Origin of the sequence: Streptomyces sp. NPDC051776 (assembly GCF_040681345.1) — a bacterium.
In the GTDB taxonomy this organism is placed as follows: Bacteria; Actinomycetota; Actinomycetes; order Streptomycetales; family Streptomycetaceae; genus Streptomyces.
This window is the reverse complement of sequence record NZ_JBFAYQ010000003.1, coordinates 48,852-277,004: the sequence shown is the minus strand read 5'-3', so window position 1 is coordinate 277,004 and position 228,153 is coordinate 48,852. Positions and strand designations below refer to the sequence as shown.

191 protein-coding genes, 1 tRNA gene and 7 pseudogenes (1 of these 199 cut by a window edge) are annotated in these 228,153 nt (G+C 71.6%); 94 read left to right on the top strand and 105 right to left on the bottom strand.

Annotation, left to right across the window (positions count from 1 at the left end; translation table 11 throughout):
* From AB0M26_RS04680 to AB0M26_RS04650, 7 genes are all read left to right on the top strand, one after another.
* A protein-coding gene (locus tag AB0M26_RS04680; RefSeq protein WP_365254432.1) for a phosphopantetheine-binding protein crosses the window boundary here: on the top strand, positions 1 to 49 show its 3' portion. It extends 173 nt beyond the left edge of the window; 49 of the gene's 222 nt are visible here — the last part of the coding sequence; its start codon lies off the left edge, out of view; its stop codon occupies positions 47 to 49.
* Entirely contained in the window at positions 46 to 1,389 is a 1,344-nt protein-coding gene (locus AB0M26_RS04675) for an FAD-dependent oxidoreductase (RefSeq protein ID WP_365254429.1), read from the top strand. Before AB0M26_RS04680 ends, AB0M26_RS04675 begins: the two co-directional genes overlap by 4 nt.
* Positions 1,386 to 3,116, top strand: coding sequence for a class I adenylate-forming enzyme family protein (locus tag AB0M26_RS04670; RefSeq protein WP_365254426.1), 1,731 nt, complete (start codon positions 1,386 to 1,388; stop codon positions 3,114 to 3,116). Before AB0M26_RS04675 ends, AB0M26_RS04670 begins: the two co-directional genes overlap by 4 nt.
* A gap of 66 nt (positions 3,117 to 3,182) precedes the next feature.
* Positions 3,183 to 5,186 carry an FAD/NAD(P)-binding protein gene (locus AB0M26_RS04665; RefSeq protein WP_365254423.1) on the top strand — a complete coding sequence of 668 codons (2,004 nt, stop codon included), beginning with the start codon at positions 3,183 to 3,185 and terminating at the stop codon, positions 5,184 to 5,186.
* A 2-nt stretch (positions 5,187 to 5,188) separates the two neighbouring features.
* Positions 5,189 to 6,655, top strand: a complete 1,467-nt coding sequence (locus tag AB0M26_RS04660) for an adenylosuccinate lyase family protein (protein WP_365254420.1) — start codon at positions 5,189 to 5,191, stop codon at positions 6,653 to 6,655.
* Between the two features lie 8 nt (positions 6,656 to 6,663).
* Positions 6,664 to 8,061 (top strand): lysine 2,3-aminomutase, encoded by a 1,398-nt coding sequence (locus AB0M26_RS04655; RefSeq protein WP_365254417.1) that lies wholly within the window; start codon positions 6,664 to 6,666, stop codon positions 8,059 to 8,061.
* A complete protein-coding gene (locus tag AB0M26_RS04650) occupies positions 8,058 to 8,660 on the top strand; it encodes a TIGR03086 family metal-binding protein (protein ID WP_365254414.1) in 603 nt (200 codons plus the stop codon). The genes AB0M26_RS04655 and AB0M26_RS04650 overlap by 4 nt, the downstream gene beginning before the upstream one ends.
* Before the next feature lie 173 nt (positions 8,661 to 8,833).
* Here the strand turns inward: AB0M26_RS04650 and paaI are convergent, their stop codons facing one another.
* Positions 8,834 to 9,202 carry a hydroxyphenylacetyl-CoA thioesterase PaaI gene (gene paaI / locus AB0M26_RS04645; protein WP_365254553.1) on the bottom strand — a complete coding sequence of 123 codons (369 nt, stop codon included), beginning with the start codon at positions 9,200 to 9,202 and terminating at the stop codon, positions 8,834 to 8,836.
* Positions 9,203 to 9,389: 187 nt separating this feature from the next.
* Between paaI and AB0M26_RS04640 the strand changes: the two genes are divergently transcribed.
* The 4 genes from AB0M26_RS04640 to AB0M26_RS04625 all read left to right on the top strand — a co-directional run bounded on the left by AB0M26_RS04640 (position 9,390) and on the right by AB0M26_RS04625 (position 20,208).
* Positions 9,390 to 9,788 (top strand): acyl carrier protein, encoded by a 399-nt coding sequence (locus tag AB0M26_RS04640; protein WP_365254411.1) that lies wholly within the window; start codon positions 9,390 to 9,392, stop codon positions 9,786 to 9,788.
* A gap of 84 nt (positions 9,789 to 9,872) precedes the next feature.
* On the top strand, positions 9,873 to 16,334 hold the full coding sequence (locus AB0M26_RS04635; RefSeq protein WP_365254409.1) for an SDR family NAD(P)-dependent oxidoreductase: 6,462 nt from the start codon (positions 9,873 to 9,875) through the stop codon (positions 16,332 to 16,334).
* A gap of 16 nt (positions 16,335 to 16,350) precedes the next feature.
* Positions 16,351 to 18,612 carry a polyketide synthase gene (locus tag AB0M26_RS04630; RefSeq protein ID WP_365254406.1) on the top strand — a complete coding sequence of 754 codons (2,262 nt, stop codon included), beginning with the start codon at positions 16,351 to 16,353 and terminating at the stop codon, positions 18,610 to 18,612.
* A gap of 24 nt (positions 18,613 to 18,636) precedes the next feature.
* A complete protein-coding gene (locus AB0M26_RS04625) occupies positions 18,637 to 20,208 on the top strand; it encodes a fatty acid--CoA ligase (protein ID WP_365254403.1) in 1,572 nt (523 codons plus the stop codon).
* Positions 20,209 to 20,310: 102 nt separating this feature from the next.
* Here AB0M26_RS04625 and AB0M26_RS04620 read toward each other — a convergent pair whose 3' ends face one another.
* The 5 genes from AB0M26_RS04620 to AB0M26_RS04600 all read right to left on the bottom strand — a co-directional run bounded on the left by AB0M26_RS04620 (position 20,311) and on the right by AB0M26_RS04600 (position 27,199).
* Positions 20,311 to 21,261, bottom strand: a complete 951-nt coding sequence (locus AB0M26_RS04620; protein WP_365254400.1) for an amidohydrolase family protein — start codon at positions 21,259 to 21,261, stop codon at positions 20,311 to 20,313.
* A complete protein-coding gene (locus AB0M26_RS04615) occupies positions 21,186 to 23,504 on the bottom strand; it encodes a hypothetical protein (RefSeq protein WP_365254398.1) in 2,319 nt (772 codons plus the stop codon). Before AB0M26_RS04615 ends, AB0M26_RS04620 begins: the two co-directional genes overlap by 76 nt.
* Before the next feature lie 422 nt (positions 23,505 to 23,926).
* A complete protein-coding gene (locus tag AB0M26_RS04610) occupies positions 23,927 to 24,793 on the bottom strand; it encodes a universal stress protein (RefSeq protein WP_365254395.1) in 867 nt (288 codons plus the stop codon).
* A 242-nt stretch (positions 24,794 to 25,035) separates the two neighbouring features.
* Positions 25,036 to 25,122: transfer RNA gene (locus AB0M26_RS04605), tRNA-Leu, on the bottom strand.
* Positions 25,123 to 25,657: 535 nt separating this feature from the next.
* The gene (locus AB0M26_RS04600) at positions 25,658 to 27,199 is read right to left on the bottom strand and encodes an aldehyde dehydrogenase family protein (RefSeq protein ID WP_365254392.1); all 1,542 of its coding nucleotides are present in this window, start codon (positions 27,197 to 27,199) and stop codon (positions 25,658 to 25,660) included.
* 285 nt (positions 27,200 to 27,484) lie between these two features.
* Here AB0M26_RS04600 and AB0M26_RS04595 point away from each other — a divergent pair, with 285 nt between their 5' ends.
* Complete coding sequence (locus AB0M26_RS04595) at positions 27,485 to 27,718, top strand: hypothetical protein (protein ID WP_365254389.1); 234 nt, start codon at positions 27,485 to 27,487, stop codon at positions 27,716 to 27,718.
* A gap of 159 nt (positions 27,719 to 27,877) precedes the next feature.
* Here AB0M26_RS04595 and AB0M26_RS04590 read toward each other — a convergent pair whose 3' ends face one another.
* Positions 27,878 to 28,555: a GntR family transcriptional regulator gene (locus AB0M26_RS04590; RefSeq protein ID WP_365254386.1), complete on the bottom strand. Its 678-nt coding sequence runs from the start codon at positions 28,553 to 28,555 to the stop codon at positions 27,878 to 27,880.
* 289 nt (positions 28,556 to 28,844) lie between these two features.
* Here AB0M26_RS04590 and AB0M26_RS04585 point away from each other — a divergent pair, with 289 nt between their 5' ends.
* Positions 28,845 to 29,477 carry a GNAT family N-acetyltransferase gene (locus tag AB0M26_RS04585; RefSeq protein WP_365254383.1) on the top strand — a complete coding sequence of 211 codons (633 nt, stop codon included), beginning with the start codon at positions 28,845 to 28,847 and terminating at the stop codon, positions 29,475 to 29,477.
* Positions 29,478 to 29,532: 55 nt separating this feature from the next.
* Here AB0M26_RS04585 and AB0M26_RS04580 read toward each other — a convergent pair whose 3' ends face one another.
* Complete coding sequence (locus AB0M26_RS04580) at positions 29,533 to 30,432, bottom strand: glutamate ABC transporter substrate-binding protein (RefSeq protein ID WP_365254380.1); 900 nt, start codon at positions 30,430 to 30,432, stop codon at positions 29,533 to 29,535.
* 374 nt (positions 30,433 to 30,806) lie between these two features.
* Between AB0M26_RS04580 and AB0M26_RS04575 the strand changes: the two genes are divergently transcribed.
* Together AB0M26_RS04575 and fdhD are read left to right on the top strand one after the other, a co-directional pair.
* Positions 30,807 to 31,208 carry a 4Fe-4S binding protein gene (locus tag AB0M26_RS04575; protein WP_365254550.1) on the top strand — a complete coding sequence of 134 codons (402 nt, stop codon included), beginning with the start codon at positions 30,807 to 30,809 and terminating at the stop codon, positions 31,206 to 31,208.
* A complete protein-coding gene (gene fdhD / locus AB0M26_RS04570; RefSeq protein ID WP_365254377.1) occupies positions 31,103 to 31,975 on the top strand; it encodes a formate dehydrogenase accessory sulfurtransferase FdhD in 873 nt (290 codons plus the stop codon). Before AB0M26_RS04575 ends, fdhD begins: the two co-directional genes overlap by 106 nt.
* A 175-nt stretch (positions 31,976 to 32,150) precedes the next feature.
* Here the strand turns inward: fdhD and AB0M26_RS04565 are convergent, their stop codons facing one another.
* Positions 32,151 to 33,422 carry a cytochrome P450 gene (locus AB0M26_RS04565; RefSeq protein WP_365254374.1) on the bottom strand — a complete coding sequence of 424 codons (1,272 nt, stop codon included), beginning with the start codon at positions 33,420 to 33,422 and terminating at the stop codon, positions 32,151 to 32,153.
* 770 nt (positions 33,423 to 34,192) lie between these two features.
* On the opposite strand from AB0M26_RS04565, the gene AB0M26_RS04560 reads away from it, so the two are divergent.
* Positions 34,193 to 36,118 carry a sialidase family protein gene (locus tag AB0M26_RS04560; protein WP_365254371.1) on the top strand — a complete coding sequence of 642 codons (1,926 nt, stop codon included), beginning with the start codon at positions 34,193 to 34,195 and terminating at the stop codon, positions 36,116 to 36,118.
* 672 nt (positions 36,119 to 36,790) lie between these two features.
* Complete coding sequence (locus tag AB0M26_RS04555; RefSeq protein ID WP_365254369.1) at positions 36,791 to 38,614, top strand: long-chain fatty acid--CoA ligase; 1,824 nt, start codon at positions 36,791 to 36,793, stop codon at positions 38,612 to 38,614.
* Between the two features lie 136 nt (positions 38,615 to 38,750).
* Here the strand turns inward: AB0M26_RS04555 and AB0M26_RS04550 are convergent, their stop codons facing one another.
* Complete coding sequence (locus AB0M26_RS04550) at positions 38,751 to 39,659, bottom strand: NADP-dependent oxidoreductase (protein WP_365254366.1); 909 nt, start codon at positions 39,657 to 39,659, stop codon at positions 38,751 to 38,753.
* Positions 39,660 to 39,958: 299 nt separating this feature from the next.
* Positions 39,959 to 41,758 carry an FAD-dependent oxidoreductase gene (locus AB0M26_RS04545; RefSeq protein WP_365254363.1) on the bottom strand — a complete coding sequence of 600 codons (1,800 nt, stop codon included), beginning with the start codon at positions 41,756 to 41,758 and terminating at the stop codon, positions 39,959 to 39,961.
* Positions 41,759 to 41,945: 187 nt separating this feature from the next.
* On the opposite strand from AB0M26_RS04545, the gene AB0M26_RS04540 reads away from it, so the two are divergent.
* The gene (locus tag AB0M26_RS04540) at positions 41,946 to 42,263 is read left to right on the top strand and encodes a 4a-hydroxytetrahydrobiopterin dehydratase (RefSeq protein WP_365254360.1); all 318 of its coding nucleotides are present in this window, start codon (positions 41,946 to 41,948) and stop codon (positions 42,261 to 42,263) included.
* 336 nt (positions 42,264 to 42,599) lie between these two features.
* Complete coding sequence (locus AB0M26_RS04535) at positions 42,600 to 43,943, top strand: cyclopropane-fatty-acyl-phospholipid synthase family protein (protein WP_365254357.1); 1,344 nt, start codon at positions 42,600 to 42,602, stop codon at positions 43,941 to 43,943.
* Between the two features lie 278 nt (positions 43,944 to 44,221).
* Here AB0M26_RS04535 and AB0M26_RS04530 read toward each other — a convergent pair whose 3' ends face one another.
* From AB0M26_RS04530 to AB0M26_RS04515, 4 genes are read right to left on the bottom strand one after another with little or no spacing between them, the layout of a single operon-like run.
* The gene (locus AB0M26_RS04530) at positions 44,222 to 44,416 is read right to left on the bottom strand and encodes a deoxyribodipyrimidine photo-lyase (RefSeq protein ID WP_365254547.1); all 195 of its coding nucleotides are present in this window, start codon (positions 44,414 to 44,416) and stop codon (positions 44,222 to 44,224) included.
* Positions 44,359 to 44,601, bottom strand: coding sequence for a deoxyribodipyrimidine photo-lyase (locus AB0M26_RS04525; protein WP_365254355.1), 243 nt, complete (start codon positions 44,599 to 44,601; stop codon positions 44,359 to 44,361). The genes AB0M26_RS04530 and AB0M26_RS04525 overlap by 58 nt, the downstream gene beginning before the upstream one ends.
* A 17-nt stretch (positions 44,602 to 44,618) precedes the next feature.
* Entirely contained in the window at positions 44,619 to 45,467 is an 849-nt protein-coding gene (locus tag AB0M26_RS04520; protein WP_365254352.1) for an anti-sigma factor, read from the bottom strand.
* The gene (locus tag AB0M26_RS04515; RefSeq protein WP_365254349.1) at positions 45,464 to 46,054 is read right to left on the bottom strand and encodes a sigma-70 family RNA polymerase sigma factor; all 591 of its coding nucleotides are present in this window, start codon (positions 46,052 to 46,054) and stop codon (positions 45,464 to 45,466) included. Before AB0M26_RS04515 ends, AB0M26_RS04520 begins: the two co-directional genes overlap by 4 nt.
* Positions 46,055 to 46,328: 274 nt before the next feature.
* Here AB0M26_RS04515 and AB0M26_RS04510 point away from each other — a divergent pair, with 274 nt between their 5' ends.
* Positions 46,329 to 46,529: a cold shock domain-containing protein gene (locus AB0M26_RS04510; protein WP_365254347.1), complete on the top strand. Its 201-nt coding sequence runs from the start codon at positions 46,329 to 46,331 to the stop codon at positions 46,527 to 46,529.
* 188 nt (positions 46,530 to 46,717) lie between these two features.
* Here the strand turns inward: AB0M26_RS04510 and AB0M26_RS04505 are convergent, their stop codons facing one another.
* Positions 46,718 to 47,560 (bottom strand): aldo/keto reductase, encoded by an 843-nt coding sequence (locus tag AB0M26_RS04505; protein ID WP_365254344.1) that lies wholly within the window; start codon positions 47,558 to 47,560, stop codon positions 46,718 to 46,720.
* Positions 47,561 to 47,715: 155 nt separating this feature from the next.
* Here AB0M26_RS04505 and AB0M26_RS04500 point away from each other — a divergent pair.
* Positions 47,716 to 48,054: pseudogene (locus tag AB0M26_RS04500) on the top strand (MBL fold metallo-hydrolase); the annotation flags it as partial.
* Between the two features lie 206 nt (positions 48,055 to 48,260).
* On the opposite strand, the gene AB0M26_RS04495 reads toward AB0M26_RS04500, so the two are convergent.
* The 8 genes from AB0M26_RS04495 to AB0M26_RS04460 all read right to left on the bottom strand — a co-directional run bounded on the left by AB0M26_RS04495 (position 48,261) and on the right by AB0M26_RS04460 (position 54,154).
* Positions 48,261 to 49,463 carry an MBL fold metallo-hydrolase gene (locus AB0M26_RS04495; RefSeq protein ID WP_365254341.1) on the bottom strand — a complete coding sequence of 401 codons (1,203 nt, stop codon included), beginning with the start codon at positions 49,461 to 49,463 and terminating at the stop codon, positions 48,261 to 48,263.
* Positions 49,460 to 50,689 (bottom strand): aminotransferase class I/II-fold pyridoxal phosphate-dependent enzyme, encoded by a 1,230-nt coding sequence (locus AB0M26_RS04490; protein ID WP_365254339.1) that lies wholly within the window; start codon positions 50,687 to 50,689, stop codon positions 49,460 to 49,462. The genes AB0M26_RS04495 and AB0M26_RS04490 overlap by 4 nt, the downstream gene beginning before the upstream one ends.
* 186 nt (positions 50,690 to 50,875) lie before the next feature.
* Positions 50,876 to 51,697 carry an RNA polymerase sigma factor SigF gene (locus tag AB0M26_RS04485; protein WP_365254337.1) on the bottom strand — a complete coding sequence of 274 codons (822 nt, stop codon included), beginning with the start codon at positions 51,695 to 51,697 and terminating at the stop codon, positions 50,876 to 50,878.
* 424 nt (positions 51,698 to 52,121) lie between these two features.
* A complete protein-coding gene (locus tag AB0M26_RS04480) occupies positions 52,122 to 52,328 on the bottom strand; it encodes a DUF4235 domain-containing protein (protein ID WP_365254335.1) in 207 nt (68 codons plus the stop codon).
* 56 nt (positions 52,329 to 52,384) lie between these two features.
* Entirely contained in the window at positions 52,385 to 52,957 is a 573-nt protein-coding gene (locus AB0M26_RS04475) for a DUF3618 domain-containing protein (protein ID WP_365254332.1), read from the bottom strand.
* The gene (locus AB0M26_RS04470) at positions 52,954 to 53,496 is read right to left on the bottom strand and encodes a phage holin family protein (protein WP_365254329.1); all 543 of its coding nucleotides are present in this window, start codon (positions 53,494 to 53,496) and stop codon (positions 52,954 to 52,956) included. The genes AB0M26_RS04475 and AB0M26_RS04470 overlap by 4 nt, the downstream gene beginning before the upstream one ends.
* A complete protein-coding gene (locus tag AB0M26_RS04465) occupies positions 53,493 to 53,645 on the bottom strand; it encodes a hypothetical protein (RefSeq protein ID WP_365254326.1) in 153 nt (50 codons plus the stop codon). The genes AB0M26_RS04470 and AB0M26_RS04465 overlap by 4 nt, the downstream gene beginning before the upstream one ends.
* Positions 53,646 to 53,905: 260 nt before the next feature.
* The gene (locus AB0M26_RS04460) at positions 53,906 to 54,154 is read right to left on the bottom strand and encodes a DUF6158 family protein (RefSeq protein WP_365254323.1); all 249 of its coding nucleotides are present in this window, start codon (positions 54,152 to 54,154) and stop codon (positions 53,906 to 53,908) included.
* A gap of 180 nt (positions 54,155 to 54,334) precedes the next feature.
* On the opposite strand from AB0M26_RS04460, the gene AB0M26_RS04455 reads away from it, so the two are divergent.
* From AB0M26_RS04455 to AB0M26_RS04440, 4 genes are all read left to right on the top strand, one after another.
* Positions 54,335 to 54,718, top strand: a complete 384-nt coding sequence (locus AB0M26_RS04455) for a DUF2795 domain-containing protein (RefSeq protein ID WP_365254320.1) — start codon at positions 54,335 to 54,337, stop codon at positions 54,716 to 54,718.
* Between the two features lie 342 nt (positions 54,719 to 55,060).
* Positions 55,061 to 56,617, top strand: coding sequence for a phosphatase PAP2 family protein (locus AB0M26_RS04450; protein ID WP_365254317.1), 1,557 nt, complete (start codon positions 55,061 to 55,063; stop codon positions 56,615 to 56,617).
* 104 nt (positions 56,618 to 56,721) lie between these two features.
* Positions 56,722 to 57,528, top strand: a complete 807-nt coding sequence (locus AB0M26_RS04445; protein WP_365254314.1) for a methyltransferase domain-containing protein — start codon at positions 56,722 to 56,724, stop codon at positions 57,526 to 57,528.
* Between the two features lie 138 nt (positions 57,529 to 57,666).
* Positions 57,667 to 58,023 (top strand): VOC family protein, encoded by a 357-nt coding sequence (locus tag AB0M26_RS04440; protein ID WP_365254313.1) that lies wholly within the window; start codon positions 57,667 to 57,669, stop codon positions 58,021 to 58,023.
* Positions 58,024 to 58,124: 101 nt separating this feature from the next.
* Here AB0M26_RS04440 and AB0M26_RS04435 read toward each other — a convergent pair whose 3' ends face one another.
* The 11 genes and pseudogenes from AB0M26_RS04435 to AB0M26_RS04385 all read right to left on the bottom strand — a co-directional run bounded on the left by AB0M26_RS04435 (position 58,125) and on the right by AB0M26_RS04385 (position 73,044).
* Positions 58,125 to 59,042: an NADP-dependent oxidoreductase gene (locus AB0M26_RS04435; RefSeq protein ID WP_365254310.1), complete on the bottom strand. Its 918-nt coding sequence runs from the start codon at positions 59,040 to 59,042 to the stop codon at positions 58,125 to 58,127.
* A 58-nt stretch (positions 59,043 to 59,100) separates the two neighbouring features.
* Entirely contained in the window at positions 59,101 to 61,341 is a 2,241-nt protein-coding gene (locus AB0M26_RS04430) for a DUF5107 domain-containing protein (RefSeq protein WP_365254308.1), read from the bottom strand.
* A gap of 304 nt (positions 61,342 to 61,645) precedes the next feature.
* Positions 61,646 to 62,206: a GNAT family protein gene (locus AB0M26_RS04425; protein ID WP_365254305.1), complete on the bottom strand. Its 561-nt coding sequence runs from the start codon at positions 62,204 to 62,206 to the stop codon at positions 61,646 to 61,648.
* 38 nt (positions 62,207 to 62,244) lie between these two features.
* Positions 62,245 to 62,514 carry a DUF1049 domain-containing protein gene (locus AB0M26_RS04420; RefSeq protein WP_365254302.1) on the bottom strand — a complete coding sequence of 90 codons (270 nt, stop codon included), beginning with the start codon at positions 62,512 to 62,514 and terminating at the stop codon, positions 62,245 to 62,247.
* Between the two features lie 497 nt (positions 62,515 to 63,011).
* A complete protein-coding gene (locus AB0M26_RS04415; RefSeq protein WP_365254299.1) occupies positions 63,012 to 63,815 on the bottom strand; it encodes a 4'-phosphopantetheinyl transferase superfamily protein in 804 nt (267 codons plus the stop codon).
* Positions 63,812 to 65,803 (bottom strand): prolyl oligopeptidase family serine peptidase, encoded by a 1,992-nt coding sequence (locus AB0M26_RS04410; RefSeq protein WP_365254296.1) that lies wholly within the window; start codon positions 65,801 to 65,803, stop codon positions 63,812 to 63,814. Before AB0M26_RS04410 ends, AB0M26_RS04415 begins: the two co-directional genes overlap by 4 nt.
* Before the next feature lie 5 nt (positions 65,804 to 65,808).
* Complete coding sequence (locus AB0M26_RS04405) at positions 65,809 to 67,221, bottom strand: M20/M25/M40 family metallo-hydrolase (RefSeq protein ID WP_365254293.1); 1,413 nt, start codon at positions 67,219 to 67,221, stop codon at positions 65,809 to 65,811.
* Positions 67,214 to 68,047, bottom strand: coding sequence for a M55 family metallopeptidase (locus tag AB0M26_RS04400; RefSeq protein ID WP_365254290.1), 834 nt, complete (start codon positions 68,045 to 68,047; stop codon positions 67,214 to 67,216). Before AB0M26_RS04400 ends, AB0M26_RS04405 begins: the two co-directional genes overlap by 8 nt.
* Before the next feature lie 796 nt (positions 68,048 to 68,843).
* Positions 68,844 to 69,656 (bottom strand): annotated as a pseudogene (locus AB0M26_RS04395) (PAS domain-containing protein); the annotation flags it as partial.
* 247 nt (positions 69,657 to 69,903) lie between these two features.
* Positions 69,904 to 72,309, bottom strand: coding sequence for an MFS transporter (locus tag AB0M26_RS04390; protein ID WP_365254544.1), 2,406 nt, complete (start codon positions 72,307 to 72,309; stop codon positions 69,904 to 69,906).
* A 291-nt stretch (positions 72,310 to 72,600) separates the two neighbouring features.
* A complete protein-coding gene (locus AB0M26_RS04385) occupies positions 72,601 to 73,044 on the bottom strand; it encodes an SRPBCC family protein (protein WP_365254288.1) in 444 nt (147 codons plus the stop codon).
* 204 nt (positions 73,045 to 73,248) lie between these two features.
* Between AB0M26_RS04385 and AB0M26_RS04380 the strand changes: the two genes are divergently transcribed.
* Positions 73,249 to 74,283 (top strand): Rv2578c family radical SAM protein, encoded by a 1,035-nt coding sequence (locus AB0M26_RS04380; protein WP_365254285.1) that lies wholly within the window; start codon positions 73,249 to 73,251, stop codon positions 74,281 to 74,283.
* 186 nt (positions 74,284 to 74,469) lie between these two features.
* Here AB0M26_RS04380 and AB0M26_RS04375 read toward each other — a convergent pair whose 3' ends face one another.
* On the bottom strand, positions 74,470 to 75,114 hold the full coding sequence (locus AB0M26_RS04375) for a HEAT repeat domain-containing protein (RefSeq protein ID WP_365254282.1): 645 nt from the start codon (positions 75,112 to 75,114) through the stop codon (positions 74,470 to 74,472).
* Between the two features lie 430 nt (positions 75,115 to 75,544).
* Between AB0M26_RS04375 and AB0M26_RS04370 the strand changes: the two genes are divergently transcribed.
* The 9 genes from AB0M26_RS04370 to pssA all read left to right on the top strand — a co-directional run bounded on the left by AB0M26_RS04370 (position 75,545) and on the right by pssA (position 86,708).
* Positions 75,545 to 77,362 carry a 3-hydroxyacyl-CoA dehydrogenase family protein gene (locus tag AB0M26_RS04370; RefSeq protein ID WP_365254279.1) on the top strand — a complete coding sequence of 606 codons (1,818 nt, stop codon included), beginning with the start codon at positions 75,545 to 75,547 and terminating at the stop codon, positions 77,360 to 77,362.
* Positions 77,363 to 77,447: 85 nt separating this feature from the next.
* Positions 77,448 to 78,281, top strand: coding sequence for a TetR family transcriptional regulator (locus tag AB0M26_RS04365; protein ID WP_365254276.1), 834 nt, complete (start codon positions 77,448 to 77,450; stop codon positions 78,279 to 78,281).
* A 700-nt stretch (positions 78,282 to 78,981) separates the two neighbouring features.
* Positions 78,982 to 80,319, top strand: coding sequence for a crotonyl-CoA carboxylase/reductase (gene ccrA / locus AB0M26_RS04360; protein WP_365254273.1), 1,338 nt, complete (start codon positions 78,982 to 78,984; stop codon positions 80,317 to 80,319).
* Between the two features lie 9 nt (positions 80,320 to 80,328).
* Positions 80,329 to 82,350 carry a protein meaA gene (locus AB0M26_RS04355; RefSeq protein ID WP_365254270.1) on the top strand — a complete coding sequence of 674 codons (2,022 nt, stop codon included), beginning with the start codon at positions 80,329 to 80,331 and terminating at the stop codon, positions 82,348 to 82,350.
* The gene (locus AB0M26_RS04350) at positions 82,347 to 83,312 is read left to right on the top strand and encodes a CoA ester lyase (RefSeq protein WP_365254267.1); all 966 of its coding nucleotides are present in this window, start codon (positions 82,347 to 82,349) and stop codon (positions 83,310 to 83,312) included. The genes AB0M26_RS04355 and AB0M26_RS04350 overlap by 4 nt, the downstream gene beginning before the upstream one ends.
* Before the next feature lie 5 nt (positions 83,313 to 83,317).
* Entirely contained in the window at positions 83,318 to 83,830 is a 513-nt protein-coding gene (locus AB0M26_RS04345) for a MaoC family dehydratase (RefSeq protein ID WP_365254265.1), read from the top strand.
* 1 nt (position 83,831) lies between these two features.
* The gene (locus AB0M26_RS04340; RefSeq protein ID WP_365254262.1) at positions 83,832 to 85,037 is read left to right on the top strand and encodes an acyl-CoA dehydrogenase family protein; all 1,206 of its coding nucleotides are present in this window, start codon (positions 83,832 to 83,834) and stop codon (positions 85,035 to 85,037) included.
* A gap of 173 nt (positions 85,038 to 85,210) precedes the next feature.
* The gene (locus tag AB0M26_RS04335; RefSeq protein WP_365254260.1) at positions 85,211 to 85,858 is read left to right on the top strand and encodes a phosphatidylserine decarboxylase; all 648 of its coding nucleotides are present in this window, start codon (positions 85,211 to 85,213) and stop codon (positions 85,856 to 85,858) included.
* Positions 85,845 to 86,708 (top strand): CDP-diacylglycerol--serine O-phosphatidyltransferase, encoded by an 864-nt coding sequence (gene pssA / locus AB0M26_RS04330; RefSeq protein ID WP_365254257.1) that lies wholly within the window; start codon positions 85,845 to 85,847, stop codon positions 86,706 to 86,708. The genes AB0M26_RS04335 and pssA overlap by 14 nt, the downstream gene beginning before the upstream one ends.
* A gap of 432 nt (positions 86,709 to 87,140) precedes the next feature.
* On the opposite strand, the gene AB0M26_RS04325 is transcribed toward pssA, so the two are convergent.
* Positions 87,141 to 88,298 (bottom strand): glycerate kinase, encoded by a 1,158-nt coding sequence (locus AB0M26_RS04325; protein ID WP_365254254.1) that lies wholly within the window; start codon positions 88,296 to 88,298, stop codon positions 87,141 to 87,143.
* Positions 88,299 to 88,547: 249 nt separating this feature from the next.
* On the opposite strand from AB0M26_RS04325, the gene AB0M26_RS04320 reads away from it, so the two are divergent.
* Complete coding sequence (locus tag AB0M26_RS04320; RefSeq protein WP_365254251.1) at positions 88,548 to 89,339, top strand: Sir2 family NAD-dependent protein deacetylase; 792 nt, start codon at positions 88,548 to 88,550, stop codon at positions 89,337 to 89,339.
* A gap of 102 nt (positions 89,340 to 89,441) precedes the next feature.
* On the opposite strand, the pseudogene AB0M26_RS04315 reads toward AB0M26_RS04320, so the two are convergent.
* From AB0M26_RS04315 to AB0M26_RS04305, 3 genes and pseudogenes are all read right to left on the bottom strand, one after another.
* A pseudogene (locus tag AB0M26_RS04315) lies at positions 89,442 to 89,939 on the bottom strand (methylated-DNA--[protein]-cysteine S-methyltransferase); the annotation flags it as partial.
* A gap of 371 nt (positions 89,940 to 90,310) precedes the next feature.
* The gene (locus AB0M26_RS04310) at positions 90,311 to 91,804 is read right to left on the bottom strand and encodes an AlkA N-terminal domain-containing protein (protein ID WP_365254248.1); all 1,494 of its coding nucleotides are present in this window, start codon (positions 91,802 to 91,804) and stop codon (positions 90,311 to 90,313) included.
* Positions 91,805 to 92,031: 227 nt separating this feature from the next.
* Entirely contained in the window at positions 92,032 to 93,456 is a 1,425-nt protein-coding gene (locus AB0M26_RS04305) for an NAD(P)/FAD-dependent oxidoreductase (protein WP_365254245.1), read from the bottom strand.
* Between the two features lie 475 nt (positions 93,457 to 93,931).
* Here AB0M26_RS04305 and AB0M26_RS04300 point away from each other — a divergent pair, with 475 nt between their 5' ends.
* The gene (locus tag AB0M26_RS04300) at positions 93,932 to 94,420 is read left to right on the top strand and encodes a hypothetical protein (protein WP_365254242.1); all 489 of its coding nucleotides are present in this window, start codon (positions 93,932 to 93,934) and stop codon (positions 94,418 to 94,420) included.
* Between the two features lie 63 nt (positions 94,421 to 94,483).
* Here the strand turns inward: AB0M26_RS04300 and AB0M26_RS04295 are convergent, their stop codons facing one another.
* Positions 94,484 to 95,359: an inositol monophosphatase family protein gene (locus AB0M26_RS04295; RefSeq protein ID WP_365254240.1), complete on the bottom strand. Its 876-nt coding sequence runs from the start codon at positions 95,357 to 95,359 to the stop codon at positions 94,484 to 94,486.
* A 519-nt stretch (positions 95,360 to 95,878) separates the two neighbouring features.
* Here AB0M26_RS04295 and AB0M26_RS04290 point away from each other — a divergent pair.
* Positions 95,879 to 97,030 (top strand): ADP-ribosylglycohydrolase family protein, encoded by a 1,152-nt coding sequence (locus AB0M26_RS04290; RefSeq protein WP_365254237.1) that lies wholly within the window; start codon positions 95,879 to 95,881, stop codon positions 97,028 to 97,030.
* Positions 97,031 to 97,085: 55 nt separating this feature from the next.
* On the opposite strand, the gene glpK is transcribed toward AB0M26_RS04290, so the two are convergent.
* Positions 97,086 to 98,600, bottom strand: coding sequence for a glycerol kinase GlpK (gene glpK / locus AB0M26_RS04285; RefSeq protein ID WP_365254235.1), 1,515 nt, complete (start codon positions 98,598 to 98,600; stop codon positions 97,086 to 97,088).
* 60 nt (positions 98,601 to 98,660) lie between these two features.
* The gene (locus AB0M26_RS04280) at positions 98,661 to 99,428 is read right to left on the bottom strand and encodes an IclR family transcriptional regulator (RefSeq protein ID WP_365254232.1); all 768 of its coding nucleotides are present in this window, start codon (positions 99,426 to 99,428) and stop codon (positions 98,661 to 98,663) included.
* 178 nt (positions 99,429 to 99,606) lie between these two features.
* Here AB0M26_RS04280 and AB0M26_RS04275 point away from each other — a divergent pair, with 178 nt between their 5' ends.
* On the top strand, positions 99,607 to 100,032 hold the full coding sequence (locus tag AB0M26_RS04275; RefSeq protein ID WP_365254229.1) for an ATP-binding protein: 426 nt from the start codon (positions 99,607 to 99,609) through the stop codon (positions 100,030 to 100,032).
* Positions 100,033 to 100,095: 63 nt separating this feature from the next.
* Here AB0M26_RS04275 and AB0M26_RS04270 read toward each other — a convergent pair whose 3' ends face one another.
* The 7 genes from AB0M26_RS04270 to AB0M26_RS04240 all read right to left on the bottom strand — a co-directional run bounded on the left by AB0M26_RS04270 (position 100,096) and on the right by AB0M26_RS04240 (position 108,691).
* Positions 100,096 to 101,640 carry an NCS1 family nucleobase:cation symporter-1 gene (locus tag AB0M26_RS04270; RefSeq protein WP_365254226.1) on the bottom strand — a complete coding sequence of 515 codons (1,545 nt, stop codon included), beginning with the start codon at positions 101,638 to 101,640 and terminating at the stop codon, positions 100,096 to 100,098.
* Positions 101,641 to 101,806: 166 nt separating this feature from the next.
* Entirely contained in the window at positions 101,807 to 102,808 is a 1,002-nt protein-coding gene (locus tag AB0M26_RS04265) for a TIGR03842 family LLM class F420-dependent oxidoreductase (RefSeq protein ID WP_365254223.1), read from the bottom strand.
* Between the two features lie 13 nt (positions 102,809 to 102,821).
* Complete coding sequence (gene hydA / locus AB0M26_RS04260; RefSeq protein WP_365254220.1) at positions 102,822 to 104,222, bottom strand: dihydropyrimidinase; 1,401 nt, start codon at positions 104,220 to 104,222, stop codon at positions 102,822 to 102,824.
* Positions 104,219 to 105,532 (bottom strand): aspartate aminotransferase family protein, encoded by a 1,314-nt coding sequence (locus tag AB0M26_RS04255; protein ID WP_365254542.1) that lies wholly within the window; start codon positions 105,530 to 105,532, stop codon positions 104,219 to 104,221. Before AB0M26_RS04255 ends, hydA begins: the two co-directional genes overlap by 4 nt.
* Before the next feature lie 14 nt (positions 105,533 to 105,546).
* Positions 105,547 to 106,389, bottom strand: coding sequence for a nitrilase-related carbon-nitrogen hydrolase (locus AB0M26_RS04250; RefSeq protein WP_365254217.1), 843 nt, complete (start codon positions 106,387 to 106,389; stop codon positions 105,547 to 105,549).
* A 280-nt stretch (positions 106,390 to 106,669) separates the two neighbouring features.
* The gene (locus AB0M26_RS04245; RefSeq protein WP_365254214.1) at positions 106,670 to 108,172 is read right to left on the bottom strand and encodes a hypothetical protein; all 1,503 of its coding nucleotides are present in this window, start codon (positions 108,170 to 108,172) and stop codon (positions 106,670 to 106,672) included.
* 123 nt (positions 108,173 to 108,295) lie between these two features.
* A complete protein-coding gene (locus AB0M26_RS04240) occupies positions 108,296 to 108,691 on the bottom strand; it encodes a PPOX class F420-dependent oxidoreductase (protein ID WP_365254211.1) in 396 nt (131 codons plus the stop codon).
* 138 nt (positions 108,692 to 108,829) lie between these two features.
* Here AB0M26_RS04240 and AB0M26_RS04235 point away from each other — a divergent pair, with 138 nt between their 5' ends.
* Positions 108,830 to 109,507: a sigma-70 family RNA polymerase sigma factor gene (locus tag AB0M26_RS04235; protein WP_365254208.1), complete on the top strand. Its 678-nt coding sequence runs from the start codon at positions 108,830 to 108,832 to the stop codon at positions 109,505 to 109,507.
* A 130-nt stretch (positions 109,508 to 109,637) separates the two neighbouring features.
* On the opposite strand, the gene AB0M26_RS04230 is transcribed toward AB0M26_RS04235, so the two are convergent.
* Positions 109,638 to 109,841, bottom strand: coding sequence for a hypothetical protein (locus AB0M26_RS04230; protein ID WP_365254205.1), 204 nt, complete (start codon positions 109,839 to 109,841; stop codon positions 109,638 to 109,640).
* Between the two features lie 191 nt (positions 109,842 to 110,032).
* Here AB0M26_RS04230 and AB0M26_RS04225 point away from each other — a divergent pair, with 191 nt between their 5' ends.
* The gene (locus AB0M26_RS04225) at positions 110,033 to 110,953 is read left to right on the top strand and encodes a hypothetical protein (protein WP_365254203.1); all 921 of its coding nucleotides are present in this window, start codon (positions 110,033 to 110,035) and stop codon (positions 110,951 to 110,953) included.
* Positions 110,950 to 112,230, top strand: coding sequence for a hypothetical protein (locus AB0M26_RS04220; protein WP_365254200.1), 1,281 nt, complete (start codon positions 110,950 to 110,952; stop codon positions 112,228 to 112,230). Before AB0M26_RS04225 ends, AB0M26_RS04220 begins: the two co-directional genes overlap by 4 nt.
* 231 nt (positions 112,231 to 112,461) lie before the next feature.
* Here the strand turns inward: AB0M26_RS04220 and ggt are convergent, their stop codons facing one another.
* The gene (ggt, locus tag AB0M26_RS04215; protein WP_365254197.1) at positions 112,462 to 114,279 is read right to left on the bottom strand and encodes a gamma-glutamyltransferase; all 1,818 of its coding nucleotides are present in this window, start codon (positions 114,277 to 114,279) and stop codon (positions 112,462 to 112,464) included.
* A 112-nt stretch (positions 114,280 to 114,391) separates the two neighbouring features.
* Here ggt and AB0M26_RS04210 point away from each other — a divergent pair, with 112 nt between their 5' ends.
* Both AB0M26_RS04210 and AB0M26_RS04205 read left to right on the top strand, forming a co-directional pair.
* Complete coding sequence (locus AB0M26_RS04210) at positions 114,392 to 115,138, top strand: hypothetical protein (RefSeq protein WP_365254196.1); 747 nt, start codon at positions 114,392 to 114,394, stop codon at positions 115,136 to 115,138.
* 132 nt (positions 115,139 to 115,270) lie between these two features.
* Complete coding sequence (locus AB0M26_RS04205; protein WP_365254193.1) at positions 115,271 to 116,926, top strand: alpha/beta fold hydrolase; 1,656 nt, start codon at positions 115,271 to 115,273, stop codon at positions 116,924 to 116,926.
* Positions 116,927 to 117,059: 133 nt separating this feature from the next.
* Here the strand turns inward: AB0M26_RS04205 and AB0M26_RS04200 are convergent, their stop codons facing one another.
* Positions 117,060 to 117,494 (bottom strand): DUF6278 family protein, encoded by a 435-nt coding sequence (locus AB0M26_RS04200; RefSeq protein WP_365254190.1) that lies wholly within the window; start codon positions 117,492 to 117,494, stop codon positions 117,060 to 117,062.
* Positions 117,495 to 117,653: 159 nt separating this feature from the next.
* On the opposite strand from AB0M26_RS04200, the gene AB0M26_RS04195 reads away from it, so the two are divergent.
* On the top strand, positions 117,654 to 119,459 hold the full coding sequence (locus AB0M26_RS04195; protein WP_365254187.1) for an SGNH/GDSL hydrolase family protein: 1,806 nt from the start codon (positions 117,654 to 117,656) through the stop codon (positions 119,457 to 119,459).
* A gap of 126 nt (positions 119,460 to 119,585) precedes the next feature.
* On the opposite strand, the gene AB0M26_RS04190 is transcribed toward AB0M26_RS04195, so the two are convergent.
* From AB0M26_RS04190 to AB0M26_RS04135, 12 genes and pseudogenes are all read right to left on the bottom strand, one after another.
* Positions 119,586 to 120,383 (bottom strand): exodeoxyribonuclease III, encoded by a 798-nt coding sequence (locus tag AB0M26_RS04190; protein WP_365254184.1) that lies wholly within the window; start codon positions 120,381 to 120,383, stop codon positions 119,586 to 119,588.
* A 42-nt stretch (positions 120,384 to 120,425) separates the two neighbouring features.
* A complete protein-coding gene (locus AB0M26_RS04185) occupies positions 120,426 to 121,070 on the bottom strand; it encodes an MBL fold metallo-hydrolase (protein WP_365254182.1) in 645 nt (214 codons plus the stop codon).
* Positions 121,071 to 121,137: 67 nt separating this feature from the next.
* A complete protein-coding gene (gene pcaC / locus AB0M26_RS04180) occupies positions 121,138 to 122,436 on the bottom strand; it encodes a 4-carboxymuconolactone decarboxylase (protein WP_365254180.1) in 1,299 nt (432 codons plus the stop codon).
* A 36-nt stretch (positions 122,437 to 122,472) separates the two neighbouring features.
* Positions 122,473 to 123,075 carry a hypothetical protein gene (locus tag AB0M26_RS04175; protein ID WP_365254178.1) on the bottom strand — a complete coding sequence of 201 codons (603 nt, stop codon included), beginning with the start codon at positions 123,073 to 123,075 and terminating at the stop codon, positions 122,473 to 122,475.
* On the bottom strand, positions 123,072 to 124,220 hold the full coding sequence (locus tag AB0M26_RS04170) for an ROK family glucokinase (protein ID WP_365254174.1): 1,149 nt from the start codon (positions 124,218 to 124,220) through the stop codon (positions 123,072 to 123,074). Before AB0M26_RS04170 ends, AB0M26_RS04175 begins: the two co-directional genes overlap by 4 nt.
* 91 nt (positions 124,221 to 124,311) lie before the next feature.
* The gene (locus tag AB0M26_RS04165) at positions 124,312 to 125,124 is read right to left on the bottom strand and encodes an ATP-binding cassette domain-containing protein (RefSeq protein ID WP_365254171.1); all 813 of its coding nucleotides are present in this window, start codon (positions 125,122 to 125,124) and stop codon (positions 124,312 to 124,314) included.
* Positions 125,121 to 126,173 (bottom strand): ABC transporter permease, encoded by a 1,053-nt coding sequence (locus AB0M26_RS04160; protein WP_365254168.1) that lies wholly within the window; start codon positions 126,171 to 126,173, stop codon positions 125,121 to 125,123. The genes AB0M26_RS04165 and AB0M26_RS04160 overlap by 4 nt, the downstream gene beginning before the upstream one ends.
* Positions 126,170 to 126,319: pseudogene (locus AB0M26_RS04155) on the bottom strand (sugar ABC transporter substrate-binding protein); the annotation flags it as partial. The pseudogene AB0M26_RS04155 and the gene AB0M26_RS04160, both read right to left, overlap by 4 nt.
* A gap of 283 nt (positions 126,320 to 126,602) precedes the next feature.
* A complete protein-coding gene (locus AB0M26_RS04150; protein WP_365254165.1) occupies positions 126,603 to 127,604 on the bottom strand; it encodes a sugar ABC transporter substrate-binding protein in 1,002 nt (333 codons plus the stop codon).
* 246 nt (positions 127,605 to 127,850) lie between these two features.
* Entirely contained in the window at positions 127,851 to 128,570 is a 720-nt protein-coding gene (locus tag AB0M26_RS04145; protein WP_365254539.1) for a GntR family transcriptional regulator, read from the bottom strand.
* A gap of 253 nt (positions 128,571 to 128,823) precedes the next feature.
* Entirely contained in the window at positions 128,824 to 129,528 is a 705-nt protein-coding gene (locus AB0M26_RS04140; protein ID WP_365254162.1) for an SDR family oxidoreductase, read from the bottom strand.
* Positions 129,529 to 129,569: 41 nt separating this feature from the next.
* On the bottom strand, positions 129,570 to 130,052 hold the full coding sequence (locus tag AB0M26_RS04135) for a MarR family transcriptional regulator (protein ID WP_365254159.1): 483 nt from the start codon (positions 130,050 to 130,052) through the stop codon (positions 129,570 to 129,572).
* Positions 130,053 to 130,103: 51 nt separating this feature from the next.
* Here AB0M26_RS04135 and AB0M26_RS04130 point away from each other — a divergent pair, with 51 nt between their 5' ends.
* Positions 130,104 to 130,568 (top strand): nuclear transport factor 2 family protein, encoded by a 465-nt coding sequence (locus tag AB0M26_RS04130; protein WP_365254156.1) that lies wholly within the window; start codon positions 130,104 to 130,106, stop codon positions 130,566 to 130,568.
* Positions 130,569 to 130,981: 413 nt separating this feature from the next.
* On the opposite strand, the gene eda is transcribed toward AB0M26_RS04130, so the two are convergent.
* The 6 genes from eda to allB form a co-directional block, all read right to left on the bottom strand.
* On the bottom strand, positions 130,982 to 131,623 hold the full coding sequence (gene eda / locus AB0M26_RS04125) for a bifunctional 4-hydroxy-2-oxoglutarate aldolase/2-dehydro-3-deoxy-phosphogluconate aldolase (RefSeq protein WP_365254153.1): 642 nt from the start codon (positions 131,621 to 131,623) through the stop codon (positions 130,982 to 130,984).
* 199 nt (positions 131,624 to 131,822) lie between these two features.
* Entirely contained in the window at positions 131,823 to 132,155 is a 333-nt protein-coding gene (locus tag AB0M26_RS04120) for a PfkB family carbohydrate kinase (RefSeq protein WP_365254150.1), read from the bottom strand.
* A 562-nt stretch (positions 132,156 to 132,717) separates the two neighbouring features.
* Positions 132,718 to 133,152, bottom strand: coding sequence for a ribonuclease domain-containing protein (locus tag AB0M26_RS04115; protein ID WP_365254147.1), 435 nt, complete (start codon positions 133,150 to 133,152; stop codon positions 132,718 to 132,720).
* Between the two features lie 460 nt (positions 133,153 to 133,612).
* On the bottom strand, positions 133,613 to 134,209 hold the full coding sequence (locus tag AB0M26_RS04110; RefSeq protein WP_365254144.1) for an HhH-GPD-type base excision DNA repair protein: 597 nt from the start codon (positions 134,207 to 134,209) through the stop codon (positions 133,613 to 133,615).
* Between the two features lie 223 nt (positions 134,210 to 134,432).
* On the bottom strand, positions 134,433 to 135,641 hold the full coding sequence (gene alc / locus AB0M26_RS04105; RefSeq protein WP_365254141.1) for an allantoicase: 1,209 nt from the start codon (positions 135,639 to 135,641) through the stop codon (positions 134,433 to 134,435).
* On the bottom strand, positions 135,638 to 136,990 hold the full coding sequence (allB, locus tag AB0M26_RS04100) for an allantoinase AllB (RefSeq protein ID WP_365254138.1): 1,353 nt from the start codon (positions 136,988 to 136,990) through the stop codon (positions 135,638 to 135,640). Before allB ends, alc begins: the two co-directional genes overlap by 4 nt.
* A gap of 356 nt (positions 136,991 to 137,346) precedes the next feature.
* Between allB and AB0M26_RS04095 the strand changes: the two genes are divergently transcribed.
* Positions 137,347 to 138,165 (top strand): IclR family transcriptional regulator, encoded by an 819-nt coding sequence (locus AB0M26_RS04095; RefSeq protein WP_365254135.1) that lies wholly within the window; start codon positions 137,347 to 137,349, stop codon positions 138,163 to 138,165.
* 511 nt (positions 138,166 to 138,676) lie between these two features.
* Here the strand turns inward: AB0M26_RS04095 and AB0M26_RS04090 are convergent.
* Positions 138,677 to 139,075: a DUF5955 family protein gene (locus AB0M26_RS04090; protein ID WP_365254132.1), complete on the bottom strand. Its 399-nt coding sequence runs from the start codon at positions 139,073 to 139,075 to the stop codon at positions 138,677 to 138,679.
* A gap of 145 nt (positions 139,076 to 139,220) precedes the next feature.
* Between AB0M26_RS04090 and AB0M26_RS04085 the strand changes: the two genes are divergently transcribed.
* The gene (locus AB0M26_RS04085) at positions 139,221 to 139,856 is read left to right on the top strand and encodes a nucleotidyltransferase family protein (protein ID WP_365254129.1); all 636 of its coding nucleotides are present in this window, start codon (positions 139,221 to 139,223) and stop codon (positions 139,854 to 139,856) included.
* A gap of 464 nt (positions 139,857 to 140,320) precedes the next feature.
* A complete protein-coding gene (aceB, locus tag AB0M26_RS04080; RefSeq protein WP_365254126.1) occupies positions 140,321 to 141,949 on the top strand; it encodes a malate synthase A in 1,629 nt (542 codons plus the stop codon).
* 111 nt (positions 141,950 to 142,060) lie between these two features.
* Here aceB and tgmB read toward each other — a convergent pair whose 3' ends face one another.
* The 8 genes from tgmB to AB0M26_RS04040 all read right to left on the bottom strand — a co-directional run bounded on the left by tgmB (position 142,061) and on the right by AB0M26_RS04040 (position 148,227).
* Positions 142,061 to 142,996: an ATP-grasp ribosomal peptide maturase gene (tgmB, locus tag AB0M26_RS04075; protein WP_365254123.1), complete on the bottom strand. Its 936-nt coding sequence runs from the start codon at positions 142,994 to 142,996 to the stop codon at positions 142,061 to 142,063.
* A gap of 11 nt (positions 142,997 to 143,007) precedes the next feature.
* The gene (tgmA, locus tag AB0M26_RS04070; protein ID WP_365254120.1) at positions 143,008 to 143,199 is read right to left on the bottom strand and encodes a putative ATP-grasp-modified RiPP; all 192 of its coding nucleotides are present in this window, start codon (positions 143,197 to 143,199) and stop codon (positions 143,008 to 143,010) included.
* An 865-nt stretch (positions 143,200 to 144,064) separates the two neighbouring features.
* Positions 144,065 to 145,441 (bottom strand): 8-oxoguanine deaminase, encoded by a 1,377-nt coding sequence (locus AB0M26_RS04065; protein ID WP_365254117.1) that lies wholly within the window; start codon positions 145,439 to 145,441, stop codon positions 144,065 to 144,067.
* A gap of 156 nt (positions 145,442 to 145,597) precedes the next feature.
* On the bottom strand, positions 145,598 to 146,545 hold the full coding sequence (gene pucL / locus AB0M26_RS04060; protein ID WP_365254114.1) for a factor-independent urate hydroxylase: 948 nt from the start codon (positions 146,543 to 146,545) through the stop codon (positions 145,598 to 145,600).
* A 7-nt stretch (positions 146,546 to 146,552) separates the two neighbouring features.
* Positions 146,553 to 146,972: a hydroxyisourate hydrolase gene (uraH, locus tag AB0M26_RS04055; RefSeq protein WP_365254111.1), complete on the bottom strand. Its 420-nt coding sequence runs from the start codon at positions 146,970 to 146,972 to the stop codon at positions 146,553 to 146,555.
* Positions 146,969 to 147,499, bottom strand: coding sequence for a 2-oxo-4-hydroxy-4-carboxy-5-ureidoimidazoline decarboxylase (gene uraD, locus AB0M26_RS04050; protein ID WP_365254108.1), 531 nt, complete (start codon positions 147,497 to 147,499; stop codon positions 146,969 to 146,971). The genes uraH and uraD overlap by 4 nt, the downstream gene beginning before the upstream one ends.
* Before the next feature lie 102 nt (positions 147,500 to 147,601).
* Positions 147,602 to 147,979, bottom strand: a complete 378-nt coding sequence (locus AB0M26_RS04045) for a helix-turn-helix domain-containing protein (protein ID WP_365254105.1) — start codon at positions 147,977 to 147,979, stop codon at positions 147,602 to 147,604.
* On the bottom strand, positions 147,976 to 148,227 hold the full coding sequence (locus tag AB0M26_RS04040; protein ID WP_365254102.1) for a hypothetical protein: 252 nt from the start codon (positions 148,225 to 148,227) through the stop codon (positions 147,976 to 147,978). The genes AB0M26_RS04045 and AB0M26_RS04040 overlap by 4 nt, the downstream gene beginning before the upstream one ends.
* Before the next feature lie 124 nt (positions 148,228 to 148,351).
* On the opposite strand from AB0M26_RS04040, the gene AB0M26_RS04035 reads away from it, so the two are divergent.
* The 5 genes from AB0M26_RS04035 to AB0M26_RS04015 all read left to right on the top strand — a co-directional run bounded on the left by AB0M26_RS04035 (position 148,352) and on the right by AB0M26_RS04015 (position 153,688).
* Positions 148,352 to 149,185, top strand: coding sequence for a TIM barrel protein (locus AB0M26_RS04035; RefSeq protein WP_365254099.1), 834 nt, complete (start codon positions 148,352 to 148,354; stop codon positions 149,183 to 149,185).
* Positions 149,186 to 149,314: 129 nt separating this feature from the next.
* Positions 149,315 to 150,217: a 2-hydroxy-3-oxopropionate reductase gene (locus AB0M26_RS04030; protein ID WP_365254096.1), complete on the top strand. Its 903-nt coding sequence runs from the start codon at positions 149,315 to 149,317 to the stop codon at positions 150,215 to 150,217.
* A 445-nt stretch (positions 150,218 to 150,662) separates the two neighbouring features.
* The gene (gene gcl, locus AB0M26_RS04025) at positions 150,663 to 152,444 is read left to right on the top strand and encodes a glyoxylate carboligase (protein ID WP_365254093.1); all 1,782 of its coding nucleotides are present in this window, start codon (positions 150,663 to 150,665) and stop codon (positions 152,442 to 152,444) included.
* A gap of 202 nt (positions 152,445 to 152,646) precedes the next feature.
* Entirely contained in the window at positions 152,647 to 153,396 is a 750-nt protein-coding gene (locus AB0M26_RS04020; protein WP_365254537.1) for a hypothetical protein, read from the top strand.
* 37 nt (positions 153,397 to 153,433) lie between these two features.
* Positions 153,434 to 153,688 carry a hypothetical protein gene (locus tag AB0M26_RS04015; protein WP_365254090.1) on the top strand — a complete coding sequence of 85 codons (255 nt, stop codon included), beginning with the start codon at positions 153,434 to 153,436 and terminating at the stop codon, positions 153,686 to 153,688.
* A 335-nt stretch (positions 153,689 to 154,023) separates the two neighbouring features.
* On the opposite strand, the gene AB0M26_RS04010 is transcribed toward AB0M26_RS04015, so the two are convergent.
* Positions 154,024 to 155,733 (bottom strand): AMP-binding protein, encoded by a 1,710-nt coding sequence (locus AB0M26_RS04010; RefSeq protein WP_365254087.1) that lies wholly within the window; start codon positions 155,731 to 155,733, stop codon positions 154,024 to 154,026.
* Complete coding sequence (locus tag AB0M26_RS04005) at positions 155,730 to 157,421, bottom strand: AMP-binding protein (protein WP_365254084.1); 1,692 nt, start codon at positions 157,419 to 157,421, stop codon at positions 155,730 to 155,732. Before AB0M26_RS04005 ends, AB0M26_RS04010 begins: the two co-directional genes overlap by 4 nt.
* Positions 157,422 to 157,511: 90 nt before the next feature.
* Between AB0M26_RS04005 and AB0M26_RS04000 the strand changes: the two genes are divergently transcribed.
* The 3 genes from AB0M26_RS04000 to AB0M26_RS03990 all read left to right on the top strand — a co-directional run bounded on the left by AB0M26_RS04000 (position 157,512) and on the right by AB0M26_RS03990 (position 159,676).
* Positions 157,512 to 158,417 carry a helix-turn-helix transcriptional regulator gene (locus AB0M26_RS04000; RefSeq protein WP_365254081.1) on the top strand — a complete coding sequence of 302 codons (906 nt, stop codon included), beginning with the start codon at positions 157,512 to 157,514 and terminating at the stop codon, positions 158,415 to 158,417.
* Positions 158,418 to 158,456: 39 nt separating this feature from the next.
* Positions 158,457 to 158,663, top strand: coding sequence for a hypothetical protein (locus AB0M26_RS03995; protein ID WP_365254078.1), 207 nt, complete (start codon positions 158,457 to 158,459; stop codon positions 158,661 to 158,663).
* 239 nt (positions 158,664 to 158,902) lie between these two features.
* Positions 158,903 to 159,676, top strand: a complete 774-nt coding sequence (locus AB0M26_RS03990) for a VOC family protein (protein WP_365254075.1) — start codon at positions 158,903 to 158,905, stop codon at positions 159,674 to 159,676.
* 33 nt (positions 159,677 to 159,709) lie between these two features.
* Here AB0M26_RS03990 and AB0M26_RS03985 read toward each other — a convergent pair whose 3' ends face one another.
* From AB0M26_RS03985 to AB0M26_RS03975, 3 genes are all read right to left on the bottom strand, one after another.
* Entirely contained in the window at positions 159,710 to 160,843 is a 1,134-nt protein-coding gene (locus AB0M26_RS03985; protein WP_365254073.1) for a winged helix DNA-binding domain-containing protein, read from the bottom strand.
* Between the two features lie 330 nt (positions 160,844 to 161,173).
* Positions 161,174 to 162,031 (bottom strand): protein phosphatase 2C domain-containing protein, encoded by an 858-nt coding sequence (locus AB0M26_RS03980; protein ID WP_365254071.1) that lies wholly within the window; start codon positions 162,029 to 162,031, stop codon positions 161,174 to 161,176.
* Between the two features lie 146 nt (positions 162,032 to 162,177).
* Positions 162,178 to 163,116, bottom strand: coding sequence for a hypothetical protein (locus AB0M26_RS03975; RefSeq protein ID WP_365254068.1), 939 nt, complete (start codon positions 163,114 to 163,116; stop codon positions 162,178 to 162,180).
* A gap of 171 nt (positions 163,117 to 163,287) precedes the next feature.
* Between AB0M26_RS03975 and AB0M26_RS03970 the strand changes: the two genes are divergently transcribed.
* Complete coding sequence (locus AB0M26_RS03970; protein ID WP_365254065.1) at positions 163,288 to 165,378, top strand: M4 family metallopeptidase; 2,091 nt, start codon at positions 163,288 to 163,290, stop codon at positions 165,376 to 165,378.
* A gap of 243 nt (positions 165,379 to 165,621) precedes the next feature.
* Here the strand turns inward: AB0M26_RS03970 and AB0M26_RS03965 are convergent, their stop codons facing one another.
* Positions 165,622 to 166,422 carry a hypothetical protein gene (locus tag AB0M26_RS03965; RefSeq protein WP_365254062.1) on the bottom strand — a complete coding sequence of 267 codons (801 nt, stop codon included), beginning with the start codon at positions 166,420 to 166,422 and terminating at the stop codon, positions 165,622 to 165,624.
* A 306-nt stretch (positions 166,423 to 166,728) separates the two neighbouring features.
* Positions 166,729 to 168,426 carry a PucR family transcriptional regulator ligand-binding domain-containing protein gene (locus AB0M26_RS03960; RefSeq protein ID WP_365254059.1) on the bottom strand — a complete coding sequence of 566 codons (1,698 nt, stop codon included), beginning with the start codon at positions 168,424 to 168,426 and terminating at the stop codon, positions 166,729 to 166,731.
* Positions 168,427 to 168,736: 310 nt separating this feature from the next.
* On the opposite strand from AB0M26_RS03960, the gene AB0M26_RS03955 reads away from it, so the two are divergent.
* The 5 genes from AB0M26_RS03955 (at position 168,737) to AB0M26_RS03935 (ending at position 175,526) form a co-directional block, all read left to right on the top strand.
* Complete coding sequence (locus tag AB0M26_RS03955) at positions 168,737 to 169,624, top strand: xanthine dehydrogenase family protein subunit M (RefSeq protein ID WP_365254056.1); 888 nt, start codon at positions 168,737 to 168,739, stop codon at positions 169,622 to 169,624.
* On the top strand, positions 169,615 to 170,211 hold the full coding sequence (locus tag AB0M26_RS03950; RefSeq protein WP_365254053.1) for a (2Fe-2S)-binding protein: 597 nt from the start codon (positions 169,615 to 169,617) through the stop codon (positions 170,209 to 170,211). Before AB0M26_RS03955 ends, AB0M26_RS03950 begins: the two co-directional genes overlap by 10 nt.
* 4 nt (positions 170,212 to 170,215) lie before the next feature.
* The gene (gene pucD / locus AB0M26_RS03945) at positions 170,216 to 172,600 is read left to right on the top strand and encodes a xanthine dehydrogenase subunit D (RefSeq protein ID WP_365254050.1); all 2,385 of its coding nucleotides are present in this window, start codon (positions 170,216 to 170,218) and stop codon (positions 172,598 to 172,600) included.
* A gap of 222 nt (positions 172,601 to 172,822) precedes the next feature.
* Positions 172,823 to 174,283, top strand: coding sequence for an NCS2 family permease (locus tag AB0M26_RS03940; RefSeq protein ID WP_365254047.1), 1,461 nt, complete (start codon positions 172,823 to 172,825; stop codon positions 174,281 to 174,283).
* Between the two features lie 79 nt (positions 174,284 to 174,362).
* Positions 174,363 to 175,526 carry an XdhC/CoxI family protein gene (locus AB0M26_RS03935; RefSeq protein ID WP_365254535.1) on the top strand — a complete coding sequence of 388 codons (1,164 nt, stop codon included), beginning with the start codon at positions 174,363 to 174,365 and terminating at the stop codon, positions 175,524 to 175,526.
* Positions 175,527 to 176,021: 495 nt separating this feature from the next.
* Here the strand turns inward: AB0M26_RS03935 and AB0M26_RS03930 are convergent, their stop codons facing one another.
* Positions 176,022 to 176,786 carry a GntR family transcriptional regulator gene (locus AB0M26_RS03930; protein WP_365254044.1) on the bottom strand — a complete coding sequence of 255 codons (765 nt, stop codon included), beginning with the start codon at positions 176,784 to 176,786 and terminating at the stop codon, positions 176,022 to 176,024.
* Positions 176,787 to 177,529: 743 nt separating this feature from the next.
* Here AB0M26_RS03930 and AB0M26_RS03925 point away from each other — a divergent pair.
* Together AB0M26_RS03925 and AB0M26_RS03920 are read left to right on the top strand one after the other, a co-directional pair.
* Positions 177,530 to 178,363 (top strand): (2Fe-2S)-binding protein, encoded by an 834-nt coding sequence (locus tag AB0M26_RS03925; RefSeq protein ID WP_365254041.1) that lies wholly within the window; start codon positions 177,530 to 177,532, stop codon positions 178,361 to 178,363.
* 220 nt (positions 178,364 to 178,583) lie between these two features.
* Positions 178,584 to 179,648 (top strand): DUF2637 domain-containing protein, encoded by a 1,065-nt coding sequence (locus tag AB0M26_RS03920; protein WP_365254038.1) that lies wholly within the window; start codon positions 178,584 to 178,586, stop codon positions 179,646 to 179,648.
* A gap of 464 nt (positions 179,649 to 180,112) precedes the next feature.
* Here the strand turns inward: AB0M26_RS03920 and AB0M26_RS03915 are convergent, their stop codons facing one another.
* The 3 genes from AB0M26_RS03915 to AB0M26_RS03905 all read right to left on the bottom strand — a co-directional run bounded on the left by AB0M26_RS03915 (position 180,113) and on the right by AB0M26_RS03905 (position 184,126).
* Positions 180,113 to 180,556, bottom strand: coding sequence for an ATP-binding protein (locus AB0M26_RS03915; RefSeq protein WP_365254532.1), 444 nt, complete (start codon positions 180,554 to 180,556; stop codon positions 180,113 to 180,115).
* A 344-nt stretch (positions 180,557 to 180,900) separates the two neighbouring features.
* Positions 180,901 to 182,643, bottom strand: a complete 1,743-nt coding sequence (locus AB0M26_RS03910) for a pyruvate dehydrogenase (RefSeq protein WP_365254035.1) — start codon at positions 182,641 to 182,643, stop codon at positions 180,901 to 180,903.
* Positions 182,644 to 182,911: 268 nt separating this feature from the next.
* On the bottom strand, positions 182,912 to 184,126 hold the full coding sequence (locus tag AB0M26_RS03905) for a protein phosphatase 2C domain-containing protein (protein WP_365254032.1): 1,215 nt from the start codon (positions 184,124 to 184,126) through the stop codon (positions 182,912 to 182,914).
* 1,715 nt (positions 184,127 to 185,841) lie between these two features.
* Between AB0M26_RS03905 and AB0M26_RS03900 the strand changes: the two genes are divergently transcribed.
* The 3 genes from AB0M26_RS03900 (at position 185,842) to AB0M26_RS03890 (ending at position 188,274) form a co-directional block, all read left to right on the top strand.
* The gene (locus AB0M26_RS03900) at positions 185,842 to 186,846 is read left to right on the top strand and encodes a helix-turn-helix domain-containing protein (protein WP_365254029.1); all 1,005 of its coding nucleotides are present in this window, start codon (positions 185,842 to 185,844) and stop codon (positions 186,844 to 186,846) included.
* A gap of 345 nt (positions 186,847 to 187,191) precedes the next feature.
* Positions 187,192 to 187,674 (top strand): DUF456 domain-containing protein, encoded by a 483-nt coding sequence (locus AB0M26_RS03895; RefSeq protein WP_365254026.1) that lies wholly within the window; start codon positions 187,192 to 187,194, stop codon positions 187,672 to 187,674.
* Positions 187,675 to 187,905: 231 nt separating this feature from the next.
* A complete protein-coding gene (locus AB0M26_RS03890) occupies positions 187,906 to 188,274 on the top strand; it encodes a PPOX class F420-dependent oxidoreductase (protein ID WP_365254023.1) in 369 nt (122 codons plus the stop codon).
* A gap of 280 nt (positions 188,275 to 188,554) precedes the next feature.
* Here AB0M26_RS03890 and rsgA read toward each other — a convergent pair whose 3' ends face one another.
* Entirely contained in the window at positions 188,555 to 189,655 is a 1,101-nt protein-coding gene (rsgA, locus tag AB0M26_RS03885; protein ID WP_365254020.1) for a ribosome small subunit-dependent GTPase A, read from the bottom strand.
* Positions 189,656 to 190,172: 517 nt separating this feature from the next.
* On the opposite strand from rsgA, the gene AB0M26_RS03880 reads away from it, so the two are divergent.
* The 3 genes from AB0M26_RS03880 (at position 190,173) to AB0M26_RS03870 (ending at position 193,690) form a co-directional block, all read left to right on the top strand.
* Positions 190,173 to 191,762, top strand: a complete 1,590-nt coding sequence (locus AB0M26_RS03880) for an ABC transporter substrate-binding protein (protein WP_365254529.1) — start codon at positions 190,173 to 190,175, stop codon at positions 191,760 to 191,762.
* Positions 191,763 to 191,840: 78 nt separating this feature from the next.
* The gene (locus AB0M26_RS03875) at positions 191,841 to 192,662 is read left to right on the top strand and encodes an MBL fold metallo-hydrolase (RefSeq protein WP_365254017.1); all 822 of its coding nucleotides are present in this window, start codon (positions 191,841 to 191,843) and stop codon (positions 192,660 to 192,662) included.
* A gap of 167 nt (positions 192,663 to 192,829) precedes the next feature.
* A complete protein-coding gene (locus AB0M26_RS03870) occupies positions 192,830 to 193,690 on the top strand; it encodes a YhjD/YihY/BrkB family envelope integrity protein (RefSeq protein WP_365254014.1) in 861 nt (286 codons plus the stop codon).
* A gap of 121 nt (positions 193,691 to 193,811) precedes the next feature.
* Here the strand turns inward: AB0M26_RS03870 and AB0M26_RS03865 are convergent, their stop codons facing one another.
* Positions 193,812 to 194,963 (bottom strand): YihY/virulence factor BrkB family protein, encoded by a 1,152-nt coding sequence (locus AB0M26_RS03865; protein ID WP_365254011.1) that lies wholly within the window; start codon positions 194,961 to 194,963, stop codon positions 193,812 to 193,814.
* Positions 194,964 to 194,981: 18 nt separating this feature from the next.
* Between AB0M26_RS03865 and AB0M26_RS03860 the strand changes: the two genes are divergently transcribed.
* Positions 194,982 to 196,646, top strand: a complete 1,665-nt coding sequence (locus AB0M26_RS03860) for an acyl-CoA dehydrogenase family protein (protein WP_365254008.1) — start codon at positions 194,982 to 194,984, stop codon at positions 196,644 to 196,646.
* Positions 196,647 to 196,949: 303 nt separating this feature from the next.
* Positions 196,950 to 198,350 (top strand): GAF domain-containing protein, encoded by a 1,401-nt coding sequence (locus AB0M26_RS03855; protein ID WP_365254526.1) that lies wholly within the window; start codon positions 196,950 to 196,952, stop codon positions 198,348 to 198,350.
* A gap of 173 nt (positions 198,351 to 198,523) precedes the next feature.
* Here the strand turns inward: AB0M26_RS03855 and AB0M26_RS03850 are convergent, their stop codons facing one another.
* Positions 198,524 to 199,312, bottom strand: coding sequence for a hypothetical protein (locus tag AB0M26_RS03850; RefSeq protein WP_365254005.1), 789 nt, complete (start codon positions 199,310 to 199,312; stop codon positions 198,524 to 198,526).
* A 192-nt stretch (positions 199,313 to 199,504) separates the two neighbouring features.
* Here AB0M26_RS03850 and AB0M26_RS03845 point away from each other — a divergent pair, with 192 nt between their 5' ends.
* The 13 genes from AB0M26_RS03845 (at position 199,505) to AB0M26_RS03785 (ending at position 210,932) form a co-directional block, all read left to right on the top strand.
* On the top strand, positions 199,505 to 200,194 hold the full coding sequence (locus AB0M26_RS03845; protein WP_365254002.1) for a class F sortase: 690 nt from the start codon (positions 199,505 to 199,507) through the stop codon (positions 200,192 to 200,194).
* 339 nt (positions 200,195 to 200,533) lie between these two features.
* On the top strand, positions 200,534 to 201,100 hold the full coding sequence (locus AB0M26_RS03840; protein ID WP_365254000.1) for a GNAT family N-acetyltransferase: 567 nt from the start codon (positions 200,534 to 200,536) through the stop codon (positions 201,098 to 201,100).
* Positions 201,101 to 201,202: 102 nt separating this feature from the next.
* Entirely contained in the window at positions 201,203 to 201,286 is an 84-nt protein-coding gene (locus tag AB0M26_RS03835) for a putative leader peptide (protein WP_309471194.1), read from the top strand.
* A 191-nt stretch (positions 201,287 to 201,477) separates the two neighbouring features.
* A complete protein-coding gene (locus AB0M26_RS03830; RefSeq protein WP_365253997.1) occupies positions 201,478 to 203,175 on the top strand; it encodes a nitrite/sulfite reductase in 1,698 nt (565 codons plus the stop codon).
* Entirely contained in the window at positions 203,172 to 203,369 is a 198-nt protein-coding gene (locus tag AB0M26_RS03825; RefSeq protein WP_365253994.1) for a hypothetical protein, read from the top strand. The genes AB0M26_RS03830 and AB0M26_RS03825 overlap by 4 nt, the downstream gene beginning before the upstream one ends.
* Positions 203,366 to 204,073, top strand: coding sequence for a phosphoadenylyl-sulfate reductase (locus tag AB0M26_RS03820; RefSeq protein ID WP_365253991.1), 708 nt, complete (start codon positions 203,366 to 203,368; stop codon positions 204,071 to 204,073). The genes AB0M26_RS03825 and AB0M26_RS03820 overlap by 4 nt, the downstream gene beginning before the upstream one ends.
* Positions 204,073 to 204,639 (top strand): adenylyl-sulfate kinase, encoded by a 567-nt coding sequence (cysC, locus tag AB0M26_RS03815; protein ID WP_365253988.1) that lies wholly within the window; start codon positions 204,073 to 204,075, stop codon positions 204,637 to 204,639. The genes AB0M26_RS03820 and cysC overlap by 1 nt, the downstream gene beginning before the upstream one ends.
* A gap of 148 nt (positions 204,640 to 204,787) precedes the next feature.
* Positions 204,788 to 205,723 carry a sulfate adenylyltransferase subunit CysD gene (gene cysD, locus AB0M26_RS03810; RefSeq protein ID WP_365253985.1) on the top strand — a complete coding sequence of 312 codons (936 nt, stop codon included), beginning with the start codon at positions 204,788 to 204,790 and terminating at the stop codon, positions 205,721 to 205,723.
* A gap of 2 nt (positions 205,724 to 205,725) precedes the next feature.
* Positions 205,726 to 207,069, top strand: coding sequence for a GTP-binding protein (locus tag AB0M26_RS03805; RefSeq protein WP_365253982.1), 1,344 nt, complete (start codon positions 205,726 to 205,728; stop codon positions 207,067 to 207,069).
* Between the two features lie 255 nt (positions 207,070 to 207,324).
* Positions 207,325 to 208,422: an ABC transporter substrate-binding protein gene (locus AB0M26_RS03800; RefSeq protein WP_365254522.1), complete on the top strand. Its 1,098-nt coding sequence runs from the start codon at positions 207,325 to 207,327 to the stop codon at positions 208,420 to 208,422.
* A 42-nt stretch (positions 208,423 to 208,464) separates the two neighbouring features.
* Entirely contained in the window at positions 208,465 to 209,256 is a 792-nt protein-coding gene (locus AB0M26_RS03795) for an ABC transporter ATP-binding protein (RefSeq protein WP_365253980.1), read from the top strand.
* Positions 209,243 to 210,151: an ABC transporter permease gene (locus AB0M26_RS03790; protein ID WP_365253977.1), complete on the top strand. Its 909-nt coding sequence runs from the start codon at positions 209,243 to 209,245 to the stop codon at positions 210,149 to 210,151. The genes AB0M26_RS03795 and AB0M26_RS03790 overlap by 14 nt, the downstream gene beginning before the upstream one ends.
* Before the next feature lie 4 nt (positions 210,152 to 210,155).
* Positions 210,156 to 210,932 (top strand): sirohydrochlorin chelatase, encoded by a 777-nt coding sequence (locus AB0M26_RS03785; protein WP_365253974.1) that lies wholly within the window; start codon positions 210,156 to 210,158, stop codon positions 210,930 to 210,932.
* A gap of 74 nt (positions 210,933 to 211,006) precedes the next feature.
* On the opposite strand, the gene AB0M26_RS03780 is transcribed toward AB0M26_RS03785, so the two are convergent.
* Positions 211,007 to 211,456 (bottom strand): hypothetical protein, encoded by a 450-nt coding sequence (locus AB0M26_RS03780; RefSeq protein ID WP_365253971.1) that lies wholly within the window; start codon positions 211,454 to 211,456, stop codon positions 211,007 to 211,009.
* Between the two features lie 424 nt (positions 211,457 to 211,880).
* Here AB0M26_RS03780 and AB0M26_RS03775 point away from each other — a divergent pair, with 424 nt between their 5' ends.
* From AB0M26_RS03775 to AB0M26_RS03755, 5 genes and pseudogenes are all read left to right on the top strand, one after another.
* Positions 211,881 to 212,135, top strand: coding sequence for a hypothetical protein (locus AB0M26_RS03775; RefSeq protein ID WP_365253968.1), 255 nt, complete (start codon positions 211,881 to 211,883; stop codon positions 212,133 to 212,135).
* On the top strand, positions 212,132 to 212,464 hold the full coding sequence (locus AB0M26_RS03770) for a hypothetical protein (protein WP_365253965.1): 333 nt from the start codon (positions 212,132 to 212,134) through the stop codon (positions 212,462 to 212,464). The genes AB0M26_RS03775 and AB0M26_RS03770 overlap by 4 nt, the downstream gene beginning before the upstream one ends.
* A pseudogene (locus AB0M26_RS03765) lies at positions 212,461 to 212,514 on the top strand (hypothetical protein); the annotation flags it as partial. The gene AB0M26_RS03770 and the pseudogene AB0M26_RS03765, both read left to right, overlap by 4 nt.
* Positions 212,515 to 212,717: 203 nt before the next feature.
* Positions 212,718 to 212,798: a glycoside hydrolase gene (locus AB0M26_RS03760; RefSeq protein ID WP_365254519.1), complete on the top strand. Its 81-nt coding sequence runs from the start codon at positions 212,718 to 212,720 to the stop codon at positions 212,796 to 212,798.
* Positions 212,795 to 213,157, top strand: coding sequence for a glycoside hydrolase (locus AB0M26_RS03755; protein WP_365254559.1), 363 nt, complete (start codon positions 212,795 to 212,797; stop codon positions 213,155 to 213,157). Before AB0M26_RS03760 ends, AB0M26_RS03755 begins: the two co-directional genes overlap by 4 nt.
* A gap of 244 nt (positions 213,158 to 213,401) precedes the next feature.
* On the opposite strand, the gene AB0M26_RS03750 is transcribed toward AB0M26_RS03755, so the two are convergent.
* Positions 213,402 to 214,322 (bottom strand): arginase family protein, encoded by a 921-nt coding sequence (locus AB0M26_RS03750; RefSeq protein ID WP_365253962.1) that lies wholly within the window; start codon positions 214,320 to 214,322, stop codon positions 213,402 to 213,404.
* 213 nt (positions 214,323 to 214,535) lie between these two features.
* The gene (locus tag AB0M26_RS03745) at positions 214,536 to 215,075 is read right to left on the bottom strand and encodes a DUF1697 domain-containing protein (RefSeq protein WP_365253959.1); all 540 of its coding nucleotides are present in this window, start codon (positions 215,073 to 215,075) and stop codon (positions 214,536 to 214,538) included.
* 62 nt (positions 215,076 to 215,137) lie between these two features.
* Here AB0M26_RS03745 and AB0M26_RS03740 point away from each other — a divergent pair, with 62 nt between their 5' ends.
* Positions 215,138 to 215,749, top strand: coding sequence for a GNAT family N-acetyltransferase (locus AB0M26_RS03740; RefSeq protein ID WP_365253956.1), 612 nt, complete (start codon positions 215,138 to 215,140; stop codon positions 215,747 to 215,749).
* A gap of 330 nt (positions 215,750 to 216,079) precedes the next feature.
* Here the strand turns inward: AB0M26_RS03740 and AB0M26_RS03735 are convergent, their stop codons facing one another.
* The gene (locus tag AB0M26_RS03735) at positions 216,080 to 217,297 is read right to left on the bottom strand and encodes a S8 family peptidase (RefSeq protein WP_365253953.1); all 1,218 of its coding nucleotides are present in this window, start codon (positions 217,295 to 217,297) and stop codon (positions 216,080 to 216,082) included.
* Between the two features lie 589 nt (positions 217,298 to 217,886).
* On the opposite strand from AB0M26_RS03735, the gene AB0M26_RS03730 reads away from it, so the two are divergent.
* The gene (locus AB0M26_RS03730; protein ID WP_365253950.1) at positions 217,887 to 220,091 is read left to right on the top strand and encodes an MMPL family transporter; all 2,205 of its coding nucleotides are present in this window, start codon (positions 217,887 to 217,889) and stop codon (positions 220,089 to 220,091) included.
* Between the two features lie 425 nt (positions 220,092 to 220,516).
* Here AB0M26_RS03730 and AB0M26_RS03725 read toward each other — a convergent pair whose 3' ends face one another.
* From AB0M26_RS03725 to AB0M26_RS03710, 4 genes and pseudogenes are all read right to left on the bottom strand, one after another.
* Positions 220,517 to 221,500: a CDP-alcohol phosphatidyltransferase family protein gene (locus tag AB0M26_RS03725; protein WP_365253947.1), complete on the bottom strand. Its 984-nt coding sequence runs from the start codon at positions 221,498 to 221,500 to the stop codon at positions 220,517 to 220,519.
* 247 nt (positions 221,501 to 221,747) lie between these two features.
* Positions 221,748 to 222,003, bottom strand: a pseudogene (locus AB0M26_RS03720) (glycosyl transferase); the annotation flags it as partial.
* A gap of 86 nt (positions 222,004 to 222,089) precedes the next feature.
* Positions 222,090 to 222,272 (bottom strand): annotated as a pseudogene (locus AB0M26_RS03715) (sugar ABC transporter substrate-binding protein); the annotation flags it as partial.
* Between the two features lie 136 nt (positions 222,273 to 222,408).
* Entirely contained in the window at positions 222,409 to 222,687 is a 279-nt protein-coding gene (locus AB0M26_RS03710; protein ID WP_365253944.1) for a hypothetical protein, read from the bottom strand.
* Positions 222,688 to 222,928: 241 nt separating this feature from the next.
* Between AB0M26_RS03710 and AB0M26_RS03705 the strand changes: the two genes are divergently transcribed.
* Positions 222,929 to 223,816: an aminoglycoside phosphotransferase family protein gene (locus AB0M26_RS03705; RefSeq protein WP_365253941.1), complete on the top strand. Its 888-nt coding sequence runs from the start codon at positions 222,929 to 222,931 to the stop codon at positions 223,814 to 223,816.
* Between the two features lie 184 nt (positions 223,817 to 224,000).
* Here AB0M26_RS03705 and AB0M26_RS03700 read toward each other — a convergent pair whose 3' ends face one another.
* The 3 genes from AB0M26_RS03700 to AB0M26_RS03690 all read right to left on the bottom strand — a co-directional run bounded on the left by AB0M26_RS03700 (position 224,001) and on the right by AB0M26_RS03690 (position 227,758).
* Positions 224,001 to 224,711, bottom strand: coding sequence for a 3'-5' exonuclease (locus AB0M26_RS03700; protein ID WP_365253938.1), 711 nt, complete (start codon positions 224,709 to 224,711; stop codon positions 224,001 to 224,003).
* A 367-nt stretch (positions 224,712 to 225,078) separates the two neighbouring features.
* Positions 225,079 to 226,350, bottom strand: a complete 1,272-nt coding sequence (locus AB0M26_RS03695) for an SAV2148 family HEPN domain-containing protein (protein WP_365253935.1) — start codon at positions 226,348 to 226,350, stop codon at positions 225,079 to 225,081.
* Positions 226,351 to 226,420: 70 nt separating this feature from the next.
* On the bottom strand, positions 226,421 to 227,758 hold the full coding sequence (locus AB0M26_RS03690; protein WP_365253932.1) for a copper amine oxidase: 1,338 nt from the start codon (positions 227,756 to 227,758) through the stop codon (positions 226,421 to 226,423).
* Positions 227,759 to 228,153: the final 395 nt, after the last annotated feature.

Genomic DNA, 228,153 nt, shown 5'->3' with positions numbered 1-228,153 from the left:
TCCCACGGCCAGCGCACTGTCCGCGAAGATCGCGAGCGTGAGCCGGTGAGCGTCGTCGTCGTAGGGGCCGGCGCCGCAGGCCTCACCGCGGCCCACGATCTGGCCTCGCGCGGGGTCGAGGTCGAGGTCCTGGAAGCCCGCGACCGGGTCGGCGGCCGCATGCACGGCATCGAGGTGGCGCCGGGAACCTGGGCGGACGCGGGAGCCGCGTACCTCGGCGAGCGCCACACCGAACTACTGGGCCTGATGGCCGACATGGGGCTCAAGACGGCCCCCACCACGATGGACGGGAACAGCCGCTTCGCGCTCTCCCCGTCCGGGAGCGAGACCGTCCCCGGCAGGTTCCCGCCGCTCAACGGTGTGGCGCTGGGCGAGCTGTTCGACCTGCTCGACGAGGTGACGCGCAGCGTATGCCCCGAGGCGCCCTGGCTCACCCCGGACGCCGCCCGCCTGGACGCCATGACGGCTGCCGAGTGGGCCGAGCAGAACCTCCGCCACCCGGACAGCCGCCTGTTCTTCCCGCTCTTCCTCGGCGAGATGATGGCCGCCGCGCCCACGGACGTCTCCGTCCTCCACATGGCGTTCTACCTGCGGTCCGGAGCCGGGCTGACGTATCTGAACGCCTTCGAGGGCGGCGCGCAGGAGTGGCGCATCGAAGGCGGCGCCCACGGCCTGTGCGCAGCACTCGCCGACCGGCTCGGCGACCGGGTGCGCCTGAGCGAGCCCGTACGGGCCGTGGAGCAGGACGACTCGGGGGTGACGGTGCACTCCGCGACCCGTTCCGTACGGGCCGACGCGGTGATCGTCGCGATTCCTCCGGTCCTGGCCGACCGCATCGCCTTCCGGCCCGGGCTGCCCGCGCCCCGTTCCAGCGAACGCACCGCACCCGGCTGTGCCGTGAAGGTCCATCTGATCCATCCTTCCCCGCTGTGGCGGGCGGACGGGCTGTCCGGCTGGTCGGTCAGCGCGGACGGTCCGCTGCTGTCCACCGTCGACGACTCGCCCTCCGCCGACGGCGTGGGCGTGCTGACCGGTTTCGTCACCGGCGACGAGGCCCGCCGGTTCGGCGCTCTGCCCGCGGCCGAGCAGCGGGCGGCGGCCTTCGCCCAGGCCGCCCGTCTCTTCCCCGATCTGCCCGAGCCCATCGGCTTCCACGTCACCGACTGGGTCAACGAGCCCTACAGCCGCGGATGTTATGCGGCCCTCTTCGGCCCGGGCGATTGGACCGCGCAGGGACCCGGTCTGATCCTCCCGCACGGGCGGGTCCACTGGGCCGGCACGGAGACCAGTACCGAGTTCTTCGGCCTCATGGAAGGCGCCATCCGCTCGGGGCACCGGGCGGCCGCGGAAACAGCGTCCCTCGACCACCACTCCGGGAGTGCACGATGAGCGTCCAGAGCCCCGTAGCCCCTCTGTCCGTACGCCAGAAGTTCATGACCGACCCCGATCTGGGTGCCGGCAACTTCCTGCAGAAGGCGCTGGAGGCCAACCCCCACGCCGATGTCCCGTACGCCTTCAGCCACTCCACCGACCACCGGGGCGAGGTCGTCCTGCGCGGCCACAGCCTGCGGGACCTGGCGGATCTGCGAGACCGCTACGCCCGCTGGTACTGGGCGAACGGCGTGAAGCCGGGCGACCCGATCGGGGTCTACGTGGCCGAGGGCCTCGAACCGCTGCTGCACTTCCTGGCGCTCACCGCCCTCGGGGCCATCCCCGCGATGATCAACGACGCCATGCCGGAGCGCACCGCGATTCGCTACCTCGACCACGTGGGCGCATCCGGACTCGTCGCGGACGACCCCACCCGGCTCGTCGCCGCCTACCGCAACGAGGGCAACCGGCACAGGCCGCGCTTCATCATCCCGGCCGCCGAACTGCGCGCCTACGACCCGGAGGACGGCGAACTGCCGGCGGCCTACCCGTACGAGCACGCCCCGGACGAGGTCGTCGCGCTCATCCACTCCTCGGGCACCACCGGCACGCCGAAGTCGACGATGCTCGCGCACCGGCAGTTCTGGGCCGGCAAGGAGCCGCGGATGGAGCGGTTCCCCTGCTCGCCCGACGACAGGCTGATGTCGCTGATGCCGCACACGCACGCCGGCGGCCTGAGCTACTTCCTCACCGCCACCCTCATCGCACTGCCCACCGTCGTCATGGGCGACTGGCGGCGCAGCACCGTGGAGCCGGTGATGGAGGCCTTCCTCCCGACGATGGTCGCCTCCTTCCCCCGTACCTTCGTCGAGCTGGCGACCGGCGAGCTGCCCGCCAAGGGCGCCGCCAAGGTGCACAGCTGGTTCAACACCGGGGACGGAGCGCACCACGGGCACATACGCCGCCTCGTCACGCTCGGCGAGCGACCGGCGGGCCTGATCAAGCCGTGGCTGCTCCCCCAGGATCGCGAGGCCGAAGCCGCGCTGCCCGGCTCGCAGTTCATCGACGGGCTCGGTTCCTCCGAGATGGGCATGGCCCTCTTCGGACAGGTCACCACCCCCGAAACGGAGCGCAATGACCGCTGCGTCGGCAAGCCCACCGAGGTGGTGCACGCGGCCGCGGTCCTCACCCCGGAGGGCGAGGAGGTGGCGGTGGGCACCGTCGGTCTGCTGGCGGTCAAGACGCCCTCGCGTACGCCCGGTTACTGGAACGCGCCCGAGCTGACGCGCAGCTTCGAACTCGACGGCTACTGGCTCACGGGCGATGTGGCGAGGAAGGACGAGGAGGGGAACTTCTACCACCTCGACCGGACGGTGGATGTGATGGAGACCGCGGACGGACCGGTCTACAGCCTTCCCCTGGAGGAAGTGCTGCTGGCCGACTGCGCCGACACCGTCCTGGACTGCGCCGTCGTCGGCATACCGGGCGCCGGGGGCGAGGGTCACCGGCCGGTCGCCGTGGTGCGCCTGCAGCCGGGGGTGGTGGAGCCGTCGGCGGAGGAGCTGCGCGAGCAGGCCAACAAGGAGCTCACCGCGGCCGGGCTGTCCCCGCTGGCCGCCGTCATCGTCGCCCGCGAGGCGGCCGACTATCCGACCGGCGTGACCGGCAAGGCACTCAAGCGCGAGCTGCGAACCCGCTGGGCAGGCCTGTTCACCGAGGCGGACCGCACGTCCGCGCGGGGCTGAGGTCCCCATGCGCTCACGCGCCCGGCCCCGGTCCGCAGTCACATCGAGCAAAGGATGAACTCCGGCATGCTTCAGAGCGATGCCACGACGTTATGCGTGATCGGGGCCGGTCCCCGTGGGCTGTCGGTGGTCGAACGGGCCTGCGCCAACGCCGCGGCGACCGGTGCGCCGGTGGTCGTGCACATCGTCGAACCGTATCTGCGGCTGGGCTGCAGGGTGTGGCGCACCAGCCAGCCCTCCGTCCTGCTGATGAACACCGTCGCCTCGCAGGTCACGATGTTCACCGACGAGAGCGTGAACTGCGAGGGCCCGCTGTCGCAGGGGCCGAGCCTGTACGAGTGGGCGAAGCTGCTCGAGCGGCTGGAACCGTTCGTGCCGTACCCGCCGCATGTGTACGAGGAGGCGCGGCGCCTGGGCCCGGACTCGTATCCGACCCGGTCGTTCTACGGGCGGTATCTGGGCTGGGTGTTCGACCGGCTGATCCGCACCGTGCCGGAGCACATCGCCGTCGAGACCCATGGGTGCCGGGCGCTGGCCGTCCGGGACGAGGCCGACGGATCGCAGACGGTGACCCTGGAGAACGGCGTCGAGCTGACCGGCTGTGATGCGGTCGTGCTGGCGCTCGGGCACGTGGACATGCCGCTCAGCGCGGAGGAGCGGCGACTGCGGGCATTCGCGACCGGGCACGAGCTCGCGTACGTGCCCAGGGGCAACCCGGCCGACGCCGACGTCGGCCGTATCGCGCCCGGCGAGACGGTGGCGCTCAGGGGCATGGGGCTCAACTTCTTCGACCATCTGGCGCTGCTCACCACGGGGCGCGGCGGCTCGTTCGTCCGGGAGGCGGGGAAGCTGCGCTACCGCCCCTCGGGCGACGAGCCGCGGCTGATCGCCGGTTCGCGGCGCGGCGTGCCCTATCACTCGCGGGGTGAGAACCAGAAAGGGGCGACGGGCCGCCACCATCCGCTGTTTCTCAACGAGGAGGCCATCGGCCATCTCCGGCGGCGGAAGGAGGCCGGGCAGCCGGTCGCGTTCACCACGGACGTCTGGCCGCTGGTCGACCGGGAGGTGCGCGCGGTCTACTACCACGCGCTGATCGCCGGCGAGCGCGGCCGGTACGACGCGGACGTCTTCCTCGCCGAGTTCTGCAACGGGGCCCGGGAGCACGGGGACGGTACGGGCTCACGGGACGCCCGGACGGCATTCGAGGAGTCGCTGCTGCGGCGCTTCGGTGTCGGGGAGGACAGGCGCTGGAACTGGGACCGCATCGCCCGGCCCTACGGGGACCGGGAGTTCGCGGACGCCGGGGCGTACCGGGCGTGGCTGCTGGAGCATCTGCGGGAGGACATCGCCGAGGCCCGGCGCGGCAACGTACGGGGACCACTGAAGGCGGCGCTCGACGTGATGCGCGACCTCCGCAACGAGGTGCGGCTGGTCGTGGACCACTCCGGGATCACGGGCGCCTCCTATCGCGACGAACTCCATTCCTGGTACACGCCGTTGAACGCGTTCGTCTCGATCGGCCCGCCGGTCAGCCGAATCGAGGAGATGACCGCGCTCCTGGAGGCCGGAGTGCTCGACGTGGCCGGCCCGGGGATGCGGGTCACTGCCTCCCCCGACCGCCGGGCGTTCGTGGTGAGTTCGGAGCGCGTCCCCGGCCCCGGGGTGGAGGCGACGGCGCTCATCGAGGCCAGGTTGCCGGAGTTCGACCTGCGGACCACGACCGATCCGCTCATCCGGGATCTCGTGGCGCAGGGCGCGTGCCGTCCGTACGCCGTCGAGTCCCCCGGCCGGGACCCGTGGCGGTCCGGCGGCCTGGCCGTCACACCCAAGCCGTACCACGTGGTGGGCGCCGACGGCCTGCCGCACCCGCGCCGGTTCGCGTTCGGCATTCCCACCGAGTCCGTGCACTGGGCGACCGCTGCCGGCATCAGGCCCGGATCGGATTCGGTGATCCTCGGTGACGCCGACGCGATCGCCCGGGCGGCCTTGGCCGCGCGCGGACGCGCGTCGGCGGATTCCGGCTCGGAGCGGAGTTCCGGGCCGCCGGTCGCCACGCTGGAAGGAGACTGACGGTGGACGCAACACCCGGACGCACAACACCCGGACGCACAACTCCCGTACGCACAACTCCCGTACGCACGACGCCCGGTCTCGACGCCGGGCTTCTCAGCCCGGTGTGGGCAGGGGCCGGCGACCCGCTGTGCGACGAGGAGTGGGTCGCGGCCATGCTCGAGGTTGAAGTGGCGCTGGCCCGCTGCCAGGCACGGCTGGGAGTGATCCCGAAGTCCGCCGTCGGGCCGATCGAGTCGGCGGCCGCCTCGTCGCCGGTCGGGGTCGCCGAACTGGCTTGCCGTGCACGGGCATCGGCCAATCCGGTCGTCGAACTGGTACGAGCACTCACGGAGGCCGTCGCCCGGGTGGACCCGCAGGCCGCCGACCATGTGCACCGGGGCGGCACCAGCCAGGACATCCTGGACTCGGCCGCAATGGTGCTGGCGGCGCGGACGCTGACCCGCCTCGACGCGGACCTCTCGCGCGCCGCCGCGGCGCTGGCGCAGCTCGCGGACGACCACGCGCGTACACCGATGGCGGGGCGCACGCTCACCCAGCACGCGGTCCCCGTCACCTTCGGGCTGAAGGCGGCGGGTTGGCTCACGCTCGTGCTGGATGCGAGTGACCGGGTCCGGCAGGTGCGGGCGTCGCTGCCCGCACAGCTCGGCGGCGCGGCCGGCACTCTCGCCGCGTACGTGGAGTACGCGCGTGTGGCGGGCCTTCCCACGAAGGGCCACGCGGCCGAGCTGACGGCCGCCTTCGCGGCCGAGCTGGGCCTGCGCGAGCCCGAATCGCCCTGGCACACCGCCCGTACGCCCCTGGCCGATCTCGGCTGGGCCGTGACCGCCGTGACCGGCGGCCTCGGCAAGTTCGCGGCGGATGTGCTGGGCATGTCGCGGACCGAGGTGGGCGAGGTCGCAGAGCCGGCTGCGGAGGGGATCGGGGTGTCGTCCGCGATGCCGCAGAAGCGCAACCCCGTCCTCGCCACCCTCATCGTCTCGGCGGCGCGGCAGGCGCCCGCGTACGCGTCCATGCTCGGTCAGAGTCTTCTCGCCGAGGACGAACGCTCCCCGGGCGGCTGGCAGTCGGAGTGGCAGCCGATGCGCGAGGCCCTGCGGCTGGCGGCGGGTTCCGCGAGCACCGCGGCCGAACTCGCCGAAGGACTCGCGGTGTTCCCCGAGCGCCTGCTCGCCAACCTGCTCCTGACCGGCGGCGCCGTGGTCTCCGAGCGCCTGAACGCCGCGCTCGCCCCGCTGCTCGGCAAGGCCGCCGCCAAGCGGTTGCTGGGCCAGGTGGCGCGCGAGGCCGTCAACACCCGTCGCCCCTTCGAAGAAGTGCTGGCCGCGTCGCCCGAGGCGGCGGACCGGCTCATCGACGGTACGGCGCTCCCGGATCTGCTCGATCCGGCCAACTACCTGGGTGCCGCGGAGGAGCTCGTCACACGCGTGCTCGACCGCCACCGCACCCGCCCCACGTCGATCGGCTAGGAATCGCCATGGAAGCCCGCACGGCACCGAAAATACGCACCTTACCGACTCAGCAGCCCTACGAGTACGAGCGCGCGACCCTGGTCGAGCCCGACTGGCGGCGCCTGCCCGGCTGGCGGGACGTCACCGAGGCACAGTGGCGCAACGCCCAGTGGCAGCGCGCCCACTGCGTCAAGAACGCGGGGCAGCTCCGCGCCGTGACCGGCTCTCTCCTCCAGGACCGCTTCTTCGAGGACCTGGAAGCCGATCAGCAGCGCTTCGCCACGATGTCCATGCTGCTCACCCCGCAGATGCTCAACACCATGGCACCGCGGGCCGGTTCGGACCCGCAGTCCTTCACCGACGCCTTCCTGGCGGATCCGGTGCGGCGCTACATGCTGCCGGTGTTCAGCGACCGCGACCCGGAGTGGCCGAGCCATCCGTACGCCGAGCGGGACTCGCTGCACGAGGCCGAGATGTGGGTGGTGGAGGGCCTGACCCACCGCTACCCGACCAAGGTGCTGGCGGAGCTGGTGTCCACCTGCCCCCAGTACTGCGGCCACTGCACCCGTATGGACCTCGTTGGGACCTCCACGCCCCAGGTGGACAAGCTGAAACTGACGCTCACCCCGGCCGACCGCCAGGACCAGATGATCGACTATCTGAAGCGCACACCGGGCGTGCGCGACGTGGTGGTGTCGGGCGGGGACGTGGCCAATGTCCCATGGCCGCGTCTGGAGTCGTTCCTGATGCGACTGCTCGACCTCGACAACATCCGGGACATCCGACTGGCGACCAAGGCACTGACGGGACTGCCGCAGCACTGGCTGCAGCCCGCGGTGCTGGAGGGGTTGGAGCGGGTGGCCCGTACGGCAGCGCGACGAGCCGTCAATCTCGCCGTCCACACGCACGTCAACCACGCGCAGTCGGTCACGCCGCTCGTGGCCGAGGCGTCGCGGGCCGCGCTGGACGCGGGCGTACGTGACATCCGCAACCAGGGCGTCCTGATGCGCGGGGTGAACACCACGCCCGAGGCGCTGCTCGATCTGTGCATGTTGCTGCAGGGCGAGGCGAACATCCTGCCCTACTACTTCTACATGTGCGACATGATCCCCAACGCCGAGCACTGGCGGGTCGCCGTCCGGGAGGCCCAGGAACTCCAGCACAACATCATGGGGTACCTGCCGGGCTACGCCACACCCCGGATCGTCTGCGACGTGCCGTACGTGGGGAAGCGCTGGGTCCACCAACTCGCCGACTACGACCGCGAGTACGGCATCTCGTACTGGACGAAGAACTACCGCACCGGCATCGAGCTCGACGACCCCGATGCCCTGACCCGCCACTACCCGTTCTACGACCCCGTCTCCACCCTGCCCGAGTCCGGACGGCGCTGGTGGCGGGAGAACGGCGGCAGGAAGGCATGACGATGACCGACATCCTCGACCTCAACCGCCGGGCCGTGCAGCGCAGCACGGAGATCGTCGAGCAGGTACGGGCGGACGACTGGGACGCTCCGACACCGTGCTCGGAGTGGACGCTGCGCCGGCTCGTGGAGCACATGACGGCCCAGCACCACGGTTTCGCCACGGCAGCGGAGGGCGAGGTCGCCGACACCCGTGCGTGGCTGGAGGTGCCGTTGCAGGATCCCCGGCGCGGCTATGCGGAGTCGGTCGAGCGCGTCCTCGCCGCGTTCGCCGGGGACGGCGTGCTGGAGCGGGAGTTCTGGCTGCCTGAGATCCACCCGAAGATGCGCTTCCCCGCCGCCCGCGCCATCGGCTTCCACTTCCTGGACTACGTGGTGCACGGGTGGGACGTGGCCGCGGCGATCGGGATTCCGGCGGGCTACGACACGGACCTGCTCGAGCGGGCGGAGGAGGTGGCGCGGACGGAGGTGCCCGAAGGGCCCTCGCGTGAGCGCCCGGGGGCCGCGTTCCGTCCGGCGCTCGCGGTGTCGGAGCAGGACAGTGCCGAGGACCGCATGCTCGCGGTCCTCGGCCGGGATCCGAAATGGTCCCGCAGGTGACGCGGCCGGCCCCAGGCGGGGCCCGACCCGGTCCGCGGGTGACGCAGCCGATCCCGCCGCGGTTGTCGGTCCTGGCGTGGCGGTCCGTCCTGCCTCGGCGGTCCGTCCTGCCTCGGCGGTCCGTCCTGCCTCGGGGGTCGGCCCTGTCGTGGCGGTCAGCCCTGTCGTGGCGGTCAGTCCTGTCGTGGCGGGGAGGTGCGGCCGGTGAGCATCTGGCTCTGTCCGCGGAACTCCGCGATGACCACGCCGTCCGAGCGACGGACCGTGACGTCGTAGACGCCGCTGCGTCCGTATCGGGCTCGCTCGACGGCCTCGGCGACAAGTTCGTCACCCGGATGTGCGGGGCGCAGATAGGTGACCTGGGCACCCTGGGCGACGGTCGCCGGGCCATGGGTGTTGCACGCGAAAGCGAACGCCGCGTCGGCCAGCAGGAAGAGGAAGCCGCCGTGCGCCGTCCCGTGGCCGTTGACCATGGTGTCCGTGATGCGCATCCACACGGACGCCCTGCCCGGGCCCGACTCCTTCAGCATGATGCCCAGCATCCGGCAGGTCTCGTCCGTGGCGTAGAGCTCCTCGGCCCGCTGCCGGGCGGCGGCGTTCGGGTCGGTCTCCTCGTGCGTCACTGTTCCCCCATTTCCCTTCGTATTCCGAAACATCTGACGCCCCGATCCTGATCCCTGCGCGGACCGGTGGTCAACAGGCATGGAAAAACCCGACCCGAGGAGCGGCATGACAACGCCCACACCCTGGCTCAAGGATTTGGCCGGAATACCACTGTCCGAGCGCCGAGCGGTGCTCGAATCGTTGGTCGTGGCCGAGTTCAAGCGTGAACTCATGATGGACGAGACGGATGTCCTGCCACATCACGAGAGCTACTTCGAACTCGGCCTCACATCGCTCGGCGCCACCGATACGAGGACGCGTCTTGAACAGGTGATCGGCCGCCCTCTGGATTCGGCGTACCTCTTCAACAACCCGACCGTCGGCCATCTCGTCGACTTTCTCGTCGCCGAGGTCCTGCCGGAATTCTTCACCACGGAGCCACCACGTCCGATGGCCGCGCAGCAGCCGGACGCTCCGACGAAGGACCTGGTCGACGACATGCTCAGGGAGCTCTATCAGTCCTGACCGGGGCACGACCAGTCCTGACCGGGGCTGAAATCCATACGCATCGCACACCGCCGTCTCATCGCAGTTGGGCAGGGATCACCAGTGACCGACACGGCTTCGCCGTCCCGTAATGACGCCATGGTCAAGCAGTTGCTGCTGGAGAAGTACGAGCCGATCGCCGTCGTCGGCATGGGCATCCGTTTCCCGGGGGACAACAACACGCCCGAGGCCTTCTCCGCATTCCTCCGTGCCGGGCTCGACGGTACGGGCCCCGTCCCGGCGGACCGCTGGGACATGGAGACATTCCAGGCTGATGAGAAGAACGCGGGGAGGCGGCCGCTCGCCGCCGGCGGAGGATTCGTCTCCGGTCTGGATGAATTCGACGCCAAGTTCTTCAACATATCCCCCAAGGAAGCCGAATTCATCGACCCTCAGCACCGCTGGGCGCTGGAATCGGCGTGGCACGCCCTGGAGTCGGCGAACATCGACCCTGCCGCCCTGCGCGGGGGCAAAGGCGGCGTGTACCTCGGTGTCGGCCAGATGGACTTCGCGATCGAGGTGGAATCGCTGGACCTCGGGGCCCTCGACGCCGCTGTGGCCGCCGGGACCGCGCACAGCGCCGCGGCCGGCCGCCTGTCGTACTTCCTGGGCTGGCGCGGCCCGTGCATGAGTGTGGACACCGCGTGCTCCTCGTCTCTGGTGGCCCTCCATCTCGCCGTCCATGGACTGCGGCGGCGCGAGTGCGACATCGCCCTGTCCGGCGGCGTGAACGTCAACCACCACCCCCGGAACCACATCGTCTACTCCCGGGCCAACATGCTGTCGCCGGACGGGAAGTGCAAGACGTTCGACGACTCCGCCGACGGCTACAGCCGCAGCGAGGGAGCCGGCATGCTGGTCCTCAAACGGCTCTCCGACGCGCGGCGCGACGGCGACACCGTGCTCGCGCTGGTGCGCGGCTCCTCGGTCAGGCAGGACGGCGAGAGCGGCGGTCTGACCGTGCCGAACGGCACCGCGCAGGTCGCCCTGATGAAGGACGCGCTCGCGAGCGCGATGCTGGAGCCCGGTGACATCGGCTACGTCGAGGCGCACGGGACCGGCACCTCGCTGGGCGACCCCATCGAAATGGGGTCGATCAACACCGTGTTCGCCGAAGGACGTACGGCGGCGGACCCGCTTGTCGTCGGGTCGGTGAAGACCAACATCGGCCATATGGAGGCCGCGGCGGGCATCGGCGGCGTCGCGAAGGTCGTCTGCCAGCTCCAGGACGCGGCGATCTACCCGCACATCAATCTGGAGACGCCCTCCCGCCACATCCCCTGGGACCGCTACCGGGTGGACGTTCCCACCGAGATACGCCCCTGGGAAGCGAAGGGCCCACGCCGCGCCCTGGTCAACTCCTTCGGCTTCGCGGGCACCATCGCCTCGGTCGTCCTGGAGCAGGCGCCTCCCGCGGCGGCCGTCCCCTCCGCACCCGACGACGGCACGGCCGTGTTCACGCTCTCCGCCAAGGACCACTCGTCCCTGCGCCAACAGGTGGAGAACTACCGGCAGTTCCTGGCGGAGCGGCCCGAGGTCGCGATTCCCGACCTGTGCCACAGCTCCAACCTCGGCCGTACGCACCTCGGGGCGCGGCTGGCCGGCCCGGTCATCTCCCGCGAGGAACTGGACCGGCTCCTGGAACGGCATCTGGAGCGCGGGGGCGACGGCGGGCACGACGGGTTCCGCGACGCCGGTGTCGCATTCCTCTTCACCGGCCAGGGCTCGCAGTACGTGGGCATGGGCCGCGGCCTCTACGACCGCTTTCCGGTCTTCCGCCGTCATCTCGACGCATGCGACCGGCTCTTCGCCACCCATCTCGGGTGCTCGTTCAAGGAGTTGATGTTCGGTCAGGCTCCGGGCAGCGCCGAGGAGATCAACCGGACGGTCCACACCCAGCCCGCGCTCTTCGCCCTCGAGTACGCGACCGCCCGCCTGTGGATGTCGTGGGGCGTGAAGCCCGGGATCCTGCTCGGCCACAGCGTCGGTGAGATCACCGCGGCGGCAATCGCCGGGCTGTTCTCCCTGCCGGATGCGGTCAGGCTCGTTGCCGCGCGGGCGCGGCTGATGCAGTCGGTGTCCGCACCGGGGGGCATGGTCTCCGTGATGGCCGCTGCCGAGGACGTCGCCCCGCTACTGGAGGGCTACGACGACGTCAGCTTCGGGGCGCTCAATTCACCCCGTCAGTGCGTCGTTTCGGGCGGCCTCGGCTCCCTGGCGAAGATCACAGGCAAGCTGCGGGCCCAGGGGCTGACCACCAAGGCGCTGCCGGTGTCGCATGCCTTCCACTCGCCGCTGATGGCCGAGGTGTTCGACGCCTTCCGGGAGGCGGTCGGCGACATCGCCTTCCAGGAGCCGCGGCTGTCCTTCGTCTCCAACCTCACCGGCGAGGTCGCCACCCTCGCCGAGGCCGGCACCCCGGAGTACTGGGTGCGGCACATCGCCGAGCCCGTGAACTTCGCGGCGGGCATGGCCTGCGTCCAGGCCCGCGGCCGGCATGTCTTCGTGGAGGTCGGACCGTCCTCCGCGCTCACCGGTATCGGCAAGCAGTGCGGTGAGGCCTCCGCGCACGTCTGGGTGGCGAGCATGTCGCGTGCCGACTCCGCGGCCACCACGGTCCGCAACTCCCTGGCGCGGGTCTACGAAGCGGGGCTTCCCGTCTCCTGGAGCGGCTACCACGAGGAGCGTCCCGGACGCCGCCTCGCGCTGCCGGGGTATGCGTTCGCCAGGAAGCGCTACCCGCTCCCCGGCGCGCGCGCCACGGGGGCACAGGCCGCGACAGCCATGGGCCGGGCCCATCACCCGCTGCTGGGACGTGAGGTGACCACCGAGGCCCAACGGGCCGCGGGCGAGCGGGAGTTCGCCGCCTCGCTGCATCCGGGCGCCCCCGCGTATCTGGCCGACCACGTGGTCATGGATCAGGTCGTCTTCCCGGGAGCCGGGTATGTCGAGATCGCCCTGGCCCTCCAGGACGCCGTCCACGGCGAGACCGCGCGGCTCGTCGAGGACATGAGCATCCTCGAACCGCTCTTCCTGCGCGAGGGGGAACCGGTCGAGGTCCGCACCCGGTTGCGCCCCGCCGGCGAGGACCCCGGCGGCCCGGCCACGGTCGAGATCGCCAGCCGCGTCGACGGCCGGGACGGTGTCATCGAACGTGTCCACGCCACCGCGACTCTGGGCCGCGCCCCCGCCGGGCCCGCCGCTCTCGGCGATGTGGTCGACCGGCTGCGCGTCGCGGCCGCCGCGTGCGGCACCGAGGAGATCCGGCACAGGGGGGAGGATCTCTACGAGCGCTACGCCGAGCTGGGCCTGCCGTACGGGCCCGAGTTCCGCCGGGTCGTCACCGTCGACCGGTACGCGGACGGATTTGCGATCGGTGAACTCCGCGGTCTCGACACCCCGGTGGGCGAGCATCTCCGCGCCTCCGTCCTCGACTGCGCCATGCAGACCCTCGGTGCGGCGATCGACCTCGACGGCACCTATCTGCCGGTCGGGTTCGGCCGCGTCGAGTTGCTGAAGCGGCCCAAGGGCGGGCTGCGGGTGCTGATCCAGGTGGCCCTCGACGAGGCGGGCACGGAACTGACGGCCGACATCGTGGCGTTGGAGGGATCGCGTCCGGTGTTCGTCGTCCACGGGGTGCGGCTCAAGCGGGTGGCCGGGGCACCGGCGGACCCCGGCGAGCGCATGCTCCTGCGGCCGCGCTGGATCAAGCGTTCGCTGCCCTCGGCCAAGTCCTCCTCGGGCGGCCGCCGTTCGGTGCTGGTCGTCGGCCGCGACCGGGGCACGCTGCCCGGTCTGGCGGACCGTACGGCCGCGGCGGGGCTCGATCTGCACCACGCCCCCGACGCTGCCGACGCGGGCCGTCTGCTCGCCGAGCACCCCGCGATCACGGACCTGTGCTGGTTCTGGCGGCCGGAGCCGGACCTCGACGGAGAGGCGCGGCTGCGTACCGAGTCGGAGCGGAACTACCGCGATCTGCTCGCGCTGGTGGCGGAGGCCGAACGCCTGGGCTCCGGCCGCGATCTGCGTATCCAGCTCGTCACCGAGCGAGCCCAGTGGCTGCCCGGGGACCCCGCGGATCCGCAGCACTCCGAGCCGCCGGTGGCCGCTTCGCTGTGGGGCTTCGGATCTGTGCTGCTCAACGAGTACCCGTCTCTGCGGGCCCTCCTGGTGGACCTCGAGGGCCCCGACCCGCAGCCGCTGATCGACGAGTGGCTGGCCGGGGACGCCGCGGCCGGCGAGTTCCAGATCGCCTACCGCGGTGGGGTGCGCCATGTGAAGCGCCTGACGCCCCCGACCGGCCGCGCGGCGGACCAGGGCAATGCCGAACTGCAGGTCACCGAGTACGGGCAGTTCTCCGCGGTGCGCCCGGTGCCGGTGGAGGACGTGGAGCCGGCCGGCGACGAGGTCACCGTCCAGGTGCACGCGGCGGGCCTGAACTTCAAGGACGTCCTCAATGCGCTGGGCATGCTGCGCCAGTACGCGCTGGATCACGGCATTCCGTACCGGCCTCTGCCGCTCGGCTTCGAGGCGGCGGGGACCGTCGTCGCGGCGGGTCCCGACGCCGAGTTCGGCCCCGGCGACGAGGTGCTGCTCAGCCGGCTCGGCTGCATGCGGCGCCGCGTCACCGTGCCGTCCACGGTCGTCGTGCGCAAGCCCGCCCGGCTCGGCTTCACGGAGGCCGCGGGCCTGCCCGCCGCGTACGTCACCGCGTACCACGCGCTGCACCACCTCGCGGGCCTCAGGTCCGGCGACCGGGTGCTGATCCACGCGGCGGCGGGCGGTGTCGGGCAGGCGGCCGTCCAGCTCGCCCGGCTGGCGGGAGCCGAGGTGTACGCCACAGCGAGCCCGCGCAAGTGGGAGCTGCTGCGCTCGCAGGGCGTCGAGCACATCATGAACTCGCGCACGCTGGACTTCGCGGACGAGGTACTGGAGGCGACCGGCGGCAGGGGTGTCGACGTCGTCCTCAACAGCCTGAACGGGGACTGGATCCCGGCGGGGATGCGCTGCTTGGCCCAGGACGGGCGCTTCGTCGAACTCGGCAAGATCGGTGTCTGGTCCCCCGAACAGGTCCGGGACGCGCGCCCCGATGTCGCCTACCACAACTTCGATCTCAGCGAGCTGCCCGCCGCCGAACTGGACCGTCTCAACAAGACGATCCTGACCACGGTGGCGGAGCACGTGGAGGCGGGCCGGCTGAGCCCGCTGCCCACGGTCGGCTACGCGCTCGACGAGGTCGAGGAGGCGTTCGGGGTGCTGAGCCGGGGTGCCAATCTCGGCAAGATCGTGATCGAGTTCCGCGACCGCGACGCCGACCGTCCTGCCGAGCCGGTCCGGCTGAGCCCGCGGGAGACGTATCTGATCACCGGTGGTCTCGGCGCGCTCGGCGTGGCGACGGCCCGCAAGCTCGTCGCCGAGGGCGCCCGGCATCTGGCGCTCGTCAGCCGCCGCGCGCTCCCTGAGGAGGAGGTGACCGCGCTCGTCGCCGGTCTCGGCGAGGACATCGAACTCACCGTCCACCAGGGGGACATCTCCGACGCGGCCGACGTGGAGCGGATCGTGGGGGCGCTGGCCGCGGCCGAGGCCCCGCTCGGCGGCGTGATCCACGCCGCGGGCGTGCTCGCCGACAGCCCGTTGTCCCGGCAGACGTGGGAGAGTGTCGAGACGGTGTTCCGGGCCAAGGTCTATGGCACCTGGCTGCTGCACCGGGCCCTCAGCTCCGTCCCCACGGTGCGGTTCTTCATCGGCTACTCCTCGATCGCGTCGGTGCTGGGTGCGGCCGGGCAGGCCAACTACGCGGCCGGCAACGCCTACATGGACGTCCTCATGCAGTGGCGGACCGCAGCCGGCCTCCCCGGACTCAGCGTCAACTGGGGCCCGTGGGCCGAGATCGGTATGGCGGCCTCGCTGACCGGCCAGCAGATCAGGAGCATCGAGGACCGCGGGCTGAAGTTCGTGAAGCCGGGCGCCGCCCTGCGGGTGCTGTTCACGGCACTCGGCCGGCCGTACGGTCAGACGGTCGTCGGCACGTTCGACTGGGACGCGTACGCCGCCGCGCAGCCGTTCTCCAATGCCCTGTTCAAGGAACTGCTGACGGACGGGGAGAGGGCGAACGAAAATGTCGACCTGGACGCCCTGCTCGCCCGGCCGAAGCCGGAACGGGAGGCGGCGCTTCGCGATCTGCTGCGGGCCAAGGTCGCCGAGGTGCTGCGCTACGACTCGGCCGACGACGTGGAGCCCGATGCCCGATTCGTGGATCTGGGTCTGGACTCGCTCGGTTCGGTGGAGCTGAAGAACGCGCTGGAGGCCCTGTTCAGGATCCCGCTGCCCACCTCCACGCTCTTCGACCACCCGGTCGTGCGCTCCCTCGCGGAGTTCATCGCCGGGCAGCTCCTGCCCGAGCAGGAGGACACCGCGGCGGCCGCCCCGGCTGCGGGTTCGGGGCATGCGGTCCACGACGTACGGGACCTCACGGACGCGGAGGCGGACGACGAACTCGCGGCGCTGCGCGAGCAGGCGTTCTAGGACGGAACGGAACAAGGTGACGAGCTACATCGACCATCTGGACTCCCTGTCCAAGAAGCAGCTCATGGTGATGCTGGCGCGACAGCGCCAGGAGGAGACCCAGGGCGTCGCCGTCGTCGGCATGGGCTGCCGGCTGCCCGGGGGCATCGACGACCCACGGGCGCTGTGGAGCGCCCTGCGAGAGGGGCATGTCGTGCCGACGGAGGACCCCGGTGTGCCCACCGACAGCCTCGGCCGTCCGCGCTGGAACCTCGACGCCCCCGATCTGGCACCGCTGGCCGGCCGGCTGCGCCAAGGGGCGTACCTGACGGACATCGACCTCTTCGACGCCGAGTTCTTCGGGATCCCCGAACAGGAGGCCGTGCACATGGACCCCCAGCAGCGGCTGCTGCTGGAGGCCTCGGTGCAGGCTCTCGCGGATGCCAATCTCTCCCGTGCGCGGCTCGGCCGGCGCAGCGTCGGGGTGTTCGCGGGCGCGGGTCCGGTGGAGTACCCGTACGCGTGGCTGCGCGGCGGGCTGCCGGAGGGCGCGCTGTCGGGGCACATGAGCACCGGCAGTTCGCCGAGCGCCTTCTCGGGGCGGATCGCGCTGGCCCTGCGCGTCAACGGCCCGGCGATCACGGTCGACACGGCTTCCTCGTCGATGCTGACCGCGGTGCACCTGGCGGTGCAGGCCCTGCGGCGGCGCGAGTGCGACATCGCGCTGGTGGGGACGTGCAACGTGCTGATGTCCCCGTTCAGCACCGGCATCCTGGACCGGGCTGGAATGCTCTCCCCGTCCGGCCGCAGCCGCCCCTTCACCCGGCACGCCGACGGGCATGTGAGGGGCGAGGGCTGCGGCGTGGTCGTCCTCAAGCGGTACGCGGACGCCGTGGCCGACGGGGACGTGCCGTACGCGGTGGTGCGCGGCAGCGCGGTCCACCAGCAGGGCGACCGGCCCAGCATGTCCGTGGCCTCGGCGCGCGGGCAGAAGGCCGTCATCGAACTCGCCCTGCGGGACGCGGGCGTGGAGCCTGACGGGGTGCAGTACGTCGAGGCCCAGGCGAACGGTTCCAAGCTCGGCGGCGTCATCGAGGCCGAGACCCTGGCGGAGGCCTACGCACGCCACTCCCCCGCCGCTCCCCCGCTCCATGTCGGCTCGTGCAAGGCCAATCTGGGGTACCTCGAAACCGCCTCCGGTGCACCGGGGCTGATGAAGACCGCGCTCGCGCTCGCCCACGCCGAACTCCCGCCGCAGCCGGGCGAGGACGATCTCGACCCGGACATCCCGTGGGCGCGGATGGCGCTGCGGTTCGCGGCCGAACCCACGCCCTGGCCGTCGTACGGCGGGTCGCGCCGGGCGGGGGTCAGCGGATTCGGCTTCGGCGGCACCAATGCTCATGTCGTCCTGGAGGGCGCGCCCGAACGGCCCGCCGCGGAAGCGGATTCGCCGGGGCCGTGGCTCCTCGTAGTCTCCGCGCACCACGGAACCGCGCTCGCACGGACCGCGGAGCGGCTGCGCCGTCACCTCCTCGACACCCCGGGCTGGAGCCCGTCGGCGGTGTGCCGGACACTGGCCGAGGGCCGGGATCCGCTGGCCGTGCGGTACGCGGCCGTGGTCCACGACCAGGACGGCGTCCTGGACGCGCTGGGCCGGGCCGCGGAGGGCGAACGGTCAACCGTCTCCGGCGCGGCCGACCACAGCGGGATCTTCCTCGATCTGCCCCAACCGGACCGCACGGACCTGCCGTTGGTGCTCGACGCCGTCCGTCGACCCGGGTTCGAGGGGCTGGACCGCCTGGTGCGCGATCGCGCGGCGGCCCTGGGCGCCGGTGGAACCGGGGACACCCGCTACCGCTCGTACCTGGCCTGGGCTCTGGGCTGGATCGGGCTGCTGGAGACGGTCGGACTGGATGTGGCCGGTGCCCGCTTCACCGGCCCGGGTCGGCACGCCCTGGCGGCCGTTGTCACCCGGCGCGCCACCGCCGACGACATCTGCTCCGGCCGGTGGTCCGCTGCCTCGGAGACCGGGCCGCTGCCCGGCGGTGCCTGGGAGCGGACCGATTCCGAGGGGGCCCTGACCCTGCACCGCCGTGAGTCCTCCGGTTCCGTCCCCACGCTTGCCCCGGCGCGTACGGACGTGGCCGGCTGGCTGGCGCTGCTCGCCGGGCGTTTCGGAGCGGGGGCGTCGATCGCCTTCGCGGAGCTGTGGCCCTCGCCCGGGCCGCGACTCCTCCACCTCCCGGGCCCGGCGCTCACCGGCAGGCGCCACTGGCCCGAGCACAACAACTGGCGCTGATCTCCTACGGATTGGACACCGCACATGTACTTTCCCGAACTGCAGACCGCGGCCGGCACGGTGGCCTTCCACGCCGCACGGCAGCCGGACCGGGCGGCCCTGGTGTGCGAGGGCAGGGAGGTCACCTACGGGCAGTTGCACCACGAGAGCACCCGAACGGCCCATGCGCTGCTGTCCGCCGGACTCGGCCGGGGGTCGCGGGTGGCCTACCTCGGCAAGGAGTCGGAGCACTACTACGACGTCTTCTTCGCCTGCGCCAAGACTGGGGCCGTGCTCGTACCGATCAACTGGCGGCTCACTGCCGCCGAGGTCGACCACATCCTGCGTGACTCCGGTGCTGAACTGCTCTTCGTGGAGCGCGAGTTCGCCGAGCGCGCGGAGAAGTCGCGGGTAGGGCTGCCCAACCGTCCGCTGATCGTCTCTCTGGACGGTGACGAAGAGCGCGGCGCCGGGTTCCTGGAGTGGAAGGCCGGCCTTCCGGCGGACGGGCTCCCCGTCGAGGCAGCCCCGGAGGATCCGATCGCGCAGATCTACACCAGCGGAACGACCGGGCTGCCCAAGGGTGTTGTGCTTCCGCACCGCAGCTTCTTCGCGATCCGCGACCTGCTCGCCGAGCACGGCCTCGACTGGATCGACTGGAGGCCCGAGGACAAGAGCCTGATCAGCATCCCCGGCTTCCATGTCGCAGGCATCTGGTGGGCCATGCAGGGGTTCAACGCCGGCGTGACCAACGTGGCGATGCGGATGTTCGCGGCGCACGACGCGGTGCGGCTGATCCGCGAGGAGCACATCACCACGACCTGCGCCGTACCGGCGATGCTCCAGATGATATTGGCGGAACCGGGGGCGGGGCCCGAGGACTTCACCTCCCTGCGCAAGGTGACGTACGGCGGTTCCCCGATCTCCGAGACCCTGATGACGCAGTGCATGGAGATTCTGGGGTGTGAACTGGGCCAGTTGTACGGCCTGACCGAGAGCGGCAACACCGCGCTGTGCCTGCCGCCCTCCGACCACGTTGCCGGCAGCCCGCGCATGCGGGCTGCCGGCAAGCCGTACCCGGGCGTCGAGGTCCAGGTCGTCGACTCGGGTGGGAAGCCGGTCCCCGCCGGCACGATCGGGGAGATCTGCCTGCGCACCCCGGCGGTCATGCTGGAGTACTGGGGCATGAAGGAAGCGACGGACGAGACCCTCGCCGACGGCTGGCTGCACACGGGCGACGCCGGATACCTCGACGCGGACGGCTATGTGTACGTGTGCGACCGCATCAAGGACACGATCATCGTGGCCGGGGAGAACGTCTACCCCGCCGAGGTGGAGAACGCGCTGTGCAAGCACCCGGCCGTGGCGGAGGCGGCCGTGATCGGGGTACCGGACGAGCGCTGGGGCGAAGGCGTGCTGGCATTCATCGCGCTGCGCCCGGGCATGGAGGCGAAGCCGCGCGAACTGAAGCTGTTCCTCCGCGACCGGATCGCCGAATTCAAATCCCCGCAGCGGTACGAGTTCATCGACCGCGTGCCCCGCAATCCGAGCGGAAAGATTCTCCGGCGGGAACTCCGCGAGGAGTTCTGGACCGGCCGCGACCGTATGGTGAATTGATGTGCGGGCCCGGCACCCGTCAATTCCCGTAAGAGGCGACGGAAAAGGGCTCGGGGTGGAGCCGGACGATTCCGGTTCCACCCCGAGCCTTGTGACGCGACGTCAGCGGGAGCGGCAGCAGCCGTGGTGGCTCCACTCGGGCGCGTGCCAATAGTGCTTCCCTTTGCGGCGTGCGGTGGGTGCGGACGCCAGGACCCGGTTCCTGTGCCGTGCCGGCGCCGCGGCCGCTGCGGGCTTCCGGAACGGTGCGAGCAGGTCGGGGACCGTGGAGAGGTAACCGCCGACCATGACCTTCCGTACGGCGGCGGCCGCGCCGATGTCCCGTAGCGGATCGCCCTCCACACACACCAGGTCGGCCAGGAATCCCGGTGCCACCGCGCCGAGTTGGTCACCGAGACCCAGGGCGCGGGCGGCGTTGCCCGTCGCCGTGGTGAGCGCCTCCCGCGGTGTGAAGCCGTACCTCACCATGACCCGAAGGTTCTGGTGGATGCTGATGCCGATGTCGTCCAGCGCCGCGTCCGTACCCGCCACGACCAGTCCCCCGGCCCGGTGCACCCGCAACAGCATGTCGACGTCGCCGACGGTCCAGGCGTGGTTGAGCTCGCCCTCGGGGCCGGCCGCGTCCTCAGCCTTTTTCAGGAGCCGCCGGTACTCCCACTCGGGGAACAGCACACGGGTGCGCTCGTCCTCGATGAGCGACCGGTCGTCGAGGAAGAGCTCGGAGGCGAACAGCGTGGTCGTGGAGATCCACATGCCGCTTGCGGCGAGGAGGTCAACGGAGTCCTGAAAGGTGCGCCCGGCCGCATAGCTCAACGTCCGCGAGTAGCCGAGCCGGTTGCCGCCGCCGGTGTGCTCCATTCCGTCGAGACCGGTGCGCACCGCGGGATAGAGGTAGTGCGAGGTGACGGGGACACCGTGCGCGTGCGCGCGGGCGACGACCTCGCGTTCGTAGGCGACCGGCAGCCGGATGTAGGACTTCAGCAGGTCGTACTCCAGCGCGAACGCCCGCTCCAGATCCCGGTCGAGCTGGGCGCGCGAGAACACCGGACGCATGACGCGGTGGGAACCGCGGGTGCCCTCCAGGCCCTCGCCCGCACCGAAGAAGCGCGGCCCCACCTTTGCGCCCGCCGCCAGCGCTTCCCTGGTCTCCACCATCGGTAGGCGGGATCGCCCGGTGAGCGGCTGGTGGTGACCCCGTACGCGAGCCAGGCCCGGCCCTGGCGGTCACCCCACTGGGGGCCGCGCCAGTGCCAATGGTTGTGCGTGTCGATCAGGCCGGGCATGGCGGTCAGGTCGGTTGCGTCGACGACCGCGGCGCTCCGCACCGCACCCCGGCGGGTGACCTCCTCGATCCGCCCGTCGGCGACGACGACGTCCACGTCGTGGCGGAGGCTGGGGCCGGTGCCGTCCCAGAGGGCCCCGGCACGTACGACGGTGCGCCCGGAGGGGGCGGGACGGCGCTTCCAGCTCAGCTGCGCCGGTACGGTGCTGGGCGCGCCGCCGCCCAACGGCACGGTCCGCAACCGCCCGTTGGAGAGGTGGAGCAGCGTGCTGCTGCTTACCCCGACCGACAGCGAGTCCGTGGTCTCGTCGGTGATGCGCTGCGGCTCGCCGGTGATCCGGCCGGTGGCGTCGACAGGAATGCGCCACGCCAGGCTCTCCATGCCTACGACGAGATGCGTCCCGTCGGGCGTCCACAGCGGTCCGTCACCGCTGCGGGTGGAGAGCGAACGTCCCGGTGCCGGAGCCTGGTAGCGCACCTCGTGGCGGTCCAGGTCGACGGTGAGGATCTGGTTGTGGCCGTTCGAGCTGCGCTTGGAGTACGGCGCGAGCGCGGCCAGGGCGAGAATCGAGCCGTCGGGCGACCAGGCCGGGGGCCCTGGCTGGTAAAGCGCCTCCACGACCTGCGTGACGGTGCCGTCCGCGACGGTCAGCACCCAGGTCGCGCCGCTCTCGTCCTGGTACGCGATACGGGACCCGTCGGGCGACCAGCGCGGGGCGAGCTGGGCGTTCGGAAGATCGGTGAGCCGCTCGCTCGTCCCGGTGGCGACGTCGTACGTCCAGAGGTTCGCCGTGCCTGCGCGGTCGCTCACATACACCAGTGAGCGACCGTCGGGTGCCCAGTCGGGCGCGGAGTTGAAATAGCCGTCGGCCACGATCTTCTGCGGGCGCCCGCCGACGGGCAGGAGCCACAGCGCGTTCAGCGCGCGGAAGGCGACGGTGCGGCCGTCCGGCGAGAGGACGGGGTCGGCGATGCCGAGCACATCGCGCGTATGTCCGGGACGCAGGTCCGGGGTCTTGCGGCGGTAGGGCGTACGGGCCACGGCAACGGCGGCGGTGAAGGGGATCGCCTTGCTGCCGCCTCCCGACTGCCCGCGACGGCGGATCAGACCGTCGGCGGTGTAGAGGAGTTCGTCGTCGGAGAGCCAGCTCGGGGCCAGCGGGAACACGTCCTCGCCGTCCGTCAACGGCCGGTCGTCCACCATGAGTTCGGCCTTGGGCCCGGTCACGCGGACGTAGCCGAGGCTGCGGCCGTCGGGGCTGAACGCCGGTCCGTGGAGCGTCGCGCCCTGGGGTCCGGTCAGCAGGCGCTCGGTCTCCCCCGTCCGGATGTCCATGGCGTGGATCGTCCCGCCGTCGGCATAGGCGACTCGCCGGCCGTCCGGAGACCAGGTGGGCATGGAGACGGCCCGGTCGCCGTCGGTCAGTGCGCGCTGTGCGCCGGTCGCGGTGTCCAGCAGCCAGACGCGGCCGGCGTTGCCCCGGTCGGAGACGAAGGCGATCGCCCTCCCGTCGGGCGAGAACTTGGGCTCCTGGTCGTAACCGGCCCCCTCGGTCAGGCGGCGGAGACCCGTGCCGTCGGCTCCGATGGACCACAGGTCGTACGCGCCGTCGCGGAAGGACTGGAACACCAGGTACCTGCCGTCCGGGGACCAGTGGGGCTGCGTCGCGTCCTGCAGATCGTCGGTGATCCGGCGGGCCTGGCCACCGAGGGCCGGGAGCAGCCAGATCGCGTTGAGCGCGTCCATGGCGAGGGTCCGGCCGTCGGGCGACACGGAGACGCAGAGATTCGCGCTCTGGTGCGTCCGCACGACGTCCGTGCCCGTGTCACCGTCCGTACGCGGCGTCGCGAACGCGGCGTTCTCCGCGCCGGGCCCGGCCCCGGCGCCACCCGGTAAGCCGCCCCATAGCCACAGCGCCCCGATCCCCGCGGCACCTCCCCGATGAAGGAGCCCGCGCCGGGAGAGCTCGCTCGAGTTCTCCGCGGACATCGGATCGGAACCGGATTTCGCCATGTGAGTCTCCCGGTCTGCAGAGGAATGTCAATACGCGTGTGCGCCATACGAGTTGGGCTATTCGACACGAGCCGCTACAGCTTCTCAAAGGCGGCTGGGGAATGCGGCCCGATAGAGGAATTCCCTCGGCATCCTTCGGCTGCGGTTCGACACCCTGCGACCGTGCACCGCTCCCCGTCCCGGCACTTTCTCGCGCTTTCCCTCGACTTCCTCTCGCCTCCCTCTCGCTTCTCCCTTCCGGTCTCTTCCGCTGCCGCCGGGCGTGGACCAATGCCATATGCGGCCCGGCACGCCCCGACACATACGCCCCCACTCACACCCGGCACGTAGGCCCCAGGCACGCGACCCCACGCACCCCCGGCGCGTATGCCCCCGGGCGCCTGACCCGCACGGCCGGCGCCGGGGCACTCCGGGGCGGGGCGTCACGGCGTCTGCGGGACTACGGCCACCGGGCACGCCGAGTGGTGCAGCAGGGCGTGGCCGACCCGGCCGAGCTGGAGTCCCCTGCGGCCGTCGCGCCGGGGTGCGCCCACCACCAGGAGGTCCGCGTCGGCCGACGCCTCCAGCAGGATGCGGTGCGCCGGGCCCTCGACGACCTGGCGGCGCACCTGCACACCGCGGCCGTCCGGCATGGCCCGGTTCAGGGCTTTGGAGAGCAGCAGCGAGGCTCGTTCGCGGTGCTCGCGCGCGGCGTCGACGACCATGTCCTCGCTCTCGAACACCGGGCAGCGCCAGGCCTGTACGGCATTCAGCGTGCATTTCCGCGCCTCCGCCTCGGCGAAGGCGAACCGGACGGCCGCGGCAGTCTCGTTCTGTGCGTCCACGCCGAGGACGACCCGGCCGAAGGCGCCCGTACGGTTCCGCTCCCCGCCCCGCACGACGATCACCGGGCACGCGGCGCGGGCCGCCACGGCGAGCCCCACCGACCCCAGCAGCCGCCCGGCGAGCCCGCCGCGTCCCAGGTCACCGGTGACCAGCGCGAACGCCTCCCGCCCCTCGCGCAGCAGCGCCGTCACCGCGTCGTCGGGCACGACCTCGCCCGACACCTTCACGTCCGGGTTGCGCAGGCGGACGCACTCGGCGCAGCAGGCGACGATGTGCTCGGCCATCACCTTCTCGGCGGGCCGCCCTGCGGACAGATACGGCCGTCGCCCTTCGTACTGCTCCCAGAGGGATGCCTGGAGGAGCCGCAGCGGGACACCGCGCGCGGCGGCCTCATCGGTCGCCCAGTCCACCGCACGGAGGCTGGACTCCGATCCGTCGACGCCGACAACCAGGGGAGACTCCATCGTCCCCACCCCTTTCCGCGGGTGCGCCGTACCTCGAGTACCTCTGGGAGAACGGTCCGCCCAGCGGCGTGTGCAGCGCGATGGGCCGGTATGCCCCCGGTCCGGGACCTTCGGCCCGCATGAAACGTCCCGCAGGGCCCGCAGGGGCCGCCCCGCGGACCCGTACTGCGTCCACGACCATGCGAAACGGGCCCCGCCAGGACATCCGTCCCGGGCGAAGCCCGCTGCGTCGTTCGTCGTGGTGGTGTCCGAGGGGGGACTTGAACCCCCACGCCCTTTACGGGCACTAGCACCTCAAGCTAGCGCGTCTGCCATTCCGCCACCCGGACGAGGTGAACCGCGGTCTCCCGCGGCGACGCCCACCACGATACCAGGGGTTCGACGCGCCTTTCACCTGCAGATCCACGGGCGTCTCTCCACCCGAAGCGATCACTGGGACACGCATGGTGACCGGCACAGGGCGCCGCCTGGCACAGCCGGAGGCGGCGGCCGCTGACGCCGCTGCGCAAGCGGCGGTCGGCGGAGATCCGGCGGGTCTATCACGGCCCGCAGGTGACGCGGCGGCCCCGTAGCGGCGCTCGACGCATCCGATGCAGCCGGCTCCGGCCCCCCGCCGGGAGCCGCTGCTGCGTCGTCGCGAGCTGCTGGACCGTGGCCCGGAGCGAGCGGTGTCCGAGCCCGCGGAGTGGAGTTCTCCGCACCCCGGACGGCCGGGACGCCGGCTGAGGCCTGCGGAGCATCAGCGCGTGAGGAGGATCAGCGCGTGAGGGGGATCAGCGCGTGAGGGGGCGCGGGGCCCGGCCCGTCCGGCCTCTCCGGTCCGGTCGGTTCGGGCCGGGCCCCGCGCTCGGCGGCGGGACCTCCCTAGGGCATCAAGTGGTAGTCGGGGAAGTTCCCCGGCGGGCGCTCGCCCTCCGGGCCCCGGGTCACGGCCCGTACGAGCAGTTCGCCGCCGACGAAGGCGCCGCGCCAGGAGGCGCCGAACCCGCCGAACAGCTCGTCCTTGTCCCCGCGCGAGCGCGGCTTGCCCAGTCCCACCTTGAACGCCCGCACCTCGGAGGCGATCCGCTCGGCGGTCGTCTCGTTGTCGCAGGACAGGGTGGCGACCAGCGCGCCGTTGCTGGCGTTCATCGCGGCCAGCAGCTCGGCCTCGGTGTCGACGAGCACGATGGTGTCGACCGGGCCGAACGGCTCGGCATGGTGCAGCGGCGAACTGGGCGGCGGGTTCAGCAGCGTGACGGGTGGGACATAGGCCGAGGTGTCCTGGCCGGGGAGGAAGCGCCCGTCGTCGAGGCTGCCGCGGTGCAGTGGGACGGCGCCCCGGTCGACCGCCTCGGAGACCTGGTCGTTCAGCTCCTTGGCCTTGGCGGCGTTGATGAGCGGCCCGAAGTCCAGCTCGGGCAGCGGGTCGTCGGGCGACTCCACCGCGAGCGGGTGGCCGAGGCGCACACGCCGCACGGCCGGGAGGTAGGCGGCCAGGAACTCGTCGAAGAGGGAACGCTGGACGACGAAGCGGGGATAGGCGGTGCAGCGCTGCTTGCCGTAGTCGAAGAGCCCCGGGACGACGGCCGAGAGCTTGTCCCAGTCGCTGTACTCCCAGATGCCCCAGCAGTTCAGCCCCTCCTGCTCCAGGATGTGGCGCTTGCCGAGGTCGGCGACGTCGGAGGCCACTCGGCCGCCGGTGTCCCGGCCCCCGACGAACGACACGCAGCCGATCTCCGGCGAGCGTACGAGGGCCTCGGACAGCTCACCGCCGCTGCCGCTGACCAGGGTGACCGGCACGCCCTCGCGGTGCAGCAGCGCGCAGGCGAGGGTGAGGCAGGCGAGTCCGCCGTCGGTCGGGGTCTTGGCGATGACCGCATCCCCGGCGAGGGCCTGGACGAGCATGGCGTGGACGAGCACGCTCATCGGGTAGTTCCAGCTCGCGATGTTACTGACGGGCCCCTCCAGCGGGGCGCGGTCGCCGAGCATCCCCTCGATGCCGTCGATGTACCAGCGCACGCCGCCGATCGCGCGGTCCACGTCGGCCTGGGCGAGCCGCCAGGGCTTGCCGATCTCCCAGACGAGCAGCAGGGCCAGCAGCTCACGGTGCTCGTTGAGCGCGTCGAGTGCGGCGGCGATCCGGGCCTTGCGTTCGGCCAGCGGTACGTGCCGCCAGTCGCGGTGCTGGTCCAGTGCGGCCCGTACGGCCTCCCGGACGATGCCGGAGTCGAGCCGGGGCGGTCCTGCGATGGGGCTGCCGTCGACGGGGGTCGAGGCGGGCAGCGGGTGGCCGTCGGCCTGCCAGTCCCCGGCCCAGAGGTTGAGGACGCGGTCCTCCCGGAACGCCTCGGGGGCGATGGCGACGCAGCGTTGCCATGCGTCGGACCAAGCGGTTCCCGGCTTGAGGGTGAGGGTGGATGCCATCAGGTGTCTCCGCTCTCGTTGCACGGACGGGCGGGTCCTTGCGGCGGATGGGCGGTGCTGCACGGCGCCACCTACCCGCCAGTAATTGTCTACCGGACGGTAGTGACTGGTCGGGGATCCGTGAACGGAGTCCACGTCAACTATGAGTGAGGTCACCCAGCGCCGCGATCCGGTCCCGTATCAGGGGGCCGCCTCGGAGGGGCCCCGGGCCACCGGGATCCCGGACGACTCCAGGACCTCCTTCCCGGCCTGCGCCGCACCGGGGGGCCGCGACGATGCGCCCCTATGCCCATGGTCCTCCCATGGGGATCGGTGGAGCCGGCGCGGCGGCAGACGACCGGCTTGGTCGACGTGTTCGGCGGCAAACACGGCAGCGCCCACCTCCGCGTCGCCGCCGATCTCCCCGATCTCGTCGACTCTGCCGGCCTCGCGATGAGCACGGTGAGTTCGGTGAGTTCGGTGAGTTCGGTCTCGGGGTCGGCCCCGAAGGCGGCGGCGCGGTCGGTGTGGTGCCGATGACCGGGTCGCCGGCGGTACCCCCGCAGGAGGAGAAGCCGATCTCCCGTACCGCGTGGACGAGTTGGTGGGCCGGGGCCGCTCGCGTGGGCCGGGCCCGGACCGTGTGCGCGCACCGGCCTCCGGACCCGGCCGGTCACCCTGGGCTGGTCGGCCCCGCCGTCAGCCGGAGTTCCGCTCGCGGTACGAGGTCCGCGTGTGCTCGGTGTGCTCGCGCATGATCCGGGTGGCCCGCTGCTCGTCCCGGTCCGCGATGGCCGCGATCAGATCGCGGTGCTCGATCCAGGACTGCTTGCCCCGCTGCCGGGCGACGGGCGTGAAGCACCAGCGCACACGGCGGCCGACCCGTGCGGCGAGCTCGGCCAGCACCGCGTTCGCCGACAGCTCCATCACCGTGGCGTGGAACGCTGCGCTGGTGTCGACGACGACGTCGATCCGGTCCCGCTCCACGGCCTCCTCGCCCTGCGCGCACAGCTTCTCGAGCCGGGCGATGCCGTTGGAGGTCGCGTTCGCGGCCGCGAGGCGGGCGGCTTCGGCCTCCAGCAGGGTCCGTACGGTCAGGAGCTGGTCGACCTCCTCGTCGCTGGGCTCATGGACGAACGCACCCTGCGCGGGGCGCAGGTCGACCCACCCCTCGGTGTTCAGCCGCTGCAGCGCCTCGCGCACCGGCTGCCGCGAGACCCCGAGGTGGCCGGCCAGCTCGCTCTCGACGAGATGCCGGCCGGGCCGGAGCGCACGGGTGGTGATGAGTTCGAGCAGCGCTTCGTAGACCCGCTCGCGGAGAGGGCCGGGGCGTTCGAGCCTGGGCACGGCTCCCTGCGGAAGTCCTGCGGACGGCATCGAGGTCCCCTCAGTGCTCGGCGGCCGGATTGGTTATCGTCTACAGTTTACCGAGTACCCCATGGCCCCGCACACACGTGCACGGGTCATGTGTGCTGCACATCTCTCTCGTACGCCGCCTCGGACTCGTACACCTCCCCGGCTCACCCCCGCGCCTGACGGACACCGCGCGGCGCACGACGGGGCCCGTCACGCCGTCGCCGGCCGTGCGCGCCGGTCCCGGCATACCCCGAGCATGTGCCCAACTGATATACCGGGCACGGGTATTCGACCATTGAGGGGGTTGCTGGTGAACCAGTCTGTCGGCGTCACGCCGCGGATCCGGCGCGCGCAGGGGGAGGAACGGGAGGCGGTCGGCCGTCTGCTGAGCGACGCATTCATGGAGGACCCGGTCAGCCGGTGGGTGTTCCCGGACCGGGCGCACCGGCACGACGTACAGCCCCGCTTCTTCGGCGTCTTCCTGGACGCCGCCCTGGAGAGCGGCCGCGTCGACGTCACCGACGACCTGACGGCCGCGGCGCTGTGGCTGCCCGTCCCTGCCGGATCCGGTGAGGAGCAGGACGGGGACGACGAGATGGCCGCGCGGTTCGAGGCTGCCGACCCGGGCAACGAGCGCACCGCCGTCGTCGGCAGGCTCACCTCGGAGGCGCACCCGCAGGGCCGGGCGCACCACTATCTGCCGCTGATCGGCGTGACGCCCGCCCGGCACGGCGAGGGCCTCGGCAGGGCCCTGCTGACCGAGGCGCTCGACCGCTGCGACGACGAGGGCTCACCCGCGTATCTGGAGGCGAGCAACGCGCGGAGCAAGGCGCTCTACGAACGTCTCGGCTTCAGCGTCACTGACCGGATCGTCAGGCTTCCCGACGGCCCGCCCATGTGGCCGATGTGGTACGAGCCGGGCGCCCGCGGCATCCGGCTCTGAACTCCGGCTCAGCCCCGAGCACAGGCCTGTCCGGGCCGCAGGGGACGCCTGAACGTCAGGAGTCCTGGGCGCCCGGGCAGGGGTCCGTGTCCGGGTAGGGCACCGCGCCCGTGGTCTTCCACAGCGTCTTCGACAGCGCGTCGACCCAGGTGCCGTCCCGGTAGGAACGATTCAGCGCCTTGTTGAGGAACTCGCACATCTCGGTGTCGCCCTTGCGGTAGCCCACGCCGTAGCGCTCCGTGCTGAACGGCTCACCGACGACCTTCAGCTCGTCGGGATCCTCGGCCGCATAGCCGAGCAGGAGCGCGCCGTCCGTGGTGACCGCGTCGACCGCCCCGTCGAGGAGTTGGTCGACACAGGCGGTGTAGGTCTTGTCCGGGACCGGCTCGGCACCGTACTCGTCCTCAACGCGCTGGATCGACGTCGTTCCGGCGACCGAGCAGACCTTCTTCCCCTCCACATCGTCCGGCCCGTTGATGCGGGTTTCGTCCTTCCGCACCAGCAGCTGCTGTCCGGTCTCGTAGTACGGCCCCGCCATGCCGACGACCTTGCGGCGCTCCGGCGTGATCGAGTAGGTGGCGAGGACGAGGTCGACGGTGCCGTTCTGCAGGTATTTCTCCCGGTTCTCCGGGATCGCCTCGACCCATTTGATGTTCTCGGGCTCGATGCCCATCTTTCCGGCGATGATCTTCGCCATCTCGATGTCGAAGCCCTCCGGCTGCTTCGCGCCGGGCTCCTTCAGGCCGACTCCGGGCTGATCGATCTTGACGCCGATCGTGAGCTTGCCCTTCTCATTCAGCTTCTCCATGGAGGAGCCGGGCTCGAAGGTGGGATTGGGAACGACCCACACGTCGTCCTTGGCCTCCGGCTCCGCGTCTCCGCATCCGGCCGCCGCGAGAGCGACGGCGATGCAGGCGGCAACGCCCGCAATGGTTCTCTGCCTGCGGAAGGCCATGTGCGCTCCAGGAGTGGTGACATCGACTCACGACGATGGAGGCACGCGCGGCCCGACGCTCAACCCCGCCCCCCATCGCCGAGGCGTGAACTGTACGACACCGGCCGGGAACGAGGGTATGTAATCGGCCTGCGGGGCACGTCACACATCTCGACCACCAAGGAGTACGAGGCGACACCTGACGGCTTCGGGGCGGATCCGGCTCATGGACCAGGAGCCGGGCTCCGCCACGATCTCTGCGCCGCGACTACGACAGGTGCATACTCGGTGATGACTGCGTGCACGCCTGCAGCGGCCAGTGACAGAATGCCTTGGCCATCGCGGTCGCCGGGCGCGGGTCCGACGCCCGGATCGCCACCTAGCACGACGCCCCGCTGACCGAATCGGCCTGCGTCCACTGCGGCAACTGCATCGAGGTGTGCCCGACGGGCGCGCCGGGCTTCAATCCGGAGTTCGACATGCGTGAGGACGGGACCCGTGACGAGTCCAGTCGGACCGGGAGAAGAAGGGTCCGCGCCCACTGCGGCGTGCTGCTGTCCGACTCTGCACGTGCAGGACGACGACATCGAGAACGTCCCCTCACCGCCCGACGACCCGGTGACCGGACGGCAGTCTCTGCAGCAAGGGCCGCTTCGGCTATCAGCACATACAGAACCGGAGCTGATCAATCATGGGACGGGTCACCGAGCGACGCCGCGTTCTGCGCATCCGCGACGCGTCCGTCAGCACACGCCCCGACACGCTCGTCGCCGAGGAGCCGCTGGAGATACGGCTGAACGGCAGGCCGCTGGCGGTCACCATGCGCACGCCGGGTGACGACTTCCCGCTCGCCGCCGGATTCCTGGTGAGCGAAGGCGTCATCGGCAGTGCGGAGGAGCTGGCGAACATCGTGTACTGCGCGGGCGCGACCGTGGAGGCACCGCCGGCGACAGCTGGGGCAGGCAGCAACACGTACAACGTGGTGGACGTTCGGCTCGCGCCCGGCGTCCCCGCCCCCGCGATCACCCTCGAACGGAACGTCTACACCACGTCCTCGTGCGGGCTGTGCGGCAAGGCCAGCCTGGACGCCGTACGGACCACGGCCCGCTGGCCGATCGCCGACTCACCCCCGGTCCGGGTGGAGCCCGCACTGCTGTCCGCTCTCCCCGACCGCCTGCGGGCGGCGCAACGGGTCTTCGACCGGACCGGGGGCCTGCACGCGGCGGGACTGTTCTCGGCCGAGGGCGAGCTGCTGGACCTGCGGGAGGACGTCGGCCGCCACAACGCCGTCGACAAGCTGATCGGCCGGGCCCTGCAGTCCGGCTCGCTGCCGCTGTCCCGGTCGATCCTGGTGGTGTCCGGGCGGGCGTCGTTCGAGCTGGCGCAGAAGGCGGTGATGGCGGGCGTCCCGGTGCTCGCGGCCGTCTCGGCGCCGTCGTCGCTGGCCGTGGACCTGGCGGTCGAGACCGGGCTGACGCTGGTGGGATTCCTGCGCGGCAGCTCCATGAACGTGTACGCGGGCGAGGAGCGCGTGGCCCTGCAGGCCGCGGCCGCAGGGAGCTGAGGCGCCCGCACCCACCGCAAGGGACGGCGGACCGGCCGGCGGGGAGCGGCTCCTGCGCGGGCCGGTCCCACCGCCCGCGGCCGGCCTGCACCCGTCCGGAACGCCTCGCGGCCAGGCCCGCGATGTGCCGCACACCGCTCCGGGGAACGGTCCTCGCCGCAGGCCGTGACGCGGTTCAGCGGAGCAGTACCGGCAAGGAGCAGATGCCGTTCGAGACCACGGAGGGCAGTCGCTCCAGTGCCTCCGGCGGCACTGCGAGCCTGATGCCGGGGAAGCGTGCGAAGAGACGGGCGAGCGCCGTCTCGGCCTCCATCCGGGCCAGTCCGGCCCCCAGGCAGAAGTGGGCCCCGAACCCGAACGACAGATGGCGGGTGACGCCCCGCGCGATGTCGAAGCTCCCCGCGTCGGGGCCGTACTTGCGCGGGTCGCGGCCCGCGGCGGCGTACGACGCGAGGACCGGCTCGCCCTTGCGGACGAGCGTGCCTCCCACGTCCGTGTCCTCCGTCGCGTAGCGCATCGGGAAGTGCCCGACGGGGCTGTCCCAGCGCAGGGTCTCCTCGACGACCGCGCTCCACGGCATCCGGCCCGCGGCCACCAGCGCGAGCTGCGCGGGATGGGTGAGCAGTGCCCTCACGGCGTTGCAGATGAGGTTGAGCGTGGTGGCGTGCCCGGCCAGGAACATCAGCAGCAGGGTGCCGACGAGTTCCTCCTCGCTGAGCCGGTCCCCCTCCTCGCGGGCCTCGATCAGTGCCGAGGTGAGGTCGTCGCCGGGAGCCCGTCGCTTGGACTCGATGATCTCGGCGAGCGCGGCGTGCAGAGCGCGGACGTTCGCGATGGCGTCGTCCGGTGCGGTCTCACTGCTGACGAGGATCTCGCAGAGCCGGTGGAGCTCGTCCCTGCGGTCCTCGGGGACGCCGAGGAGCTCGGAGATGACGTGCATGGGCAGCGGGTAGGCGTAGCGGGCCCGCAGGTCGACCGGGCCCGCGGCTGCGGCACCGCCTCCCGCAGCGCCGGCTCCGGCTGATCCGGCGGCTCCCGCTTCTCCGGCGGCCAGAGCGTCGAGCAGGTCCTCGGTGAGGTGCTCGATCCGTGGACGCAGGGCGGCCACCCGGCGCGGGGTGAAGGCCTGAGTGACGAGGGCGCGCAGCCGCCGGTGCTCGTCGCCGTCGGCCGTCGTCATGCCCTTGTTGACGATGAAGGTCATCAGGGGCCATCCGGCCGGAATTCTGCCCTCGCCAAGGGCCGCCCAGTGCTCGTGGGACTTGGCGAACCGCGGGTCGGAGAGCACGGCCTGGAGCGCGTCGTGACGGACTATCGCCCAGGCGGGCACCTCACCGGGCAGCTTCACCGGGGCGGCGGCTCCGGCCTCGCGAAGCAGTACGTTGTCGGCGTGCTGGTCGTGGCCGAGAGGGCAGGCCGGTACGGAGCTGCGGTTCGCGGTGTCCATGGAGTCCCTTCGCGGGTCGGAGCGGGATCGGAACGGGATCGGAACGGGATCGGAACGGGATCGGAACGGGATCGGAACGGGATCGGAACGGGATCGGAACGGGATCGGAGCGGGATCGGAGCGGGTCGGAACTGCCGGAGGGGGCCGGGTGCAGGCCGGGCGCCGGAGCCCTCGCCGGTCCCGATGAATGACTGTCCGTCAACTCGCCCAGTATGATGGCGAGTTGGGTCATTTCGATCAGAGAGAACCAGCCGCGGATAGATGCCGTCCTCCCCGTCCCGAGGACGGACGCCTCCGCCCCGGGGGCATGCGCCCGCTCCGCTTCGGCCGGTTGGTGGGCCTCCATTTCAGGCGGTAGGGCGATTCCGGCCGGGGAACTGCGTAACAGGATCCTTGCGGTGACAGGCATTCAGGGCGCGGTCGCTGCCGCACCAACCCCGGGCGCGCCTCACCCCTCACTCACCCCCGGACGCCACGAACCCACGAGCCGTAGCGACCCGTACGAGCCGTACGCCCGCCGGCGACCCGCAGCGAGCCGTACGGAGCGGTCGGGCGACCGTGCTGCAGCTCGCCATCCGCGTCACCCAACTCCCCTGCAGGACGGTGAGATGGCCCACGAGAACGACCGGCACGACCCCGTCCCGAGGCTGGAGGGATCCGTCCCGGTCCGAGTGGTGCGGATGCCTTGTGGGAAGCCTTCCCTGGCACCTACCTTCGACGCCCGGACATGGGACGTGGGATGTCCGGACGCTCGGCTGAAGGGATGTGTCATGCCGTCAGTTCTCCCTGCCCGTGCGCACACCAACCCCCCTCGGCGCCGCCTCGCCGGCTTACTCCTCGTCCCGGTGCTCGTCGCACCTACCGTCACCGCACGGGCCGCGGCCGCTGAAGACTCCCCGGCCGCGGCCCGTACCGGAATCGAGCAACAGGTGCTGTTCAAGGCGGAGCAGGACCCCGGCTACGCCTGCTTCCGCATCCCCGCCGTCGTGAAATCACGAGCGGGCACGCTCCTCGCCTTCGCCGAGGGACGGGTCGACAACTGCGGCGACGCCGGGAACATCGACCTGGTTCTCAAGCGCTCCACCGATGGCGGCCGCACCTGGGGGCCACTCCAGGTGATCGACGAGGGCCGCGGCGACACCCACGGCAACCCCGCCCCGGTCGTGGACCGGCGGACCGGCCGGATCGTGCTGGCCACCACGTACAACAAGGGCCGGGACGACTCGCTGCCCTGCGATGTGCCGTGCGACAGAAAACCGCATCTGCAGTACAGCGACGACGACGGGGCGACCTGGTCGCAGCCGGAGGACCTGACCGACGCCATCCGCCGCCCCGACTGGAACTCCTGGTACGCCACCGGCCCCGTGCACGGCATCCAACTCGCCCGCGGCCGGCACGCCGGGCGGCTGGTGTTCGGCGTCAACACCGAGACCCACGACGGGACCCGCGTGACCGCCAACCACGCGGCCCTGGTGCACAGCGACGACGGCGGGCGGAGCTGGCGCATCGGCGCGGTGGACAGCTGGCCCATAGCGCCTGACGGGCTGTTCCGCCAGAAGCCTTCCGAGATGACCCTGGTGGAGCGGACCGACGGCTCGATCTACGTCAACGGGCGCGAGCAGGACGGCACCGACCTCGGCCATCGCACGTACGCGGTCAGCCGGGACGGCGGGGACAGCTTCGCCGCCCCCTTCCGTGCCCTCCCCGACCTCTACTCCCCCATGGTGCAGGCCTCCCTCCTGCGCATGCCCGGCCCGCACGAGGGACGCGGGCGGCTGCTGTACTCCGCCCCGGCCGACCCCGACCGGCGCCGCACGATGACGGTCCGCTCCTCCTACGACGACGGACGTACCTGGGAGGGCGTCGACCGCGGCGCGACCGTGACCACCGACTGGTCCGGCTACTCCGACATGGTCGCCCTCTCGGACCACGAGGTGGGGCTGATGTACGAGGGCGGGGCCGTCGACGCACGCGACGAGATCCGCTTCGCGCGGTTCACCGAAGACTGGCTGGGACCACGGCGCGAGCCCGATCCGACGACACCGGACCTGGCGCCGTTCGCCCGCGGCGCGTCGGTGCTCGGCGGCGCGGCGGTGACGGACGGCCGCTTCGGGAAGGCCCTGTCCTTCGACGGCCGGGACGACGCCGTCCGGCTGCCGTTCCGCAACGCGCTGCCGCTCGGATCGCGGGACTTCACCGCGAGCCTGTGGTTCCGCTACGACGCGGCCTCCGGCGACCAGCCGTTCCTGTGGATGGGCGGGGTCGGGGCCAGGAATCCGCAGGTGTGGGTGCGCGGGGAGCCCGACCGTGGCCGGGTCACCGCACTCATCACCACAGTGAACGGCTCCGCGCCCGCCGCGACCGCGTCCGTACGGGCCACCCGGCCGTACAACGACGGCCAGTGGCACCATTTGGCGCTGCGCCGCTCGGACGGCCGGCTCCGGCTGGCGGTGGACGGGGCGGAGACGGCAGCCCCGGACGTGCCGGGGACGGTGAGCCGGGGTTCGACCTTCGGTGTCCACCTGGGCCAGAAGGCCGACAGCCGGGGCTGGTTGACCGGAGCGCTGGACGAGGTCCGCGTCTACGGCCGGGCGCTCTCCGACGAGGAACTCGCCCGCGTACGCGAGGCCAACGCGCCGGTCCCGGGTTCCACGGTGCTCCGGCTGCCGCTCGACCGCCGGTCCGGCGGCTCCTGACGGGCGATGTCGGTCCGGCCGGTGCGCGGGCGTGGGGAGGGCCGGGTACGCCTGCCGAGAGCATGATCACGCCAGGCCCGGTGCAGGAGCATCCCGCACCGGGCCCTGGCACCACGGACTCCGTCCGCACCGGGCCCTGGCACCACGGGCGTCGTCCCGTTCGGGCCCGGGGAGGACGGACGTCGTGCCGTACGGGCCCGGGCAGGACGGACGTCGTCCCGTACGGGCCCGGGCACCACGGGCGTCGCCCCGCACCGGGAAGCGGCCATCCGGAAGCGCCGTCACGGGTCGGCGGAAAAACCGCAGCACTGGAGGCAACCCGTCAACGGGCCCTGTCGTCTAGGAGGATGGCCACAATCCGCCCCGTCCCAAGCTCCCCGAGAGGGACGCACCGGGCGAAAGCGGAATCCGAAGTCCCGCACCCGGACGAGCCGGGAAAAATGCCGTTCCGTGTAATGCGCACGTGACTGCCGGGCGCGGATTCAGTGGAGATTTCCGGCCACCGGCCCCTACTCACCGGTCGGACGGAGTTGCCAATCTCCCTGCGTGGACCGCACATCACACGCTGACCAGCCTTTATGTATCGAATCCCCAGTGTGAAACAGGTCTCCCTTCCGGGGGATTCATCAGGTACGGTCACCGCGCTGTGCGACGCACGCTGAGGAGCAGGTATTGCGCGAGTTCATGTCCCCTCCCGTGGTGGCGGCCGACCGGACCGGAGGTCTGGCCGATGCCGTCTTCGACCATGCCGCAGAGGACCCGGACCGGGTGGCTCTCGGCCGTAAGGTCGACGATGTCTGGCAGGACGTGACGGCGGCCGAGTTCCGCGACGAGGTTCTCGCCATCGCCAAGGGGCTGCTCGCCCAGGGGGTCCGGTTCAACGACCGTGTGGCCATCATGTGCCGTACGCGCTACGAGTGGACGCTCTTCGACTTCGCCCTCTGGACGGTCGGCGCCCAGTCCGTCCCGGTCTATCCGACCTCGTCCGCCGAGCAGGCGTTCTGGATGCTCCATGACGCGGGTGTCTCCTCGGTGCTGGTGGAGCAAGAGGACCACGCGATGACGATCGGCTCGGTGATAGACCGGCTGCCCCAGCTCCGCAGGCTGTGGCAGCTCGACGCGGACGCGATCGGCGAACTGAAGGCCGCCGGCGCCCGCATCGACGACGAAACTGTTCACCGGCACAGGCTCGCCGTGACCCCGGATTCCACCGCCACGGTCATCTACACCTCCGGCACCACCGGCCGCCCCAAGGGCTGTGTGATCACCCACGCGAACTTCATGTTCGAGTGCGACACCCTCATCGAGCGCTGGGAGCCGGTCTTCCACTCCAGGCCCGGCGATGAGGCGTCCACCCTCCTCTTCCTCCCCCTGGCCCACGTCTTCGGCCGCATGGTGCAGGTGACCGCGATACGCGGCGGGGTGAAGCTGGGCCACCAGCCGAACCTCAGCGCCGCCGAGCTCCTGCCCGACCTCGCCGCTTTCAAGCCCACCTTCATCCTGGCCGTGCCGTACGTTTTCGAGAAGGTCTTCAACGCGGCACGGCGCAAGGCCGAGGCCGAGGGCAAGGCCGGCCCGTTCGACAAGGCCGCCGACGTCGCCGTGCGGTACGCAGAAGCTCAGGAGAATCGTGACTTCGGCACCGGGCACGGCCCCAGCGCCGGTCTCCGGGTGCAGCACGGCCTCTTCGAGAAGCTCGTGTACAGCAAGGTGCGCGAGGCGATGGGCGGCCGGATCCGGACGGCGATGTCGGGCGGCTCGGCCATGGACCGCCGGCTCGGGCTGTTCTTCGCGGGTGCGGGCGTGACCGTCTACGAGGGCTACGGGCTCACCGAGTCGACCGCCGCCGCCACCGCCAATCCGCCCAAGCGCACGCGGTACGGCACCGTGGGCCAGCCCATCCCCGGTACGACCGTGCACATCGCGGACGACGGCGAGGTGTGGATCCACGGCGGTCAGGTCTTCGCCGGATATCTCAACGACCCGAAGGCGACCGAGGCGGTCCTGCGGGACGGCTGGCTGGCCACCGGCGATCTCGGCGCACTGGACGAGGACGGCTACCTCACCATCACCGGGCGGAAGAAGGAGATCCTGGTGACCTCGGGCGGCAAGAGCGTGTCGCCCATTCCGCTGGAGGAGCGCGTCCGGGCCCATCCGCTGGTCGGCCAGTGCATCGTGGTCGGGAACGACCGGCCGTACATCGCCGCGCTCGTGACCCTCGACCCGGACTCCGTCGAGCACTGGCTGACGATGCGGGGCAAGCCCAAGCTGAAGCCCGCGGAACTCGTACGGGATCCGGATCTGGAGACGGAGATCCGGCGTGCCGTCGTCGCCGCGAACACGCTCGTCTCGCAGGCCGAGTCGATCCGCACCTTCCGGATCCTGGCCGGGCAGTTCTCCGAGGAGCACGGGCTGCTGACGCCCTCACTGAAGCTGAAGCGGCGGGCCATCGAGAAGGCGTACGAGGCCGAGGTCGACGCGCTGTACCGCGCCTGACGCCCGGGATATCTCCCGCCTCGGCGGCATCGGCGCACTCCGGCGGACCTCGGACCATGAACGCCGCGGGTCGGGACACCACCAGCCGACCGCCACAACGGACGGCCGGTGGTGATCAGAGGGAACAGTCAAACAGTCAGGCAACCTTGAGAACAATCTTTCCTCTCACGTGTCCGCCCTGGCTGCGTTCATGAGCCTTCGCCGCGTCAGCGAGCGCGAATTCGGAGTCGATGGGGACGGTGAACTTCCCCTCGTCCGCAAGTCGGGCGGCCTTTTCCAGGGCGTGGAACGCTCGGGGATCGGTAATTCCGACACTCAGCCGGGCCCCGTGTTCCGGGGCCGAGAAATCGGCGATGGAAACCACCGACTCGGCGGACTCGGCGATCTCGATGAGCTCCTTCAATGACCCCAGGCCCGCGGTATCGAGAACCACGTCGACACCCTCGGGTGCCAGCGCGTCCACCCGCTCCTTCAGCCCCGGGCCGTAAACCGTCGGCACCACACCGAGATCGCGCAGGAATTCATGGTTCTGCTCACTTGCCGTGCCGATGACACGGACTCCGTCGGCAAGGGCGAACTGCGCCGCTGCGCTGCCCACCCCGCCTGCCGCACCTTCGATCAGAAGCGTCTGCCCGGCGGACGGACGAAGCAGTTCCAGGGTCCGCAACGCCGTCTCCGCGACCGCCGCCAGACCACCTGCCTGCTCCCAGCTCAACGAGGCGGGCTTGAGGGCGAACTCGTCCAGCACGGCGAACTCTGCCGACGCATCTGCTCCGGAACCGAACACCTCGTCCCCGACCTTGACGCCCTCGACACCCTCGCCGACCTCATCCACGACGCCGGCCGCGTCGCTTCCCGGTATGGCTGGGAAGCGAGTCGTGATCCATTCCTTCATCTGCCCGGCCCGGATCTTCCAGTCGACCGGATTGACCCCGGCCACACGCACCGCGATCCGCACCTGTCCGGGTCCGGCGTGAGGTTCGGGCCTGGTCGTGACGTCAAGAACCGACGGATCTCCGTATCCCGCATAGGTCAATGCCAACATGTGCAGTCCTCTCGATGAACTCGCCCCCGCCCAGCCGGGATGCATGAGGCGGTGAGCACGTACCGATAACTGGACTACAGAACCTCGGCGGACCGGACCCTATTCCCCCTTCCCGGTTTCTTTCTTCAAGATCTGGTCTCTCCGCAGCGCACGCTTACGGATTCCTTGGAGGAAACAACTTTCGTCGGTGCGCCACCCCCATGGTTGCCCCTTCGGTCGGCTACTCCGCGGTAATCAGAAAAGGGCGGCGGATTCACCCGAAGCCGGTGTTCCGGGATCGCAGTGGGCATGGGGCGGGGTCAGCCCAGGTCGAACACGTTCGGCAGCCCGAGTCGGTGGCGGAAGGCGTCGTGGCGTTTGAGTTCCTCGAACTCCGGGGCGCGGTAGAGCGGTTTCACCTCGCACCGCGGCGCGGCCGAACCCACCGCGTCCAGCAGCGCGTTGACCGCCTGGCGCCCGGAGGCGTTGGCGCCCTCCATCGTGGCCAGGTCGATGTCGACGGCAACGTAGTCGCCGGCCAGGAAGAGGTTCGGGACCTTCGTGCGGGAGCCGGGGCGGTCGAACCATGTGCCGGTGGGGTGGATGAGCAGCTGTTCGTCGTTGTGCGGCTCGGGTGTGCCGATTCCGTCGACGGCCGGGTCGAGGAACCAGGAGTGGAGGACGCTGTCCCGCAGCACGGTGCGGCCGGTGTCGTTGAGCGCCGCCTTGAGCTGGGCCCATACCTCGCGCGCGACCTCGTCGCGCGTGCACTGCTTGGCCGTCTTCCCATAGAGGATGCCGGGCCGGTCCCATTCGGAGATGTCAACGGAGAAGCACTCGCGAACGCGTCCGTCCCCGTACTCGGCGGGGATGTGCCGGCCCTTCCAGTACTGGGCCTGGCCGACGGAGGTCAGGGCCCAGGGCGAGTCGAGATGGTTGATGTGGCCGTGGACGACGGGCGTCGGCTCCGTGAGATAGAACTGAATGCCCGTCATCCAGTCGGTCTCGAGCGCGTCGGCGCGGCTCAGCGCGGGATCGGCGGCCCGTAGCGCGGGTCCCCAGGTCTTTCGGGCGTGCTCGACGGGCATCGCGCAGACGTAGTGGTCGGCGGTGACGGTGCGCCGGGTTCCGTCCGGATCCTGGACGACCGCTCCGGTGACGCGCCCGTCCGCGTACGGCAGGTCGACGACCGCGGAGCCGATCTCGAACCGGACTCCGAGACTGCGGAGATGGCCCACCCAGGGGTCGATCCACGCCTCGTTGGTGGGAGCGTTGAGCACACGGTCCGGCTCGCCGTCGGCTCCGCGGCCCAGGATGTTGAACAGGAACGCCTCGAGGCAATTGGCGACGGTCTTGGTGCTGGCCACCTCGGCCTTGGTGGCGACGATGTTGCGGGTGATGCCGATGGCAAGCAGCCGCTGGTACTCGGGCGACATCCGCTCGGCCCTGATGAACTCCCACCAGGGCGTGCGCTCCCACGTCTCCAGCCGCCTCCGTTCGCAGCTCGTCAGGAAGACGAGTACCCGGTTCGCGAAGTACAGGGCCTCGTGAACGGGCAGTCTGCACGCGGTGATCAGCAGTCCCCGGATCATGCGGACCAGCTCGTCGGGTGTCATCGGGCCGGGCGGGGTGCCGAGCGTGGCGAAGGGAAGCCTGATGTCCTCGCGTCCCGTACGGGCGAACAGCAGCTCGGTGGATGAGACCAGGTTGTCGTGGCAGCCATTGGGATTGCCGGGGAAAGGGATGCGGCGCAGCGTGTCGGGGAGGTTGAGGTAGAAGCCCGGGATGAAGCGGAAGCCGTGCTCGCCGGGCAGCGGCTTGCGGCCGCCGGTGGCGCTGTCCGGCACGTCCATGCTGCGGGCCTTGCCGCCGAGTGCCTTCTTCTCGTGGACGGTCACCGCGAAGCCGCGTTCGGCCAGCTCGTGGGCGGCTGTCAGACCGGCCACGCCTCCGCCGAGGACGGCGACGGTGGGCCCGGCCGCCGCTCCGGACCGGGTTCCGGAGCGTGAAGCGGCCTCGGCCCGTCCGGTGGAGACGGTCCCCCCGAGGGCCAGGGCCCCGCCTGCCGCGGCAGCAGCGCCGGTGACGAACGTGCGTCTGGTGCTCTGATTGCGTTCCATGTCACGTTCCCCTGCTACTCGCCGGTAATGGTCGGGTACGGCGCAGGAGCTTATGAGCCGCCCCGGGCAGCGGAAAGCGCACGTTCCGCACCGGAGACACATTGGCGCGAAACCGACCCCGTCCGGTGGCAGGCTGGGAGTACGCATACGGCACCCCGAACGGAACCAGTGACGGAAGGCAGCAGACATGGCACCGGAACCGCTGGCGCACAAGGAGATCGAGGACGCGCTCGCCGAGCTCCCCGGCTGGTCGCTGAATGACGACCGGATCGAGCGGACCTACACCTTCGAGGGACATCTCGCGGCGGCGGCCATGGTGGGGCAGATCGCCCGCGTCCAGGACGCGCTGAACCACCACGCGGATCTGACGCTCTCGTACAACAGGCTCACCGCCACCTCCAGCACCCACAGCGCGGGTGGAAAGGTGACCGAGCTGGACCTCGAACTGGCCCACCGGATCGAGCAGATCGCTTCCGAGCACGGGGTGGGCTCCACCTCTGGATGAGGTCCACGAGAGCCGCGGCAAGCCCGTGGGGGACGGGGCTTTCATTCGGTCCCGGGCTCTCATCCCGTTCCCGGCTTTGATTCGGTCCCGGACTCTCATCCCGTTCCGGGCTTTCATTCCGTCCCGGGCTCTCCCGACGGCCGGGGCTTCCCCGACGCCGCGGGCAGTCCGAGGTGCCGTGCTCTGCCGACGCTCCCGGCAACCCCGGCCGAGATCCGGGGGAAGCCCCGGGAAACCCGGACCGGATTCCTGCCGATCCGCACCAATCCCCCACCGCCCCGGCTCCGAATAGCGACCGTGGGGCACGAGCTCCCGGCAGCTGCGAGAGGGGACGGTATGACGGTGGGAAGGCATCCGGCGGCCCTGATGGACGAGACGGTGGCCACGGCCGTCGACCCGCGGCGCTGGCCCGATGTGGCAAAGGTGCCGGACTGCTCCCGCGCCCGCGCCCTGGCGGCCGAGAAGGCCGTCCGCGGCGCGGCGGCCCGGCTGCCGCTGCGGGTGCGGTTCGGTCCGGGAGAGGTCATCGGCGCCACGGGCCCGACGCTTCAGGTGTACGACATGGGCGCCTTCTTCCGCCGGATCGGGGCCCGCGGCCCGCTCGGGTTAGGAGAGTCGTACATGGCGCGCGAGTGGGACACCGACGACCTCGTGGCCGTGCTGGCCGAACTCGCCGAGCTGGGGGGTGAGTTCAATGCCGAGGCGCCGCAGACGCCGATGCGGCGACACCGGCGTCTGCGCGGCCGGCGTGCGGCGCCGAACCCGCTGAACCCGGCGAATCCGCCACGTCCTCCGAGTCCGCAGGACCCGGCGAGCGCCCGCCCGCAGGAGAGCGCACGGCGCCACGAATTGCCGGGCCGCGAACTGCCGAAGGAACTGTTCGCCGGATTCCTCGACCGGACGATGACGTACTCCTCCGCCGTCTTCCCCGGCTTTCCCGCGGACCACGCCACGCTGCCCGCCGCTCAGCACTACAAGATCGATCGGCTGCTGGACCTGGCCGCCGTGGGGCCGGGCACCCAGCTGCTGGAAATCGGCACCGGCTGGGGCGAGTTGGCCATACGCGCCGCCGCGCGCGGCGCCCGCGTCCTGACGGTGACCGCGTCCAGGGAGGAGCTGGAGCCCGCCCGGTGGCGCATCGCGCAAGCGGGCATGGCGGAACGCGCAACCGTCATCCAGCGCGATTTCCGGCGGCTCCTGGGCACCTTCGACGCAATCGTCAGTGTGGAGATGATCGAGTCCGTCGGCGAGGAGAACTGGCCGCTGTACTTCACGCTGCTGGACCGGATGCTCGCGCCCGGGGGCCGGATCGCGCTGCAGACGGTCACCATGCCCCACGACCGGCTCACCGCCTGCCGCTCGACGCCCTCCTGGGTCCGCACGTATGCCCTCCCGGGCGGCCAGATCCCTTCGGTCGAGGCGATCGAGCAGGTCACCGGCGCGTACACGGGCCTGGGCATCGCCGCGCGCGAAGGGTTCGGCGCGCACTACGCCGAGACCCTGCGGCTGTGGCGGGAGCGTTTCGTCGAGCGGACGGCCGGGGAGCTGGCGTCCATCGGACTCGACGAGACCTTCCGGCGCATGTGGACCTTCCATCTGGCCTGTACGGAAGCGGACTTCAGGTCGCAGCGACTGGACGTGCAGCAGCTTCTGCTGACGCGGCCGGGGGACGCGGCCTGAACACTCGGCGCTGAACACCCGCCACTGAACACCCGCCACTGAACACCGCCCTCAGCGTCACCCGCAGAGCACCGCCGCTCGACACCGCCCGCGGAGCACCCCTGCACATCGCTGCGCGCCGGCAGGTCGTCCGAGCCGATGTGGTCCGGCACCCGAACGATGCGCGGCGCCCATCGGATCGCGCGGCACCGTACGCACCCAGCGCTCGAGATACGGCCCGAACGCGGAGAAGCGATCGGCGTCACCGGGTCTTACGGCTTCCGGAGAGAGCGCGGTGTTCACCGGTCGTGGATGTGCAGCGCGCACCGCTCCTCCGCGAGCGCGGTGCGCAGCCGCTCCTGGCGGCGCTGGGCGTAGCCGGTGGCCCCACGCGCGATGTGCACCCGGCGCGCCCCGGACTCGTACGCCACCCGGCTCACCTGCTCGACCACATCGCCCGTACGCACCACGAGGCGGCCGCCGCGTCTGCGCAGCCCCGCGTCAAGGTCGGCCGGGCAGTCGGCGAGAAAGGCACGCCCGTTGGGTACGTCGGCCGTGCCTCGCGCACCCCCGCGTCGGCGACGAACAGCGGCACCACGCTGTCGGAGTGGCGCAGCGCGGAGCGTAGCTCCGGGTTGTCGTGCAGCCGGAGATCGGAGGTGAGCAGGGCGACCGACACGCGCGTGGGCCGTGCTCCTAGGTCCTGCGCGCGGGCGGAAGATCCATCAGGGCCAGCGGCTCGGTGGTCGGTTGCTTCGAACCGCCGGCCGGTTCCAGGGTGATGCCCATGCCGGTGGCCCCGCCCACGGAGCCGTGCAGCAGTGTCGCGGCCGTGTCCTTCGAGGCATCCAGCAGGCCCGCGGGGCGCATCGAGCCATGGTCGTCGAACCACAGCTGGTAGACCTTCCCCGACGGCGGCTTGGGCATGTGTCCCATCAGGAACGCCGCCTTGTCCTCCTCGCGGGAGACGACGACCGTGACGGTCCCGCCACTCTTGAGCCTGCCGGTGCCCGCGGATGCGTCAGGAGCGGCCAGCACCCGGGCCAGTTCCTCGGTTCGGCGCTCGGAGTCCCGGGTCTGCCGGGTCTTCTCGCGGGCCTCCTTGCGGGCGTCCTGGGCGATCTGCCGCGCCTCCCGCGCGTCGCCGTACTGCACGACGGCGACCGTTCCGCCGAGCACCGCGGCCGCCGCCAGGCACGCGGCGAGCGCATAGCGAGGGGCGGGGCGCGTACGGCGCCGCCCGTGTCCGCCGGACCAGGACTGCGCGGGCGACTGAGGCGGTGACGGCATCTGTTGCCGTCCGGGGATCCGCGGGGGCTCCTGGCGTACGGCGGCGGCGCCCGTCATCACCCGGTCCTTCATTCCGGGCGGCGGCACCAGCGACACGGCCAGGCCCAACCGGGCCGCGGTGCTGGTCAGTTCGCGCACCTCCTGGTCGCAGGAGGGGCATTCGGCCAGGTGGCGTTCGAACTCGGCGCGCTCGCCCTCGGGCAGCGCGTCCATGGCGTAGGCGCCGGTCAGCAGGTGCAGATCCGGGGCGTTCACGCGCTCACCCCCAGGCAGTCGCGCAGACGGATGAGGCCGTCGCGCAAGCGGGTCTTCACGGTGCCCAGGGGAAGGGACAGCAATTCGGCGACCTCGCGATAGGTCAGGCCGCGGTAGTAGGCGAGGGTGACCGACTGCCGCTGCAGTTCGGTGAGGGTGCGGAGGCAGCGGCGCACCTGCTCCCGCTCCAGCCGGGCCTCGACCTGCTCGGTCACCTCGTCGAAGGCAGGTGTCCTGTTCAGCTGCGCCGCCCGCTGCTCGCGGTCGGCCGCCGCCTGCGCCGCCCGTACGCGGTCGACCGCGCGGCGGTGGGCGAGGGTGAGCACCCACGCCATGGCGCCTCCCCGGTCCGGCCGGTAGCGGGCCGCGGTGCGCCAGATCTCCACCAGCACCTCCTGCGCGACCTCCTCGGACTGTGCCGGATCCCGCAGGACGCTGCGGACCAGACCGAGCACCGGACCTGATATGGCGTCATAGAGGCGGCTGAACGCCTCCTGGTCGCCGCGTGCCACCATGCCGAGCAACTCCTGCAGGTCCGGCCCGGCAGGACCGGGCCTCGGATGGCTGCGGAGATCAGCGGGCGCCATGTTCCCTCCCCTTGCGGGGCGGCCGTCGCCGCCCGTTCTTCCCTGCGGGCAGGCCCGCTCGACGGCAGGCTCCGCAGATCATTCGGAGCCGGAGCGTACGCGGATTGGCAGCACACGCCACAATCTTCACCGGATTCGTTCATCCGGGTGCTGTGGGCGGGGGACCGGGATTCCGTTCCCGCACGAGGGGGGACACGGGTATCGCGCCGCCACCGCGGTGTCCGGCCGGCAGCCACCCCGCGGCCGGCGGACGGGCCAGGGGAAGGGTGAAGCGATGCCCACAGGAACGGTGAAGTTCTACGACGCCGACCGAGGTTTCGGCTACCTCGCTCCGGACGATGGGAGCCCCGATGTCGCCGTGGACGAGACCGCACTCAATGTCATCGAGATCCTGATCAAGGATCAGCACGTGTCGTACGAGCTGACCAAGGGGACGGGAGGCGAGCTGCGGGCGCTCAACGTCGTCCCGCTGTAGGGGCGGAGAGGCCGGGACGCAGGGTGCCGCCCGGTACGAACCGGGCGCACCCTGCGTTGTGCTCTCGCGGTTTCCCGCTGTTTCTTCCGCTGGTTACCGTGGTTTTCGGCGGTTTCCGGCGGCTTTCCGTCGGCTTTTCGGCGGTTTTCCGCTGTTCCCGCAGTCGGCGCGGACCGCTGTCGGTGTGATCACTGCCAGTCGAAGGCGTCGGGGTCGGGGCCCAGACGCGTCCCGCTGTTCAGACCCGCGACGGAGGCGAGGTCGTCGGCGTCGAGCTCGAAGCCGAAGATGTCGATGTTCTCGCGGATCCGGGTCGGGTTGACCGACTTGGGGATCGCGACGTTCCCGGTCTGCAGATGCCAGCGGAGGACGATCTGCGCCGGCGTACGGCCGTACTTGCGCGCGAGCCCGGCGATGACCGGGTCCTCGAGGAGCCCCTTGCCCTGGCCCAGGGGGGACCACGCCTCGGTCACGATGTCGTGCTCGGCGTGGAAGGCGCGGGTCTCGGCCTGCTGCAGATAGGGGTGCAACTCGATCTGGTTGACCGCGGGGACGATCCCTGTCTCGTCGATGACCCGGCGCAGGTGCGGGGGCTTGAAGTTGGAGACACCGATGGCCCTGGCTCTGCCGCTCTTGTTGATCTCGTCGAAGGCCCGGAGGATGTCGAGGTAGTCGTCGCGCACCGGGCGCGGCCAATGGACGAGGTAGAGGTCCAGGTAGTCCAGGCTCAGCCGGGCGAGGGAGGCGTCGAACTCGCGCAGGACGTTGTCGCGCGTCCAGGTTTCGGACGCGCTGTTCCACAGCTTGGTGGTGACGAACAGCTCCGCGCGGGGAAGGCCCGAGGCGGCGATGGCCTTGCCGGTGCCCTCCTCGTTCTCGTAGGCGGCGGCGGTGTCGATGCTGCGGTAGCCCGCGTCCAGCGCACTGCTCACCACACGCTCCGCCTCGTTGTCCGGCACCTGCCAGACACCGAAGCCGATCTGGGGCATACGGACGCCGTTGTTGAGGGGGATCTGGGGGACCTTGCTCACGAGAGGTCGATCCTTCTGTCGTCGGACAGTTGCTGTTCCGGACAACGATCTTCGGCCTGCTCGCATTCCCGCCCGCCCGGGTCCCTCCCCGGTGGGTTCCGGTCGGCCCCGGCGAGCCTGATCGGCGGGTACCGGAGGCGGCGGGCCACCGCAGCATCGACACCGCCGCCGGGCCCCCGGCGGACCGGCCGGTCCGGTCACGACGGTGGGCCCGTCCCGGCACCCGGCTCGTCCTGCCGTACGGCGCACAGCGCGCGGTGCCGCGCCTGCGGCGGCTGTGGCGCGCCGGGCCGCGGCTCACCGCGGTGGAGCCGGGCGACGAGATCGTGGTCGGCGACGTGGTGATCCGCGCCGTGCGGGCCGCCCACGACGGTCGCAGACTCCCGTACGGACCGCGCCGGTCCCCCGCGCTCGGCTACGTCGTGCACGGCGAGGCCCGGACGTACTTCGCGGGCGACACCGGGCCCTTCGCGGACATGGCCGAGGAGGTGGGGCTCTGCTGCTCAGGGCGGTGCCGGCGGTGTGGCGGCGTCCGACGTCGCCGGGCCGGAAAGGGCTGAGCGAGGCGCGTGGGGCCGAGTGGGCCGAGGCGGTCGGGCCAGGGTTACCGGATACGGCGGTACGGGGCGGACCGTACGGAAGCGGGCGCGGCGTCGTCGGCCACCCGCAGGCGCGCGCATCCGTCCGTCACCGGGCAGTATCAGTCATCGAGCACGCGCGAGCCGCCGATCGGCAGGTCCCAGAGGTCCTCCCGCGGCCGCCCCGCCGCCTCCCAGGCCGCGCGTACGCGAGTGAGCGGTTCGAGGGGCGCCTCGGCCGACAGCAGGAACGTCCCCCAGTGCATGGGCGCCATGGCGTGAGCGCCGACGTCCCGGCACGCCAGGACGGCCTCCTCGGGGTCGGTGTGCACCGCACGGTGGATCCAGCCCGGGTCGTAGGCCCCGATGGGCATCAGGGCCAGATCGATGCCGGGGAGGCGGCGCCCGATCTCGCCGAACCAGTGGCCGTAACCGGTGTCGCCCGCGAAGTAGACGCGCCGTCCCCGGACGTCGGTGACCACCCAGCCGCCCCAGAGGGACCGGCAGGTGTCGGTCAGCGTCCGCTTGCTCCAATGGTGGGCGGGTACGAAGTCGAACCGCACACCGCCGCCTCCGGACGGCAGCTCCACCGCCTCCCACCAGTCGAGTTCGGTGACACGGGTGAAGCGGCGGCGCCGGCACCAGGCACCGAGTCCCGCCGGTACGAGCAGGTGCGTGTCGCGCGGGAGCCGCTTGAGGGTGGGCACGTCGAGGTGGTCGTAGTGGTTGTGGCTGATGACGACCGCGTCGACCCGCGGAAGGTCCTCCCAGCGGACGCCGACGGGCGTGATGCGCGCGGGGGTGCCGAGGATGCGGCGGGACCACACGGGATCGGTGAGGACGGTGAGGCCGCCGATCCGCAGCACCCAACTGGCGTGTCCCGCCCAGGTGACGGCGACCGTGTCCGGCCCGGCCGCCGGCAGCGGCGCGGGCGCGACGGGGATGCGGGGGATGTCGCGTCTCGCCTCGGCACCCGGCGGCCGCAGCCCGCCCTCGCGCGCCATGCGGGCGAAGTCGCGTACGCCGGGCAGCGGGTCGGTCAACCGTCCGGCGAAGGACCGGGGCCACAGGCGGACCTCGCCGGGCGTACGCGGTGCGGGGTGGGTGACGGAGCCCGAGCCGGGTCCCGTGGCCGAGCCCGCGCCCGATCCGGTGGCCGAGCCCACGCCCGATCCGGTGACGGAATCCGCACCCGATCCTGTGGCGGAGCCCGCACCCGAGGCTGTGCCGGAGTCCGCGCCCGGCAGGGGCCCCGCGCCGGACGCACCGGTCCTCCCGGTGCGTCCCGGGGCTCCCGAGAGGGAGCGCTCGGTCCGTTCCGTCATCGCGGACCTCCGTCCAGTTCAGCGAGTGCCGATCCGAACAGCCTCAATGCCTCCTCGACATGCGGCAATTCGAGAGGGGCCGGGGCGGTGAGGGTCCGCATCCGCTGCTCGTCGGTGGAACCGAGGAGGGGAGCGGTCGAAAGGCGGACCCTGAGGCCGTCCGGGCCGTCCCCGAAGCGGTGCCCGCCCGGCACGGGGGCGCCGACGCGGCGGGTCAGATGGTCCTCGAGCTCGACGGAGTCGGTGATGCCGCGCCCGGAGAGGGCGGAGCGCAGCGGGTCCAGATCGGCATAGAGATGGCTGCCCGCGCGGGGCGGTCGGGCCAGCACGCCGCCGGCCGTGACGGTGCGGTGCAGGGCCGCGGCGAGGACGGCCTGCAGGCGGCGGGCCGCGGCCCGGCGGCCGGTGACCGGAACCGGCTCGCCGAGTGCGTGAGTCACGGCCACCGCGACGGGCCCGGCGAGCACGGCGCGCAGGCCGGACAGCGCGTCGAGCGTCGCGGCGTGCAGTTGAGAGCCACGAGGGGTGTGCGGAAACCGTGCGATCCCCGAGGGCCAGGCCGCCGGTACGAGGGACGCGCCCAGATCGCAGAGCACGACGACGTCGTCGGGGAGCATCTCCGCGGGGCTCAGCAGCACCGCCCCGTCCGCCTCGTGCGCGGTGTCCCGGTACGTCTCGTCGCTGACGATCAGCAGGTCCTCCTCCAGCGCGGCCTCGCAGACCTCGTGCATCAGCTCGGGCGGCGCGATCGTCCCGGTGGGGTCGTCCGCCACGGACAGCAGGAGCACCCGCAGGTCGCCACCCTCGCGCCGCACCCGCCGCACGGTCTCCAGCAGCGCGAACGGGTCGGGCACGCCGCCGCATTCGGCGGGGATCGGGGCGTGGTAGGCGTGCCGGTCGAGGATCCGGGTCTGCGGGACGTACCAGGCGGCGCAGGGCCGCGGCAGCAGGACGTCCCCGCCGGTCGCGGCGAGCAGGGCGAGGAGCAGCGACTCGGCGCCCGGGGCCGCGGCGACGTGCGCGGGATCGGTCGGCAGGCCGCGCCTCGACCAGTAGGCGCACGCCGCGTCGCGCAGGGCGGACCCGCCGCCGACGGGCTCGGGGGCCTCGGTGCAGGCGGCCCCGGCGAGCAGTTCGGCCAGCTCCGGCAGGACCGGCAGGCCGGGCTCGTACGCCGGCGGCCCGAACGGCGCCGGGCCGCGCGCCACGGGTGCGGTCCGCTCCATCGCCCACCTCCGCCGGTGTCGATCCGCGCCCGGCGCCGTCCGCCGCAGGGCCCGGACCTCCACCCTCGCAGATCGCTCGCGACCGGCAACGGGACAACGGTCATCGGGAGGACCGCTCACCCGCGGAAGAGGAACGGCTGCTTGCCGCGCGCCGGGGTGCGCGGCCGGGAACACCACGGCGGGGCGTCAGTTCGCGTCGGCCATCACCTGGTCGCAGAGCGAGGCACACGTACGGTTGATGAGGCGGGAGACGTGCATCTGGGAGATGCCCAGCTGCTCGGCGATGCAGCTCTGCGTCATGTCGCAGAAGAACCGCATGTAGAGGATCTGCCGCTCCCGTTCGGGCAGTTTGCTCAGCTTCGGCTTCAGCGCCTCGCGGTCTATCACCAGGTCGTAGCCCGCGTCCTGGTCACCGAGGGTGTCGAGCAGCGCGTAGCCGTCCTCCGAGCCGGGCAGCTCGGCGTCGAGCGAGAGCGGGGTGTAGCTGTCCAGGGCCTCCAGGCCCACCCGGACCTCCTGCTCGGTGAGCCCCGTGTGCTCGGCTATGTCGTGGACGCCCGGTCCGCGTCCGTCGAGTGAGTGGGAGAGTTCGCGGTGGGCGGTCCGTACGCGGTTGCGCAGCTCCTGGACCCGGCGGGGTACGTGGAGGCCCCACATGTGGTCCCGGAAGTGCCGCTTGACCTCGCCGACGACGGTCGGGACGGCGAAGCTCTCGAACGCGGTGCCGCGCGCCGGGTCGTAACGGATCACGGCCTTCACCAGGCCGAGCGCTGCCACCTGCTCGAGGTCCTCGAGGGACTCCCCGCGGTTGCGGAACTGCCGGGCCAGCCGCTCAGCCATCGGTATCCATGCCTGGACGACCTGCTGCCGCAAGGCCTCCTTCTCCGGGCCGTCGGGGAGGTCGGCGAGGACCTGGAACTCGGCGGTGGTGTCGGGGGCGTCGTCATGCGGGTGCTTGGCTGAGGGGCGCTTGGCCTGGGCCTTGCCCCGTGCTCGTACGGTCGTCATGAGAACAGCTCCCCTTACGCGGTTCTGTTCACCGCGGGAGCTGAGGAATGCGCCCGGGAAGGGCCAGGGACACCCGGGCGGGCGCGCTGCTCCCGCGGGCGTGCCTCCGGTCCGAAGCACGGTTCGACTGCCCGGCCGATCGGCGTAACGCCACGGTCGCGGGACTACCTCCAACGTAGCCACGAGAGGCGGTGGACGCATCCGGACGGGTGGTATCCGCCACTCCGACGGGCGATTTCCGGGAGGGGGCCGCCGTCCGTTCCCTCCCGGCCCTGGGGCTGCGGGCTCGGGCCCCGTCGGGGTCGGGAGCCGGGACCGGGACCCGGGCGCCGGGTCCCGACGCACACGGAATCTCCCGTCCCGACCGGAACCGCTTCCCCGGACCGGAACCGCTTCCCCGAACCGCAGTAGCAGTAGTACGAGGTCAGGCCGGCCAGGTGCCCGTCAGTCGGCGCATACCACTGGCCTCGCCCCGCTTGACCCCCGCGCGCACCCCCGCGGAGATCGCGCCCTGCAGGGCTGCGGCGGGGAGCACCTCGCGCCAGCTGCGGTCCTCGTCGGTGGGGGCGGGGGGCTGGTCCTGACCGGGGAGCAGCCGCCAGACCCGCTTGAAGATCGCGCCCGCCACCATGCCGCCGGGATCCCGGACACCATGGCCAGCACCTTGTAGATCATTCTGCCCACCGCTCACCACCTCCCGCCGTGGTGGGTGCCCCAGCCGCGGTGACGGCCGGCGTGCCCCGCATGACGGCCGCGCATCCCGCGCGTGGCCGCCACCGCCGCGAGCACCACGAGACCGCCGACGACTGCGCTCGGCACTGGGCGCTGCTGTCCGGTCCTGGCGGCACGGGTCGCCGCGGACCAGATGTGGTCCGGGGTGCGGTCGTGCACCGCGTGGCCCGCGCGGGACGTACGGCCCTGCGCCGCGTGACGGGCGTGCGAGGTCCTCTCCTGTACCTCGTGGGCGGCGTGCGAGGCGCGGTCCTGCACGGTGTTGCGGGCGTGGGAGGTCCTGTCCTGGGCCGCGTGGCGAGCGTGCGACGTGCGGTCCTGCATGGCGTGACGGGCGTGCGAGGCGGTCTCCCGGGCGTGCTGTCCGGCCTCGGCGGCCTTCGCCTGGATGCGTTCCCTGACCTCCGCCGCCTTGTGCTGCGCCCTGCCCTTCACATCCGCCTTGGCCGCGAGCTCCTCCACCGTGGCGCCGAGCCGCTCGCGGGCTTCGTTGACCTGTCCGCGCAGCTCCTCGGGGGTCTGACTCATCGGTGCGCCCTCTCCTTGATCCGTTCGACATCGGTCTTGACCCCGCTGATGGCCTGCTCGGGTTTGAGCGGCGTGACCTTACGGGTCTCCATCCGGCCGAGGAGTGCGAGTCCGGCCGCCAGCAGGAGCAGACCCCCGGCCATGATCAGCGCGGCCGCCCAGACGGGCAGCTTCAGGGCGATGGCCGCGATGCCGCCGGCCACCAGCGCCTGGAGGGCGAGCAGGGCCATGAGGCCCGCTCCGCCGAAGAGTCCACCGCCGCGCCCGGCCCGTTTGCCCTTGGCGACCATCTCTGCCTGGGCGAGTCGGAGTTCGCTGCGCACGAGGTCGGACAGTTGCTCCGACGCCCGTTTCACGAGGACGCCCACGGACTTGCCGTCCTGCGGGGGGCTCGTACGGTGTCCGTTTCCCTGGGTGTCCACCGGGGCGGCCGAGGTCTTCCGGGCCTCGGATTCCGCGGGGCGCGTGGGCCTGGTGCCCTGAGATCGGGCGGGCCCGGTGCCCGGAGCGGGCCCGGTGCCTTGAGAGGTGTCCGTCATGTGTCCTCGCCTCCTTCTTCAGGCGTGAACGACGGTGGGGCCGTGACCAGCCCTGCCGGAGGTTTCAGCAGCGCTTCCTCATACCGGCCCAGCGCGCAGACCACGATGAGCATCACGACCGGCATGAGTAGGGCGAGCAACAACGCCATGGGCCCTGTCCCTTCCCTGAGCGCCCGCGCGCGCTGGGGGACAACGCCGCGGACTCAGGACCGAGTGACCCCGCTCACCATTGCCAAACGTCCACAATGCCCGGAAATACTCTGGGCCCGGGATCCCTGAAGTCCCGGGCCCGGAGTCCCTCATCTCCCCAACTCACGGCCGTTCGGCCGGATTCCGGGTTGCCAAGTCGCCTTCCCCCGAACTCACCCGACGAACATCCCCGGTTTGTCAAACGCACGCGGGTCCCCCCTCAGGTGCAGGTCCTTGCCCTGGCGCCGTCCCGCGTCCGGCCGGACGCCACGTACCGGTCCGGGTGCCGCCGCAGATACTCCGCCTCCAGCTCCGCCATGCGCGAGGTGTGCCGGTCCAGCGCGTCGGGGGATCCGTACATCAAAGTTTCGTGGCGGGTGCGGTGGATGGTCTCGAGCTCCTTGATGAGCTGCGGTTCGTCGAGCGCGGCCGGGTCGACGCCGCCTCCCCGCCGTCCTGGGTCGGCCATAGGGCCACTCCCTTCCCTCACCTGCGCGTACCGGACCGGGCCGGCCACGCAGCGCAGCCGTGTTGCTGCCAGGACGTCGGGTACCCGCTTGCCACGACCGACACGGATCCCGACGGATCGATACGACCGGCGGTCCGCGACCACCCGGCCCGGACCGACCGATCAGGACGAGAGGACGTCATGGAGCGTGGGAGCAACCGGCTCAATGTGCACCGGGACGACGAGATGAAGCACGAGCTGCAGGGCCTGCTTCGCTCCGGTCACCCCACCCGGGCCGAGGAGTGGCACGACCCCGAACCCTCCGCCGACGACGACCCGGAGGTCACCCGGGGCCCGGTCCCGGCACGAGGGTCGATCGGCGACGCCGAGGCACTCCGCTACGAGCTGGCGCGGCATCTGGCCCGTACACCGTTCCCGGCCAAGCGACGGCAGCTCCTTCGGACCTTGGAGGAGCGGCACGCACCGGACAGGCTGGTGGAGATCGTGAGCGATCTGCCGCCGCACGACACGTACAGGAACGTGCAGGAGGTCATGCAGGCCCTGGGCCGGTCGACGCACGCTTGAGCGCCACCGCCGCATGCACCGCGGCGGGCAGCGCACACCCCCGGCCGTACGGGACGGCCGGGCGAGGGGGGAACTGCGCCGGAGATGAGCCCGCGCAGCACGAGGCGGGCTCACCGTCCGGGCGGACGGGACCGCACGGGCGGGCCGGGCCGCACACAGCCGGTCCGGACCGTCCGGCGGCCCGGACCGTCGGGGCGACGGCCGGACCCTCGGACGGACGGGGGCGGCCCGGGAAGGCCACCGGGGATGACAAGCCGTGGAAAGGCGGGCCGACGGGGTACGCGCCAAGCTGGAGGCCCCGGGGACGGAGAGCGTGCGTCGACGGGGCACGGGTGCGATGGCATGAGTGTGAGGAGGCACGCGCTGTTCGGACAGGCGCAGAACAAGCGACGGAATCAACGGTGGCCGAGCGGGGTGGACCGGTTCCTCTTCCACCGTGTGGCGTCACGCCACTGGCCGGGCGCCGACGGCGTCCTTCCCCGGCTGAGCCGGAGCGCCGACCACGGCCGTCTCTGGTTCGGCATCGCGGGCGCCATGTGGGCGCTGGGCCAGCCGCGTTCCCGTCGCGCCGCCGCGCGGGGGGTCGCGTCGCTCGCGCTGGCCTCGGCGACCGTCAACACCGTGGTGAAGGGCTCGTTCGGCCGCGACCGGCCGGTCCTGCACGCCGTACCTCTCGTACGGCGGCTCACCAAGCAGCCCATCACGACCTCCTTCCCCTCGGGCCACTCCGCGTCCGCCGCCGCCTTCACCGTCGGCGCGGCGCTCGAGTCGCGCCGGTGGGGCGCGGTGCTGGCGCCGGTCGCCGCTTCCGTCGCGTTCTCCCGGGTCTACACGGGCGTGCACTACCCCAGTGATGTGGTGGCGGGCGTGGCGCTCGGTGCGGGAGCGGCGTTCGCGGTGCGCGGGCTCGTCCCGACGCGCAGTCAGCTCCCGCCGCCCGCCCGGCCGCGTACCGACGCGCCCGCGCTGACCGGTGGCGACGGGCTGACCGTGGTCGTCAACCCGGGTTCGGGTCAAGGCGCACCGCCCGTACTGGCCGAACAGGTGCGGCAGTTGAGGGCGGCGCTGCCGAAGGCCGAGGTGGTCGTCCACGAGGAGGACGCGGGCCCCCTCACCAGGGTCCTGGAGGCCGCGGCCGCCGATGTCGCGGCGCGCGGTGGCGCGCTCGGGGTGTGCGGCGGCGACGGCACGGTGAACGCGGCGGCGGGCGTCGCGATGCGGTACGGCGTCCCGCTGGCGGTGCTGCCGAGCGGAACGTTCAACCACTTCGCGGGCGACCTCGGGGTGGAGAGCTTCGAGGACACCTTCGGTGCGGTGGTGACGGGCAGCGCGGTGCGGGTGGACGTGGGCAGGATGACCCCGCGGGGACAGGGCGCCGTCGGGGCGGCGGCGGTGCACTTCCTGAACACCTTCAGCATCGGCTCGTACCCGGATCTCGTACGGGCGCGGGAGCGCTGGGCCCCGCGGATCGGCAGCCCGCCGGCGGTGCTGCTCGGCGCCGTGCACGTGCTGCGCACCTCACGGCCGGCGACGGCCGAGGTGAACGGGCGACGGCGGTCCATGTGGCTGCTGTTCGCGGGCAACGGGACCTACCGCAGTGTCGGACTGGCACCGGTCCGGCGCTACGACCTGGCGGACGGGCTGCTGGACGTCCGGATCGCACACGGCGGACGGTTCGCCCGGACACGTCTGCTCGCCGCGGCCGTGACGGGATTCCCGCGGCACTCCCCCGTCTACAGAGCGGCGGGGGTGCCCACTCTGCGGGTCTCGGGCCTGCCCGCGGGCACGCATCTGGCGTACGACGGCGAGGTGGCTCCCGCCCCGTCGGAGTTCGTGCTCGACAAGGAGGTGGAGGCCCTGACGGTCTACCGCCCCACCGAGCTCCCGTCCGACATGTGATACGCCGCTCTCGCCATGCGAGACCAGGGCGTAGGCTGCGGAGCGGAGCCCACCGCCCGACAGAGGGTGGAGTGGAGCCCGCCGCCCGAGAGAGGACCGCCGCCATGCCGGAGAAGGCCGTCTACACCCACGGGCACCACGAGTCGGTGCTCCGCTCCCACCGCTGGCGCACGGCCGCGAATTCGGCCGCCTATCTGCTCGGCGAGCTGCGGCCCGGGCTCTCCGTGCTCGACGTGGGCTGCGGCCCCGGCACCATCACCGCGGACCTGGCCGCCCTGGTCGCGCCCGGCCGCGTCACCGCGGTCGATGCGGCCCCCAGCGTCCTGGAGGACGCCCGCCGCGTGGCGGCCGAACGCGGGCTGGACACCGTCGACTTCACGGTCGCCGACGTCCACGCGCTGGGTTTTCCCGATGCCTCGTTCGATGTCGTCCACGCCCATCAGGTGCTCCAGCACGTCGGCGACCCGGTGGCCGCCCTCCGCGAGATGCGGCGCGTGTGCCGGCCGGGGGGCGTGATCGCGGCCCGCGACTCGGACTACCGCGCGATGACTTGGTTCCCGGCCGTACCGGGCCTGGACACCTGGCTGGATCTGTACGAGCGGGTGGCGCGGGCGAGCGGCGGCGAACCGGCCGCGGGACGGCATCTGCTGTCCTGGGCCCGGCAGGCGGGCCTCTCCGGCATCACGTCCACCGCGGCCGCGTGGTGCTTCGCGACCCCCGAGGAGCGGGCGTGGTGGAGCGGCCTGTGGGCGGACCGCACGACCGAGTCCTCGTACGCGCGCCGGGCCGTGGACGGTGGCCACGCAACACCGGCGGAGCTACGGAGGATCGCGGACGCCTGGCGCGAGTGGGGACGGCGCGAGGACGGCTGGTTCGCCGTCCTGCACGGCGAGATCCTGTGCCGCCGCTGAACGGCACGACGCCAATGCCCCATCGCTGCCCGGAAGTTGGCGCAACGACGTACGGGTGGCATGAACCGAACCCGGGGGCGTCCGGGCGATCGGGGATACGACACCCGCCCCGGCCGGGGGCGACTACGCTCGTTCGCCATGGAGATCCTGGGTACTTCACTGCGCGTCTGCGTCGACGATCTCGATCATGCCGTCGGCGTCTATGAGCGCCTGACGGGAAGTCAGGCGGTGCGCTTCGGCCGCGGCGGTGTCTCCGTCGCCGCGGTCGGCGCCTTTCTGCTGATGAGCGGCCCCGAGTGGGAGCTCGAGGTGCTGCGGAAGGTCACGGCCACCATCGCCGTGAAGGATGTGGACGAGGCGCGCGCCGTTCTGTCCGAAGTGGGCGCCGAGATCATCGCCGGGCCCGTGCCGACCCCGCTGGGCCGCAATCTGGTGGCCCGCCACCCGGACGGCTCGGTCTTCGAATACGTCGACCGGGGCGGGTCCTCGGTCTGACAGCGGCCCGTGGCCGATCGCCCGGCCCGACACCGCGCCGGGCCCGGGGCTGTCGGCGCACGCCGTCGTGCGTGACCCGCCGCAGCCCCGGGTGGCGTACGTCAGGAGACCAGCAGGACGATCTTCCCCCGGGTGCGCCCCTCCTGGCTGATCCGGAACGCCTCGGCGACCTCGGCCAGCGGGAGTTCCTTCTCGACGTGGACCGTGAGCTTCCCTGCGTCGGCCAGTTCGCCGAGCGCGGTCAGGTCCTCGCTGCTCGGGCGGACGAACAGATAGCGGCCGCCCCGTTCGGCCACCGTGTGATCGGCGATGGAGACCACCCGGGCCGGGGACTTCACCAACTCCAAGGACGCGGCCACGGCGTCACCGCCCACGAAGTCGAAGGCGGCGTCGACCCCTTCGGGTGCGAGCGACCGCACCCGGCCGACGAGTCCGTCTCCGTAGGCGACCGGCTCGGCGCCGAGCGACCGCAGATAGTCGTGCTTGGCCTCGCTGGAGGTGCCGATGACACGCGCGCCCCGGGCAACGGCGATCTGCACCGCGAGCGAACCGACACCCCCGGCCGCCGCGTTCACCAGGATCGTGTCGCTCTTGCCGACCTGCACGGCACTCAGGGACTGATACGCCGTCAGTCCGGCCAGTGGCAGACCGGCGGCCTGCTGCCAGCTCAGCGAGGCGGGCTTGCGAGCGAGGACGCGGACGGGCGCCGGAACCAGCTCGGCGTACGTGCCGTTCTGGACATGGTCCTGCCGGTTGTAGCCGATCACCTCGTCGCCGGGCGCGAATTCGGTGACGGACACCCCGACCCTCTCCACCACACCGGCGACGTCCCAGCCGGGGACGAGCGGGAAGTCGGCGTAGACGAGTTGGCCGAGATAGCCCTCCGTGATCTTCCAGTCCACCGGATTCACCCCGGCGGCCTTGGTGCGGACGAGCACGGTGTCCGGGCCGACCTTGGGCTCCGGCTGTTCCGTGATCCGAGGTGTTTCGCCATAGGCGTTGATCGTGGCTGCCTTCATGCCCGGGGAACCGCGGACCGGAGCCGATCATTCCCGGATCCGCGGTTCCTGGCCGATTTCAGTCCTGTGGCCGCATGCGGAAGTCGTAGCGGCGCGGCAGCGGATACTCCGCGCGGGCCCGCGCCCGCAGGGTCTCCGCCGGGTTCCCGTCCGAACCGGACCTCTCCGAACCGGACCCATCCGGCAGCAGCCGCTCCGCGATGGCGAACCAGGTCTCCTCCAGCACCTCGTCGCCCTCCCGCAGGTCGTCGACCTCGAACCCGGCGTCGAAGAGCGCACGCGCGGCGGGAGCGTCGCCCTCGGCGAGGAGGATCTGCGCCTCCAGTAAGCGGAACCGGCCGCGCTCACGGACCTGCGGCGGCAGTCGGCGGAGAACGCCGCGGGCCTCGCCAGCCCGTCCGCAGGCGAGCAGGGCCGGAACGGCTTCCCGGGCGAGCGCGGCGGTGAGGGTCTGCCCGGCGCGCAGAGCGCCGCTGCCGGCCCCGCTCCCCTCGCCAGTACGGTGCTCCGGCGCCGCGCCCGGGGCACGCCCGGCCTGCACGTCGGTACGGACCCCGGCCTCCGCACCCGCACGGCCCCCGCCACCCCCGCCCGTACGGCCGCCGGCCTCCGCGCCCGTACCCGCATTGGTGCCGGCGCTCCCCTCCGCGCCCGAAGCCGCGCGGGCCGTCGCCACGTCGATCGCCCGCAGCAGGAGGTCGGCCGCGCGCCCGGTGTCGCCCGACTCCGCGGCCGCGACCGCGAGGCAGCGCAGCGCCCAGGGTGTCTCCTCCGCGGCCAGCGAGCACTCCCAGCTCCGTGCTGCCTGCGCGCGGTCACCGGCGTGCCACCGGGCCACTCCCAGGTGGTAGTCGGCCCGCGCTCCCGGCGTCGTCGTCTCCAGAATCTCCCGCCAGAGCGGCGAGACAGGGGTGGGACCCGGATCGTGCGGTGAAACGGGGCCGTCCGGCAGCGAACCGGTCCGCAACAGTTCCAGCCACGGCCGCTGCTGTTCGCCGAGGCAGGATGCATCGAACGGGGTGCCGGGCAACTCGTAGGCGCCGCGGGCGACTTCGAGCGCGCCCCAGCCCGAGCCCGCCGCCAGGACCTCCTTCGGCTCCGTGTCGGCGCACGGCAGCCATGCCGCGTACGCCGCGTCGACATCGGCGCGCGGCAGCGCCTCCTCCAGCCGTGCCTCCGCTTCCGCCCGCGCCGCGGACCAGTCCGCGCCGTGCACGGCGGCGGGGTCGGCCGCCAACGGGCCGTACGCCTCCAGCCAGGCGAACTCCGCGCCCGCCTCCAGCCGTACGTGCTCCAGTTGGGTTCGGGCCAGCCCCGCCTGGATCTCCGCATAGCCGACCGTGCCCGGTTCGGTGAGCCACTCCTGCCAGCGCCTCCCACCGCTCCCAGCGCCCCAGACGAACAGCTTCCTGCCGCGCAGCAGGTCGGTCGAGGTCTGGACCAGGCCCCTGCCGTCCGCGTCCAGCGAGGCGATCCAGCGCCTGGCGCCGTCCGGCACCTCGTAGAACCAGTCGGCCGCGTACTCGCTGCGCAGCGGGTAGGTGCGGTCGGCGCCCTGCCACTCCGGCACCGGTACATGCTGCAGGCTCCGCTCGTAGCCGAAGTGCCAGGCCTCCTCGGCGGGCGCGAGGACGCGCGTCGTCCCGTGCTCCTCCACGGCGATGTTGGACCACCAGTAGACGGGCACGGGCCGGTCGTGCGGGTTGCGGATCCGAACGCCGACGTGGAGGAAGTCCGAGCCCTCGGGCAGCCACAGATCGATCTGGAAGGGCGTGTCCCGCAGCCGCTCCCACTCCCACAGCCGCAGCATCTCGCCACCGTCCGGCGCCGGTACGCGTGCGGCGTGCAGCGGGGCGCAGGAGAGCGTGGTGTGCCCGGTGGCGCCGATGTTCCACTCGATGCCGCCGGAGTACCAGGCGCCGTTGAGGGCGAAGGCCGCGGGCTGGAACACCGGGTTGAGGTAGAGGAGTTCACGCCCCGACGGCTTGTGGTGGAGGGAATGGACGCGGCCTCCGAGTCCGGGCACGACGGTGGCGCGCAGCCGTTCGTTCTCGATCACGAGAGCGTCGAGGCCTACCGGGCCGCGGTCGCGGGCGTAGCCGTCGAGCAGTCGCACGGGCAGGACCGAACGCAGCGGTTCGTATCGGATCTGGCGGGCCATCTCGGCGGGCAGCGCGGCCCGTTCGCGGTCACCGATCCTGTGCACCTCGTCGAGCGGCCGCAGCGCGGGCAGCGGGTTCTCCGGCCCGACGGGCGCGCCGGGCAGGGTCAGTACGGTGCGTCGCACGGTCGTGGCCACGGCAACCTCGCTCCCTCGTACGGGCCGCCGCCGGACCGGGCGCCCCCCGATGACCATGGAACACGCTCCTGGCGCGACTGACCAGGCCCGCCCCAGGTCAGGGTTGGGCAAAGGGCCGGTGGCGGCGGGGGCGTGCGGCGGTCGGTGGCGGAGTGCGGCGGGACGGGTATGCGGCAGGCGGGTTCGGAGGGACGGGCGGGGACACCGGTGCGGAGGGACGGATGGAGACGCAGGTGCGGTGGCAGCACGGCAGCAAGGGCAGCGGCGTACGGCGCGCGGTCGGGCACGGCCCGTCCCGGCCCCGTCAGGTCTGCCCGGCTGTCTGACCGGCCGTCATCTCGGCGGTGATGGCCCAGCGTTCGTGGTCGCGCCATGCGCCGTCGATGAAGAGGAAGTCCGGCGAGAAGCCCTCGAGCCGGAAGCCCAGCCGCTGCACGAGGCGGCGCGAGGCCTCATTGCCCGGCTGGATGTTGGCCTCCAGACGGTGGAGTCCGAGCGGACCGAAGGCATGCCGTACGACGAGTCCCAGGCCCTCCGTCATGAGCCCCCGCCCGGCCGCGTGCACGAAGGCCCCGTAGCCCACGGCCCCGCACTGGAAGCCGCTGCGGACGATGTTGTTGATCGCGACGCCGGCCGCGATCCCGCCCGTCTCCCGGTCGCACACCGCGTAGCCCTCGCCCGCGGGCGTACGGAACCTGGCCGTCCACCGCTCGAACTCCTCGGCGTCGGTCGGAAGGAACACCCACGGGTGGTGCAGTTCTGCGCTCTCCCGCACCCGCGCCGTGAACTCCTGCTCGTCCCGCCGTTCGATGGGCCGGATGGCCACGCGGGGGCCCACTGCGAGATAGACGCGGTCGGACGGCATCCAACAATCCTATGGAGCCCGGCACGCCCGCGCGCGGGCTACCTCCGGTGATGGCGGAAGAGGTACGCGCCGCAGGCGAAACCGATGATGCCCACTCCGAGGAGCGCGAGCCACAACGGCATGATCACTTCGGGGATGAGGAGACGGATCTTGGTCTGACCGGTGTTCTCGAAGATGAACACCAGACACAGGATCAGGATCACGCCCACGGCGACCCTGAGCGGCGTGAAGACGTCGCCCCAGCGCGTCCCGTGCATCCGGCTGCGCCGGCCGCCGGACATCCTGCTCGTCGAGGTCCTGGAACTCATGGAAGGCCTCCCTGCGGCTGCCCCCACCTCTCGCTTCCAGCATGCTCCCGCCGCCCCGGCCGCGCGCCCGCGGGGGTCGGGCCCCGGAGCACCGCGCCCCCGGCCCCGGCCCCCGCCCGAGCACCAGGGCCTACCACGCCCCCGCTCGCCCGCGCCCGCGCCCGCCACCGGACCGCAGGCAGCGCCCACAGGGAGCGCGCCACAGCGAGCACCCACAACTCCGTAACGGATGAGGACCGGCCCTTCCCGGCGCGCATGAGTCCCGGACGCGGAGGCCGGATCTCGGCCCGGGTCGAGTTCCTGACGCGGGGCTTGTGCCGGGACCGGATGAATCCCGGACGCGCACGGGCCCCCGGGTTCCAGGAACCGCACGCCTACGGGCGGGCGCGGACGCGGGGTGGTGTGCCGGGACCGGGATGAGTCCCGGACGCGGAGGCCGGATCCGGGCCCGGGGCGTTCCAGGACCGCACGCCTACGGAAAGGCCCGGGCGCGACGGCTATCCGGCCGCCCGGCGTACGGCGCACGCCGCCGCATACGCCCGGAGTTCCGCCGGCAGCGGCAAGTCCGCCAGGGCCCAGCCGGGCGGATCGACCGGTTCCGGTCCCGCGCCCACCAGCGTCGCCGCCAGGTCCTCCGCGAGACCGATGCCCGTGCCCTTGAGATAGGCCTCCTTGCGGGTCCAGCAGCGGGCGAACACCGCCGGGCGCAGCGCCCCGGGCTGCGCGGCGATCTCCGCCTGCTCGTCCTCGTGCAGCACGGAGGCCACCTCGGTCACCACGTGCGGCGCCGGCAGCTCCTCGACGTCGATGCCGACCGGTGTGTCCGCGACGGCGATCGCCACCAGATCGCCCGAGTGCGAGAGCGAGAAGTGCAGCGGCGCGCCGGGCAGCGCCGGGCGGCCGTGCTGCTTCCCGCATCCGGGGCACGGCTCGCGCAGAAACTCCAGAGCGGCCGGATCCCGGCCGAGGTACCCGCCGAGCAGTCGTCGCAGGGCCACGTGAGCGACCTGGTAGCGGTCGCGGTCCGCCGCCCGCAGGAACGCCGCCGCGCGCTCCCGCTCCCCGTCGTCCAGCACATGGCTCTGTGCGGCCGCCTCCTTCGCGTGCGCGGCGACATCCACCAGCCATACCCGCGTCCCCTCGCCCGGTGGGGGTCCGGGGAGGGGGTCGGTGCCGTAGCGGTACGGCGCGAGCAGGGCACGCTGCCCCTCCTCCGCGCCGGCGGGGCCCTCGGGCTGCGGTCCGGCGGGGCCCTCGGGCTGCGGTCCGGCGGCCGATCCCGGCCGCACCATGGGCGTCATTTCGCCAGCTCCAGGACGGGGACACCGGGGGCGGCGACGCCGAAGGTCTGGGCGTAGAGGGAGAGTTCGGCCTCCAGCGCCCTGGTCATCGTGTCCGCCCTGCGGAATCCATGGCCTTCTCCCTCGAATGCGATGTAGGCGTGGCGCACGCCGCGTCCGGCCATCTCCTCGACGAAGCGTGCGCTTTGCTCCGGCGGGCAGATGACGTCGTCCAGGCCCTGGAGGAGCACGAACGGCGCGGTGATCCGGTGGGCGTTGTGCAGAGGCGAGCGGTCCCGGTAGCGGCCCGGCACCTCGCCGGGCGGGCCGATCAGACCGTCGAGATAGCGGGACTCGAAGTCGTGCGTGCCGTTCTCGGCGGCCCAGCTCGCCGGGTCAAGTACCGGGTAGATGACCGTGCCGCAGGCGTAGACGTCCGTGGTCGCCAACGACACGGCGGCCGTCCAGCCGCCGGCGCTGCCACCGCGAATGGCCAGCCGCTCGCCGTCGGCGGTGCCCTCTGCGGCCAGCGCCTCGGCGACGGCCGCGCAGTCCTCGACGTCCACCACGCCCCACTGCCCGCGCAGCCGGTTGCGGTACTCGCGGCCGTAGCCGGTCGATCCGCCGTAGTTGACCTCGGCGACGCCGATGCCGCGGGAGGTGAAGTAGGCCACCTCCAGGTCGAGGACCAGCGGCGCGTGGCCGGTGGGACCGCCGTGCGCCCACACCACGTACGGCGGGAGTTCGCCCGGCGGGGCGGTGTGGTCCGGGCTGTGCGGCGGATAGATGTGGGCGTGGATCTCGCGGCCGCCGGGCCCGGTGAAGATCCTTATCTGCGGCTCCGGGTAGTACGCCGGGTCGACCGGGTCGTGGTGGCGCGCACCGGTCACTCGGGTGCGGCCAGTGGCGGTGTCGAGCTCGACGACCTGGTAGCCGCTGCGCGGGCTCGCCGCGACGCCGACGACCCGGGTCCCCGTCACGGCCAGACTCGGCGCCCATTCCGTCCAGGGGCCGGCCGCATCGCACAGTTCGCCGGTCTCCGGGTCCAGGACACCGAGGGCGGTGGTGCCGCGTCCGTGCACGACGGCGATGAGGCCGCTGGGCATCGGGGCGAACCAGCGACAGCCGATTTTCCACAGTGGCCCGCCGAACTCCTCGGCCCGCGGGCACAGCGCGGTGGCCCGCCCGTCCTCCGGTGAGATGCGGTAGAGGTTCCACCAGCCGCTGCGGTCGCTGGCGATGATGAGGGAGCCGTCGTAGGCCCACTCCGCCTGGGCGACGGATTCCACGGAGCCGCCGACGACGCGGTGGGCACCGGTCAACCGGCCGTCCTCGGTGACGTCGGCGACCATGACCGCCGTGCCGTCCCAGGGCATCGCGGGATGGTCCCAGGCGATCCAGAGCGCCCGGGTGCCGTCCGGCGACAGCTTGGGCCCAGTGACGAAACGGCTCCGGTCGTCGGTCAGTTCGCGGATGGCGCCACCGTCCTCGGCCGCCGAACCGTCGAGGGGTACGGCCGCGATGACGCGTCGTACATCGGTCGGCGCATCGCCCGTGAACTCCTCCAGCACGCACCAGACTTCACCGCGCTCCAGGTGGATCTCGGCGTCTGCCCAGCGCAGTCCGGCGCCGACCGCCGAGAGCGGGGTGAGCGGCCGGGGCCCGGGGGCCCCGGGCGCGTCCGGCTCGTACGCGTACAGCCGCTGGTCGGCGAAGTCGACGAAGACGGCGAGGGGGCCGCCCTGCGCGCGGGGCACGGCGGTCCAGGGCAGGCCGCCGTACTCGATGACGCGGCTGCGGACATTCCAGGGCGCGGGCAGCAGGGACTGCTCGGTGCCGTCGGCGCGCAGCCGGACGAGCGTTCTGCGCCCGCCCTCGGCCGGCCGCGGCTCGGTCCACCACACCTCCTCGCCGACCGCGCCCACGAACTCCGGCCTGCCGTCGTGGGACGCCGCGAGCGCCGATCCGATCGGCGACTCCCAGGCGCCGTACGGGGCCGTGGACACCATGTTCCTCACGCCTCCTGTGCTGTGCCGCTGCCGTACCCGCCACCGGCCGGGCCGCCCGCTGCCGCGGAGCCCGCCTTCGGGGCGCTGTTCCTCATGAAGTGGTCGAGCACGCGCACGCCGAAGTGCAGCGCCTCGACTGGGACCCGCTCGTCGACCCCGTGGAAGAGAGCGGTGTAGTCGAAGCCCTCGGGGAGCTTGAGCGGGGAGAAGCCGTAGCCGGTGATACCGAGCCGGGAGAACTGCTTGGCGTCCGTGCCGCCCGGCATGCAGTAGGGCACGGCCGTGCTGCCGGGGTCGAAGCGTTCGACGGCCTCGCTCATGGCCCGGTACGTGGCCGAGTCCACGGGCGCCTGCAGCGGGATCTCCCGGTGGTGGAACTCCCAGTCCACCTCGGGACCGGTGAGCCGGTCGAGCGTCTCGGCGAACTCCTCCTCGCCGCCGGGCAGCATACGGCCGTCGACGAAGCCGGTCGCACTGCCGGGAATGACGTTGAGCTTGTAACCGGCCTCCAGCATCGTCGGGTTGGTGCTGTTGCGCACGGTCGCCTCGACGAGCTTGGCCGTGGGTCCCAGGCCGGCGATCAACGCGTCGACCTCATGCGCGAGCCGGCCGGGGTCGCCGGGGGACAGGTCCGCCCGCAGGCCGTGCAGCTCGGCGAGTGAGGCCAGCGCGGCCCGTACGGTGGGGGTGAGCCGTACCGGCCACGTGTACTCGCCGATGCGCGAGACCGCGCCGGCCAGCCGGCTCACCGCGTTGGCCCGGTTCACCCGGGAGCCGTGTCCGGTGGTCCCGTGGGCGGTGAGCTTGAGCCAGGCGGTGCCGCGCTCGCCCGCCGCGATCGGGTACAGCCGCCGGTCGCCGTCGTGGAAGGTGAACCCGCCGGACTCACTGATCCCTTCGGTGCAGCCCTCGAAGAGCCCGGCGTGGCGGCCGACGAGGAATCCCGCCCCATAGGCCGCGTTGTCCTCCTCGTCGGCGGTGAACGCCACCACGATGTCGCGGCGGGGCCGTACGCCCGCGCGCGCCCAGGCACGGACGACGGCCAGGATCATCGCGTCCATGTTCTTCATGTCGACGGCGCCGCGGCCCCAGACGACACCGTCGCTCACCTCGCCGGAGAAGGGGTGAACGCTCCAGTCGGCGGGCTCGGCGGGCACCACGTCCAAATGGCCGTGGACCAGCAGGGCGTCCTCGCCCGGGTCCGAACCCTCGATCCGCACCACCACGTTCGTACGCCCCCGGGCGCTCTCGAGGAGCTGCGGCTCCAGACCCGCCTCGGCGAGCCGCTCCGCCGCGTACTCGGCGGCCGGCCGCTCGGTGCAGTCGCCGCCGCCGCGGTTGGTGGTGTCGATGCGGATCAGCTCGGAGGTGAACCGTACGACCTCTTCGAGGGCACGCTCGTCAACGGCGTCAGCCATATTGCTCCTCCACTGCGGACGACACGATGGTGGTGACGGCCTTGAAGCACCGGATGCCGTCGTACATGGTCCCGGCGGTGTAGGCCACCTTGCGCTCACCGCTGCTGACCACGCCCGGTACGACGGTGGCCGCCCCCGCAAGATGCTCGGCGTCGAACTCCACCTCCACCGTGAACGGCCCGTCCACCACGGGCGCGCTCCGCACGGCGAGAGCCGCGGCCTCCTTGGCGGCCGCCCGGATGTCCGCCGCCGTACGGGCCGGGGGACGGCAGACCGCGGCGTACCGCGACACGTAGTCCTTCACCGCGACCGTGCGGGCCCGGGGTGCGTAGCCTCGGGCGTCCTCACAGGTGCGGTCGTCACCGGTGACGAGGACGACGGGTACACCGAACTCGGCGACGACCAGGGAGTTGAGCAGGCCCTCGCTCGCGCGCGTGCCGTTCACCCGGACTCCGGTGATGGAGTTGGCGAGATAGGTGTGGGCCAGGACGCCTTCGGTGCCGGCACCGGTGTGGTAGCCGACGAACGCGATGCCGTCGACGTCACCGTGCTGCACGCCCTCAACCATGCTGAGCGTCTTGTGGCGGCCTGTGAGCATCTGCGCGCGCTCGTCGAGCTCCTCGAGCAGCAGATTGCGCATGGTCCAGTGGGCCTCGTTGATGAGCACCTCGTCCGCGCCGCCGTCGAAGAACCCGGCGACCGCCGCATTCACGTCGGACGTGAACAGCCGGCGGCAGCGCTGCCACTGCTCGGTGCCCGGGAGCACATCGGCGGGCCAGGTGACGCCGGTGGCGCCCTCCATGTCCGCACTGATGAGGATCTTCAAGGATGCCTCCGTCTTCCCTGCTCAGGGCGCCGCTCATGGGGCGGCCCGACTTCTGTGGCCGACATCAGTCTCGTCGCACCCCGGGGGATGTCCAACGACATCCTGCTGCGCACGGCCGTGTGACGCCGCGTAGTGCGCTCTGATCGCTGCCCGGACGGGCGGGGAGCAAATCGTGCGGACGCCACGCGTGTCCCTCCCCCCATGCCGGAACCGTCACGCCGGCGCCTCCCGGCAGCCCGGTCCGCGCATGCCGGATGCGTCGCCGCGCGCGACCGGGCCGGCTCCGGCTCCCGTATGTCCTTGCCCGACAACCGGGTGATCCTTTCGAGACGGTGGACGAGCGTCCCGCACCCTTGGTTCCCCTTGAGCCGGGTCTCTTGCCCAGCCGCCGGCCCCCACCAGTAGCTCGGGGATGGCCCCCACGCCCCCTCGTCCGGGTTCTTTGCTTGTCCGGAGCTTTCCGCAGGTCACCGTGGCGTGCTGGTTCAGCATCGCTGCCTCACCCAGGTCGGGAGCCCTCTGCGGGGAGGCACGGACGGCTGCGCCGCGTCCCTCGCCCGTCTCCATCGTGCGCCTCCCGGGCGCTCCGCACGTACGACGGTGCGGAGGGGCGGAACTCATCCCGGCGGGGCCGGGCCCCCGCGGCCGGAAGCTCCGGAAGCCCCGGACGCGTACGCTCCGTGCCGGCCCACGGTGGGCCGCATGAGGAACGTGTGCGCACGGATCATCCGGCCCGCCCCTTCCCCGTCAGCCGTACGGGGGCGGTCACCTCGTCCAGGCCCGCGGTGCGCCCGGGGCGGTGCGGAACTCCCCACCCTGGAGTGACGGGGATGCGGTCGAGGTGGCTGAACTCCAGGACGGGATAACCGAGTTCCAGCACCTGCCCGGCGATCCTGGTGCTGAGCGCGACGCTCATGCCGGGCAGGATGTCGGGCAGCCCGGCGGCGAGTTCGTCGGCTCCGGGGAACTCGGAGTACAGCGCGAAGCCGGGGGCAACGGTGCGGCGGTACCGGCGGCCGCCCTCGTACGCGTCCTCGCCCCGGCCGCCGGCGTGGGCAATCTGACCGGGGCCGCCGTCGTGCGCATCCCGGGCCTGACCACTGCCGTACGCCTCCCCGCAGTGCCCGTCGGCGGGGCCGTCCAGCCCGCGGGCGTCCGCGGCAAGGACGAGCAGCCGCTCGCGACCGGGGCCGACCAGCGGATACGCCCACCACACCACGTCGAGCCGCTCCGCGCCCGCTCCCCCGGGCAGGCCCGCGCCGGGGCATGCGCCCGCTACCCCGGGCAGGTCCGCGCCGGGGCCCGGCATCCGGGCCCGCCCCGCGGCCGGATAGGGCATCCGGCCGCTGAGCGTGTCCTCGAGCCCGAACCCCGCGTCCTCCTCCGGCAGGCCGCAGCCGTCGGCGTCCCCCGCGAGGACGCCCGAGACCGGCAGGAGATCCGTGGCGGGCACGCCGAGGGCCTCCTCCCGGCTGCTCCCGAAAAGCCGCCGCGCGCCCGAACTCCAGTGGGAGACAAGGCCGTCCGCGTCCACGACGACAACCGCGAGCGGGATCCTGCCGGACAGGGCGCTCTGACGCGCGGCCTGCGGCGGAATACCACTGTCCATGGCCGGGAGGCTCCTTCCCCTGCCGCATGATCTGCGGCACCGTCACAACCGTACGGGCGAGTAGGGTTCGGCGAGGCCCGTTTGCCGAAGCTGCCGTGACCGGTGGTGCGCCGCATGCGCCACAGCGCCCTCCCTCTCCGGCCAGGGTCTCCGGCCTCTCCCTTCGTCAGTTCCTCGGTCGGTCTTCGGTCGGTCCTCGGTCGCGGTCCTCGGTCGGTTGCGTCCGGTCGCCCCGGTCGCCCCGCGGTCAGTCCTCGTGGTCGAGCTGCAGATCCCGCTCCGTACGGCCACCGCCCGAGACCTGCAGGACCGTGGCCACCGGTGGGTAACCGGAGGCGATCACCGTGTACTCACCCGCCGACAGGTCAACGAACAGGAAGACGCCGTCGGTTCCCGTCGTCAGCGTGTCGACGACATTGCCCGCGGTGTCCAGCAGCGTGACTCGTGCGTCCTCGACGGGCCGCCCGCCGTGGGCCCGTACGGTGCCGCGCAGGACCGCGCCGCCCGCGAGTTCGATGTCGCGGCGGGTCTCGCGCGCGGCCTGCACGGTGACGGGCACGGCGGCCGGGCGGAACGCCGGTGCGCTTGCGGCGAGTACGTACTCCCCCGCGACCAACTCCGGGATGACATATCCGCCTTCGCGCCCGCTGCGCGTCGCGGCGACCACATCCCCGCGCACATCCGTCAGGGTCACCGTGGCGTCCCGTACGGGGGTGTCGTCGGCCGTGGTCACGGCGCCCGTGAGATGGCCCGCGCCGCCGAGCACGACGTCGAGTTCGACCGGACGCTCGCCGACCGTGACGCTCACGGCCCGGGGCTGGTGCCCCCCGGCGGCTGCGATCAGGACGTACGACCCGGCGCCCGGGGTGCTCAGCGCGTACCGTCCGTCCTCGCCCGCCGCGCCGCGGCCGATCTGGCGGCCGGCGACGTCGATGAGGGTGAGGGCGGCGCGTGGGACGGCGCTCCCGTCGTAGTGCTGGACCGTGCCGCAGACCGGCACGCCGGCCGGGAGCCGGTCATGCCGGCGGCCGGGTGCCCCCGAGCGGGCGGACGGCACGGCCCCGCCTCCGACGGTTCCGGCGGCTTCGACGACAACCGTTGTCGCGGTGGTGGAGGGGCCGGGAGCGGCAGGGGCCTTGTGGGACACCAGGGGTTTCTCCTTCAGCAGGAAGGCCAGCAGGAAGCCGAGGACGAGTACCGGCACGAGATACAGGAAGATCCGCGGCATGGCTTCCGCGTACGCCCGGACGTAGGCGTCGCGCAGCGCCGCGTCCATGGCGTGCACCATCTGCGGGGTGATCGACTCCGGCTCCGGAAGGCCGGCACCGGAGGGGAGTTCGTGCGCGAGGCGGTCGGCGAGCCGGTCGGCGAACAGGGTGCCGAAGACCGCCGCACCGACCGAACCGCCGATCTGCCGGAAGTAGTTGTTGGCGCTGGTGGCGACACCGAGGTCGGCGGGTGGCACGGAGTTCTGCACGGCCAGCACGAGCACCGGCATGACGAGACCGATGCCGGTACCCAGGACGGCCATCCAGATGCTGTACTCCGGCCGCGGGGTGTCCGTGTGGAGCAGGGAGAGCAGCCACATGCCAACCGCGGAGACGGCGCCGCCGATGATCGGGTAAGCCTTGTAGCGGCCGGTACGGCTGATCATCCGCCCGGACACGATCGAGGCGACGACGATCCCGCCCATCATCGGCAGCATCAGCAGTCCGGACTCGGTGGCGCTTGCGCCGTCGGCCATCTGCAGAAACGTCGGCAGATAGCTGGCGGCGCCGAAGAGCGCGACGCCCACGACAGCACCGATGAGTCCCGTCATCGTGAAGACGGGGTCGCGGAACAGCCGTAGCGGGATGACCGGCTGGACGGCGAAGCGCTCGGCGAGGACGAACAGCAGCGCCGTGACGACGGCTCCCGCGGCGAGGCCCAGGATCGTCCGCGAGTCCCAGGCGTACTCCGTACCGCCCCAACTCGTCAGCAGCACCAGGCAGGTGGAGCAGGCGGCGAGCAGGAGCCCGCCGAGGACGTCGAGGCGGGCCCGGACGGCGGGCCTGGGCAGCTTGAGGACGGCCGCGATGACGGCCAGGGTGACGAGCCCGAAGGGCACGTTGATGTAGAAGCACCAGCGCCAGGAGGCGTGGTCGGTGAAGAAGCCGCCGAGCAGTGGGCCAGCCACGGACGCCAGCCCGAACACGGCCCCGATCAGGCCCATGTAGCGCCCGCGGGCGCGGGGCGGGACGATGTCGGCGATGATCGCCTGGACGCCGATCATGAGCCCGCCGCCCCCGATGCCCTGGACGGCGCGGAAGGCGATGAGCTGCTCCATGGTCCGGGACCGGCCGGCGAGCAGGGAACCGGCGACGAACACCAGGATCGCGAACTGGAACACGCCCTTGCGGCCGAAGAGGTCGCCGAGCTTGCCGTAGAGCGGCAACGCGACAGTGGAGGCCAGTAGGTACGAGGTGACGGCCCAGGACATCCTGTCCAGGCCATGGAGTTCGCCGACGATCCTCGGCAGCGCCGTGGCCACGATCGTCTGGTCCAGGGCGGCGAGCAGCAGGGTCAGCATCAGGCCGACGAAGACCATGCGGATCCGGCGCGGGGAGAGTGCCGCGCCTCCCGCCGCCGCCTCGTGGCCGGCTCCGTCGAGCAGGCCGGGGGCGGGGGCGGCCGCGGCGGCCCGCTCGCCGCGTTCCTGCACCAGTGTGGTCCCGCCCACGTACCGCTCCCCTCGTCGCACCAGCACCGCGCGCCCATTTCTCGCATTACGCGACAACTACGAGCAAGCGCGACGTGGTTCGGATGGAAGTCGGGATCGGACGGCCAACTACGTTGCCCAGGACGCCTTCTCAGCGCTCATCAGCGGCTTTCACCTCCGGCGCACGCCCGCGGCGTGCGCCGGTTCACGAAGGGAAAAACACCCGTTCCGGTGAGGTGCGGGGGTTCACTTCTCGACTTCGGTGGCGAGCTTGGCGAGCACCGCGTCGTAGATGCGGCCCAGGCCCTTGGGGGCAAAGGTCTTCTCGAAGAACCCTCCGATGCCGCCCGCGCCGTTCCAGACGGTGGTGACGACGACCTTCGCCCTGCCCTCACCGGCCGGGGTCACGGTCCAAGTGGCGACCATGGAGGAGTTGCGGTCCTTCTCGACGAGTTGTCCGGCCGTCGGTTCGGAGACCTCGAGCAGGCAGTCGCGGACCCGCTTGCTGGTCGCCTGGAGCCGCCAGTGGACGAGGGTGCCCTCGCCCGCGCCGCCCTCGCGCACCTCGTACTCGCTGAAGTGCTCGGGCAGCAGCTTGGCGCGGGTGCCCGAGTAGTCGGAGACCGCGCGGAACACCGTCTCGGGGTCCGCCGCGATGGTCCGCTCCGTCGTGGCCTCTACCTGCGCCATCGTTCTTCCTTCCCATGTGCCGAGTCCACGCGCGGGCCCTACTGCCCCGCGGTGCGTTCCGGCCACCAAGCCAACCACCGGTGCCCCGCCCGCCCAAATCGGGGTCGTGATCCGGCCACCCGGTGGCGTAATTCGAAAATGTGTTCTAGCGTGGCATACGCGCCCTCCGGGTGCGGGAGGACGGGTGCGACAGAGGGAGGCACCATGCGCTGGGACGGGCTGGCGAGCGACGGGACCGCGACAGCGCCCGCCCTCTTCGGCGTGGACGCCGTGACACGCACCTTCGACACCCCGGAGTTCCGGGGGATCACGTTCCACGAGATCCGTGCGCGGACGATCGTGAACCGGGTTCCGGGGGCCTCCCGGATGCCGTTCGAGTGGACGATCAACCCCTACCGCGGCTGCTCGCACGCGTGCGTCTACTGCTTCGCCCGGAAGACGCACAGCTATCTGGACCTGGACACCGGCACCGGCTTCGACTCGCAGATCGTCGTCAAGGTCAACGCCCCGGAACTGCTGCGCCGTGAACTGGCCTCTCCGAAGTGGCGGGGCGAGCACATCGCCATGGGCACGAACGTCGACTGCTACCAACGGGCCGAGGGCCGCTACCGGTTGATGCCGGGCATCCTCGCCGCCCTGCGCGACCACGCGAACCCGTTCTCGATACTGACCAAGGGCACGCTGATCCTCCGCGACCTCGAACTGCTGCGGCAGGCCGCCGAGGTGACCGAGGTCGGCACCTCGGTCTCGGTGGGCTTCCTGGACCGCGAGCTGTGGCGCACGGTCGAGCCGGGCACACCGGCACCCGACCGCCGCCTGGAGGTCTGCCGCACCCTCAACACCAACGGCATCCCCTGCGGCGTCCTGATGGCGCCGGTCATCCCGTTCCTCAGCGACACCCCCGAGCAGCTGCGTGCGACGGTCCGCGCCATTGCGGCCGCGGGCGCGACATCGGTGACACCGCTCGTCCTGCATCTGCGCCCGGGGGCCAGGGAGTGGTTCATGCACTGGCTGGGCCACCACCACCCCCGTCTGGTGCGGCGCTACGAGACGATGTACGCGGGCGGTTCGTACGCCCCGAAGTGGTATCAGCGCCGCATCACCCGCCAAGTACACGAGTACGCACGCGAGTTCGGTATCGGGCCCTCCCGCGCGGGCGCGTCCCGCCGCATAACCGAACCGGCCTCCCCCGACCCGGAGCCGGCGGCGCCGGAACCCACCCAGCTCACGCTGCTCTGATCGAAGCCCCGGTCGGTGCTGTCCGCGCCGGATCCGCCGCGTCCTGCGATCCGGGGAAGGCCGATCCGGGGAGGGCCGGGCCATGCGACCCGAAGTGCCCGGCGGCGCACGGGGGTTCGTCCTCGTGGGCACTTCGGGCTCCGCACCGGCCCTCGTTCCGCACGGATCACGCACTGGGCCGGGCGGTCATCGGCTCTCGGCCCCCCGCCGCGCCTCCCCGCCCGCCGTGCCGTCCAGGCGGGCCAGAGCCGCTTCCGCCGGGGCCGCGAGGCGGGCGTGGTCACGCGCGGTCGTCAGCACCGGTACCGCCCGCCGGTCCCCCAGCGCGCCGAGGCCCTCGACGCATGCCAGCGCCACCGGCCAGTACGGCGTCCGCGCGGCCAGCAGCCGCTCCAGCGTGGTGGTCAGCGCGGGCACGGACTCCGGAGCGCGCAGGGCCGTCAGCAGCCGGACCGGGTGCAGCGCGTACGCCGTGCGCAGCGGGTTGGTGGCCAGGGCGGCCGCCGCGCGGGCCGTGCGCGGGTCTCCGAGCCTGGCCAGGGCGTGCGCGGCCGAGGCGCAGCGCGGTGCGTCCCGGTGGTTGAGCAGCAGCACCAGCGTCTCGAAGGCCCGGCGGTCCCCCGCACACCCCAGCGCGAACGCCGCCAACTCCCGTGACCACAAGGGCCGTCCGGGTTCGGCCAGGACGCGGACCAATTCCTCTCTGCGCGCCGGCGGTAAACCGTCCCGGACGAGCGCCATCAGGCGCCCGTACTCGGCTGCCTCCTCGGGTCCGGAGACTTCTTTGCGGGCTCGCTCCACCAGAGCGCGTCGTGCGTCATCGGTGTCCATGGAATGTCCCTCCCCGCGAGTGGCCCGCGCCACAGCCCCCGCGCCGAACTTCCTCTGGCGAAGTTATTACCCACGAGTTAAGGTGGGGCCACGAGCACACCCGCTCGGGCGGCCTGGTGACGCAGCCGCCTTCGTGCAGTCGGTTCTGCACAGCACGCAGTACGGCATGGCCTCGGGACAGGGCCTGCCGGTATTCCCCGTCGGGCAATGCGGCCCGCGTGCATCTCAACCACAACCCCCGCTCATCGGCACCCTCGCAGGGCACCGACCCGGAGCATGTGCACCCGGGGCGTGGCCGGATCCCCTCAGGTCGGTCACCGCGCGCAACCGGTCCTCGGCCGGAACCACTTCGGAGCGCACCCGGAACAAACCCTCAGTCGTCACTCTCCTCGTGGCCCTCGGCCCGGGGAACACCCTCAGGAGTCCCGCGATGGTTCGTCCGTCCAGTCCGGAGCCCCACTCCGCACCCACCACGCTCGGCACCGTGGCCGTCGTCGGCCTCGGCACCATGGGCAGCGGCATCGCCGAGGTGCTGGCCCGTGCGGGCCGAGAGGTCATCGGCATCGACATCAGCGACGCCGCGGCCGTGCAGGCCACGGCCGCGCTGGAGACCTCGACCGCCCGCGCCGTGGAGCGCGGGAAGATCACCGAGCAGGAGCGGCAGGACGTGCTCGCCCGCTTCCGTACGTTCTCGGATCTGCAGGCCGCGGCCGAGGCGGACCTCGTGATCGAGGTCGTGCCCGAGCACTACGACACCAAGCGCGAGGTGTTCGCGGCGCTCGACACCATCGTCCGGCCCGACACGATCCTCGCCACCGGGACCAACGCGCTGTCCGTGACGCGCCTGGCCGCCGACTCCGCGCGCCCCGAACGCGTCCTCGGCGTGCACTTCTTCAACCCGGCACCCGCCATGAAGCTCGTGGAGATCGTCTCCTCGGTGCTGACCGCGCCCGCGGCCGTCGCCACGGTCACCCAACTCGCCCGCGACCTCGGCAAGGAACCGGTGGCGGTCGGCGACCGGCCCGGCTTCGTGGCGGACGGCCTGCTCTTCGGCTACCTCAACCAGGCCGCCGCTATGTACGAGTCCAAGTACGCCACGCGCGAGGACATCGACGCCGCGATGCGGCTCGGCTGCGGCCTGCCCATGGGCCCGCTGGCCCTGCTCGACCTGGTGGGGATCGACACCGCCCGCACCGTCCTCGACGCGATGTACGCGGCTTCCGGCGACCGGCTGCACGCCCCCGCGCCGATCCTCAAGCAGCTCAGCGAGGCCGGGCTGACCGGCCGCAAGGCGGGCCGCGGCTTCTACTCGTACGAGGCGCCGGGCAGCGGCACCGTCGTGGCGGATGCCGAGACGCCGGCCGAGGGCGACGGCGCGGCCGCCGGGGCCCGAACAGTGAGCAGCGTCGGCGTCGCGGGCTCGGGCACCATGGCGAGCGGCATCGCCGAGGTCTTCGCCAAGGCGGGCTACGAGGTGGTCCTGGCCGCCCGCAGCCTGGAGAAGGCGGAGACAGCCAAGGCCCGTATCGCCAAGTCGCTGGCCAGGTCGGTCGACAAGGGCCGGATGACGGCGGAGGCGCGGGACGCGGCGTTGGAGCGGATCACGCCGGCGGGGACGCTGGACGCGTTCGCCGAGGTGGACCTGGCCGTCGAGGCGGTGGCCGAGGACCTGGAGATCAAGCAGCAGCTGTTCGGCACCCTCGACAAGGTCTGCAAGCCCGGTGCCGTCCTGGCCACCACGACCTCGTCCCTGCCCGTCATCGCGTGCGCCCGCGCCACCTCGCGGCCGCAGGACGTGATCGGCGTGCACTTCTTCAACCCGGCGCCCGCGATGAAGCTGGTCGAGATCGTCCGCACCGTGCTGACCGCGGACGATGTGCACGCCACGGTGCGCGAGGTCTGCGGGAAGGTCCGCAAGCACCCGGTGGACTGCGGCGACCGGGCCGGTTTCATCGTGAACGCGCTGCTGTTCCCGTACCTCAACAACGCGGTCAAGATGGTCCAGGACCACTACGCCTCGCTGGACGAGATCGATGCCGCGATGAGGCTCGGCGGAGGCTACCCGATGGGCCCCTTCGAGCTGCTCGACGTGGTGGGCCTCGACGTCTCGCTGGCCATCGAGCAGGTGCTGCACCGCGAGTTCCGCGACCCGGGCCTCAAGCCCGCTCCGCTGCTGGAGCATCTGGTGGCGGCGGGCTGCCTGGGCCGTAAGACGGGGCGCGGCTTCCGCGAGTATGCCCGGCGCTGACCGGGACCCGGCATGGGGCGGGCTGCTGGACCCCGTCGGCAGTCCGCCCCCTCACGGTGTCCGCGCGTCGTGTTACGTTCCCCACATGTCCGAGCCCGTTAAGTCCCCTCGTACACCTCCTGTGGAGCCCTCCGAGAGCGCGGGCAGTCGCCGGGCCGCCGCACAGCGGCTGTCCATGCGCCGCAAGTTGGCGGCGGCGGCGATGGAACTCTTCGCCACGAAGGGATACGAGGCGACGACGGTCGACGAGATCGCCGCCGCGGCCGGAGTGGCCCGCAGGACCTTCTTCCGGCACTTCCGCTCCAAGGAAGAGGCGATCTTCCCGGACCACGACGACACGCTCGTACGGGCCGAGGCGGTCCTGGAGGCCGCACCGGCGCACGAGCACCCGCTGGACACCGTCTGCCGGGGCATCAAGGAGGTCATGCGGATGTATGCCGCCTCCCCCACCGTCTCGGTGGAGCGGTACCGCCTGACCCGCGAAGTGCCCACGCTGCGGGAGCGCGAGATCGCGTCCGTCGCGCGCTACGAGAGGCTGTTCACCCGCTATCTGCTGGGCCACTTCGACGAGCGGGCGCACCGCGACGGCGACGACGATCCGCTGCTCGCCGAGGTCGCCGCCTCCGCGGTGGTCACCGCTCACAACCACGTGCTGCGGCGCTGGCTGCGCAGCGGCGGCGAGGGGGATGTGGAAGCGCAGCTCGACCATGCCTTCGCCATCGTCCGGGACACCTTCGGTACGGGGATCGGCGCGGGCCGCCCCGTGTCCGACCGGGCGCCGGCGGTCTCCGCGTCGGCAGAGGGCGAGGTACTGGTGACCGTGGCGCGTACGGACGCGCCGCTGCGCGAGGTCATGCGCACCATCGAGCAGGCCCTCAAGGACAGGGCCCGGGGCGAGGACAGGCGCAGGGACACATGAGACGACGGGTGGCCCGCCACCGCGGCCGGCCGTGGCGGCGGGCCACCGCCGTGGCCGGTTCGCTTTTTCTGACACCTCATCAGCTGTCGGTGGCTGCCCGGTCGGTGACGAGCTGCCGGCGTTGCCTGCTGGTGATGCGCCATCAGGGCGGACGAACGGCGCCACCCCCGCCCGGAAGAGCCGCACGCGGTCAGGTCACGCGGCGCCCACCCGACCCGCCCCCCCGTACGCTTCGACCAGGTGGGCGCCCAGATCCGGCCAAGCGGCTGACTCACGCTCACCCTGACGGCCCCCTCGCGCGGGGGGCGCGGCGCCCACCGCTCCACCCTCAGGGACAATCCGTAACGAACAGAACACACATCGTGTCTTTCTGTGACGGCCGCCTCAGGAGGGGCGGCCGTTGCTGCTCATACGTACCCGCGGGATGACATCTGAGAGAAATTGTTGGCACGCAGTGTCTTGCCGAGTGGCACGCCGTGCCATACGTTGGGAGTGTCCGGGCGGCCGGGCGTGGCGCGATCGCACCCACGTCCGGCTGTCCCCGCAACCTATGCGCGCCCGGACGCCTGCGTCACAGGCTCTCCAGCGCTACCCGCGCCGCCAAGCACCACCCAGCGCCGAACCGACGGCCAGAACACGACCCGTCAGCGACCCCAGCGTTCCCTCAAGCGTTTCCCGACGCTTCGCCGGAGGCCCCAAAGTGAACCAGATCCTGGACGCAATCCTTTCGTCCGACAGCACCGCTGCCGACTTCGCCGCCCTGCCGCTCCCCGAGTCGTACCGGGCGGTCACCGTCCACAAGGACGAGGAGGAGATGTTCGCCGGTCTCGAGACCCGGGACAAGGACCCGCGCAAGTCCCTCCACGTGGACGATGTGCCGGTCCCGGAGCTCGGCCCCGGCGAAGCCCTCGTCGCCGTCATGGCCAGTTCGGTCAACTACAACTCCGTGTGGACCTCGATCTTCGAGCCGATGTCGACCTTCGGATTCCTGGAGCGCTACGGACGGCTGTCACCGCTCACGAAGCGTCACGACCTGCCGTACCACATCATCGGCTCAGACCTCGCGGGCGTCGTCCTGCGCACCGGCCCGGGCGTGAACGCCTGGAACCCCGGTGACGAGGTCGTCGCCCACTGCCTCTCCGTCGAGTTGGAATCCGCCGACGGCCACAACGACACCATGCTCGACCCCGAGCAGCGCATCTGGGGCTTCGAGACCAACTTCGGCGGGCTCGCCGAGATCGCGCTGGTCAAGTCCAACCAGCTCATGCCCAAGCCCAAGCACCTGAGCTGGGAGGAGGCCGCGGCCCCCGGCCTGGTCAACTCCACCGCGTACCGCCAGCTCGTGTCCCGCAACGGCGCCGGCATGAAGCAGGGCGACAACGTCCTCATCTGGGGTGCCAGCGGCGGCCTCGGCTCCTACGCGACCCAGTTCGCACTGGCCGGCGGCGCCAACCCGATCTGCGTCGTCTCCAGCGAGCAGAAGGCCGGCATCTGCCGCGCCATGGGCGCGGAGGCGATCATCGACCGCAACGCCGAGGACTACAAGTTCTGGAAGGACGAGCACAACCAGGACCCGCGGGAGTGGAAGCGCTTCGGCAAGCGCATCCGCGAACTCACCGACGGCGAGGACGTGGACATCGTCTTCGAGCACCCGGGCCGTGAGACCTTCGGCGCCTCGGTCTACGTCACCCGCAAGGGCGGCACGATCGTCACCTGCGCCTCGACCTCGGGCTTCAACCACGAGTACGACAACCGCTACCTGTGGATGTCCCTGAAGCGCATCATCGGCTCCCACTTCGCCAACTACCGCGAGGCCTGGGAGGCCAACCGCCTCATCGCCAAGGGCAAGATCCACCCGACCCTCTCCAGGACGTACACGCTGGACGAGACCGGCCAGGCCGCGCACGACGTCCACCGCAATGTGCACCAGGGCAAGGTCGGTGTGCTGTGCTTGGCCCCGGAGGAGGGCATGGGCGTGCGCGACGAGGAGAAGCGTGCCCAGCACATCGACGCCATCAACCGCTTCAGGAACGTCTGAGAGACCTGAATGTCTGAGCGTGAACGCCAGAAAAAGGATCGTCCGTGGCTGATGCGGACGTACGCCGGGCATTCCACGGCCGAGGCGTCCAACGAGCTGTACCGGCGCAACCTCGCCAAGGGCCAGACCGGCCTGTCGGTTGCGTTCGACCTCCCGACCCAGACCGGCTACGACCCCGACCACATCCTCGCCCGCGGCGAGGTCGGCCGGGTCGGGGTCCCGGTCTCCCATCTCGGTGACATGCGGCGGCTGTTCCAGGACATTCCCCTGGAGCAGATGAACACCTCGATGACCATCAACGCCACGGCCATGTGGCTGCTGGCGCTGTACCAAGTGGTCGCCGAGGAGCAGGGCGCCGACATCACCAAGCTGTCGGGGACGACGCAGAACGACATCGTCAAGGAGTATCTGTCGCGCGGGACGCATGTGTTCCCGCCCGGGCCCTCCCTGCGTCTGACGACCGACATGATCGCCTACACGGTCGCCAACATCCCCAAGTGGAACCCGATCAACATCTGCAGCTACCACCTCCAGGAGGCCGGGGCCACCCCGGTCCAGGAGATCGCGTACGCGATGAGCACCGCCATCGCCGTGCTCGACGCCGCCCGCGACTCCGGGCAGGTGCCGCAGGAGAAGATCGGCGACATGGTCGCCCGGATCTCCTTCTTCGTGAACGCGGGCGTCCGCTTCGTCGAAGAGATGTGTAAGATGCGCGCATTCGGCCGCATTTGGGACCGGGTCACGCGGGAACGCTACGGGGTCGAGGACCCCCGCCACCGCCGCTTCCGCTACGGAGTCCAGGTCAACTCGCTCGGCCTGACCGAGGCCCAGCCGGAGAACAACGTCCAGCGGATCGTGCTGGAGATGCTGGCCGTCACCCTCTCCAAGGACGCCCGCGCCCGCGCCGTCCAACTCCCCGCCTGGAACGAGGCGCTGGGCCTGCCCCGGCCGTGGGACCAGCAGTGGTCGCTGCGCATCCAGCAGGTACTCGCCCACGAGTCCGACCTGCTGGAGTACGACGACATCTTCGCGGGCTCGCACGTCATCGAGGCCAAGGTCGACGCGCTCGTCGAGGAGTGCATGACCGAGATCGAGCGGATCCAGGAGATGGGCGGCGCGATGGCCGCCGTCGAGTCCGGCTACCTCAAGGCCCAGCTCGTCTCCTCGCACGCCGAGCGGCGGGCCCGTATCGAGTCCGGCGAGGAGAAGATCGTCGGGGTCAACTGCTTCGAGTCGACCGAGCCCAACCCGCTCACCGCGGATCTCGACACCGCGATCATGACGGTGGACCCGGAGAACGAGGCCAAGGTCGTCGCCGCCCTGCACGACTGGCGGGACAACCGCGACGAGGGACGGGCGCAGGAGGCGCTGTCCGCCCTCAAGGGGGCTGCCGCCGGGGACACCAACCTCTTCGGCCCCACGCTCGAGTGCGCCCGCGCGGGCGTGACCACGGGCGAGTGGGCCTGGGCGCTGCGGGACGTGTTCGGCGAGTTCCGGGCGCCCACCGGTGTCAGCAGCGCACCGCTGGCCGTGGCCGCCCAGGAGGGCAGCCCGCTGGCCTCGGTGCGCGAGAAGGTCGCCAGGACCGCCGAGGAACTGGGCAGCGGCAAGCTGCGGCTGCTCGTCGGCAAGCCGGGCCTGGACGGGCACTCCAACGGTGCCGAGCAGATCGCCGTACGGGCCAGGGACGCCGGCTTCGAGGTGGTCTACCAGGGCATCCGGCTCACGCCCGAGCAGATCGTCAACGCGGCCGTGGCCGAGGACGTGCACTGCGTCGGCCTGTCCATCCTCTCCGGCTCGCACGCCGAACTCGTACCGGACGTCCTGGAGCGGCTGGGCCGGTCCGGCGCGTCGGACATCCCGGTCATCGTCGGCGGGATCATCCCGTCCGCCGACGCCCAGGCGCTCCTCACGGCCGGAGTCGCGGCCGTCTTCACCCCGAAGGACTTCGGTATCACGGAGATCATCGGACGTATCGTCGACGAGATCCGTGCAGCGAACAAGCTCGCCCCCTTGGAGGTCCCCGCATGACTCGCCCCGTCAACCGCCTGCGGCCGCGCCGCTCCTGCCTCGCCGTGCCGGGCAGCAATCCGCGCTTCCTGGAGAAGGCGCAGGGGCTCCCGGCCGACCAGGTCTTCCTGGATCTGGAGGACGCGTGCGCGCCGCTGGCCAAGCCGGACGCCCGCCACACCATCGTGAAGTTCCTCAACGAGGGCGACTGGACGGGCAAGACGAGGGTCGTGCGAGTCAACGACTGGACGACCGAGTGGACCTACCGCGACGTCGTCACCGTCGTCGAGGGCGCGGGCCCGAACCTCGACTGCGTCATGCTGCCGAAGGTCCAGGACGCCCAGCAGATCGTGGCGCTGGACCTGCTGCTCACCCAGATCGAGAAGACGATGGGCTTCGAGGTCGGGCGGATCGGCATCGAGGCGCAGATCGAGAATGCCCAGGGCCTCAACAACGTGAACGAGATCGCGCAGGCCTCGCAGCGCATCGAGACCATCATCTTCGGCCCGGCGGACTTCATGGCCTCCATCAACATGAAGTCCCTGGTCGTCGGTGAGCAGCCGCCCGGCTACCCGGCGGACGCCTACCACTACATCCTGATGAAGATCCTGATGGCGGCCCGCGCCAACGACCTCCAGGCGATCGACGGCCCCTACCTCCAGATCCGCAACATCGACGGCTACCGCGAGGTCGCGCAGCGCGCCGCCGCGCTCGGCTTCGACGGCAAGTGGGTACTGCACCCGGGCCAGGTCGAGGCATCCAACGAGATCTTCTCGCCCTCCCAGGAGGACTACGACCACGCCGAGCTGATCCTGGACGCGTACGAGTACTACACGTCCGAGGAGGGCGGCAAGAAGGGCTCGGCCATGCTCGGCGACGAGATGATCGACGAGGCCAGCCGCAAGATGGCCCTGGTCATCGCGGGCAAGGGCCGCGCCGCCGGCATGTCCCGTCAGTCCACGTTCCAGGCCCCGGAGGCGTAATCACCATGCAGTTCGGACGCACCTACGAGGAGTTCGAGGTCGGGGCCGTCTACAAGCACTGGCCGGGGAAGACGGTCACGGAATACGACGACCACCTCTTCTGTCTCCTCACGATGAACCACCACCCGCTCCACATGGACGTCAACTACGCCGAGAAGACGACCGACTTCGGCAGGAACGTGGTGGTCGGCAACTACATCTACTCCCTGCTGCTCGGCATGTCCGTCCCGGACGTCTCCGGCAAGGCCATCGCCAACCTCGAGATCGAGTCGCTCAAGCACGTGGCGCCGACCTTCCACGGCGACACCATCTACGGCGAGACGACCGTCCTCGACAAGACGCCGTCGAAGTCGAAGAACGACCGCGGCATCGTCCACGTCGAGACCAAGGGCTACAAGCAGGACGGCACGCTCGTCTGCGTGTTCCGGCGCAAGGTGATGGTCCCCACCGAGACATACATCAAGGAGCGCGGCGGCGAGCAGCCCGGCCGGCCCGAACTCAAGCAGCAGGAGAAGTGAGATGAGCCGTCTCGCACAGACCCACGGGCTGACCGAGATTCAGCAGGAGATCCTGTCCACGGTCCGCGACTTCGTCGACAAGGAGATCCTGCCGGTCGCCACCGAGCTGGAGCACCGCGACGAGTACCCCACCCAGATCGTCGAAGGACTCAAGGAACTCGGCCTTTTCGGGCTGATGATCCCTGAGGAGTACGGCGGCCTCGGTGAGTCGTTGCTGACGTACGCGCTGTGCGTGGAGGAGATCGCCCGCGGCTGGATGAGCGTATCGGGCATCATCAACACCCACTTCATCGTTGCGTACATGCTCAAGCAGCACGGCACGCAGGAGCAGAAGGACTACTTCCTGCCGAAGATGGCGCTCGGCGAGGTGCGCGGGGCGTTCTCGATGTCCGAGCCGGGGCTCGGCTCGGATGTGTCGGCCATCACGTCCAAGGGCGTCAAGGACGGCGACGAGTACGTCCTGAACGGCCAGAAGATGTGGCTGACGAACGGCGGTTCGTCCACGCTGGTGGCCGTGTTGTGCCGTACGGACGAGGGCCACCCCGAAGGCACCGCGCCGCACAGGTCGATGACGACGTTCCTGGTCGAGAAGGAGCCGGGCTTCGGAGAGGTCCGGCCGGGCCTCACGATCCCGGGGAAGATCGACAAGATGGGCTACAAGGGCGTCGACACCACCGAGCTCATCATGGACGGGCTGCGCGTTCCCGCGGACCGCGTCCTCGGCGGGCGGACCGGGCGCGGTTTTTACCAGATGATGGACGGCGTCGAGGTCGGCCGTGTCAACGTCGCCGCGCGGGGCTGCGGGGTCGCCCAGCGCGCCTTCGAACTGGGCGTTTCCTACGCTCAGCAGCGCCACACCTTCGGCAAGGCGATCGCCCAGCACCAGGCGATCCAGTTCAAGCTGGCCGAGATGGGTACCAAGGTCGAGGCCGCGCATGCCATGATGGTGAACGCAGCACGCAAAAAGGACTCCGGGGAGCGGAACGACCTCGAGGCAGGCATGGCGAAGTACCTGGCCTCCGAGTACTGCAAGGAGGTCGTGGAAGACGCCTTCCGGATCCACGGCGGCTACGGCTTCTCGAAGGAGTACGAGATCGAGCGCCTCTACCGTGAGGCACCGATGCTGCTGATCGGTGAAGGTACTGCCGAGATTCAGAAAATGATCATCGGTCGCCGACTGCTCGAGGAATACCGATTCCAGGGGTGAATGTCCGATTTGGGGCGATTCCTTCTCGGAGAAGGTCACACCGCGTGAACGGTCTTCGAGCATCGACTCGGCTGCTGGCTTGCCCAGTTGCCACGCGTTACCGATAGCATCCCGGAAAGCCAGCCGCGCCGTCCCCCAGCGCCATGCGGCGTCATCCGCTACGAAGGTCATCCATGCCCCACAGCCATTCCTCTGCACCACGCGGCCGCGTCCGCCTCGCGCGCGGAGCGTCGCCGTGGCTCCTTCCGACCGTGGCCACCGCAGTCCTCAGCCTCGCCCGGTCCCGTCGCTCGGGACGATGGGCTGCGGTAGCCGTACCGACCACCGCACTCGCGGCGGGCATGCTGTGGTTCTTCCGCGACCCGGAGCGCGAGATCACCCAGGGCCGGGTGATCTCTCCGGCAGACGGCGTCGTGCAGAGCATCATGCCCTGGAAGGACGGTCGCACCCGCGTCGCGATCTTCATGAGCCCGCTGAACGTCCACGTCAACCGAGCGCCCCTGGCGGGCGCGGTGACGTCCGTCGAGCACATCCCCGGCGGTTTCGTCCCGGCGTTCAACAAGGAGAGCGAGAACAACGAGCGGGTCGTCTGGCACTTCGACACCGAGCTCGGCGACATCGAGATGGTGCAGATCGCCGGCGCCGTCGCCCGGCGCATCGTTCCGTACGTGCCCCAGGGCACGAAGGTGGAGCAGGGCGAACGGATCGGCCTGATCCGCTTCGGCTCGCGCGTCGACATCTACCTCCCCAGCGGGGTCGATGTGGACGTCGAAGTCGGTCAGCCCACGATTGCGGGGGTGACTCGCCTTGACCGTGATTGATCCCGAGCCTCAGGCCCCCGCCGCCTGGGTTCCCGAGGTCGAGGCGGACTCCGACGAGATGGACGACATGCCGCTCTCCACGCGGCTGTCGATAGCGGACACCCTCACCCTGGGCAACGCCACCTGCGGCTTCATGGCCGTCTACTTCACCACCACCGGCGTCCTCATTCCGCACCTCACGGGCAGCGAGGACGGCGGCATGGCCCGGCACAGTGCGGCAACCGCCGTGATGCTGATGCTGCTGGCCTCGGTGTTCGACCTCTTCGACGGGCTCGTGGCGCGCAAGCTGCGCAGCTCGGCGATGGGTGCGGAGCTGGACAACCTCTCCGACCTGATCAGCTTCGGCCTCGCCCCGGCGTACTTCGTCGTGGTCTGGGGCATGGTCGCCGACGACGCCCACCAGCGGGTTTCGGCGGTGGCCGCGATCGTGGTGTTGCTGGCGGTGGTGCTGCGGCTTGCGAGATTCTCGTGCGTGACGCTGCGTAACGGGATCTTCCAGGGCATGCCGAGTCCCTTCGGCGCGCTGACGGTCGTCTCCATCGTCCTGCTGGAGCTGCCGTTCATCCCGACGCTGCTGGCCATCATCGGCGTCGCCTGGCTGATGGTGAGCCGCGTCGAGTACCCGAAGCCGCGGGGACGCCTCGCGGTCGCGATGCTCGGCTGGATCGTGGTCAGCATGGGCATGCTGGCGGCCTGGGCGTTCGACGCTCCGGGCGGGCAGCTCCTGCTGCAGACCGGTTGCGCGCTGCAACTGGTCCTGGGGGCGGTGATCCCGCTCTTCGCGACCGCGCGCCGGGTGAACACGTTCCGCGACAACCGCCGCGAGGCGCGGGCGGCGCAGCTGCCGTAGCCGCTCCGCGGGGGACGCGACGACGAACCATGACGAGGTGCCCGAGCAGGGATACGGCTCGGGCACCTCGTCATGTAGGGGCGGTCTTTCGCAGCCCTGGAGGGCGTACGGAGCGTGTGCGTACGGCAGACCAGGCCAGTACGGGTTACGCGGCGCCACGAGGCTCTGGGCCGAACCGGCGGGAGGGGCGTGCAGGCCGGCGCCACGCGGCTTCCGACGCAATACGAGTACGCACCGATGCGGACTCGGGGCCCACCACGGGAGGGGGCATGCAGGGGTGTGTCCGCGGGGCGGCCGACGACCACCCGCGGAAAGCCGCACCAACCCGAACGTCGGCCGAGGAGAGACCCCGGAGGGCCCCCGGAACCCCCACAGAAGGGGCACACTCGCGCGGCGAGGTCCTACTCGCGGACGCCCAGGACTCGGGCGCGTCTAGAAGCGGAGCTCCCGGGCCGCCAGGCGTTCGGCCGCGCGCTCCAACAGCGGGCCCGCGTTCGCGATGCACGTCGCCGGGTCGGCTGCCAGGTCCGTCAGGGCGTACGCGCTGGCGATGCCCGCCTTGACGAGCTCACGGTCGCTCAGCGCCCGGCGCCCGCACACCGCGACCACGCGCTTCCCGCGCGCCCGCGCCGCCGCCGCGACGCCCGCCGGAGCCTTCCCATGCAGGGTCTGCTCGTCCAGCGAGCCCTCGCCCGTGATGACGAGGTCCGCCCGTTCGAGCGCGGCCGCGAAGCCGAGGACGTCGAGCATGACCTCGATGCCCGCCCTGAAGCCCGCGTCGAGCCCGACCAATGCGCCGTAGCCGATGCCGCCCGCCGCGCCCGCGCCCGGCGAGCGCGCGTGGTCGGCCGCCTTCGGCCCGACGGCCTCCTCCAGCACACCCACGTAGTGCGTGAAGGCCGCATCGAGGGTCGCGACGTCCTCCTCGCTCGCACCCTTCTGCGGCCCGTAGACGGCAGCCGCGCCCTTCGGCCCGGTCAAGGGATTGTCGACATCGCTCGCGAGGATGATCTCCGTCTCGGCGATCCGGGCATCGAGACCGGAGAGGTCGGCCGAGACGAGTTCGTGCAGCGGGCCGCCCCCGTGCGGGATCTCCTCGCCGTCGCGGTCGAGCAGTCGCGCCCCGAGGGCGGCGAGCATGCCGGCCCCACCGTCGTTCGTCGCGGAGCCACCGACGCCGAAGACGATGGTGCGCGCGCCTGCGTCCAGTGCGGCGCGCAGCAGCTCGCCGGTGCCGTACGTAGTGGCCGTGAGGGGCGCGAAGACCCCCGGGGGAAGGCGCCTGAGGCCCGACGCCTCGGCCATCTCGACGACGGCCGTACCGCCGCGCAGTGCGTACGCCGCGGTGACCTCGGCTCCGAGCGGCCCGGTGACCCGCACCTCGCGGCGTTCGAACCCGGCCGCGACCGCCGCGTCGACCGTCCCGTCCCCGCCGTCCGCGACGGGCAGGGACTCGACCACGGCTCCAGGGGCCACGCGCCGCAGTCCCGCGGTGACGTGCTCGGCCACTTCGACGGCCGTGAGTGAGCCCTTGAACTTGTCCGCGGCGATCAGCACACGTCCCGTTGCCTCAACTGCTGCGTCCGCCACCTCTACCCCTTGCCATCGAACATGCGGTCGCGCCGGGTGCGACCCTATCCGGAGGGAATGGGGCGGTGCCAGGCCGGGAACCGCGGTGCCACATGCTGGAATGCGCGGTGCCGAGGGCGGATACGAGAGCGGTCCGCCCGAGCCGCCGCCCGCCCGGACTGCCGTCTGCACCGGCCACCGCCGCCCCGGCTGCCGTCGGCCCGGGGGAAAGCTCTCGCCCCGCCCTCGCCCCGTGCGTAGGCTCGCGGCATGAGCAACGGCGCGTACGCGGCGAACGTCGGTGCGGAGGGTGCGGGGCGGCCCCTCGTCGCCCTCCTCAGCGGTGCGGGCGTCTCCACCGACTCCGGCATCCCGGACTACCGCGGGCCGAACGGCCTGTGGCGCAGGGACCCCGAGGCCGAGAAGCTCGTGACGTACAGCGCCTACATGTCAGATCCCGACGTCCGGCGCCGGTCCTGGCTGATGCGGCGGGAGAGCACGGCGTTCCGCGCCAAGCCGAACGCGGCGCACCACGCGATCGCCGGCCTCGAACGCTCCGGCGTACCGGTCCGGGTCATCACGCAGAACGTCGACGGACTGCACCAGTTGGCCGGGCTCCCCGCCCGCAAGGTGCTCGAACTGCACGGTACGGCCCGGGCCGTGCAGTGCACTCGCTGCAACGCCCGCTCCGACATGGCGGTGGCGTTGGAGAGGGTCGCGGCGGGCGAGGACGACCCGGAGTGCCGGGAGTGCGGCGGCATCCTGAAGTCCGCGACCGTCATGTTCGGTGAGCGGCTCGACCCGGAGGTGCTGGGAGAGGCGATGGCCATCGCCCAGGCGTGCCAGGTGTTCATCGCGGTCGGTACGACCCTCCAGGTGCAGCCGGCCGCCTCGCTGGCGGGCATCGCCGCCGACCACGGCGCCCGGCTGATCATCGTGAACGCCGAACCGACGCCGTACGACGACCTGGCAGACGAGGTCGTGCGCGAGCCCATCGGTACGGCGCTGCCCGCCCTGCTCGCACGGATCGCGAAGGACGGTGCGGGGGCCGACGGCGCCTGATGCAGAGCGGGAGCGCAGGGCGCCACCGGCCGGGACGGCCCGGCGGGCCGAGCGCCTCGGACGGGCCGAACTCACCCACAGATCCGTGCCGTTGGGCTTGTGTCAGGCCCCTCCCGGCCCGTCCAACGGCATGGCCCCGTACTCGAAGTCCAGCAGTCGGCGCTTCCGGTCGAGGCCGCCGCCGTAGCCCGTGAGGCTGCCTTTCGCACCGACCACCCGGTGGCAGGGGACGATGATGCCCACCGGGTTCTTGCCGTTGGCCAGCCCCACGGCGCGCGACGCACCGGGGTTGCCGAGGCGGACCGCCAGTTCCCCGTAGGAGGCGGTCCGGCCGTACGGGATCTCGCGCAGTGCCGTCCAGACGCGCTGCTGGAAGGGCGTGCCGTTCAGGCGGAGCGGGAGGTCGAAGTCGGTGCGGTCGCCCGCGAAGTAGGCGTCGAGCTGCCGCACCGTCTCGGCGAACGGCGTCTCGTCGGGAACACCGAAGGTCTCCTGCGGCGGCCGGTGCCGCTGCTCAGTCATGTAGAGGCCGCTGAGGACGCCGTCGGTGGCGACGAGCGTGAGCGGGCCGAGCGGGCTGTCGACGACGGCGTGGGTGCGCTCGGGAACGGCCGTCCTGGCGGGCGCGGTGGGCGCGGCACGTTCAGTCGGTGCGGCATGTGCGGCGTGAACCGTCGCCGCGGCAGGCGCGGTGGGCGCGGTACGCGCGGCCGTCCTGGCGGGCGCGGTGGGCGCGGCACGTTCAGTCGGTGCGGCATGTGCGGCGTGAACCGTCGCCGCGGCAGGCGCGGTGGGCGCGGCACGCGCGGCCGTCCTGGTGGGCGCGGTGGGCGCGGCACGTTCAGTCGGTGCGGCATGTGCGGCGTGAACCGTCGCCGCGGCAGGCGCGGTGGGCGCGGTACGCGCGGCCGTCCTGGCAGGTGCGGTGGGCGCGGTGGGCATGTCAGGACTCCTGGGGGTCGCCGGGCGCTTCAGGCGGGCGGCATGTGGTTGATGGGGTGGTCGTCGGTCGCCCAGAGGTACTGGACGGCGTACGCCCGCCAGGGCCGCCACTCGGCCGCCCGCCGGGTCAGCGCGGCCGGCGTGGACGGCAGGCCCGACTCCCGCGCGGCGCGCCGCAGTCCGAGGTCGGTCGGCGGAAACGCGTCGGGGTCGCCGAGTGCGCGCATGGCGATCACTTCGAGCGTCCAGGGGCCGATGCCGGGCAGCTCCGCGAGCCGTGCCCGGGCCTCCTCCCAGTCGCTGCCCGCGCCGAGGGCGACTTCGCCCGCCGCCAGCGCCCCGGCGAGCGTGGTGAGGGTCGTACGGCGGGTGCGGGGCATCGCGAGCTGCTCCGGGCCGAGGCCGGCGAGCCGTTCGGGACCGGGGAAGAGATGCGTGAGTCCGCCCGCCGGGTCGTGGACGGGCTCGCCGTGCGCGAGGACGAGGCGCCCGGCGTGCGTACGCGCCGCGGCGGTGGACACCTGCTGGCCGATAACGGCGCGTACGGCGAACTCGGCGGCGTCGACCGTACGCGGAACCCGCCGGCCGGGCGCCTTGTCGACCAGGGGCGCGAGCTGCGGATCGGCCCTGAGCAGATGGTCGACGGCCTCCGGATCGGCGTCGAGGTCGAGGAGCCGCCGGCAGCGGCTGATCGCGATCGTGAGGTCGCGGAGGTCGGTGAGGGCCAACTGGCAGCCGATGTGTTCGTGCCCGGGGCGGAGCGCCACCACGCCCTGCCCGTACGGCAGGCGCAGGGTGCGCCGGTACGCGCCGTCTCGCCACTCCTCCACGCCGGGGACCGCGGTGGCCACCAGGTGTCCGAAGAGATTGTCGGGGCAGAGCGGGGCGCGGTGGGGCAGGCGCAGGGCGATCGTTCCTGTGGTGGCCGTAGGCCGCCCATCGCGGGTGCCACCGGAGGCCCGGGTCGCGCGGGTGCGCAGTTCGCCCGGTGCCAGGGCGAAGACTTCGCGGACCGTGTCGTTGAAGGTCCGGATGCTGGAGAATCCGGCGGCGAAGGCGATCTCCGCCATCGGCAGGGCGCTCGTCTCGATCAACAGGCGGGCGGTCTGCGCCCGTTGGGCCCTGGCGAGGGCGAGCGGGCCTGCGCCGACCTCGGCGAGGAGCATCCGCTCGATGTGCCGGGTGCTGTAGCCCAGGCGCCCGGCGAGACCGGGCACGCCCTCCCGGTCGACCAGGCCGTCGGCAATCAGCCGCATGGCCCGGGCGACGAGGTCGGCGCGCTCGTTCCACTGCGGGGAGCCGGGGCTGGCATCGGGCCGGCAGCGCTTGCAGGCCCGGAAACCGGCCTGCTGGGCGGCGGCCGCGCTGGGGTAGAAGCGCATGTTCTCCGGCTTGGGCGGCACGACCGGGCAGCTCGGGCGGCAGTAGATGCCGGTGGTCAGGACCGCGGTGAAGAACCAGCCGTCGAAGCGGGCGTCCTTCGCCTGTACGGCGCGCACGCACCGGTCGGTGTCGGTGTGCATGGCTCCCAGCATCGGCTACGGACGATGGTCCTGGCTGGCGGAAATCCGACATCAACGTGGGCGAGTGCCCGTACGGATGCCACCCGGCCGCAAGTCGTCAGCGGACTCGGACCGGACGCGCGTACGGCCGGACGGACCGGCGGTTCGGACGCCGGGCGGTTCGGACGCCGGGCGGTTCGGACGCCGGGCGGTTCGGACAGCACCTTCGGTTCGGACGGGCCGTCGGTTCAGTCCTCGGCAGCCGCCCGCAGCCTGCGCCAGACAGCGCGGGCGGCGTGGTGCCCCGACATTCCGTGCACTCCCGGGCCGGGGCTCGTCGCCGAGGAGCACAAAAACACCGCCGGGTGAGCCGTGGCGTACGGGACGCGGGCGAGCTTGGGACGCAGGACCGCCTGCAGACCGGCGAAGGCCCCGCAGGCGATGTCGCCGCCGACGTAGTTGGCGTTGCGGTCGGCCAGCTCCGCCGGACCGGCGACGGCGCGTGCGAGCACCAAGTCGCGGAAGCCGGGGGCGAACCGCTCGATCTGACGCTCGATCACATCCGTGGCGTCACCGCCCCAGCCGTTCGGGACGTGCCCGTACGCCCACAGCACGTGCTTGCCCTCCGGCGCGCGGCTCGGGTCCGCGACGCTCGGCTGAGAGGTGATCAGGAAGGGTGTCTCGGGCGGCTCACCGCGCCCCGCGCGGCTCAGTGCGACGGTGATCTCACGGACGGAGGCGCCCACATGGACGGTGCCCGCGCGGCGCGCATCCTCGGCCGTCCACGGTACGGGACCGGAGAGTGCGTAGTCGATCTTGAATGCGGCGGGGCCGTAGCGGTAATGGGCGTAGGCGTTGCCGAGCCCGGCGATCCGGGCGAGCGCGGTGGGCGAGGTGTCGAAGACGTACGCGCGGGCGGGCGGCAGCTCGTCGAGGCGCTTGACGGTCGTGCCGGTGTGGATGGTGCCGCCCAGGTCGCGGAGATACCCGGCCAGCGCGTCCGAGACGGCCTGCGAGCCGCCGCGCGCCACGGGCCAGCCGCGCGCGTGTGCGGCCAGGGCGAACATCACCGCGATGCCGCCGGTGACGACGGTGCCGGGACCGGTGATGGCGTGGGCACCGAGCCCGGTGAACAAAGCACGCGCCTTCTCGTCGCGGAAGCGGCGGTTCAGCAGTGCGGCGGGCTGCGGACCGAGGAGAGCGAAGCGGGCGTAGCGCACCGGATCGCGCGGGAAACCGAGCCACGGCGGGCGCAGAAAGTCAGCGGCCAGTGTGTCCCAGTATCCGATGAACGGCGCGACGAGACGGCGGTACGCGCCCGCGTCCCGATGACCGAGGGAGGCCGCGGTCTCCCCCACGGTGTGGGCGAGGACGGCGGCGCTGCCGTCCGGGAACGGATGCGCCATCGGCAGCTCCGCGTGCGCCCATTCGAGGCCGTAGCGGTCGAGCGGCATGTCGGCGAAGGCGGGCGATCCCGCGCCGAAGGGGTGGACGGCCGAGCAGGGGTCGTGCCGGAAGCCGGGAAGCGTCAGCTCCTCGGTGCGGGCGCCGCCGCCGACCGTGTCCCCGGCCTCGTACAGCTCCACCGCGAAGCCGCGGCGCGCCAGTTCGACGGCGGCGGTCAGCCCGTTCGGCCCGGCCCCCACCACGACCACATCGAGCATCGACGGCACCGCGAGACTCCTTCGTCATCCGACGGCCGGTCCCCTGACGGCCATTTGCCGCCGTGGGGCTCTGCCCAGGATATGCGGCGCGTGTGACGCTCCAACTCCGAGCGGCCGCTTCCGGCCCGGCCCGGCGGGGAATGCCGGGGTGGGAGGGTGGTCGGCGCGGGCCGAGGGGGCACTGTGGGCCGGGGAAGGCCGGCGACGGTGAGCGGGCGGCCACGGCCGGACACACGGGGCCACCAGGACACCGGGCCAACGGCCATCGCGCCACCGCACCACCGCGCCACCGCACCACCGGGCCACCGGGCCACCGGGCCACCGGGCCACCGGGCCACCGGGCCACCGGCCACCCGGGACAAGACGGTGCCGACAAAGATCACGTAGCACCCCGTGAGGGCCGGACGGGCGTATTCCGGACGACCGTGACGGCGCAGGCCGGAGAGCTACTGACGCCGTCCGGGAAGGCCTTACCCTCTCGCGCATGGAACGCATCGTCCGCACCGACTTCCGTAAGGTGCATGGCTTTTCGAAGGCGGATTCCCTCTCGCTCCTCCCGGCCCGCGTCTGGTCGGCCGACGAATGGAACCGCATTCGGCTCGGCTACCGGGCCGGAGGCATGGATGAGCGGTGGAACGCGTTCGCCGAGGGCGACCGGCTCTTCCTCCACCGCAGTTGGACGGGACACCGCATCTACGAGGCCGTGTTCGCGCCGGCGCCGGACACGGCCGGGAGCTGGATCATCTCGGGGGCGCTGGTGGAGGGCGATCCCCGGCGCCACCGCCGTACCTCGGACGCCTACGACGCGGTGATGCTGGAGGTTCTGGTGACCTCGGTCCTGCTCGGGGAGCGCTCCGCCGCGGGGTGGCAGCGGCTGAACGAACTGCGCGGCGGCGAGCCCGGGGACACCTCGCCGCGTCACGACGCGTTGGGGCTGCGGGCCACGGATCACGCACCTGACCCGGCGGGGTGAGTCCAGCGACCGGCGCGGCGAGAACCCGGTCCCGCTGGTGCCCACCGGCCGGCGGGGCACGGGTCAGGCCCCGGTGGGTGCGGCGTCGCGCTCGGCGCCGGCCCCGCGCATCAGCGCGAGGAGGTACCGGGCCGTCGCCTCGTCGCGCGCGGCCGTGAACGGCAGGGCATTGCCCCCGGCGATCCGGAACGGCTCACCGGCGACCGTGGCGCTCACTCCGCCCGCCTCCTCGACCAATAGCAGACCCGCGGCGTGGTCCCACGGGTTCTCCCAGCCGAAGGCCACCGCCGCGAGGGCCCCCTGAGCCACGCGCAGATACTCCAGACCCGCCGAGCCGCACGGTCTCGGTGCGACGCCCTCGACCTCGAGCCGGGCGAGCGCCGCGTCCTCCTCAGGCGTCGTGAAGTCGGGGTGGGAGACCGCGACCTCCAGCACCGCGTCCGCCTCGGGCTGCCCCGCGCGCAGCGGTACGCCGTCCAGCGTGGCCCCTGTGCCCCGTACGGCAACGGCCATCAGGCCCAGCAGCGCAGGAGCGTAAGTCCAGGAGGCCAGCACTTCGCCCCGGTGGGCGAGGGCGACGAGTGTGGTGAAGCCGGGGTCGCCGTGCACGAACTGCCGTGTCCCGTCGACCGGGTCGACGATCCACACCGGTGATTCGCCGCTCAGCTCGGCGAGGACGCCGCGGTCCGCATGGACCGCCTCCTCCCCGACCACCACGGATCCGGGCAGGAGCTTCGTCAGCGAGGCCGTCAGGTGCTCCTCCGCGAGCCGGTCGGCGATGGTGACGAGGTCGTGCGGGCCGGTCTTCTCGACGATCTCGTGTGCGGCGAGCTGCCGGAAGCGCGGCATGATCTCGGCCGCCGCGGCAGCGCGCAGCGCCTCCTCGACGTCGAACAGATGGCGTGCGGCCCCGGGCCCGGACAGGAAGTCATCGATCACCCAGCCATGGAACCACGGACCACCGACACCGTTGCCGCCGGGCGGAAAGACGCCCGGTGGCGTGCGGGTGAGGCCGAAGGACCGGGCCACCGTCTCGCGGCCCCGTCACGGCTGACCGCGGCCCCCTGCGTGCCGCGTGGTACGCGGCACGCGGTACGCGCCTCACACGCGTACCCCTGCAAACCGCGTGGCACAGCACCCGGCACGCGGTCCTCGGTACACGGCACCCGGTACGCGGGTCGGCCCGGCATCCCCGGCATCCCCGGCATCCGGCACCCGGCACCCGGCACCCGGCACGCGCCTCACCGTACGAGCCACCGGGCACGTGGGGGCGAGGCCCGCCCGCACCGCACCGGCCGCGCCACAGGCAAGAGCGGGCCGTGGCGTCCGCCCGGCCCCGTCGCCCACACGGGCTGTCCGGCAGGGTGCGGGACCGACCCGAAACACCCCGGCACGACGCCGGCACCGAAACGGCGCCAAATGCGTCCGGTGCGCGGCCCGGTCGAGTACACCGGAGACATGACTGCGCATCGCACCGCCGTCCCCGCCGCGGCGGCCCTCGCCCCGGACGTCCTCGACGACAAGATCCTCGGCGGCTGGCTCGGCAGGATCGCGGGCAACATGCTCGGCAAGCCCGTCGAACGCGGCGACCACTGGACGCGGCAGCGGATCGACCGCTATCTGCGCCGTACGGACGCGCTCCCCCTCACCGACTACATCCCGGGGCCGACGCCCGAACGCCAGCTGGATCCGGCCGAGTTCGAGCTGCGCCCGGAGTGGCCGGAGTGCACGCGCGGCAACATCCACGGCAGCGCGCGCGACGACGACGTCGACTACTCGATCCTCGGCCTGCATCTGCTGGAGACCCGTGGCTTCGGCTTCACCACCGAGCAGGTCGGCGAACTCTGGCTGCTGCGCCTGCCGTATCTGCAGACCTTCACCGCGGAACGCGCGACCTACCGCAATCTGGCGCGGGGCCTGAAGCCGCCGGTCGCGGCGACCGTCGACAACCCGTACCAGGAGTGGATCGGCGCCCTCATCCGCGCAGACGTCCACGGCTGGACCTCGCCGGGCGACCCGCGCCGCGCCGCGGGGCTGGCACGCCGCGACGCCGTCCTGTCCCACACGGGCAACGGTGTCTACGGCGCGATGTGGGCCGCGGCGCTCGTCGCCGCCGCGTTCACCGCCCGCTCGGTACGCGCGGCGCTGGAGGCGTCGCTGGAGCACATTCCGGCCGGCTCCCGCCTGGCCCGTACGGTCCGCAGGACGGCCGCCCTCCACGACGCCGGGCTGAGCTGGGAGGGCACCCTCGCCGAACTGGACGCCGAGACCGGGCGGCTGCACTGGATCCATGTCGTGCCCAACGCCGCCGTGCTGACCGCCGGACTCCTCTACGGCGAAGGCGACTTCACGACCACCATCGCCCTCACGGTCCGCGGCGGGCTGGACACCGACTCGAACGGCGCGACGGCCGGCTCGGTCGCGGGCGTGCTGTGCGGCGCGTCCGCGATCCCCGCACAGTGGACCGCTCCGCTGGAGGACACCGTGCGTAGCGCGGTGTTCGGCTTCGACGGCATCCGGATCAGCGAACTCGCGCGGCGCACCGCACGGTTGGTGGCGCCCGCGCCGGCCGGCGGAACGCACGCACCGGCGCACGGCGAGCGCTCGTGACCCGCCCTCGGCCCGTTCGCCCCCACGGCCGGCGATGCGCGTCTTCCGACAGGGGTCACCCGGAGGACTCCGGCGGTCCGATCCAGCCGAGCGCTCGCTCGACGGCTCGCTGCCAGTTCTCGTACTCCGACCGGCGCCGCTCGGGGTCCATGTCCGGCAGCCATTGGCCGGCACGGTGCCAATTGCGGCGCAGGACCTGCAGGTCGGGCCAGTATCCGGCGGCGAGGCCCGCCGCGTAGGCAGCGCCCACCGAGACGGTCTCGGAAACCAGAGGACGCACGACGGGCAGATCGAGCACGTCCGCGAGTATCTGCATGAGCAGGTTGTCGGCCGTCATGCCGCCGTCCACCTTGAGCGCCTTCAGGGGGACCGCCGAGTCGGCGTTCATGGCGTCGACGACCTCCCGGGTCTGCCAGCCGGTCGCCTCCAGTACGGCCCTGGCCAGGTGCCCCTTGGTGATGTACGAGGTGAGGCCGACGATGACGCCGCGTGCGTCGCTGCGCCAGCGTGGCGCGTACAGACCGGAGAACGCGGGGACGATGTAGCAGCCGCCGTTGTCCTCCACGGTCCGCGCGAGGGTCTCGATCTCCGGCGCACTGCTGATGAGCCCCAGGCGGTCGCGGAACCACTGGACCAGTGAGCCGGTGACGGCGATCGGGCCCTCCAGTGCGTACACCGCGGGCCGCCCGCCGATCTTGTAGGCGACGGTGGTGAGCAGTCCGTGCCGCGACCGCACGAGGTCGGTGCCGGTGTTGAGCAGAAGGAAGCTGCCGGTCCCGTAGGTGCACTTCGCCTCCCCGGAGGCGAAGCAGGTCTGCCCGAACAGCGCCGCCTGCTGGTCGCCGAGGGCGGCTGCGATACGGACGCCCGGGAGGACCGAGCGGGCGGTGCCGTAGCTCTCGGCCGAGGAGCGGATATCCGGGAGCATCGCGCGGGGGATCCCGAAGAACGCCAGCAGGTCCTCGTCCCGGGTGAGCGTGCGGATGTTCATCAGCATGGTGCGACTGGCGTTGGTGACGTCGGTGATGTGCAGGCCGCCGTCCGGTCCGCCGGTGAGGTTCCAGATCACCCAGCTCTCCATCGTGCCGAACAGCACCTCGCCGGCCTCGGCACGCTCCCGCAGCCCCTCGAGGTGGTCGAGCAGCCAGCGGATCTTCGGTGCGGAGAAGTAGGTCGAGGGCGCCAGGGCGCAGCGCTGGAGGAAGAAGTCGTCTCCGGGATCGTTTCTCAGCCCCTCCACGAGCGGGGCGGTACGGGTGTCCTGCCAGACGATCGCCCGGCCCAGTGGCGCACCCGTCCTGCGGTTCCAGAGCACCGTCGTCTCGCGCTGGTTGGCGATGCCGACGGCGGCGACCGTCTCCGCGGCGGCCCCCTCGGCGCCGGCACCGGCCTCGGAGAGCGCCTGCGGCACCACGCGCTGCAGATTGCGCCAGATCTCCAAGGCGTCGTGCTCGACCCAGCCGGGCCTGGGGAAGTGCTGCTGGTGCTCCCGCTGGGCGACGGACACCAGCCGTCCCTGGTGGTCGAACATGATGCATCGAGTGGAGTTGGTGCCCTGGTCGATGGACATCACCAGCGGTTAAACCATGATCAGGCCTGCCTTCCGATGCTTGTGAGGAGGCCGGTGGGCTCACCAGCGGGCCGCCCCCAGGTCTCTGGAGACCGCCCGCGCGGCATCGCGGACCAGGGTCACCAGGGCCGGCTGGGGGCGGCCCTGGCTGTCGCAGATCCGTTCGACCGCGCCGGACGCTCCGATGGCGCCCACCACAAGACCGCCGTGCCCCCTGATCGGCGCGGCGACACCGGCGTCGCCCATGCTCATCTCCTGGACCTCGGCGGCCCATCCGAGCTCCCGGATCTCGGCGAGGGCCCGGGTGAGCTCGTCGGGGGCGGCCAGGGTGTGCCGGGTGTACGCATCCAGGCCGGCTTCCAGCAGCGGCTCCAAGGGAGTGCTTCCGAAGGCCAGCAGGACCTTGCCCAGCGAGGAGGCGTGCAGCGGCAGCAGCGAGCCCACGTCCAGCGTCTGGAGGGTGTCGTCCGGCCGGAAGACGTGGTGGATGATGAGCACCTGGCCCTCCAGGGGCGCGCCCAGGCGGACCGCCTCGCCGCTGCGGGCGGCAAGGGCGTCGGCCCAGTTGATGGAGCGCGACCGCAGTTCGTTGACGTCGAGGTAGCTGGTGCCCAGATGCAGCAGTGCGGCCCCGAGCTGGTACTTTCCGGTGGCCTCGTCCTGCTCCACGAAGTCCACGTGCTGCAGGGTGCGCAGAATGCCGTGCGTCGTGCCCTTCGCCAGCCCGAGCGAAGCCGCTACCTCGCCGAGTCCGAGCCGCCGGGGACCGCCGGCGAGCAGACGCAAGATCGCCGCCGCCCGTTCGATGGACTGGACCGGGCCGGCCATAAAGCGATCCTAGCGTCGCGATCACCGGTAGGCATCGTGCAAGGCCCGGGGCCGTTCGCGCGGCCGGGAGGTGCGTTCGGTAATGCCGACCCCTGTTCATTGACCGGGCGTCCGACACTCCTTAGCGTCGCCGCTCAAAGACCTGCGTCTTTCCGGCAGGCACCCTGGAGGAGGGCCCATGGCGGTACAGCTCAACACGATGCGGCGGGAGGCGGCGGAACACATCTGCCCCCTGCCGCACGTGCCCCAGTCCGTCTCGGCCGTACGCCGCCACGTGCGTACGATCCTGGACGACTGGAAGCTCTCCCCGGCCACGGCCGCGGACTCGCTCCTGGTGATCTCGGAACTGTTCACCAACGCGATCATTCACACGCTGCCCCCGGCGGCACTGCGCCTGTCGTGGACCGAGGTCGACGGAGACAGCGCCCTGCGCATCGAGGTCACCGACGCGGGACCCGCGGATCCGTCGCGCCGGCCGGCCGACGGGGACGACCCGGACGAGCACGGCCGCGGGATCGGCATCATCACCGCCCTGTCGGCCCGGTGCGGTGTGAACACCCACTCCGGCGGGATCACTCGCTGGGCGGACGTCCTCGCGGCTTAGACACCTCCTCCGCGGCGTGGACGAGCCACGGTCCCGGGCACGGGCACGGGTCCGGCGTTCAGGTCAGCGCGACGAGGGCATCCTCCAGGACAGCATCAGCACCGTGTAGAGCACCACCGCCGTCCCCAGGCCCACCGCCCAGCCGTAGTCGGCGAGCGGCTGGAGGAGGGGGATGAGGCCGTGCTCGGGGAAGGGGCCCTTGCCCGGTGCCGAGTACGAGCCGCCGACGGCCAGCAGACCACCGGCCGCAAAGGCCACGACCGCCCTCCAGTTCCAGCCGGAGGCGTACCAGTAGCGGCCTTCGGGCCGGTAGAGATCGGCCAGGTCCAGCACGGTGCGGCGGATGATCCAGTAGTCGGCGATCAGGATGCCCGCGACCGTACCGAGCAGTCCGCCGACCACGCCGAGCCAGGTGAAGATGTACAACTCGGGCGTCGCCGTGAGCTTCCAGGGGAAGATGATGACGCCGACCACGCCCGTGATCAGCGCTCCCGTACGGAAGTTGATGACCTTGGGGGCCAGGTTGGCCAGGTCGTACGCCGGTGAGACCACGTTCGCAGCGATGTTGACCGAGATCGTGGCGACGAGGACCGTCACGAGAGCGAAGACCAGACCGAAGGCGTTGTCCGCCTTGCCCGACAGCGCGACCGGGTCCCACATCGGCTCGCCGAAGACCGCCTGGGAGCCGGAGGTGACCAGGACCGACAGCATCGCGAAGGCGGTCATGGTGGTGGGCAGACCGAGGGACTGGCCCCAGACCTGGGCGCGCTGGCCCTTGCCGAAGCGGGTGAAGTCCGGGATGTTCAGCGACAGGGTGGCCCAGAAGCCGATCATGCCCATGAGGGCGGGGAAGAAGACCGTCCAGAACTCGGTGCCCCAGCCGAGCTTCGAGGGCTGGTCGAGGAGCGGGCCGAAGCCACCGGCCTTGTTCGCGATCCAGATGAGCAGCACCAGGGCGCCGACGAGGACGAAGGGAGCCGCCCAGTTCTCGAAGCGGCGCAGGGTCTCCATGCCCCGGTAGATGATGGCGAGTTCGAGCGCCCAGAAGATGACGAAGCAGAGCCACAGGGTCCAGGGATAGCCGCCGACCTCGCCGGCCCGTTCCCAGCCGCCGCCGAACAGCTTGCCCAGCAGGATGTAGATGCCCTGCCCGCCGATCCAGGTCTGGATGCCGAACCAGGCGCAGGCCACGGCGGCGCGGAGCAGCGCGGGCAGGTTGGCCCCGCGGAGGCCGAACGAGGCGCGGGCCAGGACGGGGAACGGGATTCCGTACTTGGGCCCCGCGTGCCCGGTCAGCAGCATCGGGAAGAGCACGATGACATTGCCGAGGGCGATGGTGAGGACGGCCTGCTTCCAGTCCATCCCGAGCGCGACGAGTCCCGAGGCGAGCGTCCAGGACGGGATGTTGTGGGCCATGCCGACCCACAGGGCGGCGAAGTTGTACGTGGTCCAGTGGCGGCCGGAGACGGGGACGGGCCGCAGGTCCTCGTTCGAGAAGTGGCTGTCGGGTAGTTCGGTGCCGGGCGGGAGCTCAACCCGGCCGTCGGGGTGGGTGACCTGCGCGTGTATCTGGGACGGCGGCACAGCGGCGTCGGGGGCATCTGTCATGACGGGGCCGTTCGTTCGCGGAGGAATTGCCTGATTCCCCGTCCTCCCGCCCCGGAACGGCGAGGCGGGACGACAGGAGCGTGTCCGGTTGGACGAGGAGCGGGTCCAGTGGGCCGGCAGGAGCGGGCCCGGCGGGCGGGTCCGCCGGACCCGGCGACCGACGCCGTCAGCCGGTGAGCGCCGGGATGATGTGCTCTCCGTAGGCGTCGATGGTCGACTCCTTGGCGTCGTGCATCGCATAGACCGCGAACTGGTCGACGCCCAGATCACGCAACATCTTCAGCTTCGCCATATGCGCCTCGGGCGGGCCGAGCAGGCAGAAGCGGTCGACGATCTCGTCCGAGACGAAGTCGGTCGAGGGATTCCCGGCCCGTCCGTGGTGGCTGTAGTCGTAGCCCCGGCGGGACTTGATGTAGTCCGTCAGTGCAGCGGGGACGAGGTCGGAGTGCTCGCCGTAACGGGCGACCAGGTCGGCCACGTGATTGCCGACCATGCCGCCGAACCATCGGCACTGCTCGCGCGCATGGGCCAGGTCGTCGCCCACGTACGCGGGTGCGGCGACGCAGACCGTCACCGCGTCCGGATCACGGCCCGCCTCCTCCGCGGCGGTCCGCACGGACCGGACCATCCACTCCGTCAGATACGGGTCGGCGAGCTGCAGGATGAACCCGTCGGCCTTCTGCCCTGCGAGCGCCAGGGCCTTGGGCCCGTACGCCGCCATCCACACCGGCAGCTTCCCGTTCTCGACCCACGGGAGGCGCAGGGTCTCGCCCTCTATCTCCGTCTCCCGGCCCTCGGCGAGGTCGCGGATGACCCCGATCGCCTCGCCGAGGCGGGCGAGGGTGTTGGGCTTGCGGCCCGCGACGCGCATCGCGGAGTCGCCCCGCCCGATGCCGCAGACGGTGCGGTTGCCGTACATCTCGTTGAGCGTGGCGAAGGTGGAGGCGGTGACCTCCCAGGTGCGGGTGCCCGGGTTGGTCACCATCGGGCCCACGATCAGCCGCTCGGTGTGCTCCAGGATGCGGCTGTAGATGACGAACGGCTCCTGCCAGAGCACGGCCGAGTCAAAAGTCCAGCCGTACCGGAACCCCTGCCGCTCGGCGCGTTTCATCAGGCCCACGACGGCCGATGCGGGCGGGTCGGTCTGCAGGACGAGTCCGAAATCCATGGCGGCCCCCCTCTCAGATCAGATATTGACAGGTGCCGCGCGGCACGTACTGGCCATGGCCGGCCCGCCCGGTGAACTCGCCCCGGTCGACGACGGTTTCGCCGCGCGAGAGGACGGTTTCGACCTTGCCGGTGATCCGCCTGCCCTCGTACGCCGAGTAGTCGACGTTCATGTGGTGGGTCTCGGCGGAGATGACCTGCTCGGCGTGCGGGTCGTAGACGACGACGTCGGCGTCCGCGCCGGGGGCGATCGTGCCCTTGCGCGGGTAGAGGCCGAACATCCGGGCCGGAGTGGCGCAGGCGATCTCGATCCAGCGCCGGCGGGAGATGTGCCCGTCGATGACGGCCTGGTGGAGCAGGTCCATGCGGTTCTCCACGCCGGGAAGACCGTTGGGGATCTTGGAGAAGTCCCCGCGGCCCAGATCCTTCTGCCCGCTGAAGCAGAAGGGGCAGTGGTCGGTGGAGACGACCTGCAGATCGTTGGTCCGCAGACCCCGCCACAGGGCCGCCTGGTGCTCGCGCGGCCGCAGGGGCGTGGAGCACACGTACTTGGCGCCCTCGAAGTCCGGCTCGGCGAGGTTGTCGGTGGACAGGAAGAGGTACTGCGGGCAGGTCTCGCCGAAGACATTGAGCCCCATGTCGCGGGCCTGGGCGAGTTCGGCGACGGCCTCCTCGGCGGAGACGTGCACGACGTAGAGCGGGGCACCCGCCACCCGCGCGAGCTGGATCGCTCGGTGCGTGGCCTCCGCCTCCAGCAGCACCTTGCGCACCTCGCCGTGGTAGCGCGGGTCGGTGCGGCCCTCGGTCAGCGCCTGCTCTATGAGGACGTCGATGGCGATGCCGTTCTCGGCGTGCATCATGATCAGGCCGCCGCCGGCGGCGGCGCGCTGCATGGCGCGCAGGATCTGCCCGTCGTCGCTGTAGAAGACGCCCGGGTAGGCCATGAAGAGCTTGAACGAGGTGATGCCCTCCGCCACGAGGAGGTCCATCTCCTTCAGGGTGCCCTCGTTGACATCCGAGACGATCATGTGGAATCCGTAGTCGACGGCGCAGTTGGCGTCGGCCTTGGCGTACCAGGCGTCGAGTCCTGCGCGCAGCGGCTGCCCCTTGGACTGGACGGCGAAGTCGACGATCGTCGTGGTGCCGCCCCAGGCCGCGGCCCGGGTCCCGGTCTCGAAGGTGTCGGAGGCGAAGGTGCCGCCGAAGGGCAGCTCCATGTGGGTGTGGGCGTCGACGCCGCCCGGGATCACATACTTGCCCGTCGCGTCGATCGTACGGTCGGCGGTCCAGCTCTCCCCCGCCGCGCTGCCGTGCGCGGCGAGGGCGGCGATCCGGCTGTCCTCGATCAGGACATCGGCGTGGGTCTCCTCGGCGGCGGTGACGACCAGGCCGCCCCGGATGACGGTGCGCGTCATGGCTGCGTCCTCCCTTCGGTCTCGGACTGCACGCGCTTCAGGGCCGCTTCGAGCATCGCCGCGCCCTCCTCGGCCTCGGCGACGCTGAGCGACAGCGGCGGGGCGATGCGCAATGAGTGGCCCTCACGGCCGCCCTTGCCGATCAGCAGCCCCTCCTCGCGGGCGTACTCCAGGGCCAGCGACGCGGACTGCGGCGAGGGCGCGCCGTCGGCGTCCACCAGCTCGATCCCGATCATCAGGCCCCGGCCGCGCACTTCCCGTACGACCGGCAGCCCGGCGGCCACGGCCCGCAGCCGCTCGATGAGCAGACCGCCGACCCGGCGGGCGTTGCCCTGGAGGTCGTGTTCGATGAGGTACGCGAGGTTGGCAAGCCCCGCCGCCATGGTGACGGGGCTGCCGCCGAAGGTCGAAATGGAGTTGGACTCCAGGCAGTTCATGACCTCGGCGCGGGCGACGACTCCGCCGATGGACATGCCGTTGCCGATGCCCTTGGCGAAGGTGAGCATGTCGGGCGGGCCGTTTCCGGCGTGCGCCTGCCAGCCCCAGAAGTGCTCGCCGGTCCTGCCCCAGCCGGTCTGCACCTCGTCCGAGATCCACAGGATGCCGTGGCGGTCGAGGACTTCACGGAAGGCGGCGAAGAGGCCGTCGGGCGGGAGGGTGAACCCACCGACGCCCTGCACCGGTTCGACGATCATCGCGGCGATCGACTCGGGGCGGGTCTGCCCGAGCATGTCCTCCAGGTCCGCCACGCAGGCCCGGATGAACTGATCGTCCGTCAACTGTGCGTAGGGCCCGCGGCTGCGCACGCCGCCGTGGACGTACAGCGTCTGCAGCGGGGACAGACTGGTCGGCGACCAGGCGGAGTTGCCCGTGATGCCGACGGTGGAGAAGGAGCGGCCGTGGTAGCTGTTGCGCATCGCCAGGATCTGGTTCGACCGGCGGTGCGTGGTGGCCAGCAGCAGCGCCGCGTCGTTGGCCTCGGTGCCCGAGGTGGTGAAGAAGACCCGCGCGTCCGGAATCCCGGAGAGCGTGGCGATGCGCTCGGCCAGCTCGACCATGGGGCGGTTGAGGTAGAGGGTGGAGCTGTGGATGATGCGGCCGGCCTGCTCGGAGACGGCCTTGGTCACCTCGGGCAGCGCGTGCGCCGTCATCGTGGTGAGGATGCCGCCGAAGAAGTCGAGGTAGCGCTTGCCGTCCGCGTCCCAGACGTGGCGGCCCTCGCCGTGGGTGATCTCCACCGGGTCGCGGTAGTAGAGCGCCAGCCAGTCGGGCATCACGGCGCGGTGACGGCCCAGCAGGGCGGGGTGCATGTCGGAGTGCGACGTCACGGCTGGACCAGCCCCTCGTACGCGTCGGGTCGCCGGTCCCGGTAGAAGGCCCACTGCTGACGGACCTCCTCGATCATTCCCAGGTCGAGGTCCCGTACGACGAGTTCCTCCTCCTTGTCGCTGGCGACCTCGCCCACGAACTGGCCGCGGGGATCGACGAAGTAGCTCGTGCCGTAGAAGTCGTTGTCGCCGTACTCCTCCTGGCCGACGCGGTTGATCGCGGCGATGAAGTACTCGTTCGCGACCGCGGCCGCCGGCTGCTCCAACTGCCAGAGGTAGGCGGAGAGTCCGCGGGAGGTGGCGGAGGGGTTGTAGACGATCTGGGCGCCGTTCAGGCCGAGTTGCCGCCAGCCCTCGGGGAAGTGCCGGTCGTAGCAGATGTAGACGCCGACCTTGCCCACCGCGGTGTCGAAGACCGGCCAGCCCAGATTCCCCGGCTTGAAGTAGTACTTCTCCCAGAACCCCTTGACCTGGGGGATGTGGTGCTTGCGGTACTTGCCCAGGACGGTGCCGTCGGGGTTAATCACCACAGCGGTGTTGTAGTAGAAGCCCGACTGCTCGACCTCGAAGACCGGGACGACGACGACCATGCCGGTTTCGCGGGCCAGGTCCTGCATACGGCGCACCGTCGGCCCGTCGGGCACGGGCTCGGCCCAGCGGTAGTGCTCCGGCTCCTGGACCTGGCAGAAATAGGGGGCGTTGAAGACCTCCTGGAAGCCGATCACCCGGGCGCCCTGACGGGCCGCTTCCCGGGCGTGCTCCTCATGCTTCGCGATCATGGACTCGGTATCGCCGGTCCAAGTCGCCTGGACCAGTGCGGCGCGGACGACATTGGCCATGAGTTGCTCCTTCAGTGCGCTGTGCGGGCGCGGCGGGGCCCGCTCCCCACCGGATACTCCAGAGCCGAGTACGCCGCCTCTACGCACGTAGACGCGGAACGTAGATGGAGAACGTAAGCCCCGCTACGCACCGTGGCAAGACCATCGCCGTCACAGGGCCGAGTCGATCACGTTTCGTACCGCAACGGGCCACATCGGACACACTGCGTATCTATCCGGGGCTGTTTTCCGGTCGTTGCCCCCGCTCCTCCCGCTTGTCCGGCGGGATCTCCCGGCGCGCTCAGGCGGTGCCGGGCGTGCCCCGCAGTCCCGCGACACGCAGGACATGGGCGAGATCGCGGAAGCGGTGGGCGGACACGCCGGCCGCCGCGTCGAGCAGCATCGGTACCAGCGTTTCCGGGTCCGTCTCGGCGACCCGGGCCGCCTCCTCCGGCGTACGGGACCGCAGCAGAGCGTCGAGCAGGGCATCGGACTCGTCGGTACGGTCCTCCGCGCGCAGCAAGAAGACGGTGGCAGCGAGTTCGGGCGCAGGACGGGCCACGGCCTGGCGCAGCAGAGCACGACAGTCGTCGCCGCGGCCGGCATCCGCCAGGGCAGTTGCGGCAGCGGCCAGCGCGGGAGGCGGCAGGCAGGACGCCTCCCACAGCAACGTCGCGACATCCGCCGCCAGGCCTGAGCGCTCCAGCGCGGCGAGGAGCAGGGGCAGTCGGTCGGCGGGCCAGGCGACGGCCTCGCACAGCAGGACGTACGCCTCGCCGCCGCGGCCTTCGGCGCGCAGGGCGGCCAGGCGGGCCACGGCCTCCTCGGTGGCCCGCCTGGCGGCGACGAGTTCGGGCGACGGCTGCGGGTCGGAGGCGGCGGCCGCGTCGCGGTCACGGCGGCGGTCGCGAAGGCGCTTGCCCGCGCGTGGCTGCTTGGGCGCCCGCGGCTGCCGGCCCGCCGCGTAGGCACCGGCGAAACGGGCGCCGCGCGGTGTCTCGGGAACGGCCGCGGGTGCCTCTTCGGTGTCGGGTACGGACGCCGGCCCGGCATCGGTCGTGCCCTCGATTCCGGCGAACCGCGCGCCCCGCAACGGTGTGTCCCGGCTCTCGACCCGTCTTCGCTCCGGATCGGGGTGTGTGCGGTCGTCTGGCGCCGCATCGGAGTCCGCGCGGACCGCGAACGCCGGATCGGGGTACGCCCGGTCGGCGGGAACGGAGGCCGCGTGCGCGGCGGCACCGGACGGCCGCGCGTCGCGCTCGGCGTCGTCGGTGGGCGCGATCGGGGCGCCGGCCCCCGCCTGCTCCAGCGCGATCAGCCGCTCCCGCAACTCCTCGCAACGGGCCGTCGCCCGATCGCGGTCGTCCCGCGCCCACGCCAGTTCCGCCTCCAGGCGCCCGGCCTCCGCCCGGTCCTCCGCCGAGGCCAGGGCGGCGCCGAGGTCCCGCTCGCGCGTGCCCGCGTAGGCGTTCTCGCGCAGCATGACGTCCAGCCGGTCGAGCAGGGCGTCGCGGCCGCCCACCCAACGGTCGTACGCCGTGATGGCGGCGCGGTGCAGCTCACGGGCGCGCGGCCGGCGGCTCTCCGCGAACTGCGTGCCGTGCCGTACGGCGAGATCCTGCAGCAGGGAGTCCACGACGTCCCACGGCAGCACCTCGCGGCCCTCGAGACACGCCCGTATTCCGTCGGGGTCGCGCTGCGCGAAGACCCCGTACCATCCCGCTTCCGGGTCGAGCACGTCCAGGAGTTGACGCAGGTATCCGCTGAACTCCACGACGTCAGCGGGCAGTTGTTCGTCCTGCACGGTCCGGCCCCTCTCCCCCGGAGGCCGCGGCCTCCGGGCCTGCTGGCATTCGACACCGACAGGATGAGGCCGGTGTGACAGGCGCGCTACGGACAGTTTTCGTACGGCGCACGTGATGGAGTGTCAGAGCGTGATCGCGATCCCGGTGTGCGGCCGCTTGCCGAGGCGCACGAGCGCGCCCCCGCCGTCGACGATCCGGAAGCGCCAGCCGTACTTTCCGGTGAGCAACCGCCGTACGCGGCGGAGCCCTTCGGCGTCCAGCAGCTCCGCCTCGCCCTCCGCGGCCGTCGCTCCGTCGTGGACCCGGCCGCGGGCGTCGCACGGAGTGACGGTGACGCGGCCGTTGTTGCGGATGCGTTTGACCTTGCCGGAGTCGCTGCGGGTCCAGACGTAGAGCCGTTCGCCGTCCGAGGCGGCCCAGACGGGCGTGGCCACGGGGGTGCCGTCACGGCGGTGGGTCACAAGGCTGACGTACGGGCTGCGGCCGAGATCGGCCGGGACCGTCGGGGGTGGCGTCATGGAGCCCGAGCCTAGCCCTCGGTGGGTGCGCGGGCAGCCGAGCCGGATTTTTTCCGGAAACGGCGGTGAACATATCGGCCGCGTACGCCTGTTACCCGGTGTGTGCCCGCATGCGAACGAACGACAGGGGGTGACGTGATGGTGGCCGACCCGGTGATCGTCGCCGTCATGCTCTCCGTGGCCGCGGCCGTGCCCAGAGTCATGCTCTTCTGGCTGATGTCGAGAGAACGAAAGCGTATCTTTTCCCTTGCGCTGCACGCAGGGCACACCGATGTCGTCATGGAGCACAGCGGCCCGGAGAGCGCCCGGCTGGCACTGCGGGCGGGGTGCGCAGAGCGAGGGGGATGCGGTGACGACCGAGTGGCCGGAGCTGATCACGTGGGCGGCACGGGGACGCCCGAGGACTTCGGCGCGTTCTTCGAACGCTCCTTTCCCGGCATGCTGGCGCGTGCCCTCGTCCTGTGCGGACACCGGCAGGACGCCGAGGACGCGGTGCAGGAGGCGTACGCGGAGGCCTTCCGCCGGTGGGACCGATTACACGCGTACGCCGCCCCGGACGCATGGGTGCTCCGGATCGTCCGGCAGCGGTTGTCGGCCGTCTCCCGGCGCCGGGCACGATGGCGCCCCGCCGACCTGGACTCCGTCCCGCACCCGCCGGCGGCCGCCGTGGAGCGGACCGTCGAGGCGCGTGCCGTGCAGACCGCGCTGGCCGCCCTGCCGCAGCGGCAGCGCACGGTCGTGGTCCTGCACTGCCTCCAGGGCATGTCGCAGGAGGCCATCGCGGAGGAGCTGGGGTTGCCGAACTGGTCCGCATGAACCGCTTGAAGACCACCGAGCTCCAGGTGGGCCGGCGGCTCACCGTCCCGGGCCTGCCAGGCCTCACCCGCACGGGCTGCCGGTGAGGGACGGATGACGGACGCACGGCGCGGCCGCCTCCCGGCGCCCGTCAGTCGATGATGCTGTGGAAGAACAGCACTCCCGCGCCGGCCGCGGCGGCTCCGGTGAGCGTGGCGCTCGCCAGTCCCCCTCCCGCGAGTACCGTCAACACCCCCGCGCCAACGCCCGCGAGGAGCCCCAGCAGAAAAACGATGGCGGCGCGCAGGCCCAACAGAGGCCCGGGGCCGGGCGCGCGCGGGTCTTCGTGGCTCACAAGTGGCTCCTTGATCGAACGTGTCGCGCCCTGGTGCGGACGTGTTGGTTGAGCTCTAGGAGCAGGACCAACCGCTTCCCCCTGGTGTCAACTGCGGTTAAAAACACAGGAGTTCGGCGGGGGGTGTCCGGGGAGCGCCACCTAGGAACCCGTATGTCGTCCGCCCGCGCCTCGACCGTCAAGGAGCAGCCATGCCGAGCAGGGAACGACGCGGGACCGAGTCGCCGTCGGTCCAAGAGCGTCTCGGGCCGGCCCTGTTCACGCCCTTCGACGAATCGGAGGGGGAACACGACCCGGGCTCGGTCGCAGGTTCCGTGGCCTGGGACAGGCTGCGCCTCGCCGAGCAGCGCCTGGCCCCCGACGCCCACCGCGAGGAACCCGGACAGCGTGCCCGCCGACTGGCAGCGGACGCACGGCTGGTGGAGGTGCTCCGACAGGACTCCTTCGACGGGGCCCGCTTCCGGAAATTCGCGAGCCGCCTGCTCGAGTACGGCTATCCCGTACTCCTGAGGTGGACGAAGTCGGGAGAGATCTTCGCCCAATGCGCCCACGCCGGGCGGCCGGTCCGGCGCCACGCGGCCACCTTCGACTGGACCGCGGAGGACCGGCACAGGCTGGCCACCGACACCCTGCTGGAAGGCGTCGAATTCTTCCGGAGCTACGCACTGGAGCGCGGTGGCTGGGACCCGGAGCGAGGAGCCAGTCTCACCACGTACTTCATCGGCTCCTGCGTTCGCTGTTTCCCACCGGTCTACAACCGGTGGTGGCGCGAGCAGATTCTCGAGCAGGGCATGCTCCATGTCGCGCTCGGCACCGGTGCCGAGGACGAGACGTCCCTCACGGATGTCGCCGACCCCCGCTCGGTCGACCCGTGCCATGCCGCGGTCGTCAGCGACCAGGTGCAGCAGGTGATGAACGCCATGCCGGATCCGGCTCTGCGGACGGGACTCGCCCTGCGGGCGATCGGCTACTCCCAGAGCGAGGCGGCCGACCGGGTCGGCCTGACGGAGAAGGCGCTGGAGCGGCGGGTCGGTCGCGCGCGCTCCCGGCTGAGAGACGACCAGGACGGCCTCGGCAGCGACCAGGACCTCGGGGAAGGAGGAAGCCGATGAGCAGCAGGCGTGACGACGCCGCGGCCACCGTGCCGGGCGTTCTCGACGGCACCGGCGGCGACCAGGAGTTCGATGCGCTGCTGAACGCCTCGAGCCTGGGTGCCCCGATCACCATTGCCGTGAGGGAGCTGACCCCGCCAGAGGTCCGGCGGGAGCTGTCCACCCGCTTCCCCTCCACCCGGGAGGAGGAACGGCCCGCGGATGTCGATGACGCGGTGCTCGCACTGATCCAGTGGACGCTGGCGGACGCCGAGCGCACCACGGACCCGGTCCTCCGGTCTCCTTGGGACCCGGTCCACCGTACGGAGCGGCCCGGGGAACCGGCTCCGCTCATGCCGCCGTTCACCCGGGGGCCGGGCGACCAAGGCCGGGCGCCTTATGCCATCGCCCTGCACCAGTACGTCGATACGGCCACGCGGGACGCCTGCAGAAAGGCGACCACCGGTCTCTTGCGGGAACTGCTCGAGCACGAAGCACTCAACGGCGTACGCGAGGACGTGGCGGAAGCCATCCGCGGGCTGCGCGTGACGGCCCACACGGACCGCGCCTCGGCCATCGTCCGCAGAACTTGCCTGACCGTGCTGAGCGAGGCGGATCGCACGTGGCGCCACGGCACGCCGGGAGACGCGCGCCCCTTATCCGCGCTCGCCTGCCGCGCGGTACTCGACGGACCGCCCCCTGCGCCGAAGACCACGACGCCGGGGACGGCACCGGGGGCCGGACCACCGAGGATCACGACGCCGGCCACCTTGGCACCGGCGCTCCCGCCCACGGTGGCGGCCTCGCCTGCCCCGGACCCGTTGGGCCGGACCATGCCGCGCACTTACGCGGACGCCCTTGGCCGGATCCGTGACGCCGTGGACCTCGGGCACCCGCAGGCAGCCGTCCATCTGGCACGCGTCCTGGAGGAACGTGCCGCCGACGAGCACGGCGGCCGGCATCCCTATCTCCTGCGGGCGCGCGAGGTGCGGGCCCATGTACTGATGGCGACGGGAGACCCTGCCGGGGCGGCGGAGCTGTATCTGCAGGTCGCTCAGGAGTGGGCGCTACGAGGGCTGGACCCCTATTGGGAAGCCGCCAAGAACGCCCACTACTGCTGGAGTCTGGTGAAGGACCGTGGCCGGGCGTACTGGCTCGGCGAACAGGTCATGCGCGTGTGGCAACGGGCGGGGCACCAGGGCCGACCCCATGTGCGGGCAGCCCTGCGCCACCTCGACGAGCTGCTCACGTCACCCGTCCACGCTGCCGGTGTCGAGGGCCTCCTCCACGCCGGCTGACTCGCGGTCCGCGCAGCCTTGTTCGTGCCGGGCGGTGCCTCGACGCAGTCGGTGTCCCGCTGATCCGCCGGGACGGATGGTGCGCCGGCATCGCCGTCACGGTGCCTGTCGGTGGACGAACTCAGAGAAGTCGACAGCATGCACCACGGTGCCCCGACGAGCGAGACGACGGTCGCCAGGCCAGGACCCGTCTTCCCAGAAGCCCCGCGGCGCTCCTGTGAAGACCGGTCCTTACGGCATCCCCATCGGGTGCACCACCATCGCCGAGCCGCCGCCCCGGCGGGTCTTCTCCGCGGCCGCGAGCCAGCGGCCGTCGGGGAGGCGCTGAATGCCGGTGGCCGCGCCGATCTCCGGGTTCTGCTTGAACGCGTGGCCCACGGCTTCGAGTTGGCCGCGGACCGGGCTGTTCCACAGGCCCGGCTCGATCTCGGTCGTGGCCGCGTTCCGCTGGCTGGCGCGCGGGGCGGCGATGGCGTCGACGAGCGGAAGGCCGCGATCCAGGTGACCGGTCAGGGTCTGGAGCACGGTGGTGATGATCGTCGCGCCGCCGGGCGAGCCGAGAGCCACTACGGGCCGGCCGTCGTCGAGCACGATCGTCGGCGACATCGACGAGCGCGGCCGCTTGCCCGGCCCCGGCAGGTTCGGGTCGTGGACGGCCGGGTCGGCGGGGGCGAAGGAGAAGTCGGTCAGCTCGTTGTTGAGCAGGAATCCGCGCCCCGGGACCGTGATGCCGCTGCCGCCGGTCTGCTCGATGGTGAGGGTGTACGCCACGACGTTGCCCCACTTGTCGGAGGCGGTCAGATGCGTGGTGCTGTCGCCCTCGTACGTCGTGGGTGCGGCCTTGCCGCCGCTCCCGCAGTCCGCCGGGTTCCTCGGGTCACCGGGCGCGACCGGGCTCTGCAGGACCGCGTCGTCGCGGATGAGGCAGGCGCGGGAGTCGGCGTAGCGCTGCGAGAGGAGGCCCTTCGTCGGGACGTCCTCGTGCGCAGGATCGCCGACCCACCGGCCGCGGTCGGCGAAGCCGATGCGGCTCGCCTCGATGAATCGGTGCAGGTACTGCGTCTGGCTCAGCTCGGAGAGGTCGCTGTTCTCCAGCATGTTGAGCACCTCGGCGACCGTGGTTCCGCCGGAGGACGAGGGCGCCATGCCGTACACGTCGAGGCCGCGGTACGCGGTCCGGGTCGGCGCCTGGTGCTTCACGCGGTACGCACCGAGGTCCTTCCCCCGCAGATCACCCGGGCGTGCCACGCGTCCGGAGCCGGGACGGACCGGGGGCTTGCGGACGGTGTCGACGATGTCACGCGCCATCGGGCCCTCGTAGACGGCGCCGGAGCCCTCCCGGGCGAGCGTGGCGTAGGTCTTCGCCAGGTCGGGGTTCTTGAAGGTGGAGCCGACGTCCGGCAGCCGGCCGCCGGGGAGGAAGAGCTCCGCGGAGGCGGGGAAGTCACGGAAGCGGGCCTCGTTGTCCGCGGTCTGCTGCCGGAAGGTGGCGTCGACCGTGAAGCCGTCGCGGGCCAGCCGCTGCGCGGGCTTCAGCACTTGGCCCAGGGACTTGGTGCCCCAGGCGTCGAGCGCCGCATCCCAGGTGGCCGGGGTGCCGGGGGTACCGACGCTCAGGCCGCTGGTGACGGCGTCGGCGAAAGGTATCGGCTTGCCGTTCTCCAGGAAGAGGTCCTTCTCCGCGCTGAGCGGCGCCCGTTCGCGGCCGTCGATGGTCCGGACGGTGCGGTGTTTGGCGTCGTAGTAGACGAAGTAGCCCCCACCGCCGACTCCAGCCGAGTACGGCTCGGTGACGCCGAGCGCGGCGGCTGTGGCGACGGCCGCGTCCACCGCGTTGCCTCCGCGGCGGAGCACCTCGATGCCCGCAGCCGAGGCGTCCGGGTCCACGCTCGACACCGCTCCGCCGTGGCCCACCGCAACGGGGGACTTGGACGGCGTACCGGCCGCTCCGGGGCCCGGTGGCGCGGAGTGCGCGGCCGCGGCGGCCATGGAGACGACGGCCGCTCCGGCGGCCAGCAGCGACAGACTCCGGACGGCGGAACGACGCATGGAGACCTCCACGTGAACGCTGAGGAGCCGCAGCCTATCCTCGGGCGCCGCGGGCCGTCAGCAGCGTCGTCCCCCTCGAACAGGGTGCATGGCGGCGCTACCATCCCGGCCCATGAACGACGACGTGCGCAACATCGTCCTCGGCGTGATAGCCGCCGGCATCAGCGCCGCGATCGGCTGGTGCGTGCGCGCGTATCTGTGGCGCCGCACACTCCGCCGCAAGCAGCGCTTCTTCGGGCTGCCCACGAACTCCGAGTGCCTGCTGGTGGTGAACCGGGCGGCGGGCAGCGGTGACTGGACGGTCGCCCGGCGCGATGTCTTCGCGCTGCTGGAGCTGTCCGCGATCATCAAGGACTGCGGGGCGAACTCTCAGATCGTGGCGCACGACGCCGCGGAGCAGGGATTCGGCGAGCGTACGGAGTTCTGCATCGGCGGTCCGGTCTCGAATCACCGGATGGCGGCGCACCTTCGGTCGATGCTGCCGGGGGTCGTGGTGAACACGGACAGCGAACCCGGGCCGGACCGCGGTGCGTTCACGATCGCCGGTGAGCGCTACCGCATGGACAAGGGCACGGTCGAGCATGTGCTCCTGGCGCGGCTGACCGCAGGGCAGGACGGGCGCCCGGTGTTCCTCGCCAGCGGTCAGCACTCCAACGCCAATCACGCCGCCGTACGGTATCTGGCCCGCAATCACACCCGGCTGGCACGCAGGCACGGTTCGCACTCCTTCGCGCTGCTGCTGAAGGTGGTGAACTCGGACGCGTACGGGCCCGACGTGGTCGAACTCGTCGCGGACGTCACACGGACCGCGATGAGCCCGGCTCCGGCGCCCACCACCGCACGCTCCGGGGGTAGTTGAGAGACGAAGATTGTTACTGAGGCGTAACTCTCCTCAGCGTTACCAGCGGTAGTGGCCAGAGGTTACCTTTCGGGTTACTTTGCAGCGCGCGTGCTGACCCCCCACGTCAGCACCGACGTCAGGAGCCGACCCATGGGACACCCATACCCGCGCAAGGCTTTGCGTTCCTCCGCAGTCGGTGCCGTCTCGGCCGCCGTCCTCGCCGGCACGACCTTCGGCCTCGCACCCTCGGCCGGGGCGGCCCCGGCACAGCCCCCTGCCCATGCCCCCGCCCGTACGAACACCGCCCCGGCCGCAGGAGTCGCGGGCGTGCGGTTCGTCGACATCCGCGGCGAGGGCGGAACCGTACTCAAGGCCAATGTGGTCATGCCGAGCGACTCGGACGAGCCCAGCGCGTCCAACCGCCGCTACCCCGTCGTCGTCCTGCCCACGAGCTGGGCCACGCCCCAGGTCGAGTATCTGGCCCAGGCGAAGAAGCTCGCCGACTCCGGTTACATCGTGCTGAGCTACAACGTCCGCGGCTTCTGGCAGTCCGGCGGCCACATCGAGGTCGGCGGCCCCAAGGACGTCGCCGACGCCCGCAAGGTCATCGACTGGGCGCTGGAGAACACCGCGGCCGACCCCGGGCGGATCGGTATGGCCGGAATGTCGTACGGCGCCGGGATCAGCCTGCTGACCGCGGCGTTCGACAAGCGCGTACGAGCCGTGGTCTCCATGAGCGGCTGGGCCGACCTGGTCGGCTCGATCTACAGCGGCCGCACCCAGCACCTCCAGGCCTCGGCGTTCCTGGCCGGCACCGGCTACCTCACCGGCCGTCCGAGCCCCGAATTCCAGCACATGCTGCGGCAGTTCCTGGACAAGGACATCGACGACGAGCCGGAGCTGATCGCGTGGGGCCGCCTGCGCTCCCCCGCCACGTACATCGACCGCATCAACGCCAACGGCACCGCGATCATGCTCGGCAACGCCTGGGGCGACTCCATCTTCCCGCCGAACCAGTACGCGGACTTCTACGAGAAACTGACCGGTCCCAAGCGCCTGGAGTTCCGCCCGGGCGACCACGCCACCCCGGAGATCACCGGGCTGCTGGGCCTGCCGAACGACACCTGGAACAACGCGCGCCGCTGGCTCGACCACTACCTCCAGGGCGCCGACAACGGCGTCGAGAAGGAGAAGCCGGTCCAGCTCAAGTCCCGTTCCGCCGGCGACTACGAGGGCTACGACAGCTGGGCGTCCGTTCCGGCGCGGACGCGGCGCATCCCCCTCGACGGCTCGAAGCGCATCCTCGCGAACGTCGACTCGGGCGCCAACGGCGGCATCGTCATCCTCTCCAGCGCACTCGACCAGCTCTTCGAACTGCCGCCCGTGGCTTCGGTCCCGCTGCTCCCGCGCGCCTTCGCCGCCGTCTGGCAGACCGAGCGCCACGACACCCAGCAACGTGTCCGCGGCACGGTCAAGCTGCACACCACCGTCACCAGCACGGAGCGGAGCGGCACCGCGATCGCCTACCTCTACGACGTGGGGCCGCTGGGCGTGGGCAAGCTGATCACCACGGCTCCCCACACCTTCCACGGGCAGACGCCCGGCGAGCCGTTCGGCCTGGACCTGGAGCTGTATTCGACCGCGTACGACGTCCCGGCCGGGCATCGCCTCGCCCTCGTCGTGGACACCGTCGATCCGCTCTACGCCGAGCACAACCCGAGCTGGGCGAAGCTCACGTTCTCCTCCCCCGCCGACGACCCCTCGTACGTCGATGTCCCGCTGGGCACGACCGCCAGGGCCCGATAGCGCATCGGGCGGCCCGGGCTGCGCCACCTCGGGAGCGGCCCGGGCCGTCGCACGCCGCGCGGGGGGCGCAGCGCGCCCGGTGCCACCGGTCGGCGACACGGATACCGCGTGACCGCCGGCCCTCCAAGGCCCGTCAGCCCTCCGAGGCCTCCGCGTACATCTGGGACAGCTCGGGGGCCCCGGTGGCCGCCCAGTCCAGTCCCGCGCCCACGACGTCGATCTCCCGGCCCGAGGCGAGTCTGATCACCGGCTTCCCGTTCGGCCAGACCTGCCAGGCGGCCCCGGGCACCGTCCGCACGATCATGGTCCCCAGGTACAGCCCCGCGTCGTTGCCGAGCCACGGCAGCTCCTCCGGGTCGTCCCGCCAGCGGGGCAGCAGTTGGTCCAGCGCCTCCAACGACCGTGCGGAGTCATCGAGTTCGAGCCCGGCCGCGGCGGCCTGGCTGCGGAGCAGCTCGCACTCGGAGAGCAGCTCGGCCACCCCGTCGGGATCCACCTCGGACGGGAGCACTGCCACGGACGGGCGACCGTGCCGCCTGCGCCAGTTGTCCAAGAAAGGGATGTTCATATCACTCAGGTTCGCATCCGTCCCGCCGCATGCACCACAGGCGCGCTCGATGGCAGGAATTCAACCGCGGTTCAGACCGGGATGATTGACGGCGCCCGGCCTCCTCCCTACTTTCATCCCGCACCTGTCGGATCACTGCGGATGCGGGAGGGGACGGCCATGCTCGCCATACGGCGATGGATCACCGGAATCGTCGCAGTCGGGGCGGCCGTCGCCGTCGCCGCGGGCGGGGCACCGACCCCCGCCGTCGCACAGGAAAGCCGTAAGGAGCCGCTCCCTCTGGAGCGGCTCTTCGACAATGCGGCGGTCAGCGATGACGCCCGCCCCGCCGAGGCGGACTTCGACGGCACGGGGCAGTCACTGTCCGCGCAGGACCTCCGCGCGGCGGGCTGGACACCCGGCCGTACGCTCGTGCTCGACGGCGCCCGGCTGACCTGGCCCCGCTCGGCGGCCGGGCTGCCCGACAACGTCCGGGCCAATGGCCAAGCGGTGCGACTGCGCGGCCGTGGTGACGCGGTGTCGTTCATCGTCGCCGGGACGGGGGCGGGCGCCGACGTCTCCGGCACCGGCACGGTGCGCTACCGCGACGGCGGCCGCGCCTCGTACACCCTCGCCGCCCCGGACTGGCGCACCGGCCCGCTCGCCACCAAGGCCGTCGCCCTCCCGCACATCAACACTCCGGACGGGCAACGCGCGGAGAAGGTCCGGCTGTACGCGGTGACCGTGCCTGTGGACCGCGGACGGGAGATCGCGTCGGTGGTCCTTCCTCGGGACCCGGGGCACACGGCCGATCTGCATGTCTTCGCGGCCGCCGTCCGCAGCCCGGCGCAGGGGTGGACCGGTACATGGTCGGCGAGCACGTCCGGCTACGCCGCGGTGGGGCCGTGGGCCGACCGGTCCGTGCGGCTCGTCGTCCACACCAGCGCCGGCGGCCGGGGGATCCGTGTCCGGCTCGCCAACACCTTCGCGTCCGCGCCGGTGCGCATCGGGCACGCGTCGGTCGCCGTCCAGGCGTCGGGCGCCGCGGCGGCCGGGCCCCCGCAACGGCTGTCGTTCGGCGGGCGGCAGGAGGCGGTGATCCCCGCCGGAGCCGAGGTGTTCAGCGATCCGGTCGTCCGCTTCCGCGTGCCGGCCGATACGAACCTTCTGGTCAGCCTGCATCTCCCGGATCCGGTGACGGCCGCGCCGCTGCACAGCAGGACCAACCAGCTCAGCTATGTGAGCGCGCAGGGCAGCGGCGACCGCACGGCCGACACCGGCGGTGAGGCGTACTCGGGGACGATCAGCACCTGGCCTTTCCTGACCGGCGTGGACACCGGCGGCGGCCCCGGCTCCGTGGTGGCCCTCGGCGATTCGATCACGGACGGGGACAAGTCGACTCTGGGCGCCAACCGACGGTGGCCGGACGTCCTCGCCCGCCGGTTCCAGGCGCAGAGTGCCGTCCCGCGCTACGGCGTGCTGAACCAGGGCATCTCGGCGAACCGGATCGTCACCGACCGCTACCCGGGGGACGGGGTGAGCATGGACACGGGCGGGGTCAGCGCCCAGCACCGGCTGGACCGCGATGTGCTGGCGCAGACCCACGCCCGTACGGTCGTGGTGTTCGAGGGCATCAACGATATTCGCTGGGGCGCTACGCCGGAGCAGATCGTCGCGGGCCTGCGCGCCGTCGCCGAACGCTCGAAGGCACGCGGGCTGCGCATGGTCGCGGCGACGATCGCGCCCTGCGAGGGTTATCCGGACTGCACGCCGGACGTCGACGCACGGCGCACTGCCGTCAATGCGTTCATCCGGGAGAACACCGGAACCTTCGACGCGGTGCTGGACTTCGACGCGGTGATCCGCGACCCGTCACGTCCGCAGCGGATGCTCCCGGCCTACGACAGCGGTGATCATCTGCATCCCGGTGACGCGGGTCTGAAAGCTCTCGCCGACTCCATCGACCTGCGGCTGCTCGTGCCGTAAGCGCTGGGCATCATCGCGGGCGGCAGGGCACGGGGCCGCCGGAAGTGCCAACCATGGCAGGCGCCGGGGGCACTCGAGGCGCTGACCACGGCAAGCCCCAACGGCGAGCCCCGGGGCCGCCCGAGGTCAGATCTGCCGGACGGCCGCACCGTCCAGATCGACCACGACCGGTGCGTGGTCGGAGGCTCCCTTGCCCTTGCGCTCCTCGCGGTCCACGTAGCTGTCCTTGACCGCGCCCGCGAACGCCTTGTTCCCGTACACCAAGTCGATACGCATACCGCGGTTCTTGGGGAAGCAGAGCTGGCGGTAGTCCCAGTACGTGTACGGGTGGTCGTACTTGAGCGGGCGCGGGACGACGTCGGTGAGACCGAGGCCGCGCAGCGATTCGAGGGCGGCCCGCTCGGCGGGGGTCACATGTGTGAGCCCCTCGAAGGCGGAGCGGTCGTACACGTCCTCGTCGGTGGGCGCGATGTTGAAGTCGCCGAGGACCGCGAACGGCCGCCCCGCGGCGGCGTCCCCGCTCACCGCGGCGCCCAGTGCCTCCAGCCACTGCAGCTTGTACGCGAAGTGCGCGTGGTCCACCTCGCGGCCGTTCGGCACGTACACCGACCAGACGCGAACGCCGTCGCAGGTCGCGGAGATGGCCCGCGGCTCCTGCACGCCGTCGTACCCCGGGCCGCCGGGCAGGCCGGGCGTCACCTCGCCGAGGCCGACGCGGGAGACGATCGCGACGCCGTTCCACCTGCCGTCCGCGTGGACCGCCGACTCGAAACCCAGCGCGCGGAGCTCCTCGCGCGGGAACTGCTCGTCGGTGCACTTGGTCTCCTGGAGGCACAGCACGTCAGTGCCGCTGCTCTCCAGCCAGGCAAGAAGCCGGGGCAGCCGGGCGGTGATCGAATTGACGTTCCAGGTGGCGATGCGCATGGGGACGAATGTACAGGCCGCCACCGACAGCCCCGTCCGCGCTCAGAGCGCGAGCGACTCCCCGGGGGCCAGCCGGTCGTGGCGGGCGCCGGCGACACCGGGACCGTCGGGCCCGAGCATCCGGTCGTACACCGGCCGCGCGATGTCGGTGAGCAGACCGTCGTGCACGTCGACCGCCCGGTGCGGCGCGACCTCGCGGACGTAGTCGATGACTTCGGCGATCTTGTTCCACGGCGCGTGCACGGGCAGCATCAGGGTCTCGACGGGTCGCCCGGGGACGGTGAGCGCATCGCCCGGGTGGAACACCGAACCGTCCACGAAATAGCCCACGTTGGTGATCCGCGGGATGTCGGGGTGGATGACGGCGTGCAGTTCGCCGTGCACCTCGATCTCGAAGCCCGCCGCGCTGAACGTGTCGCCGTGGCCCACCGTGTGGACCCGGCCGGGGAAGGCGGCCGAGATCCGGTCGGCGACGCTGCGCAGGGTCCAGATCTCCGCTGACGGATCGGCCTCCAGCGCGGCTCGGAGCCGCTCCTCGTCGAAGTGGTCGAGGTGCTCGTGGGTGACGAGGACCGCCTCCGCCCCGACCGCGGCGTCCTTCTCACTGAAGCCGCCCGGGTCGATGACGAGCACCCGCCCGTCCTTCTCCAGCCGGATGCAGGCGTGGCCCTTCTTCGTGAGCTGCACGGGTCGTCCTCCCGACGGTCCGGTGGCGTCCTGCGAATGAAGTGGTGCGGGGATCTTCGCGGAGAATCTACTCCTGGGGAGTCGTCTCCTGCCGTATGACCTCCCGGGCGACGCGGAACGCCGAATGGGCCGCCGGGACGCCGCAGTAGACGGCCGTGTGCAGCAGCACCTCGCGTATCTCGTCGGGGGTGAGGCCGTTGCGCAGCGCGGCGCGGGTGTGGAACGCCAGCTCCTCGACGTGGCCGCCGGCCACGAGCGCGGTGAGGGTGATGACGCTGCGGGTGCGGCGGTCGATGCCGGGCCGTGTCCACACCTCGCCCCAGGCGTAGCGGGTGATCAGTTCCTGGAAGTCGCGGGTGAAGTCGTCCCCGTCGGCCACGGCCCGGTCCACGTGTGCATCGCCGAGCACCGCCCGGCGCACCTTCATGCCCTGCTCGTACGGATCCGGGCGCGGTGGCTCGACCTCCGGCGGGGCCTCGGCGGACCCCGGCTCCGCGTCCGGCGGGACGACGGCGTGGCTGCCGGTCCTCGGCGCGGCGGTGGACGGCACCGGCCGCAGCAGGGTCGTCTGCCCCCCGGAACCGTGCCTCTCCTGCCCGGAGCTGTCCAAGTGGCTTACGAGCAGGTCCGTGACGGCCGCGGGCTGCTCGACCGGAACCAGGTGCGAGGTGCCGGGTACCAGCGCGAGCCGGGCGTCCTTTATTCCGGCGACCAGCACACGGGCGTCGGCGGGCGTGGTGACCGCGTCCTCGGATCCGGCGACGACGAGCGTCGGCACCTCGATCCGCTCCAGCGAGGAGCGGATGTCGAAGGCGGCGAGGGCCTCGCAGGCGGCGATGTAGCAGCCGGGATCGGTGGTGCGCACCATCTGCACCGACCAGTCGGCGATGGCCTGCTGGAGGGAGGCGAAGTCGGGCGTGAACCACCGCTCCGGGACGGAACGGGCAATCGGCTCCAGCCCGTTGGTACGCACGATCACACCGCGCTGCCGGTACTCGTCGGCGGTGCCGAAGCGCGCGGAGGCGGAGACGAGGGCAAGGGCGGCCAGCCGCCGCGGCGTGCGCAGCGCCAGATCGATGCCGACCGCGCCGCCCAGCCCGCACCCGGCGTAGCTGAAGCGCTCGATGCCCAGCTCGTCGAGGGTCGCGAGCAGGCGGTCGGCGAACTCGGCGACCGAGGCGACGGGGTGGGCGGGGGCTCCCCCGTGGCCGGGCAGGTCGTAGCGGAGAACCCGCCGGCGCCCGGCGAGTTCGGGAATCTGCCGGTCCCACATGTGCCACGTGGTGCCCAGGGCGGGGCCGATCACGAGGACAGGGGCGTCCTGCGGACCGTCGATCCGGTGCTGAAGGGTCTTGCTCTCGCTCACGTTCGCCACGCTATCCGGCGCCCCGGGGCGGCTGGGTCAGGGGGTCACGGTGGAGACGATGTAGACCTTGGGGTGGGCCTTGTTCGCAAAATCGACCGTGATGTCCTGCACGGGTTCGGGCCTGGGGTGCCTGTGGACCGTACCCGCCCACTTCGACTCGGCGCCCGCTCCGAGCTGCCAGCCCACCGCCGCCGCCTCCTTGGTGCTGATGGTGACCTTGCCCTGCTCCAGGGAGGATCGGCTGGTGCCGATCCGGCCGAGGAAGGTGTCCAGCCCGTCCTGCGATGTGACGAACTGCACGTAGAGCTTGCTGATCTTCCAGGAGTTCGTTTCGTAATAGGCGACGTCGGCGGAGTACGCCGGGATGGGCACGTCGTAGATGCGGCGGGTCACGCGGGACGGCCACCCCTCGGTGAGGCCCGTCGCGGCGGCCTTGCCCTCCTTGTCGCGGCCGCTGTCCCGGCTCTGCTTCGCGGAGATCGCCAGATAGCCCGCCGGGATGCCGATCAGCAGCACCACGATGAGCAGGGTCAGGATCCGGCGGCGGGTGCTGGGCGGTGTCCGCCGTGGGTCCTCTCCCCCGTTGCCGGGGGCGGAGGGGGTCTGGCGGGGGACGGCCGGTCGGTCGGCCATGGTCATCGACGGCTCCCTCGGAGGCCTTGGGCGTACTGCGCATACCGCTCGTAGCGCTGATAGCGCTCGACGCGGCGCCGGGTGGCGCGGCGGAAGCGGCGGGCGACGAGCCGGGCGAGGTCGGCGGCGCCGACGAGCCCCGCCTCGTTGCCGAGCTGCGCCTTGATGATACGGGCCTCCGGCCGGTAGCCGCGCCCGGTGAGGTGGCGGCGGAAGGCGTCCCGGGCCGGGCCGATGAGCAGGTCGTCGGCCGAGCTGACCCCGCCGCCGATGACGAAACAGGAGGGGTCGAGAGCGGCGGCGAGGTTGGCGATGCCGACGCCGAGCCACTGGCCGATGTCCTGGAGGAGCTCGACGCACATGGCGTCGCCCTCGCGCGCGAGCTCGGTGATCAGGGGCCCGGTGATCTCGGAGATGTGGCCGCCGACGCGGTCGATGATGTTGTACGCGACCGGGGAGTCGGCGACGGCCAGCTCGCGGGCCTCGCGGACCAGGGCGTTGCCCGAGCTGTACTGCTCCCAGCAGCCGCGGTTGCCGCACGGGCAGCGGTGGCCGCCGGGGACGACCTGCATATGCCCGAACTCACCGGCGACCCCGTAGCGGCCGCGCTTGACCTGGCCGCCCTCGAGGATCGCGCCGCCGATGCCCGTTCCGAGCGTGATCATGACGAGGTGGTCCTCGCCGCGTCCCGCACCGAACCGCCACTCCGCCCAGGCGGCCGTGTTGGCGTCGTTGTCCACCATGACGGGGACGGCGAGGCGGGCGGCGAGGGCGTCCCGGAGAGGCTCGTCGCGCCAGGAGAGGTGGGGCGCGAAGAGGACGCGGGAGCGGTCGGCGTCGACCCAACCGGCGGCGCCGATGCCGACGGCGTGCACGTCGTGCCGGTCGGAGAGGTCGAGGACCAGCTCGGCGATGGTGTCCTCGACGACCTTGGGGCTCTTGGACTTGTCCGGCGTCTCGGTGCGCAGCTTCTCGAGGATGTTGCCGTCGGCATCGACGACACCGGCCATGACCTTGGTGCCGCCGATGTCGATGCCGACGGTGGGGACGCGAGGGGCGGTGAGGTGCGAGCGGCGCTCGCGGGTGCCGACGGTGCGCAGGACGGTCACCCTGGCCGAGCCGCGGTGTGCCGGCTCGCGGTACGTGCTCATCTCGTCCCTAGGTGGTCGCGGACATGCGGTACTGCTGGCGATTCTGCCAAACGGGACCGACACCGGCCTCCGCACGTCCGGTCCTCGCAGCTCAGGCCTTGTCGGCGGCCGCCTTCAGATGCTCGGGTACGGGCGCCCGCTTCAGCTCGTGGCTCAACTCCTCCAGCTCCGAGCCGCCCGCCATCTGCCGTGTCAGCTCGTCGAGGGTGATCTCGTCCCTGGTGTAGCTGCCGGACATCGTGCCGCGCTTGAGCAGGACGAACCGGTCGCCCACGAGGTAGGCGTGGTGCGGGTTGTGGGTGATCAGCACGACGCCGAGACCGGCGTCCCGGGCCGCCGCAACGTACTTGAGGACCACGCCGGACTGCTTGACGCCCAGCGCGGCCGTCGGCTCGTCGAGGACGAGCACCTGGGCACCGAAGTAGACGGCGCGGGCGATGGCCACGCACTGGCGCTCGCCGCCGGACAGGGTGCCGATCGGCTGGTCGACGTCGCGCAGGTCGATGCCCATCCGCAACAGCTCGCTTCGGGTCGTCTCGCGCATCTTCTCCACGTCGAGGCGGCGGAAGGGGCCCTTGCCCCTGGTGGGTTCGGAACCGAGGAAGAAGTTCCGCCAGACCGGCATCAGCGGGACGACGGCGAGGTCCTGGTAGACCGTGGCGATGCCGCGGTTCAAGGCCTCGCGCGGAGAGTCGAGGGTGGTCTCGTCACCGTCGACGGTGAACGTGCCGGCATCGTGCTGGTGCAGCCCCGCGATGATCTTGATGAGGGTGGACTTTCCCGCTCCGTTGTCGCCGAGGACGCAGGTGATCTCACCCCGGTGCACTTCGAGGGAGACGTCTTGGAGGGCCTTGATGTTGCCGTAGAACTTGCTCACACCGGTGAGCCGGACCAGTGCGGTCATGCGCGTGCCTCCGCCCGCTTGCGGACCCATGCGTTGAGCAGGGTGGCCAGGAGCAGCATCGCTCCGAGGAAGAACTTGAACCAGTCGGGATTCCACTCGGCGTAGACGATGCCCTTGCTGGTCATGCCGAAGATGAAGGCGCCGACGGCCGAGCCGATCGCGGATCCGTAGCCGCCGGTCATCAGGCAGCCGCCGATGACGGCCGCGATGATGTAGAGGAATTCGTTGCCGATGCCCTCGCCGGACTGGACGACGTCGTAGCTGAACAGCAGGTGCTGGCCGGAGATCCAGGCGCAGAGGGCGACGCCCATGTAGAGCCCGATCTTCGTCCTGGCGACCGGGACACCGACGGCGCGCGCTGCCTGGGGGCCGCCGCCCGAAGCGAAGATCCAGTTGCCGATACGGGTGCGCAGCAGGATCCAGGTGGCGAGCGCGACGAGGGCGAACCACCACAGGACGGTGACCGACAGGTCGACGTCGCCGATGCTCAGGCGGGAGGCGAAGAGCGTCTTGGCCGACTCGAAACCCTCCATGTCGCCGATCGCTTTGGTGGAGACCGTGCTGCTGATGAGCTTGGTGAAACCGAGGTTGAGGCCGGTCAGCATCAGGAACGTGCCGAGCGTGATGATGAAGCTCGGCAGCTTCGTACGCACCAGCAGGAAGCCGTTGAAGAAGCCGATGCCGAGGGTCATGACGAGCGAGACCGCGACACCGGCCCAGACGTTGGCCGTCATCTGGTAGCTGAACATCGACGAGATGAGCGACGAGGACGTCACCATGACGCCAGTGGACAGGTCGAACTCGCCGCCGATCATCAGCAGGGCGACCGGGACGGCCATGATGCCGATGGTCGACGACGCGTAGAGAACCGTGCTGAGGCTCTGCGCCTGCAGGATGCTGTCGGCCACCGCGGCGAAGAAGATGAACACGGCGGCGGCGCCGACGATCGCTCCCAGCTCGGGCCGGCCCATGAGGCGGCGTATCAGGGAGGTTTCGAGCAGCCGCTCGTCCCGGGTGGTGGTGGTCGGTGTCTTGGCAAGGACTGTCATCGCGTTCCCCGCTTCGTGTGCTCCTGCAGCTCGGCGGCGTCCTTCTCGCTGATCGTCTGCGGGCCGGTGAGCACCGGCCGGCCGCCGCCGAGGCCATCGGCGTTGTATTGGTGGAGCCGGAGGGGGTCGACCGCCTCGTAGCATTCCTTCGCCTTGACGGCGGTGTCGGCGGTGGTCGCGTCGGCCGCGCGCCTGCCGCCCGTACTGCTGCGCCGCGCCGGGGTGGCGCGGAATGCTGCCGACTTCAGGGCGCCCATCGCTCGCGTGCCTGTCCGAACCCGTGCCACGAAGACGTGCCTCTCTCACTGTTCTCACCGGTCGCGGCGTGCACCGCGCTCCGTATCGCCTGGTGTCCGTCCTGGTGCGGCCGTGTCCGGGAGCTTCCGGGCACGGCCGCCCAAGTATCCGTGACGGGTGCTTCCCGCCTGGTCATCGGGTGCCGCGGGCCGTGTACTTCTCCAGCCGCGGCACGTCCTTGCCGGTGACGACCGCGGGCCCCGTGAGCACCGGCTTGCCGCCGCCGAGGACGTTGGCGTTCGTCTTGTAGAGCCACAGCTCGTCGATCGCCAAGTAGCCCTGGAGGTACGGCTGCTGGTCCACCGCGAACCCGATCTCCTTGGCCTTCAACGACTTCACGACCTGGGCGTTGAGGTCGAAGGTGTCGATCTCGGCCTTGCTGCCCGCCTGTTCCTTGGCCTTGACGGAGGCCGCCGCGAAGGGCGCGCCGAGTGTGACGATGGCGTCGATGCCCTTGTCCGACTGCAGCTTGGCCTCGATGGACGACTGCGTGGCGGGCATGTTGGTGCCCTCGACGTTGAGCGTCTGCAGCGAGCCCTTGAAAGTCTTCTTCGCTCCCTCGCACCGATCCTCGAGGGAGACGTTGCCCTGTTCGTGGATGACGCAGAGGGCCTTCTTCCGCCCGCGCTCGTTCAGCTCCTCGCCGACCGCTTCACCGGCAACGGCCTCGTCCTGGCCGATGTGCGACAGGGCGCCGAACCGCTTGGAGAACTGGCCGCCGGAGTTGATGGTGACCACGGGGATGCCGGCCTTGACGGCCTTGGCGATCTCGTCCTTGAGGGCGTCGGGTTTGGCGAGCGTGACGATCAGGCCGTCGACCTTCTTGTTGATCGCGGTGCGGACGAGCTGGGCCTGCTCGTCCCCCTCCTTGTTCGCGGAGTAGAGGAACTCCACGTTGTCCTTGGCCGCTGCCTGCTTCGCACCGCTCTGGACGATGTCCCAGAACGTGTCGCCCTCGCCCGAGTGCGTCACCATCGCAATCTTCAGCCGCGGGGTGTCCACGCCCTTGCCGCTGCCGCCGCCCGCTGCCGCGTCCTCGGACTTCTTGCCGCCTGAGCTGCTGCAACCGGCGACCGCGAGCGCGATGGCCGCGGTGAGTACCGCCGCCGTACGAATCCTGGGTCTGCCCGCCATGGTGGCTCCGCCTTCCCTCCTGGGCCGCATCGTTACGGCTGGAGGAGTTCTAACGGCGGGCGGCAGGCCACGTCAATACTTTGTCCGAACATTCTTACGCGGAAGCGGTGCGCGGCCTCTGCAGGCACCGGCTCAGCACAGTACGGGGAGCGGCCCCGCGCCGCACCAGGGGCCCGGGCCGGGGCCGTACGGGGCGCGACGGCGGACATGCCCGAAGGAGGCCAAGTGCCGTACGGAGACTCCGCGTCAGGGCCGGACGAGCAACTGGAACTCGAAGGCGTAGCGGGACGCCCGGTAGATGTGCGACCCGAACTCGACCGCGCGGCCGGTGTCGTCGAACGTCGTCCGCTGCATCGTCAGCACCGGCGCCCCCTCCGGCTCGGCCAACTGCTCGCCCTCGTCCGCGGTCGCGGCGCGTGCGCCGACCGCTTGGCGGGCGCTGTGCAGCGTGATGCCCGCCTCGCGCATGAGGCGGTAGAGACCCGTGGCTTCCAGTCGCGCCGTGTCCAGATCGAGGAGACCGGCCGGAAGATGGTTGCGGAGATGGGCCATGGGCTCGCCGTGCGCGAGGCGGAGCCGCTCGACGAGGACCACATCGGATCCCTCGGGGACGCCGAGCGCCGCCGCGACCTCGGCGCCGGCGGGTTCCGTGGTGTTCACCAGGACACGGGTCGCGGGGCGCTGACCCGCGGCTTCCAGGTCGTCGTAGAGGCTGCTCAGTTCGAGGGGGCGCTTGACCTGGCTGTGCACGACCTGGGTGCCGACCCCACGGCGACGGACCAGCAGCCCCTTGTCGACGAGCGACTGGATGGCCTGGCGGACGGTGGGGCGGGACAGGCCGAGCCTGCCCGCCAGCTCGATCTCGTTGCCGAGCAGGCTGCCGGGCGAGAGCCTGCCCTTCTCGATCGCCGCCTCCAGCTGCTGGGAGAGCTGGAAGTAGAGGGGGACCGGGCTGCTGCGGTCCACGCTGAGCTGGAGAGACCCGGTGGGGTCTGCCTCTTGCTGCTTCGCCACGCAGGTGAGACTAGCCGCAAGCACTGATGACGGGAAGTCGTGAAGTCCGATTGTCCGGACATTTGGGACGGCGGCCCGGCCGCCGCACGTCCGCAGTACCCGGCCGGTCCGTCGCGACCAGGGCAACCCGTCCGTCGCGACCAGGGCAACCCATTCCGCCGTCACAAGGCAACCCGTCCGCCGCGACCAGGCAACCCGTTCCGTGTCACCAGGGCAGCGGCCGCCCGTCCCGGAAGAACCCGCCCGTCGGGCCGTCGTCCGGAAGCGTTGCCGCCCACACGACGCTCTCGGCGCCCTCTCCCACCGGGCGCCCTCCGGCCCCGCCCATGTCGGTGGCGACCCAGCCGGGGCAGACGGCGTTCACGAGCACCCCGTCGCCGCGGAACTCGGCCGCGAACATCACGGTCAGGGCATTGAGCGCGGCCTTGGTGACGGAGTAAGCGGGGGTGCCCGCGCCCATGCTCGCCAGCGAGCCGGACTCGCTGGAGACGTTCACGACGCGCGGGTGGGCGCTCGCGCGCAGCAGCGGGGCGAAGGTCTGGATGAGCCGCCAGGGCCCGTAGAGATTGGTCTCGGCGGCCTCCCGTACGACGTCGAGGTCCGCGGCGGAGGGCCGCTGCCAGGTGTCGTAGGTGATGGCGGCGTTGTTCACCAGGACATCGAGGCGGCCGTACCGCTCCGTGACCGTAGCCGCCGCGCGCTCCACCGAGGCGGCGTCGGTGACGTCGAGCCGCAGCGGTTGGACCGTCCCCGTCCCGACCGTTGAGGCCAGACCGGACGCGACGGTTTCGGCGGCCGCCTGCGAGCGGGCCGTGAGCAGAACCGTCTGCCCGCGTGCCGCCAGCCGTCGCACGGTCTCCCGGCCGATGCCGCGACTGCCGCCCGTGACCAGCGAGATGGTGGTGTCCATGGAGCCCACGGTACGGCGCATCCACCCGGCGCCCGCCCGGATCACTGCGGAGGTCTGACATCCCGTCGACGAACCGCGGCGGTGCCGCCCAGTTCATCCAGGATCCGGGCCAGCAGGGCGCGATGCCCGGCGAGTTCGCGCTTGCCGAACCGCGCGGCCAGGCGCTCGTCGAGCGCCGCCCGTGCTGCGCGCGCGACCTCGACCCCTTCGCGCCCGCGCGCGGTGAGCCGTACGCGGCGGACGCGGGCGTCGCGGTCGTCCGGGATGCGCTCGACGCAACCGAGGCGTTCGAGCTCGGCCACCGCCTTGGAGGCGCCCTGCTGGGTCATGTCCAGCCGGTCGGCCAGCTCGCCCACCGTGGGCTGCGCATCGATGAGGTGCTGGAACACATAGCCGTGGGAGAACCGCAGATCGCCGAAGCCCCGGGCGCTCAACTCGTCCTGGACGGCCCCTGCCGCGGCGAAACCGACGAAGAGGGCCAGGGTGCCGGTGTCCAGCTCACGGGGTTCCACGTCCTGTCGCATGACGTCCATCCTGCATTTGACAACCAAGGTTGTACAACTATGGTTGTAGACATGTCCGAGCTTCAGCAGACCCAGTACCAACAGACCCAGTTCCAGCAGACCGAGTTCCAGCAGCACCCCCTCATCGACCTGGCCGTCCGCTACCACGGGGCGGTCTCACGCTTTGCGCTGGGCGACGAACTCGCCGCCTTCTTCCACGAGGACGCGATCCACCACGAGCTGCCCAACGCGCTTTGCCCCGACGGCGCCGTACGCGATCGGGCGGCCCTGGGCGCAGCGGCCGAGGCAGGGCGCAAGGGCCTCAGCGACCAGAACTTCGAGGTGCTCAACGCGGTGGCCGCGGAAGACCGGGTGGCTCTTGAAGTACTGTGGACCGGCACGCTCGCCCGCCCGCTGGGCGACCTACCCGCGGGCCACGTCCTGCGGGCCCACATCGCCACCTTCCTCACGTTCCGCGACGGCAAGATCGTCTCCCAGCGGAACTACGACTGCTACGAACGCCTCATCCCCGCCTGACAGTTGGGCTTCTGAAGAGGTGACCGCGGAGCGGTGCCCGCGTCGTCGCCCGCGTTGGGCCACTGCTTACAGGGGCCGGGCCGGAGCCCACGCAGGGGTCGGGCCGGAGCCCACGCGGGAGTACGGACCGCTGGCGACCGGGGCCCGGTGCATTGCGGCGCGGGCATTGCGGCGCGGGCATTGCGGCGCGGGCATTGCGGCCCCCACCCCGGCAAGGGGCCGAGGAGCCCCGACCCGGGGTGGGGCCGCATCAGCCGGTCGGAAGCGGTGACCGAAAGCGGTTACGGGTTGGTGGGTCCCTTCCGCGCCGGACGGCGCAGGTCTTCACGCCGGACGGCGCACGTTCTCGCCCCGGACAGCGCCGACCCCCGCACCGTACCGCGTCGTTCAGGCTCGGATGGCGTCGTTCCGCCTCAGACGCCGTTGGACGCCGGGGCCGCTTCCGCCACCCGCGCGAGCAGGTCCGCGACCCGCTTCGCCACGGCGACGCGGTCGCCCTCCGCGAGCGCCGATCCCATCCCGACCGCGGCCGCGCCCGCCACGATCCAGTCCGGGGCGTCCTCGACCGTCACGCCCCCCGTGGGCAGCAGCGGTGCCTGCGGAAGCGCCGCCAGCACATCCGCGACCCAGCGCGGGCTGTGGTCGGAGGCCGGGAAAACCTTGATGGCGTCCGCGCCGAGTTCCATGGCCCGCACGATCTCGGTCGGGGTGGCGACGCCGGGGAATACCGGCACGCCGTAGCGGTGGGCCGTACGGATCACGTCGGCGTCCAGCGACGGCGACACGAGGAAACGGGCGCCCGCGTCGATCGCCATGCGCGCGGACGGGGCGTCGAGCACCGTCCCGGCCCCGATCAGCGCCTCGTCACCGACCTCCCGGCTCAGGGTCGTGACGGCCTCCAGCGCGAAGGGCGTGGTCAGTGAGATCTCCAGGGTTCTGATCCCCCCGGAGATCAGGGTGTCGGCCGCTGCTGCGGCCTCGTCGTAGCTCCCGGTACGGATGATGGCGAAGACCCGCTGTGCCAGCGCGGCACGGGTGATCTCCCAGCGGAACACGGCAGTTGGCCGCCTTTCTCGGTCGGGCGCGCGTCGAGTCGTACGTCGTACGCCATAGGTCGTACGTGTTGCATGGTGCGTCGTACGTGGTGCTCGTGGGGGGGCTCGGGGCCGGTGGGCTCTGGGCCGTACTGGTCGGCGGGTCGGCGGGTCGGCGGGTCGGCATTTCAGTTTGGGGGCGACGGGTGCGATGTGCGGGTCAGCGGTGGACGGAATCGCCGCTCTCGGTGAAGGCGGTCAGGGCGCGGTCCCGGGCGGCGGTGGTCGGCAGACCGTCGGTGTCCACCGGGCCCTGGGCGACGAGCGCGGCGACGCAGGCCGCCTCGGCCGGCGCCTCCGGCCCGGGCAGCCCGCGCAGCCGGCCGGACGGATAGCCGGCGGCGAAGGCGTCGCCCGCGCCGGCCGGATCGGCGAGCGGCACCTCGAAGGGCCGCCGGGTCCACCGCGCGCCGTCGGTGACGGCCGTCGCGCCGTCGTCCACGCGCCTGATCACGATCGTACGGGCGCGACAGGCCTCCAGCAGCTCGGCCACGGCCGCGTCGGCGGGCTGGGAAGGGAGCAGCTCCGGTTCCCCTTGCCGATCCGGTGCGTGGGGTGGCCGAGGCGGGCGAGTCCCGCGGCCACGTTGGACTCGGTGCCCGCGACGGAGCGGCGGAAGTGCACGGCACGGTCGAGCGGAACGCCGGGCTCCGCGAGGAGAAGCGGCATCGCCTCCCCGCATGTGACCGCCCAGTGCCCGTTTCCCCACCCTTGCCTCCGCTGCTCGCCCGTACGCCTCGTACGCTCGCATCTGCCGGAACCGTACCGGTCGGCTCCGACAACGCCCGCGCCGGGGGCACGGCTTCCGGTCCGGCCCGTCGCCCCGGACCGAAGCACGGCCGTGTGCCGCAGAGCCGGTCCCCGATGCGTGCCTGGTCAGGCGGGGCGAGGAGGCGCGGCGGATACGGGCTGCGGCGCGGCGGATACGGGCTGCGGCTGCGGCGGGCCCGGGGTCGGGCGCATGACCGGGAGGCGGCGGGGCTCGCGAACGACCGAGCGGCGACCGCTTGTGGGGGAGAGCGGCCGCCGCGGCGGTGGTGGTCAGGACGCTGCTGTCAGCAGGTGTGATCGACGAGGTCGAACGACTCGTAGTGGTTGGCGGTGTAGTAGTCCTCCTTGTCCTTCTCACCGGTGACGATGCGCCGGGCACCGCGGTCCGGGGAACCGGGAGTCTCGACCGTGTACTCGTGGTAGTACCCGGACTCCTGCTCGGGAAGGACGCCCTCCCGGTTCGAGAAGACGCCACCGTCCTCCGGGTACGGGTACGGGCCGCCCTTCTCGATCAGGTCGAGCGTCTCGTGCGCTTCCTTCGGCAGCTTGGACTCGCAGATGTCGCCGACGTCGGCTGCCTGTCGGGCGACCTGAGTGCGCTGGACGGGGGCGGGTCCGGCGTCGGTCGCAGCCGACGCGAGCGCGGGACCGCCGATCAGAAGGGATGTCGAGAGGGCGCCGAGAGCGCCGATCCTGAGGAATCGTGGGGGGATTCGCATACCGTTCAGCATGACGCGCGTAGAGCGCATCATGTCAACGCCAAGTCACTGAAGTTTCCCAGGAGTTCACAGGATCTGCGCACCCGTACCGGTCCAAAACGGCGCAGGCGCAGACCCCTTGCGTCGCTCTCCACGCCGCCGCGCGACCCTCTTGGGCAACGATGGCGCAGTGTCGCCAACTCCTCCCCGCCGGCCCCGTGCCGAGTCGTGACCACCCACCGTGGGAGAGAGCATGACCGCATGCTCGTCCGGGCCGTCCGGGCCGTCCGGGCCGTCCGGGCCGTCCGGGTCGTCCGGGCCCGGCCGCCGCGTGGAACTCCCTCTCCTCCGGGGACATGGAGAGGGCGGCCGGTCAGTGCTTCCGGGACGTCGGTGTGCCGGGGATCGTGGCCGACCGCCGCTCCCCCTGCGGGAGTTGGCAACGTGACGGATCAGGACTGCTCAGCGACGCCGGCCCGGATCAGGATTTCTTCGCGGCCTGCGCTGCCTTGGCGGCGCGCTTGGCCTCCTGCTTGTACGCGCGCACCTTGCTCAGCGACTCGGGTCCGGTGATGTCCGCGACCGAGCGGTGCGAACCCTCCTCGCCGTAGGCGCCCGCCGCCTCGCGCCACCCGTCGGGCGTGACGCCGTACTGCTTGCCCAGCAGCGCGAGGAAGATCTGCGACTTCTGTTTGCCGTAGCCGGGGAGGGCATTCAGCCGGGCGAGGAGGTCCTTGCCGTCGGCCGCCTCGCGCCACACCCGGGCCGCGTCGCCGTCGTAGTGCTCGACCAGGTACTGGCAGAGCTGCTGGACGCGCTTGGCCATCGAACCGGGGTAACGGTGCACGGCGGGCTTGGTCGAGAGCAGGTCGGCGAACGCCTCCGGCTCGTAGGCGGCGATCTCGTGGGCGTCCAGATCGTCACCGCCCATGCGCGTCGCGATGGTGTACGGGCCGGTGAAGGCCCATTCCATGGGGACCTGCTGATCGAGGAGCATGCCGATGAGGGCCGCCAGCGGGCTGCGTCCGAGCAGCTCGTCGGCCTCGGGCTGTTGCGCGAGCCGGACTGTGGTGTTCATGGACCCATGGTCCCCCGGTCCCCGGCTCCTGCGCGACCTCGGTGGGATCCCGTGGCTCCGAGCCGAGCGGCCCCGACCCGCGTACGGCAGCGCAGGCCGCCACACGCGCCCGTCACCGTAGGTCACGCGCACCTAGGCCACCCGCCCCCCGGGGCGGAGCCATCGGTCCCGCCAGGACATGCGGGCCCGCGGTCCCGGAGCGGTCAGCCGTCAGCGTAAGTCGTCAGCCGCTCAGCGACGCGTGGCGGGCGGCGAGGCGCCGCGCCCCCTCCTCAGTCAGCGAGCCGTGCAGGCACAGCCGGGCGATGCCACCGTCCGGGAAGATGTCGATCCGGACGTGGGTGGCGGCGGAGGCCGGGGCGTCGAGGACGAAGCGGTGGAGGGTGTCCGGCTGGAGGCGGGTGCGGGGCAGCAGCTCCCTCCAGGCGGCGGCCACGTGGTCGGCCGGATCGGCGCCGCCTGTGGAGTCCAGCGCCCAAACCGCCGCCCATCCCGCCGCGTTGCCCTTCAGATAGGCCGTGTCGATCTCGACGGCGCGGATCTCGGCCTGCCCGGCGAGCGCGTACCGGACCCAGTCGTGGCCCCGGTCGCGGCGGCGCCGGGTCTCCCAGCCGTCGTCCATCTTCCGTGACCGGCCGGGTCGGATGGTGTTGGCCGGCGGGGAGTAGAAGCGGTCGGAGGCGTCCTCGACCGCGCCGCCGTTCTCCAACGCCACGACGTCGAACGTGCCGAGGGCGGCGAGCCAGGCCGGGTCGGGAACGACCACGCCGTGGACGCGGAGGCGCGCGATGCCGCCGTCGGGGTGCTGGTTGACGCGCAAGTGCGTGAAGCGCTGTTCGGACTCGACGACGAAGCCGTTGGCGGCGTGGCCGCCGATGGCCGTGCGGGGGACGATCTCGGTCCACTTCACCCCGGGCGCGAGCAGGTCCTCCGGCGAGGGCGAGCCGTCGACCGCGGTCGCCTCCACACTCACCGCCTGCGGGTAGTTGCCGCGGAAGTGCGCGGTGTCGACGACGATCCCGCGGACGACGCCGGGCGTTCCGAGCCGTACGAGGGCCCAGTCGTGGTCTCCGATATCCGGGTGCGGCTGCTGTGCGCCCGCGCCGCGCCGCCGCCGGGTCTCCCAGCCGTCCATGACCTTGCCCTTGTGCCCGAAGGCCTCGGGGTCGAAGTGGGCCGCTTCGGGCGTCAGCAAATTCTCGCGGTGGGCGAAGAATTCGTCGTTGGCGGCGACGACTCCCGCGCCGAGGCGCCGGTCGGCGAGGTCCACCAGGCGCGTGAAGGGGAAGTCGGCGGTGCGGTAGTCGGCGTACGGGTCGCCGCCTCTGTAGGGGCTCGCGTCACCGGTGAAGCGGGGCAACTCTGCGGAACCGCCGAAGTGACCTCCGACGGAGCCGGAGCCGGAGCCGGAGCCGGGCTGATGCTCGGTCATGAGTGCTGCTGCCTCTCGAGAAGTCGGCCGGTGGGTTCTGCGGTCGTCCCGTTGTCCGCGATCCGCCGTCCGCGCAGCCAGGTGGACCGTACGACGCCATGCAGCGTGCGCCCGGCGTAGGCGGTGACCCGGTTGCGGTGGTGCAGCTTCGCGGGATCCACGGTGAAGGTCTCATCGGGCGCCAGTACCGCGAAGTCGGCGTCCCGGCCCGCTTCGATGGCGCCCTTGCGGCCCAGCCCGGCGAGCCCTGCCGGGGCGGTGGACATCCAGCGCACGACGTCCTCCAGGCCGTGGCCGCGTTGGCGGGCCTCGGTCCAGATCGCGGGGAGGCCGAGTTGGAGGGAGGAGATGCCGCCCCACGCCTCGGCGAAGTCTCCGGTGTCGAAGCGCTTGAGGTCGGGGGTGGACGGCGAGTGGTCGGAGACGATGCAGTCGATCGTGCCGTCGGCCAGGCCCTGCCACAGCGCGTCCCGGTTGGCGCCCTCCCGGATCGGCGGGCAGCACTTGAACTCGGTTGCGCCGTCCGGGACTTCCTCGGCGGTCAGCGTGAGGTAGTGCGGACAGGTCTCCGCGGTCAGCCGTACGCCGTCCCGCTTGGCGTCCGCGATCATCGGCAGCGCGTCGGAGGAGGACAGGTGGAGGATGTGGACGCGTGCGTCCAGGCGCCGGGCGAGGGTGATGAGCCCTTCGACGGCCGTGTTCTCGGCGGCGCGGGGGCGGGAGGCGAGGAAGTCGGCGTAGCGGGGGCCGGGCGTCCGCGGCGCGCTGTCGATCAGGTGCGGGTCCTCGGCGTGGACGATCAGGAGGCCGCCGAAGCCTGCGATCTCGCCCATGGCCTCCTCCAGTTGGGCGGGATCGAGCTGCGGGAACTCGTCCACGCCGGAGTGGAGGAGGAAGCACTTGAAGCCGAAGACGCCGGCGTCGTGCAGGGGCGCCAGGTCCTTGACGTTGCCGGGGACGGCACCGCCCCAGAAGCCCACGTCGATGTGCGTCCTGCCGCGGGCCACACTCCGCTTGAGCTCCAGGCTCCGCGCGGTGGTGGTGGGCGGGATGCTGTTGAGCGGCATGTCGACGAGGGTGGTGACGCCTCCTGCCGCGGCGGCTCGCGTGGCCGAGGCGAAGCCCTCCCACTCTGCGCGGCCGGGGTCGTTGACGTGGACGTGGGTGTCGACGAGACCGGGGAGCAGGACGTCGTCACCGACGTCCTCGACCCGGGCACCGGCCGGGGGCTCGGTGCGGTACGGCAGTACGGCCGCGATGGTGCCGCCGGTGACGACGACATCCGCGGGGCGTGTCCCCTCCGGGGTGATCGCGCGCGTCGAGCGCAGTACCAGGCCGGCTTCCGACACCCGGGCTCCTCTCCCTCAACTTTTCAACGTTCTGTTGAAAGGAGTCTTCACGCCGCCCGTGCGCCCGTCAAGACCCACCACTCGCGTCGGAGGTTTCCACCACATGGGAGGAGAATTTCGCCGGTCGAAACATGAGCAGGCCCGCTGGAGGACGGCCGGACCTCTCCCCGGCCTGCCCGATCGAACCGGGAAACAGCCCGTGACCGGCGCGAACGCTCCGTCGGAGCCGATGTGGAGACCGTCGGTCCCCGGTAAGCTGCCGTTCTGCCGGTCGTGCCGTGGTGTCCCCGCCGTATCAACCGCGGCGTGCGCAGCCGTGCGGCGGTCGGCGCCACCTGCCCCGAAAGGAACGCGACGTGCCGCCGTCCAGCGACAGCACCTCCGCAACGTCCAAGTCCGCCGCCACCGGCGGCGTGCAGTCCCTCGAGCGCGCCTTCGACCTGCTCGAGCGGATGGCCGACGCCGGCGGGGAGGTGGGGCTGAGCGAGCTCTCCACCAGCAGCGGCCTGCCGCTGCCCACGATCCACCGGCTGATGCGCACCCTGGTGGCCTGCGGCTACGTACGCCAGCAGCCCAACCGCCGCTATGCGCTGGGCCCGCGCCTGATCCGCCTCGGCGAGAGCTCGGCCCGACTGCTGGGCACCTGGGCCCGGCCGCATCTCGCGCGGCTGGTCGAGGAGACCGGCGAAACCGCGAACATGGCGCTGCTGGACGGCGACGAGGTCGTGTACGTCGCCCAGGTCCCCTCCCGCCACTCGATGCGGATGTTCACCGAGGTCGGGCGCCGGGTGCTGCCGCACTCCACGGGCGTCGGCAAGGCCCTGCTGGCCAACGCGCCGGAAGACGAGGTACGGGCGCTGCTGGCGCGTACGGGCATGCCCGCCGCCACCGACAAGACCATCACCACTCCGGACGGCTTCCTGGCGGCGCTGCACAGCGTGCGTGAGCTCGGCTACGCGGTGGACGACAACGAGCAGGAGATCGGCGTCCGCTGTCTCGCCGTCCCCGTGCCCGACTCCCCCACGGCGGCGGCCATTTCCGTCTCGGGGCCAGCGGGGCGAGTGACGGAAGCGGCGACGGAGAAGATCGTGCCGCTGCTGCAGGAGGTCGCGGCGGAACTGTCGATGACGCTGGCCAACTCGGGCCGGGGCGGACAGAACGGCAACGGCGGCTGAGGTGCCGCGCGGCCACGCGCGGCACGGCCACGCGCGGCACCAGCACGCGCGGCGTGCAAGGCGGCCGCCCGGCGAGCCGAACCGGGACCGCACCGTACGGGACACGACCCTCGCCGTACGGGGCACGGAACCGACGCCGTACGGGACACAACCCTCGCCCCACGGGCCGGACCGACGCCCTACAGGGCACGGAACCGACGCCGTACGGGACACAACCCTCGCCGTACGGGCCGGACCGACGCCCTACAGGGCACGGAACCGACGCCGTACGGGACACAACCCTCGCCGTACGGGCCGGACCGACGCCCTACAGGGCCTGGCAGAGATCGTGCGGGGCTTGGCCCGCACCACTGGGCGCGCGACCGTCCTGCGGGACCCGGCAGTGGCGTCCGTTCCCTCAACGCCCCCGCACCGTCGGGCAGTTCACGCCCATCGGAAGCCGTCGGGAGCGCGGCGGGCGCCCCGACCGGCCGGGGCCAACGGCAGCCGGGCGCGGGCATCCGCCGGGGCGTCAGTCGCCGGTGCGCTGGCAGGGCACGTCGCCGAAGCTGTCGATGACCGTGCGCATATCGGCGAGCGCCGGAGCCAGGGCGCTCACGGAGCCCAGGGCACCGGTGACCAGCAGCAGCGAACGGCGCAGCCGGGGCACCTCGGGGGCGCCGTCGCGGGCCATGGCGTCCAGCGTGGCCAGCTCGTCCTCGGCAACGCCCCGGTCGGACAAGTCCGCCGGGTGAGCGGCGAGTTCACGGCGCAGCCGGGACACGGCGGCGCACAGCTCCGCCACCCGGGGCTCCTCCGCCCCCAGGTCCTGGCCGCTGCCGGCCGATCGCCTCTGCTCCACCGCTACGGCGCCCTCCGCTGCCACGGTGCCCGTCGGCCTGCCGCGGACCATCTGATTGCTCCGTCCCACGCTGCCCCCTCCCACAACTCCTCCGGCCCCGGCGCTCGCTCCCCGGCACGAGAGGCCGCGGATCAGTTAACGCCACTCTCCGCACCCGGCGCCACACAGAGGGCGAAATTCAGCCCTCGCGGTCGATCCGGTATATGCAGGGCGCATGAGACCTTCACCGAAAGGCCCCTCGGAGGCCACAGAACCGGCTTCCCGGCCCCCGGTCGCAGGGCTGCTCCTCGCGGCCGGGGGCGGCCGCCGGCTGGGTGGGCGGCCCAAGGCCCTGCTGGATCTGGGGGGGCGCCCGCTGGTCGAACACGCCGCCCGGGCACTTCTCGACGGCGGCTGCACGCCGGTGCACGTCGTGCTGGGCGCCGCCGCGGACGCCGTACGGGACAGGGCGCATCTCCCGGGCTGCCTGTTGGTTCCCAACCCCGGCTGGGAGGAGGGCATGGGAGCGTCGCTGCGCGCCGGTCTCGCCTCCTTGTCCGGTACGGGGTCGCGGGCGGTGGTCGTGACGCTGGTCGACCAGCCGGGCATCGGCGCGGACGCCGTGGCGCGGGTACGGGCGGCGTACGCGTCGCCGTCGAGCCTCTCCTCGGCCGCGTACCGCGGTCACCGGGGCCACCCGGTGCTGCTCGGCGCCGACCACTGGCCCGGGGTCGCCGATGCCGCGCGCGGCGATCGGGGTGCGCGGGCGTATCTGCGGCGGCACGAGGCCGAGATCGAGGTCGTCGACTGCTCGGACATCGCCGCCCCGGACGACATCGACACCCCCGAGGATCTGAGGCTCCTGGGGTGAGATCCGGGGCCCCTCCGGGCCGAGACGAGACATCGGACTTACTCGTCTAGTAGGCCCGCCGGTCTTGTGGCCGTGGGTCCGCAGGTTTTGCGCCACGGCACGCTGCGCCGTCCAGTGCCTGCGGGGCCGGCGAGACGACGGGTTACGCGGGTGCGGGGGCGTCCAGGGGCCTGTTGCGCGGAAAGCCGCGGGACCACTGACCGTTCCGGAAGGTGGAGCAGGTGGCACTGAGAGCCATTCGGCCACCCGTGGATCACCCGAACAACTATCTCGATGTCAACAGATCTTGTAGTTCCACCATGAGGAAACTATTCTCCACTGATCAGAAGCGTCCTCAACCTCGGACGGCGTCCACCGACCGCCTCCCGGAGCGACGGCACACCGTGCCGCCCCCGCGATCCGGCGGCCGCCGGGCACCGACCGCCGTACGACCGCCGTACGACCGCCGTATTGGAGTGACCGTCATGCCCGCACCAGCGCCGTCGCCGCTGGCCATCGTCGATGTCGAGCCCGGCCGGGCTCCCGCACGGCAGGGGGAAGTCCTCACCGACGAGGCCCTCGCGTTCCTCGCCGCGCTCCACGAGCGGTTCACCCCCCGCCGTGACGAACTCCTCGCCCGCCGGGCGGAGCGCCGCGCGGAGATCGCGCGGACCGGCACGCTGGACTTCCTGCCGGAGACCGCGCACATCCGCGAGGCGGACTGGCAGGTCGCACCCGCACCCGCCGCGCTCGACGACCGGCGCGTGGAGATCACCGGCCCCACCGACCGCAAGATGACCATCAACGCCCTCAACTCCGGCGCCAAGGTATGGCTCGCCGACTTCGAGGACGCCTCCGCCCCCACGTGGGAGAACGTCATCGGCGGCCAGCTCAATCTGACCGACGCCTACGAGCGCCGCATCGACTTCACCAGCCCCGAGGGCAAGTCGTACGCCCTGAAGCCCGCCGAGGAGCTGGCGACCGTCGTCATGCGCCCCCGTGGCTGGCACCTGGACGAGCGCCATCTGTGCACCGAAAGCGGGCCCGTGCCCGGTGGACTCGTCGACTTCGGGCTCTACTTCTTCCACAACGCCCAGCGCCTGCTCGACCTCGGCAAGGGCCCGTACTTCTATCTCCCCAAGCTGGAGTCCCATCCGGAGGCCCGCCTCTGGAACGACGTCTTCGTTTTCGCGCAGGACTACCTGGGCCTTCCGCGGGGCACCATCCGCGCCACCGTCCTCATCGAGACGATCACCGCCGCGTACGAGATGGAGGAGATCCTCTACGAACTGCGCGACCACGCCTCCGGCCTCAACGCCGGACGCTGGGACTATCTGTTCTCCATCGTCAAGAACTTCCGCGACGGCGGCCCGCGGTTCGTCCTGCCGGACCGCAACGCGGTGACGATGACCGCCCCGTTCATGCGTGCCTACACCGAACTCCTCGTCCGCACCTGCCACAAGCGCGGCGCCCATGCCATCGGCGGCATGGCCGCGTTCATCCCCTCCCGCCGCGACCCCGAGGTCAACGCCAAGGCGCTGGAGAAGGTCAAGGCGGACAAGGACCGTGAGGCCGGTGACGGCTTCGACGGGTCATGGGTGGCGCACCCGGACCTGGTGCCGGTGGCCCGCGGCTCCTTCGACGCGGTGCTCGGCGAGAAGCCGAACCAGAAGGACCGGCTGCGCGAAGAGGTCCGGGTGACGGCGGATCAGCTGATCGACATCGCATCGCTGGACGCCAAGCCGACGTACGAGGGCTTGCGCAACGCCGTGCAGGTGGGCATCCGTTACATCGAGGCGTGGCTCGGAGGGCTGGGCGCCGTCGCCATCTTCAATCTGATGGAGGACGCCGCCACGGCCGAGATTTCCCGTTCCCAGATCTGGCAGTGGATCAACGCCGGGGTGGTGTTCGAGAACGGCGAGAAGGCCACACCCGAGCTGGCCCGCCGGGTCGCCGCCGAGGAACTGGCCGCGATCCGCGAGGAGACGGGCGACGAGGCCTTCGCGGCGGGCCGCTGGGAGCAGGCGCACGACCTGCTGCTCAAGGTCGCGCTCGACGAGGACTACGCGGCCTTCCTCACCCTGCCCGCGTACGAACTCCTGGACCGGTCCTGATCCGCCGCTTCCGTCCCGTTCGACTTCCGGGCTGATCGGGGGAGTTGACGCGGCCCCGGCTCGTGTCCCCCGCAACCGGGCGGGTGTACGGGCCCGGGGCCGTGTGCTTCCTCAGGTGGCTCCGGTGGCCAGCCAGGAGGCGACGGCCCGGGCGATGGGCTGCTCCGTCTCCAGCTCGATGAAACCGAACTGCCCGCCCTGGTTGCACTCCAGGAACCACCAGGTGCCTTCTGCGTCCTCGGCGAAGTCGAAGGCGCCGTAGGCGAGCCGGGCGCTCTCCATGTACGCCCGGACGGCCTTCTCGATCCGGGACGGCACCCCGGTCGGCTCCCAGCCCCGCCCGTCCCCCGCGAACCGCCCGTCCACCTGCTCCGGGTCGGGATCGGACGCCTTCCGTGCGGCGAACATCGCCTGGCCGACGCAGGTCAGACGGATGTCCGCGCACTTGGGCACCCGCTGCTGCAGCAGGGTGGGGCCGGCCGCGACGCCCGCGAAGTCCGCGTCGGGCGCTATCCGGGTGGTCGGCAGCGTCATCGGAGGGTTGCCGGGATGCGCTCCCGAGACGGATTTGACGACCAGGTCCCGGTGGCGCTCCGCGAACTCACGGGCCACCTGCGGGAAGGTGGTGATCAGGGTGGGGGGCACGGCGAAGCCGCTGTGATGAGCGACATGCAGCTGCCACGGCTTTTGGCGGGCCTGCGCGGCGGCGCCGGGATGGTTCATCCAGCGCGCCGTGGTGCAGTTCAGCGCCCCGTACAGGGCATGCGTGGACTCCGTGGTGAGCCACGCGGACTGCTCCACGGCGTTCGTCCCCGGCTCGCCGGGCCTGCGGATCCAGATCGAGCGGAGCCCGCTCATGGTCACCAGGCGGCCGGCGCCTGCGAGGTGGCCGTGGAAGTCGCCCTGGACGTACTCGGCGGAGAGGGAGACCTCTCCGGGCAGGTCGGCGGGGTCGAGGCGGACGACGGGAACACCGTCGCCGTCGAGCGCGGACACCACCATGTCCGCGGTCACATCCTCTTCACACGTCAGGACCAGTACGGTCATGGGGAGTTCAGTCAGTCGTCGAAATGCGTCTTGGAGCCGGCGGTGGAGGTGGTGGTGCCGGCTGCGAGCAGCACGGCGGGCTCCACGATGGCCGGACGCCCGTCGGGGAGGACGTTCAACTGACGTGTGGATTCATAGGCATAGGGAGGCGTGACGGGTGCGTGCACGGCCGGCCGGGCGTAGTTCAACGCGAACGGTCGCATGGGTTCTCCTCCTCTTGCAGGGAGGGGCGACAGCGTCTCTCCACGACCCTCCTCTCGGACGCGACTGCGTTCGCGCCGTTGTTCAGCGAGCCGGCCGATCCACCCGCCGACCCCACACACATAACAATACGTACCGGTAAACGTAATTGTTTCAGGGCTCTGCGTAGTTCCTCCGGCTTCCAGGGACGCCTTTGTTCCAAAGAGGGTTGAGAGGCCGTAGGGGTTTCAACCGGCAGCACGACATGAGCAGTCAATTGCTCCGGTCCGAACTCCGGCCTGCTCCTGGGCAGTTGTCCTGATCCTCGGGGATGCGGCGTGAGCAATGCCACGTCACCGCGCCGAGTGCTTGACGGGTATGCGTCAGCAGCAAACACCAATAGGAAAGTTTCCTGATGATTAGCGCCGTCGCCCGCCCCCACCGGAGGAGTTCATGACAACTCACGCACCGTGCACCGGCCTTCGGCGGGCCTCACGCCTCCTGCTCGGCCTCGCCCTGCCGGCGGTCCCCCCACCGCCGTCGCCACGTCGGCCACCGCCGGCAGCCAGGCGCCCCCGGCGCGGCCGCACCCGCCGCACGCGCCCCCGCCACGCACGTCGCTCCAGGGCTTCCGGGCGCCGGCCGGCAACACGGACGGCCGGACCGGGGCAACGGACACGTGGATCCGCTGCGCCCGGCCCGGCCGTTGCCGCGGCCCCCGCTCAGGGCTGCGGCTGCCCGGCCGGGAGCCGTCCCTCCCGGCCGGGGTCCGAACCGGCCGCGGGCCGCGGGGCGTTCACCCGCCGGCCCGTCGGCGCCGGTACCATCCGGCTCAACGGGCCGGAGGCGGTGTTCAGTTGGGGTCCGCAGTTCTCCGGCGGCGGGCGGTCAGCCTCCGTCGGCGATACGGGCAAGCCGCTGCGCCTGCTCCCGCGCGGCGCGCGCGATCGCGTCCTCGTCCACCGTGGTGAGCCGGCCACCCTCGACCACCGGCTCGCCATTGACCATCGACAGCGTGACCGGGGCGGCGGCGCCGAAGACGAGCGCCGCGACCGGGTCGGCGATGGAGGAGTGCCCGATGCCGTCGAGCTTCCACAGCACCAGGTCCGCGAGCTTGCCCGCCTCAAGCGAGCCGATCTCGCCCGCACGGCCCAGGACTTGGGCTCCGCCGTAGCTACCCAGGCGCAGTGCCTGTCGGGCACTCAGAGCATGCTCGCGACGGGGGCCGAGACGGCTGACGAGGAGGGCGTTGCGCAGTTCCGTGTGCAGCTCCCCGGACTCGTTGGAAGCGGTGCCGTCGACGCCGAGGCCGACCGGGACACCGGCGTCCAGCATGTCCGGGACGCGGGCGATCCCGGCGCCCAGTCGGGCGTTGGAGGACGGGCAGTGCGCGACGCCGGTGCCCGTACGGCCGAAGGCGGCGATGTCGGAGTCGTTCATGTGGACGCAGTGCGCCATCCACACGTCCTCGCCCAGCCAGCCCGTCGACGCGAAGTAGTCGGTGGGGCCCATGCCGAACAGTTCGTGGCAGAACTTCTCCTCCTCCACGGTCTCCGAGCCGTGGGTGTGCAGACGTACGCCCTTGCGCCGGCCCAGGGCCGCGGCATCGCGCATCAGCTCGGTGGAGACCGAGAACGGCGAGCAGGGGGCGGCGGCGATCTGCAGCATCGAGCCGAACGACGCGTCGTGATGGGTGTCGATCGCCTCCTCGGTGGCGATCAGCGCAGCCTCGGCGGTCTCCACCGCGAAGTCCGGCGGGAGCCCGCCGGCGGACTCGCCGCGGTCCATGGAGCCGCGGGCCGCGGTGAACCGGACCCCCATCTCGCGGGCGGCCCGGATCTCCACGCCGAGCAGGTCGCCCGCGCCCCGCGGGAAGACGTAGTGGTGGTCCATGGCGGTGGTCACCCCGCCGCGTGCCAGCATGGCGAGCGAGCCCCGGGCGGCCGCGTGGACCATGGGTTCGTCGATGCGCGCCCACACCGGGTAGAGCGTGACGAGCCAGTTGAAGAGATTGCAGTCCTGGGCCAGTCCGCGGGTGAGCCACTGGTAGAAGTGGTGGTGGGTGTTGATCAGACCGGGCGTGGCCAGATGCCCGGTGCCGTCGATGCGCCGGATGACGTTCTCCAGTCCGGCGGGCGCCGCGCCCGGGCCCACGAACTCGATCACGTTGTCACCGACGACGACATGGCCCGAGGCGTACTCGGTGTCCTGCGCGTCCACGGTCGCGATCGCGCAGTTCTCGATGACGGTGCGCTTGGCTGCCATGGCGATTCCTCGTTCTCCTTCGGTGGCGCGGACCCGGGGGCCGGGCGGGGTGACGACCGGGTCCGCGTGGTGCTGGAGTGCGCAGATGCCCCCGCTCTCCCTCGTGTGGTACGGACGCCGGCGCGCGCGTCGGAGGGGATTGGGCGTCTCGGAGGTCTAGAGGTTGGTGACGTCGACCGGGATGCGCTGCTCGGCTCCCTCCCTCAGCACAGTGGCCTCGATGAGGCCGTACGGGCGGTCGGCCGCGAAGTACACCTCGTTGTCGTTCTTCAGGCCGAACGGCTCCAGATCGACGAGGAAATGGTGCTTGTTCGGCAGCGAGAGGCGGATCTCGTCGACCTCGGGGCAGCCGTCGATCACGCGCGCGCCCATGTGGTACAGCGTCTGCTGGAGCGAGAGGCTGTAGGTCTCGGCGAAGGCTTCCAGCAGGGCCTTGCGGGAGCGGTCATAGGACTTCTCCCAGTTCGGCATCCGCTCCGTCTCGTCCGTCCAGGTGTGCCGCCAGCAGGCCCGCACCTCGGTGGCGAGGATGCGGTCGTACGCCTCTAGCAGGGTCGTGTACGTGTCCTTCACGTACCCCCGGAACTCCGAGTTGGTGGAGTTCAGGACGGTGAGGTCCTTGAGACCGGTCAGGACCTCCCAGCTCTCTCCGTCGTAAGTGATCTGGGCGGTGCGGACCTCCTGGCCCTTGCGGACGAAGGAGTGCTTGATCTCGTCGGCGCCGCTGATGCGGGAGTCCGCGCCTGCGGGCTCGATCCGCTCCCAGGCGTACTCCTCGATCCTGATGCGTGCCCGGTGGATCGGCTCCTGGCTGGTGACGAAGTGGCGCGCGAGGTGCATGCCGAACTGCTCCGCCGACTCGATCCCGTACTCCTTCGCGAAGGCGTAGACGGTGTTCTTGGTGGTGTCGGTCGGCAGGACGTTGGCGTTGCTGCCGCTGTAGTGCACCTCGTCCATGTCGCCGGAGAGCGCGACGGAGACGTTGAGGTCCTTGATGTGGTGGGTCCGGCCGTCGCGGGTGATGCGGACGACGCGGTTCTCCGCCTTGCCGTACTGGTTCTGGCCGAGGAGGACGGGGCGGGCGGGCGGGGTGGCGGATGACATGTCGGTGCTAGCTCCCTCGGTATACGGAGTAGCCGAACGGGTTGAGCAGCAGCGGCACGTGGTAGTGCTCACCCGGCTCGACGGCGAAGACGATCGCCACCTCCGGGAAGAAGGCTCCGCTGTCCCTTGTGCGGGGGGCGTCCTGCTGTTCCTCGGCTTGCTGTCCTTGCTGTCCTTGCCGGCCTGACGCGTGGTGCTGATGGGTGAAGTACGGCCCGGTCCCGAAGCGGAGACGTGCGTGCGCGGTGTCCGCCGGCAGCGCCGGGAGGTCCTTGCAGCGCCCGTCCGCGTCCGTCGCCGACGCCCCGTGCACGGTCCACTCGGCGTGCGCGGCCGTGCGTACGGCGAGTTCGACGGCGATGCCCCGTGCGGGACGTCCGATGCTGGTGTCCAGGATGTGCGTGGAGACGGTGACGGTGTCCGTCATGACGGTCCTTCCGCGAGGCGCGACAGCCGGATGCGATTGATCTTGCCCAGCTCGGTGCGGACGATCTCGCGTTCGGTGTCCGCGTCGTGGCCGAGCCGCTCCTTGAGCGCGTCCAGCATCTGGTCGCCGGTCCTGCCGGTGGCGCAGATGAGGAAGACATGCCCGAACTTCTCCTGGTAGGCCAGATTGAGTTCGAGGAGCTCGGCGCGTACGGACTCCTGCACGCCGCTCTGTTCGCGCTGCGAGGTGGCGTCGCCCGCCTTGGGCCGCCCGATGGGCGGGTGCCCGGCCATGGCCTCGGCCAGGTCGCCCGCGGTGAGGCCGGCCATGGCGGCGTCACTGGCGGCGAGCAGGGCGTCGGTCGTGGCGTACGGGCGGTGGGCGAGCAGATCGCGGCACCATGCCGTACTGCCGCACGCCTCGTGGAGCGCGGCGCGGGCGGCCGACTCGTCCGAGGCGTTGAACCGGGCGAGGCCCGCCGGGGGATCTGGGGTCTTGCCCTGCGTGCGCTGGGTGCTCGACGTCACGGGAAGCCTCCGTGGCCTGGTGCGGTGGGCTGCGACAAGCTAACGCCCTCACACCGCGCCACGTCAACACTTTGTTGAAATTCGAGCGCCGTTCCGCGCGCGCTACTCCCCCTTGGCCGCGTTCTCCCGGTTCAAGTAGTTGTAGACGGTGAAACGGCTGACCCCGAGGGCGGAGGCGACGGTCTCCACCCCATGCCGAACGGAGAAGGCGCCGCGCGCCTCCAGTATCCGCACGACCGACTGCTTTTCCTTTCGCTCCAGCTCCGAGAGCGGTACCCCGTGGCGCCGCTCCAGCTCGGCGAGGATGTGGTCGAGGGAGTCGGACAGATGCGGCAGCCGTACGGCCACCACATCACGGCCCTCCCAGGCGAGGACGACATCGTCGCCCTGGGCGACCTCCGGGGCGACCATGTCCCCGCCCATGGCGTCGACCAGCGGCTTCACGGCGGCGATGAACGGGTGGTCGGCGGGCAGGGTCATCCCTCGGCCTCCCCGACCACGTTGACCTGCAGGGACACCCGGGTGGCACCGGCATCGAGGGACTTGCGCAGCAGCGCGTCCACCGCCGCCAGCACCGTGTCCGCGGACCCCTCCGCGGTGTTGCCGAACGGGCCGACGTCCACGGCGTCCAGCTCGGCGGACTGGACGATCTCGCGCGCGACGACGGCATGGCGCGGCGGCTCGTCGAGATCGAACGGTTCGGTCGTGAATTCCACCCTGAGTTTCACGCCACTCAACCTAGCGCCCTGCCGGGAGAATCCGGCAGCCCCACTTGACAGCCCTCACAGACGGGAGGCACGCTTCCATTCAGCAGAAACTTACTTCCGCCATACGGAAGGAATGCGAGCCCCCATGGGATTCAGCGACCAGCGCTTCGATGTGAACCTCTCGATCCTCTTCACCGAGCTCCCGCTGCTGAAGCGGCCCTCGGCGGCGGCCGCCACCGGCTTCACCGCGGTCGAGCTGTGGTGGCCGTGGACCGGCACCCCCACTCCCGGGCAGGTTGCGCTCGGCGCCCTGCGGGATGCGCTGAACGCCGCCGGCACCCGCCTGGTGGGCCTCAACTTCTACGCCGGCGAACTCCCGGGACCCGACCGCGGCGCTCTGTCGTTGCCCGGCGAGGAGTCCGACCGCTTCCGGGCCAACATCGACGTCGCCGCCGGCTTCGCCGAGTCCCTGGGTTGTACTGCGCTCAACGCCCTGTACGGCAACCGCGTCCAGGGCGTCGATCCGCAGGTCCAGGACGCGCTGGCGCTGGAGAACCTGGTCCTCGCCGCGCGGGCTGCCGACCGGATCGGCGCCACTTTGCTGATCGAGGCCCTGAACCGGCCCGAATCCCCCGACTACCCCCTGGTCAGCGCGGAGTCCGCGGTCGAGGTGGTGGACCGCGTGAATGCCGCCACGGGACTGGGCAATGCCCGTTTCCTGATGGACCTTTACCACCTGTCCATGAACGGCGAGGACCTGCACCGGGTGATCGACCGTCACACCGCGAAGACCGGGCACGTACAGATCGCGGACAACCCCGGCCGCGGTGCGCCCGGTTCCGGCGGCCTGGACTTCGACGACCTCGCCGACCGTCTCGGCAAGGCCGGTTACGACGGCTGGTTCGGCCTGGAGTACAAGTCCCCCGCCAAGAGCGCCTTCGCCTGGCTGCCCGCCGACCGCCGCGCAGCCAGGCGCTGACCCGGAGGCGACACCGACCCCACCCGCGGCTGCTCAACACCCGCCGCCGCACCCGCCGTTCGGCACCCCGGTTCTCCCCGCCCGGCGTACGGCGCCGACCTCCCCGACGTCCAGAGAGGCACCCTTCTCATGAGCAACCTTCCGAAGATCGCCTGGATAGGGCTGGGCATCATGGGCTCCCCCATGTCCGAGAACCTCATCAAGGCGGGCTACTCCGTCACCGGTTACACCCTCGAACAGGAGAAGCTCGACCGGCTCGCCGCCGCCGGCGGCACCGCCGCCGCCTCCATCGCCGAGGCGGTTGCGGACGCCGATGTCGTGATCACCATGGTTCCCGCCTCCCCGCAGGTGGAGGCCGTCGCCTACGGCGCGGACGGCATCCTGGAGAACGTCCGGCCCGGCGCGCTGCTGATCGACATGTCCTCGATCACCCCGCAGACCTCGGTCGACCTGGCCGAAGCCGCGGCCGCGAAGGGCGTCCGCGTGCTGGACGCCCCGGTCTCCGGCGGCGAGGCGGGCGCGATCGAGGCGGTGCTGTCCATCATGGTGGGCGGCGAGCGGGCCGACTTCGACGAGGCCCGGCCGGTCTTCGACGCGCTCGGCAGGACAATCGTCCTGTGCGGTCCGCACGGGGCGGGCCAGACGGTCAAGGCCGCCAACCAGCTGATCGTCGCGGTCAACATCGAGGCGTGTGCCGAGGCCGTGGTGTTCCTGGAGAAGTCGGGAGTGGACCTCACGGCCGCGCTCGACGTCCTGGGCGGCGGGCTGGCCGGCTCCACCGTACTGACCCGCAAGAAGGACAACTTCCTCCAACGGGACTTCGCGCCGGGCTTCCGCATCGACCTGCACCACAAGGACATGGGCATCGTCACCGACGCCGCCCGCACGGTCGGCGCCGCCCTGCCCGTGGGCGCCGTCGTCGCCCAGCTCGTCGCCTCCCTGCGCGCGCAGGGCGACGGGGGCTTGGACCACTCGGCTCTGCTGCGGGCGGTCGAGCGCCTCTCGGGCCGGACCGTCCGACCCCTCCCGTGATTTTCCCCCCGAATCCAGGGGGCCCTAAACGTCCGGGCAGCGGCGCTGACATCAGTCCTGTCGCGCCCAAAGCGCCGCTGCCCGGATCCTGTTCGCCCGGCCTTCCGCACGTCAGGCGAATACCGCTTCCCCCATACCAAGCGGGTCGAGGCCGTGGTCCGCAAGCCGGGCGACACCGACCGCTCGGCGTGACCCATGGCCGTCCCGCTGCGCGCGTACCCGGCCGGCCCGGCTCAGCGGCCGGCAACGGGTGCGCTCCGGGCCGCCGCGGCGGCAGCACTGCCAGTGCGGTGGCAGAACTCCCCCGAAGGGAGGGGCGAGTGAGCGCCTGCCGCTCGCGGCGGCCCGGCACCCGGCGCGCGGGACCCGCCGGAGCGCACCCCGGGACGAGTCCAGGATTCTGCGACACGGGCGCGACGGACGATGGTCGACTCAGGAGTTCTCGATGCCTCGAATGACGGCCGCTCGCGCGGCAGTGGAAATCCTCAAGCGCGAAGGCGTGGACACCGCGTTCGGCGTCCCGGGCGCTGCGATCAACCCGTTCTACGCGGCGCTGCGCGCCTCCGGCGGCATCGAGCACAAGCTCGCCCGCCACGTCGAGGGCGCGTCCCACATGGCCGAGGGCTACACCCGGGCCCGGGCCGGCAACATCGGTGTGTGCATCGGCACTTCGGGCCCCGCCGGCACCGACATGATCACCGGGCTTTACTCCGCCTCGGGCGACTCGATCCCGATCCTGTGCGTCACCGGCCAGGCACCCACCGCCCGGCTGCACAAGGAGGACTTCCAGGCCGTCGACATCGCCGCGATCGCCGGGCCCGTCACCAAGATGGCGATGACCGTCCTGGAGCCCGCACAGGTGCCCGGCGCGTTCCAGCAGGCGTTCCATCTCATGCGCTCCGGCCGGCCCGGCCCCGTCCTGATCGATCTCCCGCTCGATGTCCAGCTCACCGAGATCGAGTTCGATCCGGAGACGTACGAGCCGCTGCCCGTCCACCGGCCGGCCGCGACCCGTCGGCAGATCGAGAAGGCCCTGGCCCTGCTGGCGGAGAGCGACCGGCCGCTGATCGTCGCCGGCGGCGGCATCATCAACGCCGACGCCTGCGAACTCCTCGTGGAATTCGTCGAGATCACGGGCATCCCCCTGGTCCCGACCCTGATGGGCTGGGGCGTCCTGCCCGACGACCACGACCTCAACGCCGGCATGGTCGGCCTGCAGACCTCGCACCGCTACGGCAACGCGACGATGCTCGCCTCCGACGCGGTCCTCGGTATCGGCAACCGCTGGGCCAACCGCCACACCGGCAATCTCGGCGTCTACACCGAGGGCCGTACCTTCATCCACGTCGACATCGAACCCACCCAGATCGGCCGGGTCTTCGCGCCCGACTACGGCATCGTCTCGGACGCCGGGGCCGCGCTCCGGCTGTTCGTCGAGGTCGCACGCGAATGGAAGGACGCGGGCCGGCTGCCGGACCGCACCGCGTGGGCCGCAACCGCCCGCGAGCACCGGGCCACCCTTCAGCGGCGCACCCACTTCGACGATGTGCCGCTCAAGCCGCAACGCGTGTACGAGGAGATGAACCGGGCGTTCGGGCCGGAGACCGTCTACGTCTCCACGATCGGCCTCTCGCAGATCGCCGGCGCCCAGTTCCTGCACGTCTACCGCCCGCGCCACTGGATCAACTGCGGCCAGGCGGGCCCGCTGGGCTGGACGGTCCCTGCCGCGCTCGGCGTCGCCACCGCCGATCCGGAGGCGAGCGTGGTCGCGCTGTCCGGCGACTACGACTTCCAGTTCATGATCGAGGAACTGGCGGTGGGCGCCCAGTTCAACATCCCGTACGTCCATGTGCTGGTGAACAACTCGTACCTGGGCCTGATCCGCCAGGCGCAGCAGGCGTTCGACATGGACTACCAGGTCTCTCTGTCGTTCGAGAACATCAACACTCCCGAACTCGGCGTGTACGGCGTGGATCACGTCAAGGTCGCCGAGGGGCTGGGCTGCAAGGCTCTCCGCGTCACCGAACCCGGCGATCTGCTACCGGCGTTCGAAGAGGCCAAGAAGCTCGCCGCGGAGCACCGCGTTCCGGTGGTCGTCGAAGCCATCCTGGAGCGGGTCACCAACATCGCGATGAGCCCGGGCGGCGACCTCGACAAGGTGGTGGAGTTCGAGGAACTCGCCACCGAACCGGGCCACGCGCCCACCGCGATCGTCCCCCTGCGCTGAGACCGAGTGGCCATGGGGCGGTCCGGAGAGCGCCGGGCGCCCTCGTGCGCCGAGCCGGATGACGGGCGGCCGGGCACCACGAGGTACGTAGCGCGCCTACCGCATCTGCGGCGAACGAATGTCGCAGGTCTCTCCCCAAGACAACTTGTTTCATGGAGCATGGAGTCAACACCCTTACTACGGAACCGTGCTGGAGCCGAACATGGCCGAGAGCGTGCCGGTGCGGTGCCCGGCGTGCCGCCGCGAGCACTCCTTCTCCCCGCTCACCTTCCCCTGCGCCTGCGGCGCGCCGCTCACCGTGTCCGTACGGAAGGGGGTGGATCCGGAGCCGGTGGACCACCACACGTGGGAGGAGGCGTGGGTGACGGTTCGCTGCCCCTCCTGCGACGGGGAGAGCCAGTGGCCGCAGCCCGAGCTGGGCTGTCCGTGCGGCGCGATACTGCGCATTCCGGTGCCCCCGCCGGCAAAGCCTTCGGCGACCCGTCCCGCCGCGACGGACTCGGGCGGCTTCGGATCCTCCCCGTCCTGCGGATCGGGCGCCGTCACCCAGGCGCCGTCCTCGGCCGTACTGCGTCCGGCGTTCCGGCCGGTGACGATCCGTACGAGCCGGGACGCGATCACCGCCGCCGCGCAGTATCTGAAGTGGCTGGGGTTCCAGGACGTCACGCCCGCCGCGGAACGTACGGCCTCCGGGGTGGATCTGCGCGGCCGGGGGGTCGTCGCGCGTGTGGATCCCACGACCCGGCCCACGGTGCTGCGCGACGTGGAGTGCCTGTGGCTGGACGGTCTGGTGTCCTCCACGGGCTGTGTGTTCTTCTCGCTCGCCGGATACGCGCGCGACGCCCGCGCCCGCGCGGACGAGCTCCTGGTCCCCCTCTTCGTCATGGACCTGACGGGCACACCGCAGCCGGTCAACGACGCGGCCGACGACCTCATCCGCATGGGGGCGTGAGGCGGCGGCGCCCGGGCCGCCGGATTACCGTCGAATCATGGAACTCGACATGACGAGCGAGGAGCGCGCGCTCATCTCCTACCTCGGCGAGAGACTCGCGGCCGGTGACAACCCGACCGAGGACGACCTCGCCGCGCAGATGGGCGAGGCCGTCCGGCAGCAGCTCCGGTCGCTGGCCGACAAGGAACTGGTGTCCCTCGGGGTCCTCCCCGAGGGCGGACCCGACGTCGTCTTCGGCCTCTCCCCCGAGGCGCAGGAAACGCTGGGCATCCACCGCGACGCCACGCAGTGACGTAGGCGCACCGCGCGTCACCGGGTGAGCGCGGCCCCCTCCGACATCGCCCCGGTCACGGGGCGCCCGGCGCGACGGCAGGACCACGGGCGCGCGCCCCGCGCGCCGGACCGCGGAAGGCCCGGTGCGCAGGCCGGGCGCCCGTACGCCTGTCCGGAGCGACGGGGCCGGGCGCCCTCGACAGGCGTACGGGAGAGGAGTACGCGGGCCGGAGTGCCGGGGCGGGGCCCCGGCGGTGAACCGAGGGCCCCGCTCCTCTGGATGTACTGCTCGGGCAGGTTGGTCGAGCAGTACACCTACGTGCTCCGGCAGGTTTGGTCGAGCAGTACATACACCTACGCCGGGGCGAGGCTGTCGGACGACGGCCCCGGCGGCTGCCCCTCCGCCCGCTCGTCCCGCGTGCGCCCCCGTGTCTGCCCCGGCGGCTGATCCCGCAGGACCTCCGCGAACCGCTCGCGCAACTCCACCTTGCGCACCTTCCCGCTGACCGTCATCGGGAACGCCTCCATGATCTGGAGATAGCGCGGCACCTTGTAGTGCGCGAGCCGGCCCCGGCAGTAACGGGCGAGTTCGTCGCGAGTGAGCGGCTGGTCCGGATCGCGCAGAACCACGCATGCGAGGATCTCCTCGCCGTACTTCTCGTCCGGTACACCCACCACCTGCACGTCGGCGATCTTCGGGTGGGTGTAGAGGAACTCCTCGATCTCGCGCGGATAGACGTTCTCCCCACCGCGGATGATCATGTCCTTGATCCGGCCGACGATCTGCACGTAGTCGTCCTCGCGCATCACGGCGAGATCGCCGGTGTGCATCCAGCGGCCCGCGTCGACCGCCTCGGCCGTCCGCTCCGGCTCCTCCCAGTAGCCGAGCATCACGCTGTAGCCGCGGGTGCACAGCTCGCCCGGCTCACCCCGCTCCAGGGTCCGCCCGGTCGCCGGATCGATGATCTTCACCTCGATGTGCGGCAGCACCCGCCCGACCGTGCCCGTACGCCGCTCCAGGTCGTCGTCGCGCCGGGTCTGGGTGGATACGGGGGACGTCTCGGTCATCCCGTAGCAGATCGACACCTCGGCCATGTGCATCTCGGATACGACCCGCTTCATCACCTCCTCCGGACACGGCGAGCCTGCCATGATCCCGGTGCGCAGCGAGGAGAGGTCGTACGTGGCGAAGTCCGGCAGGTTCAGCTCGGCGATGAACATGGTCGGCACGCCGTAGAGCGAGGTGCACTCCTCGCGCTCGACGGCGCTCAGCGTGGCCTCCGGGTCGAAGCTCGGGGCCGGGATGACGATGCAGGCGCCGTGGCTGGTGGCGCCGAGGTTGCCCATGACCATGCCGAAGCAGTGGTAGAAGGGCACCGGCAGGCAGACGCGGTCCCGCTCGGTGTAGCCGATCATCTCCCCCACCCAGTACCCGTTGTTGAGGATGTTGTGGTGGGAGAGAGTGGCGCCCTTGGGAAAGCCGGTGGTGCCCGAGGTGTACTGGATATTGACCGGGTCGTCGCAGCTCAGCTCCGCCGCCCGGGCCTCCAGCCGCTCGCGGGGCACCTCGGTGCCGGCCGCGATGAGCCCGTGCCAGGTCGGATCGCCGATGTAGACCACATCGCGCAGGGCCGGACAGTCGGAGCGGACCTGCTCGACCATCCGCCGGTAGTCGCTGGTCCTGTGGGCCACGGACGCGACCAGCACCTCGGTGCCGGCCTGCTTCAGCACGTACGCCAGCTCGTGCACGCGGTAGGCAGGATTGATGTTCACCATGATCGCGCCGATGCGCGCGGTCGCGTACTGGACCAGGACCCACTCCGCGCAGTTGACGGCCCAGATCCCGACCCGGACGCCCTTGCGCACGCCCTTGGCCAGCAGTCCGAGCGCCACGTCGTCCACGGACCGGCCGAACTCGGCGTACGTCCAGCGCCGCCCGGTCGGGATGTCGACCAGGGCTTCACGCTCGGGATGCGCCGCGATGACCCGGTCCAGGTTGGCCCCGATGGTGTCACCGAGCAGCGGGCCGGTACCGATGCCGCTGCTGTAGGAGAGCTCGGTCATGTGTAGTCCCCTTCGCGGTACTCGGCAGCGCTTCCCTCAGGAGTACGGGCTGTGCGCTCACGCAGTTCGATACGGCGGATCTTTCCCGAAACCGTCTTGGGCAATTCCGCGAATTCGATCCGGCGGACGCGCTTGTAGGGCGCGAGGACGTCGCGGGAGTGCGCGAAGAGCGCCTTCGCCGTCTCCGGGCCCGGTTCCCAGCCCGAGGCCAGCACGATGTACGCCTTGGGCACGGCCAGCCGTACCGGGTCGGGTGCGGGCACGACGGCGGCCTCCGCGACCGCCTCGTGCTCCAGGAGCGCGCTCTCCAGCTCGAACGGGGAGATCTTGTAGTCGGAGGCCTTGAAGACGTCGTCCGAGCGGCCGACGTAGGTGATGTAGCCGTCCTCGTCGCGCGAACCGATGTCACCCGTTCGGTAGTAGCCGCCCGCCATGGCCTCGGCCGTGCGCTCCGGGTCGCCGTGATAGCCCGTCATCAGGCCGACGGGCGCGCCCGCCTCACCGCTCAGGTCGAGGCAGATCTCGCCCTCGTCGCCCGGCCCTCCGCTGAGCGGGTCGAGCAGCACGACCGAGAAGCCGGGGGTGGGCCTGCCCATGGAGCCGGTCTTCAGGGGCTGGCCAGGGGTGTTGGCGACCTGCACGGCCGTCTCGGTCTGCCCGAACCCGTCCCGGATCGTCACCCCCCAGGCATCCCGCACCCGTTCGATGACCTCCGGGTTGAGCGGCTCGCCCGCGGCGACGGCCTCGCGCGGGGGCGTGCGGAGCTGGGTGAGGTCGGCCTGGATGAGCATGCGCCAGACGGTGGGCGGCGCGCAGAAGCTCGTCACGGCGCAGCGGTCCATCTCCGCCATGAGACGGGCGGCATCGAAGCGCGTGTAGTTGTGGATGAAGACGGTCGCCTCGGCGTTCCAGGGGGCGAACAGGTTGCTCCAGGCGTGCTTGGCCCAGCCGGGCGAGGAGATGTTGAGGTGGACGTCCCCCGGTCGCAGCCCGATCCAGTACATCGTGGACAAATGGCCCACCGGGTACGACAGATGGGTGTGCTCGACGAGCTTGGGCCGGGCCGTGGTGCCGGAGGTGAAGTAGAGCATCAGTGGGTCCGAGGAGCCGGTGGGCCCGTCCGGCGCGAAGTCCGCGGACGCGCCGTACGCGTCCTCGTAACGCAGCCAGCCCGACTCCGCCCCGCCCACGCGGATCCGTGTGTAGTCCCCCGGCACCTCCGCGAACTTGGCCGTGTCCTCGGCCCGTACGATCACGTGCCGTGCGTTGCCGCGCTCGACCCGGTCCGTCAGGTCGAGCGGGCCGAGCAGCGGGGTGGCGGGGATGACCACGGCACGCAGCTTCATCGCCGCGAGCGCTGTCTCCCACAGTTCGGCCTGGTTGCCGAGCATGACGACGATCCGGTCCCCGGCCCGTACGCCCTGCTCGCGCAGCCAGTTCGCGACCCGGTCCGAACGGGCGCGCATCTCCGCGAAGGTGATACGGGCCTCGGTCCCGTCCTCCTCGACGATGTGCAGGGCGGGGCGCTCGTTGCCCTGGGCGATCCGGTCGAACCAGTCCAGCGCCCAGTTGAAGCGCTCGGGGCGCGGCCATCGGAAACCGGCATAGGCCGCGTCGTAGTCCTCACTGTGCCGGAGCAGGAAATCCCGGGCCTCCCGGAACTCTTCCGTCGCACCGGTTGCCGCCATGTGCCCTCCTCATTGCCACACCGCTGACTAGCATCGTGTAATCAGTGACCTGGGTCTCACTACCCCCGGAAGGGGGTGAAGGAGTTGGCGGTGACGCAGACGGGCGAAGCGGCCGAGGTGCGGGCGGCGCTGCTCAACCTGCGCCGCACCAGCGGCCTGCCGATCGCGTTCGGCGGACTCCTGGAGGACAACCGGCAGTTCCGCATCGGCGAGCTGAGCGGTGCGAGAACCACCGCACTGCGCGGGCTCGTGGTGGCGACCGGCAACGGCCTCGGGGGCAAATCGCTCGCCCTCACCCGCCCCGTGGCGGTCTCGGACTACCAGGCCTCACGCGCCATCAGCCACGAGTACGACGCGGCCGTGGCCAAGGAGGGGCTGGGGGCAGTGCTCGCGGTGCCCGTGGTCGTACGGCGCCGGGTTCGCGGGGTGCTCTACGGCGCGGTGCGCGAGCCGCTGAACCTCGGCGACCGCACGCTGAGCGCCGCGGTGGAGGCCGCACGCGAACTGGAACAGGCGCTGGCCATACGGGACGCGGCACAGCGGCTGCTGGCCTCCCGCCCGGTTGCCACGGGCGACGCGGGGCACCCGCTCGGGGCCGCCGCGTGGGAGGAGGTCCGCGAGGCGTACGGCGCGCTGCGGGCGCTGGCACCGCAAGTGGCGGACCCCGCCCTGCGGGAGCAGATCCTCACCGTCTGCGGGCGGCTGGCCGCCGCCGCGGGCCCGGAGGGCCGCAACGCCGGCGCCGGAGCGGACGTACGCACGGCGCGGGGCGGGACGGATCCCAGGATCCCGGCGCCGCGCGTTCGGCTCGCGCCCCGCGAACTGGATGTGCTGTCCTGCGTCGCTGCGGGCGTGACCAATGCGACGGCCGCGGAGAGGCTGGGGCTGCGGCCGGAGACGGTGAAGGGCTATCTGCGGTCGGCGATGCGCAAACTCGGCGCCCACACCCGTCTGGAGGCGGTCGTCGCGGCCCGCCGGGTGGGCCTGCTGCCGTGACGGCGCTTCCATCGCAGCAGATTTTCCAGCATGTGCCGGGTGTTTGACTCCGCATGCCCCGCCGGGTCGCTCTCCTTCGCCGTATCGCCGCAGCCGCGGTTCTCCCACGGCCACGACGAGGGCCGGCCGGACGACGGTGACAGCGGGGCCGTGATCCACCACGGCCGGCCGGGGCGCGGACGGAAGGGGCGCAGCCGGGGCTGGACGGCGCGGGAGCGGCGGGCTCGTGGCGGGGCTCCCGGGTGACGGCCTGGGCACTCCCCGACGCGGTCGAACCCTGTCGGCTGACAGCGTCCGACCGGCGCGGCAATGCCATCTCGCAGGCACGGCAAGGGCGATGGGCTCCGCTCGCGACTGCGCGCAACCCGCCCACACCGCTCCCATGGGGCGCGGTGCGGGGCGCGGGCGCGCGTGCGACGGGGTGCGGAGGGGGCGCGCCGGGTCCACGCTGAGGATGTACCTCGTTCGGACGGAGGGGAGCCATCATGCTCAGCACGCAGTTCCGGCCGGGGGCACCCGACTGGGTCGACCTCGGCACTCCGGACCTCGGCGCGGTCTCGGCGTACTACGGCGCCCTCTTCGGCTGGGATCTCCGCGGCCACGGTCCGGAGGCGGGCGACTACGCGGAGTTCCTGCTCGACGGGCAGCGCATCGCGGGTGTCGGACCGCTGACGGAGGAGGGCGCGACGAGCGCCTGGACGGTGTACTTCCACACCACCGACGCCGACGCGACGGCGAAGGCGGTCGAGCAGGCGGGCGGCACGGTGCGCATCCCGCCGATGGATATCTTCACCGAGGGCCGGATGGCGGGGTTCACCGACCCCGGGGGCGCGCAGTTCGCGTCCTGGCAGCCGCACGACCACCCGGGCTTCGAGCGGGCGGGCGACCCGGGGACGCTGTGCTGGACCGAACTGCACACCCCGGAGCCGGACGGCTCGCGCTCGTTCTACGGGACGGTGTACGGCTGGGAGGCCGAGGAGATGCCGTTCGCCGGCACCACGTACACCGTGCTGACCCTTGCGGGCGGCGGGCGGGACTCCTCGTTCGGCGGCATCATGCCGCTCGCGCCTCCTGCTGGGGTGCGCGCGCACTGGCTGCCGTACTTCGAGGTGGAGGACTGCGATGTGACCGCGGCGCGGAGCGAGGCGCTGGGCGGCTCGATCGCGCTGCATCCCGTGGAGGCGGAGGGCGTGGGGCGCTTCGCGCGGCTCACGGATCCGTGCGGCGCGGACTTCGCGGTGATCACGAGTGCCCCCTGAGGCCCGCCCTCCCCGGCCGCTCGCAGTCCCTTCTCAGCGCCCGCTCCCGGTGACACGCACCTCGTGCACGGCACCGGGGGCGGCAAAGTCCAGCAGGTGGGCGCCCTCCTCCTCGACGCCCTCGTGCTCCGCGCGCGACAGCGGCTCGAACGGTTCGGCGACGAGCACCGCCGCCGCACCGCGCCGCTCCTTCTCGATGCGCCAGACGCCCCGGATGAAGCCGTCGGCGAGAAAGACGGAGAACGCCTGGTTGCCCTTCCAGGTACGGGCGCGGAAGGCGTCCGCGATCACCCGAGTACGGTCGCGGTGGGAGAGGAAGAGGTTGTCGAACTCGGGCAGGAAGCGGACCGGGGCGGGCGTCTCGGGGTCCGGCAGCGGACCGTCCGGTACGTCGAACAGCTCCGTGCCGTGCTCGTCACGGAAGGTGCGCAGCCGGGGCCGCATTCGGTCCACCACCTCCCGCAGCCCGGTCAGCCCGGACCAGATCTGCATATCGCCTGCGGACGCCGGGCCGAAGGCCGCCAGACAGCGTTCCAGCATCGCCTCCAGGTCCTCCGCCGACGGCTCGCCGGGCGCCTCTCCGAGCCACTGCTCCACGGTGGTGTGCCGGGCGAGGCCGCCCTGCCCCCACAGACCGCGCGGCGGCACCTGTACGAGAGCCAGCAGGGCCCGTGCCGCCATCGAGAGGGCGAGTCGGTCATGGGCGGGCCACAGCTCGGCGAGCGCCGCGCCGAGCTCGCTGAACGTCAGCGGCCGCTCCTCCAGCAGGCCGAATGACACCTCCGCGAGCCGGGCCAGGTCCACGCCCTCGGCCCGCTTGCGGAACGACGCACGGAAGCGCCGCTCCTGCACGTCCTGGAGCAGCGGCCGCAGAGCGAGGCAGTCCCGGGCCGTGACCATGTGGAGCGTGGAGCGCTGGAGCGCGATCCGTACGGTGCGGCGGGAGGCGAGGAGGTCGGAGAGCTCCTCGGGGCGGAAGTCCGCGAGCCGTGCCCGCAGCGCGTAGTACGGGACCTTGGGGAGCTGGGCGTGGAGGCCGACGAGGTGCTCGACGGCGTCGGCGGCGGACATCCCGGACCGGCGCAGCAGGAGCTGCCGGTCGAGGAAGGCCCGGTTGAGTGCCCGGGTGGTCAGGACGGGCGCGGCGGTGCCGGTGCGCTTCGTCATGACGACCACGCCAGGCGGACTTGCGGACAGCATCCGTCCTTGGGCTGCACACTATGCGCTCGGCGGGCTGCCCGGTCTCCGTGCGGCAGGGCTGCGCCATGGTCCGCGCGGCGGTGGCCGCACGGACCGGGTCCGGGGGCCCGGACACAGAGCTCCGCGACAGGGCACCGGACACCGAGGTCCGGGACAGCAGGCAGCGGTTCCGGGTCAGGACACCGGAGACCGGGGGCCCAGGGACCATCGGGGCACCGGAGACCAGACACCGGGGCCCGGGTCGGGGCACCGGACACCCGGGCCCGGGTCGGGGTACGGGGTGGCACGTGCGACCCGCTATTCGCCGATGCGGACGGCGGCGAGCGTGATGTTGTCGGGACCGCCCGCGTCCATCGCGGCCTTCCACAGCTCGAAAGCCGCCCTGCCGTCCGCGTGTTCGCTCAGCACGCGCTCGAGTTCGTCGTCCGGCACCGGGTCGGTCAGCCCGTCCGAGCAGACCAGGTAGCGGGTCTCGGCGGACAGCGGCGCGCTGGAGACGTGCGGGTCGACGGGGCTGAAATCAGGAGTGCCGCCGAGCGTCTGCGTGACGATCGTCGTGGTGCGCTGTCCGGGGGCGAGCGGCGGATTGTCGTCCACACTCAGCTCCCGCAGCCGCCCCTTGTCGTCGCCGTCCTCGCCGCCCGCGCCGCCGCCGTCCTCGCTGCCCGCGCCGCCGCCGTCCTCGCTGCCCGCGTCCTCACCGGCGCCGCGCTCGCCGCCCTCGTCCTCAGCGGCGCCGTCCAGGGCGTAGACCCGGCTGTCCCCCACGTTGAAGCTGATGATCCGCTCCTCGGTGACGACGAGCCCCGCGACCGTCGTCCCCATCATGATCAGGTCGGGATCGTCGTCCGCGGCGGCGTAGACCGCCCGGTTGCAGCCCTCCAGCGCGTCACGCACGGCTTCCTCGCTGTCCAGGTCCGGCCCGATCCGGGAGAGGCGGCGGACGACCATGGCGCTGGCCACCTCGCCCGCCGGGTGCCCGCCGAGACCGTCCGCGACCGCGACGACCAGCGGGGTGCCGAGCGGGAAGAGCAGGGTCTGGGGGCTCTCGGTGACCGTGCTGCACAAGGTCCAGGGACCGACGACGAGGCTGTCCTCGTTGCGGTCGCGCAGCAGCCCGGTATGGCTCAGCGCGCTCACGACGACGTAGGCCATGGCTGGTCATCGCCTCCCCGACGGGTCCGGCACGCCTTCCTCCGTTTCCTCCATTGTGCGGCCCGCACCCGCGGCCCGCGCGGACGAATCGTCCGCCCAGCACCCCACCTGCGTACGAGGGGCGTGACCTCGGACTCCCCGGGCCCTCAGACCCACTCCCAGCGCATGGAGTGGAATCCGGGCGCCGGGTTCTGCACGACCAGGTGCGTACGACCCGCGCTGCTGATCCACACCGGGTCGACACTCGGGAGCGATGCCATGACCGACGGGCCGGCGCAGCGGTGGCAGCGGACGGGGACGGCGGCCGGGTCGAAGGCGACCTCGAGGGTGTAGAGGCTGGCGGTGGCGCGGAATCCGCGGCCGCACTCGTGCGACGGAGCACCCGTCGTGCGGTACACGAGGGTGTACTCGATCACCGACGTCTCGCCCTCGGCGAGCACTTGGTCGAGGAAGAGCTCCGTGGCGGCGATGGGCACCATGAGGTCCGACCGGATCCGGCCCTGGCGTGCGTTGCGCACCTCGGCGAGTTCGGGGAGTCCGCGCGCCGGGTCGTCGCCGCGCGTGATGATCACGCAGCGGTCCACGCGCTCGCGCTCGGCCCGCAGCACCAGGGTCGTACGGCAGCTCGACTCGGCGCCGTTGGCGTCGAGTTCGAACCGGTCGTGGGCCGCGAGGCGGGTCAGGCCGTCGTCGGCGGGGCCCATGTCGCCCAGGAGCCCGGGCAGGCTCTCGTACCCCTGCCAGAGGCGCGCGGTCTCCAGGACGTCCAGTTCGCGGTTGGTCCAGCGACCGCGCGGGCGCTGCGGGCCGATCAGTGAGACGAGCGCGTCGGTCGGCACGTCCAGCAACTCTTCGAGCAGCCGGACGGCCTGGCGCGAGCGCGGGCGCTCCGGACGGCTGCGGCCGCGCCGCCAGTAGCTGAGGGTCGTGACGCTGACCTCGACGCCGCGGAGGGCGAGACGGTGCTGAATACGGTCCAGGCTCAGACCACTTGCTCGGATCGCGCTGTCGAGGGCGGCTTCGAAGGGCCCATTGCGCAGTGCGTCCATCAGATCGGCGGGCAGGGCCCGCGAACCGGCTACCACGATCACCTCCGGGCCAACGTGGTCACTCTGTGAACAGTTTTGACCATAGCTTCCGGGGTCACGGGTGTCGCCCCTGGTGAGCAAATGTCATGCCCTTTTCACAGGCATCCTCAATTAACAGAGTTGGGTACTCGTTGACCCGGCGTTGTCCCGGGAGCACGCTCCCGCTCCATGAAGAGACCCTTCCTCGTGGGATCCCTGTCGCTTGCCGTCAGCGGTCTCCTGATAACCATGGCGGGAGTCCCCGCCTCCGCGGCCGGGGACTCCCGCCGGCCGTCCCCACCGAAGGCGAGCACGAGCGAGGCACTGCGGGACGCCAAGCAGTCGGTGGCCGACCATCCCCGTGCGGCCAGGGCGAGTTCGTTCGACACGTTCTCCTCCCAGGCCGTACGGATCGACAAGGACGGCACCCGCCACGTCCACCTCGATCGCACCTACCGCGGTCTTCCGGTGCTGGGCGGTGACGTCGTGGTCCACTCGGCGCCCGACGGCAATCTGCGCGAGACCACCCTGACGCTCAAGTCGCCCCTGTCCCTGTCGACCGACGCCAAGGTGAGCGCGAAGAAGGCCGAGAGGACCGCAGAGAAGCGGTTCAAGGCCAAGCGCGGCACCACGCACACGACGTCCTCGAAGCTGGTCGTCGACGCCCTCTCCGGCAAGCCCCGCCTCGCCTGGCGGGTCGTCGTCGACGGCATCGCCCCCGACCAGTCGCCCAGCCACCTCAATGTGCTGGTCGACGCCAGGACCGGCAAGACGGTCCGTACGTGGAACGACTTCCACACCGCCGACGGCACCGGCCACGGCTTCCAGGTCGGCGACGTCACGGTCTCCACCACCGCCGTCTCCGGCGGCTACCAGCTCAAGGACGGCTCCCGGGGCAACGGCGAGACGCGCGACGCCGAGAACCTCACCGCGCCGAACGACATTCCGCCGCCCGGCTGGGGCAAGGCGTTCACCGACTCGGACAACGTGTGGGGCAACGGCGCCCTCACCGACCGAGCCACCACTGCCGTCGACGCCCACTACGGCATCCAGCAGACCTGGGACTACTTCAAATCCGTCCACGGCCGCAACGGCATCAAGAACGACGGCGTCGGCGCCCGCTCCTTCGTCCACTACGGACAGAACTACGACAACGCGGGCTGGGACGACACCAGCTTCAGCATGATCTACGGCGACGGGGCGCCCGGCCAGAAGCCGTTCACCCAACTCGACGTAGCCGGGCACGAGATGAGCCACGGCGTCACCTCGGCCACCGCCGACCTCATCTACGAGGGCGAGTCCGGCGGCCTCAACGAGTCCACCAGCGACATCTTCGGCACCCTGGTCGAGTTCAACGCCGCCAACCCCAAGGACGCCCCCGACTACCTCATCGGCGAGAAGATCGACATCAACGGCAACGGCACCCCGCTGCGCTGGATGGACGACCCGAAGAAGGACGGTGTCTCGCAGAGCTGCTGGACCACCAACACCAAGAACCTCAACCCGCACTTCTCGTCGGGCGTCGGCAATCACTTCTTCTACCTGCTCGCCGTCGGCTCCGGCCAGTCGAGCTGGGGCAACAGCCCGACCTGCAACGGCTCCAGCGTCACCGGGATCGGCAACGCGGCGGCCGGCAAGATCTGGTACCGCACGCTCACCACGTACCTGACCTCCGGCAGCAACTACGCCGCTGCCCGAACCGGCAGCATCAAGGCCGCCATCGACCTCTACGGCGCGAGCAGCACGCAGTGCGCCGCGGTGGAGAAGGCGTGGAGCGCGGTGGCCGTGGCCCCGACCGCCACGACCTGCGGCACGACCACGCCGGGCGGCTCCAACCTGCTGAAGAACCCCGGCTTCGAGTCGGGGACGGCGAACTGGACCGCCTCCAGCGGCGTGATCACCAACAGCGCCGACGGAGCCCCGTTCGCCGGCTCGTACTACGCCTGGCTGAACGGCTACGGCACCACGCACACCGACACGCTCTCCCAGTCGGTGGCCATCCCGTCCTCCGGCTCGCCGAAGCTCGGCTTCCAGCTCGCCATCGACACGGCGGAGACCGGCTCGACGGTGTACGACACGCTCAAGGCCCAGGTCGTCTCGGGCGGCACGACGACCACCCTGGCCACTTACTCCAACACCACGCCGAGCGGCTACACCCAGCGGACGCTGGACCTGTCCGCCTTCAAGGGCAGGACGGTGACGATCAAGTTCACCGGCACCGAGGACTCGACGCTGGCGACCAGCTTCCTGGTCGACGACACCGCGGTGACCACGGGCTGACCGTTCCCGCCGCGGCAGCGGCTGAACTTCCCCGCGTCGGCCGCGGCCCGGGCGGGTGCCACACCGGCACCCGCCCGGGCCTTCGTCGTGGGACACCCGGCCACTGCGTCGCCGGACGTCCGGCCCGGCACCCGCACCGTACGGTCCCGCCGACGCCCCGCGCACTGCGCCGTACGGTCCCGCCGACGCCCCGGGTCCCGCGCCGTTCGGTCTCGCCGGCGCCCCGGGCCGCGTCGTACGGTCCTAGGCCGCCGCCTTCGGGGCCAACTGGTCCGCGAGCCAAGTGGGTACGCCCCCCAGCAGGCGGAACAGCCGTCCCGCCTCCTCCCGCAACCGGGACGCCTCCGGCTCCGGCTCGGCCCCCGCCAGCGCCACGAGCGCCGGGGCCGTGCCGATGAGATAGCCCAGCTCCTCGCGGATGCGCAGCGACTCGGTGAACCCGTGCCGCGCTTCAGCCAGTTCGCCGTCGCGCAGGGCCAGTCCGGCCAGATGCCGGTAGGTGAAGGAGCACAGAAGCATGTCGCCCTGAGCGGTGGCACCCGCGTGCGCACGACGGTAAGCGGCCTCGGCGGCCTGCGGGCTGTCCGCGAGATGTTCCGCGATCAGACCGCGCCGGAAGTCCAGCAGGGGGCGGCCCGGGGCGGAGGGCGCGAGCAGGGCGGCCGCGCGCCCGAGCGCCGCGCGGGCCTCGTCGGCGCGATCGCGTACGCCGAGGACCGTGGCCGCATACGCCAGGTGACCGCGCTCGCAGGCGGCCGCGCCCCGCTCGTCGTCGGAGCTCGCCAGCGCCTCCGCGGCGCGCAGCGCGTCCTCCGCCTCGGACCAGCCGGCCGAGGTGAACAGGCAGCGCTCGCCCAGCAGGGCGGCGCGCTGCAGGGACACGGCCGGGTCGTGAGCGGCGTGCGGGGCGAGCAGCCCCGCCGCGTCGTCCCAGCAGCCGCGCGAGCGCAGCCGCCACACGGCGATGCTGCGCGGATGCTGCGGGTGCTCCCGATCGGCCGCGTCCGGCCTTCCCGGTGGTCCCGAACGTCCCGAACGTGCCATGGCGGTATCCGCCACATTCCCTCCCCAAGCGCGCCGTCGAGCCGGAAGCCTGGGCGAATCTCAGCACGGATTCCGCGGCGGTGGAAAGGGGATGGGTGAATCCGTTCACAATCTTGTGGGACGCCCTGGGTTCCGACCGGCTCGTACCACCCGTACGAGCGACATGCGTTCCGGCCATCGTGGGGCGGGAGTTCAGGCCACCGCCCAGCGGTAACGGCGCCGGCGCCGGGCCGTCCGGGAACACCGGCACGGCTCCGAGCAGCCCTCTCCGCGGTCACCTGGCGCCGTCACCGCCGACGCGGCGGCTCAGCTCATGCGCAGGGCGAGGAAGAAGTCGAGCTTGTCCTCCAGCCGCGACAGGTCACGCCCCGTCAACTGCTCGATCCGCCCGACGCGATACCGCAGGGTGTTGACGTGCAGATGCAGCCGCCCGGCACACCGCGTCCACGAGCCGTCGCTGTCCAGGAACGCCTCCAGCGTCGGGATCAGCTCCGCCCGGTGCCTGCGGTCGTAGTCCCGCAGCGGGTCCAGCAGCCGCGCGGTGAATGCACGGCGTACGTCGTCGGGGACGAACGGCAGCAGCAGCACGTGCGAGGCCAGTTCCTGATGCCCTGCAGCGCAGACCCGCCCCGTGCGCGCCGCCGCGACCCGCCGCGCGTGCCGTGCCTCCTCCAGCGCCCCGCGCAGCGCCTCGGCGGAGTGCACGACCGCGCTGACCCCCATCGTCAGCCGGCCGTCGCCGTCCAGTCCCCGCCCGAGCGGTTCGGCGACGGCCGCCAGCAACTCCTCGGCCCGCAGCCCCTGAACCTGCCCGCCTTCGCCGTCCGGCAGAGACGTCAGCGGCACCAGCGCGACGGCCTCCTCCCCCGTGTCGGCGACCGCGATACGGTCCGACGGCTCGGGGCCGCAGGACGCCGGGTCGACGAGGATCTCCTCCAGCAGCGCCTGGGTGAGCGGGCCGCTGTCCAGGTCGGAGTCCTCCCACTCGACCCGGGCCACCACGACCTGCCAGTGCGGGGCGGCGCCCAGGCCGGGCAGCAGCACGGGAGCGGCCACTCGCAGCCGGGCCGCGACCTCGGCGGGCGGCGCGGCGGCCTGCACCAGCTCCAGCACCTCCTGGGCCAGCCGACGCCGGACCGTACGGGCCGCGTCCCTGCGCTCCCGCTCCACCGCGATGAGCTGGGTGACGCCCTGGAGCAGGTCGAGCCGCTCGGCGGGCCAGTCCCCGGCATCCGCCTCGACGGCGAGCAGCCAGTCGGAGAGCACGGTCTCGCGTACGTCCCCCACAACGTCGCGGCCCGCCCCCGCGCCGGGGCGGCCGCCCGAGCTGCGGATAGGGAACAGCGAGTAGGTCCCGGCCGGTGTGACCAGCCGGTACGGGCCGCGGCGCCCGGTGCGCACCGCCGCCAGGTGCTCTCCGGCCAGCGCAGGGCGCAGCGGGGCGGGCAGCGCCCGGCCCGGGCGGCCGCCACCGGCCCCGGCGATCCGGCGACCGGTGGGCGAGAGGACCCAGGCCCGCAGGTCCAGATCGCTGCCGAGCAGGTCGAGGACCACCTCCGGACCGCCGCCCGCCGGGCCCGACGTCATCAGCCTGCGGTGCCGCTCCACGACCGCGGCGAGGTCGCCCGCGCGCTCGCCCGAGACCTGGCGCACCACATGTTCGGTGATCGAGGCGAAGGACACCGCCTCGTCCACGGCGAACAGCGGCAGCCGGTGACGGGCACAGGCAACGGCCAGCGAGCCGGGTACGGAGCCGAACTCCGCTTCGCCGGCCGCGAGCCCGGTGACCCCGTTCTGCACGAGGATCCGTACGAACGGCTCGGCGTCCTCGGGCCTGCGGTACCAGGCGAGGCCGGTGAGCACCAGCTCGCCGCCCGACAGGTAGCGGCTGGGGTCGCGCAGGTCGGTGGTCATCACGCCGCGCACGGTGCGGTCCAGCTCGTGCTCGCCGGCCAGCAGCCGCAGGCCCAGGGTGCCGGTCTCCAGCAGTGCGCGCAGCCGCATCTCCCTCGCCGCCGTTCCTCGTCGTGTGGTCCGGGGTTCCCGTCCCGGGTCCGCGCCTCCCGGCCGGTCCCGCCGGGACGATGCCGCGAGATGTCCCGCCCCGTCTTTCGTTCGAATCTACAAGACCGGGGCCGTGCCCACCCAGCCGCTTCATGGTTTCGGTGACTGCACCCGGCCGGGTGCAGGTCGGTGTACTGACTCCACGGCGCGTGAACAGGACATGGACAACCAGCCGGGACCCGGTCCTTCCCGACCTCCCCGTCCTCGCCGCTGGTCCTGACCGACCCACCCATTCCAGAAGAGGCCCCTGATGGACTTCCTTCGCCCCGCAAGCTGGGAGGAGGCGCTCGCCGCGAAGGCCGAGCACCCGACGGCTGTTCCCATCGCGGGCGGCACCGACGTCATGGTCGAGATCAACTTCGACCATCGCAGGCCCGAGTACCTGCTCGACCTGAACCGCATCGCCGAGCTGCAGGAGTGGGAGGTCGGCGAGGACACGGTCCGGCTCGGCGCCTCCGTCCCGTACACACGAATCATGGAGGATCTGCGCGGCGAGCTGCCCGGCCTCGCGCTCGCCTCGCACACCGTGGCCTCCCCGCAGATCCGCAACCGCGGGGGCGTCGGCGGCAATCTCGGCACGGCCTCCCCGGCCGGTGACGCCCACCCGGCGCTGCTGGCCGCGGGCGCCGAGGTCGAAGTCGCCTCGGTGCGCGGTACCCGCCGCATCCCGATCGACGACTTCTTCACCGGGGTGAAGCGCAACGCGCTGGAGGCCGACGAGCTGATCCGCGGCGTGCACATCGAGAAGGCGGCGGGACCGCAGGCGTTCTCCAAGGTCGGCACTCGCAACGCGATGGTCATCGCCGTCTGCGCCTTCGGCCTCGCCCTGCACCCGGAGTCGCGGACCGTGCGCACCGGCATCGGCTCGGCCGCACCCACGCCCGTACGAGCCCGCGAGGCCGAGGAGTTCCTCACCGCGGCGCTGGAGGAGGGCGGCTTCTGGGAGAACGGCCGGACCGTCCCCCCGTCCGTGGCCCGGCAGTTCGCCGAGCTGTGCTCAGCGGCCTGCAACCCGATCGACGACGTGCGCGGCAGCGCCTCGTACCGGCGCCACGCGGTGGGGGTCATGGCCCGCCGGACGCTGGGCTGGACCTGGGACGAGTACCGCGGCAAGGAGAGGAACCGGCAATGCGCGTGAACTTCCGCGTGAACGGCCGCAGTTACGAGGCCGACGACGTGTGGGAGGGCGAGAGCCTGCTGTACGTGCTGCGCGAGCGCATGGGACTGCCCGGCTCCAAGAACGCCTGCGAGCAGGGCGAGTGCGGCTCCTGCACCGTCCGTCTCGACGGCGTGCCCGTCTGCTCCTGCCTGGTCGCGGCCGGCCAGGTCGAAGGCCGCGAAGTCGTCACCGTCGAGGGTCTGGCCGACTACGCCCGGCAGCGCGCCGAGGGCAGCTGCGCAGGCGGCGCCTGCGGTACGAGCGTCGACGAGGCCAAGCGCTGGCAGGCCTCGCCCGGCGACGCGCAGACGCGCGCCGCGGGCGAACTCTCCCCCGTCCAGCAGGCGTTCATCGACGCCGGCGCCGTCCAGTGCGGCTTCTGCACCCCCGGGCTGCTCGTGGCCGCCGACGAGTTGCTGGAGCGCAACGCCGAACCGTCGGACGCGGACATCCGCGAGGCGCTGTCGGGCAACCTGTGCCGCTGCACCGGCTACGAGAAGATCCTCGACGCGGTGCGCCTCGCAGCCGCCCGTGGCGAGGCCGAGACCGCGGACAAGGGGGCCTGACCGCATGGGCGTCACCCGCACACCCACCGGACTCACCCAAGGCAGCCGGACCAAGGGCGGCATCGGCGAGTCCACGATGCGCCCGGACGGCACCCTGAAGGTGACGGGCGAGTTCGCGTACGCCTCGGACCTGTGGCACGAGGACATGCTGTGGGGCTACACCCTCCGCAGCCCGCATGCCCACGCCGAGATCGTCTCGATCGACACCTCCCAGGCGCTGGCCCAGGCCGGGGTCCACGCCGTCCTCACCTACGACGACCTCCCCACCGACACGAAGAACTACGGCCTGGAGATCCAGGACACCCCGGTGCTGGCCCACGGCCGGGTCCGCCACCACGGCGAGCCGGTGGCCCTCGTCGCCGCCGACCACCCGGAGACCGCGCGCCGCGCCGCGGCGAAGATCAGGGTCGAGTACGCGGAACTGCCCCTGGTCACCGACGAGGCGAGCGCGACCGCCGACGACGCGCCGCTCCTGCACCCCGGTCGCGACGACCACCACGCCGCACACGTGCCGCACCCCAACATCGTCCACCGGCAGCCGATCGTCCGCGGCGATGTGGGGGCGGCACGTGCCCGCGCCGATGTCATCGTCTCCGGCGAGTACGAAGTGGGCATGCAGGACCAGGCGTTCCTCGGGCCGGAGTCCGGGCTCGCCGTGCCCGCCGAGGACGGCGGCGTCGACCTCTACATCGCCACCCAGTGGCTGCACGCCGACCTCCGCCAGATCGCGCCCGTCCTCGGACTGCCCGAGAAGAAGGTGCGGATGACGCTCTCCGGCGTCGGCGGGGCGTTCGGGGGCCGCGAGGACCTGTCGATGCAGATCCACGCGTGCCTGCTGGCGCTGCGCACCGGCAAGCCGGTCAAGATCGTCTACAACCGGTTCGAGTCCTTCTTCGGCCACGTCCACCGCCACCCGGCGAAGCTCCGCTACGAGCACGGGGCCACGCGGGACGGCCGGATCACCCACATGACGTGCCGGATCGTCCTCGACGGCGGTGCGTACGCCTCGTCCTCCCCCGCGGTCGTCGGCAACGCCTCCTCGCTCTCGGCCGGCCCGTACGTCATCGACAACGTCGACATCGAGGCGATCGCGCTCTACACCAACAACCCGCCCTGCGGCGCGATGCGCGGCTTCGGCGCGGTCCAGGCGTGCTTCGCGTACGAGGCGCAAATGGACCGGCTGGCGGACGAACTCGGCATGGACCCGGTGGAGTTCCGGCAGATCAATGCCATGTCGCAGGGCACGATCATGCCGACGGGACAGGCGGTCGACTCCCCCGCCCCGGTGGCCGAACTGCTGCGCCGTGTCAAGGCGATGCCCATGCCGCCGGAGAAGCAGTGGGAGACCGCGGGCGAGGGCGCGGACATCCGGGCCCTGCCGGGCGGGCTGTCCAACACCACTCACGGCGAGGGCGTCGTCCGCGGTGTCGGCTACGCGGTCGGCATCAAGAACGTCGGTTTCTCCGAGGGGTTCGACGACTACTCGACGGCCCGCGTCCGCCTGGAGGTCGTGGCCGGCGAACCGGTCGCCGTCGTGCACACCGCGATGGCCGAGGTCGGCCAGGGCGGCGTGACGGTGCACGCGCAGATCGCCCGTACCGAACTCGGCGTCACCCGGGTGACGATCAACCCGGCCGACACCCGGGTCGGTTCGGCCGGCTCCACCTCCGCCTCCCGCCAGACGTACGTCACCGGCGGCGCCATCAAGCACACCTGCGAGGCCGTGCGCGAGCGGGTGCTGGAGATGGGGCGGCGGAAGTTCGGCACCCACCACCCGGCGTGGGCCACCGCCGAACTCCTGCTGGAAGGCTGCAAGGTCGTCACCGACGGCGGTGAGGTCCTGGCCTCCGTCGCGGACGTCCTCGAGGACGAATCGGTGGACATCGAGCTGGAGTGGCGCCACCGCCCGACCGAGGCGCTCGATCTGCGCACCGGACAGGGCCAGGGCCACGTCCAGTACTCCTTCGCCGCCCACCGCGCGGTCGTCGAGGTCGACACCGAGCTGGGCCTGGTCAAGGTCATCGAGCTGGCCTGCGCCCAGGACGTCGGCAAGGCGCTCAACCCGCTGTCCGTGACCGGCCAGATCCAGGGCGGTACGACCCAGGGCCTGGGTCTCGCGGTCATGGAGGAGATCGTCGTCGACCCGGCCACCGCCAAGGTCCGAAACCCCTCGTTCACCGACTACCTGATCCCCACCATCCTCGATACGCCGGTCATCCCGGTCGACGTGCTCGAACTGGCCGACGAGCACGCGCCGTACGGCCTGCGCGGTGTCGGCGAAGCGCCGACGCTGTCGTCCACCCCGGCCGTGGTCGCCGCCATCCGGGCGGCGAGCGGGCTGGCCCTTCAACGCGTACCGGTGCGCCCCGAGCACATCACCGGCACGTGAACCGACTCCGGGCGGGTGCCGACCGGCCTCCCCGTGCCGTACCCGCCCGGAAAACCCCCACCGCAGTACCGCACCGCTCGCGGTGCCGCATACGTACCGCACCGCTCGCGGTACCCCCCGTTCGTCTCGGGCCGTCCTCCCGGGTCGTGCAGCCAACTCAACATCCCAAATCCCGCGGACAACCCCCCGCGGGTGCCCCTGTGAACCTTGGGAGTAGGCATCATGACCCAGTCGTCAGTACAGCCGAGGACCACGGCGGAGGACGCGGGCACGGGCTCGCGCCAGCCCGCCGGCCGGTCCTGGCTCGACCGGTACTTTCACATCTCCGACAGAGGATCGACGGTCGCGCGGGAGGTGCGCGGCGGCATCACCACGTTCATGGCGATGGCGTACATCCTCCTGCTGAACCCCCTGCTGCTCGGCGGTGAGGACGTCTCGGGCAACACCCTCAGCCGTACCGGTCTCATCACGGCCACCGCGTTCGCCGCCGCCCTGACGACCCTGGTCATGGGCTTCGTCGGCAAGGTGCCGCTGGCGCTGGCCGCCGGGCTCAGCGTCTCCGGTGTCATCGCCTCGCAGGTCGCCCCCAACATGACCTGGCCCCAGGCCATGGGCATGTGCGTGATGTACGGCGTCATCATCATGCTGCTGGTGGTCACGGGCTTGCGCGAACTCATCATGAACGCCATCCCGTTGGCCCTGAAACATGCGATCACCATCGGCATCGGTCTGTTCATCGCGCTGATCGGCCTGGTGAAGGCGGGCTTCGTGCACATGAACAACGCCTCGGCGCCGCTCACGCTCGGTCCTGCGGGCGAACTCACCGGCTGGCCCGTCCTGATCTTCTGCGTCACGGTGCTGCTCATCTTCATGATGCAGGCCCGCAACGTCCCGGGCGCGATCCTCATCGGGATCGTCATCGGGACCGTGATCGCGGTCGTCGTCAACGCCGTGGGCAACCTGGACCCGAAGACCTGGGGCGGGGCTCCGCCGGAGCTCGACGGCTCGGCGGTCTCCAGCCCGGACTTCTCCCTCTTCGGGCATGTGAAGTTCGGCGGCTGGGACGAGATCGGCGCGATGACCGTCGGCATGATCGTCTTCACTCTGGTGCTGGCAGGGTTCTTCGACGCGATGGCCACCATCATCGGCGTCGGCACGGAGGCGAAGCTGGCCGACGAGCGCGGCCGGATGCCGGGGCTGAGCAAGGCGCTGTTCATCGACGGCGCGGGCGGTGCGGTCGGCGGTGTCGCCGGCGCCTCGGGACAGACCGTGTTCATCGAGTCGGCGACCGGCGTCGGGGAAGGTGCCCGTACGGGTCTCTCCAGCGTCGTCACCGGTCTGTTCTTCGCCGCCTGCCTGTTCTTCACGCCGCTCACCCAGATCGTGCCCGGCCAGGTCGCGGCCGCCGCGCTGGTCGTCATCGGCGCGATGATGATGCAGAACGCCAGGCATGTGGACTGGAGCGATCGCGCGGTGGCGATACCGGTCTTCCTGACCGTGGCGCTGATGCCGTTCACGTACTCCATCACCGCAGGTGTCGGCGCCGGCGTCATCGCCTACACCGCCATCAAGGCGGCCCGGGGCAAGTGGCGCGAGCCGGGCATCTTCATGTGGGTGCTCACCGGCGTCTTCCTGGTGTACTTCGCCCTCCACCCCATCGAGCACCTGCTGGGCGTCAAGTAGGCCCGGTGCGCCACCCTTTGACCCGTCCACCCCAGCACCCGTCCTCTACGACCCGTCCCCGAAGGAGAAGGTGATCGCCGTGCTGGACATCGCCGACGAGTTGCACCGGTGGTGCGAGCAGGGCCGTGACTTCGCAGTGGCCACCGTGGTGGCCACCGGCGGCAGCGCGCCCCGCCAGCCCGGTGCCGCACTGGCGGTCGACGGCGACGGCACGGCGATCGGCTCCGTATCCGGAGGCTGCGTGGAGGGAGCGGTCTACGCGTTGTGCCAGGAGGCGCTCGAGACCGGCGAGCCCGTCCTCGAGCGCTTCGGCTATGCCGACGAGGACGCCTTCGCCGTGGGTCTGACCTGCGGCGGAGTCATCGACATCCTCGTCACTCCGGTGCGCTCGGGCCATTCGCCGGCGGAGAGCGCCGCACGGGAGACGTTCGCCGCCGCTCTGTCGAAGGCCGCCGGCGGCCGGCCCGTCGCCCTCACTCGCGTCGTCGACGGGCCGGCCGAACTGACCGGGCGCGCCCTGCTGGTGAGGCCCGACGGTTCCTACGACGGATCGCTCGGCGGCCATCCGGAGCTGGACCGCACGGCGGCGGGCGAGGCGGCCGCCCTGCTCGACGCGGGCCGTACGGGGACGGTGGAGATCGGCTCGGACGGCAGCCGCTGCGGACAGCCGGTCGTGCTGCTCGTGGAGTCCAGCGTCCCGCCGCCACGGATGATCATCTTCGGGGCGATCGACTTCGCCGCCGCCCTGGTCCGGGTCGGCAAGTTCCTCGGCCACCACGTCACGGTCTGCGACGCGCGTCCCGTGTTCGCGACCGCGGCCCGCTTCCCGGATGCGGACGAGATCGTCGTGGACTGGCCGCACCGCTACCTCGACTCTCAGGAGCTGGACGGCCGTACGGTGCTGTGCGTCCTCACCCACGACGCCAAGTTCGACGTCCCGCTGCTGGAGCGTGCGCTGAGGCTCCCGGTCGCCTACGTCGGCGCGATGGGCTCCCGCCGCACCCACCTCGACCGGCTGGAGCGCCTGCGCGAGGCCGGCGTCACCGAACTCGAACTGGCCCGCCTCCGCTCGCCGATCGGCCTCGATCTGGGAGCCCGCACGCCCGAGGAGACGGCGCTGTCGATCGCCGCGGAGATCGTCGCTGACCGCCGGGGCGGCAAGGGCGTCCCGCTGACCGGCGCCCGCACCCCGATCCACCACGACCCCGCGGCGCCGGCGGGCAGGATCGGATCGGTGGCGTGAACGCCCGAGAGCCCGAGCGCCGGAACGCCCGCCGGACACATGTACGGTGACGGTTCCTCAGGCGCGGGACCGGCCCGTCCCACTCCTACTGCGGGGCATCCTGCGGCGGTCCTCCGCTGACCGTGATCCGGCGGTACATCGAAGGCCGGAACCGTACTATCCGGACCCGCCATCCCGTGGCCCGGGGAACCCCCCGGGCTTCACGCCTCCGTCCAGGTGATGCGTGTCCCGCCCCGGCTGAAGCCGGGGACACCCACGCAGGATCCACGGATGGACACATCCGCGTCTCATGCGCGGGCCGGGCTGCGGGAGCGAGGCGGAGGCGGGATCCCCGGCAGGGCCGGGGACGGGGCCGGGGGCGGGGACGGGCGGGGTTGTCAGTGGTACCCGGGGACGGGGTGACGGTGTGGCTGCCCGGTTGTGCGCTGTCGTCCGGTTCCTGCAGCGCGACGGGCGAGGGCCGGCGGATGAACACCGCCCCGGAGGATGCCGCGGTCAGTGCGAGCGGTACGCACCGGCGATGTGCTCGCGCACGAGCTGCTCGACGACGGCCAGGTCCTGCGCGGCGAGCGCGTCGAGGAGGGCGGCGTGCTCGGCCGCGTCCGCGACCAGGTCGGCGGAGCGCACGGGACCGCAGTCGAGCGGTCCCTGGGCCCGCCGGTGCAGATCGTCGGCGAGCAGGACGAGTTGGGCGTTCCCGGTGAGCGAGAGCAGTGCGTGGTGGAAGGCGCGGTCGGACTCCGCGTAGCCCGCGCGGTCCCCGCGGGCAGCCGCGGCGACGGTGTCCGCGGCGAGGTGACGCAGCTCGTTCCAGCGCTCGGGCGGCAGGGCGCGGGAGAGCCCGAGCATCACAGGAACCTCGATCAGCGCCCGTATCTCGGCCAGTTCGCTGAGGTCGCGGGCCGTGCGGCCGGCCACCCGGAAGCCGCGGTTGGGTACGACTTCGACGGCGCCCTCGCAGGCGAGTTGGTGCATGGCCTCGCGCACCGGAGTCGCGGAGACGCCGAAGCGCTCGGCGAGCGCGGGCGCGGAGTACACCTCGCCCGCCGTCAGCTCGCCGCAGACCAGAGCGTTGCGCAGCGCGTCGAGGATCTGGCCGCGTACGGAGTGGCGCTGCGGAAGCCTGCGAGGTGCGCGCGGCTCCGCTTTCGTGCCGCTGGGCCGGCGGGGGGTGCGGAGCGCTCGGGTCGGGGCCGGAACCTGGGCTGCGCCGTTACGGAGCGCAGCCGGGCCGTCACCGCCGGTGCGAGGAGCGGGCATGTCCATCGGCGCGGGGCCATGAGGTGCAGTGCTCGCTCCGGGAGGTTCCGGCCCCCCGGAGGGTGCAGCGGCCCGTGGCGGATCTCCGTGGCCCTCACGGCCCTCGGCATCCCTCCGGGTTCGCCAGGCGTCCGTGGGGGCGCCCTCGGCGTCCGTCCGGGGACCCCATGCGTCCGTGAGGGCGCCCTCGGCGTCCGTTCCGGGCGCTTCTGCCCCCTCCCGGCCCTCGCGCGCGGTGGCAGCGTCCTGCCGCGCATCGTGACCCTCGCCTGTACGTTGCCGTGCCACGGGAGCACGCGCTCCGTGGACCATCGCGGCACGGCGGGCGAGGGCCTTCGTCCGGGCCTCAGCCGCCGCCTCCGCGGTCGCCGGGGGCTCGGCGGTCGCGGGGGACTCGGCGGTCGCCGGGGGCTCGGCGGTCGCGGGGGACCTGGCGACCCCGGGGGACTCAGCGGTCGCGGGGGACCTGGCGACCCCGGGGGACTCAGCGGTCGCGGGGGACCTGGCGACCCCGGGGGACTCAGCGGGCGCGGGGGACCTGGCGACCCCGGGGGACTCAGCGGGCGCGGGCACGGCGGCGGGCAGGCGCGGCTGCGCGGCCCCGGTTCTGCCCTGCTCCATGGATCGCCCTCCGTGAAATGCTCCCCAGAACCATAGGGGCCCCATCCCGCAGTTCAAACATCGATACCATCCGGTAAGGTAAGGCTTACCTGCTAACGATCGCGAGATTCGGTGGTCCGCGCATGTCCGTCGCTCCGGCCGTCCCGGCCCTTGCCTCGTCGCCCGTCGCCGCGGCCTATGCCCGACTGGCCGAGGTGTTCCCGGGGCTCGCCGTGACCGAGGAGGCACCGCGCCGCGGCGGCGGCTGGGTCGCGGCCACGGAACTCGCCGAGGGCGGCGCGGCGCTCGACGCCTTCCTGGCCTGGGACGACGCCCAAGTGCTGCGGGACTATGGACAGCGGGCCCGCCCGGACGTCATCGCCAGCTTCGGACTGCACCGCTACGCGTGGCCCGCCTGCCTGCTCATCACCGTCCCCTGGTTCCTGCTGCGCCGTGTGCCGCGGGTCCCCGTCGGCGAGGTGTCCTTCCAGCGGACGCTCGGCCGGATGACCCTCCGCGTACGGGAGTTCGCCTGCCTGCCCGACGATCCGATGGCCGCACTGCCGAACGCCCGCACCGTACCGGACGAGGATTCCCTGCGGGCCGAGGTACGCAAGGCGGTGGCCGAGCACCTCGACCCCGTTCTGGAGGGATTCAGGCCGCGGATGCGCCGCGGGCCGCGCGCGCTGTGGGGCATGGCGACGGACGAGATCGTCGAAGGTCTGTGGTACGTCGGCCACCTGCTCGGCGAAGAACGGCGCGCAGTGGCCGAGTTGGAGCGCCTGCTGCCGGGCGCCACCGCACCGTACGTCGGCAGCTCGGCCTTCCGCCGGCTGACGGGACCGAAGGGCGAGGCACTGCCCACGCGCGACCGGGCGAGCTGCTGCCTCTTCTACACACTGCGCCCCGAGGACACCTGCGTGACGTGCCCCCGCACCTGCGACGCGGAGCGCATCGCACGCCTCACCGCAAGCTGATCACGGCGGAACCACCCGACCGGGTGAGGTGACCCGAACGCAACTCCCTTGATGCGTACGCAAGTTCGGTATTTCCGGCCCTATTCGCGTGCCCTGCACCGCTGTTGCGCCGAAACCCCTTGGGGCAAGGCCCGTTTCCGCCAAGATGACGCCCGTCGAGTGCCGCGTCCGTACTCGGCCCACGGCAACAGCGTCACGGAAGCGAGTGCAAGGGACCCAGATGAGACTTACCGACACGTCGCTGAACTGGCTCATCCCGCTCCTGGTGCTGCTCGTCGGCACGGCGGTCGCGGCAGTGGTCATCACCCGCGGCAGGCGCGGCGAAAAGGACGCCACCGGGCCCGTGGACTCCTGGGAACGCAGCGAGGAACGGCGCCGGCGCAAGGAGGCCGTCTACGGCTCGGCGGCCTACGTCCTGCTCTTCTGCTGCGCCGCCGTCGCGGCCGCCCTGTCCTTCCACGGGCTCGTCGGCTTCGGACGCCAGAACCTCAACCTCTCCGGAGGATGGGAGTACTTGGTGCCGTTCGGCCTCGACGGCGCGGCGATGTTCTGCTCCGTCCTCGCGGTCCGCGAGGCCAGCCACGGCGACGCCGCGCTCGGGTCCCGCATGCTGGTCTGGACGTTCGCGGGTGCGGCCGCCTGGTTCAACTGGGTGCACGCGCCGCGCGGGCTCGACCACGCGGGCGCCCCGCACTTCTTCGCCGGGATGTCGCTGTCCGCCGCGGTCCTCTTCGACCGGGCGCTCAAGCAGACCCGCAGGGCCGCGCTGCGCGAACAAGGGCTCGTACCCCGGCCGTTGCCGCAGATCCGCGTCGTCCGCTGGCTGCGCGCACCCCGCGAGACCTTCGCCGCCTGGTCGCTGATGCTGCTCGAGGGCGTACGGAGCCTGGACGAGGCGGTCGACGAGGTGCGCGAGGACCGGCGGCAGAAGGAGCAGCACCGTCTGCGCAGGCGCGACCAGGAGAAGCGGGAGAGGGCGCAGCTGAGGGCCCTCAGCCGGCAGCACGGGCTGTGGGGCCGCCGCGGCGGTCGTCAGGTGGTGGACACCCCGAGCCTCCCGCCCGCCGACGCCCCGTCACGGGCGGAAGCGCCCATGGTGGACCCCGTACCGGTACGGCCGGTGCTCCGTGCCGCATCGGCGGACGGCGGTGAGAGCCCGTCGGGCGGCAGTAGACAGGACCGGCCCGTGACCGTCGACCTCACCGCGGAGGACGACACCCTGACGATCCCCCGGCTCGACTCCCTCGAGCGGAAGCTCAAGGACCTCGAGCAGCAATTCGGCTGAGCCGACGGACGGAACGGACGGACGGGCTGCTCGCCCGTAACGGCACGAGCCGGCACCCACGGCGCGGCCCCGGAAGGCCGCGCCGGAATGCCCCCGGCGTGCGTGAACACCCCGTACGGCGTGCATGTGAATACCCCCGTACGGCGTGCATATGAACACCCCGGGGCGAACGTGACTGCCCCCGGGGCGTGCGCCGCGAACCTGCCCGGAATGTGCCAGGCGTGCGTGAACTCCCCGAGAGGGTGTCTGGCCGCCCCCCGGGGCCTGCGCGAACCTGCCCGGAATGCGCCAGGCGCCCGTGAATACCCCCGGGCGGCGTGCGTGAACACCCCCGGGCGGCGCGTGCGGCCCACCCCCGGCAGCCCGGTACGGCGCGATGCCGTACCGGAACGTGTCCCTGCGGGGGCCGCGCCGCGCGGACCCGCAGGTCCGGTCGCACGACGGCCGAGGCCGGGCGCGATCCGTCAGACCGGTTCCCCGGCCAGCTCGAACCACACGACTTTCCCCGCCCCCACCGGCCGTACCCCCCAAGCGTCCGCCAGCGCCTGGACGAGCATCATCCCCCGGCCGCCGGTCCCCTCACCATCCGGTCTCCGGACCACGGGCCGGCGGTCGGCGAAATCCCTGACCTCCACCCTCAGCCGGTCCTCGTCCTGGGGCGCGGGGACCGCGCCGCCCGGTTCCTGGCCGACCAGGGTCGCCGTCACCTCCGCCTCACGGCCCGTGTGGATCAGCGCATTGGTCACGAGCTCGCTGATCAGCAGCTCTGCGATGTCCGCTCGTTCCTCCTTCCCCCACGACTGCTGCCTCAGCAGCTCCCTCAGCGACTCGCGCACCTCGGCGACTGCCGCCAGGTCCGCCCTCCGCAGGCGCTTGTTCAGTACGGAAACTCCGCGCTGCCCCGCCATCTCCCCCGCCCCGTAAGCCGTATCGGTCCGATCTGGTGCGAACTGGCTCCTGCTCATCATGCCCAGGGGTGCGCACAGCAAAGCCCGGCACCGCCGGGAGAACGGTGCCGGGCCTCAGGGGAGGACGGTCGCTGCGGTCACCCGCTGCACAACAGTCGACAATCGGAACATCCCGCGTACGGCCGGTGCCCATACCGGTCGGGCCGCCGTTCCACCCGTACGGCCGAGCCCCCGCGTCCTACGGGCTCGACGGACTTCGTAACCCCTGCCGTCACTGGCACCGCGACGCCCGCCGTCACTGGCACCGTGACGCCCGCCGTCGCCTGCGCCGTACTCGGCACGGTTCACGGTCGCGGGATGTTCCGTAGGTTGGACCGGGCCATCTGCACCATGCGGCCCACTCCGCCATCCAGCACGATCCTGCTCGCGGAGAGCGCGAACCCCGTCACCATCTCCGCCCTGATCTTGGGCGGGATCGAGAGTGCGTTGGGGTCGGTCACGATGTCGACCAGAGCCGGGCCCTTGTGCTTGAAGGCGTCCCGCAGCGCGCTGCGCACCTGCTTCGGCTTCTCCACGCGCACCCCGTACGCGCCCGCCGCCGTCGCGATCGCGGCGAAGTCCGGGTTCCGGTTGCTGGTCCCATACGACGGGAGGCCGGAGACCATCATCTCCAGCTCCACCATGCCCAGCGAGGAGTTGTTGAAGAGCACGACCTTCACCGGCAGTTCGTACTGCACCAGGGTCAGGAAGTCGCCCATGAGCATGGCGAAGCCGCCGTCCCCCGACATCGCCACCACCTGTCTCTTCCGGTCGAGGAACTGCGCGCCGATCGCCTGCGGCAGCGCGTTCGCCATCGAACCGTGGGTGAAGGAGCCGATGACGCGGCGGCGTCCGTTGGGGGTGAGGTAGCGCGCGGCCCAGACGTTGTTCATGCCCGTGTCGACGGTGAAGACCGCGTCCGCTGCGGCCTCCTCGTCCAGCACCGAGGTCACGTACTCCGGGTGGATCGGGGTGTGCTTCTCGACGTTGCGGGTGTACGCCTTGACGACACCCTCGAGCGCGTCGGCGTGCTTCCTGAGCATCTTGTCCAGGAATCGCCGGTCCTTCTTCACCCGCACCTTGGGCGTGAGGCAACGCAGTGTCTCGCCGACGTCCCCCCACACCGCGAGGTCGAGCTTGGAACGCCGACCCAGGTGCTCGGGCCGTACGTCGACCTGCACGATCTTGACGTCATCGGGCAGGAACGCGCCGTAGGGGAAGTCGGTGCCCAACAGCATCAGCAGGTCGCACTCGTGGGTCGCCTCGTAGGCGGCGCCGTACCCGAGCAGGCCGCTCATCCCGACGTCGTACGGGTTGTCGTACTGGATCCACTCCTTGCCGCGCAGGGCGTGGCCCACCGGGGCCTTCACACGTTCCGCGAACGCCATGACCTCGTCGTGCGCCCCCGAAGTGCCACTGCCGCAGAACAGCGTGACCCGGTCGGCCCGGTCCACCATGCGGACGAGTTCCTCGACCTCGGCGTCACCGGGCCGCACGGTCGGGCGGGACGTCACGATCGCATGCTCCTCGGCCCGTTCCGGCGCGGGCTGCGCTGCGATGTCGCCGGGCAGGGCGACGACGCTGACACCGCTGCGGCCCACCGCGTGCTGTACGGCCGTCTGCATCACCCGCGGCATCTGCCGGGGACTGGAGATCAGCTCGCAGTAGTGGCTGCACTCCTGGAACACCTGGTCCGGATGGGTCTCCTGGAAGTAGCCGGAGCCGATCTCGCTGCTGGGGATGTGCGAGGCGAGGGCGAGGACTGGTGCCATCGAACGGTGCGCGTCGTACAGGCCGTTGATGAGGTGCAGATTGCCCGGCCCGCAGGACCCGGCGCAGGCCGCGAGCCTGCCGGTCAGCTGTGCCTCCGCCCCGGCGGCAAAGGCCGCGCACTCTTCGTGCCGCACCTGGATCCAGTCGATGGCGGAGTTGCGGCGGATGGCGTCCACGATGGGGTTGAGACTGTCGCCGACGACGCCGTAGAGCCGCCGTACACCGGCCCGTACGAGGATGTCGACGAACTGTTCCGCCACGCTCTGCTTGGCCATGGGTTCCTACTCCGGGGTCGAGGTCGGTGTTTCGCTCCCCCCGGTCCACCCAGCCCCCCCCGGGTCCATCAACCCACGGTCCGCGCGCTCGCGCCTCCCGGCCGGTATGGGGAGCGGCACGGGATACGCGGTACGACGCAGGGGCACCCGGGAAAGGGCGTACGGCGTACGGGTGCGCGGCGTAGGACGCACGGGTGCGCGGCGTAGGACGCACGGGTGCGCGGCGTAGGACGCACGGGTGCGCGGCTTGTGGTCCCGGCCGGGCGGACTAATGCTCCTTCTCCCAGACGGCGGCGGCTGTCCGGTCCCCCACGTGCCCGGTGACGCGGCGCTGCACGTCGGCGAGAAAGGCAGCAAGCCCGGGCGGAGCGTGCGAAGCCCACCGCTCGGCGAGCGCGGCGGCGAAGGCAGGCTCGCCGCGCAGCGGCTCCGCCAGGCCCGTACTGCACAGGAGAAGCGTGTCACCCGGGCGGGCGACGGAGGCTCGGAATCGGAAGGACTCGGCGTACGGGTCCGGGTCCCTCCGGTGATCCGGGCCGGGGCCGGGCACGGGGGCCCGCGCGGACGGGCCGGGACGGAGAGGCTCAGCAGGACGGGGATCGGCTGGGCGGGGATCGGCTGGGCGGGAAGGCTCGACGGGGGCAGTGGGTTGCGGAGGCTCCGCGTGGTCGGCGGGCGCGGCGGCGGGTTCCAGGTCCTGCCAGGTGCCATCGCGCAGGCGGAAGAGGCCGCCTCCTCCGACACCGAAGAACACACGCGTACGGCATGCGGGGTCGGCGGGGAGAAGGAGGCAGCGGAGTGTTGCCGTGTACCCGGCCTGATCCAGGCCGAGTTCGGTCGCGCGAGCGCGGAGACTGCCGTAGGCGCGGTCGGTCAGCCGGTGCAGACCGGATTTGAGTTCGCCGCGCCGGCCCTCGCGGATGTCCTCGCCCAGCCGGAGGTGGCTGCGGCCGACGGTCACGCCGATGCTGTGGCAGAGGTCGACTGCCGCCCGGTGGTCGGCAGCGGAGGGGTGCGGGGCATCGGTCACCGGCACGGGCCCGGAGACGGCAACGAGCAGCAGCGCGTCCGCGCCGGACCCGAACCGCGCGGTGACCAGCGCGTCGCGACGGGGCTCACCGCCGTGGCGCGCGCCGTCGCCGCGCAGCGACACGGTGCGCAGCACGAGGGAGCCGTAGCGAGCCCCGTCAAGGACGGTATCCGGCACGAGATCGCCGAGAGCGCCGGGATCGGCGAGCGGCAGCTGGGTGGGCTCCGCCTCACGGGCGAACAGGTGGGTGGGCCCCGCCTCACGGGCGGACGCATTCGGCCTCGCGAGCCCAGCGGCGCCGGCGGGTCTCGGGAGGCCGCCGAGGACCGTGCTCTCCGCGCTCGCCCCGGAGCGCTCACCGTCACCGGAGGCCGGGGGCTGGACGGCTGCCGGTCCGGATCGCGTCGCCGGCGGATCGGCCGGTGACGCCTCGCCCGGCACTCCCGATGGCACCGGCGGAGACGTCGCGGCCGTGCGGCGTGGTGGCCGTGACGCCTCCGGTCCGGGCCGCTCCGAGACGGTCCCCGGCCCGAGCGTCGGATCCGGTACCGGCTGCCCGTCCGCCTCGTCGAACGGGGCGACCCCATGGCCCGGCCCCTGACTCGACCGAGGGTATGCCGGTGCCTCATCACCGGTCCCGAACACGGGAGTTGACGGGAGTACGCGGCCCGAGGACTGCTGGGACACCGCGGACGTGTCGCTCGTACCCCCGGGGGGCTGCGGGGGGCCGTCGCCGAGCGGCTCCGGCGCCTGGGTGTCGTACGAGCCCCCCGCATCCCTCGTCGGAGGCTCCCAGGGCGCCCGGGTCGGGGGAAGGAGCGGCCGGTGGGCGGGAATCCGGGTCCCGGGCGGGGCCCCTGGGGCGGGGGCGACCCCCTGCCACCACTCCCGCCGCGGCTGGAGGGGGCGGGCGCCCCTCTCCGGTACCCGCGGGTGCGGAGGGCGTGCCAGTGACGTCCGCTGCACCGGCGGGCGGGCGCCCGGGCAGTCGCGGGGCGGCCACGTCGGCTCGGGCCACGCCTCGGGCCGTGGCCCGCCCTGGGATGAGTCCACCATGGGGGGCGCGGTCTGCCACCACTCGCCTTCCTCGGCCGCGCGCTGCGGGAGATCAGGCGCGGAGGGCACCGTTCCCCGGGGAGGAAGGCCCACGGCCGGACCACAGGACGGGTCGGCGCTGTGCGCCGTGCCACCGGGCGGAGAGCCGCCCGGGAAGGATCCGCCGGGGAAAGAGCCCCTGGGGAAAGAGCCGCCGGGCGAGGACGCGTCGGACGGCAAGCCCCCGAGCGGGTCGCCGCCGTGTGCCGGGTTCCCGGGAGACATCGCGCCCGCCGGTGGGTCGCTTTGTGACTGGGCGTCCGAGGCAACACACGGCGACGAGAAGGTTGTTGACGTGTTCTTTGCCTCAACTCTCCGTTCCTTCGGGCTCTGTGACAGCCCATAGGGCGACGCATCGTCAGGTGACGGAGCGGCCGATTCAGGTGACGGAGCGGCCGATTCCCGTCCGCCCCTCGACCCCCGGTCCGTCGCCCCCGCGTTCTCCGGGACCGGCTGAGCCCCCGCCGCCGAGTCCCAGGGCAGCACGCCTGGTGACGGAGTGTTCGTCGCCCCGACCGCCCGCGCCGCGGAGTCGAAGCGGTCGTCCACCGAGTCCGTTCCGGGCGCGGGCCCCGTGTCCGGCGTGCCCTCGTCGTACAACTCCCGCCACCAGTCGTCCTCGTGGCGCCGCTCCCCGGGCTGGCTCATGCCCTCAATTGTCCACTGCCGAGCCGTGTCGGGAAGGGCGCGCGGGCTCGCCCGCGCTTGCGAACCGCAGAAGTGCGCCGGGCCATCGGGGTGCAGGGCCCTCCCGCACGGCACCTGTGTACCGGGACGCGGGGCGGCCGGGCCATCGGGCCGCGGACGCCGGACGGGCCCTTCCCCCACGGCAGGACCCGTCCGGCAGCGTCACCGTGGCGGGGCCGTCACCTCCGGCGCACGGCTCCGCAGGGCGCAGCGGCTGACGGGGCGTTGGCCTGTACCACAGTTCCGACACCTTGGCAGAGTGGCCGCCCTTGCGGGGATGATGCTCGCGGCGGGTTTGCGCCGTGGCTCATTTCCGCCACCATCGCCACGCGATACCGCCGCAACACCACGCGGTACCGGGTGCCCAGGGGATCCAGGGGAGTCACATGCTGAGCGCGATCGGTCTCGACGCAATACAGGAGTCGGCGTACCGCACGCTGGTCGGACTCGGCGCCGCCGAGGTCTCCGATCTCGCGCACCGGCTGACGCTGCCGGAGGACGAGGCCGCCCTCACCCTGCGGCGTCTCGAACGGCACGGACTCGCCGCTCAGTCCTCCGCCCGCCCCGGCCGCTGGGTGGCCGCCCCGCCCGCGGTCGCGCTGGGTGCACTGCTGCGGCAGCAGCGCCATGAACTGGAGCAGGCCGAACTCGCGGCGGCGCTCCTCACCGAGGAGTACCGGGCCCAGGCCGCCGAACCGGCAGTGCACGATCTGGTCGAGGTCGTGACGGGCGCGGGCGCCGTCGCCCACCGGTTCCTGCAGTTGCAGCTCGGCGCCACCAAGGAGGTCTGCGCGCTGGTCACGGGGAGGCCGACCACGGTGCGGGGCATGGACAACGACGCGGAGGAGCGTGCGTCCAACCGCGGCGTCGGCTATCGCGTGGTGATCGAGCGCGACGTCCTCTCCGGGCCTTCAGGGATCACCGAGTTGAGGGCGGCGCTCGGCCGCCGGGAACAGGTACGGGTGATCGACCGCGTCCCCACCAAGCTCGTCATCGCGGACGGCGCCCTCGCGATGGTCCCGCTGACGCGCCGCGCCTCCGAGCCATCCGCTGTGGTCGTCCACGCCAGCGGACTGCTCGAATCGCTGACGGGCCTGTTCGAGCGGGTGTGGCGCGAGGCCCTCCCCCTGCACCTGGGCGCCGATGGCGTCCCGTACGAGGGCGGGGCCGACGGGCCGGACGCCACCGACCTGGAGGTTCTCTCCCTACTGCTCGCCGGGCTGACCGACGCGAGCGTGGCGAAACAGCTCGATCTGGGGCTGCGCACCGTGCAGCGCAGGGTGAAGAGGCTCATGGAACTGACGGGGGTGTCCACGCGGCTGCAGCTCGGCTGGCACGCGTACGAGCTGGGCTGGGTGGCACGCGAGGACCCCCGCACGGACGGGCGGTAGGGGCGAACCCGAGCCGGGCCCGGACCGCCGGACGAGCGGCACCCCGAGAGCCGGTCGAGCCGCACCCCGACAGCCGGTCGAGCCGGGCCCCGGACGGGCCCCCCGAGCCAGCTCCCGACCAACCTGCTGTGCAGCCTCCCGACCACGCACCGAGCCGGGTCCCGACCACCTACCGAGCCGCCGTGCCGACCACCTACCGAGCCGCGTGCCGACCACCTACCGAGCCGCGTGCCGACCACCTACCGAGCCGCGTGCCGACCACCCGTCGACGGCGCGTCCCCACCGGCCTCCGCGGGCACTTCCTTCTGGGAAGCGCTGTCCGTCGCATTCCGGCACGCTGGGCCCATGGGGACCTGGCAACTGGTCGCGGTCGGACTGGTGATGCTGCTCGGCCTCCTCGGCGTACTGATCCCCGGTGCCCCCGGCCCCCCGGTCGTGTGGGCCGGAGCGGTGTGGTGGGCTCTCACCGAGAAGACGGCGCTCGCCTGGTGGGTGCTGATGGGCGCGACGGCAGTCCTTCTGCTGAACCAGGCGCTCAAGTGGCTGCTTCCCGCGCGCCGGATGAAAGACGCGGGGATCCCCTGGCAGACGCTCTACACGGGAGGGGCGGCGGGGGTCGTGGGGTTCTTCCTGCTGCCCGTCGTGGGCGCGGTGATCGGATTCGTGGCCGGGATCTACGGCGCCGAGCGGGCGCGGCTCGGCGACCACGGGAACGCCTGGGCGTCGACCCGGGCCGCGATGCGGGCGATCGGGCTCGGCCTGCTCATCGAGCTCTTCGCCTGCCTGCTCGTCGTGGGCGCGTGGACCGGCGCGGTGGCCGCGGGGTGACCACCTGGCACGCGACCGGGGGCAGGCGCACACGTGTACGCGCCGTGACCGCACGCCCACGCCGCAAGCCCCACTCCGCATGCCGCACGGCCCACGCCGTACGCCGTACGCCCCACGCCGCACGCCGTACGGCTCGGGTCGGGTCCGTCCCGCCCGGCCCATGACGGGCTGCACGAGGACCTCGGTCCGGCTGCCGATGCGGGTTGGCCAGGGCGGTGTGATCCTGTCGCCATGACGGAACTGAGCGAGGCCGAACGCGCGTATCTGAAGACCCAGCACCTGGGGCGTCTGGCGACCGTGGACCCGACGGGGCAGCCCCAGGCGAACCCCGTCGGGTTCTTCCCGCAGGAGGACGGGACGATCCTGATCGGCGGCTACCGCATGGGCGCCACCAAGAAGTGGCGCAATCTGCAAGCGAATCCGAAGATTGCTCTGGTCGTCGACGACCTCGCCAGCGTGCGCCCATGGGCGGTACGGGGTGTGGAGATCCGCGGCGAGGCGGAGCTGCTCGTGGGTCCGCACCAGCTCGGCCCGCACTTCAGCGAGGAGGTCATCCGCATCCATCCGCGGAAGATCCACAGCTGGGGCCTCGAGACCTGAGCGCGGCCCCACCCACCCTGCACGGCCCGGACCGTACGGGTGAGGCGAATGCCCACCACCTCTGCATCCGCGTCCCCTGCGGCTGCGCGAGGAGACGAGTCGTCCCGGCCGGAGGCGTGTGCCACCCGTGCCAACCGGCCGCCGCACAAGCGGACTTCACTACCCCGGGCACCCCCGCTCAGATCCCAGCACCAAGCCCCGGAACCCCAGCACCAAGCCCCAGCACCAGGCCCCGGAACCCCAGCACCAGGGCCCAGGGCCCAGGGCCAAGTCCCACCCGTCAGCGGTACCTCCCCCGCTTCCGCTCCATCATGTGACGCCCCAGCGCCTGCTTCTGCTTCCAGTCCCGGCGGATCTCCGCCCGCAGCCGGGCGTCCGTGCGGGCGGCGAGCCGCTCGTTCTCGCGCAGCAGTTTGCGGTAGCTCTCCAGCCTGCGCTCCGGGAGTTCGCCGCTCTCCAGCGCCTCCATCACACGGCAGCCCGGTTCCACGGTGTGCGCGCAGTCGTGGAAACGGCACGCGCGGGCGAGCACCTCGATTTCGGCGAAGACCTGACCGACCCCCGCTTCCGCGTCCCACAGTCCGACGCCCCGCAGCCCCGGGGTGTCGATCAGCACGCCACCGCCGGGCAGCGGCAGCAGATCGCGGGTGGTGGTGGTGTGCCGCCCCTTGCCGTCGCTGTCGCGCGTGCTCCGGACCTCCTGGACGTCCTCGCCCAACAGGGCATTGGCGAGGGTGGACTTGCCCGCGCCGGACTGGCCGAGCAGAACTGCCGTGCCGCCCCCGAGCGAGGCGGCGAGCACGTGCATCCCCTCCCCGGTCACCGCGCTGACCGCGTGGACATCGACGCCGGGAGCCGTCGCCTCCGTGTCGGCGATCAGATATGCGAGCCCGGACGCGTCCGGTACGACGTCGGTCTTGGTCAGGACGACCAGCGGCCGCGCCCCGCTCTCCCAGGCCAGGGCGAGGAACCGCTCGATCCGGCCGAGGTCCGGTTCGGCGGCGAGGGAGACGGCGATGAGGGCGTGGTCCACGTTCGCGGCGAGGACCTGTCCTTCCGACTTCTTGGAGGATGCCGAGCGAAGGAACGCGGTACGGCGCGGCAGCAACGCCCGTACAACCTGCTGGTCGGGGTCGAGCGCCGCCCAGTCGCCGGTGCAGGCGATCCGCAGCGGGTCGGGTGACCACACGGGCGCGGTGTCGGCCCGTACGGTCAGGACTCCCTCGCCACCGGGGCCGGCGATGACCGCGTCACAGCGGCCGCGGTCGACCCGCACGATCCGCGCGGGCAGGAGGCCGCGGTCGGCGTAGGGGAAGAAGTCTTCGGCGAACCCGCTGTCCCAGCCGTAGGGCGCGAGCAGGTGCGAAGTGTGGTTGTTCAACGGGATGAACCCTTCGAGGGGGTGGTCCCTCGGCGAGCGGGACGGCGGGCCTGCAGCGGCGGCGGGCCGTCGGTCAGCCGGAGACCACGGAGGTGGGATCGATGGTCTTCTGGATGCGGGAAGCGCTCATCGCAACGACGGTCATCAGTCCTCACCTCCCGGTCTTCTACGACTGGATGGCGGGGCCCCATATAAGGCCCCCGCCGGGGTCTCGCGAAGCCTAATCCGGCGCTGTACGGGGGCGCCAATGGTTTTTCGGTGGCCTTCCCCGTGACGGCTCCGGCGGCCCTCGGCGATTCGCCTTGCCGTCCGGCAAACGAGTTCTGCCCCCGGCTGTACTGCGAGTCAGTACGGCGTCTACGGTATGGGATCGGATCCGCTCTTCTCCGGGGAGCAGTTTCCCGAATTTCCACCCCAATCAGGGAGTTCGGGTGACCGAGAGCGGCCGCCGACTCCCCCCACGGTGCATGGGCGCACCGGTAGGCGAACGGAAAGTGTGAAGAACGTGCAGTTGTGGATACGTCGCCGGTGGCTGGCAGGTCTGCTCGGAGCGGGAACAGTCGCTGGATTGCTGACGGGGTGCGGTGCGGGAGAGGCCGGCAGTGGCAGCGAGGGGGAGGCGGTCGTCATGGGGACGACCGACCAGGTGCAGTCCCTCGACCCGGCCTCGGGCTACAACGTCGGTTCCTGGATGGTGTTCAACAACGTCTTCCAGTCTCTGATCAGTTTCCCGCGCGGCTCCAACACCCCCCAGCCGGAAGCCGCGGACAGTTGTTCCTTCACCGACGGCAACAGCACTGTGTACCGCTGTGAGCTGAAGGACGGGCTGGAGTTCAGCAACGGCAACAGCCTCACGTCCGAGGACGTCGCGTACTCCTTCAAGCGCACGCTGAAGATCAAGGACCCCAAAGGCCCGTCCTATCTCCTCCAGTCCCTGGACCGGGTGGAGACCCCGGACGGCAAGACGGTCGTCTTCCATCTCAAGCACTCCGACGCCACGTTCCCCATGAAGATCGCCTCGAGTGCGGGCGCGATCGTCGACCACACGGAGTACCCGGCGGACAAACTGCGCACGGACGGCAAGGTCGTCGGTTCCGGCGTTTACACACTGGATTCGTTCGACCGGAAGAAGGCCGTCTTCTCCGTCAACGAGGGATACAAGGGCGAAGCCGACGTCCGGAACTCCGGCATGACGATGAAGTTCTTCGAGGGCGACCAGGCCGGTCTGCGCAAGGCGGTGCAGAAGGGCACTGTGGATTTCGCCTACCGCGGCCTGGCGGCGCAGGACATTCACGAACTGGAGACCGCGACCGACTCGGACCGGCGGGGAGTGGAAGTCGTCGACGGCGCCAGCGCCGAGGTGATGCACCTGGTCTTCAACATGCGTGATCCGGTGGCGGGCAAGCTCGGCGTCCGCAAGGCCATCGCGTACCTCGTCGACCGCCAGGCCCTGGTGCGCGATGTGTACCAGCGCACCGCCAAGCCGCTGTACTCGGTCATCCCCGCCGGGATCACCGGTCACAAGACGCCGTTCTTCGACAAGTACGGTGACCGGCCGCAGCAGGAGAAGGCGGCCTCCACGCTGCGCAAGGACGGCATCAAGGGCAAGGTCGAGTTGACGCTGTGGGCCACCCCCATACGCTTCGGGGCCAGCACCGTGCCCGCGGTCAAGGAGGTCGCCCGGCAGCTCAACGCGAGCGGGCTGTTCGACGTCGACGTGAAGAGCGTCCCCCTCGACGCGTACGAAAAGGGCATCGCCAAGGGCAAGTACGGTGCCTACGTCAAGGGCTGGGTGCCCGACTACCCGGACCCCGACATCTTCATCTCGCCGTTCTTCAGCCGGAACAACATCGTCGCGAACAACTACCTGTCGAAGCGCATCGTCGACAAGCTCATCCCCGAGACGGTGGCCCAGCCCGACCGGCTCGTGACCACCGGGAAGTTCGCGGAGATACAGTCCATCGTCGCCGACGACCTGCCCGTACTGCCGCTGTGGCAGGGCAAGCAGTACGCGGTGGCCCGGGACAACGTGTTCGGTATCGCCTGGAGCCTCGATGCCTCGACCGTCCCGCGCTTCTGGGAGATCAGCAAGAGCAACGAGGAGTGACCTTCCGCCGGAGGCGGCGGCGCGGCCATGGTGTGAGACTGGGTAGGGAGAGGCCTTCCGCGCACCCGGGAGGAGGCCATGGACGCACCACTCGCCGTCACCAGGGTCACCCACAGCTGCCTTCTGATCGAGATCGGCGGTCTGACGCTGCTCACGGACCCCTGGTTCAGCGAGCGGACGGCCTACCACCCCGGGGAGCCGATCGCCTTCGGCGTGGCGGACCTGCCCGACCTGGACGCCGTCCTCATCAGCCACCACCACTACGACCACTGCGACCTCGAGGCGTTCGCGTCCTATCGGGACAAGGACGTGCCGATGCTCGTCGCGGCGCCCGTCGTCGAACGGGCCAGGAGAGCCGGATTCCGCGAGGTCCGCGCCCTCTACCCCTGGGAGAGCACCCGGCTCGGCGCCCATGCGGGGCGGGCCGGGCGGACGGACGGCACCGGTGACGGCGCGAGCGGCGGTTCGTTCCGCCTCGAGGACCTGACCGTCACCGCCGTCCCGGCCCGGCACAAGGTGTACGAGGTCACCTTTGTCGTCCAAGGCGGCGGGCAGACCGTCTACTTCGCCGGGGACACCCTGCTGGTCCCCGAACTGCAGGAGCTGGCCGGGCGCTTCCCCCACATCGATCTGCTGCTCGTCCCGACCAACGGTCTACGGCTGCGCCCGCTGTTCAACCGGCAGGTGGTGATGAGCGCGCAGGAGGCGGCCACCCTGACCTCGTGGCTGCGGCCGCGGGTGGCGGTACCGCACCACTACGCGTACTCCAGCGGGCCGGTCGGGGACCGGCTGATCACCAAGGCCGATCGGGATCCGCAGAACTACGTCCGCGCCGCACGGGTGGCAGCGCCCGGAACGGAGGTACGGGTCATCGCTCCGGGCGAGCGCCTCACGGTCTGAGCCCCGCAATGCATCCCCCCGGGCCGTACGCCCGAGCCCGCCCGCGGCCCAGCCTTCTCCGGCCGGGCCGTCCCCGCGTCCAGCCCCGCGTCCGTACGTCTGAGCCATTCCGGGGTCTCTCCGTGCCCCGTCGCACTCCGGTGATGCCCACGGGGTAGCGACATTCCATGCGCGAGAACTCTTCCGGGGCCGAGGGCGGCGCATCGGCGTGGAGGAGGCTGTATCACGGACTCCTCCGCTCCGCCGCGGCCCGCGGATGGCAGCGGGCCGGCGACATGGAGCTGATGCACCGCTCGATGGGGTTCGCCGCGCTCGGATTCCTCACGCTGGTGCCGCTGCTCATCGTCGTCGCCGCGGTCGACCCGGCGAACGGCCAGGGCTTCGCCGAGTGGCTGAGCGAGGGTCTCGGAGTCTCGACGCGTGCCCAGGCCGACGTCGAGGAGTTGTTCGCCTCGCCGCGGCAGGCGCTGGAGGCCACGACGGCGTTCGGTCTCGCCGCGCTCTGCGTCTTCGGCCTGACGTTCGGTTCGGCCGTCCAGACCGGCTACGAGAAGGTGTGGGAGCTGTCGGCTGCGCGCTGGCACACCATGTGGCGGCACATGATCTGGCTGGCCGCGCTGATCGGCTATCTCTTCGTGTCGGCCCAGATCACCCAGGACCGCCAGCCGACGACCAGCGACTTCCTGCGGACCCTGTGGCACTTCCTCAGCGCGGCGCTGAGCGCCGTGCTGTTCTTCTGGTGGTCGCAACGCCTGCTGCTCGGGGGCCGGGTCGGCTGGGGTGCGCTGCTGCCCGGCGCGGTCTCCACGGCCATCGGCCTGATCGGACTGCGGGTCTTCTCCCGGCTGGTGTTCTCGCCGCTCATCGCGTCCAGTGCCGTGACCTACGGCCCCTTCGGGACGGTTCTGGTGGTCCAGTCGTGGCTGGTGGGCGTCGGGGTCGTCGTGTTCGGCGGGGCGCTCGTGGGTCGGCTGATGCACGAGGAGGCGCCCCGCGCGGCCCAGCTCCTCTCCCGTCACGTCCGCTGACCGCCCGCACCCGCCCGCACCCGCCCGCATCCGCCCCCGGCTCGCACCCGCTGCCGGTCCGGCACCGTTGCGGGCCCCGCCGCGCGCCCGGTCCGGTCGATCGGTCCGGTCGATCGGTCCGCTACTCGTCCCGCTTGGCGTGCAGCCGCGCCCTGACGTCCTCCGGGGGCAGGAACTGGGCCCACCGCTCGGGGAATTCGGACGGCGGCTCGCTGTCACCCTCCTCCGGATCGTCCTCCTCCCACTCCTCCTCGGAGTCGTCCAGGCGGGCCCTGGCCGCCCGTTGCGCCGCCGCCCGGGCGATCAGCTCCTCGGCCGCGGCCTCACGGACACGCTCGTTCGCCTCGCGCGCCGCGGCGGTCGCGACCGACGGCCACACCCGGTCGATCGCCGCGTTGACCGCCGCCCCGACGAGTACGGCGAACGCCGAGACGCCGATCCACAGCAGGACGGCCACGGGCGCGGCCAGCGATCCGTAGATCGTCGGCCCCTCGACGGTGTTGATGAGGTAGATCCGCAGCAGGAAGCTGCCGAGGACCCACATCGCCAGGGCCACCAGCGCACCGGGGATGTCCTCCACCCACGGTGACCGTACGGGTACGGAAACGTGGTAGAGCGTGGTCAGGAAGGCCACGGACAGCACGAGGACCAACGGCCAGTACAGGACCCGTACCAGCCCCTCGCTCCACGGCACGACGTCCATCACCGCATCCGGGCCCGCCACCATCAGCGGCAGCACCACCGCCCCCACGCCCAGGCCGATCAGGTACAGCAGGAAGGCGACCAGTCGGGTCTTGACGATGCCGCGGACCCCGTCGAGCCCGTACATCACGGTGATCGTGTCGATGAAGACGTTCACCGCCCGGGAACCGGACCACAGGGCGAGGGCGAAGCCCAGCGAGATGACGTCGGGGCGGCCCCGGGTGACGTCGTTCAGGAGGGGCCGGGCGATCTCCTCCACGCCGCGGTCGGAGAGCACGGTCCCCGAGGCGGTGAGGATGTTCTGCCGGATGCTGTCGATCGTGTCGGTGCCGGTCCAGTCGTCGAGATAGCCGAGCAGCCCGATGAGGCCCAGCAGCAGCGGCGGCAGCGACAGCAGCGTGAAGAACGCCGCCTCGGCGGCCAAACCCAGAATCCGGTACTCCACACAGGAGTTGACCGTGTCCTTCAGCAGCAGCCAGGCCACTCGCCGTTTGGACACATGCGGATAAAGGGCGCGTGCCCTGCGCCAGCGGCTCGTCGACCGCCTGGGGGATGACTCTGCTGCTCGCACCTCCTTAACGTATCTGTCATGGGAGCCTCGACTCACACCGTCACCAATCAAGCTCCGCCGCTCACCGGCTACGACGTCTTCGGAGCCGACGCCGCGCTCGGCGAGGCCGTGGCCCGGCACACCGCACCGGAGCGGCTGGAGGAGGTCCGGGAGGAGCTCGGGGAGCTGGGGCGGGCCGCGGGTTCCGCGCAGGCGCAGGAGTGGGGCGACCAGGCCAATGAGAACCCACCGGTGCTGCACACGCACGACCGCTACGGCCACCGCGTCGACGAGGTCGAGTTCCATCCCGCCTGGCACCGCCTCCTGCGCAAGGCCGTCTCCCACGGGCTGACGGACGCCTGGACCCGCCCCGGCGGGCACGTGCGGCGCGCGGCCGCCTTCCTTGTGTGGACGCAGAACGACCCCGGCCACGGCTGTCCGGTGTCCATGTCACACGCCGCGGTCCCCGCCCTGCGCACCGAGCCGGAGCTGGCTGCCGCCTGGGAGCCGCGACTGACCTCACGGATCTACGTGCCGGAGCTCCGGCCCGTCGACCGGAAACCGGGCGCCCTCGTCGGCATGGCGATGACCGAGAAGCAGGGCGGCTCCGACGTACGCGCCAACACCACGCGGGCCGAGCCGCTCGCCGCCGAGGGCGAGTACGCCCTCACCGGCCACAAGTGGTTCTGCTCCGCTCCCATGTCGGACGGCTTCCTGGTGCTGGCCCAGGTGCCCGAGGGCGCCTCCCGTGGCGGGCCCGCGGGCGGCCTGACCTGCTTCCTGCTCCCCCGCGTGCTGCCGGACGGCACCCTCAACCACTTCCGCATCCAGCGGCTCAAGAACAAGCTCGGCAACCGCTCCAACGCCTCCGCCGAGGTCGAGTTCGACGGGACGACGTGGGCACGCCGGGTCGGCGAGGAGGGCCGCGGCATCGCCACCATCATCGGCATGGTCGCGGCGACGCGGCTGGACTGCGTGACCGGGGCGGCGTCGGTCATGCGCCAGGCAGTGGTACAGGCCGTGCACCACAGTGCGCACCGCAGCGCCTTCGGCGGGCTGCTCGTCGACAAGCCCCTGATGCGCAACGTCCTGGCGGATCTGGCGCTGGAGTCCGAGGCGGCGACGACCCTTGCGCTGCGGCTGGCCGCCGCGTACGACGCGGGGACGGAAGCGGAGCGGCATTTGCTGCGCATCGCGGTCCCGGCCGCCAAGTTCTGGGTGACCAAGCGCTGCACCCCGGTGGCGGTCGAGGCTCTGGAATGCCTGGGCGGCAACGGCTACGTGGAGGAGTCCCGCATGCCGCGGCTGCTGCGCGAATCGCCGCTGAACTCCATCTGGGAGGGCGCGGGCAACATCCAGGCGCTGGATGTGCTGCGTGCGCTTCAACGCGAACCCGCCGCCCTCGACGCGTTCCTCACCGAACTCGGACAGGCTCGCGGCGCCGACCACCGTCTCGACGACGCCATCAAGGACATGCTCACCGAACTCGCCGATCTGAGCGGGATCGACGCACGGGCGCGGCGGTTGGTGGAGCGGATGGCGCTCACGCTCCAGGGCTCGCTGCTCGTACGGTACGCGCCGCCCGAAGTCGCGGACGCGTTCTGCGCCTCGCGACTGGGCGGCGACTGGGGCGGCTCGTTCGGCACGCTTCCGCACACTCTGGACCTGGCGTCGGTCGTGGAGCGTGCGCGCGTGCCGCTCTGAGGATCCGGGGGAGGCATCCGAAGGAGCCGTCCGCCCCCGAACCGGGGTGGCGCCGCGCCGACACGGCACCACCCCCGTCCGCGTACGTGCCCCACTCTGGTGCGCTTCCGCCGTCGCGCACAAACGTTGCGGAGGGTTGCAGCAATTACGCCAAGTACCCGCGCAGTCGCGGCGACCGGCGGCACCATATGGAGAGCACGACGCCACAAGGCGAGCAGAACTGCCCGGACCCGCCCTTTCCCGCATCGATCGCCCTCCCTGTCCATCTCGGAGACCGGATCCGTGAACGACGAACCGCTGGACATGGCCCGGCTGTCGGCCATGGGAACCCGCCATGCCACCCGACTCCTCAGCGGCGTGCGGGCGGCCGCGCTGGCCGGCACGCCGGCGCGGTTCACCCCTCGCAAGGTGATCGACGAGTCGTGGCACCGGGTCCTTCGGCACGGTGTCGACCCCGACCAGGGCGGCCACTCGGGCCTGTTGGGCCTGGACGAGGTCGAGCACCGGCGCCGCTCCACCCCGCTCGCCTCGGTGCTGCAGACCCTGCGCGAGGGTCTGATGGCGGAGGCCGACGAGGCCTGGCACATGATGGTGGTCAGTGACGCCGAGGGCCGGCTGCTGTGGCGGGACGGCAACGCGGCAGTCCAGCGGAAGGCCGACCAGCTCGGCTTCTGCGTGGGCGCGAGCTGGGCCGAGGAGGTGGCGGGCACCAACGCCATCGGCACCGCGCTGGTCTCCCGGTCCCCCCTGCAGGTCCACTCCGCCGAGCACTTCGTCCGCGCCTTCCACACCCTCTCGTGCGCGGCCTCGCCCGTACGGGACCCGCGCGACGGGCGGCTGCTGGGCGTCGTCAACGTGACCGGCCCCGCCGCCGCGATCCATCCCTCGACGCTCGCCCTGGTCACCGCGGTCGCCCGGGTCGCCGAGGGCGAACTGCGCGAGCAGCACCGGGTGGCCGTCGACCGGCTCAGGGCGGTGGCCGCGCCGGTCCTGGCCCGGGTGGGCGGCCGAGCGCTGGCGGTGGACCGCGCCGGGTGGACGGCCGGGGTGACCGGCATGCTGCCCCTGGACCGGGTGCAGCTTCCCAAGTCCGTCCGGGCCGGCCGGGTCTGGATCCCCGCGCTGGGCACATGCACTGCGGAACCGCTGCCGGACGGCTGGCTGCTGCGCGTCGAGGACGCCGTCACCCTCGGGGACGGTGACGGCGCCGAGCCGAGCCGGGTCGTCCTGGATCTGCGCCGGTCCGGGCAGCCATCGCTGTCCGTCACGGGCGCGGCGGGCAGCTGGAGCCAGGAACTGTCGCCGCGACACGCGGAGTTGCTGTATGTCCTGGCGTGCCATCCCGAGGGCCGTACGGCATCGCAGCTCGCCGGAGATCTCTTCGGTGAACCCGATCGCCAGGTGACGGTGCGGGCCGAACTGTCGCGCGTACGGCGGACGTTGGCCGGAGTGCTCGACCACCGCCCGTACCGCTTCGCCGAGGGGGTGCGGGTCGAGCTGCTCACCCCGCGGGACGCCGCGGACCTGCTGCCGCACTCGACGGCTCCGGCGCTGATCGCGGCGCGTGCGCCGGGGGGCGGGCCCCCGCCGGGCGCCGGCGGCAGGGGCGGGACGGGTGGCAGGGGCAGTACGGTCGCAACGGGCGGCACGGACCGTACGGGCGGCACGGACGGTACCGGCGGCAGAGGCGGTACGGGCGGCTGATGTCGGGGGCGCCGCGCGCGTCCAGGCCAACGAGGCTCCTGGTGAACAGGGTTCGGAGCGGGGCCGAGTGACCTACGGGGTCAGGTCCGACGGGCGGCTGATGTCGGGGGTGCCGCGCGCGTCCAGGCCAACGAGGCTCCTGGTGAACAGGGTTCGGAGCGGGGCCGAGTGACCTACGGGGTCAGGTCCGACGGCCGCCGGCGGATGAGGTAGTAGCCGCCGGCCGCGAGCGACGCCGAGACCAGACCGACCCCCAGCGCGACGGTGACGGGAGGCACCCGCTGCGAACCGCCGCCGACACCGGCACGGACCGGCCTCTGCGGAATCGCCGGGGCGCTGCGCTCGGGCGGCGGCGCGGCGGTGGCAACGCCGTGTGGAGGAACGACGGCGTCGGCACCTTGCGCGGCTCCTGCACCCGGCGCGCTCGTGCCGCCCTTCCCGGCCTCACGCTCCTTCGCCGCCCGGTCGCCCTTCCCCTTCGGCCCGCCGGCCTTCTCCGCCTTCCCCGCCTTCCCCGCCTTCTCCTGCCGGTTGGCGCCGCCCGCGACCCGGTCCTCCCCGGTCCGTCCACCATCGCGCGGCTCCACCCGGAAGCGTCCGCCCGTGACGGTCCAGCCGCCGCACGTTGCCGCGACCGTGTGCATACCGGGTTCGACGGCCGCGAAGATCCGGGGCCGGGCGACCGAGGACGACGTACCGCGCTGCCCCGTGAGCCGGGTGCGCGGGAAGGCGTTGGACTCGACGATCGCGTCATAGGCGCGGCCCGTACCGCGGCAGCTCCGGCCCCCGACCGTGATCGTGACCGTGTCGCCCTGCTTCACCGTCCTCGGTGTGACGACGATGTCGCCCGGGCCGGGCCGGCTCGGCTCCGCGGCCGCGGGCGGAGCGGACAGGCCGGCGGCGGGCAGGCCGGCAGCGACCACGGCGACGGCGGCGGCCACGACGGCCCGGGAGGCGTACATGTTCCTACGCTGGCCCGCCCCGGCCCGGCGCGCATGCGGCGATGCTCCGGCCGGGTGGGGCTCTCCCGCCCGCAGCGCGCACGCCACCCGTTCGCCCGCCCCTGGTCGCCGTGCCAACCACCGCGCCCTAGCGTGCCGAGAGAACCAATCGCCACCAATGGGACAACACGGATCACGCCAAGGGGGAGACAGATGTTTTCCAGGAACCGCCCCGGCCGCGGCGCCTATGCGCCGGTACGCAAGAAGCGCTCGCCCTGGGGTTTGATAATCCTCGCCCTCCTCATCGGTGTGGCTCTCATACGGAACGGCGTCGCTCAGGAGTCGGGTCCGCCGCAGCCGACCTCCGAGTCCGCGGCGGACACCCGTACCGCGTCCTCGCCGGCGCCGGCGAGGAGCGCGCCGAAGAAGCCGGTGCCCGAGGCGCTGGGCACATCCCTCCCGAGCCGCGTCGCCATCCCCGCAATCCGGGTCGACGCACCGCTGATGCAGGTCGGCCTCGACCCCGAGGGATGGGTCGCCTCGCCTCCGGCGACGGAGAAGAACCTGGCCGGCTGGTACAAGGACAGCGTCACTCCCGGCGAGAACGGGACCGCGGTCATCGTCGGGCATGTGGACAACAAGGCCGGGCCCGTCGTGTTCTACAACCTCGGCGCCCTCAAGAAGGGCCACACGGTGGAGGTGAACCGGCAGGACGGCCGTACGGCGGTCTTCGAGATCTACGGCATCGAGGTGTTCGACAAGCAGCAGTTCCCCGCCGGACGGGTCTACGGGGACACGGGCAGGCCGGAGTTGCGCGTCATAACGTGTGGTGGCGGTTTCTCCAAGGCGAAGGGCTACGCCGGAAACGTGGTCGTCTTCGCCCGGATGACCCACGTCCGCTGATCCGGGCCGGACGTCCGCCGACCCGGGCCCGGATGACCGACGACCCGGGCCCGGATGACCGACGACCCGGGCCCGGACGTCCGCCGACCCGGGCCCGGACGTCCGCCGACCCGGGCCCGGACGTCCGCCGACCCGGGCCCGGATGACCGCCGACCCGGGCCCGGATGACCGACGACCCGGGCCCGGATGACCGGCGCACATCCTGTCGTCCGGAATGTGAGACACCCGTGCGGGTCCCGGCGAGCATGATGCATCACACCCCGCGCCGGGGCCCGGACCGGGACGCCGGAACCCGGGCCCGAGTGGGACCGCACACACGGCCGTGGTTGGCTGTGGTCCATGAGCATCATGGTCACCACCTGGTCCCTGGAGCAGACCTCGCCCGCCGACCTCGCGCCCGCGGACCCGCCGGCGGTGGACAGCGGTGTCCGCGTCGCCCGCTCCGAGGTCGCCTCGCCCGAGTTCAGCCGCTTTCTCTACACGGCTGTCGGCGGCGACGTGACCTGGACCGACCGGCTGGGCTGGACGTACGAGCGGTGGCAGGCGTTCCTGGACCGGCCGGGTGTGGAGACCTGGGTCGCGTACGACCACGGGACCCCGGCCGGGTACATCGAACTGGAGGCCCAGGGCGAAGGTGTCGTCGAGATCGCCTACTTCGGTCTGATCCCCGCATTCCGCGGCCGCCGCATCGGCGGCCATCTTCTGAGCGAGGGCACGGCCCGCGCGTGGGACCTGGCCGAACGCCATCCGCAGATCGCCCCGACCAAGCGCGTCTGGGTGCACACCTGCAGCAAGGACGGGCCGTTCGCGCTGGACAACTACCGGCGTCGCGGCTTCCGGCTCTTCGACACCTCGACCGCCGAGGAGCCGGAGACGCCGGCTCCCGGCCCGTGGCCCGGTGCGTAGGGGCGCGTGACCCTCACCACATCGTCTCGCAGAATGGGACATCGCTGTCCACATAATGGATGCCGGTGGACGCTCCTGAGAGTGCCATGACACGCTTTCGCCATGTCTCGAGCTGGAATTGCCTTGGTGAGTCGGCGCCATGTCGACCTCGGCCGCATGTCCAGCGCCATCTGTCCGGCGGGCTGACAGTCTCAGCACCGCCGTTTCGAGCGTCGTACCGACCGCCGTCCCCATCGTTGCGGACGAGCGTGCACACCTGACCCGCCCTGCCGCACACGCTGCTGCGCCGTGCCGGGGACACCTGCAGCTTCGCAGGTCAGACGTGCGCCCTCCGCCGAATCCCGCACCTTTGACCGCCCCCGAAGGACGTAAACCCCATGGCCGCCACCCCAGAACGCGCGAGCGCTGCATCGACCCGCCGCAAGGCCGGCCGCCACCGCGGCGAGGGCCAGTGGGCCAAGGGTCACTTCACACCGCTCAACGCCAACGAGCAGACCAAGAAGGACGATGACGGTCTCAATGTGCGGACACGCATTGAGACGATCTACGCCCACCGCGGTTTCGACTCGATCGACGGCGCCGATCTGCGCGGGCGGATGCGCTGGTGGGGCCTCTACACCCAGCGCAAGCCGGGGATCGACGGCGGCAAGACCGCGATCCTGGAACCGGAGGAGCTGGACGATCGCTACTTCATGCTGCGCGTGCGCATCGACGGCGGCCGGCTGACCACAGAGCAGCTCCGCGTCGTCGGTGAGATCTCCCAGGAATTCGCCCGCGGCACCGCGGACATCACCGACCGCCAGAACGTCCAGTACCACTGGATCCGTATCGAGGACATGCCCGAGATCTGGCGGCGGCTGGAGGGCGTCGGGCTCTCGACGACCGAGGCGTGCGGCGACACCCCTCGTGTGATCCTCGGCTCCCCCGTCGCGGGCATCGCCGAGGACGAGATCATCGACGGCACCCCGGCCATCGACGAGATCAACCGACGCTTCATCGGCAGCAAGGAATTCTCCAATCTGCCGCGGAAGTTCAAGACCGCGATCTCCGGATCGCCGCTGCTGGACGTGGCCCACGAGATCAACGACGTCGCGTTCGTCGGTGTGAACCACCCCGAGTACGGCCCCGGTTTCGACCTGTGGGTGGGCGGTGGGCTCTCCACCAACCCCAAGGTCGGCGTCCGGCTCGGCGCCTGGGTCCCGCTGGAGGACGTGCCGGAAGTCTGGGCGGGCGTCGTCGGCATCTTCCGCGACTACGGCTACCGGCGGCTGCGTACCCGCGCCAGGCTGAAGTTCCTCGTCGCCGACTGGGGTGCCGAGCGCTTCCGCGAGGTGCTGGAGACCGAGTACCTGAAGCGCACGCTGGCCGACGGCCCGGCCCCGGAGCAGCCGGTCCAGCAGTGGCGCGACCACATCGGAGTCCACCGCCAGCAGGACGGCCGCTACTACATCGGCTTCGCCCCGCGCGTGGGCCGCGTCGACGGCACCGTCCTCACCAAGATCGCCGACCTGGCCGAGGCGCACGGCTCGGGCCGCCTGCGGACCACCGTCGAGCAGAAGATGATCGTGCTCGACGTCGAGGAGGACCAGGTCGAGTCGTTGGCCTCCGGTCTCGAGTCGCTGGACCTCCAGGTCGAGCCCTCGCCGTTCAGGCGCGGCACCATGGCCTGCACCGGCATCGAGTTCTGCAAGCTCGCGATCGTGGAGACCAAGGAGCGCGGCGCCTCGCTCATCGACGAACTCGAGCGCCGGCTCCCGGACTTCGACGAGCCGATCACCATCAACCTCAACGGCTGCCCCAACGCCTGTGCTCGTATCCAGGTCGCCGACATCGGCCTGAAGGGCCAGCTCGTGATGGACGCGGACGGCAACCAGGTCGAGGGCTACCAGGTGCACCTCGGCGGTGCGCTCGGTCTGGACGCCGGCTTCGGCCGCAAGGTCCGCGGCCTGAAGGTCACCTCCGCCGAACTGCCCGACTACGTCGAGCGCGTGCTCACCCGCTTCCAGGCCGAGCGCGAGGACGGCGAGCGGTTCGCCCAGTGGGCGGCCAGGGCCTCGGAGGCATCGCTGTCATGAGTGAGAGAGCGGCACCGTTCTACTGCCCGTACTGCGGCGACGAGGACCTGCGGCCTTCCGAGGAGGGCACCTCCCCCGGGAAGGGCGCGGCCTGGGAATGCGCGTCCTGCAACCGCGCGTTCCGCCTTTCGTTTCTCGGGCTGCTGGCCGCCGGCCTGCGGCACGAACCGGATGAAGGGGGCAGTACGGCATGACTACCGCACCGCAGCGCACGGCGGTCGAGCTCCGGGAGCTGGCCGAGCAGGCGGGCCGCGACCTGGAGGACGCGTCCGCGCTGGAGATCCTGCGCTGGGCCGACACGACCTTCGGCGGCCGCTTCTGCGTGACCTCCTCCATGGAGGACGCCGTGGTGGCGCATCTGGCCGTGCGCGTACGACCGGGCGTGGACGTGGTGTTCCTCGACACCGGCTACCACTTCCCGGAGACCCTCGGCACCCGTGACGCGGTCGAGGCCGTGATGGACGTCAACGTCATCACGCTCACCCCGCGCCAGTCGGTCGCCGAACAGGACGCCGAGTACGGCCCGAAGCTGCAGGACCGCAACCCGGACCTGTGCTGCGCACTGCGCAAGGTCGCACCGCTGGAGGAGGGCCTGGCTGCGTACGAGGCGTGGGCGACCGGCCTGCGGCGTGACGAGTCCCCGACCCGGGCGAACACCCCCGTCGTCGGCTGGGACGAGAAGCGGCAGAAGGTCAAGGTCTCTCCCATCGCACGCTGGACGCAGGAGGACGTGGACGCCTACGTCACCGAGCACGGCGTGCTCACCAACCCGTTGCTGACCGACGGTTACGCCTCGGTCGGCTGCGCCCCGTGCACCCGCCGGGTGCTGGAGGGCGAGGACGCCCGCGCCGGCCGCTGGGCCGGCCGGAACAAGACCGAGTGCGGACTGCACGGCTGATGACGGACCAGGAGATATCCATGAGCGTGCCTGATACGGGCGCCACCGTGTGGCTCACCGGTCTGCCGAGCGCGGGCAAGACGACGATCGCGTATGCGCTCGCGGAGCGGCTGCGCGGCGAGGGCCGCCGGGTGGAGGTCCTCGATGGTGACGAGATCCGCGAGTTCCTCTCCGCGGGGCTCGGCTTCTCCCGCGAGGACCGCCACACCAACGTCCAGCGGATCGGCTTCGTCGCCGAACTGCTCGCGCGCAACGGCGTGAAGGCACTAGTTCCGGTCATCGCCCCGTACGCCGACTCCCGCGAGGCGGTGCGCAAGCGCCACCAGGCCGAGGGCACGGCGTACCTGGAGGTGCACGTGGCGACCCCGGTCGAGGTGTGCTCGGTGCGCGATGTGAAAGGGCTGTACGCCAAGCAGGCCGCGGGCGAGATCTCCGGGCTCACGGGCGTCGACGATCCGTACGAGGAGCCGGAGGCCCCCGACCTGCGCATCGAGTCGCACACCCAGACCGTGCAGGAGTCCGCGGCGGCGCTGCACGCGCTGCTCACCGAGAGGGGGCTCCTGTGAGCCGGGGGCACCGCCCAGCGGTAGCTGGGGGAGCGCGCAAGGCCGCCGGGCGGCAGGCGACCGTGATATCCGCACCGCTGCGCCGCGTGGGCGGCGATGGGGGCACCTCCCGGGCGACAGCTCCGGGGGAGAACGAAGGGGGCACAGCATGACGACGGTTGCCGCGACCGGTGAGAGCACCGACAACCCGTACGCGCTGACGCACCTGGACGCTCTGGAATCCGAGGCGGTGCACATCTTCCGCGAGGTGGCGGGGGAGTTCGAGCGGCCGGTGATCCTCTTCTCCGGCGGCAAGGACTCGATCGTCATGCTGCACCTGGCACTGAAGGCGTTCGCCCCGGCGCCCGTGCCGTTCGCCCTGCTGCACGTGGACACCGGGCACAACTTCCCCGAAGTGATCGACTACCGGGACCGTACGGCCGCCCGGCACGGACTGCGGCTCCACGTCGCCTCCGTGCAGGAGTTCATCGACCGCGGCGAGCTGCGCGAGCGCCCGGACGGCACCCGTAACCCCCTGCAGACCGTGCCGCTGCTGGACGCCATCGAGAAGAACCGCTTCGACGCCGTCTTCGGCGGCGGACGGCGCGACGAGGAGAAGGCGCGCGCCAAGGAGCGGGTGTTCTCGCTGCGCGACGAGTTCGGCGGCTGGGACCCGCGCCGCCAGCGCCCGGAACTGTGGCAGCTCTACAACGGCCGCCACTCCCCCGGCGAGCACGTCCGCGTCTTCCCGCTGTCCAACTGGACCGAGCTGGACGTGTGGCAGTACATCGCCCGGGAGGACATCGAACTCCCCGGGATCTACTACGCGCACGACCGCGAGGTCTTCCGGCGCAGCGGCATGTGGCTGGCGCCCGGCGACTGGGGCGGCCCCAAGGACGACGAGACGGTCGAGAAGCGGCTGGTGCGCTACCGCACCGTCGGCGACATGTCCTGCACGGGCGCGGTGGACTCCGACGCCACCACCATCGAGGCCGTGATCGCGGAGATCGCGGCGTCCAGGCTCACCGAGCGGGGCGCCACGCGCGCCGACGACAAGCTGTCCGAGGCCGCCATGGAGGACCGCAAGCGCGAGGGGTACTTCTAGCCATGACCAGCACGAGCACGATCCTGGAGCAGACCGCGGCCACATCGCTGCTGCGCTTCGCGACCGCCGGTTCGGTCGACGACGGCAAGTCCACGCTCGTCGGCCGGCTGCTGCACGACTCCAAGTCCGTGCTTGCCGACCAGTTGGAGGCCGTGGAGCACGCCTCCCGCAGCCGCGGCCATGAGGCGCCGGACCTGGCGCTGCTGACCGACGGGTTGCGCGCGGAGCGCGAGCAGGGCATCACGATCGACGTCGCGTACCGCTACTTCGCCACGCCCCGGCGGCGGTTCATCCTCGCCGACACCCCGGGTCACGTGCAGTACACGCGGAACATGGTCACCGGCGCTTCGACCGCCGAGCTGGCCGTGGTGCTGGTCGACGCCCGCAACGGGGTGGTCGAACAGACGCGGCGGCATGCCGCGGTGGCCGCGCTGCTGCGTGTTCCCCATGTGGTGCTGGCCGTCAACAAGATGGATCTGGTCGACTACGCCGAGCCCGTCTTCGCCGCCATCGCCGAGGAGTTCACCGCCTACGCCACCTCGCTGGGCGTCCCCGGCATCACCGCGATCCCCATCTCGGCGCTCGCCGGGGACAACGTGGTGACGGCGTCGGCGAACATGGCCTGGTACGGCGGCCCGACCGTGCTGGAGCACCTGGAGACCGTCTCGGTGGGCAGCGACCCCACCGACGAGCCGGCCCGCTTCCCCGTCCAGTACGTCATCCGCCCGCAGACCCCGGAGCACCCCGACTACCGTGGCTACGCGGGTCAGATCGCCTCCGGCATCCTGCGCACCGGCGACGAGGTCACCGTCCTGCCGTCGGGTCTCACCAGCACGATCGAGGGCATCGACGCGCTCGGCGAGTCCGTCGACGTGGCGTGGGCGCCGCAGTCGGTGACCGTGCGGCTCGCCGACGACCTCGACATATCCCGCGGCGACGTGATCGTGCCGACCGCCTCGGCGCCCGCGACCACACAGGACATCGAGGCCACGGTCTGCCACCTCCACGACCGCCCGCTGAAGCCGGGGACGCGGGTGCTGCTCAAGCACACCACCCGTACGGTCAAGGCGATCGTCAAGGACATCCCGTCGCGGCTGACGCTGGCGGACCTCTCCCAGCACCCGGCTCCGGGCGAGCTGGCCGCCAACGACATCGGCCGGGTCGTGCTGCGGACCGCCGAGCCGCTGCCCCTCGACGCGTACGCCGAGTCGCGCCGCACCGGCTCCTTCCTGCTCATCGACCCCTCCGACGGCACCACGCTGACCGCGGGCATGGCGGGCACCGCCTTCGCCGACGTGGCGACGGACGCCGCGGCCGGCCAGGACGACGAGGGGTGGGACTTCTGATCATGGTTGATGTCTTCTCGACCTTCGCGAAGGAGGGCGGCCGCATCGGCAGCGGACTCCTCGGCAGCGGGCGGGGCGGCACCGGGCGATGTGTGTGCTCATGAACGGCACCGTCCCCCGTCCGCACCTCCCGTACCGAAGACCTTCCGCTTGCCGGGCGCGCCCTGAGGCGCCCCGGCCTCCCGAGAGGAACACCCTGCCGTGTTCGCCGATCGCACCTCAGTCTCCCGACCATCCGGTTCTACCGCCAAGACTTTGCGCCGCGGCCGCATCCTCGCCGCTGCCGCCGTCCTCCCGCTCCTGGCGGGCGCTCTGGGCGCCTGCGGCTACGGCTCGCAGGCCGAGGAGCCGGACACGGCCGAGGCCCCCGCTCCGAAGGGCAAGAAGCTCTCCACCGACGAGGTGAGGATCGGCTACTTCCCGAACCTCACGCACGCCACCGCGCTCGTCGGTGACCAGCAGGGCATCATCCAGAAGGAGCTGGGCGGCACCAAGCTCAGCGCCTCCACCTTCAACGCCGGCCCGTCCGAGATCGAGGCGCTCAACTCCGGCTCCATCGACATCGGCTGGATCGGCCCCTCCCCCGCCATCAACGGCTTCGCCAAGTCCGACGGCCAGAGCCTGCGGATCATCGGCGGTTCGGCGTCCGGCGGCGTGAAGCTGGTCGTGAACCCCGAGAAGGTGAAGTCCCTCGACGCCGTCAAGGGCAAGAGGATCGCCACCCCGCAGCTCGGCAACACCCAGGACGTGGCGTTCCTCAACTGGATCGCGGAGAAGGGCTGGAAGGTCGACCCGCAGAGCGGCAAGGGCGATGTCTCCGTGGTCCGTACGGACAACAAGGTGACCCCGGACGCCTACAAGTCCGGTGCGATCGACGGCGCTTGGGTGCCCGAGCCCACCGCGTCGAAGCTCGTCGCAGAGGGTGGGAAGGTCCTCCTCGACGAGGGATCGCTCTGGCCGGACGAGAAGTTCGTGATCACCAACCTCATCGTGTCGCAGCGGTTCCTCAACGAGCACCCGGACGTGGTCGAGGCCGTGCTGCGCGGGTCGGTGAAGACCAACCAGTGGATCAAGGACAACCCGGACAAGGCGAAGGCCTCCGCCAACGCCGCGCTGAAGAAACTGTCCGGCAAGCCGCTCCCGCCCGAGGTCATCGACCCTGCGTGGAAGTCCATCGAGACCACCGACGACCCGCTGGCCGCCACGCTGGAGACCGAGGCCCGGCACGCGGTGAAGGCCGGCCTGCTGGAGAAGGCCGACCTGAGCGGCATCTACGACCTCACCCTGCTCAACAAGGTGCTGAAGGCCGAAGGCAAACCCGCGGTCGACGACGCAGGTCTCGGCGAGGAGTGACCGAGAAGTGACCGCACCCGGATCTCCCAGGAGGTGACACCCATGTCCGCCACGCTCACCAAGGCTGCCGAGACCGACATCGACGTGTCGTACGCGGCCCGTATCGACCACGTCTCGAAGTCCTTCGGCCGGCCCGGTGCCCAGCAGCTCGTCCTCGACGACATCACGCTCGACATCGCCCCGGGTGAGTTCGTCACCATCCTGGGAGCCTCCGGCTGCGGCAAGTCCACCCTGCTCAACCTGGTCGCCGGGCTCGACCGGACGTCCGCCGGGGGCATCGAGGTCCCCGGCGGGCGCCCCGCCCTGATGTTCCAGGAGCACGCCCTCTTCCCGTGGCTGACCGCGGGCAAGAACATCGAACTCGCGCTGAAGCTGCGCGGTCTCCCGCGCCCCGAGCGGCGGGAGGAGGCCGAGCGGCTGCTGGAGCTCGTACGGCTGAAGGGTGCGCACCGCAAGCGGGTGCACGAGCTGTCCGGCGGCATGCGGCAGCGCGTGGCGCTGGCACGCGCGCTGGCGCAGGACAGCCAACTGCTGCTGATGGACGAGCCGTTCGCGGCGCTCGACGCCATCACCCGCGATGTGCTGCACGACGAGCTGACCCGTATCTGGCGGGAGACGGACGTCTCCGTCCTGTTCGTCACGCACAACGTGCGTGAGGCCGTACGGCTGGCGCAGCGCGTCGTCCTGCTGTCCTCCCGCCCCGGCCGGATCGCCCGCGAGTGGCAGGTCGACATTCCGCAGCCGCGCCGGATCGAGGACGCGGCGGTCGCCGAGCTGTCCATCGAGATCACCGAACAACTGCGGGGGGAGATCCGCCGTCATGGCCAGCACTGACCTCGAGAGCGCGGCCCGGCCGGGGAAGGGCACCGACGCCGCGGACCTGGCCGGGCTGGAGGCGGGCCTGGACGCACTGGACACGGTGCAGGTCCGGCGTACGCCGCTGCGCCAGGCCCTGGTGCAGAAGGTGCTGCCGCCGGTGGTGGCCGTCGCGCTGGTGATCGTCGTGTGGCAGCTCCTGGTCCGGGCACAGGTCACCGAGGCGTACAAGCTGCCCGCACCGTCCGCGGTCTGGGAGAGCGTGCGTGAACTCTGGCTCCAGGGCGAGCTGTTCTCGGTCGTGTGGACCAGCATCTCGCGCGGCCTGTCCGGCTTCCTGCTGGCCCTGGCCATCGGGACGCCGCTGGGTCTGCTGGTCGCCCGGGTGAGGTTCGTACGGGCCGCCATCGGCCCGATCCTCTCCGGGCTCCAGTCGCTGCCGTCGGTGGCGTGGGTGCCCCCGGCCGTCATCTGGCTCGGGCTCAACGACTCGATGATGTATGCGGTGATCCTGCTCGGCGCGGTCCCCTCGATCGCCAACGGGCTGGTCTCGGGCGTCGACCAGGTGCCGCCGCTGTTCCTGCGCGCGGGCCGCACACTCGGCGCCTCGGGGCTCCGCGGCACCTGGCATGTCGTGATGCCGGCCGCACTGCCGGGCTACCTCGCGGGCCTGAAGCAGGGCTGGGCCTTCTCCTGGCGCTCGCTGATGGCTGCGGAGATCATCGCCTCGTCCCCCGATCTGGGCCTGGGACTGGGCCAGTTGCTGGAGAACGGGCGCAACAACGCGGACATGCCCGGTGTGTTCCTCGCCATCATCCTCATCCTGATCGTCGGCATCGCGATCGACCTGCTGCTCTTCAGCCCGCTGGAGCGGCTGGTGCTGCGCAACCGCGGACTTCTCGCCAAGAGCTGATCCCATGCCCGGACCCGTACTCCTCGTCGTCGCCCATGGCAGCCGCGATCCGCGGCATGCAGCGACCGTCCACGCCCTCACGGCGCGCGTCCGGTCCCTGCGGCCGGGCCTGCGGGTCGAGACCGGCTTCCTCGACTTCAACGCGCCGAGCGTTCCGCAGGTGCTGGAGCGGCTGAACGCGGAGCAGGCGGAGGCCGGGGGCGGCGTACGGGACGTCGTCGCCCTGCCGCTGCTGCTGACCCGCGCCTTCCACGCCAAGTCCGACATTCCATCGGTGCTGCACGAGACCCCGGCCCGCCTGCCCCGGCTGGCCGTACGGCAGGGGAACGTGCTGGGCCCGTCGCCGCTGCTGACGGCCACGCTGGAACGGCGGCTCCTCGAGGCCGGAGTGCGGCCCGGCGACCGGACCTCGACCGGGGTCGTACTGGCCTCGGCAGGCTCCTCCGACCCGGAGGCGAGCGCAGTGATCGCTGATATCGCGCGGGAGTGGCGGCACACCGGATGGTGCGCCGTGCGGCCTGCGTTCGCCTCCGCTTCCCTTCCGCGCACGGAGGACGCGGTGCGCACGCTCCGCGCCGAGGGCGTGGAGCGCGTCGCGGTCGCGCCGTACGTCATCGCGCCCGGCATCCTTCCGGACCGTATCGCCGCGGGCGCGCGGGAAGCGGGCGCGGATGTGCTGGCGGGTGTCCTGGGCCCCTCTCCCGAGCTGGCCAGGCTGCTGCTGCGACGCTACGACGAGGCGCGAGGCAGCCGCTCGTACGGGGCGTACGCCGCGGCGTAGTCGATCGGTCACGGGCTGCGGGTGGAGATGGCCAGGCCACGCAGCTGGGATGCACCGGGAGGGCGGAGCCCAGGTCACTGCGGGGGCCGGCACTGTGGGGGCAGCGTCACCCTTCCCGGCCTGTGCTCGAACGTATCCATGACCAGCCACTCGTCCAGCTCGGGGTCGTAGAGATTCTGGACTCCGAACTGCAGCACCTGCCAGAAGGTTCCCCGGTTGTCCTGATCGACATAGATGTCGCCGAGCGCCAGCGGGAGACGCGGGTGGTTTCCTGGAGGCAGCTTCGGCAGGACGATGCCCGTCCTCCAGTGGTTCACATGCCGCTGCGGGTTCCGCTGCAGCGTTTCCCGTCCGACGAACCGCGCGTTCTGGAACAACTGGTTCAGTGTGTCCAGGCTGAAGCCCGGAATGCGTGAGCAAGGGTGTTCGTTCAGGCCGGGCCATTTGTATGTCAGCGTGTAAAGGGTGCCGCGGTGGATCAGGTTCGTGAACCAGATCGGGTACTGCGGGCCTCCCGCGACCATTTGGCTGTCGCCGTTCCTCCCCTCCCAGGTGAAGGGGACCGTGATACCGAGATCCCGGACGACCCACTTGCCCTTCCCCCGGAAATCGCGCGGAAGGCGGGGTGGTGGCGGCGTGGCCGATCCGACCGGCCTCGCAGCCGTGGTCTCGAATGACGGTGTGGTCCCGGCCCGGGTTTCAGCACCGGCCGGAGGCGGAGAAGCCAGGACGGCGGCGATCGCTCCGGCGAGAGCAGCCGTCGTGACCGCCCGCCGTGTGCCTTTCCAACCCATGGTCTCCCTCGGCTGTCGCGTCAGGCGCCGTCGTGGCGCGGGGCGAAAAAAGCGATGATCCGACACAGTCCCCGGAACTGGAGAATCCGAAACGGCGGTTGGGCCGTTCCGACGTCTTAGAAGTCTCTAGGGACCGCGGACTGTCCATGCCTGCATGACCACAGATCTCTACGAGAGCGGGACGGCGCGGCGCCACAAGCGGCGGTCGCGGCGCGCCCTCCCCATCGCCCTCGCCCTCACCGCAACCGCCCTCACCGCAACCGTCCTCACCGCGACCGTCCTCACCGCGACCGCCGTCGGCGCCACCGGGTACGGCATCGCCTCCGCCGGCACCGCGACGACGCCGACCGGGTCGAACTCTCCGTCAGGGGCGGCACGGCCGTCATCGACACCACCTCCCTGGGGGTGACCGCACGGACCGGCGACGGGCGGCCGATGGTGCTGTCCGCACCGGCCGGCAGCGCGCTCGGTGAGCCGGGGCCGGTGACCCGTACGTCCGGGCAGGCCCGCTGGAGCTATCCGGACAAGGGACTGAGCGTGACCGCGCGTTCCGAGCGCGGACGTCTGCGGATCACGATGCGGTCGGACCGCGACCAGACGGTCGGCTGGCCGGTGACCGGCACCGATCGGGCCGCCGTGTCCGTCCAACTCCCGTGCGGCGAGGGCCTGGACATCCCCGTAGGCGACCGCTTCTGGCCACCGGCGAGGTCTTCCGCGACCACGGGAAGGGCCACATGATGACCAAGGCGGACGACCGCAGGATGCGGCTGGCCCGGATGAGCCGGCTGCAGAAGGACCTGGTGCTGGGTTCGGAGTCCGCCCAGGCGTGGGCCAACCGGGTGCTGGCGTCGACCACGGCTCCGGGACCCCGGTCTCCGACGGGTTGTGGAAGCTGGAGCGCGACCGGAAGACCGGGGTGGCTACTCCCCGGAGAGGGCCCCGAGCGCCTTCTTCAAGCCGGTGACACTGCCAAAAGGAACTGGCGACGGCGATGTACGAGCCCCGGTACCGGGCGCCGCTGTACGAGACGGCGCTGCACGGCTCGCTGGTCAACGCCGAACGCTGGGAATGAGTTACGGCGAGCTGCCACGGCAGAAGACCACTCGGGCGCTGCTCGCGATGCTCTACAACACCACGCTCAACTTCGTGCTCGACGGACCCGGCGTTGAAGAAGCGCGGTCCGAACTGGCCGCACTCCAGCGGTACTTCTTCCAGCTGCACCGGGCCGCGGGCATGCGGAAGCTCACGTCGTTCCGATGGCTGACCGGCGAACGCAGCGTCCAGCGCACGCAGTTCGGCGACCGCGCGCTGACCGTCACCGCCAACTTCGGCAACCGGACCCACAAGGGGCTGCCGGACGGGTGCGTGGACGCAAGGCTGCGGGACGACAAGGAGCCGCGACGCCTCTGCCCGGCACGGCTCAGCGACTGACCGGATGACGCCAGGGTACGGAGGTGGCCATCCGGGACCGGACCGGGGACTCTTCTGCCGGTGGTGCGTCACGGGACGTGCGACACAGGACGTGCGACACAGGACGTGCGACACAGGACGTGCGACACAGGACGTGCGACACAGGACGTGCGACACAGGACGTGCGACACGGGACGTGCGACACGGGACGTGCGACACGGGAAGCGCGACACGGGACGTGGTCCGGTGACGCACCACGTCGTCGTCACGGGTACCGCAGCAGCTCCCCCAGCAGCGCGACGAGCTCTTCGGCTCCGGAGCCGTCCGGGTCCTTGTCCGGGTTGTAGCAGCCGACCGACAGCCCGGCCAGCAGTCCGGGGTCGGCAGTCAACGGCCGTAGCAGCGACTGGAGTTCGCCGAGGGTGAGCCCGTCCGGCACCGGGTAGTCCGTCGCCGGGAAGGCCGCCTCGTCGAGGACGTCGACATCGAGATGCACCCAGTAGCGACCGGAGGCCCCGACGGAGAGCTGGTCGCGGGCCTCCGCCCCGGCCCCCGGGATGCCGCGGGCGCGCAGATCCTCGGGGTCGGCCTCGGCACGCAGACCGATGTCCTCCGGCATTGCCGCGCCCAGCCCAGCTGCCTCCTCGCGGTCCCGGGGGCCGAGGAGCGCGAGCCGGCCGGGGGACACCAGGGGCGCTCCGACCACCTCGCACCAGGCCGGCGGGCCGTGCCCGGTCACCACGGCGAGCGGCATGTCGGCGGGCTCACCCGTGGTGGACGTTCTTCCGTCGTAGAGGTCGAGGTGCCCGTCGACGTAGGCGAGCCCCACGTTCCCGAGGGCGTCGTGCGCGCCCGCCAGCGCCCCCGGCAGCAGGGTGCAGTCCCCGCCGAGCACGAGTGGCACCCGGTCCGCCCCGATGATCTCCGCGATCCGCGCGCGCAGCTTCTCGGTCGCGGCGCACACCGAGGGCCAGCCCTGCACGCCGGTGTCGGCATCACGGTCGGGCCCGGTGAGCCGTACGTCCAGATCACCGAGGTCCGCGGCGGCCGCGACGGCATCGGCCAGGCCCGCGGCGCGGAGGGCCGCCGGGGCCCGTTCTGTTCCGGTGGGCGGGTCGCCGGGCTCGGGCATGCCCACGCAGTGCAGGGGCACACCGACCAGCACGACCTCGGAGGAAGCAGTCACACGCCCAGTCTCGGCCCTGGGGGACATCGCGGGCAATCCGGCATCGGGACTGCTCCCCCCTCATGGATGAGGGGCTTCTCGCCATGCCGGTGCGGCTTCGCGGCGGACCGGACCGGCCCGCAGAAGGTTCAGGGCGACCACCGTGCGCGCGCTGTGTGGCCGCAGGATCCACAGCGGAACCTCTCCTTTGTCCCCGACCCGGGACGCGCGACCTCAGCCGTCCGTCATCGCCAGCAGTTTGGTGACGGTGTTCCAGTTCCGGACGGTGGCGGTGAGGCCGAGATCGGTCCTGCCCAGGACCTCGGCGAGCTTGCTGCGCCCGATCCCTTCGGGACAGCGCAGAAACAGCTCCCGCTCCCCGACGCGGAGTTCGTCCGGCGGATACCCCTGCGGGCCGATGTGGGTGAGCCGCGCCGGATCGACCGGGCCCGACAGAAACGTCACGAAGAGCTTCGAGGGCTCGATGGACGACGGCGGGAACGGATTGCGCTCCGCGACCGCGCGCAGTTCACCGGCGCTGAGCACCAGGCACGCCACCGTGAACCCGAAGCGCTCCGCGATGGCCTCCTCAAGCCCGGTGACGAGGCGGCCGGTGTCGCGCTCGTCGCTGGTGAAGACGGCGTTGCCGCTCTGCAGCAGGGTGCGGACGCCGCCGTGGCCGAGCCCGGTGAGCAGGTCACGGAGGTCCGCCATGGGGACCTTCTTCTGCCCGCCCACATTGATGCCGCGCAGGAGGGCCACGTACGTCGTCACGTCCGCAGCCTACGGGAATACCGGTTGCCGCACCCGCCGTCCGCCGCCTACGGTCCCCTGCCGTGACCCCCGATCTGCACACCGAGTGCCTGCTGTTGACGCCCTACACCCCGGCCGACGAAGCCGGTTTCGTGGCCCTCTTCCAGGACACGCGGGTCTCGCGGTGGATGGGCGACGGCCCGCAGAGCGAGGCGGACGACCGGGCGCTGTTCGGCCGTGTCTTCAGCAGGGTGTACGCGCAGAACCTGTTCGACGTGTGGGCGGTCAGGCTCGACGGACGTCTGGTGGGGCACGCGGAGATCAAGCCCACGGAGGCGGTGGGCGGCCACGAGATCGTCTACGCCCTCTCGCCCACGGTCTGGGGGCGGGGGCTCGGCGCCGAAATCGCCCGGGCACTCGTGGCGTACGGCTTCGAGACGCTCGGTGTGTATGCGGTGCACGCCACCGTGGCGGAGCCCAATCGCACGTCCCTCGCGATTCTGGAGCGGACCGGATTCGTCCGCTCCCGGGACATCCGGGAGGACGACGGCAGCAGGACCCTGGTCCTGACCCTGACGCGCCGGGCTTGGGCGATCAAACACCGCCCGGCCGACGCGCGCCGCTCCCACCCAATTCCTCCTGATGCACCGGATGGACGTTCACGGCCGTCGTGCCCGAAGTATCAGGATCCATAGGGGAATTCGCGTCCATGACCCTCCGAGTTCTCAGGTTCCGGACTTCTCGATCACGCTGTGAATATGAACCGTCACGGGACGGCGAGTTATCACGATGGAGTGGCCACAATTCCACGCGGGTGATGCCGAGGCCTTTTCCGTACCGGATCGAGCGATCCGGATGGAGCCGGACGGCAATCGCCGAGTCCGCGAATCCGGCGGTGCGGACAACCGTCCCGGCGGCGCACGCCACTACGCCGTACGAGATGGCCTGCACGGCAAAAGGACCGGCCGCCGCGCTCCGTGGGGGAGAGCGCGGCGGCCGGCGTCTGCGGTACCACCGGAAGCGGGTTACTCCACGACCTTCAGCAGCTTGTTCGGGGTGCCTTCGGACGGATTGGTGATCTTGTCCGGGGTGGCACCGTCTGTCAGCGCCTTCGCCACGTCATCGGGCTTGGCGTCCGGGTGCCCGCCGAGGTAGACGGCGGCGGCGCCCACCACGTGCGGGGTCGCCATCGAGGTGCCGGAGATGGTCTTGGTGCCGGTGTCGCTGTCGTTCCAGTCGGAGGTGATGTCCGAGCCAGGCGCGTAGATGTCCACCACCTTGCCGAAGTTGGAGAAGTCCGATTGCTCGTCCTTCTCCGTGCTGGAGGCGACGGTGATCGCTTCCTTCACCCGGGCCGGGGAGCCCTTGCCCGCGTCGGCGGACTCGTTGCCCGCAGCGACACCGAAGGTGACGCCGGAGGCGATGGCCTTCTTCACGGCCGCGTCGATGGCCTCGTCGGCACCGCCGCCGAGGCTCATGTTGGCGACGGACGGCCCCTTGTGGTTCTCGGTGACCCAGTCGATGCCCGCGACGACCTGCTCGGTCGTGCCGGATCCCTGGTCGTCGAGGACCCGGACCGCCACGACCTCGGCCTTCTTGGCGACGCCGTGGTCCTTGCCGGCGATGGTGCCCGCGACGTGCGTGCCGTGGCCGTTGCCGTCGTCCGCCGACTCGTCGTTGTCGACGGCGTCGAAGCCGTGCGAGGCGCGGCCTTCGAAGTCCTTGTGGGTGATGCGCACACCGGTGTCGATGACGTACGCGGTGACGCCCTTACCGGCGGAGTCCGGGTAGGTGTACTTCTTGTCGCCCTTGGTGTCTTCCTGGTCGATCCGGTCCAGGCCCCAGGACGGCGGGTCCTCCTGGGTGGCATTGATGCTGAACTTCTTGTTCTGCACCACCTTGCCGACCGACGGGTCGGCGGCGAGGCGCTTGGCCTCGTCCTCGCTCAGGCCGCTGGCGGAGAAGGCGCCCACGGAGGCGTAGTTGCGCTTGAGCTTGCCGCCGTACTCCTCGGCGAGGTCGGACTTGCCGGCCTTGGCGATGGACTGTTTTCCGGCCTTGGCGTCCATCAGAACGATGTAGCTGCCCTCGACGGCGCCCTTGGCGTTCGCACCATAGATCTTTCCCTCGGGCGGAGCGGCACCCGCGGGAAGCGTCAGCAGGGTTCCTCCGGCGATCGCGGCCACGGCGGCGGATATTGCGACGGTCAACCGGCGCTTGCTGTAACGCTTGTGAGAGGCCATGAAGAGAAATCTCCTCGTGTGCTGTGGGGGGAAGCGAAGCTTTGGCCACCAAAGCTCCCTGCGGGCGGCAATTACTACGCCCGGGTATCTCGAAACACTGTCTGATTGACGGCCCCAAAATCAATGTCAGTTCGAATCTGTGATGTGAGCCACACATTCCCAACGCGCCGGAATCGCTCCATATCGGGCGGAGTTGAAGCGCCCGGCCTCAACTCCCTTTACCTGTAAGGGACCACGACAGGGCGGGGTAGGGATGTCCCCCCTCCATGCGGTGGAGAACGCCACCGCCGGGATCACCGGTCAGCAGGATGGGACCGCCTCCGCCCCCGCCGTAGCGTCGTGGCGCGACGGCGGCAGGGTGCCGTCGTCGCGCCCGAGGGGGGAAACGGTGACCGGCGACAGGCGACGCACACACGGCACGAGACGCAGGACGGGGCCCGGATCAGCGGACGGAGCAGGCCGGGCGGACCGGGCGGCCGGGGCGGACCACGGGACCGTACGCGCTACGGGATCCTCTCCGCGGCACGGTGGGCCGCGGGGCTTCGCCGCCCGCGCCGGGAGTTGGAGCGCGCAGCACCGGTGGGCTGCCGTGGGGAGTTGGCTGCTCTTCGTCGTCCTCGCCCTCGTCATCGGCTCCATGACGGGCCGCGCGGAGGTTTCCGCGAGCGAGGAGGTGCCCGGCGAGTACGGGCGTGCGGTGAAGATCCTCGAGGAGGCGGGGATCGACCGCCCCGCGGGCGAGATGGTGCTCATCCAGGCCCGCGGCGGCGACGGTCCCAGGGCGACCGACCCCGCCTTCCGCACCGCGGTGGACGACGTCGTCTCCGCCGTACGGAAGACGGGCGAGACCACCGCCATGGTCTCCCCGTACCAGTCCAAGGCCGTCTCGCGGGACGGTCGTGCGGCCCTGGTGCGGTTCGAGATGCGGGGCGACGCAGAAACCGCGTCGGAGCACGTCCAGCCGGTCCTCCACGCGGTCGGGAAGGTCGCTGCCGCCCACGAGGACCAGGGGCTGCGGGTCGAGCAGTTCGGCAGCGCCAGCTCCGAGAAGGTCTTCAACGACGCGTTCGGTGACGACTTCCAGCAGGCCGAGTACTCCGCGCTGCCGATCGCGCTGGGCATCCTGCTCATCGCGTTCGGGGCGCTCGTCGCCGCGCTGCTGCCGGTCGCGCTCGCGATGACCGCGTTCCTGGCCACGACGGGCCTGGTGGCCGTCGTCAGTCACGCCGTGCCCATGGGGGACTCGGCGAACTCCGTGATGCTGCTGGTGGGTCTGGCGGTCGGCGTCGACTACTGCCTCTTCTATCTGCGCCGCGAGCGCGAGGAGCGGGCCGCGGGGCACGTCGCCCGTACGGCGCTGAGTATCGCGGCGGCGACCAGCGGCCGGGCCGTCCTGGTCTCCGGCGTCACCGTCATCGTGGCCATGGCGGGGATGCTGTTCACCGGAATCGCCGAATTCCAGTCGATGGGCCTGGCAACGCTGATGGTCGTGGCGGTGGCCATGTTCGGTTCGGTCACCGTGCTGCCCGCGCTGCTGTCGCTGCTCGGCGAGCGCGTCGAGAAGGGCCGCATACCGTTCCTGAGCCGGATCCGGCGCGACGGTGGCGGGTCCGGCGAGAGCCGCTTCTGGCGGAAGGTGCTCGGCGGCGTGCTGCGCAGACCACGGGCGTCCGTCGCGTTCGCGGGCGGCGCGCTGGTGGTGCTGGCGCTCCCGGCGCTCGGGATGAACACCGCGAATCTGACGCTTGATCAGGAGCTGGGCGACGACCTGCCCGTCGTCCGCGCGTACCAGCACATGAACGAGGCGTTCCCCGGCGGCCCGGCCCCGGCGGAGGTCGTGGTCAAGGCCGACGACATCACCGCCTCCCCCGTACGGGCCGCGATCGACGACTTCCGTGGCCGCGCCGTCTCCTCCGGTGCGTCGACGGGCCCGGTCAAGGTGACCGTCCACCGCGCCGCGAATGTCGCGGTCCTCGAGGTCCCGCTCGCCGGCGGCTCCGACGAGGTACGCAGCGAGCGGAGCCTGCGGACCCTGCGCGAGGACGTACGACCCGCGACGCTCGGTGGCGTGCCCGGCCTCAGCGCGCCGATCGGCGGGCAGACGGCGGCCTCGGCGGACTTCAACGACCGTCTCGCCTCCAGTGTGGTCCCGGTCTTCGCCTTCGTGGTCGTCCTCGCCTTCGTCCTGATGCTGCTGTGCTTCCGGTCGCTGACGATCGCCCTCACCTCGATCGTGCTCAACCTGCTGTCGGTGGGCGCCGCGTACGGCATCCTCACCGCCGTCTTCCAGCACGGCTGGGGCGCAAGCCTGGTCGGCGCCGAGGGCGTGGGGGCGATCGTGTCCTGGCTGCCGCTCTTCCTGTTCGTGATCCTCTTCGGGCTGAGCATGGACTACCACGTCTTCGTGGTGTCCCGGATCCGGGAGGCCCGGATGCGCGGCCTCACCACACGAGGCGCGATCACGCACGGGATCACCACGACGGCGGGGGTGGTGACGAGCGCCGCCGTCATCATGGTGGCCGTCTTCGCGATCTTCGGCACGCTGTCGATGCAGAGCATGAAGCAGATGGGGGTGGGCCTCGCGGCCGCGGTCCTCATCGACGCCACCGTGATCCGGGGTGTGCTGCTTCCGGCCGTGATGGCTCTGCTGGACGAACGGAACTGGTATCTGCCGCGGTGGATGCGGCGTCTGCCCGACCTCTCGCACGACGCACCGGAGCTCACCGCGCCGCCCGGAACCACCGCCCCCGTAGGCAGAGACGAGCCGGAGCGTGTGAGGACCCAGTTGCATTGACCCGGAGGGTTGTTCACGCGGCTGATCGGTGAGTGGCCGCCGAGTGCGGTCGCCGGGCAAGCCGGCGGATCGGGCTCGCAGCGGGCCTGCTCGGCTGATCCGGCAACGCAGTAGACGCCCCTACCTGGGCTGCGAGCGGGGCAGAACTTGGCGATGGGCGGACCAGGACGCCTGTTCCGGTAGGTGGAAGCGACGGGCCCGGGGCGTGTGCCCCGGGCCAGTACGGCTGCGCACGGGCCCCGGCCGGTCGGGCACCGGCGGGATCGCAGCGGGCCACGGACATGCGTCAACTCCCGCTCATCGGCACGCAGTCGGCGCACGCGAGGGGAGTCGAGATCCCCGGGCACGGCCCGGGGCGACGGCGACGCGCGATGGCCCTGGCCGGCCTCCGGCCGGGCCGCCAGGTCCGCTTCGCCGCCGGGTGGTCAGGCCGTCTTCTCGAAGGACTCGATGGTGCGGGTGAAGTCCCGGGTGGAGAGCAGCAGCTTGTAGATGATGGCGAGTTCGAAGGAGAGGAGCAGTGCCGCCGCACCAACCGTCACCGGCGCGACCGCATCGACCAGTGGTCCGACGATGAACACGGCCATCTGGAACTCGATGCCGCTGACCAGGTGCGTACGGATGCGGTGGCGGAGCAGCAGCGTCCGGAAGCGCGAGTACCACGGGAACCGGTGGCGGAACTCCTGGTGCAGGTCGACCACAGCCATCGGTGGACGCTCCGGCGCCTCACACTCCGGAAGGAGGCCGTCCACAGCCTCTGGCGCCTCCGCGTCCCCGTCCGCCTCGGCGACCGTGCGGTTCTGGTCCTGTTCCAGGTAGGCGGTCGGGTTCTGCTCCAGCAGGTCCTCCATGAAGGCGAGTTCGCGCTCGTCCTCGGCCCGCCGGGCCTCGCGCACCCGGGCCTTGATCTGTTTGCGCATGCCGTGCCGGATCTTGAAGATCTGCAGCGCATCGACGTAGCGCAGCATGTCGAGGAAGACCACGGCGAGGGCGAGCCAGAGATAGACGACTTCGCCGGTACGAGCGTACTGGCCGCCCATCAGGGCCACGGCGCACGCCAGCACCCGTACGCGGTCGAAGACGTAGTCGAGCCAGGCCCCGAACACCGAGCCGGTGCCGGTGAGCCGGGCGAGCTTGCCGTCCATGCAGTCGAGGATGAAGCTCGCGTGGTACAGCGCGGCGCCGACGATCAGCCAGCCCCAGCTTCCGGCCACGAAGCAGGCGGCCGCGCCGAGTCCCAGGAACAGGGCGGACCAGGTGATCTGGTTGGGCGTGACCCTGGTCCACATGGCGGTCCAGCGCACGAGCGGGGTCGCGACCGGGTCCACCAGCAGCACGGTCCACCAGGCGTCGCGCTTCTTCTCGGTGGTACGGCGCACCTCGGCGAGAGGCGGTATGTCTCGGGGCATGACCATCTTCCGGTGCGGGGGGAATTGCTCAGTTCACCCGACGTTAGGAACGCCGTCACCCGAGAGACAAGATCCGTTCGACACAACCTTTTGCCTGGGGTAACTGTCTTGGTAGGTGTCCGGGTCGATGGCCAAGTCAGGTTCACCGGTCCGGCAACAACGCCTCGGTCAGCCGCCGCCTGCGGCGTACCGCCCTCGGCGACCTCACCCACCGGCCGCCTCCGAGCTCTCCACCACGGCCGGTGCTGGGCAGAGCCTGGCTCGCGTTGCCGAGGAACGGCCCGACCCGGTCGGTCAGTTCCTCGCCCCACGCCTCCGGCGGATTGTCGGGCCGGGCAGGATCGAGGCGTGGACCCGAAGTTCCGCGCCGCTCGCCGCGACCTTCTCGGCGGAACGACTCAAGGGATCGCGTACGTGACGTGGTGGCCGCGGGCGACGAGACCCTGGATGACGTCCGGGTTCACGTGCCCATGTTCGGCGATGCCGCATGGCGAAATGGCCACGCTTCGGTGAAGTCAGGGCCCACTACGCGAGACGGGACGAGACGATACGTATCGTACAATCGAAAATCCGGGGCAGCTCGCCGCCGCTACCGCTGGTAGCGCGCGAGCACCGGAGTCCCCTCGTCCACGAGCCGGTTGCGCAACTCGCCCGTACCCGTCGCCCCGCCGGGAGCGAGCCGCACCACGGTCCGTGGACGCGGCAGGAAGTCGATGAAGGCGACCGCCTCGTCCTTGCACGGGCCGGGCTCCACGACGGACAGGGTCTGCGGGCGGCGCCACGGTGGCCATCGGCCGCGCCCTCGCCGCATTCGGTCCGGCCGCGCCCTCGCCGCATTCGGCGTCCCCGCCGCCGGGCACTGAAACGCCGGCGCCGCCACTGGACAGGACGGTCGCCGGCTTGCCCGACTACATCGGGTCGGTGACCTCGACCTTGGATTGCCACTGGCCGCTCACGGTGTGGTGGACAACGTGGGGCCCCGCGATGGGTACACCGCTGGCCAGGTTGTTCATGATCCTGACGTCGATGGAAACCCCGTTCACGGTGCCGATCTCCGGCTCGAGCAATCTCCTGAAGAATCCCTCGGGGTCGGCGCGCATCTCCGCCTGATCCCGTTCGCTCAGATCGAGTTCGAAAACCTCGATCTCCCGCGCTTCGGTTTCGCCCTTGCGATACACCTTCGCCATGGCAGCCTCCTCGCGGGTGCGTCGTGTCTACTGACCAGCTTGCGCCGGTCGTATGTTTTGGCAAGTTGAAACGTGTGCGACCCTGATCGGTCCCGTCTGCAACGTCGTCCGTCACGCCTCGCCGCCGGGCTTCCGCGACCGGGGTGAAGAGCTGGTGGTCGGGTTGGGCCCCGACGCCCGAAGCCGATGGCGTACCGGAACCACCCGACCGCTCAGCCCACGCACCGCGGAGGTAACAGACATGGCGCGGGAGTTCGAGACCGCCGCATTCACCGAGGAGCGTGCGCGGCAGGTCCTCGCCGCCGCGGGCCACCCGGCCCCGGACGCGCGGCTTCTCGCCCTGGGCGAGAACGCCGTGTTCGCGCTTCCCGCGAACGGTCCCGTCGTCCGCATCGGCCGCAGCGCCGACCTCCTGGACCGTATGCGGGGCGAACTGCGCACCGCGGCCTGGCTGGAGGAGCAGGGCGTCCCCGCAGTCCGGCCCGCGGAGCCTGGGGCCCGGCTCGTGGACGGCCATCCCGTATCCGTCTGGCAACGCCTGCCCGACCCCGTACGGCCTGCCGGGGCCGCCGATCTGGCCGCGCTGCTGCGGCTGGTGCACCGGCTCCCCGCGCCGCCCTTCCCGCTGCCGAAGCGCGAACTGCTCAGCGGTGTCGAGCGCTGGCTGCGGTCGGCCGGGGAGGCCATCGACCCGGCCGACGCCGGCTTCCTGCGAGAGCGGCGCGACCGGATCGCGGCCGCCGTGGGAAACCTCGTCCCCCACCTGACGCCCGGTCCCGTCCACGGCGACGCCCTGCCGCGCAATGTGCATATCCGGCCCGAAGGACCGGTCCTGGTCGACCTGGAGACCTTCTCCGGCGACCTGCGCGAACACGACCTCGTCGTCATGGCCCTGGCCCGGGACCGATACGGACTGGACCCCGCGGAGTACGACGCCTTCACCGCCACGTACGGCTGGGACGTCCGCACCTGGGAGGGGTGCGGCGTCCTGCGCGGTGCCCGCGAAATCGCGAGCTGTGCGTGGGTGGCCCAGCACGCGCCGGCGAACCCGGCCGCCCTCGCCGAGTTCCGCCGCCGGGTCGCCTCCCTGCGCGCGGACGATCCCAAGGCCCGCTGGCACGCGTTCTGACGCCCTGCCCCCACGTGAAGGCGAGGCCGCAGCGCCCGGCCGCGCACCCGCCCACCGCGCGGCAAGCCCGGCCGTCCATGCCCTACCCGCCGCGCCGCCCCTCGGCCTGCACACCTACGACGCCAGCACCATCAGCGCTACGACGCCAGCACCATCAGCGCTACGACCGCCAGCACCCCCAGCGCTACGACGGCAGCACCCTCAGCGGCCAGCTCCCGTCCACAACGGCCTCGGGATCGCGCTGCCGCAGCCACTTCTGGTAGCCCGCCGCCCAGCGAGCCGACCAGCTGACCTGGCTGCGGTGCAGCGCCCAGGGCTCCAACTCGGCCACCCTGGCGTGCCGTTCGGCCACGGCGCACGCGACCCGGACCGCGGCGACCGCGTCCGCGCTCGCCTGATGCGCAGACGAGAGCACCACCCCGTACTCCCCGCACGTCGCCACGAGCGTCCGCTTCCCCTTGCGGTACCGGTCCACGGCGCGGTCGATGGTGTACGGGTCGACGATCGGGCCGACCTCTCCTCCGCCCAGGCGCTCCGGCAGCGACTGCAGTCCGTGCCGCCGCAACTCCACAGCGAGCATGGTCAGGTCGAAGGCGGCGTTGTAGGCGACGACCGGGATCCCGGCCGACCAGTAGCCGACCAGCGCGGCCGCTATCTCCTCCACGACCTCGCGCGCCGGGCGGCCTTCGGCCGCCGCACGCTCGTTCGTGACCCCGTGGATCGCCACCGCCTCCGCCGGGATGCCCACCCCCGGGTCGGCCAGCCACTCGCGGTGGCGTATCGGCTCCCCGTGCTCCATCTCGACGATGGCGGCCGTGACGATCCGTGCCTCGCGCGGGTCCGTCCCCGTCGTCTCCAGGTCGAAACCGATCAGCAAACCCCGGTGCCAGCCCATGGCCGCGGACCCCCTCCGTCGTCCCGTTCCCCCATCGGGCTTCACCCTGCCACGCACCACTGACAGCCCGAGTCCGGTCCCGAGGGCGGGCACCACACGGACGTTGACGGGCAGTCAGGGTGAAAGAGGGGCAGCTCGGGCGGGCGCGGGCCGTGGCGCGAAGACAGGACTGTGGGGAAACGGAGGGACAGGAGCGGACGGGCGGGGACGAGGCGGGAACGGGACGGCCGGGGCGGGACTCGAGGGACCAGGAGCAGCCGTGGCGGGGACGGGACTGGGGCCGGGAACGGGGGCCGAGGACGGAAGCGACGGGAGGCCCGTGGACCGAGGACGGCGGAACGGCGAGGCCGGGGGCGCGGGCCTCCTCTCACGACACCGGGCGCGAATCCGTCCAGACGCTCTCGAACTCCTCTCGGTAGGTCGGGAAGAGCCCGGCCTCCTCGCTCCCCCGGCCGCCTTTCTGCACCACGTCCCTGCCGCTCCCCCGCAGCACCAGAACCGGCGCTTCCATGCCCCGCGTCCTGCGCAGATAGGACTGGACGACGGCGAGCCCGTCGGGCCCGTCACCATTGACCAGATAGGCGGTGAAGCGCGGCGTCTCGTCGAACACGCGGACCTCGAAGCCCCCGGTGTCCCGGAGCCTGGCCCGCACCCGGCGCATGTGCATGATGTTCATCTCGACGGAGCGGCTCAATTCTCCCTTTTTCAGGCCGAGTTCGCGTTCGCGTCGTCGCACGGCGCTGCTCGCGGGATTGAGGAACAGCAGCCGGGCGCGGCAGCCGGACTCGGCCAGCCGTACCAGGCGCCGGCCCGAGTAGTTCTGCACGAGCAGATTCAGGCCTATCCCGATCGCGTCGAGCCGCCGTGCCCCTCCGAAGAGGTCCTCCGCGGGCAACTGCCGCTGCAGCCGTACCCGGTCGGCGTGGACGCCCACCACATCGGCGTACCGGTCACCGACCAGGTCCTCCACGGCGTCGACGGGCAGCCGGTCGGCCGAGGGCGTGCCCGCGCCGCTGCCCAGGATCTCCAGCAGCCGGCCCGAGGCGCGTTCCGCCTGGGCCAGTACGGTTTCGGACAGGGCTCGGTTGCGGGAGACGACGTTGCGCGCGACCTCCAGCTCGTCGAGGGCGAGCTCGAGGTCGCGGCGGTCGTCGAGATACGGTTCGAAGCAGGGCCAGTGCTGCACCATCAGCTCCCGCAACTGCGGCAGCGTGAGGAAACTGAGCACATTGTCGTCGGCCGGGTCGAGCAGATAGCCCTTCCGTCGGCTCACCTCACGGACGGCGACGGCCCGTTGCACCCATTCATGCCCCGCGGGCCCGGCGGCCGCAACCACCCACTCGTCGCCGTGCACCGGCTCGTAGACGGGGCGCAGAACGGCGGCGACCACGGCCCGCAGACGCTGCTCGACGAGATTCAGCCAGATGTAGCCGCGACCGGCCCTGCGGGCCCGGGTGCGGACCTCGCTCCAGGCGTCGACGCCCCACTCGAGTTCCGCTCCGATCTCCATCGGGCGCGCCACGGACACCGCGCCCGGGGGCACCCCGCCCGGACCGTCCTGTCGGCCCCTGTCGCCAGGTGGCAGCTCCAGACCGCCGCCCGAGCTCACCAGTGCACCGCCTTCCGCCCCCCGTTCCACGATCAAGGAAGGGTACTGCCTGGGCGGAGGGCGGTGCACCCTCATCCGTCGACTGGTCCGGCAACTCGGCTCAGGGGATGGTGGGTTGGCCGTTCTGGCCGGTGAGATCGGACGGTGTGAGGGGGTTCATGGCGGTCACGTCACGCGGTGCGAGCTGGAATCCCTGCCAGTGGACGGGCATCGGGGTCTGGTCCTCGTCGCGCGCCACATGGTGGAAGCCGATGTTCACCCACGTGACGGGGTGCTTGAGGGACTGCCCGTTGACGAAGGTGTCGACGCTCCTGCCGGTGCCGGAGGCCGCCGGGCAGCGGCGGTTGTGGCTGGCGAGCTGCTGGCACTTCTCGTACTCGGTGAAGTAGACGTCGTTCCGCGTGTACGGGCGGCCCGGGTACTTGTTGGAGTGCCCGAGGACGATCTCGTACGAACGCGGGTGGTTGTCCTTGTTCTTGCCCGCCGCGCTGACCACGCGCCACCAGCGCTGCTCGCCGCTCTTGCCGGCCAGCTCCGTGGTGATGTCGGTGCGCTTGGTCTTCGTCGTGGGCGTGCCGCCCGAGCGCGGGGTGGTGGTCGCGTCGAACTGCTGGACCTTGGACTTCGGCGACCCGTCGAGCCCGAAGTTCAGCCGCCAGAAGATGTTGTGGCTGTGGCTGACGGCGTAGTCCTTGGCGCCCTTGCCGACGGGCCAGCCCCGGCCGTCCGAGGCGTCGTAGTCCATGGGCGAGAGGTTGCCGGTGGCGCCGACCTGGGTGGAGATGGTGCCGTCGTCGGAGAAGCGCCACTCGGTGATGTACTCGTACCAGCCGACCTTGTTGACCGTGTAGAGGAGCAGGTCCTTGCCCTGGGCCGACCAGACCTTGCTGGAGTTCTCCTCCTCGGCGGCCGCACGGTAGGCGTGGCCGCGGGCGCGGGTGGTGGTGCACAGGCCGTTGACCGCCTGGGCCCGGGGAAGCCTGACCTTCTTCAGGGTGCCGCCGGGGCATTCGTCAGGGCCGAGGTTCTGCACGCCTTCGCCGAAGCCGTAGCTGGTGAGGTCGTCGAACTCGTTCTGGCCGTTGTCGTACGGCACATGTATCTGGCCGAGCTTGGCGGTGGTCAGGACGGGTATCGGGCGGGCCTCGCCGTTGGGCTGGTACGTCACCTTGTCCAGCACCAGCCCGGCCTTGGACTCGTAGTGCCAGCACATACGCCAGGTCGTGCCTCCGCTGAGCTTCTGCTCGATACGGGAGGTGGCGCTGCAGTCGGCGGCTGCGGCCGGGGCCTTGGGGGTCTTGGGGGCCGCGGCCTGGGCGGGAGCGGCGGCGACGGCCGAACCCGCGAGGAGGGCCGCCGCGGCGGCTGCCGGGATCCGCGTCCTGGCGCGGCTGCTCAGGGTGCGGCGGCTGCCGCTGCCTTCTCTGTTCTCACGCATGGAAAGGTGGCTCCGCTTTCTCGCGGTCACCGCGGTGCGGTCGACGCTCCGCGGTCGGGACGGTGGGTCGGCGCGTGCGCGGCCGACGCAGACAGGACGCCGGGAGTCCGGCGACGGAGGGGAGGCCGGGGCCTGACCGTGTGCTCGGGCCCTCGGTACGCGGGAACCCGGTGATCGGGCCCTCGTTGATCGGGGGTGCTCGGTGGTCGGGTGATGGGCGACCGGCTCCTCGGAGACCGGGTGCGCGGCGCCCGGTGCCGGAACCATCGGGTGCGCGGCGCCCGGTGCCGGAACCATCAGGTGCGCGGCGCCCGGTGCCGGAACCATCAGGTGCGCGGCGCCCGGTGCCGGAACCATCAGGTGCGCGGCGCCCGGTGCCGGAACCATCAGGTGCG

Bases quoted from the DNA above. Each gene is read 5' to 3' on its own strand.
- AB0M26_RS03705 (WP_365253941.1), top strand. From the start codon at position 222,929: ATGGCGCGGGAGTTCGAGACCGCCGCATTCACCGAGGAGCGTGCGCGG.
- AB0M26_RS04350 (WP_365254267.1), top strand. From the start codon at position 82,347: ATGACTCGCCCCGTCAACCGCCTGCGGCCGCGCCGCTCCTGCCTCGCC.
- uraH (WP_365254111.1), bottom strand. From the start codon at position 146,972: ATGACGGACACCGTCACCGTCTCCACGCACATCCTGGACACCAGCATC.
- AB0M26_RS03930 (WP_365254044.1), bottom strand. From the start codon at position 176,786: ATGCCCGCTCCTCGCACCGGCGGTGACGGCCCGGCTGCGCTCCGTAAC.
- AB0M26_RS03950 (WP_365254053.1), top strand. From the start codon at position 169,615: ATGCGCGTGAACTTCCGCGTGAACGGCCGCAGTTACGAGGCCGACGAC.
- hydA (WP_365254220.1), bottom strand. From the start codon at position 104,222: ATGACGCGCACCGTCATCCGGGGCGGCCTGGTCGTCACCGCCGCCGAG.
- AB0M26_RS04550 (WP_365254366.1), bottom strand. From the start codon at position 39,659: ATGTTGGCATTGACCTATGCGGGATACGGAGATCCGTCGGTTCTTGAC.
- paaI (WP_365254553.1), bottom strand. From the start codon at position 9,202: ATGCTGGGCATCATGCTGAAGGAGTCGGGCCCGGGCAGGGCGTCCGTG.
- AB0M26_RS04445 (WP_365254314.1), top strand. From the start codon at position 56,722: ATGCCGGAGAAGGCCGTCTACACCCACGGGCACCACGAGTCGGTGCTC.
- AB0M26_RS04010 (WP_365254087.1), bottom strand. From the start codon at position 155,733: ATGACCGAGCTCTCCTACAGCAGCGGCATCGGTACCGGCCCGCTGCTC.
- AB0M26_RS04435 (WP_365254310.1), bottom strand. From the start codon at position 59,042: ATGAAGGCAGCCACGATCAACGCCTATGGCGAAACACCTCGGATCACG.
- AB0M26_RS04130 (WP_365254156.1), top strand. From the start codon at position 130,104: ATGTCCGAGCTTCAGCAGACCCAGTACCAACAGACCCAGTTCCAGCAG.
- AB0M26_RS03725 (WP_365253947.1), bottom strand. From the start codon at position 221,500: ATGCCCCGAGACATACCGCCTCTCGCCGAGGTGCGCCGTACCACCGAG.
- AB0M26_RS04355 (WP_365254270.1), top strand. From the start codon at position 80,329: ATGTCTGAGCGTGAACGCCAGAAAAAGGATCGTCCGTGGCTGATGCGG.
- aceB (WP_365254126.1), top strand. From the start codon at position 140,321: ATGCCCGCACCAGCGCCGTCGCCGCTGGCCATCGTCGATGTCGAGCCC.
- AB0M26_RS04490 (WP_365254339.1), bottom strand. From the start codon at position 50,689: ATGGAGCGGACCGCACCCGTGGCGCGCGGCCCGGCGCCGTTCGGGCCG.
- AB0M26_RS04600 (WP_365254392.1), bottom strand. From the start codon at position 27,199: ATGGCATCCACCCTCACCCTCAAGCCGGGAACCGCTTGGTCCGACGCA.
- AB0M26_RS04375 (WP_365254282.1), bottom strand. From the start codon at position 75,114: ATGGACACCGATGACGCACGACGCGCTCTGGTGGAGCGAGCCCGCAAA.
- AB0M26_RS03900 (WP_365254029.1), top strand. From the start codon at position 185,842: ATGCTGAGCGCGATCGGTCTCGACGCAATACAGGAGTCGGCGTACCGC.
- AB0M26_RS04250 (WP_365254217.1), bottom strand. From the start codon at position 106,389: ATGGCCAATGTCGTCCGCGCCGCACTGGTCCAGGCGACTTGGACCGGC.
- AB0M26_RS04220 (WP_365254200.1), top strand. From the start codon at position 110,950: ATGAGCAGCAGGCGTGACGACGCCGCGGCCACCGTGCCGGGCGTTCTC.
- AB0M26_RS04140 (WP_365254162.1), bottom strand. From the start codon at position 129,528: ATGGACACCACCATCTCGCTGGTCACGGGCGGCAGTCGCGGCATCGGC.
- AB0M26_RS03840 (WP_365254000.1), top strand. From the start codon at position 200,534: ATGAGCATCATGGTCACCACCTGGTCCCTGGAGCAGACCTCGCCCGCC.
- AB0M26_RS04665 (WP_365254423.1), top strand. From the start codon at position 3,183: ATGCTTCAGAGCGATGCCACGACGTTATGCGTGATCGGGGCCGGTCCC.
- AB0M26_RS04440 (WP_365254313.1), top strand. From the start codon at position 57,667: ATGGAGATCCTGGGTACTTCACTGCGCGTCTGCGTCGACGATCTCGAT.
- AB0M26_RS04310 (WP_365254248.1), bottom strand. From the start codon at position 91,804: ATGCACACCGACACCGACCGGTGCGTGCGCGCCGTACAGGCGAAGGAC.
- AB0M26_RS04495 (WP_365254341.1), bottom strand. From the start codon at position 49,463: ATGACGGAACGGACCGAGCGCTCCCTCTCGGGAGCCCCGGGACGCACC.
- AB0M26_RS04115 (WP_365254147.1), bottom strand. From the start codon at position 133,152: ATGCGAATCCCCCCACGATTCCTCAGGATCGGCGCTCTCGGCGCCCTC.
- AB0M26_RS04290 (WP_365254237.1), top strand. From the start codon at position 95,879: ATGACTGCGCATCGCACCGCCGTCCCCGCCGCGGCGGCCCTCGCCCCG.
- AB0M26_RS03790 (WP_365253977.1), top strand. From the start codon at position 209,243: ATGGCCAGCACTGACCTCGAGAGCGCGGCCCGGCCGGGGAAGGGCACC.
- fdhD (WP_365254377.1), top strand. From the start codon at position 31,103: ATGGGACGGGTCACCGAGCGACGCCGCGTTCTGCGCATCCGCGACGCG.
- AB0M26_RS04470 (WP_365254329.1), bottom strand. From the start codon at position 53,496: ATGACGGACACCTCTCAAGGCACCGGGCCCGCTCCGGGCACCGGGCCC.
- AB0M26_RS04225 (WP_365254203.1), top strand. From the start codon at position 110,033: ATGCCGAGCAGGGAACGACGCGGGACCGAGTCGCCGTCGGTCCAAGAG.
- AB0M26_RS03980 (WP_365254071.1), bottom strand. From the start codon at position 162,031: ATGGCCTACGTCGTCGTGAGCGCGCTGAGCCATACCGGGCTGCTGCGC.
- AB0M26_RS04335 (WP_365254260.1), top strand. From the start codon at position 85,211: ATGCCCCACAGCCATTCCTCTGCACCACGCGGCCGCGTCCGCCTCGCG.
- AB0M26_RS03780 (WP_365253971.1), bottom strand. From the start codon at position 211,456: ATGGTCGCGGGAGGCCCGCAGTACCCGATCTGGTTCACGAACCTGATC.
- AB0M26_RS04480 (WP_365254335.1), bottom strand. From the start codon at position 52,328: ATGGTGGCGGGCGCGATCTTCAAGCGGGTCTGGCGGCTGCTCCCCGGT.
- AB0M26_RS04515 (WP_365254349.1), bottom strand. From the start codon at position 46,054: ATGGCGCCCGCTGATCTCCGCAGCCATCCGAGGCCCGGTCCTGCCGGG.
- AB0M26_RS04450 (WP_365254317.1), top strand. From the start codon at position 55,061: ATGAGTGTGAGGAGGCACGCGCTGTTCGGACAGGCGCAGAACAAGCGA.
- AB0M26_RS03960 (WP_365254059.1), bottom strand. From the start codon at position 168,426: ATGCGGCTGCGCGCACTGCTGGAGACCGGCACCCTGGGCCTGCGGCTG.
- AB0M26_RS04165 (WP_365254171.1), bottom strand. From the start codon at position 125,124: ATGACCGCACTGGTCCGGCTCACCGGTGTGAGCAAGTTCTACGGCAAC.
- AB0M26_RS03910 (WP_365254035.1), bottom strand. From the start codon at position 182,643: ATGGCCAAGCAGAGCGTGGCGGAACAGTTCGTCGACATCCTCGTACGG.
- AB0M26_RS03915 (WP_365254532.1), bottom strand. From the start codon at position 180,556: ATGGCGGGGCAGCGCGGAGTTTCCGTACTGAACAAGCGCCTGCGGAGG.
- AB0M26_RS04205 (WP_365254193.1), top strand. From the start codon at position 115,271: ATGGGACACCCATACCCGCGCAAGGCTTTGCGTTCCTCCGCAGTCGGT.
- AB0M26_RS04455 (WP_365254320.1), top strand. From the start codon at position 54,335: ATGGAGCGTGGGAGCAACCGGCTCAATGTGCACCGGGACGACGAGATG.
- AB0M26_RS04370 (WP_365254279.1), top strand. From the start codon at position 75,545: ATGGTTCGTCCGTCCAGTCCGGAGCCCCACTCCGCACCCACCACGCTC.
- AB0M26_RS04020 (WP_365254537.1), top strand. From the start codon at position 152,647: ATGGCCGAGAGCGTGCCGGTGCGGTGCCCGGCGTGCCGCCGCGAGCAC.
- AB0M26_RS04210 (WP_365254196.1), top strand. From the start codon at position 114,392: ATGAACGACGACGTGCGCAACATCGTCCTCGGCGTGATAGCCGCCGGC.
- AB0M26_RS04475 (WP_365254332.1), bottom strand. From the start codon at position 52,957: ATGAGTCAGACCCCCGAGGAGCTGCGCGGACAGGTCAACGAAGCCCGC.
- pucD (WP_365254050.1), top strand. From the start codon at position 170,216: ATGGGCGTCACCCGCACACCCACCGGACTCACCCAAGGCAGCCGGACC.
- AB0M26_RS04380 (WP_365254285.1), top strand. From the start codon at position 73,249: ATGCGCTGGGACGGGCTGGCGAGCGACGGGACCGCGACAGCGCCCGCC.
- AB0M26_RS04085 (WP_365254129.1), top strand. From the start codon at position 139,221: ATGAGACCTTCACCGAAAGGCCCCTCGGAGGCCACAGAACCGGCTTCC.
- AB0M26_RS03805 (WP_365253982.1), top strand. From the start codon at position 205,726: ATGACCAGCACGAGCACGATCCTGGAGCAGACCGCGGCCACATCGCTG.
- AB0M26_RS04270 (WP_365254226.1), bottom strand. From the start codon at position 101,640: ATGACAGATGCCCCCGACGCCGCTGTGCCGCCGTCCCAGATACACGCG.
- AB0M26_RS03710 (WP_365253944.1), bottom strand. From the start codon at position 222,687: ATGGCGAAGGTGTATCGCAAGGGCGAAACCGAAGCGCGGGAGATCGAG.
- glpK (WP_365254235.1), bottom strand. From the start codon at position 98,600: ATGTCCATCGACCAGGGCACCAACTCCACTCGATGCATCATGTTCGAC.
- AB0M26_RS03820 (WP_365253991.1), top strand. From the start codon at position 203,366: ATGACTACCGCACCGCAGCGCACGGCGGTCGAGCTCCGGGAGCTGGCC.
- AB0M26_RS04200 (WP_365254190.1), bottom strand. From the start codon at position 117,494: ATGAACATCCCTTTCTTGGACAACTGGCGCAGGCGGCACGGTCGCCCG.
- alc (WP_365254141.1), bottom strand. From the start codon at position 135,641: ATGACCGAGCATCAGCCCGGCTCCGGCTCCGGCTCCGGCTCCGTCGGA.
- AB0M26_RS04150 (WP_365254165.1), bottom strand. From the start codon at position 127,604: ATGGCGGGCAGACCCAGGATTCGTACGGCGGCGGTACTCACCGCGGCC.
- AB0M26_RS04545 (WP_365254363.1), bottom strand. From the start codon at position 41,758: ATGGAACGCAATCAGAGCACCAGACGCACGTTCGTCACCGGCGCTGCT.
- AB0M26_RS04655 (WP_365254417.1), top strand. From the start codon at position 6,664: ATGGAAGCCCGCACGGCACCGAAAATACGCACCTTACCGACTCAGCAG.
- AB0M26_RS03700 (WP_365253938.1), bottom strand. From the start codon at position 224,711: ATGGGCTGGCACCGGGGTTTGCTGATCGGTTTCGACCTGGAGACGACG.
- AB0M26_RS04170 (WP_365254174.1), bottom strand. From the start codon at position 124,220: ATGAGCACGTACCGCGAGCCGGCACACCGCGGCTCGGCCAGGGTGACC.
- AB0M26_RS03825 (WP_365253994.1), top strand. From the start codon at position 203,172: ATGAGTGAGAGAGCGGCACCGTTCTACTGCCCGTACTGCGGCGACGAG.
- AB0M26_RS04255 (WP_365254542.1), bottom strand. From the start codon at position 105,532: ATGCACCCCGCCCTGCTGGGCCGTCACCGCGCCGTGATGCCCGACTGG.
- AB0M26_RS04620 (WP_365254400.1), bottom strand. From the start codon at position 21,261: ATGCGTCCGGTGTTCTCGCGCGCCCAGCTCGACCGGGATCTGGAGCGG.
- AB0M26_RS04175 (WP_365254178.1), bottom strand. From the start codon at position 123,075: ATGACCATGGCCGACCGACCGGCCGTCCCCCGCCAGACCCCCTCCGCC.
- AB0M26_RS04190 (WP_365254184.1), bottom strand. From the start codon at position 120,383: ATGCGCATCGCCACCTGGAACGTCAATTCGATCACCGCCCGGCTGCCC.
- AB0M26_RS04560 (WP_365254371.1), top strand. From the start codon at position 34,193: ATGCCGTCAGTTCTCCCTGCCCGTGCGCACACCAACCCCCCTCGGCGC.
- AB0M26_RS03925 (WP_365254041.1), top strand. From the start codon at position 177,530: ATGTCCGTCGCTCCGGCCGTCCCGGCCCTTGCCTCGTCGCCCGTCGCC.
- AB0M26_RS04160 (WP_365254168.1), bottom strand. From the start codon at position 126,173: ATGACAGTCCTTGCCAAGACACCGACCACCACCACCCGGGACGAGCGG.
- AB0M26_RS04045 (WP_365254105.1), bottom strand. From the start codon at position 147,979: ATGACCCTGCCCGCCGACCACCCGTTCATCGCCGCCGTGAAGCCGCTG.
- AB0M26_RS03955 (WP_365254056.1), top strand. From the start codon at position 168,737: ATGGACTTCCTTCGCCCCGCAAGCTGGGAGGAGGCGCTCGCCGCGAAG.
- AB0M26_RS03735 (WP_365253953.1), bottom strand. From the start codon at position 217,297: ATGGCCTCTCACAAGCGTTACAGCAAGCGCCGGTTGACCGTCGCAATA.
- AB0M26_RS04405 (WP_365254293.1), bottom strand. From the start codon at position 67,221: ATGGCTGACGCCGTTGACGAGCGTGCCCTCGAAGAGGTCGTACGGTTC.
- ggt (WP_365254197.1), bottom strand. From the start codon at position 114,279: ATGCGTCGTTCCGCCGTCCGGAGTCTGTCGCTGCTGGCCGCCGGAGCG.
- AB0M26_RS04420 (WP_365254302.1), bottom strand. From the start codon at position 62,514: ATGAGTTCCAGGACCTCGACGAGCAGGATGTCCGGCGGCCGGCGCAGC.
- AB0M26_RS04650 (WP_365254414.1), top strand. From the start codon at position 8,058: ATGACGATGACCGACATCCTCGACCTCAACCGCCGGGCCGTGCAGCGC.
- AB0M26_RS03970 (WP_365254065.1), top strand. From the start codon at position 163,288: ATGAAGAGACCCTTCCTCGTGGGATCCCTGTCGCTTGCCGTCAGCGGT.
- tgmA (WP_365254120.1), bottom strand. From the start codon at position 143,199: ATGCGACCGTTCGCGTTGAACTACGCCCGGCCGGCCGTGCACGCACCC.
- AB0M26_RS04535 (WP_365254357.1), top strand. From the start codon at position 42,600: ATGACGGTGGGAAGGCATCCGGCGGCCCTGATGGACGAGACGGTGGCC.
- AB0M26_RS04460 (WP_365254323.1), bottom strand. From the start codon at position 54,154: ATGGCCGACCCAGGACGGCGGGGAGGCGGCGTCGACCCGGCCGCGCTC.
- AB0M26_RS04565 (WP_365254374.1), bottom strand. From the start codon at position 33,422: ATGGACACCGCGAACCGCAGCTCCGTACCGGCCTGCCCTCTCGGCCAC.
- AB0M26_RS04625 (WP_365254403.1), top strand. From the start codon at position 18,637: ATGTACTTTCCCGAACTGCAGACCGCGGCCGGCACGGTGGCCTTCCAC.
- AB0M26_RS03895 (WP_365254026.1), top strand. From the start codon at position 187,192: ATGGGGACCTGGCAACTGGTCGCGGTCGGACTGGTGATGCTGCTCGGC.
- AB0M26_RS04485 (WP_365254337.1), bottom strand. From the start codon at position 51,697: ATGACGACCGTACGAGCACGGGGCAAGGCCCAGGCCAAGCGCCCCTCA.
- AB0M26_RS03855 (WP_365254526.1), top strand. From the start codon at position 196,950: ATGGCCCGGCTGTCGGCCATGGGAACCCGCCATGCCACCCGACTCCTC.
- AB0M26_RS04415 (WP_365254299.1), bottom strand. From the start codon at position 63,815: ATGACGCCCATGGTGCGGCCGGGATCGGCCGCCGGACCGCAGCCCGAG.
- AB0M26_RS04240 (WP_365254211.1), bottom strand. From the start codon at position 108,691: ATGACGCCACCCCCGACGGTCCCGGCCGATCTCGGCCGCAGCCCGTAC.
- AB0M26_RS04510 (WP_365254347.1), top strand. From the start codon at position 46,329: ATGCCCACAGGAACGGTGAAGTTCTACGACGCCGACCGAGGTTTCGGC.
- AB0M26_RS03920 (WP_365254038.1), top strand. From the start codon at position 178,584: ATGAGACTTACCGACACGTCGCTGAACTGGCTCATCCCGCTCCTGGTG.
- AB0M26_RS04235 (WP_365254208.1), top strand. From the start codon at position 108,830: ATGGTGGCCGACCCGGTGATCGTCGCCGTCATGCTCTCCGTGGCCGCG.
- AB0M26_RS04265 (WP_365254223.1), bottom strand. From the start codon at position 102,808: ATGGATTTCGGACTCGTCCTGCAGACCGACCCGCCCGCATCGGCCGTC.
- AB0M26_RS04135 (WP_365254159.1), bottom strand. From the start codon at position 130,052: ATGCGACAGGACGTGGAACCCCGTGAGCTGGACACCGGCACCCTGGCC.
- AB0M26_RS03785 (WP_365253974.1), top strand. From the start codon at position 210,156: ATGCCCGGACCCGTACTCCTCGTCGTCGCCCATGGCAGCCGCGATCCG.
- AB0M26_RS03990 (WP_365254075.1), top strand. From the start codon at position 158,903: ATGCTCAGCACGCAGTTCCGGCCGGGGGCACCCGACTGGGTCGACCTC.
- AB0M26_RS04385 (WP_365254288.1), bottom strand. From the start codon at position 73,044: ATGGCGCAGGTAGAGGCCACGACGGAGCGGACCATCGCGGCGGACCCC.
- AB0M26_RS04590 (WP_365254386.1), bottom strand. From the start codon at position 28,555: ATGCCGTCCGCAGGACTTCCGCAGGGAGCCGTGCCCAGGCTCGAACGC.
- AB0M26_RS04425 (WP_365254305.1), bottom strand. From the start codon at position 62,206: ATGCCGTCCGACCGCGTCTATCTCGCAGTGGGCCCCCGCGTGGCCATC.
- AB0M26_RS04345 (WP_365254265.1), top strand. From the start codon at position 83,318: ATGCAGTTCGGACGCACCTACGAGGAGTTCGAGGTCGGGGCCGTCTAC.
- AB0M26_RS03985 (WP_365254073.1), bottom strand. From the start codon at position 160,843: ATGACGAAGCGCACCGGCACCGCCGCGCCCGTCCTGACCACCCGGGCA.
- AB0M26_RS04280 (WP_365254232.1), bottom strand. From the start codon at position 99,428: ATGGCCGGCCCGGTCCAGTCCATCGAACGGGCGGCGGCGATCTTGCGT.
- AB0M26_RS04540 (WP_365254360.1), top strand. From the start codon at position 41,946: ATGGCACCGGAACCGCTGGCGCACAAGGAGATCGAGGACGCGCTCGCC.
- AB0M26_RS03890 (WP_365254023.1), top strand. From the start codon at position 187,906: ATGACGGAACTGAGCGAGGCCGAACGCGCGTATCTGAAGACCCAGCAC.
- AB0M26_RS04195 (WP_365254187.1), top strand. From the start codon at position 117,654: ATGCTCGCCATACGGCGATGGATCACCGGAATCGTCGCAGTCGGGGCG.
- AB0M26_RS04465 (WP_365254326.1), bottom strand. From the start codon at position 53,645: ATGGCGTTGTTGCTCGCCCTACTCATGCCGGTCGTGATGCTCATCGTG.
- AB0M26_RS03965 (WP_365254062.1), bottom strand. From the start codon at position 166,422: ATGGCACGTTCGGGACGTTCGGGACCACCGGGAAGGCCGGACGCGGCC.
- AB0M26_RS03775 (WP_365253968.1), top strand. From the start codon at position 211,881: ATGACCACAGATCTCTACGAGAGCGGGACGGCGCGGCGCCACAAGCGG.
- AB0M26_RS04365 (WP_365254276.1), top strand. From the start codon at position 77,448: ATGTCCGAGCCCGTTAAGTCCCCTCGTACACCTCCTGTGGAGCCCTCC.
- AB0M26_RS03690 (WP_365253932.1), bottom strand. From the start codon at position 227,758: ATGCGTGAGAACAGAGAAGGCAGCGGCAGCCGCCGCACCCTGAGCAGC.
- AB0M26_RS04110 (WP_365254144.1), bottom strand. From the start codon at position 134,209: ATGAACACCACAGTCCGGCTCGCGCAACAGCCCGAGGCCGACGAGCTG.
- AB0M26_RS04340 (WP_365254262.1), top strand. From the start codon at position 83,832: ATGAGCCGTCTCGCACAGACCCACGGGCTGACCGAGATTCAGCAGGAG.
- AB0M26_RS04670 (WP_365254426.1), top strand. From the start codon at position 1,386: ATGAGCGTCCAGAGCCCCGTAGCCCCTCTGTCCGTACGCCAGAAGTTC.
- AB0M26_RS03830 (WP_365253997.1), top strand. From the start codon at position 201,478: ATGGCCGCCACCCCAGAACGCGCGAGCGCTGCATCGACCCGCCGCAAG.
- AB0M26_RS03850 (WP_365254005.1), bottom strand. From the start codon at position 199,312: ATGTACGCCTCCCGGGCCGTCGTGGCCGCCGCCGTCGCCGTGGTCGCT.
- AB0M26_RS04035 (WP_365254099.1), top strand. From the start codon at position 148,352: ATGGGATTCAGCGACCAGCGCTTCGATGTGAACCTCTCGATCCTCTTC.
- AB0M26_RS03835 (WP_309471194.1), top strand. From the start codon at position 201,203: ATGTCTCGAGCTGGAATTGCCTTGGTGAGTCGGCGCCATGTCGACCTC.
- AB0M26_RS03875 (WP_365254017.1), top strand. From the start codon at position 191,841: ATGGACGCACCACTCGCCGTCACCAGGGTCACCCACAGCTGCCTTCTG.
- AB0M26_RS04320 (WP_365254251.1), top strand. From the start codon at position 88,548: ATGAGCAACGGCGCGTACGCGGCGAACGTCGGTGCGGAGGGTGCGGGG.
- AB0M26_RS04005 (WP_365254084.1), bottom strand. From the start codon at position 157,421: ATGGCGGCAACCGGTGCGACGGAAGAGTTCCGGGAGGCCCGGGATTTC.
- cysC (WP_365253988.1), top strand. From the start codon at position 204,073: ATGACGGACCAGGAGATATCCATGAGCGTGCCTGATACGGGCGCCACC.
- cysD (WP_365253985.1), top strand. From the start codon at position 204,788: ATGACGACGGTTGCCGCGACCGGTGAGAGCACCGACAACCCGTACGCG.
- AB0M26_RS04300 (WP_365254242.1), top strand. From the start codon at position 93,932: ATGGAACGCATCGTCCGCACCGACTTCCGTAAGGTGCATGGCTTTTCG.
- AB0M26_RS03870 (WP_365254014.1), top strand. From the start codon at position 192,830: ATGCGCGAGAACTCTTCCGGGGCCGAGGGCGGCGCATCGGCGTGGAGG.
- AB0M26_RS04275 (WP_365254229.1), top strand. From the start codon at position 99,607: ATGGCGGTACAGCTCAACACGATGCGGCGGGAGGCGGCGGAACACATC.
- AB0M26_RS04015 (WP_365254090.1), top strand. From the start codon at position 153,434: ATGGAACTCGACATGACGAGCGAGGAGCGCGCGCTCATCTCCTACCTC.
- AB0M26_RS04065 (WP_365254117.1), bottom strand. From the start codon at position 145,441: ATGGCAGCCAAGCGCACCGTCATCGAGAACTGCGCGATCGCGACCGTG.
- AB0M26_RS03940 (WP_365254047.1), top strand. From the start codon at position 172,823: ATGACCCAGTCGTCAGTACAGCCGAGGACCACGGCGGAGGACGCGGGC.
- AB0M26_RS04580 (WP_365254380.1), bottom strand. From the start codon at position 30,432: ATGGCCTTCCGCAGGCAGAGAACCATTGCGGGCGTTGCCGCCTGCATC.
- AB0M26_RS04610 (WP_365254395.1), bottom strand. From the start codon at position 24,793: ATGGAGTCTCCCCTGGTTGTCGGCGTCGACGGATCGGAGTCCAGCCTC.
- AB0M26_RS03860 (WP_365254008.1), top strand. From the start codon at position 194,982: ATGGGAGCCTCGACTCACACCGTCACCAATCAAGCTCCGCCGCTCACC.
- AB0M26_RS04640 (WP_365254411.1), top strand. From the start codon at position 9,390: ATGACAACGCCCACACCCTGGCTCAAGGATTTGGCCGGAATACCACTG.
- AB0M26_RS03795 (WP_365253980.1), top strand. From the start codon at position 208,465: ATGTCCGCCACGCTCACCAAGGCTGCCGAGACCGACATCGACGTGTCG.
- AB0M26_RS04410 (WP_365254296.1), bottom strand. From the start codon at position 65,803: ATGGTGTCCACGGCCCCGTACGGCGCCTGGGAGTCGCCGATCGGATCG.
- gcl (WP_365254093.1), top strand. From the start codon at position 150,663: ATGCCTCGAATGACGGCCGCTCGCGCGGCAGTGGAAATCCTCAAGCGC.
- AB0M26_RS04615 (WP_365254398.1), bottom strand. From the start codon at position 23,504: ATGGCGAAATCCGGTTCCGATCCGATGTCCGCGGAGAACTCGAGCGAG.
- pucL (WP_365254114.1), bottom strand. From the start codon at position 146,545: ATGTCATCCGCCACCCCGCCCGCCCGCCCCGTCCTCCTCGGCCAGAAC.
- AB0M26_RS04595 (WP_365254389.1), top strand. From the start codon at position 27,485: ATGCCCATGGTCCTCCCATGGGGATCGGTGGAGCCGGCGCGGCGGCAG.
- AB0M26_RS04030 (WP_365254096.1), top strand. From the start codon at position 149,315: ATGAGCAACCTTCCGAAGATCGCCTGGATAGGGCTGGGCATCATGGGC.
- AB0M26_RS03755 (WP_365254559.1), top strand. From the start codon at position 212,795: ATGAGTTACGGCGAGCTGCCACGGCAGAAGACCACTCGGGCGCTGCTC.
- AB0M26_RS03845 (WP_365254002.1), top strand. From the start codon at position 199,505: ATGTTTTCCAGGAACCGCCCCGGCCGCGGCGCCTATGCGCCGGTACGC.
- AB0M26_RS03760 (WP_365254519.1), top strand. From the start codon at position 212,718: ATGTACGAGCCCCGGTACCGGGCGCCGCTGTACGAGACGGCGCTGCAC.
- tgmB (WP_365254123.1), bottom strand. From the start codon at position 142,996: ATGACCGTACTGGTCCTGACGTGTGAAGAGGATGTGACCGCGGACATG.